Annotated in this window: 211 protein-coding genes, 1 tRNA gene and 1 riboswitch (1 of these 213 cut by a window edge); of the genes, 128 read left to right on the forward strand and 84 right to left on the reverse strand. The window is 36.5% G+C overall.

Going from position 1 to position 230,686, the window contains the following annotated elements:
• The first annotated feature begins 190 nt into the window (after window positions 1-190).
• The 50 genes from ACSSV9_RS03240 to ACSSV9_RS03485 all read left to right on the forward strand — a co-directional run bounded on the left by ACSSV9_RS03240 (window position 191) and on the right by ACSSV9_RS03485 (window position 71,682).
• The gene (locus ACSSV9_RS03240; protein WP_437345791.1) at window positions 191-976 is read left to right on the forward strand and encodes a lysophospholipid acyltransferase family protein; all 786 of its coding nucleotides are present in this window, start codon (window positions 191-193) and stop codon (window positions 974-976) included.
• A gap of 98 nt (window positions 977-1,074) precedes the next feature.
• A complete protein-coding gene (locus ACSSV9_RS03245) occupies window positions 1,075-1,860 on the forward strand; it encodes a hypothetical protein (RefSeq protein WP_437345792.1) in 786 nt (261 codons plus the stop codon).
• Window positions 1,861-2,376: 516 nt separating this feature from the next.
• Window positions 2,377-5,175, forward strand: a complete 2,799-nt coding sequence (locus tag ACSSV9_RS03250) for a TonB-dependent receptor (RefSeq protein WP_437345793.1) — start codon at window positions 2,377-2,379, stop codon at window positions 5,173-5,175.
• Between the two features lie 15 nt (window positions 5,176-5,190).
• Window positions 5,191-8,124 (forward strand): T9SS type A sorting domain-containing protein, encoded by a 2,934-nt coding sequence (locus ACSSV9_RS03255; protein WP_437345794.1) that lies wholly within the window; start codon window positions 5,191-5,193, stop codon window positions 8,122-8,124.
• A 216-nt stretch (window positions 8,125-8,340) separates the two neighbouring features.
• Window positions 8,341-8,814, forward strand: a complete 474-nt coding sequence (locus tag ACSSV9_RS03260; RefSeq protein ID WP_437345795.1) for a hypothetical protein — start codon at window positions 8,341-8,343, stop codon at window positions 8,812-8,814.
• A gap of 81 nt (window positions 8,815-8,895) precedes the next feature.
• Window positions 8,896-9,945, forward strand: a complete 1,050-nt coding sequence (gene pstS, locus ACSSV9_RS03265) for a phosphate ABC transporter substrate-binding protein PstS (protein ID WP_437345796.1) — start codon at window positions 8,896-8,898, stop codon at window positions 9,943-9,945.
• 14 nt (window positions 9,946-9,959) lie between these two features.
• Complete coding sequence (pstC, locus tag ACSSV9_RS03270; RefSeq protein ID WP_437345797.1) at window positions 9,960-10,904, forward strand: phosphate ABC transporter permease subunit PstC; 945 nt, start codon at window positions 9,960-9,962, stop codon at window positions 10,902-10,904.
• Window positions 10,889-11,755 carry a phosphate ABC transporter permease PstA gene (pstA, locus tag ACSSV9_RS03275; protein ID WP_437345798.1) on the forward strand — a complete coding sequence of 289 codons (867 nt, stop codon included), beginning with the start codon at window positions 10,889-10,891 and terminating at the stop codon, window positions 11,753-11,755. The genes pstC and pstA overlap by 16 nt, the downstream gene beginning before the upstream one ends.
• A gap of 17 nt (window positions 11,756-11,772) precedes the next feature.
• Complete coding sequence (gene pstB / locus ACSSV9_RS03280; protein WP_437346143.1) at window positions 11,773-12,567, forward strand: phosphate ABC transporter ATP-binding protein PstB; 795 nt, start codon at window positions 11,773-11,775, stop codon at window positions 12,565-12,567.
• A gap of 4 nt (window positions 12,568-12,571) precedes the next feature.
• The gene (gene pstB / locus ACSSV9_RS03285) at window positions 12,572-13,324 is read left to right on the forward strand and encodes a phosphate ABC transporter ATP-binding protein PstB (protein WP_437345799.1); all 753 of its coding nucleotides are present in this window, start codon (window positions 12,572-12,574) and stop codon (window positions 13,322-13,324) included.
• A 15-nt stretch (window positions 13,325-13,339) separates the two neighbouring features.
• A complete protein-coding gene (gene phoU / locus ACSSV9_RS03290; protein ID WP_437345800.1) occupies window positions 13,340-14,035 on the forward strand; it encodes a phosphate signaling complex protein PhoU in 696 nt (231 codons plus the stop codon).
• Window positions 14,036-14,372: 337 nt separating this feature from the next.
• Complete coding sequence (locus ACSSV9_RS03295) at window positions 14,373-15,581, forward strand: hypothetical protein (RefSeq protein ID WP_437345801.1); 1,209 nt, start codon at window positions 14,373-14,375, stop codon at window positions 15,579-15,581.
• 59 nt (window positions 15,582-15,640) lie between these two features.
• Window positions 15,641-16,639, forward strand: a complete 999-nt coding sequence (locus tag ACSSV9_RS03300; RefSeq protein ID WP_437345802.1) for an SDR family oxidoreductase — start codon at window positions 15,641-15,643, stop codon at window positions 16,637-16,639.
• A gap of 203 nt (window positions 16,640-16,842) precedes the next feature.
• Entirely contained in the window at window positions 16,843-17,670 is an 828-nt protein-coding gene (locus ACSSV9_RS03305) for an RraA family protein (RefSeq protein ID WP_437345803.1), read from the forward strand.
• Between the two features lie 16 nt (window positions 17,671-17,686).
• Window positions 17,687-19,012 carry an AGE family epimerase/isomerase gene (locus ACSSV9_RS03310; protein ID WP_437345804.1) on the forward strand — a complete coding sequence of 442 codons (1,326 nt, stop codon included), beginning with the start codon at window positions 17,687-17,689 and terminating at the stop codon, window positions 19,010-19,012.
• A 269-nt stretch (window positions 19,013-19,281) separates the two neighbouring features.
• Window positions 19,282-22,299 (forward strand): TonB-dependent receptor, encoded by a 3,018-nt coding sequence (locus ACSSV9_RS03315; RefSeq protein WP_437345805.1) that lies wholly within the window; start codon window positions 19,282-19,284, stop codon window positions 22,297-22,299.
• 52 nt (window positions 22,300-22,351) lie between these two features.
• Window positions 22,352-24,892 (forward strand): T9SS type A sorting domain-containing protein, encoded by a 2,541-nt coding sequence (locus ACSSV9_RS03320; RefSeq protein ID WP_437345806.1) that lies wholly within the window; start codon window positions 22,352-22,354, stop codon window positions 24,890-24,892.
• Between the two features lie 81 nt (window positions 24,893-24,973).
• Entirely contained in the window at window positions 24,974-27,379 is a 2,406-nt protein-coding gene (locus tag ACSSV9_RS03325; RefSeq protein WP_437345807.1) for a glycoside hydrolase family 9 protein, read from the forward strand.
• A gap of 13 nt (window positions 27,380-27,392) precedes the next feature.
• A complete protein-coding gene (locus ACSSV9_RS03330; protein ID WP_437345808.1) occupies window positions 27,393-28,499 on the forward strand; it encodes a glycoside hydrolase family 5 protein in 1,107 nt (368 codons plus the stop codon).
• 205 nt (window positions 28,500-28,704) lie between these two features.
• Complete coding sequence (locus tag ACSSV9_RS03335) at window positions 28,705-29,637, forward strand: glycoside hydrolase family 88 protein (protein ID WP_437345809.1); 933 nt, start codon at window positions 28,705-28,707, stop codon at window positions 29,635-29,637.
• A gap of 12 nt (window positions 29,638-29,649) precedes the next feature.
• Window positions 29,650-30,690 (forward strand): glycoside hydrolase family 26 protein, encoded by a 1,041-nt coding sequence (locus tag ACSSV9_RS03340; protein ID WP_437345810.1) that lies wholly within the window; start codon window positions 29,650-29,652, stop codon window positions 30,688-30,690.
• Between the two features lie 101 nt (window positions 30,691-30,791).
• Window positions 30,792-31,733, forward strand: coding sequence for a S66 peptidase family protein (locus tag ACSSV9_RS03345; protein WP_437345811.1), 942 nt, complete (start codon window positions 30,792-30,794; stop codon window positions 31,731-31,733).
• Window positions 31,734-31,872: 139 nt separating this feature from the next.
• Entirely contained in the window at window positions 31,873-33,264 is a 1,392-nt protein-coding gene (gene hydG / locus ACSSV9_RS03350; RefSeq protein ID WP_437345812.1) for a [FeFe] hydrogenase H-cluster radical SAM maturase HydG, read from the forward strand.
• A 25-nt stretch (window positions 33,265-33,289) separates the two neighbouring features.
• On the forward strand, window positions 33,290-34,333 hold the full coding sequence (gene hydE, locus ACSSV9_RS03355) for a [FeFe] hydrogenase H-cluster radical SAM maturase HydE (RefSeq protein WP_437345813.1): 1,044 nt from the start codon (window positions 33,290-33,292) through the stop codon (window positions 34,331-34,333).
• Window positions 34,334-34,390: 57 nt separating this feature from the next.
• A complete protein-coding gene (locus ACSSV9_RS03360; RefSeq protein ID WP_437345814.1) occupies window positions 34,391-34,888 on the forward strand; it encodes a tetratricopeptide repeat protein in 498 nt (165 codons plus the stop codon).
• Complete coding sequence (locus tag ACSSV9_RS03365) at window positions 34,863-35,798, forward strand: DUF58 domain-containing protein (RefSeq protein ID WP_437345815.1); 936 nt, start codon at window positions 34,863-34,865, stop codon at window positions 35,796-35,798. The genes ACSSV9_RS03360 and ACSSV9_RS03365 overlap by 26 nt, the downstream gene beginning before the upstream one ends.
• A gap of 7 nt (window positions 35,799-35,805) precedes the next feature.
• Window positions 35,806-36,435 (forward strand): carbonate dehydratase, encoded by a 630-nt coding sequence (can, locus tag ACSSV9_RS03370; RefSeq protein ID WP_437345816.1) that lies wholly within the window; start codon window positions 35,806-35,808, stop codon window positions 36,433-36,435.
• Window positions 36,432-38,249, forward strand: a complete 1,818-nt coding sequence (locus ACSSV9_RS03375; RefSeq protein ID WP_437345817.1) for a peptidase U32 family protein — start codon at window positions 36,432-36,434, stop codon at window positions 38,247-38,249. Before can ends, ACSSV9_RS03375 begins: the two co-directional genes overlap by 4 nt.
• 12 nt (window positions 38,250-38,261) lie before the next feature.
• Window positions 38,262-39,479, forward strand: a complete 1,218-nt coding sequence (locus ACSSV9_RS03380; RefSeq protein ID WP_437345818.1) for a glycoside hydrolase family 27 protein — start codon at window positions 38,262-38,264, stop codon at window positions 39,477-39,479.
• Window positions 39,480-39,719: 240 nt separating this feature from the next.
• Window positions 39,720-42,707 carry a TonB-dependent receptor gene (locus tag ACSSV9_RS03385; protein WP_437345819.1) on the forward strand — a complete coding sequence of 996 codons (2,988 nt, stop codon included), beginning with the start codon at window positions 39,720-39,722 and terminating at the stop codon, window positions 42,705-42,707.
• Window positions 42,708-42,756: 49 nt separating this feature from the next.
• The gene (locus ACSSV9_RS03390; RefSeq protein ID WP_437345820.1) at window positions 42,757-45,828 is read left to right on the forward strand and encodes a T9SS type A sorting domain-containing protein; all 3,072 of its coding nucleotides are present in this window, start codon (window positions 42,757-42,759) and stop codon (window positions 45,826-45,828) included.
• 83 nt (window positions 45,829-45,911) lie between these two features.
• Window positions 45,912-46,940 carry a LacI family DNA-binding transcriptional regulator gene (locus ACSSV9_RS03395; protein WP_437345821.1) on the forward strand — a complete coding sequence of 343 codons (1,029 nt, stop codon included), beginning with the start codon at window positions 45,912-45,914 and terminating at the stop codon, window positions 46,938-46,940.
• A 27-nt stretch (window positions 46,941-46,967) separates the two neighbouring features.
• Window positions 46,968-48,353: a glycoside hydrolase family 28 protein gene (locus ACSSV9_RS03400; protein ID WP_437345822.1), complete on the forward strand. Its 1,386-nt coding sequence runs from the start codon at window positions 46,968-46,970 to the stop codon at window positions 48,351-48,353.
• A 139-nt stretch (window positions 48,354-48,492) separates the two neighbouring features.
• Entirely contained in the window at window positions 48,493-49,728 is a 1,236-nt protein-coding gene (locus ACSSV9_RS03405) for an ABC transporter permease (protein ID WP_437345823.1), read from the forward strand.
• A complete protein-coding gene (locus ACSSV9_RS03410) occupies window positions 49,728-50,957 on the forward strand; it encodes an ABC transporter permease (protein ID WP_437345824.1) in 1,230 nt (409 codons plus the stop codon). The genes ACSSV9_RS03405 and ACSSV9_RS03410 overlap by 1 nt, the downstream gene beginning before the upstream one ends.
• Before the next feature lie 33 nt (window positions 50,958-50,990).
• A complete protein-coding gene (locus tag ACSSV9_RS03415; RefSeq protein ID WP_437345825.1) occupies window positions 50,991-54,443 on the forward strand; it encodes a DUF8818 domain-containing protein in 3,453 nt (1,150 codons plus the stop codon).
• 9 nt (window positions 54,444-54,452) lie between these two features.
• Window positions 54,453-54,920 (forward strand): NUDIX hydrolase, encoded by a 468-nt coding sequence (locus ACSSV9_RS03420; protein WP_437345826.1) that lies wholly within the window; start codon window positions 54,453-54,455, stop codon window positions 54,918-54,920.
• A gap of 36 nt (window positions 54,921-54,956) precedes the next feature.
• A complete protein-coding gene (locus tag ACSSV9_RS03425; RefSeq protein ID WP_437345827.1) occupies window positions 54,957-55,862 on the forward strand; it encodes a PfkB family carbohydrate kinase in 906 nt (301 codons plus the stop codon).
• Between the two features lie 10 nt (window positions 55,863-55,872).
• Window positions 55,873-56,874 (forward strand): S-methyl-5-thioribose-1-phosphate isomerase, encoded by a 1,002-nt coding sequence (mtnA, locus tag ACSSV9_RS03430; RefSeq protein ID WP_437346144.1) that lies wholly within the window; start codon window positions 55,873-55,875, stop codon window positions 56,872-56,874.
• Window positions 56,867-57,604, forward strand: a complete 738-nt coding sequence (gene recO / locus ACSSV9_RS03435; protein WP_437345828.1) for a DNA repair protein RecO — start codon at window positions 56,867-56,869, stop codon at window positions 57,602-57,604. Before mtnA ends, recO begins: the two co-directional genes overlap by 8 nt.
• Window positions 57,605-57,619: 15 nt before the next feature.
• Window positions 57,620-59,122: a Do family serine endopeptidase gene (locus ACSSV9_RS03440; protein ID WP_437345829.1), complete on the forward strand. Its 1,503-nt coding sequence runs from the start codon at window positions 57,620-57,622 to the stop codon at window positions 59,120-59,122.
• Between the two features lie 78 nt (window positions 59,123-59,200).
• Complete coding sequence (gene aroC, locus ACSSV9_RS03445; protein ID WP_437345830.1) at window positions 59,201-60,412, forward strand: chorismate synthase; 1,212 nt, start codon at window positions 59,201-59,203, stop codon at window positions 60,410-60,412.
• Window positions 60,409-61,050 carry an MBL fold metallo-hydrolase gene (locus ACSSV9_RS03450; RefSeq protein ID WP_437345831.1) on the forward strand — a complete coding sequence of 214 codons (642 nt, stop codon included), beginning with the start codon at window positions 60,409-60,411 and terminating at the stop codon, window positions 61,048-61,050. The genes aroC and ACSSV9_RS03450 overlap by 4 nt, the downstream gene beginning before the upstream one ends.
• Window positions 61,051-61,113: 63 nt before the next feature.
• Window positions 61,114-61,851, forward strand: a complete 738-nt coding sequence (locus ACSSV9_RS03455) for an ABC transporter permease (RefSeq protein WP_437345832.1) — start codon at window positions 61,114-61,116, stop codon at window positions 61,849-61,851.
• 1 nt (window position 61,852) lies between these two features.
• Window positions 61,853-62,602 carry an ABC transporter ATP-binding protein gene (locus ACSSV9_RS03460; protein ID WP_437345833.1) on the forward strand — a complete coding sequence of 250 codons (750 nt, stop codon included), beginning with the start codon at window positions 61,853-61,855 and terminating at the stop codon, window positions 62,600-62,602.
• Window positions 62,603-62,606: 4 nt separating this feature from the next.
• Window positions 62,607-64,142: an acyl-CoA carboxylase subunit beta gene (locus ACSSV9_RS03465; protein WP_437345834.1), complete on the forward strand. Its 1,536-nt coding sequence runs from the start codon at window positions 62,607-62,609 to the stop codon at window positions 64,140-64,142.
• 108 nt (window positions 64,143-64,250) lie between these two features.
• Entirely contained in the window at window positions 64,251-66,989 is a 2,739-nt protein-coding gene (locus tag ACSSV9_RS03470) for a LysM peptidoglycan-binding domain-containing protein (RefSeq protein WP_437345835.1), read from the forward strand.
• A 15-nt stretch (window positions 66,990-67,004) separates the two neighbouring features.
• Window positions 67,005-67,101: riboswitch (TPP riboswitch) on the forward strand.
• A 60-nt stretch (window positions 67,102-67,161) separates the two neighbouring features.
• Window positions 67,162-69,645 carry a TonB-dependent receptor gene (locus ACSSV9_RS03475; protein WP_437345836.1) on the forward strand — a complete coding sequence of 828 codons (2,484 nt, stop codon included), beginning with the start codon at window positions 67,162-67,164 and terminating at the stop codon, window positions 69,643-69,645.
• Window positions 69,642-70,295, forward strand: a complete 654-nt coding sequence (locus ACSSV9_RS03480; RefSeq protein WP_437345837.1) for a thiamine diphosphokinase — start codon at window positions 69,642-69,644, stop codon at window positions 70,293-70,295. Before ACSSV9_RS03475 ends, ACSSV9_RS03480 begins: the two co-directional genes overlap by 4 nt.
• The gene (locus tag ACSSV9_RS03485) at window positions 70,282-71,682 is read left to right on the forward strand and encodes a sodium:solute symporter family protein (protein ID WP_437345838.1); all 1,401 of its coding nucleotides are present in this window, start codon (window positions 70,282-70,284) and stop codon (window positions 71,680-71,682) included. Before ACSSV9_RS03480 ends, ACSSV9_RS03485 begins: the two co-directional genes overlap by 14 nt.
• Here ACSSV9_RS03485 and ACSSV9_RS03490 read toward each other — a convergent pair.
• From ACSSV9_RS03490 to smpB, 4 genes are read right to left on the reverse strand one after another with little or no spacing between them, the layout of a single operon-like run.
• Complete coding sequence (locus ACSSV9_RS03490) at window positions 71,624-72,571, reverse strand: TerC family protein (RefSeq protein WP_437345839.1); 948 nt, start codon at window positions 72,569-72,571, stop codon at window positions 71,624-71,626. The two genes, ACSSV9_RS03485 and ACSSV9_RS03490, sit on opposite strands and share 59 nt — an antisense overlap.
• Window positions 72,572-72,575: 4 nt before the next feature.
• Window positions 72,576-73,121 (reverse strand): pyruvoyl-dependent arginine decarboxylase, encoded by a 546-nt coding sequence (locus tag ACSSV9_RS03495; RefSeq protein ID WP_437345840.1) that lies wholly within the window; start codon window positions 73,119-73,121, stop codon window positions 72,576-72,578.
• A gap of 19 nt (window positions 73,122-73,140) precedes the next feature.
• Window positions 73,141-74,376: a tyrosine--tRNA ligase gene (gene tyrS / locus ACSSV9_RS03500; protein ID WP_437345841.1), complete on the reverse strand. Its 1,236-nt coding sequence runs from the start codon at window positions 74,374-74,376 to the stop codon at window positions 73,141-73,143.
• A gap of 16 nt (window positions 74,377-74,392) precedes the next feature.
• Window positions 74,393-74,851 carry an SsrA-binding protein SmpB gene (gene smpB / locus ACSSV9_RS03505; protein ID WP_437345842.1) on the reverse strand — a complete coding sequence of 153 codons (459 nt, stop codon included), beginning with the start codon at window positions 74,849-74,851 and terminating at the stop codon, window positions 74,393-74,395.
• Window positions 74,852-75,327: 476 nt separating this feature from the next.
• On the opposite strand from smpB, the gene ACSSV9_RS03510 reads away from it, so the two are divergent.
• From ACSSV9_RS03510 to ACSSV9_RS03560, 11 genes are all read left to right on the forward strand, one after another.
• On the forward strand, window positions 75,328-76,179 hold the full coding sequence (locus tag ACSSV9_RS03510) for a hypothetical protein (protein WP_437345843.1): 852 nt from the start codon (window positions 75,328-75,330) through the stop codon (window positions 76,177-76,179).
• Between the two features lie 142 nt (window positions 76,180-76,321).
• Entirely contained in the window at window positions 76,322-77,074 is a 753-nt protein-coding gene (locus ACSSV9_RS03515; RefSeq protein ID WP_437345844.1) for a class I SAM-dependent methyltransferase, read from the forward strand.
• On the forward strand, window positions 77,071-77,895 hold the full coding sequence (locus tag ACSSV9_RS03520; protein WP_437345845.1) for a hypothetical protein: 825 nt from the start codon (window positions 77,071-77,073) through the stop codon (window positions 77,893-77,895). Before ACSSV9_RS03515 ends, ACSSV9_RS03520 begins: the two co-directional genes overlap by 4 nt.
• Window positions 77,822-78,940: a type 2 isopentenyl-diphosphate Delta-isomerase gene (gene fni, locus ACSSV9_RS03525; RefSeq protein ID WP_437345846.1), complete on the forward strand. Its 1,119-nt coding sequence runs from the start codon at window positions 77,822-77,824 to the stop codon at window positions 78,938-78,940. Before ACSSV9_RS03520 ends, fni begins: the two co-directional genes overlap by 74 nt.
• Complete coding sequence (locus ACSSV9_RS03530) at window positions 78,937-79,923, forward strand: polyprenyl synthetase family protein (protein ID WP_437345847.1); 987 nt, start codon at window positions 78,937-78,939, stop codon at window positions 79,921-79,923. The genes fni and ACSSV9_RS03530 overlap by 4 nt, the downstream gene beginning before the upstream one ends.
• Window positions 79,924-79,926: 3 nt before the next feature.
• The gene (locus ACSSV9_RS03535; RefSeq protein WP_437345848.1) at window positions 79,927-80,193 is read left to right on the forward strand and encodes an HPr family phosphocarrier protein; all 267 of its coding nucleotides are present in this window, start codon (window positions 79,927-79,929) and stop codon (window positions 80,191-80,193) included.
• A 1-nt stretch (window position 80,194) separates the two neighbouring features.
• Window positions 80,195-81,940: a phosphoenolpyruvate--protein phosphotransferase gene (gene ptsP / locus ACSSV9_RS03540; RefSeq protein ID WP_437345849.1), complete on the forward strand. Its 1,746-nt coding sequence runs from the start codon at window positions 80,195-80,197 to the stop codon at window positions 81,938-81,940.
• A gap of 8 nt (window positions 81,941-81,948) precedes the next feature.
• A complete protein-coding gene (locus tag ACSSV9_RS03545; RefSeq protein ID WP_437345850.1) occupies window positions 81,949-82,983 on the forward strand; it encodes a bifunctional phosphoglucose/phosphomannose isomerase in 1,035 nt (344 codons plus the stop codon).
• 38 nt (window positions 82,984-83,021) lie between these two features.
• Complete coding sequence (locus tag ACSSV9_RS03550) at window positions 83,022-85,775, forward strand: TolB family protein (protein ID WP_437345851.1); 2,754 nt, start codon at window positions 83,022-83,024, stop codon at window positions 85,773-85,775.
• Window positions 85,772-86,905, forward strand: a complete 1,134-nt coding sequence (locus ACSSV9_RS03555) for an outer membrane protein assembly factor BamB family protein (RefSeq protein WP_437345852.1) — start codon at window positions 85,772-85,774, stop codon at window positions 86,903-86,905. The genes ACSSV9_RS03550 and ACSSV9_RS03555 overlap by 4 nt, the downstream gene beginning before the upstream one ends.
• Window positions 86,906-86,915: 10 nt before the next feature.
• Complete coding sequence (locus ACSSV9_RS03560) at window positions 86,916-87,623, forward strand: hypothetical protein (protein WP_437345853.1); 708 nt, start codon at window positions 86,916-86,918, stop codon at window positions 87,621-87,623.
• Here the strand turns inward: ACSSV9_RS03560 and polA are convergent.
• On the reverse strand, window positions 87,620-90,403 hold the full coding sequence (gene polA, locus ACSSV9_RS03565) for a DNA polymerase I (RefSeq protein ID WP_437345854.1): 2,784 nt from the start codon (window positions 90,401-90,403) through the stop codon (window positions 87,620-87,622). The two genes, ACSSV9_RS03560 and polA, sit on opposite strands and share 4 nt — an antisense overlap.
• Window positions 90,404-90,458: 55 nt before the next feature.
• Here polA and ACSSV9_RS03570 point away from each other — a divergent pair, with 55 nt between their 5' ends.
• The 38 genes from ACSSV9_RS03570 to ACSSV9_RS03755 all read left to right on the forward strand — a co-directional run bounded on the left by ACSSV9_RS03570 (window position 90,459) and on the right by ACSSV9_RS03755 (window position 124,046).
• Window positions 90,459-91,487 (forward strand): endonuclease/exonuclease/phosphatase family protein, encoded by a 1,029-nt coding sequence (locus ACSSV9_RS03570; RefSeq protein ID WP_437345855.1) that lies wholly within the window; start codon window positions 90,459-90,461, stop codon window positions 91,485-91,487.
• Window positions 91,487-92,176, forward strand: a complete 690-nt coding sequence (locus ACSSV9_RS03575) for an SDR family NAD(P)-dependent oxidoreductase (RefSeq protein WP_437345856.1) — start codon at window positions 91,487-91,489, stop codon at window positions 92,174-92,176. Before ACSSV9_RS03570 ends, ACSSV9_RS03575 begins: the two co-directional genes overlap by 1 nt.
• 133 nt (window positions 92,177-92,309) lie before the next feature.
• Window positions 92,310-93,002 carry a MotA/TolQ/ExbB proton channel family protein gene (locus tag ACSSV9_RS03580; RefSeq protein WP_437345857.1) on the forward strand — a complete coding sequence of 231 codons (693 nt, stop codon included), beginning with the start codon at window positions 92,310-92,312 and terminating at the stop codon, window positions 93,000-93,002.
• A 19-nt stretch (window positions 93,003-93,021) separates the two neighbouring features.
• The gene (locus tag ACSSV9_RS03585; protein ID WP_437345858.1) at window positions 93,022-93,567 is read left to right on the forward strand and encodes an ExbD/TolR family protein; all 546 of its coding nucleotides are present in this window, start codon (window positions 93,022-93,024) and stop codon (window positions 93,565-93,567) included.
• Between the two features lie 12 nt (window positions 93,568-93,579).
• Complete coding sequence (locus ACSSV9_RS03590) at window positions 93,580-93,993, forward strand: ExbD/TolR family protein (protein WP_437345859.1); 414 nt, start codon at window positions 93,580-93,582, stop codon at window positions 93,991-93,993.
• Between the two features lie 79 nt (window positions 93,994-94,072).
• On the forward strand, window positions 94,073-94,522 hold the full coding sequence (locus tag ACSSV9_RS03595) for a GatB/YqeY domain-containing protein (RefSeq protein WP_437345860.1): 450 nt from the start codon (window positions 94,073-94,075) through the stop codon (window positions 94,520-94,522).
• Window positions 94,523-94,533: 11 nt separating this feature from the next.
• Window positions 94,534-95,061: a CvpA family protein gene (locus tag ACSSV9_RS03600; RefSeq protein WP_437345861.1), complete on the forward strand. Its 528-nt coding sequence runs from the start codon at window positions 94,534-94,536 to the stop codon at window positions 95,059-95,061.
• Window position 95,062: 1 nt separating this feature from the next.
• Window positions 95,063-97,411: an endonuclease MutS2 gene (locus ACSSV9_RS03605; RefSeq protein ID WP_437345862.1), complete on the forward strand. Its 2,349-nt coding sequence runs from the start codon at window positions 95,063-95,065 to the stop codon at window positions 97,409-97,411.
• 59 nt (window positions 97,412-97,470) lie between these two features.
• Window positions 97,471-98,925 carry an acetyl-CoA carboxylase biotin carboxylase subunit gene (locus ACSSV9_RS03610; protein ID WP_437345863.1) on the forward strand — a complete coding sequence of 485 codons (1,455 nt, stop codon included), beginning with the start codon at window positions 97,471-97,473 and terminating at the stop codon, window positions 98,923-98,925.
• Window positions 98,918-99,421: an acyl-CoA carboxylase biotin carboxyl carrier protein subunit gene (locus tag ACSSV9_RS03615; RefSeq protein WP_437345864.1), complete on the forward strand. Its 504-nt coding sequence runs from the start codon at window positions 98,918-98,920 to the stop codon at window positions 99,419-99,421. Before ACSSV9_RS03610 ends, ACSSV9_RS03615 begins: the two co-directional genes overlap by 8 nt.
• 65 nt (window positions 99,422-99,486) lie before the next feature.
• Entirely contained in the window at window positions 99,487-100,743 is a 1,257-nt protein-coding gene (locus ACSSV9_RS03620; RefSeq protein ID WP_437345865.1) for an OmpP1/FadL family transporter, read from the forward strand.
• A 36-nt stretch (window positions 100,744-100,779) separates the two neighbouring features.
• Window positions 100,780-101,220, forward strand: coding sequence for an SPOR domain-containing protein (locus tag ACSSV9_RS03625; RefSeq protein WP_437345866.1), 441 nt, complete (start codon window positions 100,780-100,782; stop codon window positions 101,218-101,220).
• 77 nt (window positions 101,221-101,297) lie between these two features.
• Complete coding sequence (locus tag ACSSV9_RS03630; RefSeq protein WP_437345867.1) at window positions 101,298-101,714, forward strand: single-stranded DNA-binding protein; 417 nt, start codon at window positions 101,298-101,300, stop codon at window positions 101,712-101,714.
• A 53-nt stretch (window positions 101,715-101,767) separates the two neighbouring features.
• Window positions 101,768-103,033: a hemolysin family protein gene (locus tag ACSSV9_RS03635; protein ID WP_437345868.1), complete on the forward strand. Its 1,266-nt coding sequence runs from the start codon at window positions 101,768-101,770 to the stop codon at window positions 103,031-103,033.
• Window positions 103,033-103,404, forward strand: a complete 372-nt coding sequence (locus tag ACSSV9_RS03640; protein ID WP_437345869.1) for a hypothetical protein — start codon at window positions 103,033-103,035, stop codon at window positions 103,402-103,404. The genes ACSSV9_RS03635 and ACSSV9_RS03640 overlap by 1 nt, the downstream gene beginning before the upstream one ends.
• Window positions 103,382-104,290: an MlaD family protein gene (locus tag ACSSV9_RS03645; protein WP_437345870.1), complete on the forward strand. Its 909-nt coding sequence runs from the start codon at window positions 103,382-103,384 to the stop codon at window positions 104,288-104,290. Before ACSSV9_RS03640 ends, ACSSV9_RS03645 begins: the two co-directional genes overlap by 23 nt.
• Before the next feature lie 12 nt (window positions 104,291-104,302).
• Entirely contained in the window at window positions 104,303-104,680 is a 378-nt protein-coding gene (acpS, locus tag ACSSV9_RS03650; RefSeq protein WP_437345871.1) for a holo-ACP synthase, read from the forward strand.
• A 61-nt stretch (window positions 104,681-104,741) separates the two neighbouring features.
• Window positions 104,742-105,830, forward strand: a complete 1,089-nt coding sequence (gene mnmA / locus ACSSV9_RS03655) for a tRNA 2-thiouridine(34) synthase MnmA (RefSeq protein ID WP_437345872.1) — start codon at window positions 104,742-104,744, stop codon at window positions 105,828-105,830.
• Window positions 105,831-105,970: 140 nt separating this feature from the next.
• Window positions 105,971-106,450 (forward strand): HNH endonuclease, encoded by a 480-nt coding sequence (locus ACSSV9_RS03660; RefSeq protein WP_445480906.1) that lies wholly within the window; start codon window positions 105,971-105,973, stop codon window positions 106,448-106,450.
• Between the two features lie 65 nt (window positions 106,451-106,515).
• Entirely contained in the window at window positions 106,516-107,496 is a 981-nt protein-coding gene (gene trpS, locus ACSSV9_RS03665; protein WP_437345874.1) for a tryptophan--tRNA ligase, read from the forward strand.
• Window positions 107,496-108,215, forward strand: a complete 720-nt coding sequence (locus ACSSV9_RS03670) for a segregation and condensation protein A (protein WP_437345875.1) — start codon at window positions 107,496-107,498, stop codon at window positions 108,213-108,215. The genes trpS and ACSSV9_RS03670 overlap by 1 nt, the downstream gene beginning before the upstream one ends.
• Window positions 108,208-108,864 carry an SMC-Scp complex subunit ScpB gene (gene scpB / locus ACSSV9_RS03675; RefSeq protein WP_437345876.1) on the forward strand — a complete coding sequence of 219 codons (657 nt, stop codon included), beginning with the start codon at window positions 108,208-108,210 and terminating at the stop codon, window positions 108,862-108,864. The genes ACSSV9_RS03670 and scpB overlap by 8 nt, the downstream gene beginning before the upstream one ends.
• Window positions 108,845-109,558 (forward strand): pseudouridine synthase, encoded by a 714-nt coding sequence (locus tag ACSSV9_RS03680; protein ID WP_437345877.1) that lies wholly within the window; start codon window positions 108,845-108,847, stop codon window positions 109,556-109,558. The genes scpB and ACSSV9_RS03680 overlap by 20 nt, the downstream gene beginning before the upstream one ends.
• A complete protein-coding gene (dacB, locus tag ACSSV9_RS03685; protein WP_437345878.1) occupies window positions 109,548-111,017 on the forward strand; it encodes a D-alanyl-D-alanine carboxypeptidase/D-alanyl-D-alanine endopeptidase in 1,470 nt (489 codons plus the stop codon). Before ACSSV9_RS03680 ends, dacB begins: the two co-directional genes overlap by 11 nt.
• Window positions 111,018-111,068: 51 nt before the next feature.
• Window positions 111,069-112,538, forward strand: a complete 1,470-nt coding sequence (gene lysS, locus ACSSV9_RS03690; RefSeq protein ID WP_437346145.1) for a lysine--tRNA ligase — start codon at window positions 111,069-111,071, stop codon at window positions 112,536-112,538.
• A gap of 2 nt (window positions 112,539-112,540) precedes the next feature.
• Complete coding sequence (locus ACSSV9_RS03695; protein WP_437345879.1) at window positions 112,541-114,136, forward strand: S41 family peptidase; 1,596 nt, start codon at window positions 112,541-112,543, stop codon at window positions 114,134-114,136.
• Window positions 114,126-114,659: a gamma carbonic anhydrase family protein gene (locus ACSSV9_RS03700; protein ID WP_437345880.1), complete on the forward strand. Its 534-nt coding sequence runs from the start codon at window positions 114,126-114,128 to the stop codon at window positions 114,657-114,659. The genes ACSSV9_RS03695 and ACSSV9_RS03700 overlap by 11 nt, the downstream gene beginning before the upstream one ends.
• Window positions 114,660-114,667: 8 nt before the next feature.
• Window positions 114,668-115,105: an rRNA maturation RNase YbeY gene (gene ybeY, locus ACSSV9_RS03705; RefSeq protein ID WP_437345881.1), complete on the forward strand. Its 438-nt coding sequence runs from the start codon at window positions 114,668-114,670 to the stop codon at window positions 115,103-115,105.
• Window positions 115,098-115,577 (forward strand): DUF494 family protein, encoded by a 480-nt coding sequence (locus ACSSV9_RS03710; protein ID WP_437345882.1) that lies wholly within the window; start codon window positions 115,098-115,100, stop codon window positions 115,575-115,577. Before ybeY ends, ACSSV9_RS03710 begins: the two co-directional genes overlap by 8 nt.
• 11 nt (window positions 115,578-115,588) lie before the next feature.
• Window positions 115,589-117,799, forward strand: coding sequence for a type I DNA topoisomerase (gene topA, locus ACSSV9_RS03715; protein ID WP_437345883.1), 2,211 nt, complete (start codon window positions 115,589-115,591; stop codon window positions 117,797-117,799).
• 11 nt (window positions 117,800-117,810) lie between these two features.
• Window positions 117,811-118,719, forward strand: coding sequence for a tyrosine-type recombinase/integrase (locus ACSSV9_RS03720; protein WP_437345884.1), 909 nt, complete (start codon window positions 117,811-117,813; stop codon window positions 118,717-118,719).
• Complete coding sequence (gene hpf / locus ACSSV9_RS03725) at window positions 118,716-119,018, forward strand: ribosome hibernation-promoting factor, HPF/YfiA family (RefSeq protein ID WP_437345885.1); 303 nt, start codon at window positions 118,716-118,718, stop codon at window positions 119,016-119,018. Before ACSSV9_RS03720 ends, hpf begins: the two co-directional genes overlap by 4 nt.
• Window positions 119,018-120,028: an HPr(Ser) kinase/phosphatase gene (gene hprK / locus ACSSV9_RS03730; protein WP_437345886.1), complete on the forward strand. Its 1,011-nt coding sequence runs from the start codon at window positions 119,018-119,020 to the stop codon at window positions 120,026-120,028. Before hpf ends, hprK begins: the two co-directional genes overlap by 1 nt.
• A 59-nt stretch (window positions 120,029-120,087) precedes the next feature.
• Window positions 120,088-121,002 carry a M23 family metallopeptidase gene (locus tag ACSSV9_RS03735; protein ID WP_437345887.1) on the forward strand — a complete coding sequence of 305 codons (915 nt, stop codon included), beginning with the start codon at window positions 120,088-120,090 and terminating at the stop codon, window positions 121,000-121,002.
• A 13-nt stretch (window positions 121,003-121,015) separates the two neighbouring features.
• Window positions 121,016-121,246, forward strand: coding sequence for a DUF2795 domain-containing protein (locus ACSSV9_RS03740; protein WP_437345888.1), 231 nt, complete (start codon window positions 121,016-121,018; stop codon window positions 121,244-121,246).
• Window positions 121,227-122,351: a DNA polymerase III subunit gene (locus ACSSV9_RS03745; RefSeq protein WP_437345889.1), complete on the forward strand. Its 1,125-nt coding sequence runs from the start codon at window positions 121,227-121,229 to the stop codon at window positions 122,349-122,351. Before ACSSV9_RS03740 ends, ACSSV9_RS03745 begins: the two co-directional genes overlap by 20 nt.
• 2 nt (window positions 122,352-122,353) lie before the next feature.
• Complete coding sequence (locus ACSSV9_RS03750) at window positions 122,354-123,178, forward strand: PSP1 domain-containing protein (RefSeq protein WP_437345890.1); 825 nt, start codon at window positions 122,354-122,356, stop codon at window positions 123,176-123,178.
• Window positions 123,179-123,194: 16 nt separating this feature from the next.
• Window positions 123,195-124,046: a 3-hydroxyacyl-CoA dehydrogenase family protein gene (locus tag ACSSV9_RS03755; protein ID WP_437345891.1), complete on the forward strand. Its 852-nt coding sequence runs from the start codon at window positions 123,195-123,197 to the stop codon at window positions 124,044-124,046.
• A gap of 242 nt (window positions 124,047-124,288) precedes the next feature.
• Here ACSSV9_RS03755 and ACSSV9_RS03760 read toward each other — a convergent pair whose 3' ends face one another.
• The 4 genes from ACSSV9_RS03760 to purF are packed head-to-tail and all read right to left on the reverse strand — an operon-like array spanning window position 124,289 to window position 128,227.
• A complete protein-coding gene (locus ACSSV9_RS03760; RefSeq protein ID WP_437345892.1) occupies window positions 124,289-125,203 on the reverse strand; it encodes a diacylglycerol/lipid kinase family protein in 915 nt (304 codons plus the stop codon).
• Window positions 125,204-126,133, reverse strand: coding sequence for a signal recognition particle-docking protein FtsY (ftsY, locus tag ACSSV9_RS03765; RefSeq protein WP_437345893.1), 930 nt, complete (start codon window positions 126,131-126,133; stop codon window positions 125,204-125,206).
• Window positions 126,120-126,701, reverse strand: coding sequence for a CDP-alcohol phosphatidyltransferase family protein (locus ACSSV9_RS03770; protein ID WP_437345894.1), 582 nt, complete (start codon window positions 126,699-126,701; stop codon window positions 126,120-126,122). Before ACSSV9_RS03770 ends, ftsY begins: the two co-directional genes overlap by 14 nt.
• Window positions 126,702-126,721: 20 nt before the next feature.
• Window positions 126,722-128,227 carry an amidophosphoribosyltransferase gene (gene purF, locus ACSSV9_RS03775; RefSeq protein WP_437345895.1) on the reverse strand — a complete coding sequence of 502 codons (1,506 nt, stop codon included), beginning with the start codon at window positions 128,225-128,227 and terminating at the stop codon, window positions 126,722-126,724.
• A 271-nt stretch (window positions 128,228-128,498) separates the two neighbouring features.
• Here purF and ACSSV9_RS03780 point away from each other — a divergent pair, with 271 nt between their 5' ends.
• The 3 genes from ACSSV9_RS03780 to ACSSV9_RS03790 all read left to right on the forward strand — a co-directional run bounded on the left by ACSSV9_RS03780 (window position 128,499) and on the right by ACSSV9_RS03790 (window position 130,641).
• Window positions 128,499-129,398, forward strand: coding sequence for a hypothetical protein (locus ACSSV9_RS03780; RefSeq protein WP_437345896.1), 900 nt, complete (start codon window positions 128,499-128,501; stop codon window positions 129,396-129,398).
• A gap of 151 nt (window positions 129,399-129,549) precedes the next feature.
• Entirely contained in the window at window positions 129,550-130,194 is a 645-nt protein-coding gene (locus tag ACSSV9_RS03785) for a S24 family peptidase (RefSeq protein ID WP_437345897.1), read from the forward strand.
• A gap of 9 nt (window positions 130,195-130,203) precedes the next feature.
• On the forward strand, window positions 130,204-130,641 hold the full coding sequence (locus ACSSV9_RS03790; protein WP_437345898.1) for a hypothetical protein: 438 nt from the start codon (window positions 130,204-130,206) through the stop codon (window positions 130,639-130,641).
• A gap of 117 nt (window positions 130,642-130,758) precedes the next feature.
• Here ACSSV9_RS03790 and ACSSV9_RS03795 read toward each other — a convergent pair.
• From ACSSV9_RS03795 to ACSSV9_RS03815, 5 genes are all read right to left on the reverse strand, one after another.
• Window positions 130,759-130,832 (reverse strand) — tRNA-Pro (locus tag ACSSV9_RS03795).
• The gene (locus tag ACSSV9_RS03800) at window positions 130,833-131,207 is read right to left on the reverse strand and encodes a MerR family transcriptional regulator (protein WP_437345899.1); all 375 of its coding nucleotides are present in this window, start codon (window positions 131,205-131,207) and stop codon (window positions 130,833-130,835) included. It lies immediately after the preceding tRNA gene.
• Window positions 131,208-131,271: 64 nt separating this feature from the next.
• The gene (locus ACSSV9_RS03805) at window positions 131,272-131,697 is read right to left on the reverse strand and encodes a type II 3-dehydroquinate dehydratase (RefSeq protein WP_437345900.1); all 426 of its coding nucleotides are present in this window, start codon (window positions 131,695-131,697) and stop codon (window positions 131,272-131,274) included.
• Window positions 131,694-131,966 carry a hypothetical protein gene (locus tag ACSSV9_RS03810; protein ID WP_437345901.1) on the reverse strand — a complete coding sequence of 91 codons (273 nt, stop codon included), beginning with the start codon at window positions 131,964-131,966 and terminating at the stop codon, window positions 131,694-131,696. Before ACSSV9_RS03810 ends, ACSSV9_RS03805 begins: the two co-directional genes overlap by 4 nt.
• Window positions 131,963-132,460, reverse strand: a complete 498-nt coding sequence (locus tag ACSSV9_RS03815) for a hypothetical protein (RefSeq protein ID WP_437345902.1) — start codon at window positions 132,458-132,460, stop codon at window positions 131,963-131,965. Before ACSSV9_RS03815 ends, ACSSV9_RS03810 begins: the two co-directional genes overlap by 4 nt.
• A 56-nt stretch (window positions 132,461-132,516) precedes the next feature.
• Here ACSSV9_RS03815 and ACSSV9_RS03820 point away from each other — a divergent pair, with 56 nt between their 5' ends.
• Window positions 132,517-133,455, forward strand: coding sequence for a Ppx/GppA phosphatase family protein (locus ACSSV9_RS03820; protein WP_437345903.1), 939 nt, complete (start codon window positions 132,517-132,519; stop codon window positions 133,453-133,455).
• Here ACSSV9_RS03820 and ACSSV9_RS03825 read toward each other — a convergent pair.
• From ACSSV9_RS03825 to ACSSV9_RS03865, 9 genes are all read right to left on the reverse strand, one after another.
• On the reverse strand, window positions 133,403-134,116 hold the full coding sequence (locus tag ACSSV9_RS03825; protein ID WP_437345904.1) for a hypothetical protein: 714 nt from the start codon (window positions 134,114-134,116) through the stop codon (window positions 133,403-133,405). The two genes, ACSSV9_RS03820 and ACSSV9_RS03825, sit on opposite strands and share 53 nt — an antisense overlap.
• Window positions 134,117-134,118: 2 nt before the next feature.
• Window positions 134,119-134,616: a DUF5683 domain-containing protein gene (locus ACSSV9_RS03830; protein ID WP_437345905.1), complete on the reverse strand. Its 498-nt coding sequence runs from the start codon at window positions 134,614-134,616 to the stop codon at window positions 134,119-134,121.
• The gene (locus ACSSV9_RS03835) at window positions 134,588-135,529 is read right to left on the reverse strand and encodes a ParB/RepB/Spo0J family partition protein (protein WP_437345906.1); all 942 of its coding nucleotides are present in this window, start codon (window positions 135,527-135,529) and stop codon (window positions 134,588-134,590) included. Before ACSSV9_RS03835 ends, ACSSV9_RS03830 begins: the two co-directional genes overlap by 29 nt.
• Before the next feature lie 6 nt (window positions 135,530-135,535).
• A complete protein-coding gene (locus ACSSV9_RS03840) occupies window positions 135,536-136,324 on the reverse strand; it encodes a ParA family protein (RefSeq protein WP_437345907.1) in 789 nt (262 codons plus the stop codon).
• A gap of 1 nt (window position 136,325) precedes the next feature.
• Window positions 136,326-137,003, reverse strand: coding sequence for a metal-dependent hydrolase (locus tag ACSSV9_RS03845; protein ID WP_437345908.1), 678 nt, complete (start codon window positions 137,001-137,003; stop codon window positions 136,326-136,328).
• 71 nt (window positions 137,004-137,074) lie between these two features.
• The gene (cdaA, locus tag ACSSV9_RS03850) at window positions 137,075-137,893 is read right to left on the reverse strand and encodes a diadenylate cyclase CdaA (RefSeq protein WP_437345909.1); all 819 of its coding nucleotides are present in this window, start codon (window positions 137,891-137,893) and stop codon (window positions 137,075-137,077) included.
• A complete protein-coding gene (folP, locus tag ACSSV9_RS03855) occupies window positions 137,886-139,067 on the reverse strand; it encodes a dihydropteroate synthase (RefSeq protein ID WP_437345910.1) in 1,182 nt (393 codons plus the stop codon). Before folP ends, cdaA begins: the two co-directional genes overlap by 8 nt.
• 13 nt (window positions 139,068-139,080) lie before the next feature.
• Window positions 139,081-139,749, reverse strand: coding sequence for a ribulose-phosphate 3-epimerase (rpe, locus tag ACSSV9_RS03860; protein WP_437345911.1), 669 nt, complete (start codon window positions 139,747-139,749; stop codon window positions 139,081-139,083).
• Window positions 139,750-139,760: 11 nt separating this feature from the next.
• Entirely contained in the window at window positions 139,761-140,474 is a 714-nt protein-coding gene (locus ACSSV9_RS03865) for a PASTA domain-containing protein (RefSeq protein WP_437345912.1), read from the reverse strand.
• A gap of 121 nt (window positions 140,475-140,595) precedes the next feature.
• Here ACSSV9_RS03865 and ACSSV9_RS03870 point away from each other — a divergent pair, with 121 nt between their 5' ends.
• Together ACSSV9_RS03870 and ACSSV9_RS03875 are read left to right on the forward strand one after the other, a co-directional pair.
• The gene (locus tag ACSSV9_RS03870) at window positions 140,596-141,846 is read left to right on the forward strand and encodes a putative sugar nucleotidyl transferase (protein WP_437345913.1); all 1,251 of its coding nucleotides are present in this window, start codon (window positions 140,596-140,598) and stop codon (window positions 141,844-141,846) included.
• A gap of 4 nt (window positions 141,847-141,850) precedes the next feature.
• Complete coding sequence (locus tag ACSSV9_RS03875; RefSeq protein WP_437345914.1) at window positions 141,851-143,428, forward strand: NFACT RNA binding domain-containing protein; 1,578 nt, start codon at window positions 141,851-141,853, stop codon at window positions 143,426-143,428.
• A 2-nt stretch (window positions 143,429-143,430) separates the two neighbouring features.
• Here the strand turns inward: ACSSV9_RS03875 and ACSSV9_RS03880 are convergent, their stop codons facing one another.
• Complete coding sequence (locus ACSSV9_RS03880) at window positions 143,431-145,587, reverse strand: alpha-glucuronidase family glycosyl hydrolase (protein WP_437345915.1); 2,157 nt, start codon at window positions 145,585-145,587, stop codon at window positions 143,431-143,433.
• Window positions 145,588-145,598: 11 nt separating this feature from the next.
• Entirely contained in the window at window positions 145,599-146,720 is a 1,122-nt protein-coding gene (locus tag ACSSV9_RS03885) for an endo-1,4-beta-xylanase (RefSeq protein ID WP_437345916.1), read from the reverse strand.
• A 350-nt stretch (window positions 146,721-147,070) separates the two neighbouring features.
• Between ACSSV9_RS03885 and ACSSV9_RS03890 the strand changes: the two genes are divergently transcribed.
• The 5 genes from ACSSV9_RS03890 to ispE are packed head-to-tail and all read left to right on the forward strand — an operon-like array spanning window position 147,071 to window position 151,974.
• Complete coding sequence (locus ACSSV9_RS03890; RefSeq protein WP_437345917.1) at window positions 147,071-148,099, forward strand: glycosyltransferase family 9 protein; 1,029 nt, start codon at window positions 147,071-147,073, stop codon at window positions 148,097-148,099.
• Window position 148,100: 1 nt separating this feature from the next.
• On the forward strand, window positions 148,101-149,171 hold the full coding sequence (locus ACSSV9_RS03895; protein WP_437345918.1) for a glycosyltransferase family 9 protein: 1,071 nt from the start codon (window positions 148,101-148,103) through the stop codon (window positions 149,169-149,171).
• Window positions 149,155-150,276 (forward strand): glycosyltransferase family 9 protein, encoded by a 1,122-nt coding sequence (locus ACSSV9_RS03900; protein ID WP_437345919.1) that lies wholly within the window; start codon window positions 149,155-149,157, stop codon window positions 150,274-150,276. The genes ACSSV9_RS03895 and ACSSV9_RS03900 overlap by 17 nt, the downstream gene beginning before the upstream one ends.
• The gene (locus ACSSV9_RS03905; RefSeq protein ID WP_437345920.1) at window positions 150,273-151,157 is read left to right on the forward strand and encodes a homocysteine S-methyltransferase family protein; all 885 of its coding nucleotides are present in this window, start codon (window positions 150,273-150,275) and stop codon (window positions 151,155-151,157) included. Before ACSSV9_RS03900 ends, ACSSV9_RS03905 begins: the two co-directional genes overlap by 4 nt.
• Window positions 151,138-151,974 carry a 4-(cytidine 5'-diphospho)-2-C-methyl-D-erythritol kinase gene (gene ispE / locus ACSSV9_RS03910; RefSeq protein WP_437345921.1) on the forward strand — a complete coding sequence of 279 codons (837 nt, stop codon included), beginning with the start codon at window positions 151,138-151,140 and terminating at the stop codon, window positions 151,972-151,974. Before ACSSV9_RS03905 ends, ispE begins: the two co-directional genes overlap by 20 nt.
• Here ispE and ACSSV9_RS03915 read toward each other — a convergent pair.
• The 13 genes from ACSSV9_RS03915 to ACSSV9_RS03975 all read right to left on the reverse strand — a co-directional run bounded on the left by ACSSV9_RS03915 (window position 151,919) and on the right by ACSSV9_RS03975 (window position 167,037).
• Complete coding sequence (locus ACSSV9_RS03915; protein ID WP_437345922.1) at window positions 151,919-153,376, reverse strand: sensor histidine kinase; 1,458 nt, start codon at window positions 153,374-153,376, stop codon at window positions 151,919-151,921. The two genes, ispE and ACSSV9_RS03915, sit on opposite strands and share 56 nt — an antisense overlap.
• A 94-nt stretch (window positions 153,377-153,470) precedes the next feature.
• A complete protein-coding gene (locus tag ACSSV9_RS03920) occupies window positions 153,471-155,387 on the reverse strand; it encodes an NADH-dependent [FeFe] hydrogenase, group A6 (protein WP_437345923.1) in 1,917 nt (638 codons plus the stop codon).
• Window positions 155,377-156,576 (reverse strand): complex I 51 kDa subunit family protein, encoded by a 1,200-nt coding sequence (locus tag ACSSV9_RS03925; protein WP_437345924.1) that lies wholly within the window; start codon window positions 156,574-156,576, stop codon window positions 155,377-155,379. The genes ACSSV9_RS03920 and ACSSV9_RS03925 overlap by 11 nt, the downstream gene beginning before the upstream one ends.
• Window positions 156,577-156,584: 8 nt before the next feature.
• Complete coding sequence (gene nuoE, locus ACSSV9_RS03930) at window positions 156,585-157,058, reverse strand: NADH-quinone oxidoreductase subunit NuoE (RefSeq protein ID WP_437345925.1); 474 nt, start codon at window positions 157,056-157,058, stop codon at window positions 156,585-156,587.
• Between the two features lies 1 nt (window position 157,059).
• Window positions 157,060-157,440: a response regulator transcription factor gene (locus tag ACSSV9_RS03935; protein ID WP_437345926.1), complete on the reverse strand. Its 381-nt coding sequence runs from the start codon at window positions 157,438-157,440 to the stop codon at window positions 157,060-157,062.
• Between the two features lie 16 nt (window positions 157,441-157,456).
• On the reverse strand, window positions 157,457-158,935 hold the full coding sequence (locus ACSSV9_RS03940) for a sensor histidine kinase (protein WP_437345927.1): 1,479 nt from the start codon (window positions 158,933-158,935) through the stop codon (window positions 157,457-157,459).
• Between the two features lie 11 nt (window positions 158,936-158,946).
• Window positions 158,947-159,327 carry a response regulator gene (locus tag ACSSV9_RS03945; protein ID WP_437345928.1) on the reverse strand — a complete coding sequence of 127 codons (381 nt, stop codon included), beginning with the start codon at window positions 159,325-159,327 and terminating at the stop codon, window positions 158,947-158,949.
• A gap of 16 nt (window positions 159,328-159,343) precedes the next feature.
• Window positions 159,344-161,326 carry a [Fe-Fe] hydrogenase large subunit C-terminal domain-containing protein gene (locus tag ACSSV9_RS03950; RefSeq protein ID WP_437345929.1) on the reverse strand — a complete coding sequence of 661 codons (1,983 nt, stop codon included), beginning with the start codon at window positions 161,324-161,326 and terminating at the stop codon, window positions 159,344-159,346.
• A gap of 4 nt (window positions 161,327-161,330) precedes the next feature.
• On the reverse strand, window positions 161,331-163,061 hold the full coding sequence (locus ACSSV9_RS03955; protein ID WP_437345930.1) for an NADH-dependent [FeFe] hydrogenase, group A6: 1,731 nt from the start codon (window positions 163,059-163,061) through the stop codon (window positions 161,331-161,333).
• A gap of 18 nt (window positions 163,062-163,079) precedes the next feature.
• Complete coding sequence (locus ACSSV9_RS03960) at window positions 163,080-165,065, reverse strand: NADH-ubiquinone oxidoreductase-F iron-sulfur binding region domain-containing protein (protein ID WP_437345931.1); 1,986 nt, start codon at window positions 165,063-165,065, stop codon at window positions 163,080-163,082.
• Window positions 165,062-165,532: an NADH-quinone oxidoreductase subunit NuoE gene (gene nuoE / locus ACSSV9_RS03965; protein WP_437345932.1), complete on the reverse strand. Its 471-nt coding sequence runs from the start codon at window positions 165,530-165,532 to the stop codon at window positions 165,062-165,064. The genes ACSSV9_RS03960 and nuoE (ACSSV9_RS03965) overlap by 4 nt, the downstream gene beginning before the upstream one ends.
• Window positions 165,533-165,831: 299 nt before the next feature.
• Window positions 165,832-166,326 carry a 5-(carboxyamino)imidazole ribonucleotide mutase gene (gene purE, locus ACSSV9_RS03970; protein WP_437345933.1) on the reverse strand — a complete coding sequence of 165 codons (495 nt, stop codon included), beginning with the start codon at window positions 166,324-166,326 and terminating at the stop codon, window positions 165,832-165,834.
• Window positions 166,327-166,392: 66 nt separating this feature from the next.
• Window positions 166,393-167,037: a head GIN domain-containing protein gene (locus ACSSV9_RS03975; protein ID WP_437345934.1), complete on the reverse strand. Its 645-nt coding sequence runs from the start codon at window positions 167,035-167,037 to the stop codon at window positions 166,393-166,395.
• Between the two features lie 137 nt (window positions 167,038-167,174).
• On the opposite strand from ACSSV9_RS03975, the gene ACSSV9_RS03980 reads away from it, so the two are divergent.
• Window positions 167,175-171,050 (forward strand): AAA family ATPase, encoded by a 3,876-nt coding sequence (locus tag ACSSV9_RS03980; protein ID WP_437345935.1) that lies wholly within the window; start codon window positions 167,175-167,177, stop codon window positions 171,048-171,050.
• Here ACSSV9_RS03980 and ACSSV9_RS03985 read toward each other — a convergent pair.
• On the reverse strand, window positions 171,047-171,826 hold the full coding sequence (locus ACSSV9_RS03985) for an SDR family NAD(P)-dependent oxidoreductase (RefSeq protein ID WP_437345936.1): 780 nt from the start codon (window positions 171,824-171,826) through the stop codon (window positions 171,047-171,049). The genes ACSSV9_RS03980 and ACSSV9_RS03985 overlap by 4 nt on opposite strands.
• A 58-nt stretch (window positions 171,827-171,884) precedes the next feature.
• Between ACSSV9_RS03985 and ACSSV9_RS03990 the strand changes: the two genes are divergently transcribed.
• Entirely contained in the window at window positions 171,885-172,235 is a 351-nt protein-coding gene (locus ACSSV9_RS03990; protein ID WP_437345937.1) for a cupin domain-containing protein, read from the forward strand.
• On the opposite strand, the gene ACSSV9_RS03995 is transcribed toward ACSSV9_RS03990, so the two are convergent.
• From ACSSV9_RS03995 to ACSSV9_RS04025, 7 genes are read right to left on the reverse strand one after another with little or no spacing between them, the layout of a single operon-like run.
• Window positions 172,236-172,781: a BMC domain-containing protein gene (locus ACSSV9_RS03995; RefSeq protein WP_437345938.1), complete on the reverse strand. Its 546-nt coding sequence runs from the start codon at window positions 172,779-172,781 to the stop codon at window positions 172,236-172,238. It lies immediately after the preceding gene.
• Complete coding sequence (locus ACSSV9_RS04000; RefSeq protein ID WP_437345939.1) at window positions 172,781-174,103, reverse strand: 4Fe-4S dicluster domain-containing protein; 1,323 nt, start codon at window positions 174,101-174,103, stop codon at window positions 172,781-172,783. Before ACSSV9_RS04000 ends, ACSSV9_RS03995 begins: the two co-directional genes overlap by 1 nt.
• Window positions 174,100-175,335 carry a PP2C family protein-serine/threonine phosphatase gene (locus ACSSV9_RS04005; protein WP_437345940.1) on the reverse strand — a complete coding sequence of 412 codons (1,236 nt, stop codon included), beginning with the start codon at window positions 175,333-175,335 and terminating at the stop codon, window positions 174,100-174,102. The genes ACSSV9_RS04000 and ACSSV9_RS04005 overlap by 4 nt, the downstream gene beginning before the upstream one ends.
• Complete coding sequence (locus ACSSV9_RS04010) at window positions 175,335-176,603, reverse strand: M64 family metallopeptidase (RefSeq protein ID WP_437345941.1); 1,269 nt, start codon at window positions 176,601-176,603, stop codon at window positions 175,335-175,337. Before ACSSV9_RS04010 ends, ACSSV9_RS04005 begins: the two co-directional genes overlap by 1 nt.
• Before the next feature lie 4 nt (window positions 176,604-176,607).
• Window positions 176,608-177,186: an orotate phosphoribosyltransferase gene (gene pyrE / locus ACSSV9_RS04015; RefSeq protein WP_437345942.1), complete on the reverse strand. Its 579-nt coding sequence runs from the start codon at window positions 177,184-177,186 to the stop codon at window positions 176,608-176,610.
• Window positions 177,179-177,469, reverse strand: a complete 291-nt coding sequence (locus ACSSV9_RS04020; RefSeq protein ID WP_437345943.1) for a 4a-hydroxytetrahydrobiopterin dehydratase — start codon at window positions 177,467-177,469, stop codon at window positions 177,179-177,181. Before ACSSV9_RS04020 ends, pyrE begins: the two co-directional genes overlap by 8 nt.
• The gene (locus tag ACSSV9_RS04025) at window positions 177,462-180,023 is read right to left on the reverse strand and encodes an ATP-dependent Clp protease ATP-binding subunit (RefSeq protein ID WP_437345944.1); all 2,562 of its coding nucleotides are present in this window, start codon (window positions 180,021-180,023) and stop codon (window positions 177,462-177,464) included. Before ACSSV9_RS04025 ends, ACSSV9_RS04020 begins: the two co-directional genes overlap by 8 nt.
• A gap of 193 nt (window positions 180,024-180,216) precedes the next feature.
• On the opposite strand from ACSSV9_RS04025, the gene floA reads away from it, so the two are divergent.
• The 7 genes from floA to ACSSV9_RS04060 are packed head-to-tail and all read left to right on the forward strand — an operon-like array spanning window position 180,217 to window position 186,809.
• Window positions 180,217-181,215, forward strand: coding sequence for a flotillin-like protein FloA (gene floA, locus ACSSV9_RS04030; protein ID WP_437345945.1), 999 nt, complete (start codon window positions 180,217-180,219; stop codon window positions 181,213-181,215).
• Window positions 181,215-181,628, forward strand: coding sequence for a hypothetical protein (locus tag ACSSV9_RS04035; protein WP_437345946.1), 414 nt, complete (start codon window positions 181,215-181,217; stop codon window positions 181,626-181,628). Before floA ends, ACSSV9_RS04035 begins: the two co-directional genes overlap by 1 nt.
• Window positions 181,628-183,613 (forward strand): ATP-dependent helicase, encoded by a 1,986-nt coding sequence (locus ACSSV9_RS04040; RefSeq protein ID WP_437345947.1) that lies wholly within the window; start codon window positions 181,628-181,630, stop codon window positions 183,611-183,613. Before ACSSV9_RS04035 ends, ACSSV9_RS04040 begins: the two co-directional genes overlap by 1 nt.
• Window positions 183,614-183,672: 59 nt before the next feature.
• Window positions 183,673-184,068: a cytidine deaminase gene (gene cdd, locus ACSSV9_RS04045; RefSeq protein WP_437346146.1), complete on the forward strand. Its 396-nt coding sequence runs from the start codon at window positions 183,673-183,675 to the stop codon at window positions 184,066-184,068.
• A 1-nt stretch (window position 184,069) separates the two neighbouring features.
• Complete coding sequence (locus ACSSV9_RS04050; protein ID WP_437345948.1) at window positions 184,070-184,639, forward strand: thymidine kinase; 570 nt, start codon at window positions 184,070-184,072, stop codon at window positions 184,637-184,639.
• A gap of 2 nt (window positions 184,640-184,641) precedes the next feature.
• Window positions 184,642-185,994, forward strand: coding sequence for a NupC/NupG family nucleoside CNT transporter (locus ACSSV9_RS04055; protein WP_437346147.1), 1,353 nt, complete (start codon window positions 184,642-184,644; stop codon window positions 185,992-185,994).
• Window positions 185,994-186,809 carry a purine-nucleoside phosphorylase gene (locus ACSSV9_RS04060; RefSeq protein WP_437345949.1) on the forward strand — a complete coding sequence of 272 codons (816 nt, stop codon included), beginning with the start codon at window positions 185,994-185,996 and terminating at the stop codon, window positions 186,807-186,809. Before ACSSV9_RS04055 ends, ACSSV9_RS04060 begins: the two co-directional genes overlap by 1 nt.
• Here ACSSV9_RS04060 and ACSSV9_RS04065 read toward each other — a convergent pair.
• The 13 genes from ACSSV9_RS04065 to ACSSV9_RS04125 form a co-directional block, all read right to left on the reverse strand.
• Entirely contained in the window at window positions 186,793-187,509 is a 717-nt protein-coding gene (locus ACSSV9_RS04065; RefSeq protein WP_437345950.1) for an RsmE family RNA methyltransferase, read from the reverse strand. The genes ACSSV9_RS04060 and ACSSV9_RS04065 overlap by 17 nt on opposite strands.
• 4 nt (window positions 187,510-187,513) lie before the next feature.
• A complete protein-coding gene (locus ACSSV9_RS04070) occupies window positions 187,514-187,918 on the reverse strand; it encodes a CoA-binding protein (protein WP_437345951.1) in 405 nt (134 codons plus the stop codon).
• 10 nt (window positions 187,919-187,928) lie between these two features.
• On the reverse strand, window positions 187,929-190,805 hold the full coding sequence (gene gcvP, locus ACSSV9_RS04075; protein ID WP_437345952.1) for an aminomethyl-transferring glycine dehydrogenase: 2,877 nt from the start codon (window positions 190,803-190,805) through the stop codon (window positions 187,929-187,931).
• Window positions 190,806-190,867: 62 nt separating this feature from the next.
• Window positions 190,868-191,632, reverse strand: a complete 765-nt coding sequence (rnc, locus tag ACSSV9_RS04080) for a ribonuclease III (RefSeq protein WP_437345953.1) — start codon at window positions 191,630-191,632, stop codon at window positions 190,868-190,870.
• A gap of 2 nt (window positions 191,633-191,634) precedes the next feature.
• Window positions 191,635-192,879 (reverse strand): beta-ketoacyl-ACP synthase II, encoded by a 1,245-nt coding sequence (gene fabF, locus ACSSV9_RS04085; protein ID WP_437345954.1) that lies wholly within the window; start codon window positions 192,877-192,879, stop codon window positions 191,635-191,637.
• Window positions 192,880-192,946: 67 nt separating this feature from the next.
• Complete coding sequence (locus ACSSV9_RS04090; protein WP_437345955.1) at window positions 192,947-193,180, reverse strand: acyl carrier protein; 234 nt, start codon at window positions 193,178-193,180, stop codon at window positions 192,947-192,949.
• A gap of 55 nt (window positions 193,181-193,235) precedes the next feature.
• Window positions 193,236-193,973, reverse strand: a complete 738-nt coding sequence (fabG, locus tag ACSSV9_RS04095) for a 3-oxoacyl-[acyl-carrier-protein] reductase (RefSeq protein ID WP_437345956.1) — start codon at window positions 193,971-193,973, stop codon at window positions 193,236-193,238.
• Window positions 193,957-194,574 (reverse strand): DUF3109 family protein, encoded by a 618-nt coding sequence (locus ACSSV9_RS04100; RefSeq protein WP_437345957.1) that lies wholly within the window; start codon window positions 194,572-194,574, stop codon window positions 193,957-193,959. Before ACSSV9_RS04100 ends, fabG begins: the two co-directional genes overlap by 17 nt.
• Entirely contained in the window at window positions 194,574-195,488 is a 915-nt protein-coding gene (gene fabD / locus ACSSV9_RS04105; protein ID WP_437345958.1) for an ACP S-malonyltransferase, read from the reverse strand. The genes ACSSV9_RS04100 and fabD overlap by 1 nt, the downstream gene beginning before the upstream one ends.
• Complete coding sequence (locus ACSSV9_RS04110) at window positions 195,488-196,495, reverse strand: beta-ketoacyl-ACP synthase III (protein WP_437345959.1); 1,008 nt, start codon at window positions 196,493-196,495, stop codon at window positions 195,488-195,490. Before ACSSV9_RS04110 ends, fabD begins: the two co-directional genes overlap by 1 nt.
• The gene (gene plsX, locus ACSSV9_RS04115) at window positions 196,479-197,513 is read right to left on the reverse strand and encodes a phosphate acyltransferase PlsX (protein ID WP_437345960.1); all 1,035 of its coding nucleotides are present in this window, start codon (window positions 197,511-197,513) and stop codon (window positions 196,479-196,481) included. Before plsX ends, ACSSV9_RS04110 begins: the two co-directional genes overlap by 17 nt.
• Before the next feature lie 17 nt (window positions 197,514-197,530).
• On the reverse strand, window positions 197,531-197,710 hold the full coding sequence (rpmF, locus tag ACSSV9_RS04120; RefSeq protein WP_437345961.1) for a 50S ribosomal protein L32: 180 nt from the start codon (window positions 197,708-197,710) through the stop codon (window positions 197,531-197,533).
• A gap of 14 nt (window positions 197,711-197,724) precedes the next feature.
• On the reverse strand, window positions 197,725-198,222 hold the full coding sequence (locus tag ACSSV9_RS04125) for a YceD family protein (RefSeq protein ID WP_437345962.1): 498 nt from the start codon (window positions 198,220-198,222) through the stop codon (window positions 197,725-197,727).
• Between the two features lie 85 nt (window positions 198,223-198,307).
• Between ACSSV9_RS04125 and ACSSV9_RS04130 the strand changes: the two genes are divergently transcribed.
• From ACSSV9_RS04130 to ACSSV9_RS04155, 6 genes are read left to right on the forward strand one after another with little or no spacing between them, the layout of a single operon-like run.
• Window positions 198,308-199,228: a PrsW family intramembrane metalloprotease gene (locus ACSSV9_RS04130; protein WP_437345963.1), complete on the forward strand. Its 921-nt coding sequence runs from the start codon at window positions 198,308-198,310 to the stop codon at window positions 199,226-199,228.
• Window positions 199,225-199,803 carry a nicotinate-nucleotide adenylyltransferase gene (nadD, locus tag ACSSV9_RS04135; RefSeq protein ID WP_437345964.1) on the forward strand — a complete coding sequence of 193 codons (579 nt, stop codon included), beginning with the start codon at window positions 199,225-199,227 and terminating at the stop codon, window positions 199,801-199,803. Before ACSSV9_RS04130 ends, nadD begins: the two co-directional genes overlap by 4 nt.
• A gap of 2 nt (window positions 199,804-199,805) precedes the next feature.
• Window positions 199,806-200,762: a methylmalonyl Co-A mutase-associated GTPase MeaB gene (meaB, locus tag ACSSV9_RS04140; protein WP_437345965.1), complete on the forward strand. Its 957-nt coding sequence runs from the start codon at window positions 199,806-199,808 to the stop codon at window positions 200,760-200,762.
• Entirely contained in the window at window positions 200,759-201,394 is a 636-nt protein-coding gene (locus tag ACSSV9_RS04145; RefSeq protein WP_437345966.1) for a hypothetical protein, read from the forward strand. Before meaB ends, ACSSV9_RS04145 begins: the two co-directional genes overlap by 4 nt.
• Window positions 201,395-201,396: 2 nt before the next feature.
• Window positions 201,397-202,752, forward strand: coding sequence for a sigma-54-dependent transcriptional regulator (locus ACSSV9_RS04150; RefSeq protein WP_437345967.1), 1,356 nt, complete (start codon window positions 201,397-201,399; stop codon window positions 202,750-202,752).
• Window positions 202,752-203,102 (forward strand): histidine triad nucleotide-binding protein, encoded by a 351-nt coding sequence (locus ACSSV9_RS04155; protein WP_437345968.1) that lies wholly within the window; start codon window positions 202,752-202,754, stop codon window positions 203,100-203,102. The genes ACSSV9_RS04150 and ACSSV9_RS04155 overlap by 1 nt, the downstream gene beginning before the upstream one ends.
• 1 nt (window position 203,103) lies before the next feature.
• Here ACSSV9_RS04155 and purD read toward each other — a convergent pair whose 3' ends face one another.
• The 13 genes from purD to ACSSV9_RS04220 form a co-directional block, all read right to left on the reverse strand.
• Window positions 203,104-204,390, reverse strand: coding sequence for a phosphoribosylamine--glycine ligase (gene purD, locus ACSSV9_RS04160; protein WP_437345969.1), 1,287 nt, complete (start codon window positions 204,388-204,390; stop codon window positions 203,104-203,106).
• Window positions 204,387-205,670 (reverse strand): glycosyltransferase, encoded by a 1,284-nt coding sequence (locus ACSSV9_RS04165; RefSeq protein WP_437345970.1) that lies wholly within the window; start codon window positions 205,668-205,670, stop codon window positions 204,387-204,389. The genes purD and ACSSV9_RS04165 overlap by 4 nt, the downstream gene beginning before the upstream one ends.
• Window positions 205,671-205,684: 14 nt before the next feature.
• Complete coding sequence (gene guaB, locus ACSSV9_RS04170; RefSeq protein WP_437345971.1) at window positions 205,685-207,163, reverse strand: IMP dehydrogenase; 1,479 nt, start codon at window positions 207,161-207,163, stop codon at window positions 205,685-205,687.
• A 34-nt stretch (window positions 207,164-207,197) separates the two neighbouring features.
• The gene (locus ACSSV9_RS04175; RefSeq protein ID WP_437345972.1) at window positions 207,198-208,367 is read right to left on the reverse strand and encodes an acyl-CoA dehydrogenase family protein; all 1,170 of its coding nucleotides are present in this window, start codon (window positions 208,365-208,367) and stop codon (window positions 207,198-207,200) included.
• 54 nt (window positions 208,368-208,421) lie between these two features.
• Window positions 208,422-209,051: a regulatory protein RecX gene (locus ACSSV9_RS04180; protein ID WP_437345973.1), complete on the reverse strand. Its 630-nt coding sequence runs from the start codon at window positions 209,049-209,051 to the stop codon at window positions 208,422-208,424.
• Window positions 209,048-210,097 carry a recombinase RecA gene (gene recA, locus ACSSV9_RS04185; protein ID WP_437345974.1) on the reverse strand — a complete coding sequence of 350 codons (1,050 nt, stop codon included), beginning with the start codon at window positions 210,095-210,097 and terminating at the stop codon, window positions 209,048-209,050. The genes ACSSV9_RS04180 and recA overlap by 4 nt, the downstream gene beginning before the upstream one ends.
• Entirely contained in the window at window positions 210,087-210,662 is a 576-nt protein-coding gene (gene thpR, locus ACSSV9_RS04190; RefSeq protein WP_437345975.1) for an RNA 2',3'-cyclic phosphodiesterase, read from the reverse strand. The genes recA and thpR overlap by 11 nt, the downstream gene beginning before the upstream one ends.
• Complete coding sequence (locus ACSSV9_RS04195; protein WP_437345976.1) at window positions 210,652-211,908, reverse strand: competence/damage-inducible protein A; 1,257 nt, start codon at window positions 211,906-211,908, stop codon at window positions 210,652-210,654. Before ACSSV9_RS04195 ends, thpR begins: the two co-directional genes overlap by 11 nt.
• Entirely contained in the window at window positions 211,905-212,381 is a 477-nt protein-coding gene (locus ACSSV9_RS04200; protein ID WP_437345977.1) for a phosphatidylglycerophosphatase A family protein, read from the reverse strand. Before ACSSV9_RS04200 ends, ACSSV9_RS04195 begins: the two co-directional genes overlap by 4 nt.
• Window positions 212,365-212,961, reverse strand: a complete 597-nt coding sequence (pgsA, locus tag ACSSV9_RS04205; RefSeq protein ID WP_437345978.1) for a CDP-diacylglycerol--glycerol-3-phosphate 3-phosphatidyltransferase — start codon at window positions 212,959-212,961, stop codon at window positions 212,365-212,367. The genes ACSSV9_RS04200 and pgsA overlap by 17 nt, the downstream gene beginning before the upstream one ends.
• A 1-nt stretch (window position 212,962) precedes the next feature.
• Window positions 212,963-213,259 carry a DUF971 domain-containing protein gene (locus ACSSV9_RS04210; RefSeq protein ID WP_437345979.1) on the reverse strand — a complete coding sequence of 99 codons (297 nt, stop codon included), beginning with the start codon at window positions 213,257-213,259 and terminating at the stop codon, window positions 212,963-212,965.
• Entirely contained in the window at window positions 213,249-214,148 is a 900-nt protein-coding gene (locus ACSSV9_RS04215; protein WP_437345980.1) for a phosphoribosylaminoimidazolesuccinocarboxamide synthase, read from the reverse strand. Before ACSSV9_RS04215 ends, ACSSV9_RS04210 begins: the two co-directional genes overlap by 11 nt.
• Window positions 214,149-214,272: 124 nt before the next feature.
• On the reverse strand, window positions 214,273-215,028 hold the full coding sequence (locus ACSSV9_RS04220) for a DUF6600 domain-containing protein (RefSeq protein WP_437345981.1): 756 nt from the start codon (window positions 215,026-215,028) through the stop codon (window positions 214,273-214,275).
• A 146-nt stretch (window positions 215,029-215,174) separates the two neighbouring features.
• Here ACSSV9_RS04220 and ACSSV9_RS04225 point away from each other — a divergent pair, with 146 nt between their 5' ends.
• A complete protein-coding gene (locus ACSSV9_RS04225) occupies window positions 215,175-215,777 on the forward strand; it encodes a thioredoxin family protein (RefSeq protein WP_437345982.1) in 603 nt (200 codons plus the stop codon).
• Here the strand turns inward: ACSSV9_RS04225 and ACSSV9_RS04230 are convergent.
• The 10 genes from ACSSV9_RS04230 to ACSSV9_RS04275 all read right to left on the reverse strand — a co-directional run bounded on the left by ACSSV9_RS04230 (window position 215,774) and on the right by ACSSV9_RS04275 (window position 227,003).
• Window positions 215,774-216,910, reverse strand: coding sequence for a TonB family protein (locus ACSSV9_RS04230; protein ID WP_437345983.1), 1,137 nt, complete (start codon window positions 216,908-216,910; stop codon window positions 215,774-215,776). The genes ACSSV9_RS04225 and ACSSV9_RS04230 overlap by 4 nt on opposite strands.
• 8 nt (window positions 216,911-216,918) lie before the next feature.
• Window positions 216,919-218,235, reverse strand: a complete 1,317-nt coding sequence (locus ACSSV9_RS04235; RefSeq protein WP_437345984.1) for a trans-sulfuration enzyme family protein — start codon at window positions 218,233-218,235, stop codon at window positions 216,919-216,921.
• Between the two features lie 526 nt (window positions 218,236-218,761).
• Window positions 218,762-219,739 carry a PLP-dependent cysteine synthase family protein gene (locus ACSSV9_RS04240; protein ID WP_437345985.1) on the reverse strand — a complete coding sequence of 326 codons (978 nt, stop codon included), beginning with the start codon at window positions 219,737-219,739 and terminating at the stop codon, window positions 218,762-218,764.
• 11 nt (window positions 219,740-219,750) lie between these two features.
• Complete coding sequence (gene fmt / locus ACSSV9_RS04245) at window positions 219,751-220,653, reverse strand: methionyl-tRNA formyltransferase (RefSeq protein WP_437345986.1); 903 nt, start codon at window positions 220,651-220,653, stop codon at window positions 219,751-219,753.
• A gap of 17 nt (window positions 220,654-220,670) precedes the next feature.
• Window positions 220,671-221,213: a peptide deformylase gene (gene def / locus ACSSV9_RS04250; protein ID WP_437345987.1), complete on the reverse strand. Its 543-nt coding sequence runs from the start codon at window positions 221,211-221,213 to the stop codon at window positions 220,671-220,673.
• Between the two features lie 15 nt (window positions 221,214-221,228).
• Complete coding sequence (locus ACSSV9_RS04255; protein WP_437345988.1) at window positions 221,229-222,116, reverse strand: hypothetical protein; 888 nt, start codon at window positions 222,114-222,116, stop codon at window positions 221,229-221,231.
• A complete protein-coding gene (locus ACSSV9_RS04260; RefSeq protein WP_437345989.1) occupies window positions 222,113-224,089 on the reverse strand; it encodes a M1 family metallopeptidase in 1,977 nt (658 codons plus the stop codon). Before ACSSV9_RS04260 ends, ACSSV9_RS04255 begins: the two co-directional genes overlap by 4 nt.
• Window positions 224,090-224,160: 71 nt before the next feature.
• Entirely contained in the window at window positions 224,161-224,559 is a 399-nt protein-coding gene (locus ACSSV9_RS04265) for an Hsp20/alpha crystallin family protein (RefSeq protein WP_437345990.1), read from the reverse strand.
• A 34-nt stretch (window positions 224,560-224,593) separates the two neighbouring features.
• On the reverse strand, window positions 224,594-226,504 hold the full coding sequence (dnaK, locus tag ACSSV9_RS04270) for a molecular chaperone DnaK (protein WP_437345991.1): 1,911 nt from the start codon (window positions 226,502-226,504) through the stop codon (window positions 224,594-224,596).
• Between the two features lie 64 nt (window positions 226,505-226,568).
• The gene (locus ACSSV9_RS04275) at window positions 226,569-227,003 is read right to left on the reverse strand and encodes an Hsp20/alpha crystallin family protein (RefSeq protein WP_437345992.1); all 435 of its coding nucleotides are present in this window, start codon (window positions 227,001-227,003) and stop codon (window positions 226,569-226,571) included.
• 228 nt (window positions 227,004-227,231) lie between these two features.
• Here ACSSV9_RS04275 and ACSSV9_RS04280 point away from each other — a divergent pair, with 228 nt between their 5' ends.
• Complete coding sequence (locus tag ACSSV9_RS04280) at window positions 227,232-227,999, forward strand: biotin--[acetyl-CoA-carboxylase] ligase (protein ID WP_437345993.1); 768 nt, start codon at window positions 227,232-227,234, stop codon at window positions 227,997-227,999.
• A 15-nt stretch (window positions 228,000-228,014) separates the two neighbouring features.
• Entirely contained in the window at window positions 228,015-229,169 is a 1,155-nt protein-coding gene (locus ACSSV9_RS04285; RefSeq protein WP_437345994.1) for a cysteine desulfurase family protein, read from the forward strand.
• Here ACSSV9_RS04285 and accD read toward each other — a convergent pair whose 3' ends face one another.
• Window positions 229,170-230,009, reverse strand: a complete 840-nt coding sequence (gene accD, locus ACSSV9_RS04290) for an acetyl-CoA carboxylase, carboxyltransferase subunit beta (protein ID WP_437345995.1) — start codon at window positions 230,007-230,009, stop codon at window positions 229,170-229,172.
• Window positions 230,009-230,686 carry the 3' portion of a DUF1573 domain-containing protein gene (locus ACSSV9_RS04295; RefSeq protein ID WP_437345996.1) on the reverse strand. It continues 51 nt past the right edge of the window, so the window shows 678 of its 729 coding nt (coding positions 52-729); the start codon falls outside the window, past its right edge; the stop codon is at window positions 230,009-230,011. Before ACSSV9_RS04295 ends, accD begins: the two co-directional genes overlap by 1 nt.

The raw sequence follows: 230,686 nt of genomic DNA on the forward strand, positions 1-230,686 counted from the left end.
TCCTCTTTTTTGTTTATTCTCTTACAACGCTTTTCATTAAAAAGTTTTTAAATTCTGGATAATTTTTCAGAGGTTTCTTCCCAGTTACTTCACTTCAATTTACTACCTGCCATAATTGCTCTCGGCGAACAAAATTTTCCCTTAAAAATTGTTTTTCTTAAATTATCACTACAATTTATTCGGAATTGCGATGAACTATCTGGCAGAAAAAGACGAATACATTACGCGTGAAAGCAAAAAGTCAGTTTTTCCATCATTCGGATTTTATTTTTTTAGACTGCTCAAAGTGGTCTATACTTCTAACCGATTGGCGGTTAAAGGAAAATACGACGATGAAAAATGGATTGAAGCATCGTTTAATATTTTAAGAGGACTTGAAAAGACAGGTGTACGATTCAACATTGACGGTATGAGTAATATCAAAAAAGTTGATGGACCAGTAATTTTTATTTCGAATCATATGAGCATACTCGAAACGTTTGTTTTCCCCTGCATAATTCATCCAGTTAAAAAAGTTGTATTCGTCATGAAAGAGGAGCTGGTACGTTTTCCATTGTTTGGACCTGTCTCGGCAGCACGTGACCCGATCCTGGTATCGAGGAAAAATCCCCGTGAGGATTTAATGGCCGTATTGAATCAGGGAGCTGCAAAAATTAAAAATGGAAAATCGATTATCATCTTTCCTCAGCGAACACGCTCGCTTTATCTCGACGTTAAATCTTTCAATACGCTTGGTATTAAATTGGCTAAGAAAAATAATGTCCCGGTTATTCCTGTGGCTTTAGTCTCCGATGCATGGGCAAATGGGAAATATTTAAAAGACTTTGGCAAAATTGATCCCTCAAAAGAAGTTAAAATTAGTTTCGGTGAACCAATCGAAATTAAATCTAACGGCAACGAGGAACACTTCCAAACAATAGAATTCATCAAGAAAAAATTTATCGAGTGGGGTAGAACGGATTTAATAAAGGAATGACACGAAGATTCATTTTTGCTGATTTAGAAGCTTTTGACTTTATCTATTAAATAAGTTTACTTCTCGTTTTATAGATAACTTTTTGAGGGCGTTGTTTAATGAAATTAAAAATTAGTCATTTTTTCTACATCCTCTCTCTTACATTGATTTTAAGTTTCGGATGCAGGGATAAGATTATCGAACCTGACGAATCGGTAATTAAATCTGGTTTCGACGAAATTGCCCGGCTGCTTGAAGTTGCATATCAAAATAATTCTCTTGAAGGACTGGATTCAGTATTTGCAATGTGGCAGAATCTACTCCCTCCTTTTAACGAAAATCAAAAAAATTCTTTTCCAGATACTGTCCGTGAGATATACAACATTTTCGAGGAGTTTTATACACCAGAAGATTTAAATCGTATCACTGGCGGTTATCACGAAAACTTTGAAACGGATTTCCGATATATCGTAGTACAAAACAGCATTGAGTATGCCGTGACAGATACCAATCCTGAATTTTATTATTATAAAGGTGTTGAACTGATTAATAATCAAATAACTGATTTTCGACCACAGCCCTCAGTTAATTTACCATTAGTTTATCTTTCACTTGAAGCCGATTCGATGATCTATCGGTTTTTGTATCAATCTGACGGAACTCCAGAACCCGACCATTCCGAGCGTATAAGTTTTTTAAGGCAGGCAATTCAATTGACACATCACCACTGGGTTGATGATTACCACAAAATTACAATGCCAATTGTTCTGAAGATTTATATCGATAAATCGCTTTCACAGGCATTGATTATCTTCCGTGTGTTTTACCAGTTCGGAAATGCTTATCTCGAACGAACTAATGGCAAATGGCAATTGATCTATTCGGATTTGACAGCTATTGAATAAGTCTACCCTCAATTCCTGATCTAATTGAGATAAAATTTTATAAAAGGGAAATCACTTAATTCCATTCAATGTCAGCAGGCAAAGCATATTTCAATTTCCTCCTTATTCTCTTTATTACATATCTCGGGGTATAAAAAGATATACAATTAAAAGTTAATAGAAACTTCTGCCTATTCTAAATTATTCCTGTAAGTCGAAGATTTTTTTCTTCATGAGTTTAATCTTTTTCTTCATATAGCTAGTTGGTATTAAAGATTGGAATAAACTATTCTGTAATTTGATAATAGCAGGTGCAATAAAAATTTGTGACTCAATTTAGCTCGTTTTAGATAATTAAAGTACTTACTCCAGATTAATATTAGATAAGAGCTTCATAATTTTCCACACTATCGATTTATAAGTTTTCACAAGCGTTATTACTCTCATCCAATATTAACATTACCTTAACATACGCTTAACACTCTGTTAACATTAGTCCTATAGTTTTGCAGTGTAACATAAAAGGAGAGAGAAAAAATGAATTATTTAATTACAACCGGAAAAAAAATGTCCAAACTGGTCAAAACAATTCAACTTATCTTACTATTTATTGGAATGCTATCATTTAATGTATCCGCACAAACTAATAAAGGGACGATTAAAGGAAAAGTTATAGATGCGGAAAGCGGAGAGCCGATTATTGGTGCCAATGTATTGCTTCTGGGTACTAATATTGGTGCTGCAAGCGATATAGAAGGCAATTATACAATTGAAAACGTACCAGGTGGAGAATATGAATTAATTGTCAGTTATATCTCATTTGCTAAAACTCGAATCCCAAATATAGTTGTTAAAGCTGGAGATGTTGTAATACAGAACGTAGCCCTCAAACCTGAGGCTATTGCAGTTGACGAAGTAGTAGTAACCAGTAAAGCAGACGAATCGTTTGAAGCGGCTTTGCTGAATAAACAAAAAAAATCTGTTTCAATCAGTGACGGTATAAGTGCAGAACAAATAAGAAGATCGCCCGACGCAACTTCGAGCGATGCATTAAAACGTGTAACGGGAATTTCTGTTGTCGACAATAAATTTATCTTTGTAAGAGGTACAAGTGAACGTTATAGCAATGCACTATTGAATAGTTCTCCACTTTCCAGCACAGAACCTGACAAAAAATCATTTGCCTTCGATTTAATTCCATCAAATCTTCTTGCCAATACTGTTATCGACAAATCATATACACCGGATAAGCCGGGTGATTTCGCTGGAGGTCTTGTCAATCTCAATACCGTCGATTTTCCGGATAAACTGAAATTAAACGTAACAATCGATGGTTCTTTTTCGAACAACACTTCATTTTCGGATTTCAAGACTTATAATGGTGGAAAGCTTGACTTTTTGGGTATCGATGATGGTACGAGAAGTATCCCTTCCTCGATTCCATCAGACTTGAGCAAAGGAAATTATACAACTGAGGAAATGCTGGGATTTGCAAAATTATTGCCAAACAACTGGTCGACTCATTCGAAGAAAGCTCCTTTGAATGGTGGATTCATGATTTCGCTTGGTGATGGTGTCACATTGTTCGGTCCTCGATTCGGCTTTATTGCCGCTATTTCGTATAAAAATAATTTCAGCAAAACCAATTTAGAGCGTAATGAATACGAGGCCAGTGGTGAAACTCGTTTTAATTATGCAGGTCAACAATATAAATATTCCACTTTGTGGGGGGGATTGTTAAATCTTAGTTATAAACTCGGTAACAATCATAAATTTAGTTTAAAAAATACTTATAGCCATACTTCAGACGACGAAGTTTCGGAATTACGGGGCATGCAGTATACCGATTCTGGTACCGAACAAATTCAAAACGCACTTAGATTTACTTCTCGTCAGGTTTACCATGGTCAATTATCCGGTGAACATTATTTCGGGAAATCGTTTCAAACTCAATGGCGATTATTTAATTCTATTTCGAAGCGCGATGAACCCGATTATCGTCGTGTAATTTATGCGAGGGAAATTGGGAGCGACGATCAATTTGCTGCACTTTTAGGATTTCAGGTCAATCTTAAAAATGGCGGACGATTCTATTCAAACCTTGACGAGTCGACCACCGGATTTGCCACAGACTTCAGCATTCCGTTTAATAAGTTGAAATTCAAATTTGGTGGTTTGTATGAAAATAAAGATAGAGAATTTAAGTCTCGATTGATCGGGACAATTATAAACGCTCCAGGCAATGGTTTTACAGACTTTAGACTTCTTTATTTGCCGATTGATCGGATCTTCAGCCCTGAAAATTATAGACGAAATGGATTCTCAATTCAGGAGTATCTGAATGGAACTAACAATTATAACGCTGATCAGACAATTTCAGCTTTCTACTTCATGTTTGAATACAGCTTCGATTTCTTCGGAAACGAACTTAAATTAATTAGTGGTGCTCGTTTAGAGAATTCAAAACAGACAGTAAAATCAAGGGACTTATCCGATCAAAAGGATATTTTTATTGAACTAACGAACAACGACATTTTACCTTCTCTTAATCTAATTTATCAGTTGAACGAATCTTCAAATCTAAGGCTATCTGCCAATCAAACTGTAAATCGACCTGAATTACGGGAACTGGCTCCATTTGCTTATTTCGATTTCTATACTCAGACTTCAATTCGTGGAAATCAGGAACTCAAACGTGCTGTAATAAAAAATTACGATTTCCGATACGAATCATACTTTGGAATCGGCGAGATGATTTCGGCAAGTCTTTTTTACAAAGACATGAAAGATGCTATTGAACAAGTTGTTGTTTCTGGAAGTGCTCTTGGCTCCGAAAGAACATACAGAAATTCTGATAATGCAAAAGTATATGGACTTGAACTTGAAGGCAGGTTCGGATTGGGTAGAATTACGGGACTTCTTTCAAATTTTTTCATAAACGGAAATTACACGCGTGTTAAATCATCTGTTACAGTACAGGGTACCGAAACTACAATTGCACGAAATGGTAGACCACTGCAAGGACAGTCGCCATACACAATAAATATTGGCCTGTCGTATAACAGCGAAGATCTGGGTACAAGTGTAACATTCTTATATAACAGAATTGGAGAAAGAATAATCGAGGTTGCTACAGCTTATCAGGAAGATATAGTTGAAGAGCCGCGTGATGTTATTGATTTTGTAATCAATAAAAAATTAACAGATAACCTTTCATTAAAATTTACAGCCAAAGATCTTCTCGGCAAAGATCAAACTTTTAGACAGGGCGATAAAAAAGCACGCCTAAACAGTAGAGAATCAGCGGTTTCTATAAGCATTTCATATAAAATATAATTAAGGAGGTACATAATGCACAAACGTATATTACTACTACTATTCTTTTTCTGTGGAATCTCTCTATATGCTCAATTAGCATCCTATGACGAAGTACTGGAAGGTGAGATAAATACAGACCGTACATTAGATGCAAATAAGAAGTATTTATTGAGGGGATTTGTTAATGTAAATGAGGGTGCTACATTGGCAATTCCCGCAGGTACAATAATATATGGAGAGAAATCTTCGAAGGGTACACTGATAATAAATCGAGGGGCAAAGATCAATGCAGTAGGAACTCCCAGTCGTCCAATAATATTTACAAGTCAACAGCCCGCAGGTCAAAGAGGAGCAGGAGACTGGGGAGGAATAATCATAGCAGGTAAGGCAAGAATAAATGTGCCAGGAGGAACGGCGGTAATAGAAGGAGGAACGGGGACGATATACGGAGGTGGAGATAATCCGGATGACAACGATAATAGTGGAAGGATGAGTTATGTCAGGATAGAATTTCCTGGTATAGCATTTCTACCGGACAATGAAATAAATGGTTTGACGTTAGCAGCAGTAGGACGAGGTACGACAATCGATCACATACAGGTTAGTTATGCAGGGGATGATTCGTATGAATTTTTCGGAGGTACGGTAAATGCAAAGTATTTGATATCGTATAAAGGAGTGGATGATGAATTTGATACAGATTTCGGATACAGAGGGAATTTACAATTTTTGGTAGCATACCGAGATTTCAACGTAGCGGATATAAGTGGTAGCAATGGATTTGAATCTGACAACGATGGAACGGGTACATTGAACGAGCCACGTACACGACCGATATTTTCAAACGTGACAATGGTAGGACCGTTGGTAACACCGGATTACAGTGGATATAATCCAAATTTCAAACGCGGATTACACTTGCGTAGGTCGACATTGACGTCGTTGTACAATTCGATAGTGATGGGTTATCCGGTGGGATTGTATCTCGACGGAGAGAATAGCGTAGCAGGAGCGCAGTCAGATAGTCTACAGATACGCAATACGATAATAGCAGGTTCACAGAGTGGAAAAAATCTTACGACCAACGTATCAGGATTTGACGTTGCATCATGGTTTAAGACTCCATCATATTCGAACCATGAATTTGCAACGAGTGCGGAAGTAAAGTTAACTGATCCATTCAATCAGAATAATCCAAATGCAGTACCGATGGGAGATTCACCGGCAGCAAGTGGAGCAAGCTTTGATAATCCACGTTTAATTGGTGGATTCTTTGAAGTAGTAAATTATATCGGTGCATTTGATCCTTCGGGTGTTAGATGGGATGAATACTGGGCAAATTACGACCCACAAAATACTGACTATACAGTATCGAATGGTGGTGGTAATTTAGCATCCTATGACGAAGTACTGGAAGGGGAGATAAATACAGACCGTACATTAGATGCAAATAAGAAATATTTATTGAGGGGATTTGTTAATGTAAATGAGGGTGCTACATTGACAATCCCTGCAGGTACAATAATATATGGAGAGAAATCTTCGAAAGGTACACTGATAATAAATCGAGGGGCAAAGATCAATGCAGTAGGAACTCCCAGTCGTCCAATAATATTTACAAGTCAACAGCCCGCAGGTCAAAGAGGAGCAGGAGATTGGGGAGGAATAATCATAGCAGGTAAGGCAAGAATAAATGTGCCAGGAGGAACGGCGGTAATAGAAGGAGGAACGGGGACGATATACGGAGGTGGAGATAATCCGGATGACAACGATAATAGTGGAAGGATGAGTTATGTCAGGATAGAATTTCCTGGTATAGCATTTCTGCCGGACAATGAAATAAATGGTTTAACGTTAGCAGCAGTAGGACGAGGTACGACAATCGATCACATACAGGTTAGTTATGCAGGGGATGATTCGTATGAATTTTTCGGAGGTACGGTAAATGCAAAGTATTTGATATCGTATAAAGGAGTGGATGATGAATTTGATACAGATTTCGGATACAGAGGGAATTTACAATTTTTGGTAGCATACCGAGATTTCAACGTAGCGGATATAAGTGGTAGCAATGGATTTGAATCTGACAACGATGGAACGGGTACATTGAACGAGCCACGTACACGACCGATATTTTCAAACGTGACAATGGTAGGACCGTTGGTAACACCGGATTACAGTGGATATAATCCAAATTTCAAACGCGGATTACACTTGCGTAGGTCGACATTGACGTCGTTGTACAATTCGATAGTGATGGGTTATCCGGTGGGATTGTATCTCGACGGAGAGAATAGCGTAGCAGGAGCGCAGTCAGATAGTCTACAGATACGCAATACGATAATAGCAGGTTCACAGAGTGGAAAAAATCTTACGACCAACGTATCAGGATTTGACGTTGCATCATGGTTTAAGACTCCATCATATTCGAACCATGAATTTGCAACAAGTGCAGAAGTAAAGTTAACCGATCCATTCAATCAGAATAATCCAAATGCAGTACCGATGGGAGATTCACCGGCAGCAAGTGGAGCAAGCTTTGATAATCCACGTTTAATTGGTGGATTCTTTGAAGTAGTAAATTATATCGGTGCATTTGATCCTTCGGGTGTTAGATGGGATGAATACTGGGCAAATTACGACCCACAATTTACAGACTATACAATCACTAGCGTAGAAGAAGAATACACGAATATAATTCCTGCTGGTTATGAATTGAGTCAAAATTATCCAAATCCTTTCAATCCAACAACCACAATTTCATTCGTACTGCCGAAATCGGGCAACGTAAAATTGACGGTGTACAATGTACTCGGTCAAGAAATCGAAAAATTAATTAACGGTTACAAAGAAGCAGGGAAATATAATATTACATGGAACGCAAATAATCTGCCTTCGGGACTCTACATTTACCGATTGGAAACAGAAAATTATGTTGTATCTAAAAAGATGACATTGTTAAAATAAACTTTCTCTCTCCTCTCTTCCAGAAGGCGTTCCGTTCTCCGGCGGAACGCCTTAGTTATTTATATGATTTTCTTCTTCCCGCATTACAAATCAAATGGATAATTAACCTCATTTTCAGGGATTAATAGATTTAACAATTTCTTAACACTTGGAATACTTTTAATTCTTATAATTGTGTAACACATTTTTTTTATAAACCGGAGAGAGAGGAGAGAGGTGAGCAATAAAATTGTTCTCCCATTAATTACGTTCTTTTTAATGATTACATTTCAAACTTCAGCACATGACCTTCCCATAGTTAGCAGATTTGTCTTTGGGGATTATTATTATAGAGTTAAACGTAACAACAGCCATAATGACGACATCAACGGATTTCAGTTCAGGAGAATTTTCTTTAATACCAGCATTAAAATAGCCGAAAAGTTTTATCAAATAAATTTAGTATCAAATCGGGGAATAATGTACTGGTTTAATGTTATTATTAATCCAATGAGTGAATTAAAGGATTCCAAATTCATAAGTTACTTTGCATTTATTCAATCGACTTCTGATAAATATGTTTTAATTACAACTTATTTTAATTACATTAAATCTGGATTGATAGATGACCAATCGAAGTACGGATATTCTTCAATAACTACGGTTGTTGATAATATTCTGGAAAAATTTCATAAAAGAACCACTATTTAAATGATAACTTAAGGTATTTACAAACAGATTTTGTTCCATATATTTTACTTTTGTAATTTATTAATATTTAGAGGAGATAAAATGCACAAAAAGATAGTTTATTTAATGGTGTTTATTTTTGCAGGTATATTAAACCTGCAGGCGCAGGTAAAACTCAACGGTGCCGGAGCCACTTTCCCATACGTTATTTATTCAAAATGGTTCGACGAATTTAATAAACAGACAGGTGTTCAGATAAATTATCAATCGATTGGTAGTGGTGGTGGTATAAAGCAGGTAATAGAAGGGACAGTTGATTTCGGAGCCAGCGATGGTCCAATGAGCGACGCACAACTGCAGGAAGCCAAACAAAAGCAAGGCACAGAGGTAATCCATATTCCGACAGTATTAGGGGCTGTTGTTCTTAGCTATAACCTGCCAGAAGTAAAGGAAAAAATAAAATTAGATGGTCCCACAATTGCAGATATATTTATGGGGAAAATTTACAAGTGGAACGACAAAAGAATTGCACAGCTTAATCCAGGCGTAAAACTTCCAAATAAAAGCATTATTGTGGTACATCGTTCAGACGGTAGCGGTACAACGTTCATTTATACGCACTATCTTTCGAATGTAAGCAAAGAATGGGCGAAAAAAGTTGGTTACAATACTTCGGTTAATTGGCCAGTTGGGTTGGGCGGCAAAGGTAATGAAGGTGTGGCTGGAATGATTAAACAAACTTCTGGAGCTATTGGATACGTTGAACTTGCTTATGCAGTAAAAAACAAACTTCCCTATGCACTTATAAAAAATCGAGCTGGCAATTTTATCGAAGCTAATTTCAAGACTGTTTCTGCTGCATCAGATGGAGCTGCAAGGGAAATGCCTGATGATTTAAGAGCGATGATAACAAACGCTGACGGAAAAGATTCTTACCCGATTTCCGGTTTCACCTGGCTTTTAATTTATAAAGATATGAAAGATCAAAAGAAAGCCGAAGCTCTGGTTAAATTCTTAAAGTGGGCTTTGACAAAAGGCGAATCGTATGCTGAAAGTCTTTACTATGCGCCTTTACCACCTTCAGTTGTTAAATTGTGTATGAAAAAGATCGATATGTTGACCGTTAATGGAAAACCGATTAAGGTCAAATAAAATTTAGGGGAAAAATGAAATTCGCAAAAAAATCCCTCAAAGCCTCGCGTATTAATCCTGGCGATTTAATCTACGAGAAGCTGACTTTGATCTTTGCGATTGTCGTTTTCTTGATGGTAATACTGATGGGATATGAGATGTATATCAATTCGAAATTATCGATTGATAAATTTGGATGGGATTTCATAACCGAAACTACATGGGACCCTGTGGAAGAAATCTACGGGGCACTCCCATCAATTTACGGCACGCTTGTTTCATCTTTTCTTGCTCTATTAATGGCAGTTCCACTTAGTCTGGCTGTTGCCATATACCTGGCTGAATCGGCCCCAGGCTGGCTCGAAAAACCTTTGTCTTTTATGATAGAATTACTAGCTGGCGTGCCAAGTATTGTTTATGGCTTGTGGGGAATATTTGTACTGGTCCCATGGTTGCGTGAAGATGTTGAACCATTTCTAAACGAAAATTTCGGTTACCTACCATTTTTCGATGGCCCGATGTACGGTTTTGGAATGTTAGCAGCTGCTATTATTCTTTCGATTATGGTAGTACCAATTATTACTTCGATATCACGTGATATTATGAAATCGGTACCGTCTATTCAAAAAGAAGCAGCTCTTGCCTTAGGTGCAACCAAATGGGAAGCAATTAAAATTGTATTGAAAAATTCTAAATCTGGAATCCTCGGTGCTATCATGCTTGGTTTAGGCAGAGCAATTGGTGAAACGATGGCTGTAACTATGGTCATCGGCAATCGCCCCATTATTTCGGAATCGCTGTTCGATCCAGGTTATACAATGGCTAGTATAATTGCCAATGAATTTACCGAAGCCACCACAGAGCTTTATTTAAGCGCATTAATCGAACTGGCTTTGATATTGTTCGTTATTACAATAATAATCAATATCGCCGCACGTTTATTAGTCTGGAGCATTGAAAAACAATGGAAACAGTATTAAAAAAATACAAACGTAGACTTAAATATCGGAAGGCAGTCAACTTTGTTGTTAATTCATTGACTTTCCTTGCAGCTCTGGTTGCCATATTACCTTTGATCTTTATTTTTTACTATACTGTTTCGAAAGGCATCAGCAGATTGAATCTCGAATTTTTCATAGAAATGCCCAAACCTGTTGGAGAATCTGGTGGTGGAATGGCAAATGCAATTGTCGGTACATTGATATTGGTCGGAATAGGAGGGGCGATTGGATTGCCTGTAGGAATTATGTCGGGCATTTATCTGGCTGAATTTGGAAATAACAAATTCGGACAATTATTAAGATTTTTGACAGATGTTTTAAGTGGTGTACCGTCGATTGTAGTTGGAGTTGTTGCCTATACAATTGTTGTAGTACCAATGAAACAATTTTCTGCACTGGCAGGAGGAGTTGCATTAGCAATTTTGATGATTCCCACGATTACCAGAACTACAGAAGAAATGATCAAATTGGTGCCACACAGCTATCGCGAAGCAGGACTGGGGCTAGGTATACCGAAGTGGAAAACTTCTCTATTCATTGTTTTGAGAACAGCCTGGAAGGGGATTGCAACTGGTGTATTGCTCGGGTTATCGAGAGCTGCAGGTGAAACTGCTCCTTTATTGTTCACTGCTCTGGGTAATAGATTCTGGTCTACAAATATTTTCGAACCGATTGCTTCTCTTACGGTCTATATTTACGATTACGCTCGGGCGCCTTTTGAAGATTGGAATGCCCAGGCATGGACTGCCGCTCTTGTTTTAATAATTTTGATTTCTTTACTAAGTTTAACTTTCAAAATAATTACTCGTTCTAAATATAAAACCAACTGAATCGAGACGTGGATAAAATACCCATAACAAATGTAATTTACGAAAGCAGTAAAGTGACTCAGGAGGAAGCCGTAATTTCCACAAATAAATTGTCTGCTTACTTCGGAGAAAAACAAGCCTTATTTGAAGTAAATCTCAATATTCCTGAAAAACAGGTTACTGCCATTATTGGTCCTTCAGGGTGTGGTAAATCTACATTTCTCAGATGTTTGAATAGAATGCACGAAGTTATTGGCGGAAGTTATACTGGAAATATTTTATTCAATGGCACTGATATCAGAGACATCAATCCAGTAGAACTGAGGAAGAGAGTTGGGATGGTCTTTCAGAAGCCAAATCCGTTTCCTACGATGTCGATTATGAATAATGTCGTTGCAGGATTGAAATTAAACGGAATGCGCAATAAAAAATTACTGAACGAGATTGCCGAGGAAAATTTAAAGAAAGTCGGATTGTGGGATGAAGTTAAAGATAATCTCAACCGTTCAGGTGCGAGCATTTCTGGAGGACAGCAGCAAAGATTGTGCATTGCCCGTACAATAGCTCTCAGTCCCGAAGTAATTCTTATGGATGAACCCACAAGTGCTCTGGATCCAATTGCCACAGCTAAAATCGAAGATTTGATCTATGAATTAAAAAAAGAATACACTATTGTGATCGTAACGCACAACATGCAACAGGCAGCGCGTGTGAGCGATTATACCGCTTTTTTCTATATGGGTAGATTGATTGAATTCGACAATACAAAAAAAATTTTTACTAATCCTTCTAATAAACAAACTGAAGAATATATTTCAGGACGTTTCGGCTGAAAATATGAATATTATTGAAGTAAAAAATCTGAATCTTTTTTACGGCAAATTTCAGGCATTGAAAGATATTTCGATTGATATTAAAAAGAATAAGATTACTGCGCTTATTGGACCTTCGGGTTGCGGTAAATCGACATTCCTGAGATGTCTCAACAGGATGAACGATTTGATTGACGGTGTTAAAATCAAAGGTGACGTAATAATTGACGGTAAAAATATTTATAAAGACAGAATCGATATAGTAGAATTGAGGAAAAATGTCGGAATGATTTTTCAGAAATCGAATCCATTTCCGATGTCGATTTTTGACAATGTTGCATACGGTCCTCGAATCAACGGTATACGCGATAAAAAACAACTCGAAGAAATTGTTGAAAACACTCTCAGAAAGGCAGCACTCTGGGAAGAAGTAAAAGACGATCTGAAAAAGAGTGGATTGTCGCTAAGTGGTGGACAACAGCAGAGGCTCTGTATTGCACGCGCTCTTGCTGTTGAACCTAAAATAATTTTAATGGACGAACCGGCAAGTGCTCTGGATCCAATTTCGACGACAAAAATTGAGGACCTGATTTTTGAGTTGAAAAAAAATTATACAATTGTTATAGTTACACATAATATGCAACAGGCTGCCCGTGTAAGCGATGAAACTGCGTTCTTTTATATGGGCGATTTGATTGAGTTTAACGAAACGAAAAAAATATTTACCGCACCTCAAAACGATAAAACAGAAGCTTATATTAGCGGTAGATTTGGTTAATTAAACGGAGTAATTATGCAGGAACATTTTAACGCTGAAATAGAAAGTCTAAAAAATAATCTTATTAAAATGGCTTCGATTGTCGATGAACAGGTCGAAAGAGTAATTGAAGCGCTTGAAACAGGTAAAGTCGAATTGTGTCAGGGAGTTAAATCGCGCGATCTCGAAGTTGACGCCTACGACAATTTAATACAGGCTCAATGCGAAAACATACTGGCACTTTTTCAACCATTTGCAGGTGATCTCCGTTTTATAATATCTGCAATGATGATCAATAATCAACTTGAACGCTGTGGCGACATAGCCGTTAACATTGCCAAACGTGTAAAAAAAACAGCCAACAATTACCCATTGATTGTCGAGGCGCAAATTAACGAGATGGGTAAACAAGCACGTAAAATGTTAAAAGATGCGATCAATTCTTTTATCTATAACGACAGCAAGCTGGCTGAAGCGATTATGAAAGAAGACGAAATTGTGGATCAGTATAATAAACAAGCTTTCAAATTCCTCGTTTCAAAAATGCAATCTAATCCGGATTTAATCGAACCGTGTTCACATTTAATTGTTATGACCAAACATATCGAACGACTTGCCGACCACGCCACAAATATCGCAGAGGATTTAGTGTTTTATGTAGAAGCAAAAATTATTTCTCACAAAAAGAAATTACAAAAGATGGAACGAGATAAACCCGACGAAGAGAGTTGATGCCTGTTAGTTTATAGATGATATAGTTGAGTGTTTGGTAATATCTAAAACCAAGAACTCCCGCACAAACAACCCCAGCACAAAGAACTCCCGCACAAAGCACCCCAAACAATAACTTTCTGGCATATATCTTGAAAATCAACTAATAAGATTCCAGATTTTAATAAATTCTTTACCTGAATTTAATAGGTTGAAAATGCATTGCTTTTATTAAAAGAATAATTTTTTATTAAAAATATAATCACATTGATTCTTTACAGTTCATTCTCAAAGAGAGAATCATGCTGGAACTATGTTTTGGATTAAGCATACACTAAACGTAAATACAAAATTTATTATGAAAAAGAGAATGTTTGTTATAATACTATTTTTAACTTTCATAAATATCTCGGCACAATTTATTGATGAGTTTGATAAAGATAGACTGCAGTACGACCCTAAAGGATTAAACGGCTGGACATACTTTGCTGGTGACGGTAATGTAAAAATCGATTTTAAGCAGGTCGACGATTACGCTTCGTTAATTGTAGACGCTAAACACGATAAAAGAGGCATCTGGTGGGCATTGATAAAACGAGCCGTCTCAAAGTATCTCGATTTGTCCTTGCTTGAAAAAGAAGATTACGAACTCAGAGTTGAAGCTAAAGTAAGAGTAAGCAGCGCACCAAAAAGAATTAACATGCATTTCAATACACAACGCACTACCGATTTTCATACGCATCTTATGGAGTATGACATCTCAGACACCTCTGGATGGCATACGATAAGTATGACTACAAAAAATTTCGACGCTCATCCCGGTGATACTATTTATGTACAGATAGCAATGATGGATTGGGGATTCGATAAATACTGGGTCGATATTGATTATATTAAAGTCGATGTCGTTAAGGTATCTGAAACTGAAAAAGATCTGGGCGAGCCGATACCATATCATCCGCCAATTCCGGATACTTCAGAATTTGAATTTCATTTAATTGTCGATGAAGACGCTAGTGTAGATTTATCTTATTCTAACTATAACTTTAACAATTGGGGAACCGAAGATGAAGAAGGTAATTTTGTTAATCTGCTTACAGTGAGCGGGACACAATATGTAATTCTCAAATGGAATTTTGAAGAATTTAGAAGTAAAATTGCTGCCGGTCCGGCGCTTCTGGAATTGACAACGTATTCTTTGCAAAATTCCCCAGACTACAAAAAGGATTTCGGCATGGTACGCATTTCAGAAATCCTGGATGGCAATTTAGAATGGGTGGACGAGAATGTAACTCTCGATCTCCTCCTCGAAGGTAAAAGCATCGACCGCGTAATAAATACTCAAATGATTATCGACTACGAGGTAAAGATGAGAAAAGGGGCAAAGAATTATTTTGTAATATCGAGGCCTGTTATGCAGCGATTAATTGAAGGAAAAACAAAGGGAATTATTATAAAGCCTCTTGGTGCTGTAATAGCATCTTTTTTTGCATCGGAAAATTCAAAATTTGCTCCACGACTCCATTTTAATATTCATGAAAAATTTCATCATGACGCTAAAAAATAATAGTGTTTTGAATTATTACTCGTTATCTTTGATCAGAATAAAGAAATAAAGGATTTATTATGAAAGTTCTTTTTATTGGTGGTACAGGAAATATTAGTACAAGCGTTAGCAGGTTGTGCGTACAAAAAGGTTACGATCTTTACTTGCTAAACAGGGGACAGAACAATGTTAATATTGAAGGTGCAAAACATATTAAATGCAATATTAATGATATCGATAAAATGAAAGAATTGCTGAAGGAACACTACTGGGATTCGGTAGTCAACTGGATTGCATTTGACCCCAAAGACGTTGAAAGAGATATTAAACTTTTCGGAGGGAAAACAAAACAATATATTTTCATTAGCTCGGCCTCAGCTTACCAGAAACCACCTCTCAATTCTGTGATTACAGAATCGACACCGTTAAAGAATCCTTTTTGGGATTATTCGCGCAATAAAATTGCTTGCGAAGAGTTGCTCAACAAAGCTTACCGCGATGACGACTTTCCGTCAGTAATTGTAAGACCTTCTCATACATACTCGAATGTTATTCCAGTGCCGATCGGTGGCTGGACTGAATATACAATCGTCGACAGAATTAAAAAGGGACTGCCAATTATCGTCCACGGCGATGGTTCTTCTCTCTGGACTTTAACTCATTCGGACGACTTTGCAGTTGGTTTTGTCGGCTTGATTGGAAATCTTAAATCAATTGGTCATTCATTTCATATTACTTCAGACGAAGCTCTTTCGTGGGATCAGATTCATTATTACATTGCTGATGCCGTAGGAACTAAACCAAATATCGTTCATATCCCTTCGGATTTCATTGTAAAATGCGAACCTTCAATGGAAGGAAGTCTACTGGGCGATAAAACATGGACGGCAATATTTGATAATTCGAAAATCAAATCCTTCGTCCCATATTATAAAGCGATGATCCCTTTTCAGGAAGGAATTAAAAGAACTTTAACGTGGTTCGAAGAAAAACCTGAAAGAATGATCGTGAAAAAAGAAACTAACGATATGATCGATAGAATTATTAAAGAGTATAGAAAATTAGGGATTAGGGAATAGGGATTAGGGATTAGAATGGAAGTATGAGAAGTTAGGGTTATTAGTTAATAGCTGATTATTATCTTGAAATAAATTAAATGATTCCTTAATTAAGAAAGTCATCTACATGGAATACGATATTATGGGGGCAGAAAGTTTTTAAGTCGACAAAATTTTTGTTTGTAATAGTAATAGTTGAGTCTAAAAATTAGAGCGGGGTATCTATGAAAAAAATAATGATTCTTCTAACCGTTTTTTTAATTGTAAGGTTGACAACAGCTCAGGAACTGTCGGATGAAAAATTGAGGCAGGGATACAATTATATACCGACAAAAGTCTATACGGCTGAAGAAGATGCAAGGATATTGAAAATGTACGAGGGATTGCGTGTTGCCGACGTTTCTGACGGATTGGATATGGTTGGACTTCCAAATACAGGATTGGTCGATCCATCGATTCAGGCTTGCTGGAAAGATTCCAAGAATTTAACACACCAGTTCAGGGGCATTGCTCTAACTGTGAGATATGTTCCGACTCAAAAATCTGACCGTCCGGCTCCTGGTGAAAAATTTCAAGAGTGGGAAGGAAATTTTTATAGCAAATATTCGCACGAAGAATTTGTCAAACTTATTCGTCCTGGTTCTGCTATTGTAATTGATGACGTAGAAGAGAAGGATATTGGCAGTATTGGATCATATAATATTCTTGCCTGGAAAAAACTCGGTGCAGTAGGCGTAGTTACAGATGCAGCTTCAAGAGACACGGATGAAATTGAAATTGAAGGCGTTCCGCTTTATCACAGAAAAAAAGGGAGAGGAATTAGACCGGGCAGAAATGAAATTGAATCGATCAATCGTCCTGTTGTTATCGGTGGCGTGCTGGTATGTCCGGGAGATGTTGTTGTGGCTGATGGCGATGGAGTAGTGGTCGTTCCTCGTTATGTAGCAGAAGAGGTTGCAAAATATGCCCGTGAAATACTTGAAAAAGATAAAGCGGGCAGAAAAGATTTGTATAAAAGTTTAAATATGGAACTCGATAAAACAGTTAAATAAATTCAAAGTAAATCGTATGAAAAAATTTTTATCTCTATTAATATTTTTTTCTAATACTCTCCTGTTTTCGACGAGTAGAATACAAAGTAATCAGGAAAGCATTATTGCAAGATTGAACTATCTACTCGAGCAGGAGATTTCTCTCTGGTATCCGCTCTGTGTCGATACTCTATATGGAGGATATTTCAGCGATATTAATTATAAGTGGGAAGTCGAAGGAATCCAGAACAAAATGATAGTTACACAAGCGCGACACGTCTGGTCGATATCGAATGCCGCTATCCACTTTCCGGAATATCGGAAATATCTCAAATACGCCAAGCATGGTGTCGAGTTTCTCAGAACCATTATGTGGGATAAAAAATATGGTGGATTTTATGATCTTGTCGACAGAAAAGGGAGGATAATCAGGGAAGATGGAAGGATTATTAAAAAAGCGTATGGGAATGCATTTGCAATTTATGGATTGGCGGCATATTTCAGGGCTACAGGCGATTCCAATGCTTTGAAATTAGCCATCAATACGTTCGAATGGCTCGATAAACATAGTTATGACGAAAAATTCGGCGGCTATTTCCAGTTTATGGAACGTGACGGGACTCCTTTTATAAACGGATATAACCATACACCTCCCAAAGATCAGAATAGTTCAATTCATTTACTTGAAGCGTTTACCGAACTATATAAAGTCTGGAAAGATGATCACTTGAAAAAACGTTTAGAGATAATTTTTTATCTGATTCGTGATAAAATTGTAACTCCGACTGGTTATATGAATCTCTTTTTCAGTCGTGATCTTAAACCGATTTCATATCGCGATTCGAGTGAGGAAGTTAGAAAGCGAAATTATGAATTTGACCATGTCTCTTTCGGGCACGATATCGAAATTGCTTATTTATTGCTGGAAACCTCTGAAATATTGCATTTAGGTGACCATGACATCACCTTGAAAATTGCGAAAAAATTGACCGACCATACATTAATGAACGGTTGGGATTTAAGTAAAGGTGGTATTTTTGATAGGGGATATTATTTCAAAGGCAAAGATAAGATTACAATTATTAAAAGGAGCAAAGAGTGGTGGGCTCAGGCAGAAGCTCTAAATACAGCGCTCCTTATGTCGCGTTACTTCCCCGCTGAAAAAAATGAATATCATGCATATTTTGAAAAAACCTTAGTCTATATCGAAAAATATCTTGTTGACTCAAACTATGGGGGATGGTATTTCTGGGGGAAAGATTCGGTTGAAAAAATGGAATACTATCCGAAGGCATCAATCTGGAAAGCAAACTATCATACAACACGGGCGCTCATTAATTGCTTGAAAAATCTCAAAAATTAAGGAAATACTATCTCTATAATTATGCTTTATTATTTTTATAAAATTTTATTGAATTGATAATTACACAAGAAGACTTTCGAACTTTTTGCAATTAATTCAGATAATATTCAATGGCATTATAATTGGTAATTAATTTTTATGAAAAGAAATAGAATAGGGCTGGCTGATATTTATATGGAGGGAAGATTCTTGGATTACCGTGATAAATTACTATCAGTAAACTATATCTATAATTAAATTTAACTTAATTGTTGATTAGAGGAGGCAGAATGAAAAGTTCTACATTTTATGATTTCTGCAGTAAACTGATGATTTTTATTTCATTCTTTTTAGGTGCGGCTGAAATTTTAAATGCTGCAGGGGGGCTAAGAGGCAGAGTATTCGATAAAGCAACAAACGAACCCTTGATTGGTGCCAATGTAATTGTACAGGGAACGAGTCTCGGGTCGGCGACCGACCTCGAAGGAAGATATAGCATTGTTGGTATACCTGCTGGTAAACATACAATTGCAGTATCATATATCGGCTACCGCCAGGTAACTACTGAAATTGAAATTTTTGATAATAGGACTGTTCAGCAGGATTTTTATCTTGAGTTCATAACGTTAGAGGGCGAGACGATTGTAATTACTGCTCAAGTAGAAGGTCAGGTCCAAGCAATAAATCAACAATTTTCGTCAAATACTATTGCAAATGTGGTATCGAAAAGTCGTATAAAAGAACTGCCTGATGTCAATGCTGCTGAATCGATCGGACGTTTGCCAGGAGTATCAATTCAACGATACGGAGGGGAAGCCACAAAGGTTGAAATTAGAGGTCTCTCACCCAAATATAATGCCGTTACTGTCAATGGTGTTCGGTTACCCGCTACCGGTGGTGACGATAGGAGTGTCGATTTATCATTAATCTCTTCGAATATTCTTGATGGAATCGAAGTTAAAAAAGCAAATTTACCCGATATGGATGCCGATGCATTAGGTGGAACTGTTGATCTCAAACTAAGAGAAGCTCCAGATGGTTTTCATTTGAATACTAATATCCAAAGTGGATATAACAAACTTCAGAATTATTACGGTAATTACAATTTATCTGCAAATCTGAGCAATCGATTCTATAATAATAAACTTGGAGTGATAGCAAGTTTTAATACTGATAATTACGACAGAAGTGCAGATAAATTTCAAGGTGAATATTTGAGGACTACAGATATCAATACGGGCGAAACTCAAGTATACATTTCTCAATTAAGACTGCGTGAAGAAAATGTCAAACGACAAAGAACAGGCGGCAGTTTACTTCTTGATTATAAACTCTCAAATGGGAAAATAACGGCAAATTCATTTTACAACAAATTAACGTGGGATGGTTTATATCGTATTAATCGAATGCTTTTAAGTGAAAATAGACATTTTTATGATTTGGAAGATCGAGGTGGAACAACTTCTATATTCACTGGTGCTGTTGGAATGGAACAGGATTTTAACTGGCTCAAATATGACTTCAGCATTTCACATACTTCATCGAGAAATAATAATCCCAGTGACAGAACATGGACGTTTGTCCAGGAAAATGCTTCATTTGAAACAGGAATGATTACTCCTGAAACACATCCAACCGAAGTACCTTCATTAGTCACTTTAGATACAAATTCCACGGGACTCGAATCGGGTTATATCTACGGCACGAAACTAAATGAAGATGAAACTGCATTCCAATTGAATTTACAAATGCCTTTTACACTCAGTAAAGATATTAATGGATATCTAAAAGCGGGTACTAAGTTCAAATGGTTGAAGCGACTTTATGATCAAGAACAAAATGGGCGTGGTAGTTTGCAATATGGTGCAGGTACTGGCTTAAGTCGCGAATTAAGAAGAATACTATTATATCTTGCACAAAAGTATCCCGATCAGTTTAACTTTCAGAGCGATTCAATATTGGTAAGAGAAAACGCTGTATTGCCAATTTCGAGATTTCTTAGTGATTACAATCGCGATGACTTTCTAAATGGTGATTACCCTCTCGGATTTGTTGCAGATAATGACTTAATGAATAAAGTGATGGAAGCCATATTTTCAAAAGAAGAAATTGAAGGCGATACAGCTGCGATTGCCAGACGTTATTCTATTGGTTCACTCGGCAATGATTATGACGGCAAAGAATCAATTCAAGCTGCTTATTTAATGGGTGAATTAAATGTAACAAAGTACCTCACGTTAATTGGTGGAATGAGGTGGGAAAAAGAAAATACTGTTTATAACGGTCAAAGATTCCGTCAGGTAACACCCAATAATGTAGAAGCTGCTCCAGCTGATTTCGAGGATTTAGAAGTCGAACGCGATAATGAATTTTTCCTTCCAATGATTCATCTTATTGTCAAACCTGTTGATTGGATGAAAATTAGGTTGGCTCGTACAGAAACTTTGACGCGTCCCGATTATATTCAATATGCTCCAATAACGTGGGTTAATTCATATCAAAGTTATATTAAAGCTGCTAATTCTAAAATTAAACCTTCACACTCAACAAATTATGACCTGTCGATATCGGTTTATGAAAATTATGTTGGACTTTTCAGCGTCACAGGTTTTTACAAAAAAATTGACGATCTTGTATTCTATGCATCCTATATTTTACAGCCTGGCTTAGCATACACATTTGAGGATACTGCATTTGTTTCCGGTTTGAACATCCCAAACAGTTGGTTAAAGTCAGCGCCTCAAATTGACACATATATTAACAATCCTGAGCCTGCATATTATAAGGGAATTGAACTTGAGTGGCAAACAAATTTCTGGTATTTACCCAGTGTACTAAAAGGTGTAGTACTTAATGTCAACTATACATACATTCATTCAGAAATTAAAAAACAACTCTTTTACAATAAATTAGGCGATTTAATTCCTGGTACACGACCTCCGAGAAGACAACCAATACTTGTCGACAGCTTCAGAGTAGCACGTATGCCCGATCAACCTAAACATATTGTTAATATTACTTTGGGATATGATTACAAGGGCTTCTCGGCACGTATATCATATCTCTATCAAACAGACAAAGTCACCTATATTTCATCCGAATCTGCGCTGGATAACTTTACAGGACCGTATTCCAGATGGGATTTTACAATTCAGCAAAAGCTCAATAACGGCATTCAGGTATTTGCTAACTTTACAAATCTGAACAATCGGCCTGACGAATCATTCAGGGGTTCGTCTTTGAAGAATCCCACATATATTGAATATTATGGCTTCTCAATGGATGTGGGAATTAGATATAATTTATAATGTGGTTAATCACATAAGTAAACTTAAATCAAACCAATAAGTGGAGGAGTATATGAAGTTCAATTACCGTTTTCTAATATTAGCACTGCTCTTTGCTGTTTTCGTATTGCCTGTTGAAAAAGCCAGTGCTCAAGCGGGGGATACATTAGTCGTAGAATGGCAGGACCCGGTTACGGGTGAAGTAATGACGGATGCTCTTCGAAATGCCATAGAAAACGATACAAACCGTCCTGAAGGACGTGTTTACAAATTATTACGCGGGGGATTCTACTGGATTTCTGAAAAAATCACTTATTCTGACTTTCATCTTAGACTGGTTGGTGAAAAAGGAGGGTCTACAGAATTTGATAATCCTCCTGTATTACAATTAGTAGGAAGATCAGACGGAACACATGCCGATCGCTTGATGCAACCGAGCGCTTCTCTTACAATGAAAAATATTTATGTTATTGGTTGCGACGAATTTGGTTCTCAGACCTACTATCAACCAATTCAACTTGATGCCAACGATTCAAGATTTGTGTTTGACGGTTGTATTTTCGAACGCACAAATTTTGCTCCTATAGCATTTACAGGAAAAAATAATGATATCTTTATTACTAATTGTGTTTTCAGGAATATACAAGGTCACCCGGCCGATCAGCAATGGCAAGGGCGCGGTGTGTCAATTTGGGCAGACCAGGATACAGTGATAGTCGAAAACAATACTTTCTTTAATATTAATATGACTGTTTTTCAGCTCGAAGGTGGCGCTGCAAATTATATCAGATTCAACCACAATACAATTGTGAATATGGGCCGTGCATTAAATGCAGGTAACTGGTGGAAAGAAGCATACTTTACAAATAACCTCTTTATTAATCCATTCTGGCATGGTGAAGGTCATGCTGATATTACTGCAACAGGGCGCGATCCTCGTACAATTCCGGCATCGATTTTCAGTGTTGGCGCCTTACCCACAAAATATGGCCCTGAACAAGGACGTCGTATTTTATTTTCAAATGCATATGCATGGCGTGACCCTGCTTTTGCTGCTTATTACGGAGATACAATCGTTGCGCAACCTTTTGCTGGACCAATGACAAAGGAAGATTATTTTGACGTTTATGAAAATATGGTAATTAAAGACACTGTCTGGTTGAGCAATATGCCGAATATCGGAACATATACACCTGAAATTATTAACGATATGATTCAAAACATTAAGGATATTCGTTCCAACACTCTACCTGCCAAGGAATATTTCTGGAAATTACCTATCGATAATATAACTGGAGAAGTATGCAATGTTTGTCCCAGTTGGCCACTTCCCGAAAACTTTTCATATACTGATGCAGCATTAATGACAGCAAGTACTGATGGTTTACCGTTGGGCGATCTGAATTGGTTCCCCGATAAAAAGGAAATATTTGAACAAAACAAAGATCAATATATTGCTCAAATAGAAGCTATGGCAGGTCCTGTTGTTGAGTATGAACCCTTAGCTGAATACGAAGCTGAAAATGCCACATTATCTGGCGACGCAGAAATTAAAGAAGTGCAGGGATTTGCTTACTTCCAAATGGATGGCGGCGGGTATATTCAGTGGGATTTTGAACTAGCAGAAGCTGGTCAATATGATTTGAATATATGGACTAATTTACGCGGCAATGGAACAAGAGGCCAAAGAATTATAGTAAATGGCGTTAGTATTCATGATCCGATGGGATGGGGTGAATATATTTGGAGTCCTTTAGAACAGCAAGCTAATATTTGGTATGGCAAATTTAATCCAAATGAATGGGTATGGACATTGATAAAACAAGAAGAAATTCTCGAAGCCGGTGCCTTAACTTTGCCCGCAGGACATAATACAATACGCATTGAATCCTCTTGGGGCTATCAAAATTTTGCTGGTATTGATGTCATACCTGCCGGAACCAATACTCCTGTAGTTCAACTGCGCATTCCTGATGCTACCTACGACCTCGTAACACCTCAGGTCGAAGGTGCAGCTTGGGTACCAAGTGGGTTTAGGTCGGTTGCAATGAATTCAAACGGCACAGTTACGTTTAATGTCGATGCTCCAGCTAATGGTACCTATGCATTAAATATTCTTTATCAGAATTACTCAGGTACGCAAAATGGTACTCTAAAAGTCGATGGTGCTGATATCGCTACACTTGCATTTGAAAGCAAAGACGATTCAACTGGCTTAGCATTATTAACTGACAGTTTCGAATTAACACAGGGTTCTCACCAGGTAGCTATTTCTGCCAGCAATATTAATCTTGATAAGATACAATTATTGAAAGTTACTATTACATCTGTCAACGAAAATGAAATTCCTACGGGTTATGCTCTCGAACAAAACTTCCCGAATCCATTTAATCCCACAACTTCAATTAGATTTACACTTGCTAAACCCGAAATGGTCAAATTAACAGTCTACAATCTTCTTGGTCAAAGAGTGGCTACTCTGGTCAATGGTCCAATGACTGCAGGTCAACACATTGTCCATTTCAATGCTTCAAATCTGGCTTCAGGAATTTACTTCTACGGTATCGAAGCAGGGAATTTCAAAACATTTAAGAAAATGATCCTGCTCAAGTAATTTGATTCTCATTTCATTATCTTCAGACAGCCGGTTTTTGCCGGCTGTCTTTTATTTATGCACATAAGTCGATTAAACCTCATGCAAACAAAAAATTTATTAATCCTTTATTTATTTTTAATAACTCAGTTATCAGCTCAATCGAGCAAATTATTCCTAAATCAAAAAAATTATTATGAAGCACCCGGTTTTAACCTTACAGTATTTGATGACTTTTATCCCGAAGGACATCAAGGCGGCATAACAATTATAAAAAATGATGAAAGAATTGCTGCTAATGGTGATTTGCGTCTTGAAGCAACACCAGGGCAATGGTCGCCTGTACCCAAAATGGGTAATAAAACAATCGACAGGGTAAACCAGGTAATTAGTGTCGAACTCTGGTATCCCGATTCGTCTAAAAACCGTAAGGGATTTAATCCAATTGTCTATCCCGACTTGAAATTAAAATACAAAATCAATACTGAACTAATTAACGAGAATCGTTCAATACTTGTTACAGTTGTAATTGATGACCCCATTCCTGATGAATGGATGGATAAAATTGGTTTTAATTTAGAACTTTTTCCAGGCTACTTCTTTGGTAAATTTTTCATGGCAGATGGAAAACCTGTTGCTTTCCCAAAAGATCCATTATTTTCTCTTCATACTCCTTTGACCAGGTGTCGTGAAGTTGTACTGGACGCTGATACGAAAAGCAAAATTTCTATTAAAAGTCTTACCACTGATATAGAAATTTATGATGGTAGAATAAATCATAATAATGGATGGTTTATTTTAAGGTCAAGAATTAATGCAGATAATAAGAATGAAGCGCTTCGCTGGATTATTACTCCTACAATTGATACTACATGGCACTACACACCAGTCGTCAAAGTTTCGCAACTGGGCTACCATCCTGTACAGAAAAAATTGGCAGTAATTGAAACCGACAAAAATTTTAGCTGGAAAGGCAATTTACGTCTTGAAAGGATTGATAAAGATACGGTAGTTATTTTAAGAGACAAGATAGTTCCTGATTTCTGGGGTGAATTCTTGCGTTATAAATATTTTACGTGGGATTTCAGCGATTTAGACAAAGAGGGCTTATATCAAATTGTTTATAACGAAAACAATCTCCAGATTATTAGCAACCAATTCCGAATTGATAGAAATATTTATTCCAGTTATATCTGGCAGCCTACAATTGAATATTTTCTTCCTGTGCAAATGTGTCATATGAGAGTAAATGAAAATTATCGTGTATGGCATGGCCGATGTCATATCGATGATGCAGTTATGGCTCCAGTTAATTATAACCATTTTGATGGATATATTCAGCCTGAATCTACTATGACAAACTTTAACTCCGGTACGCACGTGCCTGGACTGAACAAAGGTGGATGGCACGACGCGGGAGATTTTGACCTGAGAATAGAATCGCAATCGGAAACAGTTTATAAGTTATCTTTAGCTTATGAAATATTCCATCCAGAGATAGACGTTACAACGATTGATCAAAAAAATCAAATTGTCGAAATCCATATCCCCGACGGCAAGAACGATCTCCTTCAACAAATTGAACATGGTTTGCTTTCGATTGTAAATTCATACGAATCGTTGGGCAGATTGTACCGTGGAATTATATGTCGAGATTTAAGACAGTATGTTTTACTTGGTGATCCTGTAAATATGACTAATAATCTACCTGATGAAGATGATCGTTGGGTCTTTACCGAAAAAAATACTGAACATGAAATGCTAACAGTTCAAGCACTTGCTACTGCTTATCGAACAATGAAGAATTTTAATGATGAACTTTCACAAAAATGCTTGAAGATTGCCAAAGAATTATTCGAAAAAGATACTTCGAATTTTAATTCAGAAAAGCTCAATGCTGCGGCCGAGCTCTATTTATCTACCAAAGACGAAAGATATAAAAATCTATTATTGGAAAATCGTTTTGAATTACTAAAAAATATTTATTCTCATACAATTGTAATAGGAAGAATAAAAGAAATTTTTGATGCTGAATTTCAAAATGAGATAGAAAATAGTGTTGTTAAATTTTATAATCATGTTGTAGAATCTCAAAAAGAAAATCCCTTTGGTGTTCCTTATAAACCATATATTTGGGGGGCAGGATGGGGAATTCAAGCCTTCGGAGTTTCACAATTATTTCTTAATCTTTATTTTCCGCAGTTATTTAAGCCAGATTACTTTTTAAATGCATTGAACTTTATCTTAGGTGTGCACCCCGGTAAAAATAATGCCTCCTTTGTGTCGGGAGTCGGAATTAATTCATTGACAACGGCATATGGTTTTAATCGTGCCGACTGGTCATATATACCCGGTGGAATTGGAAGTGGAACAGCTCTCATACGTCCCGATCTCCCTGAACTAAAAGTATGGCCCTATTTATGGCAGCAGACGGAATATGTTCTTGGCGGAGGAACAGTCGATTATATTCTTTTGGCATTGGCAGCCGACCATATATTGAACAAATAATAAGGAAATCAATATGGACAGGAGAGAATTTATTAAACTTAGTGGAGTTTTAGGAGCAAGCAGTCTTTTAAGTGGTTTACCACTATCATTTTCATATGCAAATAAAAAAGATAAACTTTCAATTCCTCGCTATATCGGTTTTAATTTGACAGAAAAAACAAGCGGCGAGGGACCCCGCAGAAAATTTAATGAAGAAGACTTTGAAATAATGGCCGAATGGGGATTCAATTTCGCAAGAATTCCTATGTCCTACTGGAACTGGGCATCAAAAGATAATTGGTATGAAATAAACGAAGATGTATTTGAAGATATCGATGAATTAATTGAGTTTGGGCGCCAGTATAAAATTCACATAAATCTCAATTTACATCGAATACCAGGCTATTGTATTAATGGAAGAAATTTAGAACCGTATGATTTGTTTGAAGATTCTCCTGAAAATATGGAAAAAGCTCTTAATGCTGCCGTTTATCACTGGAAATTTCTTGCAAGACGCTATAAAGGAATTTCAAATTCACAACTTAGTTTTGACTTAATTAACGAGCCACCTAAAAATACCAATGTGGAAAGATATGTAAATATTGTTAAGGCCTTAGTTGATGGGATAAGGGAAGAAGATCCTGATAGATTTATTATAGCCGATGGTAGAGAAATTGGGCGGTATCCTGTGATGGAACTTATTGGTATTGTACCAATGCAAAGCACAAGAGGATATGATCCGATGAGTTTGAGTCATTATACAGCTACATGGGTTCCAGAAGACGAATTTGAAACTTTTAATCCTCCCACCTGGCCACTGAAAGCGGATAATGGAAAGATATGGGACAAAGAAGCTTTAAGAGCAAAATTAATCGATTCGTGGCTGCCAGCAGTGGAGAAAGGTACGCTCGTTCACGTTGGCGAATGGGGTTGCTACAATAAAACTCCACACGATGTATGTCTCAGATGGATGGAAGATGTTTTATCCCTATGGAAAGAGGTCGGTTGGGGGCATGCAATGTGGAATTTAAAAGGAGACTTCGGCATATTAAACAGTCGAAGAAATGATGTTAAATATGAAAATTATAAAGGACATAAATTAGACCGTAAAATGCTCGAATTAGTCAAAAAATATTTTTGATATAATAAATGCGAAATAAGATAGATAACTTATTTTATTAATACAAAATAGGCATTTTATTTAATAGTAAAAATCGCATTTGAGAATGAATAGAAAACAATTTTTAAGTATTCTTCCTTTTGGATTAGTTAGTTCGGGTATCGTTCGGGGAAAATTATTAAATAACGCGACAAAAGAAAAAACAATTTTTGATAAGAGCACTAATATGATCGAGAAAGCCATACTTGCAATGCTGACAATGCAAAGAGCCCCATGGGAGCAAGGTGTGGCAATGCAAGCTTTACTTGAATATGGAGAAGAAGAACTTGTGATTCTAATGGCAAAAGAGGCAGTCGTAAGACAGAGTGCTGACGGTAGACTGGCAATGTTAGGAGAAGAATTTGCGCTGAGCGATGCCGCTTCGCCAGGCGAAGCTCTTCTTTGGGCAGCCAGAAAAACAGGGGATGATAATTTATATGAAGGATTTAACAAACTCTTGAATTATATTTTAAATGATGCTCCAAGGAATAAAGACGGAATTATTTATCATTTTACAAATGTACCTCAGGTCTGGAGTGATATTAATTACATGTTGCCGCCATTTTTGGTTGTCGCAGGAAAATATCAAGAGGCAATGAAACAAATAAACGGAGTCTGGCATGTTTTGTGGAATGACGAAAAAAAACTGTTGTCGCATATGTGGGATTTCGAGAAAAATCAATTTGCAAGGAAAGAATTCTGGGGAGTTGGAAATGGTTGGACAGCGGCAGGTTTTACGAGAGTTATTCCAAAACTTCCCGAATCGATGACAAATGAAAAGCAGTTATTAATAAACCGACTGAAAAATTTACTCGACGGCTGCTTAAAGTATATGCGTGACGACGGCTTATTTTATAATATAGTAGATGACAATAATTCGTTTGTAGAAACCAATTTATCTCAAATGTTGTCATATTCGATTTTCAAAGGAGTAAAAGGAGGATGGCTCGATAGTTCATATCTTGAAAAGGCTGAATTGATGAGGAAAGCAGCTCATTCGAAATTTGATAAGTACGGTCTAATTCAAGGTGTATGTGGTTCGCCAGATTTTAATCACCCGGGTACAGCTACAGAAGGGCAGGCTTTCTTTATTTTAATGGAAGCAGCATATATTAACTAATGCGGAGTAAATATGTTGAAAAAAATATTTTTACTGTTTTGCTTAACACTGACTGTTATGGCGCAGGATATCAAGATTTTGCCAGTAACTCCAGATGCTTCTCCCGAAGCAGTCAAATTGCTTAATTACCTCTACTCGATCTCAGGAAAATTTACGCTGGCTGGCCAACATTCTGTACCATTGCTCGGCTCTTTAAGATTGCCTGCAGTTCACAAAACAACTGGAAAATACCCTGCTCTATTTGGACAGGATTTTGGATTCAGCGAGCCTGGTTCATGGGACGGAATTAATTACAGACAACAAATTGTTGACGAAGCAATAAAACGATATCACGAGGGCTTTATTATTACTTTAATGTGGCATGCTGTGCCTCCAAATATGGATGAACCGGTTGATTTTAGTTCGGCTATTCAAAGTCAGTTGTCCGATGAAGAATGGAATGAACTGATAACGGATGGTACGGAATTAAACCAAAGATGGAAATCTCAGGTTGATGTAATTGCATGGTTTCTTAAACAACTTAAATATGCTGGGGTACCTGTGCTCTGGAGACCTTATCACGAAATGAATGGTGGATGGTTCTGGTGGGGAAAAAAAGGAGGAGAAAATGGTTATAAAAAACTTTATCGCATGCTTTTTGATAGACTTGTTAATTTTCATAAGCTGAATAATTTGCTCTGGGTCTTTAATGCAAATGAAGTAAAACCTGGAGTCGACTCTTATGCTGAATATTACCCCGGCGACGATGTGGTAGATATCCTTGCTACTGACGTCTATTCAGAAGGATTTAATCAGGAGAATTACGAAGAATTGCTCGAACTGGCTAAGAATAAACCTATTGCATTAGGCGAGGTTGGAGCACTTCCTTCAAGTGATATATTGGAAGCTCAACCGCGCTGGGTCTGGTTTATGCATTGGAGCGACCCATACAGCGGTATTCAATCAAATCCTCAATTTCTTGAAATTTATCACGATGAAAAAGTTATTACTCTTGATGAATTGCCTTGGACGAATATTGATACTATAAAAATTCATTACCCTTTACTGAAATAAAAAAATCATTTTATAAGAGCAAAGTATAACGAAATAGGTTTTGCCAAAGGACATACTTTTTTTATATTGTAATAAGCTTATGAAAAAAATAAAAAGTCTTAATGAGATTGCTTAAGCCTGCAAGATTAAAGGCAGGTGATGTTATTGGATTAATATCGCCTGCTTCTTCGCCTGACGACCTGAATAAAATCAATAAAGGAGTTAGTTATCTTGAAAGCATCGGATATCGTGTCGAGGTAGGTAAAAATGTCGGATTGAAGAAGGGCTATTTAGCAGGAACAGACGAGCAGCGCCTCGAAGATTTGCATTATATGTTCGAAAAAAAGGATATTAAAGCAATTTTTTCAATACGTGGTGGTTACGGTTCTACTCGCCTTCTCGATAAAATCAATTATAATTTAATTAAACGAAATCCCAAAATTTTTGTCGGTTACAGCGACATTAATGCACTTCAACTGGCTTTTTTGAAAAAATGTGGTCTTGTTACGTTTGCAGGACCAATGGTTGCAGTTGATTTTCATGATCAGATAAGTGAATTCACAGAAGAAATTTTCTGGCGTACGCTTACGTCAAATAAAAAAATCGGTCGACTTAAAAATCCTTCTGGTGAAAGATTTTTTGTGCTCCGTAATGGCCGCGGAGCAGGAAATTTAATCGGAGGAAATCTTAGTATTTTTACGTCTCTTATTGGAACAGAATATTTACCTAAACTTAAGTCTCCAGTTTTAATCTTCGAAGAAATTAACGAACCGCCGTATAAAATTGACAGAATGTTCAACCAGATTCGTCTAGCAAAACTTTTTACTAATGCGCAGGCAGTAATCTTGGGAAGGTTTGTTGATTGTTATGAAACCGATATGAGTAAAGCTTCTTTTACGCTTAATGAAGTTATTCTCGAATATTTCGAAAAAATGGAAGTGCCTGTCATTTACAACTTCAAGCATGGACACATTAAAGACAATATTACCATTCCCTTTGGATTGCAATGTATTGTTAACGGTTCTAAAGGATTTATCGAAATACCCGAAAACGGCGTTGTCTGATTTTATCGTAATTATAGAATATTGCCTTAAATATTTCTCTTTTTTAAGAAAAACCTTCCTTTTTAATTCATTTACGTACTAATTTCAGTTCTGGTATACTTATTGTTTTATTAAAATTACACAATTTTATTGAGGCAGTATGGAATTCATTAATGAAGAATATATTTATTCTTTAATTGAGGACAAAAGACTTAATGACCAATCCTATCAACGTGAAATTATCGAAAAAGCAAAAGATGCAAAAGGATTGAGTCTCAGAGAAAGTGCTGCTCTCCTAAATATCGAAGATAATGAGATACTCGAAGAATTGTTTCATACAGCAAAAGAGGTTAAGGAAAAAATTTATGGAAATAGACTGGTATTGTTTGCTCCTCTCTATATAACAAATGTTTGTGTTAACAATTGTCTCTATTGCGCATTTCGTCGAGATAACAAAGAATTAAAAAGGAAAACGTTAACCCTCGAAGAAATACGAGAAGAAACAGAATTTTTGGTTAAACAGGGGCATAAGAGAATTTTACTCGTTGCAGGTGAACATCCGAAAAAACCGGGACTCGATTTTGTGGGTAAAGCTATCGATACGATGTATAAAGTTAATATTAATGGCGGAAATATCAGAAGAATTAATGTTAATGTTGCACCTCTCACGGTGGATGAATTCAAAACTTTAAAGAGTTTTGGAATAGGAACTTATCAGTGTTTTCAAGAGACATATCATTATCAAACTTACATAAAAATGCATCCTGATGGACCGAAGCGCGATTTTGCGTGGAGATTATATTCAATGGACAGAGCTTTACAGGCTGGCATTGACGACGTTGGAATCGGAGCATTATTTGGTCTTACGAATTATAAGTTTGAAACCCTTGGAATTCTAAGTCATGCTTTTAATCTTGATGAAAGATACGGTATTGGTCCCCATACCATTTCAGTGCCACGTCTTGAACCGGCACTAAATGCTCCCATTTCGGAAAATCCTCCTTTTGCCGTAGACGATTTATCGTTCAAAAAACTTGTTGCAGTAATTCGACTGGCCGTACCTTATACGGGAATTATTTTGTCAACTCGTGAGCGCCCGGAATTAAGGAGAGAATTGTTCAACCTTGGCGTTTCACAAATAAGTGCAGGTAGCCGCACTTCACCAGGTGCGTATAAAGAATCGCAAGAAAGTTTGGAAGAACACCAGATGGAGCAATTTCAATTAGGAGACCACCGCTCTCTGGACGAAGTAGTGCGCGACTGCTGTCAATTAGGATACCTCCCAAGTTTTTGCACAGCATGTTACAGATCCTCACGCACCGGTGATCGATTTATGCAACTTGCTAAAACAGGCAATATTGGAAAACTTTGTTCGCCAAATGCAATTTCAACTTTCAAGGAATATTTACTCGACTACGCCTCGGAAGAAACTAAAAAAGTTGCTCTTGATTTTCTCCTCAAGGAAATTGAAAAACTGGAAGAGCCAACCAAAAATAAAACATTGAAAATGGTCGAGCGAGTTGATGCAGGCGAACGCGATGTATTTTTCTAATAACTAAAATATAAGCTCCTTGATTATGGACATTAATGAGTTATTGAACAAAGATAATCTTAACCGGCAGGAAATTATATATCTTCTCGGTTTATCCAATAAAGAAGAGATTGAACTGTTGTTCAATCGGGCAGATGAAGTACGCAGAATCTACTGCGGTGACGAAATTCATCTGAGAGGAATTATTGATTTTTCAAATTACTGTCAACAGGATTGCCTCTATTGCGGGTTGCGTAAAAGTAATAAGAGTATTACCAGGTATCGCATGGCACCCGACGAAGTGGTCGAAGTAGCACATAAGTTTATAAATAAAGGAATTTTTACGATTGTGCTACAATCGGGAGAGGATAGTTTTTACGATACGGATAAAATAGCCTATATAATTTATTCAATTAAACAAAAAGCTGATGTTGCAATCACATTGAGTCTGGGAGAACGTGATTTTGAAGAATACAAAACATGGAAAATTGCTGGTGCCGACCGCTATTTAATAAAGCACGAAACGGCAAATCCCAAATTGTATGCAGCATACCATGAAAATCAAAAATTGAGCGAACGGCTGGAACATATTCGCTTTTTGAAAGAGATCGGTTATCAAGTCGGTTCGGGAAACATGATTGGACTGCCCAATCAGACTCTCGCAGATATTGCAGACGATATTCTTCTCTGCAAAGAATATGAGCTTGACATGGCTGCATTTGGCCCGTTTGTTCCTGCTCCTGGTACTCCGTGGCAGAATAAAAAACCCGGTGATGTTTTACTTACACTCAAAACGATGGCTATTGCCAGGATTGTACTAAAAGATGTTCATATTCCCGCTACAACTGCTCTTGCAACACTCGATGAAGACGGCAGAATAAAAGGGCTTAAAGTTGGCGCAAATGTGATCATGCCCGATTTTACACCTTCTCCCTATAGAGAAAATTATCAAATCTATGCCAATCGAAAATGCGTCAATGACGATCCAGATGATTGTCGTTCCTGCCTGCAATTACAAATCGAATCGATTGGCAGAAAGGTTTCCAATTCGAGGGGCGACTCGCTCAAACTCTTCAAACAGTCAAACTGATTTCACGTCTATTATTCGATTAATATTGTATATTAGAAAGCAAAAATCGGGATATTTATGCGCAAGATAATCATAATCTTATTCTCTGCATTTATTATCGCTTGCAGTTCAGAAAGCGATACCGAAATGTTCAGTAAAGCAGTCGAACTGGTTAAAAAGAATGACTATCATGGGGCAATAAATCAATACAAAAAATTGCTCGATGAACATTCAGACAGCAAGCTTGCACCAAAAGCCCTCCTTGAGATTGCCAAAATTTATCAAATGAATTTGATAAATGAGAACAATAAAATTGAATCCCTTAAAAATGCTGTAATCTATTATAAAAGACTTTCTACGGAATATCCAGACACTCCAGAGGCGCAAAAAGCTTTATTCATAGCGGGATATATCGAAGCTAATGAGTTGAACGATACAAGCTCTGCAAGAAAAACATACGAAGAATTTCTGAAACGTTACCCTGACAGCGAGATGGCCACATCAGTTAAACTTGAGCTGGAATATCTCGGAGTTTCTCCCGATAAATTGCTTGAACAAAGACTTAAAAGTCAATGAGATGTATATTAAATCGAAAGACATAGTTTCATACCTGCAGCCAGAAATCGTTACTAAAATTAAAAACCTTGAGCTGAGAGCAAAGGCTGTAGTTGAGGGTTTTATGGTTGGACTCCACCGAAGTCCTTATCATGGATTCAGCGTTGAATTCAGTCAACATCGACCTTATATGCAGGGTGATTCAGTTCGCGATATTGACTGGAAAGTTTATGCCAAGAGCGACAAATTTTATATAAAACAGTATGAAGAAGAGACAAATTTAATTTGTAATATTTTTCTGGATGTGAGCAATTCGATGAAGTTCAGGCATGATGCACCAGTTACTAAATTAGATTATGCCGTTACGCTTGCTTCGGCTTTGAGTTATATTATGATTAACCAGAAAGACGCTGTGGCTCTTACGATTTATTCTAACAAGATTCACAATTATCTTTCTCCTAAATCCAACAGAATGCATTTAAAAAAAATATTACTCTCTCTTGCTGGAATAGAGACAGCAGGAACTACCAATACAACCGAATGTTTGAGTCAAGTAACCGAAAAGATAAAAAAAAGGGGCTTGACAATTGTAATTTCCGATTTCTTCGACGATGTAGAGAATATAGCCAAAGCAATCAAAAAAATTAAGCTCAGAAAAAACGAAGTTATCCTTTTCCATCTACTCGACCCGACGGAAATCGACTTCGATTTTGATAAGGATGCTCTCTTTGTTGACCTGGAAACAAACGAAGAATTATCGTCGCAACCGTATCACATCAGAAAAGTTTATTCAGAATCGGTTGCCGGTTTTATCGATAAACTAAAGAATGAGATGCTCAATTATGGGATCGAATATAACTTGATCATGACAAACGAAAATTTTGAAAAAGCATTATTCAGTTATTTCAGAAAAAGGGAAAAAATGTTTTAGGAGGTATATGAACCCCGCATTAAAAAAATTGTTTGCTCAAAACAGAAAATGGTCACAGTCAATTAAAAATAAAGATCCGGAATTTTTTGAAAAATTATCGCATCAGCAGAATCCGAAATATTTGTGGATTGGATGTTCTGACAGTAGAGTGCCTGCTAATCAAATTATCGGGTTAATGCCCGGCGAGGTATTTGTACACCGTAACATTGCAAATATGGTAATTCATACAGATCTGAATTGCTTATCGGTTATTCAGTATGCAGTCGAAATTTTGAATGTGGAACATATAATTGTTTGTGGACACTATGGATGCGGGGGTGTTAAAGCTGCAATGGAGTCGAAAGAACATGGACTGATCGACAACTGGCTGAGACATATTAAAGACGTATATCGATTTAATCAAGATATGTTTAAGGAAGTAAAAAATCCTGAAGATCGGATTGATATGATGTGCCGCTTAAATGTTATTGAACAGGTCAGAAACTTATGCGGTACATCGATAATTCAAAAGAGGTGGAAAGAAAAGAAGAACCTCAGTGTACATGGTGTTATCTATTCATTAAAAGATGGGCTTCTGCAAGATCTAAATGTATCGATATCAAGCATGTCAGAAGCAAAAAGAAAAAAAATAATATGAAAAAGAAGATTGAGTTACTGGCTCCTGCAGGTAATTTGGAAATAGGCATTGCGGCAGTCGATTGTGGTGCAGATGCAGTTTATATTGGTGCCCCTAAATTTGGTGCTCGTAAAACAGCTGGTAATTCGATTGATGATATTAAACGCTTGACAGATTATGCCCATCCTTACGGGGTGAATGTTTATGCGACTGTTAACACTCTCATTTATGACGAAGAAATCGATGAAGTAAGAAAATTATTATTTGCTTTGTTTGATGCAGGAATCGACGGAATCATTTTTCAGGATTTTGCTCTCCTCGAACTTGAACTTCCTCCTGTAAAACTAATTGCTTCTACGCAAACTGATAATTATTCTCTTAATAGAATTCGTTTTATCGATAGCATAGGAGTGGACCGAATAATTCTTGCAAGAGAATTGTCGTTAGAACAAATTAAAAAAATTCGCCAGGTCACAAATGCAGAACTCGAATTTTTCGTACATGGCTCTCTTTGTGTAAGTTTTAGTGGTCGATGCTATATAAGTAAAGCGCTTTTCGATCGAAGTGGAAACAGAGGCGAGTGCGCTCAATTCTGCCGTATGGCATTTGACCTTCTTGATGAAAATGAAAAACCGATAATAAAAGATAAATACCTCCTTTCGTTAAAAGATCTGAACTTAACAGAATATCTAAAAGAGTTAATCGAAGTAGGGATTACTTCTTTTAAAATTGAAGGCAGACTTAAAGACGTCAATTATGTTAAAAACGTGACGTCTTTTTATCGTAAGCAGCTCGATGAATTGATAAACGGCGCCACTGAAATTGCAAGAGCTTCAGTCGGTAAATCTAAAATTAATTTTGTACCTGAGCTGGAAAAATCTTTTAATCGTGGTTTTACCAGTCTTTTTATTAATGGAAAAAATGCACCTTTAGCCTCGATTAACTCACCAAAATCGATAGGCGAATTTATTGGAAAAGTTAAAAAATCAGGAAAAGGATTTGTTAAACTTGATACCGATATTGAGATTTCTACGGGAGATGGGCTCTGCTTTTTTGATAGCAACGGAAATCTTCGTGGTTTTTATGTAAATAAAATGGCAAACGATTCGATTTATTATGACGGTGATTTTGTGATTCACGAGAATACAAAAGTTTTTAGAAATTACAACAGAGGATTAGAAAAACAACTTGATAGAAAAACAGAACGTAAAATCGATATCTCTTTGTATGTTTCCTTCGATAAAAATACAATATCAATTAAAGCCGTATGCGAGGACGGCATTTTTGTAAGAAAGGAATATCAAATTAATTCCGTTCCACCACAAAAAGAAACTGAATTCATCGATTTGCTGAAAAAACAATTTTCAAAAACAGGAAATACAATTTATAACGTAAAACAGGTGCAAATCGATCAAAATGAAATATCGTTTCTTACAGTTTCGCAAATTAACGGCTTTAGAAGGGATCTACTTGAAGAACTGACAGAAATTAGAAAGGAATATCACAAGAAAAATCGAACTTCTTACTTCAAACCCCGCTATACAAATTATTTTAAAAAAGAAATTGATTACAGTGAGAATGTTATTAATAAACTTGCCGAGAATTTTTATCGTAAGTGCGGAGTAGAAAAGATCGAGTGGGGATTGGATTATACTAAAGAATTTAGCAGAAAACCATTAATGGTTTCCAGGTATTGCATTCTGGACGAAATCGGTTTATGTAAAAAAACTGGGAAAAATGTTTCAGAGCGTTATTACTTAAGAAACAGAAACGGGAAATTCGAATTGAAGTTCGATTGCAAAAATTGCATGATGGAACTCTATATAAAAGAATAAGAGGAGAACTTTATGAAAAACCAAAAAGCAATCTTAAGCCTGTTTATTATAATCTTGTTTTTGGGAAACAGCAATTTGTTCTCTCAAAAATATGAAGGACTTGCGCTTACTCCTCCGATGGGCTGGAATAGCTGGAACAGGTTTGCATGTGATATTGATGAAAACCTTATTAGAGAGGTTGCAGATGCAATGGTTGAGTCGGGAATGAAAGACGCCGGTTACGTTTATATTAATTTAGATGATTGCTGGCATGGCGAAAGGGATAGTCTCGGATTTATCCATCCCGATCCTGTAAGGTTTCCGTCGGGAATTAAAGCCCTTGCGGATTATATTCATTCGAAAGGTTTAAAGATTGGTATTTATTCATGTGCTGGTTTTAAAACATGCGGGGGAAGACCTGGAAGCAGGGGGTATGAATATCAGGATGCGCTCACTTATGCAAAATGGGGCATCGATTATTTAAAATATGACTGGTGCAATACTGAAGGTCTCTGTGCAGAAGGTGCTTATATGACCATGCGAGATGCAATTCGTGCAGCGGGGAGACCGATGGTGTTGAGCATTTGTGAATGGGGGAACAATCAGCCATGGGAATGGGGAAAAGATGTAGGTCATCTCTGGCGTACAACGGGTGATATCACCAATTGTTTTGATTGTGTTGTCGATCATGGCACCTGGAAATCGTGGGGAGTAATGTATATTCTCGATATGCAGAAAGGTTTGAGGCAATACGCCGGTCCTGACCACTGGAACGATCCGGATATGCTTGAAGTTGGTAATGGGATGAGCATCAACGAAGACAGGGCTCACTTTTCAATGTGGTGTATGCTTGCTGCACCTTTAATTGCAGGCAACGATATCAGGAATATGTCGGATGAAACTCTCGAAATACTTACTAACAAAGAGGCCATTGCAGTAGATCAGGATTCACTTGGAATTCAAGGATTTAAATATTCTTCTCTCGATAGTGTTGAAATTTGGTTTAAGCCGCTTGTTAACGATGAATGGGCTATGTGTATTTTGAACCGCCATAAAATAGATAAAGAAATTGTTTTCGATTGGCAGAACGAAAAAGTATTCGATGAATTGAATAAGCGGGAACTCGACACGAAAAATAAATCTTATCGCTTGAAAGATTTATGGAAACATGAATTCATAGGTACGACAAAACAACCCTTGAAGGTAGTCGTACCATCTCACGATGTACTAATGCTCAGACTGGTAAAATAATAAGAATGACTGTCCCGAACTAAATTAAGAACAATAAAATAACAGGATTTAGTTTGGGGCAGTCATACACGAAATAGTGTGAGCGCTACACAACTTATTATTGCTCACTTCAAAATTATAATAAATTAAAATCAAACAAGCGTCAATTTTTTTCTTGACAATGAAATTTTTTTTGGGGAATTTAAGTTAGCAATTAAGTAAACATTAACTTAACAGTCATAATATTTAATTGAGGTACCCATGAAATTTTTAAGTCGCACAATAACTCTACTTTTTATCATAGGTAATTTATATGCACAGGGAAATTTGAAGGGTGTTGTTACGGATTCAGCAACAGCTGAGCCGTTGATAGGTGCAAATGTATTTCTGATGGGAACTTCACTCGGAAGTGCCACTAATATTGAGGGAGAATATCATATCTCCAGAATACCGGCAGGTACTTACGATGTTAAAATTTCATATGTTGGTTACAAACCAAAAGTTCTTAGGGTGACAATTCAAAATAATCGAACACTTGTTCTCGACGTTCCGTTAGTTGCTGATGTGATTGAAGGAACCGAAATAACAATTACCGCACAGGCTGTTGGACAGGTGGCGGCGATCAACCAGCAAATTTCATCCAATACAATCATTAATGTAGTTTCAGAAGAAAAGATACAGGAATTGCCCGATGCTAATGCGGCGGAATCAATTGGCAGATTACCTGGTGTTTCTTTAATTCGTTCAGGTGGCGAGGCTAACAAGGTTATATTACGAGGTCTTTCAGGCAAATATTTAAACGTTACAGTCGACGGTGTAAGGCTTCCTTCTACCGACGCTCTTGAACGCGGTCTTGATTTAAGTACTATTTCACAAAGTTCTCTTGCTGGAATTGAACTCTATAAAGCTTTAACGCCTGATAAAGATGCCGACGCCATTGCCGGGAGTATTAATCTGGTAACTAAAAAAGCTCCAGAAATAAGAGACTTAAGGTTTGTTTCGAAAGGTGGCTATAATGGGATAATGGATTCCTTCGGACAGTATGATTTCAGCCTTAAATATGGTGAGCGCTTTTTCGGAAATTTACTTGGTCTTCAGGTTAACGGAAATATCGAAAGAAAGATTCGAAGCAACGAGAGTATCGATATCAGCTATACGACAACAGGAGAAAATCAATCCGATTATTTCATAAGTGATCTCGATTTAGAATTTACAGATGAAATTAGACTTAGAAAAGGTGCCGGGTTGATAATTGATGTTAATACACCTGATGAAGGTAATATTAAACTCAACACTACTTTTAGTTCAACCACGAGAGATTATTTAATTCATTCAAGAAATTATCCTGTAACTGCTGCCTCGGTTTCGTATATCTTTAGAGACAGAGAACAAACAATCGATCTCTTCAGCAGCGCGTTAACCGGCGAAAATAATTTATTCGGAATGAATACCAATTGGGGCTTGTCATATGCACGGTCGAAAGCCTACTATCCCTATGATTATGAAATTCGTTTCGTTGAACCTTCCAGCGCTGGATCCTCCGGTATGATGAGCGCTCCAATAATTAAATCAAATCCCGAAGTGCTTACAAACTATGCTTACAATAATTTCAGAGCGGCAACTCTCAGCGAGGCCTATTATTATACTCAAGATAATGCAGAAAAAGAAATTACTGCATTCTTGGATATGACGAGAGATTATACTGTAACTAAAGCTATAACTGGGACATTTAAAGCCGGCGCAAAGTATCGTTCAAAAAATAGAACGAATGTAAATTCTAAAACCTACTCGCCTTATTACTTAGGATACTGGCGTGCATACGAAAAGCTGGAGGACGGTTCCATTGTCCCGAAAAACTTTACAGGTACTTATTTCGAAGATTTTTATCAAAGCTATTTAGCAAACCCAAATATTGGAACAGTTTCGTTTAACGATTTTCTGGATCCAGCTCCTAATTCGAAAATTATTCTGGACGATTTTAATATGAATCCCTTGATTAATAGGGATAAATTGAGACAATGGTATGCACTCAACAAGAATGGAATCAATCAAGCAGGCACAAATCCTGAATATCATAATGATCCATCCTCCGAAGCAAATACTTACGATATTACAGAAACTGTTTCGTCTGGCTATGCTATGAATACTCTTAAAATTGGCAGAACGGTTACGTTTATTGTAGGGGCAAGAATCGAGCAAGAAAGTCATGACTACACAAACAAATATTCTCCGCGTCAGATAGGCGGGTTCCCGATTCCAGTAGGTTCTACAAGAGATACAAATTCTACTTACAAAGAGACAATTCTCCTTCCGCATTTACATTTAAATATAGCGGTAACCGATTTTATTAATGTTAGGCTTGCTGCATACCGTGCTCTTGCCCGTCCCGATTTTAATATGAGATTATTATCGTTTTTTGCTTGGAGAGAAGCTGAAACAGGCGGAGACAGAATTTTGATTCTTGGCAATCCATTGCTTAAGACTGCCAAGGCATGGAACTTCGAAATAAATACTTCATTCTACGGCAACCGTATTGGTCTCTTTTCAGTATCTGCTTTCTATAAGCAAATCGAAGATATGTATCATATGTTAAATGGTATCTCAACAGTAGGTGATACTTTAATTCATGCTCTCGGTCTGAAATGGAGTTCTCCCCACAAAGGAAATTACAATTTATATGTCCCTTATAATTCTCCTGATAATTCAAAAGTATGGGGCTTTGAAGTCGAACATCAAATTAACTTTACCTGGTTGCCTGGGTTACTGAAAAATGTTGTATTAGGTTATAACTTCTCGATGGTAAAATCCGAAACATCTCTTATTGGTTCAGAACGAGATACTACTTATGTAACTGATCCAATTCTTGGAATTCCGCTGCCGAAATATGAGGTAATAGTTACTTCATACAAACAGCGTCTTGAAAGTCAACCCGAATTTTTTGGAAACATTTCCATCGGATATGATATTGGTGGATTCTCGGGGCGTTTGTCTCTTTTCCATCAATCCGAATACTATCGAACATATTCACCCAGTGGACGTTCCGACAGAATTGTAGGTGCATTTACTCGCTTAGACCTTGTATTAAAACAAAAAATTACAGACAACATAACCGTGCTCTGTAATATTAATAACCTGACTAATATTAAAGAAGAAAACTTACTCGAAAACAGAGAAGACGGTTATAAAATACCTCGTTCTGCAGAACGATACGGTATTACAGTTGAAGCAGGCATATGGCTGGAATTATAGTTTTAACTGAGTTAAACTCAGTATTTACTTAATAATAAAAGGAGGCAACATGATTACCAAGAAGTACTTAAGTCTGTTTCTGCTTCTGGTATTTTTTACAAGCTATACTTACTCACAAAACGTATTAAAGTTAAGGCCGTTTGATGGGACGCCGGAATCGTATTTAATGGCGCAGATACGGGCGGATACAACGGCAAATGGTGGCATACCGGAAGGTAGAGTATATGAATTAGAGGGGGGTAAGATTTATCTGAATACGGAGTCATTTTATGTAGAGAAGGAATACACGTTCCGCATGCGTTCTTCGAACAATCAGAAAGCAATAATATACCAGTATCCAACAGGTACAGGGGACAATCCACAAGATCCACCTGGATACTTACTACGCACGAGAGGAGGAGATATAATATTAGAGGGGATAGCCATAACAGGATACTATGAACCGGGTGATGATCCGGCAAACGGAGTTTTTGATCAATTATACACAGTAGGAGGAACATTTTTAAGGACAGACGGTGAAGGAGCTTCAATAATATTGAAGGATTGTATTTTCTCAAATGTATCGGGTCAGGTAATACGGACAGAAGCTTCGACGAAGAAGATAGAAGTAGAGGATTGTATATTTGCAAATTTAGGAGCGTTGTCGACATCAAATTTTGGAGCAGGTAAAGGGATAGACTTACGAGCATCTACGTGTGATTCCTTGATATTGATAAACAACACGTTTGTGAATTATATAGATCGTCCTATTCGTCATTATAATTTTAGTAATCCATTGGCGGGTACAGGGAATATAGGATATGGATTGTTTGACCATAACACGTTTGTCAATGGAATGGGTTTTCATGGATTATTATCGTTGGGTAATGTAGGTGAAGAGATAGTGATAACGAATAACCTGTTTGTAGATGCATTTGCAGCAGGGGAGGATTCGACGGATCAGACGAGGACGGCAGAATGGGCAAATACGGGAGAGCAATATGCCAATGGAAATAATCGGATGGCGTGGATATTTGCAGCTCCGAATGATACGACACGTTGGGTAGTAGATCATAACTATTATGCAGTGAGTGCAGCCGGGCAGTCATTTTTCGACAAGTATCCGGAGATAGGGGTAGGCGAGCCATTGTCGAATTATATAAAATCGGCATTGGGTGCGCAGGCAGCAGATGCATTTAAGATGATAGAGGATCCGGGCTTGAAAAATAAACCGAATTTAATGTTAGGCATGATGGAATATTATGTAACGGTAGCCAATAAGACAAAGGATACGCCGAATGATTATTGGGATCCTGCTACACAGGATATGGACAGACGTCCGATTGGTTATTATGTAAATGAATTTGATGCATCATATTCGACAAGTTCGCCGGCATACACTGGAGCAGCAAAAGGTTTTCCAGCTGGTGATCTCAACTGGTTCCCTGAATTGAAAGTTAAATGGCTTGCAGGTGAAAACTTAGCGGAAAACGTATTAAGGTTGAGGCCGTTTGATGGGACGCCGGAATCGTATTTAATGGCGCAGATACGGGCGGATACAACGGCAAATGGTGGCATACCAGAAGGTAGAGTATATGAATTAGAGGGGGGTAAGATTTATCTGAATACGGAGTCATTTTATGTAGAGAAGGGATACACATTCCGCATGCGTTCGTCGAACAATCAGAAAGCAATAATATACCAGTATCCAACAGGTACAGGGGACAATCCACAGGATCCACCTGGATACTTACTACGCACGAGAGGAGGAGATATAATATTAGAGGGGATAGCCATAACAGGATACTATGAACCGGGTGATGATCCGGCAAACGGAGTTTTTGATCAATTATACACAGTAGGAGGAACATTTTTAAGGACAGACGGTGAAGGGGCTTCAATAATATTGAAGGATTGTATTTTCTCAAATGTATCGGGTCAGGTAATACGGACAGAAGCTTCGACGAAGAAGATAGAAGTAGAGGATTGTATATTTGCAAATTTAGGAGCGTTGTCGACATCAAATTTTGGAGCAGGTAAAGGGATAGACTTACGAGCATCTACGTGTGATTCCTTGATATTGATAAACAACACGTTTGTGAATTATATAGATCGTCCTATTCGTCATTATAATTTTAGTAATCCATTGGCGGGTACAGGGAATATAGGATATGGATTGTTTGACCATAACACGTTTGTCAATGGAATGGGTTTTCATGGATTATTATCGTTGGGTAATGTAGGTGAAGAGATAGTGATAACGAATAACCTGTTTGTAGATGCATTTGCAGCAGGGGAGGATTCGACGGATCAGACGAGGACGGCAGAATGGGCAAATACGGGAGAGCAATATGCCAATGGAAATAATCGGATGGCGTGGATATTTGCAGCTCCGAATGATACGACACGTTGGGTAGTAGATCATAACTATTATGCAGTGAGTGCAGCCGGGCAGTCATTTTTCGACAAGTATCCGGAGATAGGGGTAGGCGAGCCATTGTCGAATTATATAAAATCGGCATTGGGTGCGCAGGCAGCAGATGCATTTAAGATGATAGAGGATCCGGGCTTGAAAAATAAACCGAATTTAATGTTAGGCATGATGGAATATTATGTAACGGTAGCCAATAAGACAAAGGATACGCCGAATGATTACTGGGATCCTGCTACACAGGATATGGACAGACGTCCGATTGGTTATTATGTAAATGAATTTGATGCATCATATTCTACAAGTTCGCCGGCATATACCGGAGCAGCAAAAGGTTTTCCAGCTGGTGATCTCAACTGGTTCCCTGAATTGAAAAAGTTATGGCTGGAAGGCGGTACAGTTGGTGTAGATGACGAACCAGTAATCAAAAACGAATTCGTACTCGAGCAAAACTATCCGAATCCGTTTAATCCTACTACCAGCATTCGTTATCAACTACCAAAAGCATCAAATGTTACAATTACTGTTTACAATTCGCTCGGCCAGGAAGTAGCTAAATTGGTCAACAACGAATTGCAATCGGCTGGCGTCCATACAATTACGTGGAACGCTAAAGACAATTATGGTAAATCGGTAGCTTCAGGCATCTATTTCTATCAATTGAAATCGAGCGATCTTGTTCTTACAAAGAAAATGATTCTATTGAAGTAACTTAGTTTTAATGGGACTGCAAAAATGCAGTCCCATTTTTATATTTATTTTGTTATTTTTCTGTATAAAATTGGTCTAAAAAATTGAAAAACAAAGCAGTTACACTCAGTGACATTGCCAAGAAGCTTAATGTTTCTACGGTAACAGTTTCAAAAGCTCTCAGAAACCACCCCGACATTTCACCAGAGACAACAAATCTGGTTAAGCAAACAGCTGAGCAACTTGGTTATATTCCAAATATAATGGCACGAAATCTCTCGGCTCGCAAATCGAATACGATTGGCCTTGTAGTTCCTAAAATCGCTCACTTTTTCTTCGGTTCGATAATCGAACACGTTTATCAAATAGCATTCTCTAAAAACTACGATATTATCTTAACTGTATCACAGGAGAATGCCGAAATAGAAAAGCGACAAATACAAACACTTTTATCGATGAAGGTAGACGGTATAATCGTTTCGATAACGCAGGAGACGAAAAACTATGAGATATTCGAGCTTGTAAAGAGTAGGAACGTGCCAATAGTATTTATTGACCGCATCCCTGAAATGGAAAATATTCATTCAGTTGTGGTTAACGACAGAGGCGGAGCTTTTAAGGCAATTGAACATGCTATTAAACTAGGATATCGTAGAATTGGACACTTTGCAGGTTATACGGATATAAATATCGGAAGAGAACGTTTATTGGGATTTCAAGAGGCGATGAATAAATATGGTGTAAAGATAAATCCGGATTGGGTAATTGAAGGTGGTTTTGGGGAAGAATACGGTTATAAATCGTTTATGGAATTGTATCTCAAAAATGACCTGCCAAAATTGATTTTTACGGTTACATATCCAGTAGCTCTTGGTGTATATATGGCGGCAAATGAAGTGGGATATAAAATTCCGGATGATGTCGATGTAATCTGTTTTGGGAATGCCAGAATTCAGAAATTTCTTTCGCCGCCGCTGAGCTGTGTTGATCAACCGACAAAATTAATTGCAGAGAATGCAATGAATTTAATTTTCGATCTAATCGACAAAAAAACTGATGAAACTTCAAAGAACATAACAATTGAATCTGAGCTTATTCTGAGAGGCACTTGCATCAGTTGCAACGAAAAGTAATTTCGCCTAAAATTTAGAGAAATTCTTATGACTACTATTAAATTTTACGTCGGAATTATTGTATTTTTTTTACCACTTTTTATCCATCCGCAGACCTTAAATGATCCCTGGAAAAAAGCAGATGAAATACTTCAAAATATTCACGAACCCCTAATTCCGCCGAAAGTCTTCAATATAACCGATTTTGCTGACAGTACGTCATTGCATGAAAATATAAAACCAGCACTCGACAGAGCAATTAATGAATGCAGCCTATCTGGAGGCGGCAAAATTTTCATTCCTGCTGGGGTTTATAAGTGTAAAGGACCAATTCATTTTAAGAGCAACGTAAATCTTCATCTCGATAAAAATTCAGTGATTTTATTCAGTACCAATCCGAAAGATTATTTGCCTGTAGTTTTTACACGATGGGAAGGTGTTGAATGCTACAATTATTCGCCATTAATATATGGATATGAAGTAGAGAATGTAGCCATTACAGGCGAAGGGATATTCGATGGTATGGCTTCGGAGGAGAATTGGTGGCAATGGAAACTGGGAAAGAATCCCAAAGATGAACAAAAGCAAAACAACAGCAGACTCCAGCTTCTAGAAATGAACAACAATAATGTTCCGGTTGAAAAACGGATTTTTGGAGAAGGGCATTATCTCAGACCTAATTTTGTACAGTTTTATAAATCGAAGAATATTCTGATTGAAGAGGTTACATTCAAAGATTCTCCAATGTGGTTTTTGCATCCTGTTCTTTCAGAAAATATCATAATACGTAATGTCAAAACCATCGGTCACGGACCGAATAATGATGGATGCGATCCAGAATCGTGCAAGAATGTGTTGATTGAAGGATGCTATTTCGACAATGGCGACGACTGTATAGCCATAAAATCGGGGCGGAATAATGACGGACGTAGAATTAATGCTCCAAGTGAAAATTTAATTATCCGAAATTGTGTTATGAAGGACGGACACGGAGGAGTAGTAATAGGAAGTGAAATCTCAGGTGGTTGCCGTTATGTATTTGCTGAAGATTGTAAGATGGACAGTCCAAATCTCGACAGAATGCTTAGAATAAAGTCCAATACAATTCGAGGAGGGGTGGTTGAACATATCTATGTAAGAAATATCGAAGTGGGTGAAGTCAGTAATGCGATAGTGCGATTGAATATGTTTTATGACCCGAAAGAAATTGGTCCTCGTAATTTCCCGCCGAAATTTAGAAATATTCGGGTGGAAAAAGTAACGAGTCAAAAGAGTGAATTTGCCCTGGAATTTTTGGGACTTGAAGAATCTCCGATTGAAAATGTAGAAATAATCGATTGTGATTTTAACGGTGTTCGGAAGGGAAATTCAATTTCATTTACACGGAATCTTATTTTGAAAAATGTAAAAATAAATGGGAAGGAAATTAATTAGGGACTTTATCGAGGGCATAACTTAGAAGTCGAGATTCATTAATGCGAAACGAATAATCTTCTCTTCATGAGGGTCCAATATTTTTATTTTTTTATTAAAGTTAAACTTTTATATTAAGGTTTAATAAATCAATCAGCTTATGAAAAAATTCTTTATAGAGTTTAAAGAAATTCTATTGATTTCTTTGAGGGCAATACGGGCAAATAAAATGCGTTCCGTATTGACCACCCTTGGTATTATCATTGGGATTGTAGCAGTAACTACAATGTCAACTGCTATTGTGGGATTGCGAGAAGCTTTTATGAGTTCAATCTCGTCATTTGGAAGCGACGTTTTGTATGTCGATAAATTCCCCTGGTTTGCAATGAACGATTGGCGCCTCTATAGAAACCGCAAAGACATAACATACGAACAATACGAAAAACTAAGAATGATACTTAAGAATTACGAAGCAATGGCGCCCACTAAGAGGACATTTGGTGCTTCGGTTAAAAGGAAGAATCGAACTGTTGAATCCGCAATGATTATTGGTACAACGCAGGAATATGCCCGCACCAGTCAAATTGTGCTCGAAGAAGGCAGATTCATGAATGAGTGGGAAGCCAAAGCAGGACGACGTGTATGTATAATTGGAAAAGATATTCAGAACGAATTATTCCCCGACCTTAATCCGATTGGAGAAGAAATTCGCATCAATAATATTCCTTTTAAAGTTATTGGAATTATTGAAAAACAGGGGAGTGGCTTTTTAGGAGCATTTAGTCTGGATGGACAGGTCATAATTCCATTCAAAGCTTTTGAATCAGCAGTCGGAGAGGCTCGTAACCGAATGAGAATTGATATCAAAATTGGCAGCGTTGAACGACTTGAAGATGCCAAAGAGGAAATTATATCAGCTATGCGCATTATTAGAAAAGTGCCCCCCGGTAAACCAGATGACTTTGCCATCAATCAACAGGAAGCCTTTAAGCAAATGTATGACCAGACGGTAGGTGTAGTAGCCATTGCCGGTATTGTTATAACTGCTCTTTCTTTATTTGTTGGAGCCATTGGAATAATGAATATTATGTTTGTCTCAGTTACAGAAAGGACAAAGGAAATTGGGATACGCAAAGCAATTGGTGCAAAAACCTGGTCGATACTATTGCAATTTTTAACTGAAGCAGCAGTAATCTGCATGCTCGGAGGAATTATTGGTATTATCATTTCGTACCCTCTAAGTCTGGTAATTAATCAGTTTTTGCCGACTTCTCTTCCGTTGCATATTGTGTTTATCTCGCTTTTGATTTCTGCTCTGGTTGGTATTATTTCAGGGTTTGTACCCGCATGGAAAGCTTCTCGTTTGAATCCAGTCGATTCGTTGAGGTATGAATAATGCTGATACTCGAAAGCATTAAACTGGCATATCAATCAATAATAGGAAGCAAACTCAGATCGTTTCTGACTCTACTGGGAATTGCCATTGGCTTATTTTCGATTATTATTGTTATGACAGCAATCAGTGCAATCCAGCAAAATATTATCGATGCATTCAATGAAATAGGAGCAAATAACTTTTTCATTCAGAAATATCCTGCATTTCAGGCAGGAGGACCTCACGCAAGAAGACAATTCAGAAACAGGAAAGATTTAACTCCCGCTGAAGGGGAAAAATTGAGAGAAATGACACAATTACCAGCTGCTGTCGGTATTGTCCTTAATGCCACGGGAAAGGTTGTCCGTTTTCATAATGAAAAAACTAATCCTTCTGTATATGTTGCTGGTACTAATGTCGATTATTTTGTAGCACTCGACCTTGAACTGGAAGATGGCAGAATGTATACTAATGCCGATGTCGAATTAAGTCGCCCGGTAGCTGTACTGGGACATGATGTTGTCGAAAAATTATTCAAGAACATCAACCCGGTTGGTCAAACAATAAGAGTAGACAAATATGAATTTGAAGTAATTGGTACATTTGCAAAGCGCGGTACAGTGCTTGGGCAGTCCCAGGATAATTTTGTTTGCATTCCCTTGCCGGTTTTTCAAAAATATTTTGGACGCGAAAGATCGGCGTCGTTTTTAATAATGGCACCGAGTAAAGAACTTATTCAGGAAACTATGGACGAGGTTATCGGTGCTCTCAGACTAATACGCGGAGTTGCTGCAGGAGAGGATAACGATTTTGAGATTGTTACTAACGACCAGTTGACCGAACAATTTAACGAACTGACAAAATATTTCAGGTTAGGTGCAGCGGTAATTGCATTTATTGCTCTGATAGCAGCTGGAATTGGCATTATGAATATTATGCTGGTAAGTGTTACCGAAAGGACAAAAGAAATTGGCATACGAAAAGCCGTCGGCGCTAAGAAAAAGAATATTCTCACTCAGTTCGTCATCGAAGCAGTTGCTTTGAGTTGGTTCGGCGGCATGATTGGAATTCTACTGGGATTAATCGGAGGTAATATCGTTGCCATCTATCTAAATGTTTCTCTTATACTTCCAATTGACTGGATTATTATCGGTTTTATTATTACCACCATTGTAGGAATTATCTTCGGAGTTTATCCTGCAATGAAAGCAGCAAATCTCGATCCGATAGAAGCTCTTCGTTACGAATGATGCTGAGGTGATATCGATTGTCTTTACCTTATTATGAAATTAAAATTGTCGAAAAAACTAAGCATACTGTTTCCCTTGATTTTAAGTGGATGGAATCTCTACGCTCAAACTGTAACTAAATCAGATACTTTCTTTGTTAGCTTACAAAATAATTACCAGATCTCATCACTCAATATTATTCCTTTTTCTGAAATTATTTATATAAATAATTCCCCCATCGAAAAAAAACAATATACAGTTTTTTACCAGAAGGGCATCTTTAAGTTAAACGACATAACTCGGTTTAATATCGGAGATACATTAATTATCCGTTATTCTTCCATCGATGTTTCGTTGAAAAAAGAGTATCGTCGACAGATTCCTTTATTCAGATATGACGAAAGCACGAAGGATACGTTCGTTACCGTTGAGCCATTATCCAAGATTGTTTCTGCAGAATCGATATTTGGACGTGATATTAACAAAAGCGGCTCGATTATAAGAGGATTTACTATCGGTACTAACAGAGACTTCACACTGAACAGTGGCTTGAGATTGCAGTTAAACGGTCAATTGTCAGATGATTTAGAATTGATTGCCGCCCTGACCGATGAAAATACTCCTATTCAACCCGAAGGGAACACACAAACTCTTGATGAAATCGACAAAGTATTTATTGAACTGAAACATCACAACTTTACTGGTACTTTTGGTGACATCGATTTCATCGATAACGCTTCGCAATTTTCCAGAGTAACTAAAAAATTACAGGGCTTTAAAACTGATATTCGTTCAAATGACGGCAAAACTTATGGCAGCCTGGTTATTGCAGGCGCTCGTGGCAAATTCAACTCAATCGATTTCTTTGGATTTGACGGTAATCAAGGACCGTATCGCCTAACAGGAGAGAATTACGAAAGAAACATTATCGTTATTGCAGGCAGCGAGAAAGTCTATCTCGATGGTATTGAATTGACTCGAGGTGAAAACTACGATTATGTTGTCGACTATTCGAATGCAACTATTACATTTACCCCAAAAAGAATTATTACCTCAGCCAGCAGAATTCATGTTGACTTCGAATATACTGACCTGAATTATTCACGAAATTTTATGGGAATGAATTTAAATTCAAAAATGATTGACGATCATCTTAATATTGGAATTTCTTATTACAGAGAAGCCGACAACCAGGACAGTCCTGTGGAACTCTCTCTTTCCGAAGACGACATTAACATTTTAAGAAATGCAGGGGATTCCAGGATTAAAGCCTTTAAAAGCGGTGTTCGAATTGCAGAAGCCGATTCAACGGGAAATATAAAAGGTCTCTATTCAAAAAGGGATACTGTTATTAATGGAAATCATTATGAATATTATTTCTATGCGCCAGGCAGTAATGAGGCAATTTACAATGTTAGTTTTAGTTATGTTGGCGAGTCGAAGGGAGATTATGTAAAAAAGGGTCTTGGTAATTATCGTTTTGTCGGACCTAAAAATGGCAATTATATGCCAGTTATATTTTTACCCTTGCCCGAGTTAAAACAAATTGCCGTTATATCTGCATCTTCAGATCTTGGAGATGGAATAAATCTTAAACTCGAATTCTCCGGTAGTAGTTACGACAAAAACAGATTTTCATCTCTTGATGATAATAACAACTACGGTTATGCCCGACTGCTGCAATTGGATATTAAACCGCGTAATGCAGAGTTGTTCAACATTCAGCTGGGAAATATCGGATTGAATCTTAAGGAAAGATTTATCGACACTCGTTATTCCACACTCGACAGAATTAACGATGTGGAATTCAACAGATATTATAATGTTGACGCAGATCTGGAAGGGAGTCAGTTGCTCAGAGAAGCCGAAATTTTATATAAACCAGCTGAAAAAATCACTTTGAATTCGAGTTATGGTTTTTTGAAGCAGGGTACGAATTTTAGATCGAACCGTTTTTTCAGCAGAGCATTAGTTACGGACGAAAAATCATACAATGTTGACTATCGCGTGGACTATGTCTCATCACAAAACGGCACTCTGAATTCGAATTGGAATCGTCAGAATGGAAATGCATTTTATAAAATTTTTGTTTTTCGTCCGGGTATTGATCTTCTATATGAAAAAAAAGAAGATGAGGTTTCAGATAGTCTCGTCAGCAGCAGTTTTGAATACAGGGAAGCAGCACCTTACATCGAATTTTTTTCCGGCGGATTAAATATCAAAGTCGCATATTCTCTCCGAGAAGAATTTGCCGCAAGGAATAATCGATTGCTAAAACAATCCGAAGCTGATATAAAACATTTGACCATTGACTTTAATGGATCGAATTCTCTGAATTCATCATTAAATATCAGCCTGCGCAACAAAAAATTTACGGAAGAGTTTTTATCGGAAGGCTTTGCCGACAACGAGACATTTTTATTGCTCTCAAAAAGTAGATTTAATTTTTTCAACAGAGCGTTAAGTGGCGATGTCTATTATCAGGTATCAACTGAACAGTCGGCTAAATACGAAAAAGTTTTTGTTAAAGTAAATACAGGTTACGGAAATTATATTTATTTAGGAGATTTGAATAGCAATGGCATAGCCGATGAAGGCGAGTTTGAATTGACTTCTTATAATGGAGAATTCATTTTAGTTACTGTCCCTACAGAAGAACAATTTCCCGTGGTTGATTTGAAGTCGAACGTACGATTCAGAATTGACTTTTCTAAATTCAAAGAGGGAAGTTTTGGGCAATATTTAAAGTCCGTCTCGACTGAAACAATCTGGCGTGTCGAAGAAAACAGCAGGGATAAAAATTCTGCCAATATTTATCTCTTTAAATTGTCGAAGTTTTTAAATGATTCGACAACCATTAACGGAACTCAATTTTTTCAACAGGATCTAGACTTATTTAAAAACCGTTCTGATTTTTCTATCAGATTTCGTTTCTTACAACGCAAGAATTTAAATCAGTACAGTAATGGAATTGAAAAGGGATATTATAAAGACCGCTCAGTACGTTTGAGATTCAAAATGTTAAGTGAGTTAAATAATCAAACGGAGTATTTAAATCAGACGGACATCTATATTGCGCCGCCAATAACAAAACGATCGCGTAATGTTACTAGAAACGAAATTTCTACTACATTTTCGTATAGACCCACGAGAAAAATCGAAGTGGGTTTTAAGATTACAACAGGAAGAAGTTCGGATAAATATCCAGAAATTCCAACAATTATTAATGACAATTCTCAAGTACTTCAATTTAACTATTCTTTTTTGAACCTTGGAAGACTCAGAATTGAACTGGAGAGAGTTGAAATTAATGCAAATACAAACAAAAACAATATTCCTTTTGAAATATTAAAGGGAAATGTTGTCGGAAAGAATTATTTTTGTAGAGCTTATTTTGATTATAAAATTACCGATTACATACAGACATCGATCAATTACGAAGCCCGGATTTATGGTAAAAGACAAATTATTCATTCAATGCGAGCCGAAGCCCGAGCATATTTTTGAGATATTTTAATGAAACAATTATCAAATATGGTTGAGGTGCATCTTTTCAGAGAAAACGGCGAAGGAATCGAATTCTTACTTTTAAAAAGATCACCCGAAGAAAAATATCCTTTGCTATGGCAAATGGTCTCAGGAAAAATTAAAGAAGGCGAGAAAGCATTTGAAACGGCTTTGAGAGAAATTCAGGAAGAAACGGGATTAACACCGTTACGATTATGGACTGTACCGAATATCAATTCATTTTATTCCGATGAAGAAGATAGAATAATTTTTATCCCTGTTTTTGCTGCCTTACTTCGTGCAGATGCTAAAATAAAATTATCTAAAGAGCATAATGAATACAAATGGACAGATGCCAGAGGTGCATGTGAAATGCTTGCCTGGGAAGGGCAGTGCAAATCAGTAATGATTATTGAAGACTATTTTTTGAATCGAAGAAATTTTTTTGATCTACTTGAAATTAATTTTCATAAATGATCCATAAATTTATACAAACAAAAAAAGGTGAATGCTGTGAGTTTACTCGTCGTTGGTTCAATTGGTCTCGATGATATCGAAACTCCCTTTGACAGTGTTAAAAATGCATTGGGCGGTTCGACTACTTACATTGCACTGGCTGCAAGCTACTTTACTGCTCCTGTAAGTATTGTTGGTGTTGTCGGTGACGATTTTGAAAAAAAGCATATTCAGATGCTCGAAAATCATAATATTGACCTTGAAGGATTGCAGATAATTGAAGGAGCAAAAACTTTCAGATACGGCTGCAGATATCATTACGATTTAAACGTCAGGGATTCTCTTTTTACTCATCTGAACGTCTTCGAGCACTTTGACCCGATAATACCCGAATCTAAAAAGAAAAGTAGTTTTGTTATTCTGGGAAACATTTCGCCTGTACTGCAGCTAAAAGTACTTGACCAATTGACCAATCCGAAGTTTGTAGTATGCGACACTATGAATTTCTGGATCGAAGGTGCAAAAGATGATTTACTGAAAGTTCTTAAAAGAGTTGACATCTTGATTATTAACGAGTCAGAAGCTCGACTTTTGACTCAACAGCCAAATCTAATCAAAGCGGCTAATATAATTGCAGCGATGGGACCAAAATATTTAATAATTAAAAAAGGGGAACACGGCGCTCTGCTTTTTGGAAACAATTCGATCTTTTCTGCTCCTGCATACCCGATGGAAGATATCAACGACCCAACGGGCGCTGGCGATGCCTTCGCGGGAGGCTTTACTGGATATCTCCACAAAAACCGCGACCTGAACTTCGATAATTTAAAACGTGCAGTCATTTACGGAAGCGTGATGGCATCCTTTTGCGTCGAAAAATTCAGTACTAAAGGACTGGAAGATTTGAGCTATTTAGAAATCCAGAATCGTTTCCTTGAATTCAAAGAACTCTCGAGTTTTTGAAATGAAAAAAATCGAAGCCGTAAAGTTTTCGGAAGATAAAATTATTTTAATCGACCAGACAAAACTTCCATTGAAAGAAGAATTTATTGTGACAGATGATTACGAGAGAATTGCACTTGCAATCGAAAGACTTGAGGTGAGAGGGGCTCCGGCTATCGGTGTTACTGCTGCATATGCTCTCGCCCTTTCGATTAAAAATAAAACTAAAAACTTAACGGAAGAATTCTTTAAAGCATACGAAAGGTTAAAAGCTACTCGTCCAACAGCTGTCAATCTCTTTTTCGGTTTAGAGTCAATTAGAAATGTGTTTGAGAATTATAAGAATGATCAGCAGGTTTATACGAAATTAATTGAAGCGGCAAAAAGAATTCATCAAGACGATATTGAAATGTGCGAGAAAATTGCACTTAATGGCATGACAGTTTTCAATAAAAAGCTTAAAGTGCTTACGCATTGTAATACAGGAGCATTGGCTACAGGTGGGAGTGGTACTGCATTGAATGTTATTCGTCATGCATATTTAAACGGATTGATTGAACATGTCTACGTCGATGAAACGCGTCCGCTTCTACAGGGTTCAAGACTTACAGCATGGGAACTGGATCAATTAGGAATTCCCTTTTCAATAAATACCGATTCAACTGCAGCAGTTTTAATGAAAGAAAAAAGAGTCGACCTGGTTATTACAGGGGCGGATAGAATTGCGGTAAATGGTGATACTGCAAATAAAATCGGCACCTATAACCTTGCTGTATTAGCCAGGCATCATAATGTTCCTTTTTATATTGCGGCGCCATCTTCAACAATCGATAGAAATTGTCCAACCGGAAATGAAATTAAAATCGAATTGCGCAGTAAAGACGAATTGGTAAAAATTGGCGATTGCCGTTTTACTTCCGATGCGTACGATGCTTATTGCCCCGCATTCGACGTTACACCTGCAGAATTGATTGCCGGAATAATAACCGAAGAGGGCGTTTTTAGAAAACCTTATAGATTCGAGAATGTCTGAAATTATAAAGACGGACGCCGTCGTACTAAACAAACTCAATTACGGGGATACGAGTAAAATTGCCCATCTTTTTACCCGCGACTATGGAAAAATGTCGGCCATTGTTAAAGGTGCACGCTCACCAAAATCTAAAATCGGTATGATTGTAGACACTTTAAACATCATACAGGTGATTATCTACAAAAAAGAAACGAGGGAAATACAATTAATCAGCAACGCCGATTTGTTGAAGCATTTTTCCATTATCAAAGAAGATATTGAAAGGATGAAGTATGCTACTGCTGTGGTTGAATTGCTTCTGCAGTTAACCATTGAGCTCGATCCACATCCGAGACTGTTTGATGGCACAGTCAGGATTTTAGAGTTAATCAATAATCCTGATAAAAATCCCAAATACTACTTTACAAAATATCTTCTCTTCTTTATCAAAGAAATTGGTTATCAATTTCCTACAACTCATTGTTCTGTTTGCGGTAAAGAATTGAAAACCAATATGCTGGTAAATTATAATTATGATTCAGGGATAATGTGTGAGGAATGCAGCAAGGACAGAATGAGTCATTTCCGTTTTACAAAGGAACTTTTCAATTTACTACAGTGTCTAAGCACAAAAAATTTTAATATTGAATACAGTGACAATGATCTAAGTACATTAATTATGTTGCTTGAAAAATTTTTAAAATATCACATAGATGAATTCAAAGGACTCAGATCGTTAAAAGTATTATAACAGGAGGAAATAAAAATGAATAGAAAAAATCTGCTGGGTACTATTTCTCTAATATTGATCGGAATTGTCTTCGGAGCTGTACTGGTTTCCGGGTTTGGTTGGGTTCGCCCAAGTTATGCCGACATCCAGATTGGCGCCGAAAAAGCTCCAATTGAAAATTTAGACCCGCAAGCCGCCGCCTTCAATAATGCATTCATAACTGCCGCCGAGAAAGTAACTCCTTCAATTGTACAGATTACTGTGGTTACGACGGTTAAAAATAATTTACCTGAAGAATTTCATTTCTTTTTCCCCTTCAAGGATGATATTCCACGCGAACAGCAGGGAGGGGGCAGTGGGATTATTATATCAGAAGATGGATATATTCTTACCAATAATCACGTTGTGGAAGATGCCAAGCAGGTAACTGTAACACTTCACGACAAAAGAGAATTTGATGCAGAAATCGTTGGTACCGATCCGCTCACAGATCTGGCAGTTGTTAAAATTGATGCAAAAAATTTGCCTGTCGCTTATTTAGGCGATTCAGACAATATAAAAGTTGGTCAATGGGTTATGGCAATCGGAAATCCGCTTTCACTTGCATCAACTGTAACAGCTGGAATTATCAGTGCAAAAAGTAGAAACATCAATATCATCCGTGATCAATATGCAATCGAAAATTTTATTCAGACAGATGCAGCAATAAATCCCGGCAATAGCGGTGGTGCACTGGTCGACTTAAACGGTGCCGTCATCGGTGTGAACTCTGCAATTGCTACCGATGGCATTACTCAAAGATATATCGGCTATGGATTTGCAATACCAATTAATCTGGCTAAAAGCGTTGCAAGAGATTTGATCGCCAATGGAAAAGTAAGCCGTGGTTATATCGGCGTACAAATATCCGAACTCGACGCTCAAACTGCTAAAGCAATTGGACTCGAAGAGCCGAAAGGCGTGCTTGTTCAAGATATTGTGAAAGGTGGAGCAGCTGAAAAAGCCGATATTAAACAAGGCGACGTTATTTTGAAAATCGACGATAAAGAAGTAAGCGCACCTAATGAATTACAATCGTATGTAGCTTCAAAACGAGCCGGCGACGAAGTTAAATTAACTCTCTATCGAGACGGCAAAAAAATTGAAAAGTATGTTAAATTGAAAGCACGAGACGACGACAACTCGTCGGACAATGTTAAAACTTCGAACAAAGGAAAATCAAAAGGAAAAATAGATAAGAAGGAAATTAAATTCGATAATGTGGGAATGACTGTTAGGAATATGACCGAAGATGAACTGAAAGAATATAAAGTCGATTACGGTGTCCTGGTTACGGAAGTAAAAAACTTCAGTAAAGCCTATAACCAGCGTATAATTAGAGGAGTTGTCATAACAGAAGCAGATAAGAAACCAATTAAGACTGTGGGTGATCTTGAAGAAATATTTGCTGACAACAAGGGCAAAGCAGTTCTACTAAAATTGGTCGATGAACAGGGCAATTCGCGCCTGGTAGGACTTGAAATTCCTGATGAAGAGTAATCAAATTTAATCTAAAAAAGCGTCCATTATTAGGACGCTTTTTTTATATTTACGCATCACAAAAATAGGGCTGATTAAATGATTAATTTTGTCACTGCTGGCGAATCCCACGGAAAAGCTCTTGTAACTATTGTAAGCGGATTCCCATCGAATATTGAAATTTCATCTGAATACATAAACGAACAATTGAAAAGACGGCAGGCAGGTTATGGACGCGGCCTCAGAATGAAAATCGAAACAGATAGGGCAGAAATTTTATCTGGCATTCGTCACGGCAAAACTCTCGGTTCTCCTATATCGATGGTTATCTGGAATAAAGACTGGGAAAACTGGACTGATAAAATGAATCCCGAACCGGTTGAGAAGCCGATTGAAAAGATTTCGATACCTCGACCGGGTCATGCCGATTTAGTTGGTGTAACAAAATATAATTTTAACGATATACGCAATTCAATTGAACGTTCGAGTGCGCGTGAAACCGCTGCACGTGTGGCTGCATGTACAATTGCAAGAAAATTTTTGAGCGATTTCGGTATCCACATTGGCAGCTTCGTTGAGAGTATTGGCGGTATTTATCCCGAAGAGAATTTTATCGAAAAGTTTTTTGGCAATAAAATAAGTCCAAATTACTCCGCGGAAAAATTAAATAAAATTTCGGATAAAAGTCCCGTGCGAGTACTCGATAAAGAACACGAGGAAAAAATAATTCGACGGATAAAACTTGCAAAAAAGAATGGAGATACACTTGGTGGTACTTTTTACGTTGTTATAACTGGCGTACCCGTTGGCATCGGGAGTTTTGTACATTACGATACTCGTCTCGAAGCCGACCTGGCTCATTCGATAATGTCGATACAGGCGGTTAAGGGAGTTGAAATTGGCAAAGGATTTAAGATGGCTGATGAATACGGTTCGGCAGTTCACGATGAAATTATTCTGAAAAAAGGAAAAATCAGTCGCAAAACAAATAATGCTGGCGGAATTGAAGGAGGTATATCAACTGGTCTACCGATTATTATTAGAGTAGCAATGAAACCAATTGCCACTCTTATGTCGCCAATTGGTTCTGTAGATTTATCGAAGATGAAGAATATCAAAGCACGAAGAGAAAGAAGCGACTTTGTTGCAGTTCCCGCTTGTGCAGTTATTGCAGAGTCGATGGCCGCCTGGAGTGTTGCTAAATTGTTCCTCGAAAAATTCGGTGGAGATTCAATCGAAGAAACCAGAGAAAATTTTTTGAATTATACGAGCAAAATTGAAAAGAGACTTAAAGAAAACTTCAGTAGATGATATCAATTAGAAAATTTGTATTTAATTCATTTGCGGAAAATACATATTTAATCTGGGACAGTCTTACTCTCGATGCCGCTATCATCGACCCTGGTTGTTCCAGCCAGAAAGAGAAGGATCTTTTAACTGATTTTATCGAATTGAATGGTATTAAACTCCGTTTCCTGCTTAATACCCATTGCCATATCGACCATATTCTGGGTAACAGGTTTATATACGAAAAATTTCATACAGAATTTTATGCACCTGAAAAAGATTTATTCCTTCTCGACTTGATGAAAGAAGTTGCCGTCAATTATGGGATAGAATACGAAGAATCTCCTTTGCCCGATTTTTATATTGAGGAAAAATTTAATTTGAAATTGGGTGATTCTCAATTGAAATTTATTTTCACCCCAGGCCATACACCCGGAGAATTCTCGTTTTATTTGCCCGACGAAAAAATTTGTTTTACAGGCGACGTACTATTTCAAGAAAGTATTGGTAGAACAGATTTATGGGGCGGCAATTACGATCAGCTTATCGAATCGATTAAAAGCAGGTTGCTTACACTGCCCGACGATGTAATTATTTATCCAGGACATGGCGACTCTTCCACGATTGGAAAGGAAAAAGAAATTAATCCTTTCTTAATCTGATTATATTGTTGCATTATCGATTTCCTATCGATAAATTAAGTACATAAAACCAACAGGATTAAAATGAAAAAAAATTATTATGGAGTTAAGTTTATTATTACGCTCCTGTTTGTTTATTTAGTACTATTCGAATTTATCTTACCTGTAAACAAGGTATTACCTCAACCTTCACAGATATTAGAATCCCTTGCAGAATCGTGGTATGTTTATAATATATTTCAAAGCATTGCTTCCACAACTTCTGTAATTTATGTCTCGATGTTTATTGCTTATTTGTTGATACTCGGGATCTTAAAAGTTGTGCCAGCTCTTTTTGCATCAATCGAGTTATCGACTGTTAAGCCGATAAAATATGTACCTTTTGTTTTTCCAGTACTCTTATTTTTGTTCTGGTTTGGTGCTTCTTTCTGGGGCGAGTTCCTCTTTGCATTCGTTCTTATATCAGCGTTTCTTAAATTATCAGCGGCAAATGGATTAAAAAATATTAAAAAAGAATATCTGGATGTAGCAGTTAATCTCGGCTTATCCAGGCATGAAGCGGCTAAGAAAATTGCTCATAAGATTTTAGGGAAGCATTTATATCACGAATTGTCGGAAAAACATTATTTGCTCTGGATGGCAATTCTTTTTTATGAATTTGCCGAAAAAGGGAATGGACTGGGCGGTATCTACTATAGAGCACTTTATTACAATGATTTTGTATTTCTTTTCGTCGTTACAATTATCACCACAATCTTGATCTGGGTGGGCGAAAAAATTCTCGTTTTAATTGAAGAAAAATATTTTAATTGGGAAGAATAAGATGATTGAACTTATAAACCTTGGCAAAATTTATATCGATGAACAGGGCTTCAGAAAAGTATTATTTAAAGGACTTAATTGTGAATTAATAGCTGACAAAATCAGTACAATACTCGCACCAATTGGAGCGGGAAAATCGACACTGTTGAAAATTTTATGTAGACTGGAAGAACCCACCGAAGGGGAAATCCGATATAATATTCCAGCACCTTTAATTTATCTTCCCGCTAACCCCTCTTCTTATCCATGGTTGAATGTTAAAGATAATATTCTTTTCGAACTAAAAAATTACGATGAATCAAACTTCCAGAATGCCATAAAATTTGCTGGTCTTGAAGGATACGAAAATCATTACCCGGATAATAATAGTTTTGGCTTCAGGTTTCGTATTAGTCTTGCAAGAGCTCTAATGAGAAATCCGCGCTTCCTTTTAATCGATGAACCTTTCTTAAAGATGGATTACCGTACAAGGTCCGAACTCTATTTCTTAATCAGAAGATTAAAGAATGAATTGAAGATAGGGATGTTAATTACCACTTCCAATATTAGCGAAGCCATTTATTTATCTGATACTATTTTTTTGATGAAAAAAAGTCCGGGCGAAATTATCAAAAAAATCGAAGTTAACATACAAAAACAGGAAAGTCTGGATACTTTTAAAGCTGATGAATTTTTAGAATTAACGAAAGCAATTATAAACGAATTTAAAAAACTCGACTCGGAAAATCAGCTTGCCAATTTACTGGTATAAAATAATGGAAGATAAATTTAAGAAATTAGAGAAATTACGTTCCGAAGCACTCAAAGGGGGTGGCAAAGAGAAGGTAGAACAGCAACATAAAAAAGGAAAATTAACTGCACGGGAAAGGATTGAACTTCTTGTAGACAGCGGCACATTTCAGGAGGTAGACTCTCTCGTTACTCACAGGAGTCAGGATTTCGGATTAGACAAACAAAAATTCTACGGCGACGGAGTAATTACGGGTTTTGCTAAAATTGACGGTAGACCTGTGGCTCTTTTCAGTCAGGATTTTACGGTATTCGGTGGGTCATTATCTGAAGCTCATGCTGAAAAAATTTGCAAGATTATGGATATGGCTTTGAAAACAGGTATTCCGATAATTGGACTGAATGATTCAGGTGGTGCCAGAATCCAGGAAGGAGTTGTTAGTTTGGGCGGTTATGCTGAAATTTTTTTGAGAAATACGTTAGCTTCGGGCGTAGTGCCCCAGATTTCAGCCATATTAGGACCATGCGCAGGTGGTGCCGTCTATTCACCTGCTATAACGGATTTTACTTTTATGGTTCGCAATACAAGCTACATGTTTGTAACTGGACCTAATGTGGTAAAGACAGTTACACATGAAGATGTATCGTTCGAAGAACTCGGAGGCGCCGACACGCACGCTTCCAAGAGTGGAGTGGCTCACTTTGTATTTAACAGCGAAGTGGAAGTGCTTGAGGGAATTCGAAAATTATTCTCTTATCTACCTTTAAACTGGATGGATTCGCCACCAGAAAAACACTTTGTTTCGGATAATCTGATTATTCCAGAACTTGATAAGATTGTACCGGATAATCCCAATAAACCATATGATATGAAAGATGTGATCAATTTATTGACCGAAGACTTTTATGAAGTTCATAGTCAATACGCAGAAAATATAATAGTTGGATTCGGTAGAGTTGGGGGAATGTCGGTGGGTATTGTTGCAAACCAACCTAAAGTTCTGGCGGGTGTGCTGGATATAAATGCATCTGTAAAAGGAGCTCGATTTGTTCGATTTTGTGATGCCTTTTCGATTCCGCTTGTTGTGTTTGTCGATGTTCCTGGATTTTTGCCTGGCACAGAGCAAGAATGGAACGGAATTATAAGACACGGTGCTAAATTACTTTTCGCATTCAGCGAAGCTACTGTTCCCAAAATAACTGTTATAACTCGCAAGGCTTATGGCGGCGCTTATGATGTGATGAATTCAAAACATATCAGAGGCGATTTCAATTTTGCCTGGCCAACTGCAGAAATTGCTGTTATGGGTCCAAAAGGAGCGGTTGAAATTATCTTTAAGAAAGAAATAAATAATGCCGCTTCACCAGAACAAAAATTGAAAGAATTAATAGAGGAATACACAGAAAAATTTGCCAATCCTTATATTGCTGCCGAAAGAGGTTATATTGACGAAGTAATCTTTCCAAGAGAAACCAAAAAAAAATTAATCGATTCGCTTGTTCTTCTCAAAACTAAAGTCGATAACAACCCGAAAAAGAAGCATTCTAATATTCCTTTATAATTCTAAGTCGTTTGATTACAATGTATAATTAATTTTTTATTATAATTTCCTTGACAAAATTGATATAACAGACTAAATTGCAATAAAAAATAAGAGATGGAGTTTAGTGTGGAATATAAAACTATAATTTTACTTGTCCTGGGTATTTTTTTAATTAATTCGTGTGGAACACTAAACTATTTATCTCAAAAAAATAAAACAGCCCCTCCCGATACTACCAAAGTCCTGACAGTCGGTTCGATTACAAGTGACATGCTCGAAAATGCCAGGCAGGATTATCTGACCGCATTATATAAACAAAAATTAGGCTTTAAAACCGAAGCAATCAATTATTACGAGTCAGCGCTGTCGATCATTAATAAATTAAGCTATTATCCTAATATCGAAGAAAATGGTGCCTATATCGAACTGGAAAATGCCATAGTTGAGGATTACAGAAGTTATATTGAAAGTCTGGATGAACTTCCTGAGGATGTTTCCATAAGTGCACTCGATGAATGGATGAACAAGAGTATTCCTGATTTGTCTGTGAGTGAAGACACTCTGGAAGTAACTGAAGATAGTACAGTTAAAGTAGTAGTAGGAGAATTTCCGCTTGAAATAAATCGGTACGTAGAGAAATATATAGAATATTTTACGGGTAAAGGTAGAACATATATGCAAAGGTGGCTTTCCCGTTCGGGAAGGTATTTCCCAATGATGGCAAAGGTTTTTGCAGAAGAACAGGTTCCGCAGCAATTAATATTCTTGAGTATGGCTGAAAGTGGTTTGAATCCAACTGCCCGTTCATGGGCTCGTGCTGTCGGTATCTGGCAATTTATGAAAGGTACTGCTCGTTTGTATGACCTTAAAATCAATTATCATATTGATGAAAGGCGCGATCCTGAAAAAGCTACAAGAGCAGCTGCCAGGCATCTACGAGACCTTTATTATTCGCTGGGCGATTGGTATCTGGCAATAGCTGCATATAACAGCGGAGAAGGCAGAGTTAGAAGAGCAATGAGATTATCGGGCTCGAATAATTTCTGGGAAATGAGTCGATATCTTCCAAGAGAAACAAGAAATTATGTACCTCAATATATCGCAGTTACCCTGATTGCGAGTCAACCGGACAAATTTGGCTTTAATAATATCCAGTATGAAAAGCCGATTGAATATAAAATTTATCGAATTAAAGAGGCGATTGATCTCAATATACTGGCGAAGTGTGCAGGTGTAAGCGTTGAGTTTTTAAGAGAACTAAATCCGGAATTAATTCAAAATATGACTCCTCCCAAATTTGAAGGAGGATATCCGCTTAAAGTACCAGCTCAAACATACGATGCATTTGTAGCCAACCTCGAAAGTATTCCTCACGATGCCAAAATTCAGTATACATTTCACACGGTTAGTTCCGGCGAAACTCTCTGGATGATAGCATCAAAATATAATGTGAGTATATCACAACTTGCCTCTTACAATAACATATCACCACGACGTAAATTGACCGTCGGCACTAAGCTCAAAATACCGGTATCGAGTTTAAATGTTGATGACATTCCAATAAATACGGATATCTTGCCTGCAATTGATGATTTAGTTGCTTCTGCAGACGAAAATCCTACTTATAAACTTGAACTAACCAATCCAGATATGGATTATAAATTCAGCGAGATTTATGATTCACTTTACAGCGCTGATTCACTTGAATATATAGTTCCCGAAGGAAAAGTTGCAATTAAATATACTGTAAAAAGTAACGATAACCTGGTTGATATTGCCGAACTTTTCGACGTACGCGTATCAGATTTGCGAAACTGGAATAATATCCCTTATACTCGAAGGGTTAAAGTTGGTCAACAGTTAAAAATTTACGTACCGGAAGAACAAATTGGATATTATTCAAAAATTGATTCGCTATCGACAAATGAAAAGAATCAACTGTTACTGGCAAATTCCGGTAACACAATGATTGAGCATCGCGTACGCCGCGGTGAAACTTTATCAACAATTGCTGCTCGTTACGGGGTGCGCGTTTCGCAATTGAAAGAGTGGAACAACCTGCACAGTAACAGAATTTATAGAGGCAAAAAGTTGATTGTATATCCCGGTTACACACAAATTGCATCCTCCCAAAATTTTGACAATAAAAAAGCAAGCAAATACAGAGTACGACGCGGTGATACTTTAAGTGAAATTGCAAAAAAGTTCGGAGTTTCTGTTGCTCAACTTAAGCGGTGGAATAATCTAAAGTCCAATAGAATTAAATATGGACAAATTCTTACACTCAAAGGAACCGACAATATTTATTCGTATGGCGACAATACTGTAAAGAGAAATTCCAATCTTGTAGAATATACAGTTAAAAAAGGCGATACAATAGGCGAAATAGCAAATAAGTTCGGCGTTAGAGTGTCAAATATCAAAGAATGGAATAATTTGAAAAGCAATGTTATTCGTGTCGGAGAGAGTTTAAAAATATATCAGAAAAATGAAGATTATGCAGATGCTAATGACAACAGTAGCAGCGGTTATTACCTGGTAAAAAGTGGCGACAGTCTTAACGAAATTGCAAAGAAATATAATGTTACAGTCGATAATCTAAAAAATTGGAATCAACTCAGTTCGAATAAAATTTATGCTGGACAAAAACTTTATGTTAAGCAAAGACTGGAAAATAATACCGAGAATAAATATATTGCCAAGCGAAATAGTAAATCTAATGTTACTATTCATAAAGTAAGACAGGGTGAATCGCTCTGGACAATTGCAAAAATTTATCGAGTATTTGTGGCAGATATTATTAACTGGAATAACCTGAAGTCTGATAAAATAAAAGTAGGTCAAAAACTTAAAATAATTAATTAGTTCTTTTAACATCTAAAAAGTCGTTAGGGGTGCTCCCATTTGAGGGGGCTGAGATTATACCCTTGAACCTGATCTGGGTAATGCCAGCGTAGGAAAACGGTCGAAGAATAATTAAGTTGAACGCCGTTTTCCGTTATCAAACGGCTTTTTTATTTTAAAAACGGAGGTTAATATGAAAAACTTAATTATTCTTTTTTTTCTATTCTTTTCTTCAATCTATCCTCAGGTAACAGAAATTAAAGGTAAAATTGTCAATGGAGATACCGGAGAGCCTCTCCCTTCTGCTAATGTATATATCAAAAATACTCCTTATGGTGCTTCTGCCGATTCATCAGGCGAATTTGTACTTAAAGGAAATTTTAAAAGCGACGACATTATTGTTGCCAGTTATATTGGCTACCGAAAATATGAAATTACAGTCGAAGATTTTCTTGCCTTAAAAAATAAAATCATTAAACTCATAAGTGACATTATTGTCAGTCAGACAGTTTTAGTTAAAGGTACTATCGGAGAGAGCGGTTTTTCTCCACTCACATTTACAAAACTAAATAAAAACGAAATTAAGGAAGACTATATAATTCAGGATATACCAGAAGTCATCAGTTATACGCCGTCAGCTACCTTTTACTCAGAAAGTGGAAATGGGCTGGGATACAACTATCTCAGTATACGAGGATTTGACCAGCGTAGGATATCAGTATCGATTAATGGTATTCCTCAGAATGACCCTGAGGACCATAATGTTTACTGGATCGATTTCCCGGATTTATTGGAAAATACAGAATTAGTTCAAATTCAGCGAGGAGCTGGTTCCGGTATTGCTGGATATGCTGCTATCGGTGGCTCAATTAATATAATAACTACTTCAATTACCAGTAAACCACTTGTTGAACTCTCATCTTCAATTGGAAGCTTCAACACAAGAAAATATTCGGCTGTGGTCTCCAGCGGATTGGTCAACAACAAATATTCGGTTTATGCAAAATTATCTCATACCCTGAGCAGCGGTTATCGTAACATTAGTTGGGTAAACCTTAGATCATATTACCTATCGGCTGTAAGACTTGATAAAAATCTGACTACCCAGATTAATATTTTTGGTGGTCCTCTATCAGATGGCCTGGTTTACACAGGTTTACCAAAATTTGCGATAAAAGATAGAGAACTAAGAAAAGCCAATTATTCTTACTGGGAAGCAGACGAGAATGGTTATACTTACACTTTAGAAAGAAGACCAGAAGAAATTGAAAACTTTTCGCAACCACATTTTGAATTGCTTAACGAATTTCGCTTGAATGAAAATGCTGTTTTTAATTCTGCTTTATTCCTCGTACTTGGCAACGGATTTTTCGATTACGACGGCTCATGGGGTGACACTACATATTTTAGACTTACTCATGACAACGGATTTAATCCAACAGTCAATCCGTCGAATGTTTTGATACGTGCAATGGTAGAAAATAAACAGTGGGGGTGGATACCACGTTTAAGTCTGAATCATACAAATGGCGAATTAATTCTCGGTGGTGAACTTCGTTTGCATCGTTCGGTTCACTGGGGCAGTTTGAATTACGGTGAATATTTGCCTGAAGGAATTACAAAAGATTATCGATACTATTATTACGAAGGTGCTAAAGACATTTTTACATTTTTTGCACACGAAAAATATAATTTCAATTCACATTTAAGTTTCCTTGCAGAAGCTCAACTGGCTTACCACCGGTACGAAATTGCAAATGAACGTTATCTAAATAATGAATTCGAGATTGACGATTTGTTTTTCAATCCACGTTTCGGATTGAATTACCGTTTTACACCGTCGTTAAATTTCTATTTTACTTTTGCGCGAGTTACAAGGGAACCACGGTTAAAGAATTATTACGATGCCGCAGAATCGAGCTGGGGCGAAACTCCTCAATTCGAACAACTGCCAGATGGCTCGTATGATTTTTCCCGACCTCTGGTTAAACCTGAAACGATGAACGATTTCGAGTTAGGTGCCATTTTCAATAAAGATAATTTGAGTCTGGCTCTGAATGCTTTTTATATGCTATTTAATGACGAAATTGTTAAAAGGGGACAACTCGATCGATTCGGTCAACCGATAACCGGCAACATGGATAGAACAATCCATTACGGAATTGAATCTTCTCTTATTTTTAAACCGACTAAAGAAATCGAATTAGTTTTCAATGGTACAGTTAGTAAAAATTATATCAGCAAAGGATTTGCATATTTCTACAGTGACGAAGAATCGAAGGCATACGAATTTGATCTGGCTGGCAACCGAATCAGCGGTTTCCCCGATGTAATGTTCAATGCGCTTTTCAAATACAAAACAGGCGGATTATTTACACAACTCTCTGGCAAATACGTCGGTGAATTTTTTACTGATAATTATGACAAAAAGCTTTCGAAATTCAGGTCAATTTATCAGGACATTACCGATTATACCGATAATAAGGTCGAGTCGTATTTTGTGGCTAATTTCTTTGTTTCTTACGAAATAGAATTAAATTCGTACTTGAAAAATCTTAAATTGTATTTGCAGATTAACAACATATTCGATAATCTTTATGCTGCTTACGGAATTGGAAAAGAATTCTTTCCGGCAGCCGAACGGAATTTTATTGCTGGAATTAAATTTAATTTATGAAAAAAGGAATTTTGTGGGCTAATGGAGACCCTCCGTCGAAAAGAATAATTGATTTTCTTGTTCGTACGGGATATAATAAAATTATCTGTGCCGACGGAGGGGCAAACTCCGCCCATCAATTAAATGTCGTCCCCGATGTAATTATAGGCGACCTGGATTCGATTACTAACGAAAATCTCAGATATTTTTCCGGTAAGTCGAAAATTGTCAAGCAAAATCGTCAAAATGATACAGACGTTGAAAAGGCTATTAAATATGCCATTAAAAATAAATTTACCGATTTGTTTTTAATTGGTGCTACAGGCAGTCGACTCGACCATTCATTTTGTAATCTTGGTATAATGTTGAAATTTTACGATGAAATCCAGATTAAACTATTACATCGACAGTCGGTGCTGTGCGTTTATGAAGGAAATGTAGAAATAAAAACCTTGCCCGGCGAGACGATTTCAATCTACGGATTTGACAGAAAAACTAAAATTACTTCGCGAGGTCTCAAATATCCTCTCAAGGAAACATCTCTGCCTTTTGGCGAAAAAGAAAGTACGAGCAACGTAGCATTAAAGGATTCGATTTATCTTACAATTAAAGGCGGGCGAGTTTTCGTTATCAGAGATTTTGAAGCAATGAGGAAAAATGGTCAGCTTTAGTTTGGTAGACATTCTGATTATTACGGGATTTTTCCTCGTCCTTTTGAGTATTGGCGTCTATGCTTCGCGTTATACGGAAGATTCCACAGAAAATTTTCTTTTATCAGATCGAAAAGTTGGACTACTATTGTTTATTTTTACAAATGTATCAACCTGGTATGGTGGCATCCTCGGCGTTGGCGAGTTTACATATACCAGCGGCATTTTGAGCTGGATTACTCAAGGTTTACCGTACTATCTTTTTGCCATAATATTTGCATTCTTTTTTGCAGAAAAGGTTAGAAATTCTTCACTCTATACAATACCCGATAAAATTGAAATTATCTACGGCAAAATGCCGGCATTGATCTCTTCGATTTTTATTTTCGTTCTTGTTTCTCCAGCTCCTTATATCCTTATGACAGGGGCACTGTTACAGATAATTTTTAATATTCCTCTTTTATTGGGACTGATAATTGCGTTACTATTTTCTTCGGTCTATTTAATTAAAGGCGGTTATCGTACAGATTTAATTACGGATGTTTTCCAGTTTTTCGTGATGTTTTTAGGCTTTATTGTAATTGTCATTGTATCATTTAATTCGGTAGGGGATATTGATTTTTTAATCCAAAATTTGCCACCCGAGCATTTAAGTTTAACGGGCGGTCAGTCCCCGTTATACGTTACAGTATGGTTTTTAATTGCGTTATGGACATTTGCCGACCCTGGTTTTCATCAGCGTTGTTATGCAGCCCGAGATGGTCGAACAGCAAAATACGGCATTTTAATCTCCGTAATCTTCTGGCTTCTATTCGATTTTCTTACCACAACTACAGGACTTTTTTCAAGAGCATACTTGAAAAACCTGATTGATCCTGTACTGGCTTTCCCGATTTATGCGGATAAAATTCTCGGTAGTGGACTAAAAGGACTCTTTTTTGCCGCTCTTTTTGCAACAATAATTTCAACGTCCAATAGTTTTCTTTTCCTGAGTGGGACCACTTTTGGAAATGATATAATGCATAAATTCGGTTTTTCGAAGAAAAAATCGGTGAATTATTATACGAAAGTCGGCATCATTATAGCTGGAATAATCTCAGTTCTACTGGCATTTTTCGTGAAATCCGTGGTTTCCATCTGGTACATAATTGGAAGTATTTTCATACCCGGTCTTATTCTACTTATAATAGGTGCATACTACGATAAATTTAGAATCGATACCAAATTTGCTACTGCAGAATTAATTTCAGGCTCACTATCGGTAATTATCTGGCTATTATTGCGCCCTTTTATCGACGATGGATTAAGTGTTATCGAGCCGATGATTGTCGGCTTGACCGTATCTTTTATTATTCATCTTTTGGGACTACTTTATCGGCGCTTTTATTTTTCATCAACGAAAAAATGATCGATAATGTTAGTACTATTATTATAAATGCCAGCGAATAGAGAGTCGGTATTTTTTGGATATCTGATAACAGCATTTTAACTCCGACATAAGCCAGAATAATTGCCACTCCATATTTTAGATAAGAAAACAAATCGACTATTCCAGCAAGGGCAAAATAGAGAGCCCGCAATCCAAGTATTGCAAAAATATTTGATGTAATTATTATGAAAGGATCGTGTGTGATCGCAATAATTGCAGGTATTGAATCGATGGCAAAAACTATGTCGGACGATTCAATTAAGAGGAGTGTCAGGAAAACTGGAGTGATAAAAAGTTTGCCTGAATTTCTAACGAAGAAATTTTTACCTTCATAATTGTGTATAAGACGGAATTTTTTTGTGAAATACTTAATGAGAGGATTTTTCTCGTAGTTTATTTTTTCTTCGCTGCCGAATGCCATTTTATAGGCTGCGTAAAAAAGCATTATTCCAAAGATGTAAATAATTGGATGGAAGAGCTCAATTAGCGCCACGCCTGCAAGGATAAATATAATTCTCAATACAATTGCACTGATGATTCCCCATTTTAGTACATGAGGTTGATGCTCTTCTTTGATGTTCATTACGTTGAATATCATTAAAAAGACAAACAAATTATCGACAGAGAGCGATTTTTCAATTAAATATCCCGCCAGGAACTCGAGGGCTTTTTGATGTCCATCTTCTAAGAATAAAAAGATAAGAAGATTAAAGATAAGAGCGGTAACAATCCAGATACCGCTCCATATAAGACTTGTTTTAATGCCGATTTTATCTGTACGATGTTCGACGGCATAAAGGTCGATGTAGAACATTATCGATACTACGACCCAGAAAAAAATCCAGAATGCTAAATGTGAATGTATCATATGATTATGGTAATAATATTGCTACTGAAATAACTGTTGTCCACAAGCCATTTTTGTTGCCTCTGGCTGATTGAGTGACGTTAAAAGTACGAACAATTTTGCCTGACATTTTAAATACCTGTTCTCTTTCGTTCCAGTTTTTGTCTGCGTCAAAGTCGATGCCGAGTGTCGTTGCAAGCATAGTAGCAGCCAGATCTTCGGCGTATTCGCCGGCAATTTTTTCTGTCTGTCCGTATGGATGGTGCTCTGACAAATATCCGTACATATTTTTGTCGGCCGGAATTGCAACTCCAATTGAGGAAGCAATTAATCTGTTCGGTTCGTTTGTAGAGTTTCGTGCCATCACACAGTGGGTAATCATACCAGGCTTCAACATACTCAGTCCCTGAGTCTTATTAATTATTTTAGCTCCAACCGGGAAAATACTGCTTACAGAAACGAGATTACAAATTTCGATACCTGCGTCGCGTAGTGCGAGTTCGAAAGAGGCCAGATATTCTTTGTGACGACCGACCCCTTTAGTGAAAAAGATCTTAGTTGGTACGTACAATTTAGATTTCCTCCATTAATTAAATCGTAATTTTGGCAAAATTGCGCTTACCCACCTTTAAGATGGAACCTTCTTTTGGATTTATTATCAGTTTCGGATCTACAATTTTTTCACCGTCAATAGAAACCCCGCCCTGAATTACGAGTCGTCTTGCTTCGCTGCGAGTGGGAGCAAAGCCAGCTTTTAAAATTAAATCGAGTATATCAATACCTTTCTCGGTGTAGTTTTTCTCAAGTTTTAAATCCGGTATTTCATCGGGCAAACCTTTTTTAACAAAAATCTGGTCGAATTCACGCTCTGCCTGAAATGCTGCTTCTTCGGAATGGTACATTGTTACAAGTTTTCTTGCTAAAGCTCTCTTTAAATCTCTTGGGTTAACTTCTTTATTTTCAAGCTGTTGTTTGATTATTTTAAGTTCCTGGTTTGATACATCGGTGGCCAATTCAAAATATGAGTATATTAGTTCGTCGGGAATTGAGAGTGTTTTACCGTAAATTTCATTCGGTGGTTCGTTTATGCCGATGTAATTGTCGAGGGACTTGCTCATTTTTTCTTTGCCGTCAGTTCCTACAAGGATTGGCATTGTTAAGATAACTTGCGGAGCAAGGCCAAATTCACGTTGTATATCCCGTCCTACAAGGAGATTAAATTTCTGGTCGGTGCCTCCTAATTCTACATCACTTTCAATTGCTACTGAATCCATCGCTTGAGCCAAAGGATAGAGGATTTCGTGCATACTTATAGGAATTCCGTTTCTCATTCTTTTGGTAAAATCGTCACGTTCGAGCATGCGTGCTACTGTATATTTCGAGGCAAGTTTAATCACTTCTTCAAAATTCATTTTTCCGAGCCAGTCGGAATTATAAACAATCTTTGTTTTATGGGGATCGAGTATCTTTGAAGCCTGCTCGAAATAAGTTTTGCCGTTCTTGCGTGCTTCTTCAAACGAAAGTGGTGGGCGCGAAGAATTCCTTCCCGAAGGATCGCCGATCATTCCCGTAAAATCTCCGATTATGAGAATTGCCGTATGACCTAATTGTTGAAATTGTGCGAGTTTTCTTAAGACCACAGAATGACCTAAATGGAGATCAGGACGAGTTGGGTCGCAGCCTAATTTTATATTTAAGGGTTTTCCTTCTTTATACGATTTTTCGAGTTTTTCGAAAAGCTCTTCCTCCGGTATAATTTCCGAAGTTCCTCTTTTGATGATATCCATTTGTTCGTTAACAGGAGGAAAGGCAATCTTATTTTTCAATTTTGAATTCTTCTCCTTATTGTTTCAGTTTGCGCTCCAGTTCACGTTTGACTTCTCTTTTTGCAATGTCTTCACGCTTATCGTACTTACGTTTTCCGGTGGCAATTGCCAGTTCTACTTTTACTTTACCATTTTTGAAGTAAAGTCGTAATGGCACAAGTGTATTGCCTTTTTCGGAAACGGCCTTTTTTAGTTTTCTTATTTCACTCTTTTTAAGGAGCAATTTCCTTTTTCTTAGCGGATCGTGATTGTTGTAGCTACCTTGATCGTAATGAGAAATATTTGCATTTATCAGCCAGACTTCATCGTCTATTACTGTGGCATAACTGTCAACCAAACTGGCTTTATTCTGACGCAGAGCTTTAACTTCTGTTCCTACGAGAACAATTCCGGCTTCAAAGCGCTCTTTAATAAAATAGTCGTGCTGCGCTTTCCGGTTGACCGTTATATTTTTCTCATCACTCTGGTCTGCCATAACTTTAAAAAAAACGTTCCAAATTTATTTTGAAATTCAAATAAATGCAAGAAGTTAACCAATAGCAAGTAGAAAACAAATTGCTAAATGTAAAGTAACACTTTACGAAATTTATTAATTAATCGTAAAAATTACATGGAGCTTTTATCTATTAAATGGTTATTTTCATTTTAATAAATGATTTTATATTAATACTGAATTTTGATGAATCAATTGAAAATAAATGTGTAGATGAGCTGAAAATAAATTTTAGCAATGCGGTATGATTTGACCTATTTGACTGGTTTAGCGATTTAAGAATGTCCTGCTTAACAGTAATAATAAATAAATTCAAACAAGAAAAAGATGCTTGAACTCAAAATGAAATTAAATAAGTGGAATTGTTACATTATAGAAAAAGCAAAGACTTGAAATCAATAACTTTACTAAAATAAATTAGACACTTATTTTATAAATCAAACGAACGGGAAACTGATATGTACTCAAAAAATATTTACTTTGTATTAATTTTAGGACTTTTATTTGTCGGGTATAAGAACCAGGTAAAAGAGCGAGAGAGAATAGGAAAGTTCAATAAAGATAAAGATCTTTATCTGGCACATTTCGATTGTAAGACCGACGTCGACGATATCCACTCTATTGCAGGTGTGGCTACAATTTTATCAGATCCTCGATTTGTTGGAGTAAAATTTCATGCTGTTGCTGGTGCATACGGAATTCAAGAGGGATTGTACGTTCCTGCGAACGAAGTATTCGAAGCAGCTTTTGGAAAAAACTGGTCTGATGCTCACTCGAATTTTAATCGTGCTTTAGATGAAGTTACTAATCTGGTAATTGGCACGTTGAAAGATGGCGGAAATATCTGGATTGCCGAAGCTGGACAATCGGACTTTACTTATTCTCTCATTCGAAATATTATGAATATCGACTCGACTGTGGATATTAAAAATCGTATTCATGTTGTGCAACACAGCGATTGGAATGAAAGCGTTACTACACCATATAAACTTAATTTTGTAAAAGAACAATGTTCTTACCATAAAATACCTGACGGCAATATAGTTGGAAACGGCTCGCCCGGATTTGTAATAAATCGTGCAGTCGACTTGAATCAATTAATAAAAGACGAAAAAATCTTGAGCATCTGGAAATTAGCTGTGCAGATTGCAAATAAATACAATGGGAAGGAAAATCGTTACAAAAATAATGCAGTTGCTGCTGGAGGACTCGATTTTTCGGACGTTTCTGAAACATGCTGGATTTTCGGTTATGATTATATCAAAGATGTTTTTCAATTTTTCGACATCTTCACTTCAAAGAAATATTAGATCGAAATAATTCTTCAGCATTTACTAAGCTTTGTAAAACATCATGTGGATTCAATTGGATTCCTCAAGCAATCTTATTATAATTGAAAAATCTTGCGTATTTTACCGTCCAAAATATTTTTCCCTTGATTAATTGAAAATTATGGCTGAAAAACATTATTACGAACAAATCGATTACACCAGGAGATACATAATTCCTTATTTGCAAAAATACGTTCCGGGTTTCGAAAAGATGAATTTACTCGAAGTCGGATGCGCCGAAGGAGGACTGCTTACAGTTATGAAACAATACGGCGTTCGTTGCCGCGGTATTGAAATCGATGCAAAAAGAGCCGACATAGCTTTGGCTAAGAATCCAGAACTCGACATTTTAGTTGGCGACATTACAGATCCAGAATTGACTGCAAAATTAAACGAGAAGTACTATTTAATAATTATCAGGGAAGTAATCGAACACATTCGCGATAAAGAAGCTGCATTTCGTAATTTAAAAAGTCTTCTCAATGAAAATGGATTTATTTTCATCAGTTTTCCACCAAAATATTCACCGTTTGCAGGTCATCAGCAAATTGCAAAAAGTTTTCTAAAATTTGTTCCTTACCTTCATCTTCTGCCCACGAACCTGCTTCGTTTTGTATCGAGAATTTTAAAAGAAAATCCTAACTACGTAGACGAAATTAAACTTCATTATTCAACGGGTTGTACCGTAAAGAAACTCGAAAAACTTGTATTTGATTTCGGCTTAGAATTTATTGTAAAAGAATTTTATTTATTTCGACCTATTTACAACCTCCGTTTTGGTTTACCTGTAATTAAATTGCCAGAAATACCTTTTCTAAAAGAATTTATATCATTTGGATGCGAGTCACTTTTAACCACATCGAGGAAAAAATGAAAAAAATTATTCCTTTGTTATTCATGTTTGTAAATGCAGTATTTGGACAATTTTCAGTGGAGTTTAATGTAATTAACGGAGAAATAAATTCGAATGATAAATTCAAAAGCGGACTTGGGAGATATGACGGATATGAAATTGAATTTTATCAGAATGAAATTGTAAGCTTTATTGTACTTCCAGAATCTGGTTCGCTTTCACTAATTTTTGTTGATCCGGAAGGAAAAATATTTAAGCAAACCCGGGCAAATGCAGGAACTGTAGAAATTCTTTCAGCTCAAATTCCCAAAGAAGGGGAGTGGGTGCTTTTAATTGTTGCGGATTCAAATCAGACAAATTGCCGTTATACGATACAATATGCTTTCGCTGCTTCCAATTCAATAGAACTGAAAGACGATGCCGATTTTTGTACACAAATTTCGTTCCTTGTAGAACACGCAAAAGCTAATTTTATACTGCTTGAAGCGCCTCTATCCGTAAGATCGGGATTTGTGAAATTAAGAGGTTCTAATGAAGCATTCATCGATGAAAACGACGGCAGTTATATTGCAAAGTTTTATGAAGGCAGCAGCATTCAGGAAGCAAACAAAATTTATCTAAAGCTGACCGGGGATATTAAGAATTGTCTTAGTAATCAATGGAATGAAAGCATCAAAGATTGGAATAATGTCGAGGATTTCAAGGTAAAAGGTACGATGTTTTCCAGTTTGACGGATGCGATTCCACGTTATATCCAGATATCGTTATTTGATTTTACGGCTTCGAAGAAGCGATTCACAGGAAATTTCGTCGTACAATTGGAAATCAGGAAGGCAAACTGAATTGAGCGAGGAATCGAAAATAATCAGTGGCAGGAAAGGTGAGCATATCAAATTATCACTTTCCGACGAAGCTGATTACGACTCGGTTACAAACGGTTTTGAATGTTATCAATTCATTCATCATGCAGCCACCGAAGTCGTTATCAGTGAGATTGATTTTCGTACGAAGTTTTTTTCGAAGAATGTTAATTATCCGTTTTTAATTTCTTCGATGACCGGAGGTGCAGCCGAATCGAATGAAATCAACGAACGACTTGCACAAGTAGCAAAAACGCTCAATATCCCAATTGGAGTTGGTAGTCAGCGCCGCTCGTTACTGGACAATAAATTCGACGAATCGTATAAATCGATCAGAAGAATCGGCGGTAATATTCCAATACTCGGAAATATAGGGGCAGCTCAAATTGTAAAATCAAAAAATATCATTGACGACATCAATTATCTCATCGATTTAATCGAAGCCGATGCAATGATCATTCATTTAAATCCTTTGCAGGAATTGCTTCAACCAGAAGGAGAACCAAATTTTTCCGGACTGCTCAAAAAAATTGAAAAAATTACAACGAAAGTTAAAGTACCAATTATTGTTAAAGAAGTAGGAGCTGGTATTGATCGGGATTCAGCCATAAAATTATTGAATGCAGGTGTAAAAGGTATCGACGTAGCAGGGGCAGGCGGAACTAACTGGGCAAAAATTGAATTGATGCGAAGTGGCAACGACAGCTTTTTAAGCCATTGGGGAAACCCCACCTCTTATTGCCTCCGTACGATTCAAAAGTTGAAAAAAAATTATAATTTTGTACTTATTTCTTCGGGGGGACTTAGAGAAAGCATCGATTTTGCCAAATCGTATGCACTTGGTGCCGATTTTACTGCGGCTGCCAAACCGATACTTAAATTAATTATTGATAAAAACGAAGAAGCAGCAGTCGATTTTATCAAGAGTTTGTTCGAAGATATTAAAAAAGTTATGTTCTTGACCGGCAGCCGGAGATTGTCAGATTTAAGGAAAAATAAATTAATCAATAAATCGGAATTTCATTGAAAAAGGTTAAATACGAATATCTATACGCTCGATTGCTCAGTAAAATCGAGAAAAGAATTGATAATTTATTTATCGACAAGAAGCCTCTTTCGCTCTATGAACCGTGCAAATACGCACTCGAATCGGGCGGTAAGAGGTTGCGTCCCATTTTACTCTTATTTTCTGTAAAAGCAGCTGGTGGAAATTTTAACGAAGCTTACAACGCGGCGTTAGCTGTCGAAATTTTACATAATTTTACACTCGTCCACGACGATATTATGGACAATTCCCCCATCAGGCGCGGACGCCCCTCTTTATATAAAAAGTTTGATTCAAACACTGCCATTCTTGCTGGCGACAATCTGATTGCAATTGCCTTTAAATTACTGCTTAAAGATTGTAAGTATAATACAACACAGATTATAGAAACTTTTACTCAGGGAATTATCGACGTATGCGAAGGTCAGAGTCTCGATAAAGAATTTGAAACTCGTAAGGAAGTATCTCTGATGGAATATCGTTTTATGATTCAGAAAAAAACTGCGGCTTTACTGTCGGCTTGCACTTCAATTGGTGGTTTAATTGCTAAAGCCGATGATAGTGCAATGCGGATTTTGAAAAATTACGGAAAAAATCTGGGAATGGCATTTCAAATTCAAGATGATCTGCTCGATATTATAGCCGATGAAAAAAAGTTTGGAAAAAAAGTAGGTAGTGATTTAATTGAAGGTAAAAAAACGTTTCTTTTTCTAAAAGCACTGGAGAAAGCCAGAGGAGGCGATAAAAAGAAACTGCTAAATGTAATTAAAAATTGCGGAATCGAATCTTCTGAAATTGAATCCTATACACAAATTTACGAAAAATATGGAGTGCTGGATGATGCAAAAACGGAAATCAATAAGTATATTAAGTTGGCACTCAAAGGATTAAACGGGCTTCCTGATAAAGAAGGAAGCGAAATGTTATATTTGCTGGCAAATTCTCTAATAAATAGAACTAAATAAAACATGATCGAAAAGAAAGTTAAAATAGTGAACAACGCTGGACTTCATACCCGTCCGGCTGCTACAATAGTTAAAATGGCTTCAAAATATAAATGCGATTTTTACCTGATTAAAGACGGTATGCAGATAAACGGAAAAAGTATTATAGGTGTAATGACACTGGCAGCTGAAAAAGGCTCGGAAATAACGCTTATCTTTGACGGCGAAGACGAAGAAGAAGCCGCAAAAGAAATAATCGATTTTTTCAACAGAGGATTTGACGAGATGTAAAATGGAAAAAAATCAAATCATATTGAAAGGAATTGCTGCCGCGCCGGGAATCTCAATTGCTCCGGCATATCTTTTCTCAAAAGAAAGTGAATCGGTAAGTGCCGAAAAAATTGAAGACATTGAAGAAGCACTGGGAAATATCGATGCTGCTTTAGAGTTGTCGAAAAAAGAGATGCGAAAGATTTTCAATCTCGCCGTCGATAAAATTGGGGAAAAACGTGCAGCGATTTTCGAGGCACAAATGATGGTTCTCGACGATCCGATCTTAATTTCTACAATCAAAGAGAGGATTAGAAATGAAAAGATGTCGCCGGAATATATCGTAGAGGATGAAATTTCGAAGTATATCAAAATAATGAACGCCTCGAACGAGCCATATATGAAAGAGCGTTCACACGATATTGAAGATATAAAAAACAGAATCATCCGCAATCTCAAAAAGAAAAAATGGAAATCGAAAGTTTCAAATGATGTAATCGTTGTTACAACAAATCTATCGCCATCAGACACAGTATTACTTTCGAGGTCGAACGTAAAAGGATATGTAACCGATTTTGGCGGATTAACATCACACGCCGCAATTGTTGCAAGATCGCTAAATATTCCCGCGGTCGTAGGAATACACGAGGCAACTAATCTAATTCAAAACGGCGATCTTTTGATTATCGACGGATTCCACGGTGAAGTAATTGTAAATCCCTCGAATGAGTTAATCAATGAGTATAAAGAGAAAATTAATAAGCTTAGTCAATACGACGAAGAGTTATTAAAAATTAAGTCACTTCCTGCTGTTACACTTGACGGTAAAGAAATTAAGTTGATGGCAAATCTCGATATATCCGAAGAGATGAGTTTTATAGTTCATAACTGCGCCGATGGTATAGGATTGGTTAGAACAGAGCAATTGTTTGAGGAGTACGAAGTATTTCCAGACGAAGACCAGCAATATGAAGTTTACAATAAAATATCGGAGAGTATTTATCCCAAGCCTGTGATTATAAGAGCTTTTGACATTGGCGGCGATAAAGTTTTACCAGTCGATCTTCATGAACCAAATCCGATGCTTGGCTGGCGCGGTATCCGTTTATTGCTCGACAATCCGAACCTTTTTAAGACTCAAATACGTGCAGTTCTAAAAGCCAGTAAGCACAAAAACGTCTGGTTTATGCTGCCGATGATTAACTCACTTTCAGAAGTCATCGCAGCTAAAAAAATAATCGAGGAATGTAAAAAAGAATTACTTGAAGAGCATATTCCTTTCGACAATGGTATTCTGGTTGGAATTATGATTGAAGTTCCTTCGGCAGCGGTGTTGACTTCCGATTTTGCTGAAATAGTTGATTTCATTAGTATCGGCACTAACGATTTGATTCAATATTTGCTTGCAGTCGACAGGGGTAATGAAATTGTTTCTACTCAATATCAGGAATTTCATCCCGCAGTAATAAGAACAATTAAACATATCATAAACGAAGCCGGTAAAAAATCTTTGCCTGTAAGTATGTGCGGGGAAATGGCAGCAGACCCATTTGCACTGCCTTTGCTTGTCGGTCTCGGGCTCGAATCTTTAAGTATTTCGGCTGCAGGTATACCGCTACACAAGAAAATACTCCGTTCTCTGAACTATTCCGAACTAAAACAACTTGCCGATGAATGTTTGAATCTCAAAAACGAAGACGAAATTAATAATAAACTCCATAAATTCTTTAACGAAAAAATTTCAGACCAAATTAAAAACTTATATTGAGGTAAAGAATGAGTAATATCAGTGAATTAATAGCCAGATATGACAAGGCTAATCAGTTTCAGGTTCTTCAAGATTCTTATAAACAGGTTGAATATGCCTGGAATCTCAAAATCGATCTTTCATCAATCGATACTACAAAAATTAAAAATATCATTCTAACTGGATTGGGCGGTTCGGCTATCGGTGGAGAATTGATACAGAATTTTTTCCGCACTGAATTGAAATATCCTTATACTGTTAATCGAAATTACGAATTGCCACCTTATGTTAATGAAGAGACTCTTGTCATTGCCTCTTCATATTCGGGAAATACCGAAGAAACCCTATCTGCATTAAATCAGGCTATCGAAAAGAAGTGCCAGATTGTATGCGTAACTACAGGCGGTAAAATGGAAGGAATTGCGGCTAAACACAATATACCAGTTGGTAAACTTTTACCAGGTTATCAACCTCGATTTGCGCTCTGGATTAATTTCTTTACAGTGTTGAATGTATTTAATAATCTTAGGTTAGTACCCGACCAGAATCAAAATGTTAAAGATAGTATAGAACTGCTCAAGAAAAGAGGTGATGAATATGCCAAGCCAGACAACAGAGCTCTAAGTCTGGCTGAGAGCCTTTTGGGTTATGTGCCATTGATCTATTCTGTGTCCGACTATACGTCGGTTGTCGGCACCCGCTTTAAAGGTCAATTCAATGAAAACTCCAAACAACATGCTTTCTTTGCCTATTTCCCCGAACTCGACCACAATGAAATTATGGGGTGGGAGGGATACAATTATCAAGAAATGAAAATTAAATTGATTAATATCTGGGATGATGAATATCATCCGCAGGTTAAAAAACGTCTTGAAATTACTTCGGAAGTAATTCGCAAAACAGGTTGCGAAATTATCGACTTGAAAAGCGAGGAAAAAAATGCCAAATTACGTCTGGTCGATCTGATATTCCTGAGTGACTGGGCTACTTATTATTATGCTATCATCAGAGGATTCGACCCAACAACCATCGACAATATAAATTATCTCAAGGCACGGCTTTGATATTAAAAGGGCGGAAATATTTTTTGCTGCTTTTAATTATGCCGCAATTAATTTCCGCCCAATTTTACTTCTTCGGTCGAAATAAAGTTCAGTATGAATCATTCGAATGGAAAGTTATTAAAACAGAGCATTTTAATATCTATTACTACGATAATTTTGAGCAGGTAGCTGAAATAGGCGCCCGCTTTGCCGAAGAAGCATTCGAAGAACTTAAAATAAAATTCAATCATTACGTTACATTTAGAATACCGCTTATTTTTTATAACTCGCATATTCATTTCCAGCAGACAAATACCATCCCCAATTTTATTCCTGAAGGTGTGGGAGGTTTTTTTGAATTCTTAAAAGGAAGAGTAGTAATTCCGTATCCTGGTTCATTAAAAGATTTTCGGCATGTAATTAAACATGAACTGGTTCATGTTTTTATGACGAATAAAATTTTTAATCTTCTCAGAGACCACAGAATTGAAACCAGCAGAATGCCACCTCTCTGGTTTGTAGAAGGACTTGCTGAATACTGGTCGTACGAATGGGATGCTCAAGGTGAAATGGTTATGAGGGATTTTGTGCTGAATAATTTCTTTATTCCTTTAGATGACCTTTCAAACGCGGCAGGATACATAATTTACAAAGAAGGGCAAAGCTTACTGGAATTTATATCATCTGAATTCGGAGAAAATAAAATCCTTGATATTATTGAAAACATGTGGCGGTTTAATTCTTTCGAAGATAATCTTCAATTTTCGCTCGGTTCTAACCTTAAAGAAATTGGTGACAGGTGGGAATATTCTCTCAAAAAAAAATATTATCCGATCTATGACAGTAATTATCCTCATTTTATCGGCGCTCGTAAGTTGACTGAAACGGGTCTGAATTTTAATCCGAGGATTTTTAATAGAAACGGAAAGAGAGAAATTTATTTCATCGGGAATCATAACGGATATTCTTCTGTCTTTAAGATGAATTACAGCGATAAGAACAAACCAAAATCTAAGGTAATAATTGAAGGAGAAAAGGAACCAGAATACGAAAGTTTTCATCTTCTCGATAATACACTCGACCTTTCAACGAACGGCTTGCTGGCGTTTATTACCAAATCGAATGAAAGAGACGTTATTCATATTTATTCTGTAATAGCTGAAGAAAAAGTTAAAACTCTGCGATTCGATAATCTAATTTCAATACGTTCGCCGAAATTTTCACAGGACGGAAAAAAATTACTCTTTTCTGCAACCGACACGAAAGCTTACGTCGACATTTACATGTATGAATTTGAACGAGACACTTTAATCCGTCTGACGAATGATTACTATGCCGACGTCGACCCAATATTCAACGGGGAAGGTAAAATTATATTTTGTTCTGATAGAACTTCAGGAGAATATGCCCAAAAATTCAACCTTTTTGAACTCGATTTAAGTAGATATACTATTTCTTACATAACAAATATCAATGCCAATATTAGATTCCCGCGTTTTTCTCCTGACCATAAAACCATCTATTTTAATTGCGACTACGACGGTGTTTATAACATCTGGCGCATCGATAATTTCGAACGGGATTCCAAAGAAGTAGAACAAATAACAAAATTTGTAACCAGCGTTTACAGCTTTGATTTTGTCGACGATACTACACTTATCACTTCTGCATTTGAAAAGCTCTCTTTTCAGTTTTTTGAACTCGATATCTCAAAGTTTGTGATTAATACTCAGGTTGAATCTGATTTTAAAAAAATTAAACCCGCATGGAGTATAGACGGAATTTCTTTAATGAAAGAACACGATCGTTTAAAATACGAGAGAGAATATACTCTTGATTATGCAGTGGGACAGTTATCGACCGACCCAATTTATGGTTCGAGAGGTGGAGCACTCTTTGCCATTAGCGATCTTTTGGGTGACGACCGTTTTATCTTCTACTTTTACAATAGTGCTGAGATACAGAGTGAAATACTCGATAATTTCAATATTGCTCTCAGCAGGATTAATCTTCAAAAGAGAGGGAACTACGGATACGGCATATTCCATTTTGCCGGCAGGAGATACGACATACGAGAATCGGAAGAATTTTTTTATGAGAGAGTTTATGGCGGATTTGCAGAAGTCCATTATCCATTTTCTGCATTTAAACGAATCGAACTCAGTGTTAGTATTGCCAACTCTGACAAAGAACTTTTTGGAGAATTTTCATCGCGAAAAGCATTATTGATGTCGAATACTCTCTCCTTTGTGCACGATAATTCGCTCTGGGCGTCAACAGGTCCAATTGACGGTACAAGGTTCAGATTACTCTTTGGATATATAAGCGATATTAAATTCAGTAATCTCAATTATTATTCAGTTATTGCGGACTATCGAAAATATTTCAGAATTGGATACGCAAGTGCTGTAGCATTAAGAGGAGCAATTTTCATTAATCATGGCAAAGAAGCACGTCGCTATTTTGCAGGTGGAAGCTGGGACTTGCGAGGCTGGCCAAGATGGTCGATAAGAGGCGAAAAATTGTGGCTTTCATCTCTTGAACTTCGCTTTCCACTTATTGACAGAATTTATATAAAATTTCCGTTCTTTGGTCTTAGCTTTGCCAACTTGCGTGGTGCCCTCTTTTTCGACTCGGGTGCCGCATGGGATACGAAATATAAAGAAACTCTCGGCAGTCTGGGCTTTGGTTTCAGACTCAATCTCTTCAACGTTGTTACTCTTCGATACGACATTGGTAAAAAAATAGAAGATAATTTTTCACGATTTCAGAAGAAATTATTTTATCAATTTTTCTTCGGGTGGGATTTTTGAAAAACTGTTTAATAATCATAACTTCATTTCTTCTGCTCTACTCGTGCACCGTCAATCTGCTTGTTGATTTTCGACAGCTTGACGAAAAGGGATATGCTATGTTTGGTGAAATTTCGGAAAGAAAATTTTATTCTAATATAAATATTTCCGATTCACTGGAACTAATTAACAAGCTCGAATTAAAAGGGAGCCATGCATACACTTCGGTGGTTGCACTTAACGGATTGATCTTTACTGGCGATCTCTCAGGTAGAATTTATGCATTCGATATTAATTCAGGGAAATCGTACGGCTATAAAAAATATGACGGTGAAATTTTACTTGCCCCCATCCTGATCGGAAGAAGAATTTATTTTGCGGTTAATAATAGGAATAAACCATATTCAACATTCGTTTCCTTTGACTATTTTGACGGTAAAGAAATTAATCGGTACGATTTAGACGCTACCATAAACAGCGAATTACTACTCCTGAAAGATCAAATTATAGCAGTTGATAAGAAGGGTGCAGTTTACAGTTTCAATACTGCAGGGTATCCAGAATGGACGTACAATACAAGACACGAACAAAACTCGCATCCTGCATCGGATGGGAATATTCTTGCGTGGGGCACAAACGAAGGCAAATTTATTATTTTTTCTTTGGAACAGAGAAAGATTATCGATTCTTTTGATGCAGATACATCTATTACTTCCGGTTCTACAATTGAGAATCATGTTGCATATTTCGGGGATGCCATCGGCAATTTTTATGCTTATAATTATTTGCATAAAAAACTTCTGTGGAAAGTTTATACGGGTGCTAAAATTATCAACTTCCCTGTCCAAAACGATTCTTTGGTAATTACAGGAAATCTGAAAGGGATTATTAATGCCTTCGAAAAAATAGACGGTAAGTTAAAATGGTCAGTTAAAACAAACGGACTAATCAATTCTACTCCCTTTTTAACCAGAAATATTTTACTTCAGCCAGACCTTAACAAAAAATTATACTTGATTGACGTCGCTTCAGGTAAAATACAAAAGATAATTAATTATGACGGACGGGTTAAACTTAGTCCAATATGTTACGGAAATTATATTATTACAGGCGCCGATAGGGGGACAATTTATATTTATAATTATAAGTGAGACGGTTGAAATGCTTACGAGATTAGTTTTTCTTTTGATTGTTGTCATTAATGCAAGCGCACAACAAGAATTCTACGAAATTAAGATCATTTCGGAAAGTCCTGGGGTGTCTATTTTTGTTGATAATCAGTTTGTCGGTTATGATACTATTTCGGTTAAGTTAAATAGAGGAAAACATACGATCTTGATATTTGAATCTCCTCTTATCTGGAATGGGATGATGATTGTCGATACAATTATTGTAGACGAATCTTCGTCCCAAACATTTAATTATCAATTACCTTCAGTGGCTGTGATTAACTCAAAACCTAATGATGCTATTGTTCGAGTCAACAATAAATTTAAAGGCTATACGCCACTACGAATTTTTTGTTTTGACGAAGATGTGGTTTCGGTTTCACGAAATGGTATTGAGTGTAAATATAGTGGAGTAAAAGACAAGTTGAATGTAAATTTAGAAGTTTTGCCAGAAAGGCAAAAAGCCAGATTTTCTAGTTCAACCAACTTCAAATTGCTTATGGCATCATCTCTGCTGCTTGGAGGTATTGCTGCTTATTTCAAACTAAGAGCCGATAGTATTTATGAAGACTATCTTCGTTCAGGCGACAATGAACTATATGAAAAAGTAAACCGGTACGATATCTACAGTGGAATTGCATTCGGTCTGTTGCAGATTAATTTTGGTTATCTGTTTTACAAGTTACTTACCGAAGATTAATGAGCATCCAGCCAGTTGGAGCCAGTTCCAATATCCACAACAATTGGGACATTAAGAGGCATTGCAGTTTCCATTAAATTTTTTATTACCGGCTTTAATTCGCTTAATTCTTTTTGAGGCATATCAAATACAAGTTCGTCGTGAACCTGTAATATCATTTTAGTTTTTGATTTTCTTTTATTTAATTCGTTGAAGATTTTTATCATTGCTAGCTTAATCATATCTGCAGCCGTACCTTGAATTGGCATATTGATAGCAACACGTTCTTCAAATTGTCTTATTGTTCTGTTTTTGCTGTTGATATTTTTAAGGTATCTTCTTCGGCCTGTTAGAGTTTCTGCGTACCCATTTTGGCGTGCTTTTTCAATCGATTCGTCCATGAATTTTTTAACCTTGGTGAAAGAATTAAAATAATTGTCAAAAATTTCTTTCGCATGCGACTGCGAAATACCCAGTCGATTTTTCAAACCGAATGGACCCAAACCGTAAAGGATTCCAAAATTTACTTCTTTAGCTTTACGGCGCATGTCAGGTGTAACGTCATCGGGGTCGACTTTGAAAACCATTGCTGCAGTGCGGCGGTGAATATCCTCGCCTTTTTCGAAAGCCGCAATTAAATTTTCGTCGCCTGATATGCTTGCCATTATCCTTAGTTCGATCTGACTGTAGTCAGCGCTCAAAATAATATTATTTTTGTCGGAAGGAATAAATGCTTTTCGGATTTCTTTTCCGAGTTCTGTTCTGATTGGTATATTTTGCAAGTTTGGATCGTTGCTCGATAGTCTGCCAGTTGATACTACAGTTTGATTGTATGTGGTATGAATTTTACCAGTTTTCGGATTGATCAGAGTTGGAAGGGCATCTGCATATGTCGATTTCAGTTTAGCAATTTGTCTATATTCCAGAATCAAATCAATTACAGGGTGAGCTCCGCGTAAAGATTCAAGAGATTTTGCATCGGTAGAATATCCGGTTTTTGTTTTGCTAGTTTGAGGCAATTTCAATTTGTCGAATAAAACTTTCTGAAGCTGTTGCGTAGAGTTTATGTTGAATTCTTCTTCCGAGTAAGCATATATTTCTTTTGAAATTAATTCTAATTTAATTTCGAGTTCTTTACTGAATTCTTTCAAACTCTCGACGTCGATCTTAACACCCGTGCGTTCCATATCTTCCAGTACTGGTACCAGTGGGAATTCGATTTCATAAGCGACTTTCTCAAGCTTTTCTTTCTTTAAAATTTCGTCGAGAATCTTGTAGAGTCGAAAAGTAATGTCGGCGTCTTCGCACGAATATTCTGCAAGTTTGTTCAAATCTACTTCAAATATTTTTTCTGGTGTTTTTTTCGAACCAATTAATTCGATCAATGGAATTGGTTTGTATTTCAGATACTTTGCCGATAGTTCGTCCATTCCATGCTTCTGATCGGGGTCAATAACGTAACTTGCTAACATGGTATCAAAGTAAAAATTCTTTACTTCTATACCATAAGTTCTCATAACGGCAATGTCATATTTACCGTTCTGGCAAACTTTTTTGATCTTTTCGTTTTCTAAAACAGGCTTAAAAATCTCGATAAATTTCTTTATCGGTAAACGGTCGGTCAATTCGGAGGTAAACAATTCTTCCTTTGTTCGTTCGGGATTAACAGCCACAAACCAGGCTTCGTTTGGTTTAAGTGAAAAAGAAACACCTGCAAGATTTACATTGAATATATCGAGTGAATCCGTTTCAGTATCAAATACAAGTAGTTCGGCATTTGATAGTTTCTTTGCAAATTCTACGGCATCTTTTTCGGTAGAAATTAGTTTATAATTAATCTTCGACTTATCGAAAGAACTGTAATCATTTGGGGAAAGCTTCATTCCGTCATCTTCCAGTGGCTCCAGAGCATCGTTTTCGCCGGCATAAATTTTTTTTAATTTGTCGGCAAACGACCTGAATTCAAGTTCTCCGAATATTTTCATCAGTTTATTGAAGTCTGGTTTAGTAAATTTTGCTTCCTCGAGGTTGAAATTGAATGGCACGTCAGTTTTAATCGTCGCAAGTTCTTTCGACAAAAATGCATTTTCTTTGTTCTCGATTAATTTTTTAACGACCGATTGTTTCTCAATTTTATCGAGATTTTCGTAAATCTTTTCTATTGAGCCATATTTTTGAATTAAGGGCGCTGCAGTTTTTGGACCGATGCCTGCAACTCCGGGGATATCATCCGAACTATCGCCCACAAGCGCAAGATAGTCGATCATTTGTGAAGGTTTTATACCGTATTCTTCTTCTACTTTCTTTTCGTCGAAAATTACAATTTCATCCGTCGATTTTCCTGGTTTTATGATTTTAATGTTATCACCGATCAATTGTATGTAATCCTTATCTGGTGTGATTGCGTATGCAATCAACCCAGCTTCAGCGGCTTTTTTAACTGCAGTTCCTATTAGGTCATCGGCTTCGTAACCAGGTAAAATATAGATTGGTATATTAAACGCTTCTATTATCTCTTTAATTCTTGCTATTTGCGGAATCATCTCTTCAGGCATTTCTTCGCGTGACGATTTATAATTCTCATATTTTTCGTGGCGGAAGTTTTTTTCTTTTGAGTCGAATGCTATTGCTGCATAATCGGGTTTAGTATCTTCCAATATTTTAAATAATTGGCTTAAAAAACCGTAGACCGCCGAAGTCGGTTCACCTTTACTGGTATACAAAGGTCTCGTAATGAAAGCGTAATAACCTTTATATGCCAGCGACATAGCGTCGATAATAACAAATTTTTTTTTACCCATTTATCGCCCTAAAATGTTATATTCACTTCCGAAAATATGAATTAGCGAACACATTATGAAATACAAATCAATAATATCTCTATTCTTAATTTTAATTCAGACCCGAGTGTTCTCCAATGGCCTGGAAATGAGCGAGGATACTCTATATGTAGCAAGCTGGAACGTAGAAAATTTATTCGACACGGAAGATAATCCCTTAAAAAACGACGATGAATTTACACCCGAAGGTTCAAAACAATGGACGGACGAGAGACTCGAACAAAAACTGGAAAATCTTGAACGAGTAATCAATTACATGAACGACGGCTGTGGTCCCGATATTTTATGTCTACAGGAAGTAGAAAATATATGGGTGGCTAAAAGGCTTGTTTACCGGCTTAATTACAGAGATTACGTTATAGCTTACAGAGATTCTCCCGACGAAAGGGGAATTGACGTTACAGTTATATACGATAGAAGTATCTTCTCAGTTTTGAATGTCGATACGTTTTCTGTTAAACTTCCTGAGGGTGATAAGACGCGTTATATTATGTTAGTTGAGTTAATGCATAAAAAGAGCAAAGAAAAAATTTATCTATTGGGTAATCACTGGCCTTCAAGGGGCGGTGGAAGAGAAAAATCTGAAGAACCAAATCGATTGGCTGCTGCCAGAACTGTAAGAAATGTTGTCGATAGTCTAATGAATCTAAACAAGGATTCGAATATTATAATTCTTGGCGATTTTAATGACGAGCCCGACAACGAATCCATTACAAAAATTTTGAAAGCGCATAATATTGAAAATTACAACGACTTAATTAACACAGCATACGAAAAATTTAAAAACGGGGAAGGTACATATTATTACCGTAAAGACTGGAATATGATTGATCAGATTATAATTTCAAAAGCGCTCGTTGACAACAGAGGATTGGATTATGTTACAAATAGTTTTGAAATTGTGCGTCCGGAATATATGGTACAGCAGGAAGGGGATTATAAAGGAGCGCCGTTGAGAACATTTGCAGGAAATAGATATTTTGGTGGTTTCAGCGATCATTTTCCAGTAGCGGCAAAATTTTATTTAATCAAAGAAAAAAAGTAATGAATAAAATATTTTTATTATTTGGCGCCTCCGGAAAACTGGGGCAGGAAGCCATTAGTTATTTTCTCAATTGTGAATACGATTATTATTATTTCTTCTCCAGAAAAAAATTAGAACTTCCGTCAACCGAAAAAAAATGTGAGAATATCATCGTGGGAGATTTAGCTGACGAATCAAAAGTAATTGAGGCATTCAATAAAATTCGAAGAGATAGCGATTCTTATTATTATCTATTCGATACAATTGGTACATACTGGGGAGGTAAAAGAATTGACGAGACGCCGTACGAAGAATGGAAAAAGTTGATTGATATAAATCTGAACACTTCATTTTTAATCGCAAGAGAATTTATGAGACTGGTAGCATCCTCAAAAGGAGGGTCGATTTGTTTTACGAGCGCATTTACTTCACTTTCGAACGAAGCAGGTATTGCAGCTTATGGGACATCGAAAAATGCTCTTAATTATTTCGTTAAAACACTGGCTGAAGAAGGGAAATCTATTAATCTCAATGCGAATGCAATTGCCCCTTATATACTGGATACCGAATCGAACAGGCAATGGATTGATGATAAAAATAAATTGATACCACTAAAAGAATTGTGTATAGTTGTAGAAAATATCTTCGAAAGCAAAAAAATATTTACAGGCAACATTATTTTCTTTTCAGAATCATTAAAAAATTCTTAATTTAGTGAGGTATAAAAATTATTTATTGACTTTTTTGACTCATTTATTTAATGTTCGTTACTCATTTTTCAAGAATAATAAGTTTTTTTTGAATTAATTAAAAAAATAAAAAAATAATCGGAGGTTTTTCCATATGCAACTCGCAGAGATTACAGGCTTTATTACTGGAATTTTAGCTCAAGTAGAAGAACCGGGCCTTATCGGATATTTGCAACAAAAGTTCATAGAAGGCGGCTTTTTCATGTGGCCCATACTTGGATGCTTGGTAATTGGATTGGGCTTCTCAATTGAAAGATTCTGGACATTATCACGTGCTACAATAAGCACTAAAAAATTTATTGTTCAAGTTAAAGAAGCTCTTCAAAAGGGTGGTGTACCCGAAGCAATAAAATTATGTGAAAACACAAGAGGTTCCATTGCCTCAGTATTTCACGCTGGTTTATTGAGAGCCGACGAGGGTCTCGACGCTGCAGAAAAAGCTATTATGGCTTACGGTGCAATCGAAATGGGATTCCTCGAAAAAGGTATGATCTGGATTTCAACCTTTATTGCACTTGCTCCGATGCTTGGGTTCACCGGTACTGTACAGGGTATGATTCAGGCATTTGACGCTATTAAAGAAGCAGCTCAAATTTCACCGAGTATCGTTGCCGGTGGTATCTCAGTAGCTCTTTTAACAACACTTTTTGGTCTAGTTGTTGCTATGATCCTTCAGGTTCTCTACAATTACTTCGTCTCCCGTATAGACCGTTTGGTAGCTGATATGGAAGAAAGTTCTATTGAACTTATTGATGCTTTATACGAATTGAAAACCAAGAAAAGCTAATTAAAACGAGTATTTTAAAATGGTCAAGATAAAAAAACGTAAACTTTCCGATGCCGAAATACCTACAAGTTCGATGGCGGACATTTCGTTCCTCTTGCTATTATTCTTCCTTGTCTCCACAGTTATCGACGTCGATACAGGTATCGGTTTAGTACTACCGGAATATATTCCACCAGAACAACAAGAGTTTGTACCAATTTCTAAGGATCGTCTGGCCGCAGTGCTGATAAACGAAAACGGCGACGTCCTTCTTAATAACGAAATTATTGCTATTCCGCAGATTGCAAAAACTCTTAAACCGAGAATCGAAGAAAAAATTAATTTGCCTTCAAATAAGAAACTTGTTGTTTCCGTAAAGACGGATAGAAAAACCAATTATAACCTTTACATACAGGCATTGGATCAGATTAAAGACGCTTATTTCCAGGTGCGCGAGGAATACGCACGCTCTAAATTTGGTAAAAGAATTATTGACCTGGACGAACGCAGTGAAGAAATGAAAGAAATTAAAGAAAAAATTCCGATAATTATAAGTTTAGCTGAACCGGAATCTGTAAAAAAATAATTGAGGAAAAAGATGAAATTTCAGAAAAAAAGAGCGAATACAAAACAATCGATACCGACTGCCTCGCTGCCCGATATTGTCTTTATGCTTCTTTTATTCTTCATGGTTACCACTACTCTTCGAGAAGTAGACGTTCTGGTAAGTTTTAAACTACCAGAAGCAAAAGCCATCGAGAAAATTGAAAATAAGAGGCTTGTTTCGTATATCTGGGTTGGTAACGACGGCAGAATACAGCTCAACGATAGTATCACAAAACTGGAAGAAATTGAAGGTATTATGTATAATAAACGCCTTGCAATGCCTAACGTAATTGTCTCTTTGCGAATTGATAAGAATTCTGATATGGGTATTGTAACCGACATTCAACAGGAATTGAGAAAAGCTTCTTGTCTCAGAATTAATTACTCGACATTGCTCAAAATATAGTTGCACAATTTATAATTTCTAAGGCAGGTTGTTTTCTTAATAACCTGCCTTTTTTTTTGAATTTAGGTGAGGTAAATCAATGAGTCTGAAAGATAAAATCAATAATGACCTTAAAGAGGCTATGAAATCGGGCGACAAGATTCGCCTCGAAACAATACGTTCGATTAGAGCATTGATACTCGAATTTGAAAAAAGCGGTAGCGGTAAGTCTCTAAATGAAGAGGAGGAAATTAAATTACTTACCAGCGCCGCAAAAAAAAGACGTGAAGCCGTAGAACAGTATAAAGCCGCAGGCAGAAATGAACTGGCTGAAAAAGAAGAAACCGAGTTGAAAATAATCGAAAGCTATCTCCCAAAACAATTGTCACCTGAAGAGGTTTTCGAAGAAATTAAAAAAATTGCTGAAACCATAGGGGTTTCTACAAAAGAGGATTTCCCCAAATTAATGCCAGTAGCGGCTAAAACACTTAAAGGTAAAGCCGATGGTAAATTGATTAAAGAAATGGTCGAAAAGTTTTTGCAACATTGACAAGGTTATAATTGAACTACTTAGACTATTTGATTATTGTTATAGCATTAGTCGGTTTTATTCTTGGTTTTAAAGACGGTCTCATCAGAAAAATTATAGGCATTACAGGACTTGTTGCGGCTGTAATTTTGACTGTCAATTTTTCGGATAAATTGGGTGTTGTTCTAACGCCAATTTTAAATGACGACGAATATTTCGCAAAAATAATAGCAGCCGTTTTAATATTTTTGACAACAATCATTCTTTTTTCAATCTTAAAAAGGATTGTCCATCCATCAGATAAAGTCAATAAATTGATAAATCAAATTGTAGGTGGCTTAATAGGAACTCTTCAGATAATTATATTTCTGAGTGGGCTATTTCTGGTCCTCGATTTATTAGGATTTCCCGAAAAACAGACACGTAAGGATTCTCTAATGTATGAGCACGTGTATAATATAATTCCGGGATTTATCAATTTCATCATGGAAAGAAGTTCGAGCGCAACCGACTTAATTAAAGATTTTATTGAAAAAACAGATACTTTGAAAAATAACTGACATGGTAAAAAACGATACACTGGATAAACTCGAATTCCGTAAAATTACAGACTATATAGCTAATTATTGTCAAACTGAAGCTGGTAAAAAGAAAATAAAGGAACTATCACCTTCGAGCGATCGTAATCATATTATTTCAGAAACAGATAAAATAAACTATGCACGCAATCTACTAATCAGGAAAGATATTCCACCCATCGAATATTTACCTGAACTGACAGATTCAATATACCGTTCAAGAATTGAAGGAGTTGTCCTTTCGTCGAAAGAAATAAGAGAAATTTATCGTCTTGCACAGATGTCGAGAAAACTGGTAGGCTATTTGAAACCCGAAGATCCAATCGAAACGCCGCTGGAGAACTTGAGAAATAATTTAATGATCGATAAGGTGTTCGAAAATAGCATCGAAAAAATTTTCGATGAAAATTGGGATGTAAAAGACAATGCAAGTTCTACTCTAAAATCGATCAGGAACGAAATTCATGAAAAAGAGTTATTGCTTCAAAAGACTGTTAATCGTTTGCTGAAAAAATTGAGTGAAGAATACCTTGTGCAGGAAGAATATTTTACTCAACGGGATGGCAGAATTGTTCTACCCGTAAAAGCAGAGCACAAAAGACATATCAAAGGCTTTATTCATTCGGAATCATCCACCGGTCAAACTGTCTATATCGAACCTGCTGAAATACTCGAATTGAATAACGATATCCTTTCTTTAAAATTTGCAGAAAAAAGAGAAATCGAAAAAATCCTTTTAGTGCTTACTAAACAAATTGCTGTTAAAAGTGAAGAACTACTAATTACTTACAATGCTGTCACCAATGCAGACACTCTATTTGCAAGGGCAAAATATGCTCTCGAAATTATTGGTTCTATCCCTACATTCGACGAAAATAAACCACTTGAATTGATAGATGCAAGGCATCCTATTTTGCTAAAGAAACTTGGATTTGAAGCTGCAATTCCTTTGAATCTGAAAATAACCAATCAGAAAGTACTTGTACTGACTGGACCAAATGCGGGAGGGAAAACTGTTGCAATCAAAACAATCGGTCTGCTGGTACTGATGGCTCAATCAGGAATCCCGATACCGTGTCATCCCGATTCGAATCTGCATCTCTTTGAAAATGTTCTTGTGGACATAGGTGATTATCAATCGATTGAAGACGATTTAAGTACATTTAGTTCACATCTAACAAATATTAAGTCGATACTTGAGGAAGCAAATGAGAGAACTCTTGTACTACTTGATGAAGTAGGTACTGGAACTGATCCGGTTGAAGGGGCGGCAATAGCTACCGGTATTTTGATTTCATTACGGGACAAAGGTGCTCTTGTTATAGCAACGACACATCATGGTTCTCTTAAATTGATTGCAAATCAACTCGACAAATTTCAAAATTGTTCGATGGAATTCGACAGTGAGAAATTAAAACCGACATATCGATTTAATCAGGGGATGCCTGGTTCAAGCTATGCATTCGAAATTGCAAGTCGAATTGGTTTCGACGAACAATTTATTGAGCTTTCCAAACGATACATTGACAGTGACAAATCGAAGATAGAAGAATTTTTAATTGATATCGAAAAAAAATCACATGAATTGAAAAATCAATATCATAATCTCGAACTGGAGAATTTACGTCTCAAAAGTCTTGCTAATCTTTATCAGGAAAAAATAAATAAGTTAGAAAAGCAAAAAAAAGAAATACTCGAAGAAGCTCATAAAAAAGCTAATCTCTTGTTGTCCGACGTTAACAGGAAAATCGAAAATACCATTAAGAATATCATCCAATCGAATGCTAACAAAGAAGTTATTAAGAAAGAAAAAAGTGAAATAGAAACAATAAAAAAGAAAACTCAAAGTTATCTCGAAAAATCAAAAAGCGAAGATAAATCAGATTATAAATTAAATGTGGGCGATTTCGTCTCTATCAAAGGAACTACTTCTGTAGGAGTACTGGATGAAATTGATGTCGAAAAAGATAAAGCATTAATAACAATTGGCACATTAAAAATCAAAGCAAAATATAGCTCACTGGTTCCGGCTAATAAGTCAGATTTTAAAGACTACGAAAAAAAGAGAGTAATTACTGATTACGACCACGTTAAATATCGACTCGATATAAGAGGTATGCGTTCCGATGAGGCTGAGTTTGAAATTATTCGTTTCCTTGACGATTCTTTAATGTACGGTCTGGAAAGAGTTGAGATACTGCACGGAAAAGGAACGGGAGCATTAAAACAATTGGCGCATTCAATTCTTAAGAACTATAAAGGGATTAAAAATTATTATTTTGCTAATATCGAAAGCGGAGGAGAGGGAATTACCATCGTTGAATTTGAATGAGCAGTTTTTTCTGATAAAAAATATTATTATCTTAATTAAAAGATAACTGCTCATAATAAATGTTTAATAAAATACTAATTGCCAATAGAGGGGAAATTGCTCTAAGAATTATTAGAGCATGTAATGAACTGGGTATAAAGACAATTGCAATTTATTCGGACATAGATAAATTTTCTCCTCATGTTGCTGCAGCAGACGAAGCCTTCAAAATAGGTGAACCGAGAGCATACCTAAATCAAAATTTAATTCTTGAAATAGCCCAAAAAGCAGATGTAGATGCAATACATCCGGGCTACGGTTATTTATCTGAGAACGAAAATTTTATAAAAGCTGTAGAGGCAAGCAATATTACTTTTATTGGTCCTTCGTCTAAGTCAGTTAAACTAATGGGCAACAAGTTAAACGCTCGCAAGTTAATGCTCGACAGTAATATCCCTGTTGTGCCCGGCTCAATTAAACCGATTTATAATTTAGAAGAAGCTATCTTAATAGCAAATGAAATTGGATATCCGATTATGTTGAAAGCTTCTGGTGGTGGAGGTGGAAAGGGAATTCGTATGGTCTCCGAAGATAAAGAACTTCGGCAGGTATTTAACTTAACACGCAGCGAAGCTCTAAAGGCTTTTGGCAACGACGAAATTTATATCGAAAAATTGATTGTCAATCCAAAACATATCGAGGTACAAATTTTAGGCGACCGACATGGCAATTATGCTCATCTATTTGAAAGAGAATGCTCTCTTCAAAGACGTTTTCAGAAAATAATTGAAGAAGCTCCTTCGCCTTCAATTGATCCAGAATTAAGGTTAAAAATAACAGATGCTGCAGTAAGAGCTGCCCGGGCATGTAACTATTATAACGCCGGTACAGTTGAATTTCTGATGGATGATAACCACAACTTTTATTTTTTAGAAATGAATACGCGTTTGCAAGTGGAACATCCAGTTACTGAGTCAATTACAGGGATCGATATTGTAAAAGAACAGATTAAAATAGCAGCAGGAGAAAAGCTGTCGTTTACTCAGGATGAAGTCTCAATTAATGGTCATTCAATTGAATGCAGAATTAATTCTGAAGACTTTGATTTTTCACCTTCGACCGGAAAAATTACAAATCACAAAATTCCCACTTTACCCGGTATAAGGGTAGACTATGGTATTGACATCGGGTCAGATGTTTCATTATACTACGACCCATTATTATCAAAAGTTATTAGCCACGGCAGAAGTCGTAACGAAGCCCTTGTTCGAATGTTGAATGCACTTGATAATTATTTAATTACGGACGTTGAAACTAATATTCCACTCCTAAAACAAATTTTAAAGAGCGATATTTTCAGAGATGCTTCATTTAATATTAATACACTAAAAAATTTTTCTTTTATTCGGGAAAGCAATCAGGGCTTAGAAATAGCTGCAGTAGTTTCAGCCGTCTTAAATTATAGTAATAAATTTAAATCTAACGGCGATGTGACAAATAACAAAAATAAATGGTACGAACTAAAATATGATTGATTTCGTAGTTGAAATTAATGACAAAAAATACTCTGTTACTTATAAAGGAGGAAATAAAATAATTATTAATGACGTGGAATTTACGATCGATGAATTTAATACTAAAAATGAGAATGAATATTTACTTCGATTAGGACAAAAGCATTACAACATCTTATCGGGACAATCAGAAGATAATAGATTTACGTATAATGTTTGCGGAAATCTATATAAATTAAAACTGCATACGCGTCTTCAATATTTGATTCAGAGCAGACGCGAAGAAAAACTGAGTAAAGAAAAATATTCCGAAATTAAAGCTCCAATGCCTGGTTTAATTGTCAAATTAAATGTTGAAAAAGGGAGTGAAGTAAAAAAAGGGCAAAGTCTGATTGTACTAGAAGCAATGAAAATGGAAAACGAAATACAATCGCCACGAGACGGCAAAATAAAAGATATTAGAATTAAGACAGGTGTAAGTGTAGAGAAAAATGAATTGTTAATTTTATTAGAATAATTCTTTTTGCTTTTAAAAAACAATTACTTATTTTAATGTTCGCATAACAAAAACAGGGAGGTTGTGTGAAAAAATCTTTACAATTATTTCTTTTTATTTTAATTACAGCGGGTATAATTAAGGGAAGTGGATTCCAATTAAACGAGCATGGCGCCAGAGCAATGGCTATGGGAGGCGCGTTTACTGGATTAGCCAATGATCCCTCGGCAATCTATTTTAATCCCGCAGGAATTACTCAATTAAAAGGAACTAATTTCTATCTTGGAACCACATTAATTGTTCCTCTTGCTACTTACAAAACTCCTACTCAGCCAGCTTCTGAAGTTGACATGGAAAATCAGCTCTTTACTCCTATCAACTTTTATCTTACTCAGCAATTGACCGATAAATTGCATATCGGACTTGGTGTGAATAATCCTTACGGATTGGGGACAAAATGGGATCCAAATTGGATCGGGAAATACCTGGCAGTAGAAACAGAACTAAGGGCGTTCTTTTTCACGCCGGTTATTGCTTATCAATTGTCTGATCAACTGTCATTAAGTTTAGGCGGCACTTTTGCATGGGCAGATGTAACAATAATTCGCAAAGCGCCTATTCCCGTTGGAGGGGATTTTGAAATCAATATGAATGGCGACGGCACGGCTTTTGGTTTTTCTGCCGGTTTACTCTACAAACCCACAGCGGATTTTTCTGTGGGACTTAGTTATCGCAGCGAGGTTAATTTTGATTTCGAAGGTACTGCTACAAGTACTCCAGCAGGATTTGTTCATCCGTTATTGGGTTTAACTTTACCCCTTCCAAATGGAAATATTAAAGCTCCACTGTCCACTCCACAAAACATAACTGTCGGTGTGGCATATTCTGCAAATGACAATTTAATGTTGACGGCAGATTTTCAATATGTTGGCTGGTCGAGTTATGACAAACTCGAGGTTACTTTTGAAAATTACGATCTCGATTTAAACCCTGCTAATGGACAGCAAAATGTCCAATCTGCCGACAGAAAATATGAAAATTCTTTTATTGTTCGAGGTGGATTTGAGTATTCTATGGAAAGCGGTTCTAAATTAAGAGGTGGCTTGTTCTACGACAATAGTCCTGTTAAAGATGAATATGTAGAGCCTACATTGCCCGACGCCGACCGTATCGGGTTGAATATCGGTTACGGACTGAAATTATCGGAAAAATTCTCGATTGATTTATCGTATCTCTACTTAATCTTTATGGAGAGAGAAGTTACTAATTCAAAATTCAACTTTAACGGAACTTATACAAACAGTGCACATTTATTGGGCGTTAATTTTTCTTATTCTTTGTAATTAGATAATGCCCCGATTTATGCGGGGCATTTTTTTATGAAAATCAGTTTTATAATCATTACCATTTTTATTTTATTATTTGGTTGTTCATCTTTACGTAAAACACAAAATGAACAACCCGAAGAAAAAGTATATATATTCGATGAGTTAGAAACTCTCGATGAAGTAAGTAAAACTGATACTTTAAATAATGAAAACAAAATTGAGGAGATTCCTTCCGACGAGGTTAAGAAGAAAACCATCCATTTTATTGTTCAGGTCGCTGCTTTTTCGAACAGAATTAACGCAGAAAAATTCGTTGAAATGAATTCAAGTAAAACAGACTATGAACTCAATATTATTTATAAAGATGAAGTTAAAATGTATACAGTGCAGCTCTTTCCATTTGACTCTATCGAAAAGGCAGAAAAGGTGAGGGATGAGTTAAAAAAAGTGTCCGAATTTAAAAATACCTTCATTTTTACGATAGAAGATTAATCTTATTCTGTTTGGCAATTTTCAGTTAATAATCATAAATTTATACTGCATTTTTTAACAAAAAAAAAGGTGGGCAAGTGGCTTTTTCTTTAAACAAGATTATGCTTATTGGAAATCTGGGAAGCGATGCTGAAACACGTTTTACTACGAACAATGTATCTGTAACTACATTTTCACTGGCTACTACGAGAAGTTACAAGGGACGGGACGGCAATTGGGTTAATGAAACTACATGGCATAATGTTGTGGCTTACAATTTATCCGACTTTTATAAAGATGCCTTAAAAAAAGGGAAGAAGTTTTATATCGAGGGAAGAATATCAAAACGGGATTATGAGGATAAGAACGGCATAAAGAGATACTTTACGGAAGTAGTTGCCGAACAGCTAATTCCTCTGGATAGCAGAGAAGCACCACCAGAAACCGGCGGAGAAGAAATTCAAGGTGATGCTCCTGCTATGGAAGCCGATTCGGACGAGGATTTACCATTTTAATTGTATGTTGAATAAAGTCGGGATTTGACGATAACTTGGAAAGCGATTCATTTTTGCGTATAGTTCTTCTAATAATTTTTATTATTCTCTCCGGATTCTTTTCTGGATCGGAAGTGGCTCTCTTTTCTCTCGACAGGAAAAAAATTAAAGATTTTCGGAAAACAAGCAAAATTATAGGAAGCTATCTCCAGATATTACTGGATAATCCCAGACGTATTCTGGTAACTATTTTACTCGGTAATACAATAGTTAATACAGCAGCGTCTATCATTTCCGTTCTAATAGCTTTAGACCTCGCTAAAATTTACAATGTCTCAGCGGAACTTGCTATCACAGTTCAAATTATCATCCTAACCATAATTATTCTTCTCTTTGGTGAAATAATTCCGAAATTAATTGCAAATAAGAATAATATCAGTTTTGCCAGAATGGTTGCTATGCCTCTTTACTGGTTTAGTGTGCTGTTTTTCCCGATTGCCAAAATATTGAGTGACTTGCTCCGAGTGGCTACTGCAAAAATTAAGACGGATAAATTCAAAAATCCTCTTCTTAATTCAGAAATTACCGAACTGACTAATCTCGGCGTGGAGAGAGGAACAATTGAAGAAGACGAGCACGAACTTATTGAAGGCATAGTATCTTTTAGAAGCGTAACAGCGCGGGAAATAATGACTCCACGCGTCGACATTGTAGCAGTCCCTGTAGATATTACTTTTGATGAACTAATGAAAGTTATTAATGAATCGGGTTACAGTCGTATTCCTTTATATGAAAACTCGCTCGATAATATTATTGGAATTATTTATGTCAAAGACTTACTACCGTATTTGAAGAATCCCGAAATGCGCAAGTCACTTTCACTTCGTAAAATTGCGCGTGAAGTATTCTTTGTGCCCCAGACAAAATATATAAACGAGTTGCTCCACGATTTCCAGGAGAAAAAGCTTCATCTGGGAATTGTAGTCGACGAATATGGTGGCACTTCCGGTTTGATTTCTCTCGAAGATATTCTTGAAGAAATAGTTGGAGATATACGGGACGAATTCGATAAAGAAGAAAATCCGATAGTTAAAATTTCGGACAATACTTATTTGCTAAGCGGTAGATTGCCTATCGACGAACTGAGTGAGCTTCTTGGAAAAGATTTGTCAAACGAAGACGACGATTATGATACGCTCGCCGGTTTTATTCTAAATCACGCAGGTTCTATTCCAGAAGAAGGTTTCTCTTTTACCGATAAAGGCATTAAATTTACTGTGAAGGAAATTCTTAACAAAAGAATAAATAAAATTCTTGTAGAAAAACTGCCGGAGCAATAATGAGAAAGGGATGTTTTTTAACCCTGGTCTCCATAATTACAATTGCAATCGGTAGTTTGATTTTTGTCTATAGGCAATACGGGTCGATGATAGAAAACTATGTTAAAGAAAAAATATTCGAAATTGGTGTAAATGATTTTAAAAAAAGATTTGATAAGTTACAGCACAATAAATATGACGATTCTTTGCAGGTACTTTTTTCGGAAAAAATTGAAAAACTAAAAAAAGAAAATTTCGAAGAATCGATGGAAAATTTTGAAAAAATTGTTAATCGCACAAAAATATTTATTGAGGATAGTGTCATCGACTCACTTGAATTTAATATTCTGAAAAAAATAATTAACGAAGATGAAAGACGAGAGAAAAACTGAAATTAAAGTTGGTATTACTGTATTCCTTGCACTTATAATCTTTTTCTGGGTTCTCGGCTGGGCTAAAAATATTACTTTTAACGCCGACAAAACAGAATTGAGGATTAAGTTCAATAATGTTGCAGGACTTGAAATTGGAGATCCGGTTACCATCAACGGTGTGCGAGCTGGTTATGTAGAAGATATAAAGACTGAAAACAATTATGTAATAGCATTACTAAAAATTGACAGAAACATTTCTTTACGTCAGGATGCTACTTTCCAAATAATGATGCTCGATTTGATGGGAGGTAAAAAAGTAGAAGTTTTTCCGGGGAATTCGGATATTCTTCTCGACGCCGACCAAATTCATAATGGCATGTTCCTCGGCGATATTTCAACTACAATGGCTTTATTAGGCAATTTACAATCTGATTTAATTCATTTAATTAAAGAAGTTGATCTTACTCTTACAAAATTGAATAATACTATTCTCGACGACCGCTTTACGGGTGAGGTAACTGCTTTAGTAAAAAATTTGAATAATACAGTTGATAATCTCAATTCGTTTGTAACTCGGAACGAATCAAATATTACAAAATTATTATCCAGTACAGTCGAAATTACAGAGAATGTCGATAGTCTAATTTTAGAAAACAGAGATACAGTTAAAGTGTTCCTTAAAAATGCAAATCTGACTTTAAAGGAATCGAAGGAACTATTAAATGAATTGAATTCAATGATACATGAAACGCGTCGCAGCGAAAATAATCTTGGCAAGTTATTGTATGACGATAAATTTATGGAAGATATAAAAAATACAATGACAAAGCTCAATAAACTCGTCGAAATTTTAGAAGAGCAAATACGTGGCAAAGGTATCAAAGTAGACGCAAATATTTTCTAAAAGAGAAGGTATATGGTAATTGGACTGGGTATTGATATAATTGAGATCGACAGAATAAAGCAGAGTGTAGATAATTACGGCCAACGTTTTTTAGAAAAAATATTTACAATTTCTGAATTGGAGTATTGCTTAAATAAAAAGAATAAATATCAGCATCTGGCAGCGCGCTTTGCGGCAAAAGAAGCAATAACAAAAGCTCTCTCTTCAGTTAATGTTATCCCTGGATGGAAAGATATTGAAATCAGCAATCTCTCGAATGGAATGCCGGTTGTAAATCTGAGGAAAAATGAGATTAAAGAATTTCTTGGGGACAACAAAAAATTATTGATATCAATGAGCCATTCCGACAATTATGTTACTTGCGTTGCAATACTCACCACCACCTCCTGAAATTAGAACTTATTTCCTATATTTATCGTTTGAATTGTAGATTTTTTAAGAAAGGAATGTGATGAACAAAAATCGTGTAATCGTTGCCATGAGTGGTGGGGTCGATTCTTCGGTGGCTGCTGCAATTTTGAAAAAGGAAGGCTACGATGTAATTGGAATTACAATGAAAACATGGGGCTTTATGGAAGTTGGAGGAGCTCCAAAGCACGAATCGGGCTGCTGCTCGCTCGATGCAATTTTTGACGCTAAAAATGTAGCTGAATTAATAGGCATTCCGCATTATACAGTCGATTTCACAAAAGCTTTCGAAAAAGCAGTAATCGACGATTTTGTCAATGAATATCTTTCAGGTAGAACTCCGAACCCTTGTGTTGTATGCAATCGCAAAATTAAGTGGGAGGAGTTACTGAAAAAAGCTGATTCGCTCGATGCACAATATGTTGCGACAGGACATTATGCATTGGTGGAAAAAATTAACAATAGATTTACATTGAAATATTCAAAAGACCATAAGAAGGACCAGACGTATGCTCTATGGGGACTTACGCAGGAAAGCTTATCACGCACATTATTCCCGCTCGGTAAATATACAAAAGAAGAAGTGCGGTCAATCGCCGCAGACTTTGGATTGAAAACAGCAAGTAAACCGGATAGTCAAGAAATTTGTTTTGTGGCGGATAATAATTACGAAAGATTTTTACGCGAAAGAATTCCTGAGGTGGTCAACGAAATTCATGAAGGTAATCTGGTATACCATGGTCAGGTGGTGGGAAAACATAAAGGTTTTCCATTCTATACAATTGGTCAACGACGTGGACTCGGTGTATCATTCGGTAAACCTGTCTATGTGAAAAAGATCGACAATGAAACAAATACAATTGAAATTGGCGATAAAGAAGAACTACTTAAAAAGTACGTTAAAGCTTCGGATATAAATTACGTGAGTCGGCCTTCATTGAATAAAGGCGAAAAAGTCTTTGGAAAAATTAGGTATTCAGATACTGCCAAAGAAGCCGTTGTCCTCAAATCGTCTCAAGATACGATAGAAATTGAATTTTTAGAACCAAAAAATGCAGTTACTCCAGGACAATCTCTCGTTCTTTATGACAGTGATGGTTACCTATTAGCTGGTGGAATAATAGATAAGTGATAGGATTAGATCTTTCATAATTAATCAATTTTTTGCATATTGTACGCCAAATTATAACCATTGTATAATTTTGAACGAAGGAGGTCATCTTCGAACGTAAGTTCGGATCAAACGGAGCGCTTAATGCAAGGGTTCTATTATTGAACCAAAGTTACGAACCCCTTACAATTTGTAACGTAAAAAAGGCAATAATATTACTGCTTATGGGTAAAGCAGAATTAGTTGCAAAAAACAGCGCTCGACAAATTAGAACCGTAAGTAAATCTTATCCCTGGCCAAGCGTAATTAAGCTGAAAGATTATATTCGAGTTCCTTACAAAAAAATTATTCTTACCAGAAAAAATATACTCAAAAGGGATGGTCATCGATGTGCTTACTGCGGTAGAGGTGATTTACCATTGACGGTTGACCATGTTATCCCGAAATCAAGGGGAGGAACGGATACTTGGGAAAACCTGGTGGCAGCGTGTTTACCGTGTAATAATAGAAAAGGGGACAGAACTCCTGAAGAAGCGGGTTTGAAACTTAGAATCAAACCATATACACCCAATCACATACTTTTTATCAAGTCGGCGGCTGGCAGAATTGATAATGCATGGAAACCTTTCCTCTTCGATTAAAAGTAAGTTTCCTTTTTTTTCTTTATTTTTGTGCTCTATATTCATTAATTTATTCTAACTAAATTATGGCTAATAAACGAATTCTAAGCGGTATGCGCCCTACAGGCAAATTACATCTTGGACATTTTGTAGGCGCTCTGGAAAACTGGATTAAATTGCAAAATCAATACGAAAGTTACCACCTCATTGCCGATTATCACGTATTGACCACAGATTTATCCACTGAACATATTTATGACAATACAATTGAAATGGTTATAGACTGGCTATCCTCAGGACTCGATCCAGAAAAAAGTCCATTTTTTCGACAATCCCAGATTAAAGAACATGCCGAACTTTATTTAATTTTTTCAATGTTAATCACAAAATCTCGTCTGGAAAGAAATCCCACATTAAAAGAGCAAATTCGCGATTTGAATATCGAAAACGTTGTATATGGACATCTTGGTTATCCTGTCTTGCAGGCAGCCGATATTTTATTATATAAAGGCGAACTGGTACCGGTAGGGGAGGATCAGGTTCCGCATATCGAAATCACACGCGAAATTGCCAGGAAATTCAATAATCAATACGGGGAGGTTTTTCCGGAACCGGAGCCACTTCTTACGAGTTTTTCGCGTTTACCAGGACTTGATGGCAATGCTAAAATGTCGAAATCGATTGGAAATGCAATTCTTTTGTCCGACGAGCCAGAGACTGTCAATGCAAAATTAAGAAAAGCCGTAACGGACACTTTAAAAATACGGAAAAACGATCCAGGCCGTCCAGAAGTTTGTCTGGTATTTACATATCACAAAAGATTCAATCCTGAGGAAACAGAAAGCATTGATGCAGATTGCCGTAGTGGCGCTCTCGGATGTGTGGAATGTAAATCGAGATGTGCTGCTAAAATTAATGAATTCCTCGTACCTATTATCGAAAAACGGAAATATTACGAACAGAATATTGATCTGGTAAAAGATATATTGCACAATGGCGAAGCTAAAGCAAAAGTTGTGGCACAACAGACGATGGACGAAGTTCATTCAAGTATGAAATTCGGATAATGTATAAAATCAAACTTACACAATTCGAAGGACCGCTCGACCTTCTGCTATTTTTTATCAAACGGGACGAGCTTAATATTTACGATATCCCAATATCGAAAATTACCAAAGACTTCATGGACTATCTTAAAATGCTACAGCAACTCGACCTCGAGATAGCTGGAGATTTTATTTTAATGGCTGCCACTTTAATGCAGATAAAGGTTAAAATGCTCCTTCCGAAAGAAGTGGACGAAAAAGGCGAAGAAATCGATCCAAGAGCTGACCTCGTAAAAGCACTCCTCGAATATAAAAGATATAAAGAAATGACTGAGGAATTTAGCTTTATGGAATCGAATATGAGAAACTATAGTTTCCGTAGTAATTTCGAGTACGACGAAAAGGAAAAATCTGCTAATCTCGATGTCTTGTTAAAAAATATTTCCATCTATGATCTTATTAAAGCCTTCAAAAAAGTAATTGAATCGAAGAAGGAAGAACCCGTTCACGAAATTAAAAAATGGAATGTTACAATTGAAGAACAGATCGATTATATTGAAAAAAAAGTGAAGTTGCACAAGAGAATTACATTCAATGAATTGATGAAAGAAATGGTAAACAAAATTAGGATTATTGTTACATTTATTGCAGTTTTGGAGATGGTTAAATCCGGTCAGGTCGGTATTGAAGAATCTCCAAATTTTAATGACTTTATAATCTACGGGCTCTCTGATGGATAATCTCTATTATTCGGTTATCGAAGCGTTGATTTTTGCTTCTGACGAACCTTTGCCAGCTAAAGAAATTGTCAATGCCATTAAAGAAATTGACGGCGCGGATACCGATATTTCTGTCGAAGAAATCGATGCGGCTGTTAATTTGCTCAATGAAAAATATGAAGAAAATGGCCATGCATTTAAGATCCTGAGAATTGCCAATGGTTATATTTATGCCACAAAAGCTGACCATGCAAAATATGTCGGCTTTCTTTCAACAGAAAAGAGTAAACGTCGACTGAGTCAAGCTGCTCTCGAAACTTTAGCAATTATAGCTTACAAACAACCAATTACAAAGCCAGAACTTGAAACAATTCGCGGTGTGAATTCCGATTATACTTTGAATACTTTGCTCGAAAAGAATTTGATTACCATCAAGGGGAGAGCTGATACTGTAGGGCGTCCGCTTCTTTACGGTACTACGGACGAATTTTTAAAATATTTTGGACTGAATAGTCTTACCGATTTGCCGAAACCACGTGAAATCGAAGAGATTATGAAAGACGAAGATTTTCAGGAACAAAAACGAAGAATTATGATGAACAAAATTGAAGAAGAACTTGAAAATGAAATTAACGACGAAGGCACAAACGATGAAGATACGATTGAATAAGTTTCTTTCGGAATGCGGAATCTCCTCAAGAAGAAAATCGGAAGAATACATTAAAATGGGACGAGTTTCAGTAAATGGTAATGTCATTACCGATTTTAGTTTTTATGTTGATCCTGAGAGTGATATTGTTTATCTCGATGGAGAAAAACTTAAGCCCGAAAAAAAAGTTTATTTCCTCCTCAATAAACCCAGAGGTTTTATTACAACGACAAGTGACGAAAAGAATCGGAAAAAAGTAACTGATTTGATTAAAACTAAATACAAGATTTTTCCCGTTGGTAGACTCGATTACAACACAACCGGCGTGCTTATATTGACTAACGACGGTAACTTTTCGAATTTCTTGACGCATCCGAGTAAAAAAATTCCACGCGTTTATCATGCCACGCTCGATAAACCGTTGTCTATAGAACACGCCGATAAATTGTTGAAAGGAATTTATCTCGATGGTAGAAAAAGCAAATTCGAAGAAATTAAAATCATCAATTACAAAAACAAAAAAATGGTGGAAGTAACAACCGTAGAAGGCAGAAATCATTTTGTAAAGAGAATGTTCGGACAGCTTGGTTATTTTGTGAAATCTCTCGAACGAGTAAGCTTCGGCATATTTAATATCGAAAAACTTCCATACGGATCTTATAGAGAAATTACGATTAACGAAATTGAAAAAGTTTATAAAACCTATGATAATTAGACTTTTCCTGATATTGCTCTTATCTTGCTTTGTCTATGCTCAGAACGATTCGTTGAAAGAGCAATATTCAATTAAAGAATTGAGAGAACAGCTCGACGATTCTTTTAACGACCCGGCATTGAATAATGCTTTTGTAGGAGTTTTTATTAGGTCATTAAAGTCCGGAGAAACTATTTACAAGAAAAATCCGGACAAGTTATTTATTCCAGCGTCGACTGTTAAACTCTTCACAACAGCAGCAGCACTATTTATATTGGGACCCAATTTTACGTATGAAACAACAATTTATACCGACGGCGAAATTACGAACGGCATTCTTAAAGGAGATTTGCTTGTATCCGGCTCGGGCGACCCATCGATTTCTAATCGATTTTACAACGGAGCTCCAACGGTAGTTTTCGAAGAGTGGGCTCAACAGCTATTAAATAAAGGCATCAATAAGATAGAAGGTAATCTTTATTTTGACGACCACGCATTCGACGATATACCGCTGGGAGAGGGATGGGCGTGGGATAACGAAAGTTATTGGTTCGCTGCACCCTCAGGTGCTCTCAGTTTTAACGATAATTCTATTGAAATTACAATCACTCCGTCCGAATTAAAATTCCCTGCTAAGTATAAAATTTCTCCTAATACAAATTATGTTAAAATCATTAACAAAGCAGTAACTACAGATGGCGAAACGGAAATCGACGTAACGAGAGAAAGAGGCTCTAATGTAATTTATATTAACGGTTTGATTAATATTAAATCCGAGCCAGTAGTTAAAAATATTTCAATTAGCGGACCCGCATACTATTTTATGACACTATTTAAAGAAACTTTGAATGCTCGAGGTATTCAGGTTGAAGGAGAAATTCTCGACTACAACACGACAGATAAATTTATTATAAAAGACGAGATGACTCCTCTCTTGATTCATCGATCGGTTCCGTTGTACAGAATAGTCAACGAAACAAATAAAAACAGTAATAACTTTTATTCAGAGCAACTATTAAAAACAATTGGACTTGAAGTCTATGGATACGGTTCGGCTGAGAATGGTCTGGACGCATGCAGAAAACTTTTTAATGACATCGGAATTAATGTTGATAATCTAAATCTTGTAGACGGTTCCGGTTTGTCGAGGATAAATCTTGTAACACCGCGTCAAACTGTCAATCTTTTGACCTATCTCTTTAAATCGGAAATGTCGGACTATTTCTATAATTCATTACCAATTGCGGGCTTTGATGGAACTCTTGCAAATCGTATGAAAAATACTCATGCTAGTAATAATTTAAGAGCAAAACCGGGTTACAGTCCCGGTGTATCAACACTTGCAGGCTATGTTAAAACCATTTCCGGCGAAATCCTGGCATTCTCTATATTTATTAATAACTATCTGTCATCATCTAATCTGGTAAATTATATAATTGATAATGCTTGCAACAAGTTAGTCAATTTTGTTAGAAATTAATACGGAGGAAAAGTGGAAAACCATAATCTCGAAGCAGAATATAATTCATTAATGAAGAGAAGAAGAGAAGAATTCGAAGAATTAATTAAAAGAGGTATTTTACCTTATGCATATAGCTATGATGTCGACAGCTACTCGATCGATATAAAACAAAATTACGAAAGGTACGAAGGCAAAGATGTAAAAGTTGCGGGACGCATTATGGCATTGAGGCGCATGGGAAAAGCTACGTTCGCTCATATTCAGGATAGCAAAGGCAGAATCCAGATTTATCTCAAGAAAGATGATCTGGGGGATATATACGATATTTTTAAACTACTCGATATTGGTGATATTATCGGAGTGGAAGGATTTGTATTCAAAACTAAAACGGGTGAGATTTCCGTACACTCAAAATCGTATCAACTACTTGCCAAATCCTTAAGACCTATTCCAATTGCCAAGGAAGTTATTGATGAAAACGGGAATAAGATTATTTATGACCAATTTGCAGATAAAGAGTTAAGATACAGGCAAAGATATGTAGACTTGATTGTTAACCCTCAAGTAAAAGATGTTTTTATCAAAAGAGCACAAATTATTACGCAAATAAGAAAGTACCTGGACGATAATGGTTTGACTGAAGTAGAGACCCCAATCCTGCAACCTTTATACGGAGGCGCTGCTGCTCGTCCTTTCATTACACATCATAATGCCCTTGATATCGATTTGTATTTAAGAATTGCAGACGAGCTCTATTTAAAACGTTTAATAGTAGGTGGTTTTGACGGTGTTTACGAGATATCGAAAGACTTTAGAAACGAAGGAATGGACAAAACGCATAACCCTGAATTTACAATGCTCGAGCTTTATGTGGCTTATAAAGATTACGAATGGATGATGGAATTTGTTGAAAAGATGGTAGTAGAGCTGTGCAATAATGTATTCGGCAAAACTCAATTTGAAATCGAAGGTACGGAAATTAATTTCAATCCTCCGTGGAAGCGAATATCAATGGTTGATGAATTGCTTAAAGTTACTGGTATCGACGTACTAAAAGCTGATTATAACGAGCTGGTAAAGGCACTTAAAGAAAGAGGTATAGAGCCTAAGGGAGGTGAATCGAAAGGCAAGTTAATCGATGAGCTATTTGAAGCAACGATACAACCCTCTTTGATACAGCCTACATTTGTTGTCGATTATCCATTAGAACTTTCGCCGCTTGCCAAAAAGCACAGGTCAAAAGAAGGATTGGTAGAAAGATTTGAAGGTTTTGTGCTCGGCAGGGAAATTTGTAACGCCTTTAGCGAATTAAATGATCCGATCGACCAGAAAAAACGATTCGAACAACAGGCAAAAATGCGAGAAGAAGGCGATGAAGAAGCTCACCAGATCGACGAAGACTTTGTAAGAGCACTCGAATATGGGATGCCTCCTACAGCTGGACTGGGAGTTGGTATTGACCGACTTGTTATGCTACTTACAAATCAGCCTTCGATCCGAGACGTTATTTTGTTTCCTCAAATGAAGCCGGAAAATTAAGAATGAAGAAAATTATTCCTGCGATAGTAATTTCGATACTTCTCGGATTTTTTGTGGGTGTTAAACTCGACGATTTATTATTCCCTTTAAAAGATGTTCAACTGGATAAATTCGAAAAAGCTTACAGGTATACTTCTTATTTCTATGTCGATTCTCTCAATGAAAATGAATTGGTTGACAATGCAATCGAAGGTATGCTTAAAAATCTCGATCCGCATTCGGTTTATATAACGCCTGAAGAATTCTCATACGAAGAAGAAGAGATGAGAGGTAATTTCGAAGGTATCGGCATCGAATTTCAAATACTGAAAGATACTATTGTTGTAGTCTCTCCAATAACTGGAGGTCCAAGCGAATCAGTTGGTATTTTAGCCGGCGATCGGATTATTAAAATTGAAGGCAAGGACGCAACTGGACTGACGAATGACGATGTAATTAAATTGTTGAGAGGAAAAAAAGGAACTCCTGTGAGTGTTACAGTATTAAGACCATCGAATAATTCAACAATCGATTTTACTATTGTCAGGGATAGAATAAATTTAAATTCAGTAGACATTGCATTGTTATATAACGGCAATATTGGATATATCAATTTGACACGCTTTTCGGAAACTTCTACCAGGGAAGTTATTGAAGCGCTCAATCGACTGCGTAAAGAGGGAATGGAAAAACTTGTTCTTGATTTGAGAAATAATCCGGGGGGACTTCTTACACAAGCTTTTAACATTGCTGATTTATTTATCGACAGTACAAAAATGATTGTCTACACTAAAGGAAGATATGCTGAGTTTGACGAAGAATTCCGTGCACGTCGCAATTATCCATTCGAAAAATTACCATTGATAATTCTGGTTAATCGTGGCTCGGCTTCTGCCAGCGAAATTGTAGCTGGTGCAATACAGGACTGGGACCGTGGTTTGATTGTCGGTGAAACAACTTTTGGAAAAGGCCTGGTTCAGAGACAATTTGTCCTACCGGATAATTCCGCATTACGAATTACAGTCTCAAAATATTATACCCCCTCAGGAAGAGAGATCCAGAGAAATTACAAGAATCGAGAAGAATATTACAATCAAATTAATTACAGAGAAGAACCCGATTCGATTAATATCAACCATAATTATGAAGATAGCTCTACTGTAATTTTTTATACTAAACACGGGCGTAAGGTTTTTGGAGGCGGAGGCATTACTCCCGACATCATTATCGATGCCGAAAAGAGTTCTGACTTTCTGGTTGATTTACGAAAAAATAATATCTATTATCGATTTGTAAGAAATTATCTCGATAGGAATGGACAAAGACTGAGAAATCTTTACTCTTCAGATATGAATAATTTCTTGCGCAATTTCGATTTCGACTCGAAAGAAATCAATGAATTCTTGCAGTTTGCTAAAAACAATAATATCAAATTTACATCTAAAGATTTTCAAAACAACAGAAAATTTCTACTTGGAATATTAAAGGCGTTTGTTGCGCGTGAACTCTTTAAAGAAAAAGGATGGTATTCTGTTCTTTTGAATATCGACAGACAATTTCAGAATGCACTGAAGTATTTTGAAGAAGCAACTAAATTACCAGGCTTTTATGGAAATTAAGCTCTATCCTTACAAAGAAAAATATCCGATTCTTGCTCCTGATGTTTTTGTAGCTCCAGGTGCTAAAATTATTGGTGATGTCGAAATACAGGAAGGTTCTTCCGTGTGGTACAACGTTGTAATTCGCGGAGATGTCAATTACATTAGAATTGGAAAAAATACAAATATTCAGGACGGCTCGGTTCTTCACGTTACAAATCAAAAATTTCCACTGATTATTGAAAATAACGTAACAATCGGACACGCTGCAATTCTACACGGAGCAATTCTTAAGGAAAATTGTTTTGTCGGTATGGGAGCAATTCTACTCGATGGAGCCATTCTCGAAACAAATTCCATGGTGGCCGCTGGCTCTCTGGTTAAACAGGGATTCGTTGTACCATCAGGTAAACTCGTCGCTGGCGTGCCGGCAAAAATTGTTAGAGAACTGACCGATGAAGAAATCGAGATGATCCATCAATCTGCTCGTAATTATAAGGAGTATGCCAGAATTTCAGCAGAATCTCTTAATAATCATATCTAGGTGTAAAATTGCTCAGAAATGTTTATGTATACACGTCTTATAAAATTTCAAAAAAAGTTATTCATAGAATTATTAAATTATTAAAAGACGATAACGGTCTAAAAATAATTAATCTTGAAATAAGTATAGTGGATATAAGCTCAATCGTTGAATTAAATAAAAAATATCTGAACCATAATTATGCTACCGACGTTATTTCATTAAATTATTCGGAAAGTAGTTCTATTATTGACGGTGAAATATTTATTTCTTATAATGTTGCCGAAGAAAACGCCAAAAAATATCGAGTTTCCTTTGATGATGAATTAAAAAGGCTTCTCATCCACGGTATTTTGCATTTAATCGGATATGACGATGGAACACCAGCATTGCGAAAAAAAATGAAACTTAAAGAAGATTTTTATGTTAAAAAGGCAAAAATTTTAGGAAGTTTGATTTATGGATAATATGAAACCCGAAGTAATTGAAATTATATCTAAAATTCTGGAAGGACTTGGTAAAGGTAAGTCGCTCGAAGAATTGAATAAATATTTTACTGAAAAGAAAAAGTACGACAAACAGACTCTCAATATTGCCTTCAGTCTTATTTATGATAAAATAATTCTCCAAAACAGTTTTCAAATGCTCGAAGAAAAAGCTGGAATTAATAGGTTTAGAAAGAGCTTCAGATTTCTTACTGAAGAAGAGAAAGATGCTCTGGGCGTGGAGAATTATAATTATCTAATGCATTTAATAAACGTAGGATTAATAACTCCTACTACTCTCGAAGATATTCTCGAACAGATTTCGATGTTTCCGGAAAATAAAATAAGTAGAAACGAATTGAACTGGATTGTTCTTCTGTCTCTTGTCGATTTCGAATCCGACGTTCCACCCGGCAGTCGAATTCTGCTTTATACTTCCGACTACGTCAATTAAGGTGAAAAATTATGAGCAAAGATCTTATTCTTGTTGAATCCCCTTCAAAAGCTAAGACGATTAATAAATATGTAGGTAATAAATATATTGTCGAAGCTACGATAGGACATATTAAAAATTTACCAAAGAGTAAACTGGGAATTGATGTAGAAGACCAGTTTAAAACCAAATTTGTGACGATTCGCGGCAAAAGTGATATAATTAAGAGAATTAAGAATTTAGCGGCGAAGTCGAAAAATATTTATATTGCAACTGACCCCGACCGCGAAGGTGAAGCAATAGCTCAGGACGTGGTCGATATTTTAAACAAGGAGGACAGAGCCAAAGTGCGGCGCGTATTATTTAACGAAATAACAAAAAATGCCGTAAATAGAGCTCTCGAAAATCCTCTTCAGATTGACGATAAATTGGTCAGTTCTCAACGAGCCCGCCGTGTGATGGATCGTATTATCGGGTATCAGGTAAGTCCATTTCTCTGGAAAGCTGTTATCGACCAATATGGAAGTTCACTTTCAGCTGGAAGAGTGCAGTCGGTTGCGCTTCGATTAATTTGCGAGCGGGAAGAGGAAATTGATAAATTTATTTCGACTGAATACTGGTCAATTATCGCCGTTTTCAAAACCGACAGGGGAGAAGAATTCTCGGCAAAACTATTTGAAATCGAAGGGAGGCAATTAAAAATTCAACCCAAACCCGAAATGACGGATAAAGAATGGGAAGAATTTTTGAAGAAAAACTTTGCCATCAATTCCAGAGAGATAGCAGATAAAATTATTTCGGAAATCAAAAGCGTAAAGGAATTTAAGATTTCCGAAATTAATAAACGCCAGACGAAAAGGAATCCGTCGCCTCCATTTATCACGAGTACTTTACAGGTTGAAGCATCGAAGCGACTCCGATTTCGACCTCGCCGCACTATGATGCTTGCACAGCAACTCTACGAAGGGGTGTCGATCGGTGATGAAGGTCTTACAGGTTTAATTACTTATATGAGAACCGACTCAACTCGTATGAGCGATGAAATTTTAAACGATGCACGTCATTATATCAGAACTCAATATGGCGACGAATATTTACCCGATTCCCCGAGAACTTATCTTTCTAAAAATAAAAATGTGCAGGATGCTCACGAAGCAATTCGTCCAACTTCACTTAAATATACACCAGAATATGTTAAACCGTATCTTGATTCTTCACAGTACAAACTTTATGAATTGATCTGGAATCGCTTCATAGCCTCACAAATGGAACCGGCAGTATTCGAGAATACTACAGTTTCAGTTATAGGCGATAAATTCGTTTTTAAAGCTACTGGTTCAACTTTATTATTTGACGGTTTTCTTAAAGTATACGACGATTCAAACGGCAACGAAGAAAACAATGATACAGATGACCTGAAAAATATAAAAATACCAGCAGGACTCAATAGCAACCAAATCCTTAATCTGGTAGATCTAAAATCGAATCAACATTTTACAAAACCACCGGCTCGTTATACAGAAAGTAGTTTAATAAAGGAATTGGAAAATAAAGGCATAGGACGACCGAGCACTTACGCTTTAATTGTCGGCACTATACTCGATAGAAAATATGTTGAAAGTGTAGACCGTAAATTAGTGCCAACGGAACTCGGCAAAAAAGTAAACGATATTTTAGTAAAGAATTTTCCGAACATTTTCGATGTAGGCTTTACAGCAAAAATGGAAGATGAACTCGACTCGATTGCCGAGGGAGAAAATGATTATGTACAGGTTCTTACAGATTTTTATCAACCTTTTTCTGAAACGCTTGCTAAAGTGGAATCGAAGCTCGAAAAAATTAAGTGCGAAAAGTGCGGTTCAGACATGGAAGTGAAAATTGGCAGGTATGGAAAATTTCTTGCATGTACAAATTACCCCGAATGTAAAAACATTAAATCTCTTAAAGAAATCAGTAATTCAAACAACGAGCCCGAATATACAGGCAATACATGTCCAAAATGTGGAGGTAGAACTCTTTACCGCGAAAGCAAATATGGCCGTTTTATCGGTTGCGAAAACTATCCTGAATGCGATTATACAGAACAAATTACAACTGGTATTAAATGTCCGGAATGCGGCGAAGGAGAATTGATTCCTAAAAGGACTAAACGTGGTCGAATTTTTTACAGCTGTAGCAGATATCCCGATTGTGAATATGCAACATGGAAGCTTCCTAAAGAGGAAGAGGTCGACAACGACTAACTCATAATTTTATGTCCTATGAAAAAATAAATAATATCGTTGGCAAATTGCTGTCCGAAATGTCGGGAGTCAATCGGGTATCTCAAAATACCGTCGACGCATATTCCACTGATTTAAATCAATTTGTCGAATATTGCGATGAATTAGGTGTTTCGTCTCTGGATAAAATTACCGGAAGACATCTTCGTAATTACCTTGTCAGGTTAAATGAAAAGGGAATTAGCAAAACTTCGGTGGCTCGTAAGCTATCGGCATTGCGCAAACTTTTTCAATTTGCTTTAAAGAATAATTTAATAGCATCTAATCCGATAAAGAAAATATCCAATCCGAAAGTCAAAAGGAAACTGCCTGAAACAATAAGTGCCTCATTTTATGAAGATATCATTTCCAAAATTGATACAATAGATGAAGACGAAATGGTAAGAAGGACTTATAAAATAATTGTAGAACTTTTATATGGATGTGCTCTTCGGGTTTCTGAACTGACATCGCTAAAACTGAAAGATGTTGACCTTAGCAATAAAACTATTAAAGTATTTGGTAAGGGTTCCAAAACAAGGTACGTCCCGATCGGCGCAAAAACATATCAAATTTTGAAAGAATATATCGATAATATGGAATCAAAAAACAGTAATGACTTTTTGATTACATTAAATGGTAAGCCAGTGGATAGGTTTTATATTTACCGCCTCGTTAGAAAATTATTGAGTGGTTACGAATTAAAACGCAAAAGTCCACATATTTTCAGACATAGTTCAGCTACTCATATGCTTGACAACTATGCTGACCTTCTTGCTGTTAAAGAATTTCTCGGGCACGAAAATCTTTCTACCACTCAAATCTATACGCACGTCAGTATCGAGAGGATAAAAAAAATTTATAAACAAGCTCATCCAAAATCAAAAAAGGAGTCGTTATGAATATTAAAATTACATCGCGTAAATTCAGAGCAAAAGATTCCTTGAAGAATTTCATCAAAGAGGAAATCAAGTCGGCAGAAAAATTTTACGACGAGATCCTGGACGTCGACGTCATATTGAGCTATACAAAACCAGAGGACAGTATAAAAACTGCTGAAATAATTGCACAAATACCGGGTAAAACGTTATCTGTTTCGCACTCCAGTGACGACTTTGAAAAATCGGTATCTGCTGCAGTCGAAAAATTGATACGTCAACTCCAAAAGATTAAGACACAAAGGAACGCAAGGAAAAAATAATGAAACTTGACGATAGAAATATCTCAAGAAAAGAATATATAACCGTTGATTTCTTTTTCAAAAAGACAAAAGAAAAATTCAAATTACGTTTGCTCAACGAGCGGGTCGGTTTTGAAAGAAAAATTAAAGACCAGAATCTGCATCGTCCGGGTTTACCACTTGCAGGTTTTTTAGACCTGTTTGCTTATAGCCGAATTCAGGTTTTTGGAAATACGGAAATGAGCTATCTCCACAGTTTATCGAAAGAAGAAAGGAGGAATTCATTAAACCGCATTTTCAAATTCGAAATTCCTTGTATAATAATAACAAATAGCAATCTTCCTTCGCCGGAAATGATTGAGCTCGCAAACGAATTTAACATTCCCATTTTTGGTTCAGATTATACTACAACGAAATTAATTTATTTACTTGGAGATTTCCTCGACGACCAATTTGCGCCACGCATAACAGTACACGGTTCGCTTGTCGATGTCTACGGTGTCGGTATTTTGTTCACCGGTAAATCAGGTATTGGAAAAAGCGAAGTTGCACTCGATCTTGTCGAAAGGGGACACAGACTCGTTGCCGATGATGTCGTAATTTTAACTAAAAAGGGGGAAGGAATTCTGATGGCTTCGGGGACCGACCTGGTTAAACATTTTATGGAATTAAGAGGCATCGGAATTATCGATATTCGGAGTATGTTTGGTGTGCGCGCTATTCGATATCAAAAACGTCTTGAAGTAGTTGTTGAGCTCGAAATATGGGACGATAAAATCGATTATACACGTACGGGACTCGAGGATTCGTTCATTAAAATTCTCGACATCGAAATACCGTATATAAAACTTCCCATAATTCCGGGAAAGAATATTACCGTGATTTCAGAAATTATTGCTATTAATTATTTACTGAAGCACTACGGTTACGACGCAGCAAAAGTCTTACAAAAAAGAATAGAGGATCAAATTCGTAAAAAAGGCGAAGATTACGACCGTACGGTCGATTATTTCGAGCACGATTTTGAATAGCCTTTTCTACTTGACACCCGATAATGGTTTTATTATTTTCGACACACAAATAAATTATTATGAAAAAATTTTACTACTTTTCAAAATCTAAGCTTAAGTTTGTAGAAGTCGAAAACTTCTACAAAAAGTTCCTGTTTTTAGTGGCCTTCTTATCGGTCGTAATATCTTTCTTTATTTTTGGAACTTACCTTGTTGTTAACGAGTTTATTAACCCAGATTCAGAAATCAGAAAATTGAAAAAAGACAATGCACTGTTGCGGTCAAAACTTGAAATGATGACTGAAAAATACGTTGAACTCGATAAAAGGGTTAAAGAATTGAAAGATTTAAGCTATTCATTGCGACTGACTGCAAATCTTGAAATCGACAGCAGTGTATTTGGCACAGGAGGAGCTGCCTTTACTCCAATTACAACTAACGATCCATCGTCAATAACAAGTTTCGTAAAAAATCTTGATAAACTGGTCAACAAAGTTGAAAACAATCTAAATTCTGAGCGTAATAATTACAATGAAATTGTCAGAAAACTAAAAGAAAACGAAGTGTTGTTTGCCTCAATTCCTGCAATAAAACCATGCTCGGGAACAATTGCAGACGATTTTGGTTTAAGGATGCACCCGATTTTAAAGGTTAAAAGAATGCATAGCGGTGTGGATATTATCACGGACGTCGGCACAAAAATTTATGCACCGGGTAATGGTACTGTAATTTTTGAAGGCAATCGAGGCAGTTACGGATTAACACTTGAAATTGATCACGGCTTCGGTTATAAAACAATTTATGCTCATTTAATGAAGACTAAAGTAAAAATTGGTCAAAAGGTAAAACGAGGCGACCTGATTGCCTATTCTGGGAATTCAGGCTTATCAACCGGTCCTCATTTACACTACGAAGTTAGACATAATGATGTTCCTTTAAATCCATTGAATTTTATTTATGAAGACTTGGATTTATTTGAATTTGTAAAAAAATAGAGGAGATAGCTATATGATATGGACCATTGAATTAGCATCATATTTAGACGATGCACCGTGGCCCGCTACGAAAGAGGAGCTCATTGACTATGCCGAACGTATTGGTGCTCCTATTGAGGTTATTGAGAACCTGCAGGAATTAGAAGATACAGATGAGCCATACGAATCAATTGAAGATATATGGCCTGACTATCCAACAGATGAAGATTTCTTTTATAACGACGATGAAGAATATAAATCCTGATAACATGTGGGAGGATGTCTACGAACAAACCAGAGCCAAAGAAATATTAACAAGATTTATTAAATCAAGGCGTGTACCACACGCCTTGATTTTTTATGGCTCAGAAGGTGTAGGTAAGTTTAATACCGCAATAAATTTTGCCAAATCAATTTATAAAGAAATTACTTCTGATGGTCACCACTTAGAAAAAATAGATAAGTTAAGAGAACCGTATATCAAGTTAATAACACCTCTTCCAAGAGGCAAAGGAGAAACTCCTGAAGATTCTCCCACTTCCAAGCTTACCCAAAATCAAATTGAAAACTTACAATCAGAAATTGAAAAACTAATTGAAAATCCTTACCATAAATTAAATATAGATGATGCTAATACAATTAAAATAAACAGCATCCGTGAAATAAAAAAATTTATAAGCGTTGATTATCATGATATTCCTTACAGATTTATATTTATTCTGGATGCTCATTTAATGAATGAACAAGCCCAGAATGCGCTTCTAAAAAGCCTGGAAGAACCTCCAGAAGGACTCGTCTTTATTCTTATTACAAGTAATATTGATTTATTGCTACCGACAATTCAATCCCGATGCTGGCAAATTAAATTCCAGCCATTGAGTGAAAAAAGTGTGGTCGAGATATTAAAAAGTAAATTTGACATAGAAGACGACAATGCTCGTCGAGCCGCACATTTTTCTGGCGGTTCAATCCACACGGCACTAAAACTGATTGAATACGATATCGAATTTCTGCTTGAGACAGTGATATCGATTTTACGATATTCTATTGCACGCAAGTTTTACACAACTACTGAATACATCAATAAAATTGTCAGCTCGAAAAATGTGGAAGAACTGACACTGATAATTTCACTTATCAAAGTCTGGCTAAACGATTTAATACGCAATCGTTATTCGTACAATGATTATTATTATGAAGAATTTCGTGATACATTGATTAAATTCAACGAAAAATTTCCTGAAGCTCAGGTAGAAAAGGTATTTGAAAATTTAACCGAATATGAAAAAGGGCTATCCAGAAATTCGAACTTGAATGTGATAACTCTTAATCTTATATTTGAATTAGCTTCATTGTCAATGAGGAATTAAAATTGATTTATATAAATCGTTCTCTCAATTTAGAGTTAAATAATACGGATAAATTAAGTTCGTCAAATGGAAATATTCCATTTTACCAGTCAATCGTAATAAGTAAATTTCATGCCAGTACGTATCATAGTTGCTTCAATTGCACAAGAGAATTTTCTTCTCACGCACCGCTCGATAAGCGCAATATTATAGAAATCGATTGCGACGGTTTACTTAATTGTGAGTATTGCGTGGTCGAAAATGGTCTACAGGTCTATCCATACGATTTTGTTATCGTTAAGCAAAATGAAGATCTCGAAGTTGCTCAAGTTAAAGCAATCGGGGAAATTGTTCGTATAAAACGGAGTTCTGCAGGTCTTTACGGTGAAGATCTACCCGTTGTTATTAGAAAAATGAATGATGAAGACGTACAAAAACTCAATCGAAATTTAAAAGATGAAGAAAAAGCTGTCGGGGTTTTTAAAAATGCAGTTGCACAGCATAACCTTGAAATGAAACTCGTTAAAATTCATTACCAGTTTGACAGAAAAAAACTCTATTTTTTCTATACTGCTGATGGAAGAATCGACTTCAGAGAATTAGCTAAAACACTGGCAGCAGAATTTAAAACACGTATTGAATTACGTCAAATTGGCGTAAGAGACGAAGCCAGGGAAATAGGGGGAATCGGAACGTGTGGCAGGGAATTCTGTTGCACATCCTTTTTGAATAATTTTAGAAAAATTACAACTCAGCTTGCCACCGAACAAAATTTAATGTCAAGTTTAGGAAAATTGAGTGGTCCTTGTGGCAAACTCAAATGTTGCCTCTCTTTTGAAGTAGAATAAATAACTGGAGAAAAATATGTCTTCAAAATTAACAGCCGTAGTTGGTGCAGGAACTATGGGCTCAGGGATTGCGCACGTTTTGGCCTTAAATGGATATAGAGTCCAATTATGTGATCTTAATAACACCATATTGAATAAAGCTATCGATGCTATTTCAAAAAATATGGATAGACAGATTAAAAAGAATATAATTAACGAAAATGAAAAAATTGAGGCTCTGCAAAGAATTAACACTATCGATAGAATTGATAAAATTGATCTAGCAACTGATATAATTATCGAAGCAGTGGTAGAGAATTATGATGTTAAAACAAGTATTTATAATGAGTTAACAAATTTCATTAAAAGTGATGCAATAATTGCTACAAATACATCTTCTATTTCAATAACAGCATTAGCACCTAAAAGTCGAGCAGCTAATTTTATTGGTATGCATTTTATGAATCCCGTTCCAGTTATGAAGCTAATTGAAGTTGTCAGAGGATACGAAACTTCAGATAAAACGGCAAATTATGTAATAGAATTGGCAAAAAATCTTGGTAAAATACCTGTTGAGGTCAACGATTATCCAGGTTTTATTAGTAATCGAGTGTTAATACCAATGATTAACGAGGCAATTTTTGCTCTCTATGAAGGTGTGGCTACTGCAGAAAATATCGATTCAATAATGAAATTGGGAATGAATCATCCAATGGGACCGCTGGAGCTTGCTGATTTTATTGGCTTAGATGTATGTCTTTCGATAATGGAAGTTTTATATGAAGGATTTAACGATTCCAAGTATAGACCGTGTCCGTTGCTGAAAAAAATGGTTGCCGCCGGTAAATTAGGACGAAAATCAGGTGAAGGATTTTATAAATACGAATGAGCACATAATGTATATTATGTAAACTAATTTTTATAAATTACTGAATCTGTAATATAAATAAATAACTAATATTAATAATACCAGCCAGATTAAAGGACTCCTCCCTTTTTTCTTAAATTTTCTGCTGCGATTAAAACCGAGGCGCCTTTTTAAACGTTCCTCGCGGTCTTCTTCGGGGTTATAAAACCGCGGTATATACTCAAAATCCTTATGTTTTGGCTTTTTAATTAACATACCAACACTCAATTTGAGATAATTTTTAGTTTGTTTTTTAATATCGTTACATTAATCTCTGATGCTCGCTCGGATATAATTTCGCCGTCAGCATGTACATAATAAGGCCTCTTTAGTTTAATATTGATCTTATCTGAATTAAAAAAAATTGCCTCTTTTGCCGATTCAAGTTTGTTCATTACTGCCAATGGCAGTTTGCGGAGAATTTTAAGCTTTGCCATATGATCAATTACACAAATATCGAGTAAATTGTCGTCAATTTTTGCATTTGGAGTCAAATAAAATCCACCCCCGGAAGTTTGACCATTGCCAATAGTTATTAATAATTTTTTACCATTTATCTGCTTCGAATCCGATTTTAATTCTACATCTAAAGGTTGATAATTCATTAAACCGACAATGACTGCAAAAATATAAGAAACAATTCCATTTAAACGTTTGGATCTCTGGTTTAATTTTGCTACCAGTGCATCAAAACCAATACCTAAGCTGTTGATAAATCGGAAATTAATTTCTCTGTTATCTTCTTTAATTTTTGCATTACCGATATCGAAATTCTTTACTGTTGTAGAGTTAAAAATCAGACTTAGATTTTTATCAATATTTTTATCTAAGTTTAAATTTCTTGCAAAATCATTACCTGTACCAAGAGGTAAAACACCTAAGGATAGATTTGATTCCGGGTTTATACCATTTATTACTTCATTAAGAGTTCCATCGCCGCCTACAGAAATTAGATGTGTGAAATTTTTCGATAATTTTTCTACAAGATTTACAATATGTCCAGGAAATTCTGATATCTCGATATGATGTTCAACCTTTTTGCGAAAAAGAAACTCTTTTATCTTGTAGAGTGAACTGAGAGCTTTTCCTTTGCCAGCAACAGGATTAATAATAAATAAATATTGATGCTTGTTATTCATTTAATTACCAAACATTGCTTCAATAAATTCTTTAGGTGAAAAATCCTGTAAATCTTCGATTCCCTCTCCTACGCCGATATATTTAACCGGAATTTTTTTCTCTGCTATTATTCTAAAAATGACACCACCTTTTGCTGTACCGTCAAGTTTAGTGATGATTATTCCCGTAGGTTTTGTATATTTCTCAAATTCCTCAACTTGACGAACCGCATTTTGACCAGCTGTACCATCAAGAACCATCAGCACTTCGTTGGGAGCATAAGGGAGCAAATTGTTAATAACGCGATGAATTTTGTTGAGTTCATCCATTAGATTTTTTTGTGTATGTAATCTACCGGCTGTATCGATAATAACAATATCTGTACCGTCTTTTTGAGCGGATTTTATCGTATCAAATGCCACTGCCGAAGGTTCTTTTGAATTCGTACTGATTATGTCAACTCCAGCTTTCTTTGCCCATATTTCGAGCTGATCATTTGCTGCTGCTCTAAAAGTATCAGCAGAACCAATTTTCACTTTCAAACCAGACTTCTTAAAATTATAAGCCAATTTACCTATAGTAGTAGTTTTACCTGAACCATTAACACCAATTATAACAATTACATAAGGTTTTTTTGATAAATCAATTTCTCCATTAATATTTACCTGATTTAACAACGATTCAAGTTCTTCTTTTATTATTTTCTGGAAGTTTTCAGCAGACCTGTCAGATTCTTTTTTAAAAAGTGCCCTTGCTTTTTCGATTATTTCTTCGGCAATTTGAGAGCCAATGTCGCTTGTTATCAATATTTCTTCGAGTTCTTCGAGTGTCTTTTCGTCAACTTTTGCCTTGCCACTAATAGTTTCTGATATTTTATTGAGCAAATTATCGCGTGTTTTGGACAAACCCTCTTTTAGTTTACCGAAATTTATGTTTTTAAATAGCTTCATTTTTTTTGTACCATTTAATTGATTCATATGCTCGAATAGAATAACCGATTAAAGAGAGATAACAAAGTAAGAGACTTAAATAAAATATCGTCTTATAAAAAAAAGTAATTTCACAACCTGCAATTACAAGGAGCAAATAAATGCCAATTGAGAATGCAGTAATTTTCCCTAGTAGATTAGATGGGAGCACTTTTTTTATTATTTGGGATACGACAATTCCTCCAGAGAAAATAAGTAGATCGCGTAAAATTACTGTCCAGAAATAAAGTGGCACAATATATTCATGTCGGTAAAGTTGCAAAATTATGACAAATATAACAATTTTATCGGCTAAGGGGTCAATAATTTTACCGAATTCGCTTATCTTGTTGTATTTTCGAGCAATATAACCATCAAGTATATCTGTAAGAAAGTCGATAAAAATTAAAAGTAGTACGTAATATCGATTTGTAGCTGTCTCAATATTCGATAATAATATGAACAATGGGATTGCAGTAAGTAACCGTAAAAAACTAAATAGATTTGGTAATGTAAAAATATTTAATTTATTAGCTATATTATTGTTCATAAAATTTATATAACTAATTGTTATACAATGTCATATTCTTCTTTACTTATACCCATTTCTACTGTTACAGGATAAACACCAGTAAAACAGGCTGTACAGAAGTCTGATGGTTCATGGTCTACCATTGATTGAAGCATTTCGTCTACTGTCATATATTCAAGTGAATCGACTTCTAAGAATTTTCTTATTGCTTCTACGTCACTTTTGTATTTGTATGCAATCAATTCTGATTGTGACGGGAAATCCATACCATAATAGCACGGACTGACAATTGGTGGTGAAGAAATTCTCAAATGAATCGATTTTGGATTTGCTTCGCGGAGCAAGTGTACTAATTGTTTCGAAGTTGTGCCACGTACAATCGAATCGTCGACAAGCACAATTGTTCTATTTTCAAGTACACCTTTTACAGTATTGAACTTAATTTTTACGCCAATTTCACGGGCTTTTTGTCCTGGTAGTATAAATGTTCGACCAACGTAGTGGCTACGTATCAGTCCTATTTCTAATCTTGAAGGAATTCCCATTTTAGCTAATTGACTTTGGTATCCAATTGCAGCAGTGTTAGAACTATCAGGAACGCTAATTACAATTACTTTTTCTCCATCCGGATCTTTGACTGGATGTTTTTCTGCCAAAATTTTGCCCAATTTGCGTCTTATTTTGTCGACATTTGTACCGAATATTTTGCTATCGGGACGTGAGAAATAGATATATTCGAAAACACAATGCTTTTTTGAGTTTTTTTCGGGAAAGATCGAAAAGGATTTAAAGGTTCCCTTTTCCAGAGTTTCTTCATCAATAACAAGAATTTCGTTTGGCTCAACGTCGCGTATATATTCACCGGAATTTATATCGAGGGCACAAGTTTCAGATGCAATTATGAAAGCATTTCCTTTTTTTCCAACAGCCAAAGGTCTGAATCCATGAGGATCACGGGCTGCGATCAGTTTGTCGTCTGTCATAATGACCAGACAGTATGCTCCTTTAATTTGTTGTAGTGCATCCCGAATTTGATCTATCTGGTCGTCGTATTTGCTCCTGGCAATTAAATGAAGAATTACTTCAGTGTCGCTTGTAGTCTGGAAAATTGCTCCCTCGGCAACTAACTTTTGTCTTAATTCTTTCGCATTAGTTAGATTGCCATTATGTGCAAGTGCTAAATTGCCCGAGCGGTAATTGACTACAAAGGGCTGAATATTTTTTTTAGAATCTGCTGAACCTGTCGTTGAGTATCGATTATGCCCTATTGCGCATACTCCTGTCAATACATTTTCGAATAAATTCTGGTCATTAAAAACTTCGGAAACTAATCCAAAATTTTTATGATACCGAAATACTTTTTGCCCTTTTTGATTATATGTCGATGTTACAATACCGGCTCCTTCCTGTCCTCGATGTTGCAAAGCATGAAGTCCATAATAAGTTTTTACTGCTGCATCTTTACATCCGTATATACCAAAAATACCGCAGTGACATTGTGGCTTATCATGCAACGTATTAATCTCAATATGTCTATCTTGCATTTTTTCGTATCTTTTTGTTTGAATTGTACCACAAAATATAACACATACTTAACACATAATAAAGATAAGTAGAATGGACTTCATTGAAAATCAGTCGCTTCCATTGCAAAAAATTATGTTAATTGATTCATTATAATTTTTCTTGCACAAATTACTTCTTAATTTTAATTTATAATTAACAATTACAGATAATTTAATATATCTGTATATACTCCCATTTTTTATGTGAATTTTCGATAGCAGTGAAATTTCAAATAAATACGTTGAAGCTATGAATTCAGAATTAATTAATTCAATTAATGAACTTACACTGATTTATAAAAAGAGCAAAGACGAAAGGCTTTTACAGGAAATTAATCGCTTGCTTCGGCTACTCGAATATCAATCCTGGTATTTAAAGGCCACACTCGGAATTATCGACTTTAGACACGATTACTATGAAGACCCCGAGATTAAGAAGTACGAAGAACTATTCAGCCATAGTAATGCATTCTCTAAATTTCATCTTATAATTCCCCTCTTGATGTATTTATTTAAAAATTACAATAATGAAATGAATGTTCTTGATATGAGTATTTCTTTTATGAAAGAATTAAAAGATTTTTTGCGACCGGGTGATTATGCCAAGACAAGGACAGGAGCTCAGCGCTTTATTACAAATACAAGATTTGCTTCAAATGAATTGAGAAGATTGGGAATGCTTCGTTCTGATCGTGATCATTTTTTTCACAGTTGGAAATTGTCCCCTTATGGAGTTCTCATTGCCGGAAGTCTTTATATTGATTTTGTATCGCATGAGTTAAATAAATTTCTCGATTATAAATTAAATAAGGATAGTGCATATATTAATTCCCTCAATTTAATAACTGAAACTGCCAATGAGATAGTTGAAAAAAATAAATTTGACATGATACTCAGATTTATTTTAGAGGAAGAAATAATTTATTATATGATGAGATTATATGAGGACTCTTTCAGGCAATTTGTGAAATTGGTAAACAATTTTATAAATAGTAAATATAACCGTAATGCAGAAGAAGACCTGGAAAAATTTCTAAATGAGCTTAAATACGATAAAGAAATTTCCAGACTCGCCGACTCCATAAAAATCAGAAAGGAAATTGATTATAATATGAAACAATTTTACTCGATTATAAATAATGTTAAATGAAATTAGAAAGTTATTAAAAGAATATTAGCTGGGCATAAAGTTCTTAAAGAACAAACTGGTTTTAAAAAGGGCTCCTACAAAAAATAGTTTCTTGTACAAAATAAATGTTAAATGAGGGCAAATTAAACAAGAATAAAATAAAGAGGGAAAAATGGGGTGGGATGCATTTCTAAATAATTTATTACGTGAACTAAGGCTTAGTCCTTATGAATTATCAAAAATTGCTAAAATCGGCCACTCGAACATAATGCGTGTACTTAGAGGCCAGACAAAAAGACCATTTCCTAATACTATACATAAAATTGAACAGGCTTTGAACATCTCTATTGACGATTCAAATATTAATAACATTACTTACAAAAAGCTGCCACCAAAAAATGAACATGATATCAACAAAATCATATATTCAAACAATAGAGGGTACCCCCTATTGGCACACATCAATTCACTATCCCCCGAAAATCTGTTCAATGATGAAAACGTCATTGGACAAGTTGCATTTACTTACAAAAAAGAAGAAAGATGCTTTTTTGTAAAGGCAGAGGGCGATTCAATGCACCCGACAATAAGCGACGGTGATTATGTTTTTGTTGACATGGACGAACCAATCCATAACAACAATATCATAATCACTATTTTGCGAGATGGCCGTCAATTAATAAAACGATACAAAAAAATAAGCGACGACCTCGCTTTGCTCTATAGCGATAATTACAAATACGAGCCCTTTCCAGTTCAGCTAAAAGATATTCTTCTTAGTTACCGGGTAGTAAAAATCATTAAAAACAATATTTAGGAGGAAAAAATGAAAAAATTATTTATTTTCATTGCATTCTTCCCCTTTCTACTAAGTGCACAGGATATCAAAATCGGATTCGGTGCGGATTATCTTACCAATCCAGAAATTACAAGCTTTAATATCGGGTTATTAAAATCTAACTATGGAATTCTAACTTCAGTCGGATACGGTAAAAAAGACGATACAGGTTATGGAGATTACAAACTCACTGCTACCAGTATAAAATTGCTATATGCGGAAAAGTTATTTAATCTAAATGCAGGCGCAATGCTATTGAACGACGAAGGATTTTCGTCTATAAAAGATGGATTGAAGTTCACAGGCGGATTTGGCCTAAATTTCACAACAGAAAAAGCTCTCTATATGCTTACTGTTAATTTTTTAGTACTTCACAATAAAAAATATACATTCGGGTATGGCTTAGGTTTAAGCGCATGGTTCTAGAATGAGTTTAAGGGGTGTTTATTTAATGAAGCGGAGTCTGTTTTACTGGCTCCGCTTTTTTAAAATAGAGGAAGATTCTTCAATAAAGTGGACTTAATTAAAAAATAAAAGAATTAGTCGGAACGGCGGGATTTGAACCCGCGACCCCTTGAACCCCATTCAAGTGCGCTACCGGGCTGCGCTACGTTCCGTTACAATTTTTCTTTCAATTCTATTAAAAATTTTTTTATTGTTTCCAGATCTTCTTTTAACTCTCGTTTCTCATGCGTGTCGGTAACTGCATCATTTTGAACTGCAAAGTTATCTTTTTCATGCGATTTATTCAATCCAGAAAGAATTTTTTTTGCTCCCTCAATCGTATATTTTTCTTCACGGAGTAATTTTTTTATTTCTAATATTAACTTTATGTCTTTATTTGTATAAATACGGTTACCCGCCCTGTTCTTGCTCGGTTTAAGCTGTTCGAATTCAGTTTCCCAGTATCTAAGAATATATTGCTCTAAACCGGTTATTTTACTTACCTCACTAATAGAATAATATAACTTTTTGAGACCGAAATCTTTCATGCATTTACCTTTTTACATGCTCGAAGTAAAATAACGTAAATACATAAAATTAGCAAGATTAAATTTATTTGTTAATTAAATCTATCAGAGCGTAAACTCCTAAAAGATAACTTAGTGTTTTAAATCCACTTATATAGCCGTCGCAGACTCCCGCAGTTAAAGATACTTTTCTGAAACTATCGCGACTCTGGATATTCGATAAATGGACTTCAACTTTAGGTAGTTTACAAATTTCGAGAGCATCCCGTATTGCAACGCTTGTATGTGAATACCCGCCCGGATTAATCAATATGCCGTCAAATTCAGTTGAATTGTTGATTTTATTAACAATATTCGATTCGTCGGGCGATTGAAAAAATTCGAATTCGATTTCAGGGAAACGGTTGCGAAGTGTGCTTTCAATTGATGTCAGATCGTTATTGCCATAGAAATCTGGATTTCGCAATTTTAAGAGGTTGAGATTAGGCCCATTAATTACAAGTATTTTCATGTATTGTCACTCAATTGTTCAATTATTTCTCTCATTCGGGGTGTGAGATAAACTTCGTCAACTCCCAGCTCTTTCAGTGCATTTGATAGAATGAGCACTTTTTTTTGTAACGACGAAAGTTTATTAATTACAATTATTTTGTCTTCTTTCATTATACAATAACCGCCTTTAAAGTCTCCCCTTTCGAAACGTACTTTAGCTCCCATCTGAAGTGCTATCTGTTTTAAATCCTGTAAAATGTTTTCAAACTCTTTCTCTTTTATTTTCATGTCGTCTTTTGCAAAGGTTTTAAAGTGGCAAGAAATAATATTGCTAAATTTACAAATAGATTAATTAATGGAAATCCCCCAAGAATAATAAACCTTTCTCTCAAATGTGCGATTGTTTGGGTTGCAGGAGCAATGTTAAGTATCTCCATTAAAAGATCATAATCTTTGTATAATAAATAAATGTTGAAGGGAGCGGTAATTATAATTAACAACAAAATAATCAACAACCAGCCTTCTTTTTTCAATTTAGGTTTCGTGAAAAGTAAATAGAGAATTATTGATATAACTAAAAAAGGATAACCGATTAATTTCAAAGAAATTGCTGGAGTAAGCAAAAGTAAAGATACAGATAAATCAGTACGACTGAATATTTCTTTTAATACAAGTCCCTTTGCTTCGAAAAGCTGGAACGAAATTAGTAAGTCTGACATCACCCCGCACATCCATAGTAGATAAAAGAGAGCTACAATTGAAGTAAAAATTTTTATTTTCATCGATGTAATCCGGAAAAAAATTATCTATTTTTCGGATTAAAAAATAAGAAAAAAAAGTGACTGTTGCTTCAATCGATTTAGGCTCGAACACTGTACTTCTACTAATTGCGGAAGTAACAAATTCCGAAATTAAAACAATCAAAAATTTTTATCGTGCTCCTCGTGTTTCTAAAAATCTTAAAAAAGGTAACCCTTTCCCGGAAGAAAATATCGATCGATTGTATTCAGTTTTAGACGAATATAAAAAAATTATTGATGAACATAATTGCAAATTTGTCCTCGCAGCTGCTACAAATGCTTTCAGACTGGCCACAAATGGAAATCAGATAGCTGAAAAAATAAGTGAAAGATATGGATGGAATCTGAGTATCATAAGCGGCGAAGAAGAAGCCCGACTATCGTTCTTAGGAGCAGCTTATCCATTTGAAAATGATAATCCAAAATCACTAATCGATATCGGGGGTGGGAGTACTGAAATTATATACGGAAATAAAAAAGAAATTTACTTCAAGAAAAGTTATCCCATTGGAGTTGTATATTTAACTGAAAAATATCTGAAGCATAATCCCCCGCTTGATTCTGAATTGTATGAGATGGAAAACGAAGTAAAAGCAAATTTCGACGAACTGAAAAATATCTCTGGTCTGGGAGAATATACAATTGCAATTGCTGGTACTCCAACGACACTCGCCTGTATCAAAAATAATATAAAAGTCTATGATGAAGAAATCGTCGATAAAACCTTATTTAATATGAATGACATAAATGACTTGTACAATCGATTGAAGAAGATGAAAAGTGTAGATATCTTAAAAAATTTTGGACAGGTTGTAGAGGGACGGGAAGATTTAATAACTGCCGGCACAGGAATCCTAAAAACTTTTATGGAGTTATTAGAAATTAAAGAGTTACATGTCAATAGTCGGGGATTAAGATACGGGCTTATATGGAATTATTTAATAAATAAGCAAAATAGAGAGGAATTCCTACCGTAACAGCAATAAAAAGAACACCAAATATAATTGAGAAAAGTAAGTTCCTCGTCTGAGCAAATGTAGCACAGATTGCAAGGAATAAGCTCCAAACGAAAAATATTCCTTCAATTATTGATAGTAATAGTGAGGGAACATATTTGATTGCAAAGGGTGTTGGATTAAATGTAAACCAGTATTGACCGAACAGTGCATATTCGACAGGTGTAAGTATAAACAAAGTAAATACAACTGGAATGAATGAATAAGTATAAATAACCAGATTATCTTTGAAACGACTTTGGATGCCGGTAATCTTTAACAAAACTGTTATTAAAAGAGCCCAGACAATCATTAATATTATAAAGATGATTGGCAGAGAACTTAAAGTTAAATATATGCTTTGTAAACTTCCCTCCCCTTTTAAAAAAGCGTTAGAAAGAATTCCTGCCGTTAATGAAATTTTTATTGCAGCAAGAATAATTACTGATATTAAAAAATTTTTATGTTCGGCATGAATCAAAAGTTCTGCTGCTTTTACAGGCGATTCAAATAATTTTGAGGTTAACAGCCAGAAATCGATATTTGGTACTTTGCTTCGGAGATACGCTTTACAATTAATACAGTTCAGCTGATAAAACGGATTTTCGGTCATGCAATTGTTGCACTTAATGCTGTTTTTCATTTTTAGAATCTTATTTTTAGTGACATAGTCAGACTATTTGTATTAGCCGTAACGTCAAAATCGTACAGATGAGCGTCGACATATGCATCGAGAATATTTATAATATAAGTCAGGCCTATAAAAACAGCGGTCAAATCACGCTGGTCTCTATAAAATTCTCTCTGATCATAATATCGTGAATTCCCATTTGGATTATTTTCGTTGATACTTTGGACGTATAGATCTCTGAAGTGTTTGTATTGATCATTGTTGTCGACCCAGAAATATCCCAGTACACCGAGTGCTCCCCAAATAAGAGGGGCTTTCCAGTAAGATTCGTTATAAATTTGTCCCCAGCCAGGTATTATAGCACTTCTAAAAACAGCGCCCATTGGTGATTTATGCATCACAAATTTTACTGTATCAATCGATATCGAGTCGACTTCTTGCCCGAATATATTGTTGTTGAAACCTGTGAAGAGGATTATAAAACTAATTGTAATTACTATTGATAATTTCAAAGAGTTCAAATAATCTTTCAAGTTCATCATTTGAATAGAATTCAATAACAATTTGTCCAGCTCCGTTCTTTTTTACATTGCAGTGAACTTTGGTGCCGAGTATTCTTTGCAGGCGTTCTTCAATATTCCTTTGGGATGCCGATTCCGTTGTAAAGGAGGTATTTGAATTATCCTTCGGAGTTGTATGGCTTTTAGGGTCATTTAATTTTCGCACAAGATCTTCAACTTTGCGTACGGAAAGATTTTGCTTTAATATTTTGTCGTGTATTTGTAATTGAAGTTTCGGGTTAGATAAATTAATTAAAGCTCTTGCGTGACCTGTGGATATCTTATTATTGATTAAACTTTGTTGAATAGATTCGGGAAGTTTTAAAAGACGAATAAAATTTGTTATGGTTGTTCTATCTTTGCCAACACGTTCTGCAATCTCTTCGTGCGATAGATTACACTCGTCCCTCAGACGTTTATATGCCACTGCAATTTCAATTGGATTTAGTTTTTCTCTTTGGATATTTTCGATTAAAGAGAGTGCCAGCATTGCTTCTTTTGTATCGACTTTAATGATGTAAGCAGGAATCTCTTTTAATCCGATTTCCTTGCATGCTCTTAATCTTCTTTCACCGGAAATTAATTCATATTTATCCTTGTCGATGCGACGGACAGTCACCGGTTGAATAAGTCCATTTTGAAGAATGGATAATTTAAGTTCTTCGAGAGCCTGGGGTTCAAAGTTTGTTCTCGGTTGATATGGATTAGGATAAATCTGGCTAACTGAAATTTTAGCGAGTATATCATACGATTTACCGTCGTCTTTCGGAATATCTTTACTCGATACGGTTACCGGAGCGTCCAGTTTATCTTTTAACTGGGGATTAATCAATGCATCCAATCCCCTTCCTAAAGCTGACTTCATAATCTACTACTCCTTTTCCTTTACGGCATTGAGTTTTAAATTATTTCGTTCTAATAATTCATACGCCAGTGACATATAGTTCTGAGCTCCCATTGATGTTGCGTCGTACAAAATAACCGGTTTTGCATAACTTGGAGCTTCCGAAAGTTTGACATTTCTGTTTATCACCGTTTCAAAGACTTTTTCACCAAAATATTTCTTGACCTCTTCTACCACCTGCTGGCTCAATCGTAAACGTTTATCGAACATCGTAAGTAAAACGCCTTCAATAGAGAGTTCGGGGTTGAAATTTTTTTTAACAATGTTAATAGTATTTAACAACTGTCCCAATCCTTCGAGTGCAAAATACTCACACTGCACGGGAATTAAGACAGAATCGGCAGCCACAAGTGCATTCAAAGTAAGAAGACCAAGCGAAGGTGGACAATCGATAAAAATGAAATCGTATTTTCCATCGATCTCCTGGAGAGCATTTTTTAATAGATACTCTCTGTTTTCAACAGAGACTAATTCAACTTCAGCACCCACAAGATTAATATTTGAAGGAAGAATATCAAGAAAAGGCATATAAGAATTTATGATAGATTCTTCCGCGGTACTTAGTCCAACTAAAACATTATATATTGTCTTGTCGTATTTATCGATACCAATGCCGGATGTGGAATTCGCCTGAGGATCGATGTCGATTAAAAGTGTACGGAATTCAGCAGCTGCTACTGAGGCGGAGAGGTTGATTGCAGTGGTGGTTTTACCAACTCCCCCCTTTTGATTTGCTATGACGATCTTTTTTGCCATGTTAAAGTTCTATCTCTTCTCCATAATTAAGTACTATCGCTTTTTTACCGATTGCTTCAACTTTCGACTTGAATTCATATGGATCGGCTTTGATTACTGGAAATGTGTTGTAATGCATCGGTATGGCTACTTTTGGATTTGCAAGCTCGACTGCTTTTACGGCGTCGTTTATTCCCATTGTAAAATTATCTCCTATTGGAACAAGCATATAATCAAGAGGCGTTAATTCACCGATTAATTTCATATCATAAAAAAGTCCAGTGTCGCCAGTATGATATAAGCTCTTCCCATCAATTGAAAGAACAACTCCAGAGGGTTCACCAGCATAATAGTTATCTGGTGTCATAGAACCATGATGAGCAATTGTAAATTTAACTCTACCAAAATCGAAAGTATAAGCGCCGCCAATGTGCATATTATGAGCTTTGAATCCTTCCCTTGCGCAATAATTTGCTAATTCGTTGACGCAAATAAATGTTGAATTGCACTTTTTTGCAATGGTAAAAGAATCGCCCAGATGTTCGCCGTGTCCGTGTGTAAGAATTATATAATCTGCAGTCACTTCATCAACTTTTACAGGAGCCGTCGGGTTACCTGTCAGGAACGGATCGATTAAAATTTTAATTCCTCCATCTGTCGTAATCTGAAATGCAGAATGAGAAAAATATCTTAATTTCATCGTCCCCTCCCGTAATTATTTTTTGATTTCTAATAATAACTAATTGTAGATTTCTGACAAAATAATAAAGGTTATTTTTTTCTGCGTAAAATTTTCCATATTGAACTAATTTTTCGTTCTTTACCAGCACGTAAATTATTTACAAGGTAACTGCGCAATTGATCTCTAGAAATTCCTCGAATTAGTTTTCCTCTGTCTGCAATTGAAATGCTGGCTGTTTCTTCGGAAACAATTATACAAATTACATCAGCCTGCTCAGAAATGCCCAGTCCTGCACGATGACGCATTCCGAGAGGATTTCCATCAAGGCTAGTTATGTTTGAAAGTGGAAGTGTACATCTTGCTGCTTCAATCAAATCATTGTGAATAACCACAGCTCCGTCGTGTAATGGTGAACGCGGAAAAAAGATCGAACGTATCAAGTTTTTTGATACTTTTGCGTTGATTATTTCGCCGGTTTCGACAACACTTTTGATGCCTACAGTTCTAACGATTACAATCAATGCACCGTGTTGATGTTGGGCAAGCTCAAATGCGCTCTCTGTAATTATTTCCGCCACATTGCTTTCGTCAGTTCTAATGAAGATTTTCAAGAGCTGACTCCTGCCAAGCATCACCAGTATTCTTCGAATTTCAGGCTGGAACAAAATAATAAAGGCGATTACCCATATATCAGAGATCAATTTCAATAGCCAGCCTAATGCTTTGAAATTTGCTGCCTGTGCAATTATAGAAAGAAATAAAACGATCAATAATCCATAGAAGATTTGAGCTGCTATGGTTCCTCTAATTGCAGAATAAAGCTGGTAGAAAATAAAGGAAACTAAAGCAATATCGATTATATCGATTAAGGTTACAGTAATAAATCCGATTTTAAATAACTCAATCATTTATCAACAATTCCGGATTCTCTATAAAATTATTGATTAAAATAGCAAACCTGCCGTTTGTAACGTTATGAGTTCTGATAAATCGTGCTCCATTTTTTACCGCAAGAGTTTCGGCCGCTAAAGTTGGAGCATCTCTTAATTCAACCGGCAAATTGAGCGCTTTCCCTAAAAACGATTTTCTCGATAATCCAACCAAGATTGGATATCCAATACCTTTGAACTCGTCGAGTCGATTCAACAATTCATAGTTGTGGTGTACTTTTTTTCCGAATCCAATACCGGGGTCAATAATAATTTTTTTTATGCCAATTTTTTCTGCTTTATTACAAGTTTCTACAAAATAATCGTAAATATCATTTACTACATCATTATACTCAGGATTATTTTGCATCGACTTGGGTGTTCCTTTCATGTGCATTAAAATTGCTGTCGCCTCAAACTTTTTAATTATTTCTGGCATTCTGGCATCAAAGGCAAAAGAACTGATATCATTGACGATTTTAGCTCCTGCTTTTAATGCTTCTTCTGCTACTTCCGATTTTGTAGTGTCGACGGATATCAAAACATCCGATTTGGATTTTATTATTTCTTCTATAACTGGCAGAACTCTATTAATTTCTTCGGTGGCTGGAATTGGATCGGCTCCTGGTCGGGATGACTCTCCTCCGATGTCGATAATATCAGCACCTTGCTCGATCAGTTCAAATGCATGTTCCACTGCTTTGTTCTTTTCAAAAAATTTTCCTCCGTCGGAAAATGAATCAGGCGTTACATTTAATATTCCGACCACGTAAGCTCGCGACATGTTAAATTCTTTTTGACCGATCTGAATTCTATTTTGGTCGTAGTTTATCAAATTGTGTAATAGTCTGGAAAGTCTCAATCCTGTGTCTTCGTTTCCGATGGCAATGATTTCTTTGGCGAGTTCTCTAAAAAATGTCAGAGATCCAATTGAGAGAACGTCGTAATATTCATCGTCTGAAGTTTGAGTAACATAACATATTTCATTGTTCGCCAGTACAATTTTTTTTATTCGATGTGCTAATTTTTTTTCAACCGAACGGAATTCAATTGCAAGCAGGTCCTTTTCGTAAAGATTACGATAGATATTGTATTTAGCACTGTATCGTCTGAATACATGAGGATAGAAAATGTCGATTAGTTGAATTATCAATACAGAGCTCCGATTACTTATTAATAAGATTTTTCAATTCAATTGCTGCGGCTGTAATATTATCGCTGCCAAAAATTGTGGAACCTGCGACAAAAACATTACAACCTGCTTGAGAAATGGCTTCGATGTTTCCATTATAAATACCGCCATCGACTTCAATAAGAAAATCATAATTTTTCTCTTTTCTGATTCGATCGAGTGCAGCTATTTTATTGATCGACCTTTCAATAAATTTTTGACCTCCGAAACCGGGATTAACAGACATTACTAACACCATATCTAAGTATTCCAGCACTTCTTCTAATGTATCTACTCGGGTTGATGGATTGAGTGCCACTCCCGCTTTTATTCCCCTGCTCTTAATGTATTCAATTGTTCTGTGAAGATGCACTACTTCTTCTTGATGAACGGTAATATAATCAGCACCTGCTTCAATGAATTTGTCTATTAAATTATCCGGATTTTTAACCATCAAATGAACATCAATCGGTAAGTTTGTAATTCGATTTACTGCCTCGACAACCATTGGTCCGAATGTAAAATTCGGAACAAAATGGCCGTCCATTATATCGCAATGAATAATATCTACATTTGCCAGCTCCACGTAACGTATTTGCTGAGATAAATTTGTAAAGTCAGCCGATAAAATTGAAGGTGCCAGTAATTTTTTTTTAGCATTCATAATTTTCTCAATTAATTTTGAATCAGAACTACGTTAACACTATCCCCTACGCTAACGAGGCTATTTTCCGAAGGCTGCTGGTCAACAACAGTATTCGGTAAATAATTAGATGAATGGATGTATGTTTTAAAACCAATCCTGAGTGAATTTCGTTTTAATATTGCTTCGGCTTCCGATAAAGATTTACCGATCAGTCTCGGAACCCGCACTTTACCAATTTGAGGACCGATACTTACTTTCAATTTAACTTTTGTACCCACCGGAATCGATACACCTTCAGTGTATTCCTGTTCGGCAATTGTCCCTGCGGGTAATTCTGATTCAACTTCAATAAGTGTATCGACCTGTAGCCCCATTCTTTCAAGTGTTATACGTGCGTCACGAACAGACTTATTGATTAAGAACGGCATCTGCACTTTCTGAAGTCCTCCACTTACAGTCAGGTAAATTTTCCGTCCAGCTTTGACAACTGTATTTGGTCTGGGATTCTGAAAAATGACATGGTCTTTCGGGTAAAATTCGTCATATCTTGAACGGTTTATAATCGGTTCCAGATTGCTTCTTTCAATAATTTCTATCGCTTTATTTTTATGCAATCCAACTACGTTTGGAACCTGATATTCATCGGCGCTAACAAGGTAAGGCATTATAATCTTGTCGACCACGAAAAATATTACTGCAAATACCAATATCACAGTTAATGATTTGGTAAGTAAACTTTTCATCCAATTTTTCATATGATTTATCTATTTTAGAAACAAAAATAATAAACTTTGGAATGATTTTGTTTCCTCTTTTTGAGGATAATGACAAAATTTAATTAGTTATTTTAATAAAGGAATTAGTATGAAAAAGATAATTTTAATATTTGAAGATACTGGTTTTCTGGATTTATTACCAATTTCATATTTAAGGCCAGTTTACGAGTTACGATCCGGCATCTTAAGTTTGCTCTCAAAAATTGAGTATGCTTTTGAAGGCAGTGAAATTTATCTATTCTGCCGTAAGTATCTGGAAGAAAATTACAGAGAAAAAAAGAAGAATTACCGCATAAACTTACTACCCGAAACTAATGAAGTAGTATTGTTGAATGGACGAGTTTTGATGAATAGAAAACTTCATCAGGAAATCGGTAAATTACAAGTCGGCGAAGCTTTGAAATACGATGAAGATTTAATAGCTGCCGTTATCGATGCGGGAAATATTAAAAATATTTTTGACGAAGAATTTCTTCCCCATTTCGATAATGTGAAGTTTAAGTTTAAGGCTATCGAAACGGAAATTATCAAATATCCGTGGGATCTTGTAAATAGTAATGGAAAGGAAATAGAGAACGATTTCAAATTGCTCCAAAAGCGTTCGAAGAAAGTCAGGTCTGCCGTACATCCTAAGTTCAAAAAGGTCGAATTGCAACACAAGAAATTGATTCATATCGATAAAGGAGTGAAAATCGAGCCGTTTGTTTTCGTCGATGCTTCAGAAGGTCCTGTTTTTATTGATGAAAATGTTCATATAATGTCGAACAGCGTTATCAAGGGACCAGTTTTTATCGGAAGAAATTCAATCATAAAAGCCAATAGTACCATTTATCAGGCAACATCGATCGGGCAATATTCAAAAGTTGGCGGCGAAGTTGCAGAATCGATCATTCATTCCTATTCAAATAAGCAGCACGGCGGTTTCCTCGGACATTCCTATCTGGGTAGCTGGGTTAATCTCGGCGCCGGTACTAACAATAGCGACCTTAAAAATAATTATGGTACGATTACCGTAACATTAAATAATAAAAAGATTGATACCGGCTTACGCTTTCTTGGATTAATAATGGGTGATCATTCAAAAAGCGCAATCGGGACAAAATTTAATACTGCTACCGTATGCGGAGTAATGTGTAACATTTTCGGTGACGGTTTTCCACCTAAATTCATTCCTTCTTTTACTTGGGGCGGTGTTAACGAAAGAACTCTTTTTGAAATAGAAAAGTCTATCGAAGTTGCGCGTATTGTCACAGCTCGCCGTAACGTTGAATTTACTGAAACAGATGAAAAATTATTACGGAAAGTGTTTGAGCTTTCAAAGGATGAACGCAAATTTTAATGCTATGTACAAAAATTACTTATATCTATTAAGAGCAGTTGTTGAACTCAATGAATTGATAAAAAATCATTCGATAAGAGAAATTTATACCCAGGAAAAAGATAAATTGTTTATCTCAATTCCCGACCAAAATTTCGAAAAAAAACATTTAATTATTTCAGCCAATCCTCAAAAGCCCTATTTAATTGTCAGGAACAATCACTCGAAAGCAAAGAAGAATTACAAAAATTTCTTTGAAGAATTTTTGCCGTCTAAAATTAATTTAGTCGAAATTGCCGACAACGATCGAATTATCAGATTCTCGTGCGATAATTTTTATATCTACTTTTTGGTTCGGGGTGCAAATACGAATATCATTCTTATGGACTTAAATAACAACCTCTTCCCTTTTAAGAAAATCGAAGAAGAGAAATTGAAAATCGTTAGTGAAGAATTTCAAAAATGTCATTTTGTCTCTTCATACGATCATATTTTAAAAGATCTGCAGGTTATGAATGACGAAGATTTGTTGAAGACATATAAATTTATCGACAGGAAAATTCAAACAGAATTTTTGACTAAAGGTGTTGAATTAAAAACAGTCATCACTGATTTCCTGTTTAATGAAATTATTGTTGCTCGAGATGATTCAAACGCCTCAATAATTTTCCAACCTTATGTTGTTGATGACGCAGAAATAATAGGTAAGTTCGATACTTATCAGGATGCAATAAATGCTTTTGTGTCTAATTATTATTCACTTTCAAAAGAGAAAGTATTAACGGCGAACATAAGAAAATTTGTTAATAATGAACTGGAACGGCTCAGTGCGAAATTGAATAACCTGAAGGCTCGCATCGAGATTGGTTCGAGAGAGGATGAATATGCAAATTATGGCAATCTGCTTCTAATAAACATTTCTGCACTTAAAAAAGGACTCGATAAAATTCAAGTCAAGAATTTTGAGGGTAAAGAGGTAACAATTAAACTGGATCCAAAACTTACTCCCCAAAAGAATATCGAGAGATATTTCGACAAAGCTAAATCTGAAAAAATCGAATACGAAAAATCGATAGAACTTTACAATGAGTTGAAGAATAAATTTGACTATCTTAAAAACGTTGACAGAAAACTCGAGAACGATCTTTCCTTAGATGAACTGGAAAATATCGAAAAACAATTAGGGATTAAAAAGAAAATGGAATTACAGGATAAATCGCAACCGAATTTCAGGCATTTTTTAGTCGACGGAAAATATCATGTTTATGTGGGAAAAGATAGTAAGAATAATGACGAGCTTACATTACGGTTTGCTAAACAAAATGATTACTGGTTTCATGCAAGGTCAGTTTCAGGTTCGCATGTGGTATTGCGTGTTGATAATCCGAAAGAACCTGTTCCAAAATCGGTTTTAAAAAAAGTCGCATCGCTCGCTGCATATTATAGCAAAGCTAAAAGTGCAGGGCTGGCACCTGTCAGTTACACTTTTAAAAAATATGTAGTTAAGAAAAAAGGGATGGAGGCTGGTAAAGTTGCATTATTAAAAGAAGAGGTACTTCTGGTTAAACCTGAAATACCTCCTGAATGCGAAACAGTTGATTAATGCTATTTGGGGCGAATACCAGGTGCATAGGGAAATTCAAGACTTTGATAATACTCGAGTGTTTTATCGGGTTTTTCGAAACCTTCCTGCACTGGTAGTTTTGAAAATTTCTGGAAATACAATACGCAGGCATTACGCCACCAGATTGCTTCATCTTCTTGAATTTTCATTAACATAGCAACATGATTAAATCGCTCGTTGTCTATCATGCCTTTCAGTTTATTCCATTTTTTACGCATCGACCTTACTGAATCTACGCCAGCATAGTAATGATTGCATAATTCTTCCCATAGAGTTTTTCCAGATTTCAATTTATAATTCCATGGGACATGATGAAACCAGAGTAAATATTTTTCCGGACATTTCTCAAGTGAATTAAAAATTTCAGAAACTGGAGAATGATACTGACTGACTGCATTTGATCCGTTTATTGTTCTGTCGAAACCAATTCCGATACTGTCAGCGCGGTGGTAATAAACCGAAGTCCAATCAGCACGAGGTTTATCTTTTATCCAGGGAGCAGGCCCATAATGATGATCCCATCCCATAATATGATGCAGACCAAGTGGAGTCATATAATTAACTGTGTTTTCACGTGACTGCATCATAATTTCTTTAATTAAATGAACAGTTTCACTGTTATTATTAAATGTAAGACGAATCCATTCCTCTGCAATCTCATCCGACGTAAGATTGTGATTCCATGCAATTCTTCCGAAAGCATACCAGTTAGCCTGCCCGAATAGATGTCCTGTCCAGTTTCTTTCGTTCCCGATGTTGGAAACGCCTGCAATTCCAGTCAGGTTCTGGTTATCTAAAGAACCGTCAATAACTTTTGCAACAGTGGAGCCTTCGCCCCGAGCGTAAGTATCGGAATTGAGGGATTCTTCAAAAAGTGGGGCAAGGTAAACGAGATGTGTCCCCTGTCCTAAGTATTCCTGCGTAATCTGAAACTCCATCATTAACGATGTTTGGGGCATTGCACCGAAAAGTGGATGAAAAGGTTCGCGTGGCTGAAAATCAATTGGTCCGTTTTTAACCTGTATCAATACATTCTTTCTGAACTTTCCATCGAGAGGTTTAAATTCGTTATATGCCTGTTTGGCGCGGTCTTCGGGCACATTATTATCGTAAACGAAAGCACGCCACATTACAACGCCGCCATATGGGTGGACAGCTTCTGCTAACATGTTGGCACCATCAGCATGGTTCCTCCCATAATTCTGAGGGCCGGGTTGTCCTTCAGAATTAGCTTTTACCAGGAATCCACCAAAATCAGGAATTAAATCGTAAATTTCCTTTGCTTTTTCTTTCCACCATTGACGCACATCTGGATTCAGTGGATCAGCTGTAGGCAAATTCCCGATTTCCATCGGCGCACTGAATCTTGCTGTTAAATATACTTTTATTCCATAGGGTCTAAATACTTTTGCTAATGCTGCAACTTTTATCAAGTATTGTTTTGTGAGTACCAACGAATTTGCATTCACATTTGTCAGTACAGTACCGTTAATGCCTATCGAAGCGTTTGCTCTGGCGTAATCTTTATATCGCGGATCAATGTAATCGGGAAGAAGATGCCAGTTCCATATCGAAAACCCTGCATACCCTCTTTCAACTGTCCTATCCAGATTATCCCAATGATTTAAGAGTCTCAGTTTTATTAATGGTGTTTCCACAATGTTGAGATTATCGATTTTACTATGCGTCTGTAAAAGGCGAATAAAGTGAAACGTTCCATATAAAACACCGATATCTTCATTGGCTGTTATTAAAATTATTTTCTTCCCTTCAATTTCAATTGACTTTATTATATATCCTTCTTTACCCAGCGTTTTTAATTTTGTACTAATTTCAGAAGGCAAATTTGTGCTTAGTTTATTAAAATTGCCGGCAACTATTATATTTGAGCACAATTTATTGACCGGCCATATTTTATTTCCCAGCAATCCTTTCAAAGCAATTTTCAACTCTTCTTCTGCTGCTTTAATGCTCTCTGAATCGCCTTTGAACAAATATCCTTTGATTTGTTGCAAGTATTTTTCAAGTAATGCAGGATTATCTATTTTATTATATCTAAGCCAGAGATTGTATCCATCTTCAGCATACGTGATATGAAATGAAAAAATAATTAGCAGAAACAGGAAAGAGTACTTCATTTATTCATCCTCTATTTCATTTCATTTACAATCTTAAGGACTGCATCAAATGCAGGTTTGGGTTTAAGGTTCCTGTCAAACAAAAGAGGATATGAAGTTCTTCCGAAAATGGGCCAATTATTAAGCCACGAATGTCCGTCGTGAATTCCCCAGAATGTAACACGAGTTATTGAATCGTGGTATTTTAGAAAAGTTCTGAATAGTTCAGCATATCTATTAGCAAGGACAGTTTGCATTGAATCTGGCAAACCATCTGGATAAGGATTGTATTTTTTTTGCAGTTCAAAACTTTTGGTTATTTCGGCGCCAGTATAGTTATCTGGTGTAGGAAGAATATTTATGTCGAGTTCAGTAATCATAATTTTTAAGCCGGTTGCAGAGTATTCTTTTAAACTTTCATCAAGTTCGTCCAGACCTGGATAGTCTAAACCCCAATGTCCCTGCATGCCAATACCATGAATTTTAATTCCCTTTTCGAGCAACTTTTTAATCAGTTTAATTATACCGTCTCTTTTGGCTTTGTGCCATGTATTGTAATCGTTATAATAAAGTTCGGCATCTGGATCGGCCTCGTGTGCAAATTCGAATGCTTTTTCGATAAAGTCTTCTCCAATAATTTCCAGCCATTTACTTTTTCTTAAACTACCATCTTCGTCTACAGCTTCGTTTACAACATCCCACCCTTTAATTTTTCCTTTGTATCTGCCAACGACAGTAGAGATATGTTCTTTTAATCTAACAAGTAGTTCTTCCCTGCTGAGATAATTACCTTTGTCGTCTTTAAAAACCCAATCGGGAGTTTGATGATGCCAGACTAATGTATGTCCTACGATAAACATCCCATTCTTTTGACCAAATTCTACTAATTTATCAGGAAGGTCGAAATTATATTTGTTTGGCTCGGGATGAACACGTTCCCATTTAAGCATATTTTCCGGTGTTATGGTACTAAATTGTTTAGCAGCAAGTTGCAGCGCTTGTGGTTCTTTACCTGCTGCTTGAAAATCACTGATAGCACACCCAATGAGAAAATAATCTTTGTATGCATCTTTGAGAGTTTGAGAATAGAGCATTGCTGGAAGAGTTGTGATTACTAACAATGAAAATAAAATTGAAGCTGTCGATGACTTCATTAGTCCCCCACATTATTTTTATAAATTTGTTGCCTCAAGATTAAGAAAATTTTCGAAAATATACTTTAAAACTTTTGAGTAAAATTATTTTTGCCATAGTGTAAATTTTACCTAAATGATAAAACTAAAGTAGAACTATAAAGAATTATTGAACCAAACGAAAAAATTAAAGTATTGAAAATATTTTCAAAAAATAGTCATAAGAATATCAACTAAATAAATGGAGATGGTAATAAGAATTTCTGCTGCATATTTTAATATAAATAAGAGTAAAATCTGGTAACCCAAATTCAGTTTTCGGGTGTGAGCTTTTTTTCCTATTTTTGAAATAATTTAATACGAGAAGTGCATTGACCGATAAAGCTATTAAAAAAATACTCATTATAAAATTACGTGGTATTGGCGACGTTGTTTTATCGACTGTGGTGCTCGACGATCTGTTGAATTTTTTTCCTGAAGCTCAAATCGATTATTTGACCGATAAATCTTCTGCAAACTGGCTGAAAGGACTTACACAGGTTAATACTGTATTAGTTTATCCAAAGTCGGGGATGCTTAATAAACTTAAATTGATAACTGAGATTCGCAAAAAAAAATATGATATCGTTTTTGATTTTTATTCTAATCCCTCCACCGCTCAAATTACATTTTTAAGTGGTGCTGAATACAGAATTGGATTTCCGTATCGAGGCAGAAAATATGCTTATAATCTTTACGGTCCAAATGAAAGAGGTAAGTACCATGCCGCCGAACTTCATCTCGAAGTACTTAAATCGGTTGGTATACCTGTAAAGAATAATTCCAAACTTTATTTTTACTATAGTAAAGATGACGAAAATTATGCAGAGGAATTTTTGTTACGAAGCAATTTAAATGACAAAGTTATAGCTGGCATTTCACCTACAGGTGGATGGCAGTCGAAGAGATGTCCCCCGGAAAAATTAGCCGAACTTGTCAGAACACTTAACAAAAAATATAACATTCCATTGTTGATTCTCTGGGGTCCGTCGGATTACGAGGATGCAATTAAAATTAAAGAAATAGTTGGGGATAGTGCACATCTATCACCTCCTACAACAGTCGAACAAATGGCAGCGTTGATGAGCAAATGCGCTTTTATTGTTGCAAACGACAGCGGACCGATGCATATTTCAACTGCAATTGGAACTCCTGTGCTTTCGCTGCATGGACCGACAAATCCTTTGCATCAGGGTCCTTTTGGCAGCAAACATGAATATATTGTTCTAAACGAACTGGAATGCATTATGTGTAACCTGCTCGTGTGTCCGAAAAATCAGGAGTGCTTTAGAGATATAAGCGAAAAGCTATTTCTCACTAAAGTTGAAATCCTCCTCAATAAAAACAGTATACGGATTTAAGTTGAAAAGAATTGAGATATTGCTAAAGAAATTGCTTCTCAAACTTTTTTTAATGCTGAGGCAAAAAGAAGGACAGACAAAAGCACCGCATTTGACCGATAAATCGAGAGTAGTGATTATAAGACTGAACCGAATTGGAGATGCCCTTACTTCAACACCTTTTCTTGAACTGTTGAAAAGGAATTATAATTGTAATCTTACACTTGTTTGTTCTAAATCAAATCATTTTATATTCTGTCAAAAAGGATTGGTAGATAATCTGATAGTCTATGATAAAAAACAAAATAATCTAACTAAAATCATCCGCATGATTTCGGATATTAATCCCGATCTTTTGATAGATTTGCACGACGATGTCTCCTTTACGGTTAGTATGATTATTGCGTTCTCGGCGTCAAGATGTAAAATGGGCTTTTATAAACAAAATCATAAATTGTTTAATTTACTGATTCCCAGACCCGACTCAAAAGTTTACCATATTGTCGATCGTAACCTTGCATTTGCAGATGCACTCGGTATTCGTTACAACAAAGACGAAATTAATATTATTTATAAACCAGATTTAGCTTCTATTTCTATTGTCGATAATTTCTTAAAGAAAAATAACCTCCGAAATAGATTTCTTACAGGTATTAATATTTCAGCGGGCAGCGACGCAAGATTTTGGGGTGTTGAACGTTACCAGAAATTAATCGATTATTTAAGTAAATACGACACCAATATTCTACTACTTACAGATAAAAAAGATCTGGAAAAAGCTAAAGCAATATCTAAGGGTAAATGGATTATTTTTCAGGACGACAGTTTTGATGTATTTGCAGCGATGGTCGGTTCTCTCGATTTTTTATTTACTCCCGATACTTCAATAGTGCACATTGCTTCAGCTTTTGAAGTTCCTCTCTTCGGTCTTTACGTAAAGTACAAAACCGAAGATATAATTTGGTATCCTTATAAGTCGAAATACGAAACAGTTATAACAAAAAATGCGAATTTAAGTAGTGTCGATTTTGAAACTGTAATAGAAAAATTAAAACCCTTTTTTGAGAGTATTTACTATGAAAAAAATTCCTGATTGTAAAAATTTTAGCGGATATAAACCATGTTTCCCTTATCACAATTGTCTCGAAGACGGCTGCAAGGAGGAACGGAAGTTCGGGAAAAAAATATTGATAATAAATCTCGACGCAATGGGCGATGTTTTAATGACGACAGCGCAACTTCCGGCCATTAAAAGAAAATATCCGGTTTCGACGATTTACTGGATTACGCTGAAAAACGCCGTAAGAATCCTCGACAATAATCCTTATATCGATCGCGTTTTTCCATTCGACTTTGAAAGCATACTGATTCTCAATGAAATGGAATTCGATATAGTAATGAATGTCGATAAATCGATGCGGTCAGGCGCCCTTGCCATGCAGCTTAAAGCAAAAGAAAAACTCGGTTTCGGAATAAATGAAAACGGGCAAATCATACCTTTGAATAAAGGTGCAGAATATAATTATATGCTGGGTCTCGACGACAATCTAAAATTCAAAATTAATCAGAGAACTGGACAGGAATACCTGGCAGAAACTTTTGAACTCGACTATCAACGCGATGAGTATGTCTTTAATTTTAACGACGAAGAACAAATGTTTATTGAAAATTATAAGAAAGAAATTGGAATTATGCCGGATGACGAAATAATCGGTTTTAATACCGGCTGCTCTCTCCTGTATCCCAATAAGAAAATGACAATTGAACAACATATTGTGCTGATTGAAAAATTTTTGTCTTTTAACCGATTTAAAATTATGCTTCTTGGAGGACCGGAAGACACAGAAAGGAATAAAACAATAGCAGAGTATTTCAAGGGAAAAATAATAAATACTCCCACTAACGAAGGCTTACGACGCGGCGCCTGCTACGAAAGTGTGCCTGAGGTTATAATAACCGGGGACTCGTTTGGAATGCATCTGGCAATAGCACTCAAAAAATATGTTATTGCATGGTTCGGCTTGAGTTGCTGGACAGAAATCGACCTCTACGACAGAGGAGTCAAACTATATCCAGAAGGACTTTTCTGCGCTCCCTGCTGGAAAAAAGAATGCCCCTATAATCTTGAGTGTATTCAAATGATTGATCTCGAAAGAATCGTCAAAGAAACGGTCGATTACTTCGACAGAAAAAAATGAAACGAATCGATATCATGCACATGCATGCAGAAAAAAGAATTTTAGTGCTCGATGGAGCAATGGGTAGTTTACTTCAGCAATACGGCGCAGCAAGCGATAAGTACTTATGGTCTTCTTTATCAAATTTGAAAAACCCTGAAATAGTGAGAAAAATACATAAGGAATATATCGACGCGGGAGCTGATATCATTACTACAAATACATTCAGGACTAATCCAGCAAGCGTTAAATTATCTGGTCATTCAATTTCAGTCGAGGAATTTGTAAGGATAAGCGTAAATCTGGCAATTGAAGCAAGAGAAGATAGAAATGTTATTATCGCTGGATCTAATGCGCCTGCAGAAGATTGTTATCAGAAAGAACGTACTCTGTCAAAAGACGAATTGGAATACAATCATAAAAAACATATTGAATTACTCTGGGAAAGCGGCGTGGATATAATCTGGAACGAAACTCAAAGCCATTTAGATGAAATAGAAATCATTTGTAATTTTTGCCACAGTCAAAATCTTCCGTATGTAATTAATTTATTTTATGATAACCAGTTGAATCTTTTAAGTGGTGAAAGCCTAAGGGACGCTGTCAAAGTTGTTGCAACTTTTAAACCGACTGCAGTTGGATTCAATTGCATTAAGCCAGAACTTTTTCTTGATAAGATAAAGCCTGATTTATTAGTTGACAGGTGGGGATTTTATCTTAATTGCGGTAGTGGAGAGTATACCGACGAATCAATTTCGTGTGGCATAAGTCCAGAATATTATCTCAGTTTGATTAAACCCCTTCTCGAATTGAAGCCGTTATACGTCGGCTCTTGCTGTGGTTCCTCGCCTTCTCACACAAAAATAATAAAGGAATATATTGATGAAGTATATCGAAATTAAAGCGCCTGCAAAGATTAATATTGGACTTAGAATCCTTTCGAAAAGAAGCGATGGTTATCATAATCTTCATACACTCTTCTATCCGATAAACGACCTCTTCGATGAAATTATTATAAAAAGACAGGAAGAGTTTGAATTTAGTACGAATACAGAAGAATTGAATACCGACGATAATTTAATAGTAAAAACTGTACAATTGCTCGGTGATTATTCTAAGAAAAAGATTGGAGCCAGTATTATATTAAATAAAAAAATTCCAATTGGAGCAGGACTCGGCGGAGGCAGTTCGAACGCTGCTGCAGTTTTAATTTCTCTGAATGAAATGTTTGCTCTCAATCTTAGTTATAATGAACTCATTGAACTTGCTCTTAGATTGGGGTCGGATGTTCCATTTTTTATCAAAGCCAAACCAGCTATTGGTTATTCAAGAGGCGAGGTTTTGAAGCATATTGATTTTGAAATAGAAAATCCGATATTAATTGTCAATCCCGGAATTCATATATCAACAAAAGAAGCATTTAACAATATTGTGCCGTTTAATTGCGAACTTGATTATAAAAGTGTTATTGTTAATGGTAAGCCGAATTATAAGGCAATGAACGAACTGGTAAATGATTTTGAAGAATATGTATTTAATAGATATCCGGAAATTGCTGAACTAAAAGAAAAATTTTATCATTATGGTTGCTTATTTGCGCAAATGACTGGAAGCGGTTCGACGGTCTATGGCATATTTGAGAATCAATACGATGCCATGAAAGTCATTCAAGATATTCCTCAAACCTACTTTTATCATTTAAGTAATTGTCCGGACTAATCTGAAAAATGTCGTATGATTTTGACTGAAAATTATATTCAAGCGATATGATGAAGCAAGATCCCGGGGTTTTCCCTGCCAATCTCGACGGACTTTCTGCAGTAATAGTTCCACCGAGACGTTCTATAATTTCTTTTACTAATGCAAGTCCCAGCCCGCTTCCTTCGTGCTTGCTCCGTATTACATTCGAAGCCCTGTAAAACTGTTGGAAAATATTCGGTAAATCTTCTTTTGGGATACCGATACCGTTGTCGCATATTTCAATAAATAATTTGTAATCGTTTTCTCTGAGTAGAATTTCGATAATGCCACCTTCGTTGACGTACTTAATTGAATTAGCAATTAGATTTGAAAAAGCCAGTTCAAGAAGAGTTATGTCCGATTTAATTATTTTCTTCGATTCCCTGATATCTTTCACACTCAAATCGATCGATTTGGCTTTAATAGTTTCCTCCATTTTATTGATTTGACCAATGATCAGTTCATATATATCGATCTCTTCCGACGAACGGATGTCGAGCAATTTAAGTCGGGATAATCGTAAAATGTTATTGAGCAGTTGTAGGGTTTCATCTGTTCTTAATTGTGCCCTTTTTAATTTATCTCTTATTTCTGAATTAATATCTCCCAAAAAGTTATTCAGAATCAAATCTATTATTGATTTTATTGCAGTTACAGGAGTTTTGACTTCGTGTATAATTCCTATGGTGTATTTTTGTTTTGCTTTTTCGGCTTCGTCGAGGCGTTGTAAAGTATCCCGCAATTGTTGCTCGCGCTTGTAGAGTTGTCTTACTATATTATTTGCGAGATAGACGCTTATAAAAATCATTGCGGTAAATGTTATTAAACTCAGGATATCATAAGCCATCGTATGAGGTATTCTTACGTCGTATAAACCACTTATCAAATGTGTTTCGATAATACCTAAATTTTGCATTATAGTTAAAAAAGACAACGTAAGGCAAATGATGCATGCCATAATGTAGACTACATATGCCGGGAGTATTAAACTTCCGATAATCATATGAAATATAAAAAATAAATAAAGAGGCGATTCGATGATTCCTGTATAATAAACAAGTATCATTAATGCAATCAGGTCGAGAATCATTTGAATCAAAGAAAGATGCAGACTATTGAAACTCGATACATCACATTTAATGTAGGCGCGTAGTTTATAAAGGATAATATTGTACGAGAGAATTGAAATTATAATGATGGATATAGCAATTTTCTGAAGATTACTAAACTGAAAGTTGAGTAAAAATTCACCAGCTATTAGAAAAAGCAATAGAGAAATTACGGCAAAGTAGCGGAGTCTGATAAACCAGAGATTTCGAATGCGAATTGCTCGCCAGAATTCCCCGTAATTTTTAGCCCATTCTGGTATCAGAGCTTTCATTTAATTATGAAGGTGGTCTCAAATTCCTCAGTAAAATATTGAATTAATACTTAAATAAAAAGCCCGTCCACTACTGAAGGACGGGCTTTTATTATCAAGCGATATATCTTCCCCGTTTTACATAATGAGTATGAAGAAGTTTGTGAGATAAATGACTGCAAGGTCCTTCTGTCAAAAATTCTTTGTAAATCCTGATTACATTCGGATTTTCGTGCGACTTTCTGATTTCGAGGGATTCATCTTCTGCATAGATTGCTTCGGCTCTCTTCATACGTATTTCTGGAGTTGTAGGAATTGGTTGACCGCCACCGCCGAGGCATCCACCCGGGCATGCCATAAATTCAATAAAGTGACACTCGGAGAATTTACCGCCTGATTTAATATCTTCCATTATTTTTTTTGCATTTGCAGTTCCGTGGGCTACAGCAACTTTTAGTGTAGCACCTTTCAACCAGTCCCAATCCGGAATTAAATGTTTAATTAAATCAGGTACTTTACCCACTTTATTACCAATCGGAATTTCCATATACTTAATTCCTTCAAATCCGCGTAAAGGAATAATGTTGGCTCGTTCGAAAATGTCCTCGGTTTTGTTTCCAGTGACGAATTCAACCACAGATCTTAATGCAGCTTCCATTACCCCACCAGTTGCACCGAAAATGAGTCCAGCACCGGAAGCTTCGCCGAAAGGAGAATCAAAATTGCTCTTCGGCATTTCTGGTAAGTTTATTCCTGCTTCTTTAATCATTCGAGCCATCTCACGCGTGGTCAAACCGTAGTCGACATCTTTGTACCCGCTTGAATTCATTTCCGGTCGATTGCACTCGAACTTTTTAGCTGAGCATGGCATCAATGCTACAGAGACAATATTTGCCGGATCAATACCTACCTGTTTTGCATAAAATGTTTTAATCAATGCACCAAACATTTGCTGAGGTGATTTTGCCGAGCTTAAATTGTCGAGATATTCCGGATAATAATGTTCGATAAATTTAACCCATCCAGGCGAGCAGGAAGTAAATTGCGGAAGTGCAACTTTTTCCTTTTTGACCAATGCATTGTAAAGACGGAGAATTAATTCAGTACCTTCTTCGATGATCGTGAGGTCAGCTGCAAAGTTAGTATCGAATACTTTATCGAACCCAATTCGCCTAAGAGCAGTGTTTAATTCTCTTGTCATAGAAGTACCGGCTGGAAGTCCAAATTCTTCGCCAATTGCGGCGCGTGGCGACGGTGCAGTTTGAATGACTACATGTTTGGTTGGATCGTCAATTGCCTCCCAGATTGCATCTGATGGGTCGTTTGCTCGCAACGCAGCTGTGGGACACCGGTTAATGCATTGTCCGCAATTTATGCATATTACATCTGCAAGTGGCTTTTCGAGGAAAGTGCCTATATGTGTTTTATCGCCTCTACCTATGGCTTCTAAAACACCAACTTCCTGCAAATCAATACAGGTACGTACACATCTTTTACAAAGTATACATTTACTCATATCTCTTACGACTGAGTACGATGAATTGTCAACTTCGAAACGTGGCTTGTCGATGTGTCCGAAAGTATAAGTATCTACACCATATTCCTTTGCCAAGTTTTGCAATTCGCAATTTCCATTGCGAAAACATGAATAGCATTCGCCATAGTGTTCGCTCAGCAGCAAGTCGATAATATGTCGGCGAGCTTTTCGAACCATTGGCGAAGATGTCTTAATTTTTATCGGTGAAGTAATCGGGAAGGAACAGGCAGCCTGAAGCGTACGCATCCCTTCAACTTCAACTACACATATTCGGCAGACACCAGCAATGCATAAATCATCATGATGACAAAGTGTTGGTATCGATATGCCAACTTTTTTGCAGGCTTCTAATATTGTTGTACCTAACGGAACGGAAATTTTCTTTTCGTTTATTTCAACTGAAACAGTACCGCCAATACCAGTGATGTCTTCGGGAATTGGCACGCTGTGTGGTACTTGACTTATGGGTGCTCTGAAATCTCCTTTACTTTCCATTTCGACCTCCGTTTCCGTTAAAGATTTCTTCTTTGAAATTTTCCAGTATCGATATAAAAGCATTTGGACTCGATTGACCGAGGCCGCATTTAGAAGCTACTTTCATCGTTTCGCCCAACTCTTTTAGTTTATTGATATAACTAAATGTATATTCACCTTTTTCTATCATTTCGATACCTTCTAACAACTTAGTATTTCCAATGCGACAGGGAGTGCACTGACCGCACGATTCTTCAACAAAAAATTCCATGAAGTTTTTCAATACATGCAGCATATTTCTGTTTTCGCCAAAGATCATAATCGATCCACCAGTAGCAGCATCTTCATATGCAAGGCTACGATTGAATTGTGATTTCGGTATACAGATGCCAGAAGCTCCTCCCACTTGAACAGCTTTAACAGATTTTGCTCCGACTATTTCAAGCAGTTCATTTATTGTTGTTCCCCACGGCAATTCGTAAACACCAGGACGTTCACAATCACCTGATACTGAGAAAAGTTTCGAACCCGTAGATTTGTCAGTTCCATATTTCTTAAACCATTCTCCCCCTTTAAGAATTATATGAGGAACCGATGCAAGAGTTTCTACGTTGTTAACAACGGTTGGCTTACCCATGTAACCGGTGTTGACAGGATATGGTGGTCGATTTCGGGCTTCACCGCGATTGCCTTCGAGAGATTCAATTAATGCTGTTTCTTCACCGCAAACATAAGCTCCTGAGCCAAGTCGGATTGTAATGTCGAAATTGAATCCGTCTTTGCCAAGTATATTTTTCCCGAGTAAATTATCTTTTCTCATAGCCTCCAAATAATCGTATAAAGATTGGAACATATATTCATATTCTCCGCGCAGATAAACTATTCCTTCAGTTGCTCCAATTGTATAAGCGGCAATTACCATTCCGTCGAAAACGAGCTCGGGATATTCAAGCAAAAGCACTCTGTCTTTGAAAGTGCCGGGTTCGCCTTCGTCGGCATTACAGATTATATATTTTTTATCGGATTTAGCCGCTGCTACCATATTCCACTTAGTAGCTGTAGGAAAACCTGCTCCGCCCCTGCCTTTTAATTTTGATTCTCTTAGTTCGAAAAGAATTTCTTCACGCGATTTTTCGAGTGCTTTTTTAATTGCCTCCCCCCTTTTGTATTCAGAAAAGATGACGATGCCATTTCTTTGTTTTTTCTCCATAGCTTACCTCACTTTAATTCACTCAGAATTTGAACGGCTTTTTCGGGTGTCAATTTTGTATATACTCTTTCATTGACAATCATTGCCGGACCCTGGTCGCACATTCCTAAACAGTTGGCATATTCGAGCGTGAATTTATTATCCTTTGTTGTTTGACCGAATTTAATGCCGAGTTCTCTTTCGATAGCTTTAGCAACTGCTTCCTTGCCTTGCATATCGCAGGCGATGGTTCGACATAGCCTGACGATATATTTCCCTTTAGGTGTTGTACTCAGAAACGAATAAAAAGTAATTACACTGTAGACTTCGACGGGATGAATATCGAGTAAACGCGCTATCTCCTGCTGAGCAAAGTCGGGGATATACCTATGCTTTCGTTGAATATCCTGAAGTATCGGAAGCAAAGAAGATCTGGAACGACCATATTTTTCGACAAGTCGTTCTATCTCTTCGGTCATTGCATTTTTTTCTAAAACCAGCATCTTATTTCACCTCCTTTGCTTTCAACAAATTATTGACCTTATTAATTAGTTCTGACGGTGAAATCGGTTTTTCTACAAAGTCGTCTACGGGTACCATTTCACTCTTATCGTATTCCATGCCTGTGGCTTTTGAAACCGAGGTGTACATTAAAATTGGGGTTTTAATTCCTTCTTTACGAAATTTTTGAGCAAGATAGAAACCATCATCCGGCTCATCCATCATAACGTCGAGAATAATCAAATCGGGTTTTTGTTCGACGACGATTTTGTAGCCGTCGTGAGGGTTGCCGGCAGTAACTATGTTATGCCCTTGCGATTTGAGTACAATTGAACTGCTGTCGAGGATGTCCGGATCATCATCGATGATTGCAATTAGAGCCATATGTCACTCCTGTAAGTTATTTTATGTTTATGGGTAAATTGATTATAAATGTAGTCCCTTTACCAAATTCGGACTCCACTTCAATTTTCCCGTGATAAGAGTCGACAATTTTTTTGACGATACTCAATCCCAAACCGGTACCGCTAATACCGCGCGTCATTTCATTTTTGGCTCTGTAAAATTCATTGAAAAGTTTTGCTTTTTCTTCTACCTTAAGACCGATACCACTATCACTAATTTTTAGCGCAAGGTAATTATGGGATTTATATAGTTCTATATTAATTTTACCGTTAAGACGATTGTACTTTATTGCATTGCTCAACAGGTTGGTGACCACTCTTGTTATTTCATTATGATCCGCATTTATTAAGGGGAGATTTTCTTCTAGATGTGTTGTAATCGAAATGTTCTTTTTCTTTATGTCGAGTTCGAAAAATTGAATCGAATTTTCGATTATTTCGCGGAGATCGATTTCTTCAATTTCTCTTTGTTTCGTGTTTAATTCAATTCTAGAGATATCGAGAAGATCGTTTACAAGATCGGTTAAGCTTTTGAGGCGTGTAATGGAACGTCTAATATAGTCTTCCTGTTTCTCTGGCGGCAATTGTATCGATTTGTCAATTAATACATTCAAATAACCCTGAACTGCAGCAAGTGGGGCTTTCAGTTCATGTGCGACCATCGATACAAACTGCGATTTCAGCAATTCTATTTTTTTGTATTCTGTAATGTTGCTGATGATTAAAACAACACCAGCAAGACTACCATCGGAATTTGGAATAGGAGTGGTTGAAAATTCCACTATAAGTTCATTATTCGGCTTGAGTTCGATTTGCTGTGAATAACTTTTTAAGTGAAATGTCTCAGAGTCAAAAAGTTTATTTACGGTCTTGACTACTTTTTCCGGAAGTATATTTAATATTTTACTACCTAATTCAATTTCTGTGAGGTCGAGAAACTTGAGCGCGGCATAGTTATAATAGACAAGTTCGGCATTCTTATTTATTACAAGGATGCCGTCGTTAATCGATTTTATTATTGCATTGAGGCGTGATTTTTCGTTTGCTAATTCGAGAAGATTTTCTTCACGTTCCTTTTTCAGTTTTTCCGATTCAAGAATTAATTTACGTTGATTGATGCCCTGCTCGATTTGATAAATTATTTCCTCAGGAGAAAAAGGTTTGGGTATATAGCCGAAAGCACCAAGGCGTGTCGATTCAATAGCTGTATCATAACTTGCAAATGCAGTTGCAATAAAGCACACTGTATTGGGATGGACGGATTTAATTTCCTTGAGTACGGTCAATCCGTCCACATCCGGCATTTTTAGATCGATTATTGCAACATCGAATTCTTTTGACTTACCAAGGCGTATCCCATCTTCACCGTTCGAAGCAGTTTCGACATGGTATCCTTCTTCAACAAGAAGCCGTTCCGTACCTAATCGTAATCCATTTTCGTCGTCAACAATTAATATTTTGGATTTTTCATCCATTAAATAATTTATTACATGTTTTTTAGTTTCGCTATCAATTCCTCAATGACAATTGGTTTATTCAGAATTCCGTCACATTTCAACCATTCTTTTTCTTCGTTTGTAGAAGCGCTGAATTTATAACCTGTCGTATATGGTGCCGAAGTTACAATAAAAACTGGTACGTTGGGGTTTCTTTTTTTAATTCGATGGCATAATATAAAACCTGAATCCATCTCTTCCATTATCAGATCGATTATCGCTACGTCAGGATTTTCTTTTTGGAACAATTCCCAGCCATCGATCCCGTTTTCTGCTGTAATTACTTTATATCCTCTGGATTCTAATAATACTTTGTTCTGTTCTAGTAAATCGATATCGTCATCGACTAACAGTATTTTTTTTACGTCCATTTTAACACCATCCTTTTTAATTCAATATCATATAATTTTGTTTAATAGGTAAAGTCACTTCAAATACAGAGCCTTCGTTTGGTTTGCTTTTGACCGTAATATCTCCACGGTGCATTTTAATAATTCCATACGTAATTGCGAGTCCTAAACCTGTTCCCTTTCCCATTTTTTTTGTAGTAAAGAAAGGCGTAAAAATTCTATTGAGATACTCCGGCTTTATTCCACAGCCTGTATCCATAATGACTACTTTGACTTTGCTATCAGTTCCTGTAATAACAACTGAAAGGACTTTCTCTTTAGAATTTTCCATCGCTTCGCAAGCATTAATAATAATGTTCATAAAAGCTTGTTTGAGCTGGTCGCGATCACACTGTATTTTAATGCCATCAGTTTTATCTTCTACTTTGAGTTGAATATTTGCGAATTCTGTGCGAATTTTAATTAACTGAAGAATCGAGTCGATAATCGACTTGATCTCAATTTCTTCAAGGCAAAGACGTCCCTGTCGCGCAAAGTTCAAAAGGTTCGAAACGATTTTTTTACAACGTTCCGTCTCTTCAATTATTAATTTTAAGTCCTCAATGCTTTGTTTTTCGCCGCCAAGTTTTTCTATTTTTTTCTTTAACATAGAAGCATAGATTAATATAGAACCGAGTGGGTTGTTCAGTTCGTGAGCAACTCCAGCTGCAAGTTGTCCTATGGAAGCAAGCTTTTCGGCATTAGCAAGTTGCTCCTGCGTTTCCCTTATTTCTTTATTAGCTTGTTCTAATTTGTCGATCAAATAAGGCAAACACATATCTTCTTCGGCCAACCCTTTGGCAATAGCAATTGCATATTCCCTGCAAGTTGGATATCCACATGCCCCGCAGTTGAGTTCATCCGACTTGGATAGTTTATTTGAATTTGCCAGTATGGCTCTAATTGTTTCTTCTGGTGGAGTTGGTCTCCGTTGATTTTTGATCGTAAATTTTCTTGAAAGATTAATATCCCGATTGTTGTACAAAGTGCTTTGCCATACTTTTTTGTCAAAAGAATTGATGTCCGATTCGATAAAAGAAATTACTTTTTCTCTACGGGAGTAATAATTTAATTCGGAATCGATGGCAGGACCGTTTATACAACCTTCACAAAAAAGGATGTCCACAAACTTCGATTTTATTTTTCTATCGGCAATCTCGTTGAGAATTTCCTGTACTTTATCTTTTCCTTCAACTACAATAATTTCCTTTTCAAGTATATCACCGTGAGTATCTGTAGTTTTCAGCAACCCGCCCGTAAGCGGATAAGCTTTTCCCATGTAGGCATGAGGTGGATCAAAAGACGACCTTTCAAGCAAATTAAGATCTATCTGTTTTTGTTCAAATATTTGTTTGATTTCTTTGAATGTCAGTACAGCATCAATTGCGTCGTCGACTTCCGGATCGAGGTATTCGCTCTTCTTTGCTATGCAGGGACCAATAAATACAACTTTAATATGGTTGCCGTAATTTTTCTTAAGGAATCGTCCCATTGCTATCATTGGAGATACGACTTCAGCAAGGTTATCGGCAATTTCCACAAAATATTTTGTAATCCAATTATAAATTGCTGGGCAGGGTGAACTAATTATTGTTTTGCCAGGATTGTTTTCGATATAAGTTTTATATTTATCGCTTATAAGGTCGGCGCCGAAAGCTGCTTCGCTTACACGTTTAAATCCGAGTTTTTTAAGAGCTGTGATGAATTGTTTTTCGACTCCTGGAAATGATGCAGGAAAAGAAGGTGCTACAATTGCATAAGTATCGTAACTTGGAAGAAACTCATTGAAAACAATTCCAACATCGTCGAGCACCTGCTTGGCGTTTTGAGAGCACACTTTGACGCAATGCCCGCAGACAATACATCGTTCTTCAATAACTACTGCCTGCCCGTTTAATACGCGTATTGCTCGAGCAGGACATTCCCTGACGCAGGAATAGCATCTTTTACATCTTTGTCCTATGGTTGATACAATTCCCATAGAATCATAATTCTTCTAATATTTTTTTTCTGTTGACATATGTAGTATGCAACAGTTCGTGAGAAAGATGGCTATTCGGTTCACCTAAAAATTCGTTATAAAGTTTTTTGATAGATTCATTCTCGTGAGATTTTCTGTGTTTCATTTTTGCATCAATTTCATAGAGAGCGCGAGCGCGTTTTTGTACTTTTTCCGGTTTTTGATGAATTGGTTGACCACCACCGTTTATGCATCCTCCAGGACATGCCATAACTTCGATGAAATGATATTTTGATTCTCCTTTTTCAATTTGCTCAAGTATACCACGTACATTTCCGATTCCATTTACCACAGCGACATTTACTGTGGAACCGTTAATGTCGACTGAAAATTCTTTTACTCCTTCAAAACCGCGTACGTCTGTCAAATCTACGTTTTCCAGCTCTTTGCCGGAAAGTTTAAAATATGCGGTTCTCAGAGCTGCTTCCATTACTCCACCGCTCGTACCAAATATTGCAGCAGCGCCAGTCGACTCGCCTAAAGGATTATCAAACTCGTCATCCGGCAAATCGTTAAAATCGATACCTGCAACTTTGAAAAGACGAACTAACTCTCTCGTGGTCAGTACTGCATCAACGTCAGGTAATTTTGCTTCGGAAAGTTCTGGTCTGCTGGCTTCAAATTTTTTAACCGTGCACGGCATAATCGAAACGACGAAAATATCTTCGGGATTCAATCCCATCTTTTTTGCATAATATGACTTGACTATAGCACCTTCCATTTCGTGAGGTGATTTACAGGTAGAAATATGATCGAGTAAATGGGGATAATTTTGTTCTGCAAATTTCACCCATCCAGGGCAACAACTTGTGAACATTGGAATAGTTCCGCCATTGCCGAGTCGATTTATTAATTCGGTGGCTTCCTCGAGGATAGTTAAATCTGCACCAAAATTAGTATCAAATACTTTATCGAAACCGAGTCTTCTTAGACCTGTTATTATTTTACCAGTCACATTCGTACCAATTGGAAGATTATATTCTTCACCCAGAGTTGCTCTGACAGCCGGTGCAATCTGAGCAACCGTGAATTTCTTTTTGTCGTTTAATGCATTTACAACTTCTTTTGCATGGCTTCTTTCACGGAGTGCCGCTGTAGGACAAACCAAAATACATTGCCCGCACAGAATACAATCGCTTACATTTAGACCTTTGTTAAATGGAGTTGTTACGTTACTTTTGAATCCCCGGTTTGTAAAATCAATTGCACCAATTTTCTGGATTTCATTGCATGTTCTTACACATCTTCCGCACAAAATACATTTAGCAGGATCGCGTTCCATCGATGGACTTGAAATATCGATTGCGTGGCTTTTCTTTTCGCCTACGTATCTGTGTTCTCTGATATTGTAACGCTCTGATAAATCCTGGAGTTCGCAATTCTTATTTCTAACACAAATCAGACAATCCTGCGGATGATTTTCGATTAATAGTTCTATAATTGTTTTTCTTGCTACTCTTACTCTGGGCGAGTTTGTCTGAACTTTCATCCCCTCTTTAACAGGGAAAGCGCAACTGGGTGTAAGATTTCTCATTCCATCCACTTCTACAACGCAAATTCTGCATGCACCCGAAGGGAATAAATCTTTCATATGGCATAAAGTCGGAATATGAATCCCGACGGATTTAGCTGCTTCGAGTATAGTCATTCCTTCTTCGGCTTTAACTTTTATATCGTTAATTGTTAATTCTATCATAATATACTCCGTTAGAAATTAATTTACTTTAATTGCGTCAAAACGACACGATTCAAAGCACATACCGCACTTGGTACATTTAATCTGAATAATTTGATGCGGCTGTTTCTTTTCGCCTATGATTGCTTCAGCGGGACATTTACGCAAACAGACACCGCAGCCATTACATGCATCCGGATCGATCTCGTATGTTAATAATTCCTTGCATACTTTAGCACTGCACTTTCTTTCGAACAGATGTTCTTCGTATTCTTCCCTGAAGTAGCGAAGACCCGACAATACTGGATTCGGTGCACTCTGACCCAATCCGCATAGCGATGTATCCTGAATAACTTTAGCGAGTCTCTGAAGATGAATAATCCCTTTGAAACGTTGTAGCTGTTCTGTCTTGTCTCCGTTTGTACCGTATCGGACTGGAATTCTTTCAATGATTTCAAGCATTCTTTTAGTACCTTCACGGCACGGTACACATTTCCCGCATGATTCATTTTGAATAAAAGTTAGGAAGAATTTGGCAACATCGACCATACACGTATCTTCATCCATAACAACAAAACCGCCGGAACCCATCATAGCACCAACTTCTCTTAATGATTCATAATCAACTTCGGTATCGAGTACAGAATCAGGCAAACATCCACCCGATGGACCGCCAATCTGTACTGCTTTGAATTTTTTATTGTTCGGAATACCGCCACCTATGTCGAAGACTACCTCTCTCAGAGTAATACCCATTGGAACTTCTACCAGACCGCTATTTACAACTTTTCCGCTCAATGCAAATACTTTTGTGCCTTTACTCGACTTCGTCCCAATGGATGAAAACCATGCCGACCCGATGTTTATGATTGAAGGTACATTTGCAAAAGTTTCTACGTTATTTATCACTGTTGGTTTACCCCATAGACCACTATCGGCAGGATAAGGAGGTCTGGGACGTGGCATGCCTCTTTTGCCTTCGATCGAAGCAATTAATGCAGTTTCTTCACCGCATACAAAAGCGCCTGCTCCTTTTTTAATTTTAAGGTCAAAATCGAAATCGCTATTAAGTATATTTTTACCGAGCAGACCGTATTCTCTGCATTTAAGAATTGCCTCTTCAAGTCTTTCGATTGCAAGCGGATATTCTGCACGACAGTAGATATAGCCGTAAGAAGCACCGATTGCGTATGCTCCTATAATCATTCCTTCAATTAGTCTGTATGGATCGCTTTCCAGCACAGACCTGTCCATAAAGGCTCCTGGGTCACCTTCGTCCGCATTACAAATGATATATTTAGTATTCGAGTTCTTTTTGTATGCAAGTTCCCATTTAATTCCAGTCGGGAAACCGCCTCCTCCCCTACCTCTAAGTCCACTGGTTTTAATTTCTTCAATAACTTTTTCAGGACTGAGAATTCGAAGTGCTTTATCTAAGGCTTTAAATCCTCCGGAAGCAATATATTCGTCGATTGAATTTGGATTTATGACGCCGCAATTTTTTAGAACGACTTTTTTCTGTCTTTTGAAAAAGGGAATTTCATTAATATTTGGAATATTGTCTTTGGTTTCGCCGTAGGTACCGAGTAATTTTTTCTTATAAATTTTTCGATCTATTATAGTGGTTTTTATCAATTCTTTGACGTCTTTGGGTTGAATTTCACAATATGAAACCCTGTCTTCACCCGGTAATTTAATATCGACTATTGGCTCGCGGGCACAATATCCAACGCATCCGGTAGGTACTATCAAAGCTTTAATATTTTCATTGGCAAGTTCTTCTTCAATTGCAGCTTTTACTTTATCTGCACCCGAAGCCAGTCCGCAGGTGCCCATACCGATAAATATTACAGGGACTTTTGTTGATTCGTAGCGAAGCTTTTCATTAAGACTTTTATATTTTTCTTTGCATTTATCGTCTTTGTGACAAAGGGGTCCTTCCAGGCAGCAGACTACAAAAAGTTCGCATGGTGTACTGGGAGAATGCCAGCACTGGTCGCAGCATTTTTCAATGAAACTTTTCATTCTATACTCACTGCTTGTTCTTGTTTTTTGTACTTATTGAGAATTTTGGGTATTTCTTTTACAGTAACTCGTCCATAATAATCGTCGTTAATATTAATAACCGGGGCGATACTGCAGGCTCCGATACATGCGACAGTTTCGAGTGTAAATAATTTATCACGTGTAGTTTGACCGGCGCAAATGCCCAGTTCGTTTTCTAATGCCGTTAAAATATTAGCGGAATTTTTAACATGGCATGCTGTTCCCCGACAAACTCGTATAATATTCTTTCCAAGTGGTGTTAAACGAAATTGATTGTAAAATGTGGCAACACCGTAAACACCGCTCAAAGACATTCCGATGTGTTCGGCTACTTTACGTAGTTCTTTTTCGGGCAAATAGCCATGAATTTCCTGAATATCCTGCAGTATAGCTATTAAATTACTACGGTCGTTTTTCGGATATTTCTGAAAAATATTGTCATCCATGTTATATTTCTCTTATTTATTTAGGTTATTAATTATATACAGATAATATGCCAAAAATTTAAAACTGAAATGACTTATTTATGTGTAAAAAATGAGGTTAGTGTCCGTTTTTTTGCTTTTAACTTTCCTAAGTGTGAGAAAAGTAAAATATGAATTCTAAATTTATAAAGTATATCGTGTCTTAATATGCTATTATTTTTCTCTTTTTTTGTGCAAAATGATTAAGAGAGATAATAATTTTTTAAAGAGAGGGTTCAAGTTATGAACCCTGCACTAAGGAGTGTAAATTTATGAGAGTCTTACTGATTGAGACTTGAATCTTTTTTAAGAACTTCTTCTTCCATCATTTTTTTGTATTGAATAATTTTTTCTGAGAGATTTGAATCGTAAGTGGCTAAAATCTGGATTGCAAGAAGGGCGGCGTTCTTTGAACCATCAATTGCAACTGTGGCTACAGGCACTCCACCTGGCATTTGAACTATCGAAAGTAATGAATCAATTCCCTGTAAAGCACCGCTTTTAAGTGGCACACCAATGACGGGCAGATGAGTGTAGGCAGCAACTACGCCTGGTAAATGAGCAGCCAAACCCGCCCCGGCAATTACTACTTTAACGCCCCTTGTGCTTAACTTTTCAACATAATCCTTCAAATGATTCGGCACTCTGTGAGCTGATAAGATCCTCATTTCATATAAAATGCCAAATTGTTCCAAAATTTCGGCAGCTTTTTTCATTACGGGAAGATCTGAATCGCTTCCCATTAAAATGCTTACCAAAGGATTTTTTGCTGTCATATTTGCCTTTCTATTTTATATGAAGATGTAGAGCAAATATATAAAAAAGTAATTTCCTGAAAACAATTATTTCCTGCTGATCGAACCAATTCCAGAAACATTCGTTTTTGTTTTTTCTGGATCGCCATAATAATCAATTGAACCGACGCCTGATACTGATGCGTTAAGATATTTTGATGCGTATACTCTTGCGCTTGCCGCACCGCTGACAGATATATAAACATTCTCGGCTTTAAGGGATTTAGCATCAAAATTTCCAGCTCCAGAAATTTCTGCGTGTAAAGTTTTAACTCTACCATCCATCTCTATATTTCCAGCTCCGCTCAATTCGACGTCAAAATCTTCTGTATCAACATTATAAACACGAATATTATTTGCACCAGAGCATCCGATATAATTTAATTCAGGTACTGTTACAACAATTTTTATTTCTTTTCTTGGTGAAATGCTTCTGCGTGTGTCAATAATAAGTCGGTTCTGTTTTACTTTCGTTTCAATAAGTGGTAGAAGATTTTCTTCGGCAGTAATTTCTATTGATTCTTTTTCGCCACATTTTATTTTTATATCGTAAGCTCCCCCAACTTCAATTTTTTGGAAATTTCTTATCTCTCTCATTTCTGTCCTTAAACTTCCGCTGCCCCTTATTCCCCAGACTCCACATCCTGCAATATTAATTGCAAGCATAAGTAGAATTATAATCTTAGCTTTCATGATAACTCCGCTTGTTGCCTGTTAAGACGTGTATAATCCTTAATGGTTCTATATAGCAAAAAATTTTTTAAATTATAGTAAATCCACTTAACTTTTTATATTTTATTTAACAAAAAATCAATTTATCATACTGCCCTATGATGAACGAAGATTTAAATAATCTTCAAACCGAAATATACGAACATTTGTGGAATGGCAGATATCGTTTAGCGCTTACTGCTGCAGAAAAATTATATTCACTTCGACCGAACGACCCTGAAGCGATTATATCGTTGGCGTGGGCGTATCTCGAAAATGGAAATCCGACTAAAGCTCTCGAATATGCGAATTTAGCCGTTGAACTTGATAGCGACTCTTCCCGAATTCGCTTTCACAGGGCTTATCTCCTTTCGCGTATGTGTATTTATGAAGGCGCCCTTGCCGATATCAACAAATCGATTGAAAACGAAGTAAATTTATTAAAATGGACGCTGATTACAAAAATACGAGCTTTGGCAGGTTTAAAAAAATATCGAGAAGCTCTCAATTTATTAACTAGTTCTCCCTTATTGACAGTTGAAGGAAACGAAAAGCTAAATGACTTGAAATTGCTTCTTCAACAGGCTATTCAAATCTCCGAAATAAATAAAAATCTTGGTAAAAAAGATTCCGAAAGATTACTGGGACTTGCTACCGACGCTTTGAATAAAAAAGAATACTGGTTTGCGTTGTTAGTATCAGAAAAGTTACTCCAGTATTCCGAGTATTACCGCGACGAAACCGAGCTACTCAATATCGAATCGATGTTTTATCTTTTTCAATATCTCCCAGCTTATCGTAAAGCTGAAGAGGTTAAAGTAAAATTTGCTCAGAACAAAAAGTTTAATTTTATCTATAATTCCCTGCTAAAATTTAGAGAGATGGAAACTGATGAAGAAGATAAATCGATCAGTCGAACTAAAGAAAGCAAATTTATTTTGCCTGATTTATCGAAAACAGACGAAAAGCCTTCTCAATTTAAAAGTAGCACCCTCCTTTATCCCAATGAGCATATTAAGTTGATCTCAATAAAAATTTTCGATCCGGAACGTGAATCAAAGACCAGAGCACGCGAATACTACAAACAAATCGACAAAAATAGCAGCTGGATTAGCGTGGAAGTAATTTTTGACAATCCTGAATTCAATAAAAACGACCGCGAATATAATTGCAAAATTATATCATACATCGACGATATAGAAGTTGGCACTGCAAACTTTAAATTGAACGTTCCAAAAGAATGGGACTCGGTTATATTCACTCAAAACATTGGTTCTGAATTACCAGGATTCTGGAAGAAAGGTCAGGGCAAATTAGAGTTATACGTAAATGAATTTAAGGTTGGTGAAAAATATTTCGGCATAAACGAATTTCGCATAAAAGAAAAAGACGAAAAACACGAAGAAAAAAGAATTCTAAAAACCAGAGATTCCCAAAATTACACCAGACCTCCTGACGATAAATCCCTCGAGGAGTTGCTTGGTGAACTCGATTCTTTTATAGGACTGAAAACAATCAAACAAACTGTTCGCGACTTTGTAACATATCTTGAATTCATTAAGGAAAGAAAAAAGTACGGATTAAAATCAGAAGAAAAGATAGCTATTAATGCCATTTTTCTTGGAAATCCAGGTACAGGTAAAACTACAATTGCTCGTTTGATCGGTAATATTTTAAAAGCAATGGGTATACTACCCTCTGGCCATGTCGTTGAAGTCGATCGAGCAGCACTGGTAGGACAGTATATAGGTGAGACGGCTCAAAAGACAGAAAAAGTTATACAAGATGCACTGGGCGGCGTTCTTTTTATCGACGAAGCATATACTCTTAGCAAAAAAAGTAGTAGCACTCAGGATTTCGGACAGGAAGCGATCGATATTTTATTGAAAAGAATGGAAGACAAAAAAGGGGAATTTGTTGTTATCGCAGCAGGATATCCAGACGAAATGAATAATTTCCTCGAATCTAATCCCGGACTTAAATCGAGATTCACACATACTTTTATTTTTGAAGACTATACACCTGATGAACTTGTTGATATTTTCAAAAAATCTGCTAAATCTGAAGATTACAGACTTGACAAAGATGCTGAAGATTACCTTAAAAAAGAACTTATTAATCTTTACAGAAAGAGGGATAAATCGTTCGGCAATGCGCGACTTATTAAAAAAATTCTGGATGAATCAAAACTAAACTTAAGCAAAAGAATATTATCGTTACCCGATTCTGCTAGAAGCAAAGAAATATTGACCACTATAACAAAGAGCGACCTCGAAAATGTATTTAAACCGGTAGCAGGTAAAACATATAAAACACCTATTAATGAAGAGCTTTTAGCTGAAGCTCTTAATGAATTGGATAATCTTGTAGGACTTGCAGGTGTTAAGAAAGAAATAAATGAGCTGGTCAAACTTGCTCGTTTCTTCGCTGAGGAAGGTGAAAATTTAACCGAAAAATTTTCTGACCATTATCTGTTTTTAGGTAATCCCGGCACAGGTAAAACCACAGTTGCGCGTTTATTCAGTAAAATATTTTCAGCCCTCGGCATTTTGAGTAAAGGTCATCTGGTAGAAACGGATCGGCAGGGATTGGTAGCAGGTTATGTAGGACAAACTGCCGAAAAGACCAAAGCAGTTATCGATAAGTCCATCGGCGGAACTTTATTTATCGACGAAGCATACTCATTGACAAAAACGGGCGGAGGCAATTCCGATTTCGGTAGAGAAGCTATCGATATCCTTTTAAAAAGAATGGAAGACGACCGAGGCAAATTTATTGTGATTGCTGCCGGTTATACCGAGGAGATGAAACAATTTATCTACAGCAATCCCGGTCTCGAATCACGATTTACTAAATCAATTGTCTTTGAAGACTACACTCCTGATGAAATGATGGAAATCATTAAACGTGCTCTTTCGAATGAAAATAAAAAACTTGCTTCAGATGCCGAAGAAGCTCTTTTAAGTTATTTTAAAGAACTATATGTACATCGCGATAAAAAATTCGGCAACGCACGTATAGTTCGGAATCTACTCGAAAGATTAAAAAAGAAACTTTTACTAAGAATTGCAGACCTCGATTCGAAAGATCGCACGGAAGATATTATGAATACTATAATTCTGGAAGATATAAATGAAGTTACTGGAATTACATATAACGCCAGTGAATACAGAGTTAAAGGTGATCCCCTGAAACTTCAAGAATATATGGATGAACTCAATTCACTTGTTGGTCTCGAAAAAGTAAAAGAAGGGATACTGAAATTAATAAGCGGTTCAAAAATTGCACAACTTAAACGTGAAAAGGGTCTCCATGTTATTGAAAAAAATATGAATGCAATTTTTATCGGCAACGACGGAACGGGAAAAACCACAGTGGCAAAATTGCTCGGCAATATATTACGTGAACTCGGTATTCTTTCAAAAGGACACCTAATTAAAGTTGAACGAGCAGACCTTGTTAGAAATTTTCAGGATTCAACTCAATTGCGAGCTGAGGAATTAATTAAAGATTCACTCGGTGGTATATTAATGATTGATAATTTCTCGAAGCTCTTTACCGAAGATTTTGGCAAAGAAGCTTTCGATGCAATTCTTAAAGGAATAAATTTTCATAAGAATAAGTTCGTTGTAATATTGGCGGATAATTTTGACGATGCAACTTCTGTCATAGAGAAAAATCCCAATTTATCCGACTATTTTGCACAGGTGCTCTATTTCGAAGATTATACTCCACGACAACTTTTAACGATAGCATATTACATCGCAGATAAACATGGTTACTCGCTCGACGAGGGAGCACTTCAAATGTTGCTTGAAATTTTCAACGATCTTTATGAAAAACGAGACGTCAATTTTAGAAATGCTATGACAGCACGAAACGTTCTTTATTCAGCAATCAGCAATCAAGAGAACAGGATCGCATCTTTAATTAATCCATCCGACGACGACCTCAAAACCATCAGACTCGAAGACGTACAAAAAATCAGATTCTAATTTTTCACATAAATTGAGCGGGCAATTTTTTCCGCAATTGATAAAGATAATTTAACAGGAATTATTCTCCCGGCAGTAGCTAATATTTTATTAATTATACCATCAAGAACAGTCGGCTTTTTACCCAAAGATTTCATTGCAGTTCTTACAACTTCGTCGGCTCCTCTTTGAATAAATCCTCCACTGGAGCCGGCAACTTGATGAAACTCTGTTTTAGTAGAACCAGGATTTATAACAAGAATATCGATCCCCTCTTTTTTTAATTCGCTGTAGAGAGTCAATCCAAATGTCAAATCGAACGATTTTGTAGCCGAGTAAACTGACATATACGGTGTAGGTTGATAAGCTACCAGACTTCCTAAAAATATTATGGCGCCTCTTTTTTTCTTCAACATTTTATCAAGCGCAATGTGAGTCAAGTAAACAGGTGCAGTGCAATTCAAATTAATCATTTCTATATATGTACCAATATCGTTTTTCATAAAATTGCCCGCCTTTCCGAAACCAGCATTATTTATTAAAATACCGATATCCCGTACTTCAATTTCTTTTTTAACAATTTCTAAATTTTCAGGTACGCTCAGGTCTAGATCGAGTGTAATTATCTCCGTACCGTACTGATCTCTTAAATGTTTTGCGAGTTTTTCCTTACTTCTACGTGATATCAAAATTAAATTCATTTTTTCTTTTGCAAGATAAAATGCGAATTCTTTTCCTATTCCAGAAGAAGCACCTGTTACAATTGCCCATTTGCCGTATTTATCTGAGAGGTTCATATTTTATTGATATTTTTATATTTAAATTATATAATTAAAGTGAGATTTAGGAGATATTATGAAAATAATTAATATAAAAGAAATGGAAGATCGCCTGATTGAAATGGCAGGCGCATATAAAGTACACAAACAAATTCCAATTTCTTCGGCCGACGGCACACCAGCATATTCGATGCGTGTTTTTACACTTGAACCAAGCGGATATACTCCCTACCATAGCCACGATTATGAACAGTTGAATTATGTAATTGAAGGATACGGTGTTCTGGTGGATAAGGAAGGGCACGAGCACACATTAAAAGAGGGCGACTTTGCGCTGGTACTTCCAAATGAATACCACCAATACAAAAACATCTCAGAGAATACAAATTTTGTCTTCATTTGTGTAGTACCAAAACAATACGAGTAATCATATCATCTCACTAAGTAATTCTTTGCGTGGTCTGGGAATAACAACTTTATTGACGAGCAATCCTCTATCAGCTATTACCTTTGCACCTGCATCGACTGCACTCTGAACTGCGGCAACTTCGCCCGTTAAAGTACAAAATGCTTTTCCACCGAGTGCCATGGCAAGTCGAATTTCAATCAGTTTTACGCTTGCGGCTTTAACTGCTGCATCGGCTCCTTCAATTAAAGATGCAACTGAGAACGATTCAATAATTCCGAGTGCTTCAAGCATTTCAACATTAGAATGCCCGGCCAGTGCAGGGAAAATATCTTTATGAACATTCGGTATAACAAATGTATCAATTATTCCGAAAGATAATTGATTGACTGCGTTTTCTACAGCGGTTTCAACTTCTGCTACCTCTCCACCAATAAGTACCATATACTTTCCCGAGCAAATTGTGCGTGATAATATCAATTCTACGTTCGAAGTTTTTAGCATTATATCTGCAGCTTGCATCCCCGCTGCAATACTCGTCATTTCAACTAATCCCAGTGAGTTCATTATATTCCCTTTTCAATTATTATAAAATTATCTGTAATTTCTTTTATCACACCATCAATCGAAGCATGAATCTTTGCCCCAACTTTATCGGGTTCGATATCGGCAATCAGTTCACCTCTGGTTACTTCTTGGTTTAATTTAACTACTGGTCTAGCAGCCTGACCTGCATGTTGCTTAAGTAATAATTTTACACGTTTGGGAGTATATTTAATTTCTTCAAATGGTGTCGGTCTGTCATAATCTGTAAGTTGTAGTTTTTTCATTAACATTTTAAGAGGCACTCTTCTGCCTTCTTTCATAGGATGAACTTTGACTTCTTTTGTTTGATTATATCTGATGCCATTTTTTCTTAAATATTCTTTCCCCTGATTGCAAGCTTCACGAGGATAGAGATCTTCAGGGCAAGCGTAAAGCGAGCAGAGCCCGCACGAACAACACAGGTCGGCATATTGATTCCAAACACTTTCTCCTGTTGTTGTGAAAGCCAGAGAACGCATTACTTTATGAGGTTGAACGTCGTATCCCAGAAAATAACGGGGGCAGAATTCAGTGCAGTAACTACATTGATCGCAGGCAGATTTTCCGATTCTGTTCATATCGTGAATTGGGCGTTCCATCCTTTTTATCAAATAATGATTTTGGGGAAGTATAATTATTCCCGCTGTTGTTTTGGTTACCGGCTCATCTAAGTCAAATGTTAACTTTCCCATCAAAATTCCACTGACAAAAATACCGTAATCATCCAGCGTTGTTCCGCCAGCAAGTTCTATCAATTCTTTGAAACTCGTTCCTACCGGTACGAAAAAAGATTTCGGATTTTTTACAGCACCCGTTACAGAAAGGAATTTAAGTGTAACTGGAATATCTTCTACCGCATTTGATATGTTATATAGAGTTTCAACATTATTGACCAGACAGCCCACATCTAAAGGTAAGCCATGCGGAGGAATTAATCTGTTTGTTGCTGCATAAACGAGTTCGTATTCATCACCGGAAGGATAAAAATCGCCCAGGAGAGAAAGATTTATCGTTGGGTCTTTAATCGAATCGGCAATCGAGTCAATAGCTTTTTTATTTTTTTCTTTTATGCCAATAAAAGTTTTTTTTGCTTCGACATGTTTTGCAAGCTGCTCAATTCCTTCTATAATTTTTTCGGGGAAATGAACCATTAGTTCGTAATCTTTGTGAATTAACGGTTCGCATTCAGCACCGTTAGCCAATAAAAATTCTACTCTGGATCTTGCCTTTATGTGGGAAGGGAAACCTCCGCCACCAGCCCCAACCACTCCCGCGTTAAAAATTTTTTCTACTAAATCCATCATTCATTCCTTTTTATTACAACGATGGTTTTATCGTCCTGATACTTGCTTTCACCTGTAGAAAATTTTGTTACATCATCAAGAATTGCATAGGCTACATCTCTTGCAGTAAGATTCGAGTTCTTTTTGATTATACCTGATAGTCTCGATTCTCCATAAAATTCGTATTTATTGTTGGCTGCTTCCGTAACACCGTCTGTATAAATAACAAGCAGGTCATTTTTGTCGAAATTAATACTATCGGTTTCATATTTAGAATTGGGAGCTGGACCGAGCAGCGGACCTGTCGGAGATAATTTAATAAATGAATTCGTGCTCTTTTTGTAGAATAAAGGAGGATTATGCCCTGCATTGGAATAAAGACAAAGTCCTTTTTTGTCGACGGACAATTCGCAATAAAAGAGCGAGACGAATTTATCGTCGCTGAATATTTTATTGACAAGTTGATTTAGTCTGTACATCATCGGCGAAATTTTTACCTGAAAAGTGGAAGCCATTCGAACTGCACCGGAAATATACATTGCTTCGGCTGCAGCTGCAAGCCCCTTCGAAGCTGCGTCACCCACAACTATGCCAAGCCTCTCTTCGTCTTCACCAATTTTTAAATAATCATAGAAATCACCGGCTACTATTTCCGCGGGAATTGTAACTCCAAATATTTCATAAAAATGAAAATTGTATTGATGCTCCGGAAGAATACTCCTTTGTAACTCTTTTGCTTTGTCGATGTCTTTTATCAGATTTTTCCTGATTGCTGTAAGATATCTTTCACGTAATTTTGAAGTTAATACGGTGGCCAGCGCATTTAATGTGTCGCGTAATTCTACACCAATCTGTTCACTGTTAACAGCGAGCAGATATTCGTAATACTTTTTACCATTCACATTAATTTTCTTACCGACACCCGAAGCGGAATACCTAAAAATTCCTTTCGAAAGCAAAGTCATGTCGGTTTCATCTGCTAAGATTGTGCGTTCCTGTGCAATCTTTTCCAGAATCGGATTTTCTGCTATCGATAGCATATAATTTTCGGGGATCTTGGTCAAATTTCCGATTTGCAATACCAATTTATAAGCAGCCGACGAGGCATCGAGTTTCCAGAGTCTTCCGCCGTTTAAGTTAAATTGTTCTTTACTTACTATCTCTTCGAGAACATATTTAAGCAGTTCGGTATCTGTTTTAAAATTTCCCGAAGCAATTGTGTCAAAAGTCTTTATTAGTTTTTTCTGATCCATTATTCAGAATAAAAATTAATTACTTTAATAATTGCTTTTCGGCACACTTCATTAAATTCACTTGAACTGAACGACCTCATCAAACTGTTGAGTGTAGGCCTGTAGACTCCTTTTGAAACATAACCCCCACCCTCAAACACACCAATTTTGTTGGCGTAGATTGAATCGTTAGGTGTCGGAACAGGTGTATTTTCGTCGATTAATGATTTCCATTTGGAATCAAAATTTACAAGTGTCGTAATATTTGGTTCCCACGGCTCAATGGCAAGATTATAAAATTCATTATACGTTGTAGTGTCTGCATACTCGTCGGCAAGTCCTGCTAATCCGTGACCAAATTCATGTACAAAAATCAATTTAGACAATCGATTGTCGGAAGCTGTAACGTTATAAAAATTATAAATTGCCCCGCCGCCATATTTGCTCGTATTGACTAAAATAAATATCTGATCGTATGGAGCATTTGATGCAACGTCTCTTACACTGTAATAATCTTCAGTCATTAAATATCGCTCACTATCAAAGGTATAAAATCTGGAATTAACAAGAGTATTTTTCCAGATATTTTCTGCAGGAATATCAGTGCCGGTTTCTTCTGAAGGGGCTTCAATTCCCCAAATGTTGATTTTTTCTCTTGATTCAGAAAATGGTGAGAATTCAAAAAGATATTCGGCAAATCGATCACAATCATTATGAAATTTTTCCATTTCCTCTTTCGTGTAGCCTTCGGGGACGATCACTATATCAAGTTTTTTGTGATGATCTCCGCTATAATGGACTTTGAAAGCTTCATATTTTTTCGATTGCTCTTTAATTATAAAATAATTATTCGGATCGATTGTATAAGTAAATTTATTTACGAACTTACCATTTCGGTCCCTCTTATCGATTTCGATTCTAACCTTTGACTTAGGATATGGAAAGGTCACAGAGCACGTGAATGTTTTGACGACAGTATCGGCTTCGTCAGTGGTTTGCCATTCTTGAAACAAGGTTGAAAAGCCTCGTGAATAGATCAATTTGTTGGAGTGTAAATCATAAACTTTGAAGAAATAATTTCCATAAAAAAACGTATCAATTAAGTTGACGTCTGAACCACCCCAATACTTCTCTTCAATTAATCTGTTAATTGAAATTATCTCATTATTTTTATCGCCTGTTTCATAAAAATCAATTCGTAATGTTTTATCCAGAAAATATTTGTTGAATTCCACTTGAGGATATAGTGATACATAGAATACAAAAATGAAAAAAGTAATTTTTCTCATATTATTATTTAATTTTTCTGGAACCTGGTTTTACGAGAGGTATTTTATTTTCATTACAAAGTGGGCAATCCTCAGGAAGATAAGATTTAACCTCAAGTTGTAATGTACTGAATTGAGGTACACCAAAGTTAACTTGATTGTTACTCCTGTCTACTATAAAGCCAACTCCAGCTACGATGCCGCCTCCTTTTCTAACAATTTCCATTACCTCGAAAACAGAACCTCCGGTTGTAACCACGTCTTCGCATACCAGGTATCTCTTACCTGCTTCAATGTTGAAGCCTCTTCTGAGTGTGAGAGATTTCTCCTCGCGTTCGGCAAATATCGATTTCTTATTCAATTGCCTCGCAACTTCCTGCCCTACAACAATTCCGCCGATTGCCGGTGAAATTACGATATCGATTTCGTAATCTTTAAAAAAATCTGCAATCATTCCAGAGATTAATGAATTGTATTCTGGATATTGAAGTACAAGTGCGCATTGAAAATATTGATTGCTATGTCTACCAGAAGTCAATAAGAAATGACCTTCGAGGAGAGCTTCTGTTTTCAAAAAAATATCGAGAATTTCCTTTTTATCCATGAGATTGCAGTAGATTTATTGAATTTGCAAGTTTAAAGTCATTTTCAGTAATGCCGTTAACGCTGTGGGTTTGTAATGTCACTTCTACATTATTCCATCCGTATATTCTGATGTCGGGATGGTGGTCAATTTTTTCGGCTTCGATGGCAATCTTAACAACGAAAGCAACTGCATCTGAGAATGAATCGAGTTTGAAATTACGTATCAACTTATTATTATTAAAAGACCACCCTTCTATAGAGGGCAGTCTTTCGAAAATTGCTTTCTCGTCGAGTTTATTCATTAATAGTGTTTTCTTGTTCGCTGTTTTCTTCTTGTTTATCCGGATTTTTTATATCATCGTCTGCTTTGTCCTGAATTTCTTCATTTTCTTCAGATGATTTTTTTTCGGGTACAAAATAAAGTTCATCGGTATTCTTTTTATGTTTTACAATAATCTTATCGCCTTCTTTGAAATGGCCTAATAGTAATTCTTCTGCCAGCGGATCTTCGATATACTTTTGAATAGCTCGTTTCAAAGGTCTTGCACCGTATTTAGGATCGTACCCTTTTTCGGAAAGAAATTCAATTGCAGATTTGTGCAATTCGATATCCATCTTGTTTTCCTGGATATTTTTAACCAGGTCTTTCATTTCGATGTTGATAATTTGTTTGATGTCTTCTTTATCGAGACTTCTAAAGACAATGGTCTCATCAATCCTGTTTAGAAATTCGGGATTGAAGAGTTTCTTCATTGCATCTTCAACAGTATTTTTTAATTTGGTATAAGCATCGGTTTCTGAAACATCGCCAAAACCAAATCCGCCGGTAACTTTAATATCTTTCGTACCAACATTTGAAGTCATAATGATTATTGTATTTTTAAAGTCGACTCTTCGGCCGAGACTGTCGGTCAAGACTCCATCGTCAAGAACTTGCAAAAGAATATTAAAGACGTCAGGATGAGCTTTTTCAATTTCGTCGAAAAGTACAACGGAATACGGTTTCCTTCTGACGCGTTCGGTTAATTGACCGCCTTCTTCGTATCCAACATATCCAGGAGGAGCCCCGACCAATCTGGATACGGAGAATTTTTCCATATACTCGCTCATATCAATTCTTATAAGGGCATCTTCAGTATCGAAAAGGTAACGAGCAAGTTCTTTAGCTAATTCAGTTTTACCAACGCCTGTTGGTCCTAGGAAAATAAATGTACCGATCGGTCTATTAGCACTTTTAAGTCCTGCTCTGGTCCTGCGAATTGCTTTGGCAAGTTTTGAAACGGCTTCGTCCTGCCCTACAATTCTTTGTTTTAGAGCTTCTTCCATCTTAAGAAGTTTTACGCTTTCAGCTTGTGCAACTCTTGTAGTTGGAATGCCGGTCATCATCGATACAACAGTTGCAATATCTTCTTCCGTAACGTCGTAAATCATATCCTGAGTTTTAGCTTCCCATTCTCGTTTAGCAATTTCAAGGTCGGACTGCAACTGGCGTTCTTTATCTCGTAATCGAGCTGCCTCTTCGTAATCCTGCTGCTTGACCACTTGAATTTTCTGTAATTTTACTTTTTCAATTTCTTCTTCAAGTCGCAAAATTTCTTCGGAAACAGTGAAATTACCCATATGAACACGCGACCCTGCCTCGTCAATTACATCGATGGCTTTATCAGGTAAGTGTCTGTCTGTTATATAACGTTCACTGAGACGTACTGCAGCTTCGATAGCTTCGCGTGAATAACGTACGTGATGATGTTCTTCGTATTTGAATTTGATGTTTTCAAGAATTTCAATTGTCTCTTCAGGTGAAGGCGGATCGACCATAACTTTCTGGAATCTTCTGTCGAGAGCACCGTCGGTTTCAATATATTTCCTGTACTCGTCAAGAGTTGTAGCGCCGATGCATTGAATATCGCCGCGTGCCAGTGCAGGCTTGAACATATTCGAAGCATCAAGCGATCCGGAGGCACCACCTGCGCCAACTATCGTATGTAATTCGTCGATAAATAAAATTACGTCGTCGGCTTTTTCTAGTTCGTTCATTAAGGCTTTCATTCTTTCTTCGAACTGACCGCGGTATTTTGTACCGGCTACTAATCCAGCCAGATCGAGTGTAACAACGCGTTTGTCCTGGAGTATGCGAGGTACTTTTCTTTGAACGATACGAAGAGCTAATCCCTCGGCAATAGCTGTTTTTCCGACTCCTGGTTCGCCGATCAGAACCGGATTATTCTTTTTCCTTCTGCTCAATATCTGCGCAACTCGCTCAATTTCTTTTTCTCTACCGATAACCGGATCCAGCTTGTCTTCAAGAGCAAGTTTTGTTAAATCCCTGCCGAAATTGTCTAAAACAGGTGTCTTGGTCTTTTCAACTTTCTTTGCTGTAAAAGGTTGTGCAAATGAAGTAGGAGTTTTATGAGTTTCTTTGCTCGAAAGTATGTTATTCAATTCCGCTCTTACATTGTCGTAATTAACATTGAATTGATGCAAAATTTGTGTAGCAATATTGTCTTCGTCTCTCAGAAGTGAAAGAAGAATATGTTCTGTCCCAATTACGTCGGATTTATAAATCTTGGATTCAATCTGCGTAATTTTCAAAACTTTTTCGGCTTGCTTGGTAAGCGGAATATTGCCAATTGTCAGGGTACCACCCGATGTTCTTACTGTATCTTCGATTGCTTTTTTTAATTTAACCAGATCTACGCCAAGGTTTCTCAATATTTTAACAGCTACACCCTCTCCTTCACGAATAATGCCCAGAAGCAGGTGTTCCGTACCGATGTAATCATGACCCAGTCTAAGTGCTTCTTCTCGACTTAATCGAATTACTTCCTGTACCCTTTCAGAAAAATTTCCTTCCATAGATATCCTCTCTTTTTCTTTCAGTCTTAAACACTAAATCGTCTCAAATGGTTTCTTAAATATAAATATTGAAAATTCACTTAGCAAGGTAATACAAATTATTCTTTTTTAATTACGATTTCACCCAGCATGAATTGTAATAGTCGGATTGAATTTATATTTTGTAAGGGGATTAAAATAATTTGGAGTAAAAATGGAAGCTTTAACGGGGGTATCAATAATTATAATTATAGCGATTGTTCTTTTCCTTATGGTATTTTTCTATTTCGTTCCTATCGGACTTTACATAACTGCATATTTTTCGGGTGTTAAAGTAAAGATTTTCAGGGATTTGATTGGAATGCGATTAAGGAAAGTTTCTCCGCAGGTAATCATCAGGAACCTTATATCGGCTACAAAAGCGGGAATTGACCTCGATATATCACTTCTTGAAGCTCATTATTTAGCAGGTGGAAATGTTACTAAAGTTGTAAATGCACTGATTTCGGCAAACAAGGCAAATCTTGACCTCGGTTTTGAAAAAGCCGCTGCAATCGACCTGGCAGGAAGAGACGTTCTCGAAGCAGTGAAAATGTCGGTAAATCCGAAAGTAATTGAAACCCCTCTTGTAGCAGCAGTTGCCAAAGATGGAATTCAATTGAAGGCTATAGCCAGAATAACCGTAAGAACGAATCTCGAACGACTTGTAGGCGGAGCTGGCGAAGCTACAATTTTAGCACGTGTAGGAGAAGGGATAGTTTCTACTATCGGTTCCAGTAATTCTCACAAAGAAGTTCTGGAAAATCCCGATAGTATTTCGAAAGTAGTTCTTTCCAAAGGACTCGATGCAGGCACTGCATTTGAAATTTTGTCAATCGATATTGCCGATGTTGATGTTGGTACTAATATTGGCGCAATTTTACAGGCAGACCAGGCGGAAGCCGATTTGAAAGTTGCTCGCGCAAAAGCCGAAGAAAGACGTGCAGCTGCAGTTGCTCTTGAGCAGGAAATGACAGCCGAAGTTGCACGTATGCGTGCTAAGGTTGTCGAAGCAGAAGCAGAAATTCCAAAGGCAATAGCCGATGCTTTCAGAAAAGGCAATCTCGGCGTGCTTGACTATTACAACATAAAAAATATTCAAGCTGACACGGAAATGAGAGCTTCGATTGCCAAACCAGAAGAAAGCAAAGATAAAAATAAAGACCAATCATAATGGACAGCTTATTTGAAATATTGATTGTGCTTTTTCTCATTTATTCACTTGTCAGTTCGATATTTGCTGCAAGGAAAAAAGAGGAAAATTCAAGTACGGGAGGAGAAAGTTCTTCTTCCCCCGATTTATTTGAGGATTTATTTGGCACAAAAATGCCAAAGAAAACTCAAAATGAGAATACCTTTTCCTGGAATCCCGAAGAAGAGTTTATTAATATCAAAAAATCTGAAAGTACAATCCAGAAAGAAACTATAGCTAAATCTCCAGTAAAAAAATTAAGTAAACCATATCAGGAAAAAACTACTAAAACTAAGGCAGATTCAATTCGTAAAAAAATGAAGGATCCCAAAACAATACGAGAACTCATTTTGATATCCGAAATTCTGAATAAACCGAAAGCTTTCCGGAAATAATGGCTAAAAAATACATACTTAAGAGAATTAATAAACAGGATGTTACCGACGAATCCCGATTTAGTATTAATTACCGAGAAGAATTAAATCCTTCTCAATACGAAGCAGTTGCAGCTGTTGAAGGCAACTATCTTGTTATTGCAGGCGCCGGTAGCGGTAAAACCCGTACACTTGTCTATCGTGTGGCTCGACTTACAGAATTGGGCTATGATCCATCATCCATACTACTTTTGACCTTTACACGCAAAGCTGCAAAGGAGATGCTCGACAGAGCTGCTATGCTCCTCGATAATCGATGCTCGAAAGTAAACGGTGGCACCTTCCATTCTTTTGCAAATATTACACTTCGTAAATATGCTAAAGCAGTTAATCTGGACAACCAATTTACCATACTCGATCAGGGCGACAGCGAAGACGTAATAAATTTAATCAGAAGCGAACTCAATCCAACCAAAGACAAAAAGAGATTCCCGAATAAACAGACTATTTATAAAATTCTCAGTCTTTCTGTCAACACAGGCAAATCAATCGAAAAATTGATTGAAGAGGAATATCCTCATTTCCTCGAATATACCGATAAATTTATCGATATTAAAAAAGTCTACGATTCCTATAAAAGACAAAATAATCTCCTCGATTACGACGATTTATTGATTTATCTGAAAAACTTTTTGTTCGATTTAAGTCCCGCTGCAAAATCATTCCTCAATACAATTAAGTTCGTTATGGTTGACGAATACCAGGATACGAATCATTTACAGGCAGAGATAATAAAGGGACTCGGTCAGGTTAACGAAAATATTATGGTTGTTGGTGACGATTCTCAATCGATTTATTCATTTCGCGGTGCCACGTTCAAAAATATAATGGAATTTCCAAAACTGTTTAAAGATGTAAAAATTATCACACTTGAAGAAAACTATCGCAGCACACAGGAAATTCTCGACTTTTCAAATTACATCATAGAACATGCAATTGAAAAATATCCGAAACATCTTTACAGCAGAAAAAGTGGCGGTGAGTTACCCGGAATAATTTGTGCTGCAAATGAAAATATGCAATCTCGATTTATCATAGAAAAAATTCTTGAATTACGCGAAGAAAATGTACCATTAAATGATATGGCGGTTTTGTTCCGTTCTTCGTATCATTCATTCGACCTTGAAATTGAATTGAACAAAGCTAATATCCCATACGTAAAATTTGGTGGTATGAAGTTCATTGAAGCAGCTCACATTAAAGACCTGCTTGCATTTTTAAGGATTGCTTCTAATCCACTTGATTTCGTAAGCTGGTATCGAGTTCTCCTTCTACATGAAGGTATCGGTCCCAAAAAAGCAAGGGAAATAATGGATAAACTTGCAAAAGGAATTCTGACAATCAAAATTAATCCTGATAAAACTTTGAGCGCAAGCTATAATGACAAGATTTATAATCTTTTCAGTGTTTTGCACGAAATTCACACGAAAAATATTCTGCCAGCCGACAAAGCTGAAATAGCCATGAAATACTATCATAATTTATTTATCGAAAAATATGACGACTGGAACAAACGGAAAAAAGACCTGGATATATTCATAAATATTGCTGAGAACTACAGGAGTCTTGAAAGTTTTTTGACCGACATGGCGCTTGAGCCGCCTCAGGATTCAGTAGTCGATATTGAAGCAACGGATAAAGAAAAAGAAATTCTTACTTTATCAACCATCCATTCGGCCAAGGGACTTGAATGGCATACAGTCTTTATAATTCACGCAGCAGATGGATTTTTCCCATCAACGCAGTCGTTCGACAAGCTCGAATCTCTGGAAGAAGAACGAAGGCTGATGTATGTGGCTTCAACACGTGCCAAACAAAATTTATTTGTTTGTTATCCTATGAATATATTCGATCGATTTCAAGGAATAACATTTGCAAAGCCTTCCAGATTTATCGACGGTGTGGGAGAAAATCTTGCCGTTCAATGGCTGATAGAAGAGGAATAATTTTTTTTGGTTTAGTTAGTCTGATTCAATTATTTTTCGTATAAAAATTGGTTATCATGTTGAATAAAAATGAATTAATCTCAAGGGCAGTTGAAGCAGCGCAAAAAGCTTATGCCCCCTATTCTAATTTTCATGTAGGTGCTGCATTAATTACAAAAAGCGGGAGAATTTACCTGGGTGCTAATATCGAGAATTCATCATATGGATTGACAATATGTGCCGAAAGAACGGCAGCATTTAATGCAGTGCTCGACGGTCAAAAAGAATTTGACGCAATTGCTATTGTTAGTGATTCTGGAAATTTTACCCCGCCTTGCGGTGCTTGTCGACAGGTGCTTTCCGAATTATGTGGCAAAGACCTGCTAGTTATTATGAGCAATAAAAAAGGCGAAGTTAAAGAAATGACCCTTGAAGAATTACTTCCTTTCTCATTCGATAAAGAAAATTTGATATAATATGGAACCAGTAACGCATTTTCATCCATTGGGCACTGGCTGGATTGAAGTAATTGCAGGCTGTATGTTCAGCGGCAAAACTGAAGAATTAATACGTAGGTTAAAAAGAGCAATCATTGCCAGGCAGAAGGTTAAAATTTTCAAGCCCAAAATCGACACCCGTTATTCCAGTACAGAAATAGTTTCTCATAACGAACAGTCGCTTCCCTCAATTTTAGTTAACAATGCAGAAGAAATTCTGGAATATGTGGAAGATGCTCAGGTCATAGGAATTGACGAAGCTCAATTCTTTGATTTGAAACTGGTCGATGTTTGCAATAAACTCGCCGACGAAGGCAAAAGAGTAATTGTTGCCGGACTCGATCAGGATTACAGGGGAGTTCCGTTCGAACCAATTCCGCAATTGCTTGCAACAGCTGAATTTATTACAAAAACTTTAGCAATATGTGTTGTCTGTGGAAATATTGCAGACAGGACTCAAAGAAAGATTTCTTCAACCGAAAGAGTACTCGTTGGAGCTTCGGATAGTTATGAAGCTCGATGTCGTAAATGTCACTATATACCGGATTAAAGATGGATCTGATTTCACTTTTCAGGGGAATTACAGGCATATTTTTATTAATCGGAATTGCATTCCTGATTTCAAACAACAAATCGCGTGTAAACTGGCGATTAGTTATTTCGGGTTTATTAATCCAGATCATATTTGCAATTTTGATTCTTAAAGGAGAAATACTTGGTACCTATTTCTCACCACTCGGCTGGCCAAAAGAATTTTTCAGATTTGTCAGCAGTTTTTTTGTACTGATTCTTAACTTCACTACCGAAGGCGCAAAATTCGTGTTCGGTAATCTCGGATTAGGTCCCGGCAACGATGAAAGTATGGGTGTATTCTTTGCTTTTCAGGTATTACCTACAATTATTTTCTTCGCCAGTTTAATGTCGGTGCTTTATTATCTTGGCATAATGCAAAAGATTGTCGAAGGGATGGCATGGGTAATGGCAAAGGTTATGGGAACAAGCGGAGCCGAATCATTATCCTGCACTGCTAATATTTTTGTTGGTCAAACAGAAGCGCCCCTGATGATAAAACCCTATTTGAAAGGAATGACCAAGAGCGAACTTTTGACAATTATGGTCGGCGGCATGGCTACAATTGCAGGCGGAGTAATGGCAGCATATATCCAGATCTTAGGGATGGCTTTTTCAAAAACACACAATATTCCTCTTGAAGAAGCACAATTGATTTTTGCAACGCATTTATTGGGAGCCAGCGTAATGGCAGCACCGGCTGCATTGTTGATTTCAAAAATAATTTTCCCTGAAACCGGCGAACCAGAAACAAAAGGTAAAGTGAAAGTTAAAGTCGAAAAATCTGCTTCGAATCTAATTGAAGCTGCGGCAGCAGGAGCTTCCGAAGGAATGACCCTGGCTTTGAATGTAGCCGCTATGTTAATTGCTTTTATTGCCTTGATAGCAATGATTAATTATTTCCTCGCCTGGCTGGGGGACTTTTCGGGAATCAATTCGTTTCTTTATAATAAATTCGAAGCAAAATTAAGTCTACAATTTATATTTGGCTCTCTTTTGCAGTTTCTGGCATACGGCATTGGAGTACCCTGGGAAAGCGCATTCCATTTTGGAAGTTTAATTGGAACTAAAATCGTCCTGAACGAGTTCGTTGCATATCTCGATATGAGCACGCTAATTCAATCGAACATATTTACAAACGAAAAGGCAATGTTCATGGCAACATACGCATTATGCGGCTTTGCAAACTTCAGTTCGATTGCTATTCAAATCGGAGGAATTTCACCTCTGGCTCCTTCACGTAGAAGTGATCTTGCTGAACTCGGACTTAAAGCTGTAATTGGTGGCACTCTGGCTAATTTATTAACAGCTACTCTTGCAGGAATTTTAATCTGATGTTAAACCTGAAAGATAAATACAAAAAGATTGTTGAAAGTATTAATAGTCAAATGCCGTTCACACCTGAAATTTGCATCGTTCTTGGCAGTGGTCTGGGCAGCTTTGCAGATAATATTAAAAATAAATTTACAATTCCTACAAAAGATCTCCCTGGTTATCCATCATCAACCGTTGAAGGCCACAAAGGATATCTTCATTTTATGGAGATCCATAATAAAAAGATTTTAGTGGTCCAGGGCAGGCTCCATTTTTACGAAGGCTACAGATTATCGGACTGTCTTCTTCCCGTTCATATTGCTTCACAAATTGGTGCAAAGAAAATAATATTGACCAATGCTGCCGGCGGAGTTAACAAAAACTTTGTACCCGGGGATTTGATGCTTGCTTCTTCTTTCATCTCATTTAATATAAAAAAAGAGATGGCAGAAGTTATGGGTGCCGGCAATTTTGATAGCCGAAATCGCAGTTTCCCTTCCGAATATCTTAATGAAATTATTAAAAAAGCAGCTGCTGAAGAAATGATTTTTCTCAAAGAAGGAGTTTATTGGTTCAATAAGGGTCCTTCATACGAAACTCCAGCAGAAATTAACATGCTTTTGAAGATCAATTGTGATGCTGTTGGAATGTCAACCGTTCATGAAGCTTTTTACGCCCATTTGATGGGCATGGAAACTTCATCAATCTCATGCATTACAAATATGGCGGCGGGTATTTCTCAGAATAAACTGTCGCACCAGGAGGTAATCGATACTGCAGAACTGGTTAGAGAAAAATTTGAACGTCTTGTAAAAAAAACTATCGAATTGCTGTAGCCAGAACGGCAGCTGCACTGATTATTGCAGTTTCACTTCTCAATCTATTTTCTGTCAGTCTCAAAATTATCGTATTTCCCAGTCTATCTATTTCTCTCTTTTCAAAGCCACCTTCCGGACCGAATACGAAAGAATAATTTCGATTTAGATCAAAATTATTATTTATAAAATCCTCAAGTGGAATGTTTCCTTTCTGATCAAAAACAACGATTTCTCCGTGAATAATTATTTCGTTTAAACTTTCGAAATAGTTAATAATCGGTTTCCAGCATCTCAAGGATTGTTTCATGGCAGCAAGGGCAATCTTGTTCCATCTCGTTAGTTTTTCTCCTCGCGCGACAGTTCTTTCTGATTCAAAAATTATGAAATTGGTAATACCGAGCTCGATCGATTTCTCAAGTGCAAATTCGAATCTTTCCGAATTTCTGAGACGTGGGATACAAAAGGTTATATTTTTTAGGATGTTTGGATAAGAATATTTTTGTTTTATATCCACACTGACTTCTCTCTTGGAGATATTGCTGATTGTTGTCAGGTAAATATTTCCATTCCCGTCCGTAACGAAAATTTCGTCTCCGATTTTGTGACGCATAACGTTTATAAGATGATGCGATTCATCGGAAGTTAAAATAAGAGAGTTGTCGGTCTCGACAATTTCGGAATAATAGAGCTCTACATCGGTTAGATAAGAATCTTTCAATTACCTACTCTCCGAAGCACATTGAGTGAGCAATTTTAATACACCTGTCTTGTATTACCGTAATACCCTTCTTAATTAACGGAGCGACTGCACTATCGTTTTTTATTCCCTGCTGCAACCATACTCCACGTGGATTTATTTTTAGGATATCAGTTATAAGTTCTGGTATCTCTTCTGATTTTCGGAAAATATTCACAATATCAATTTTAATTGGGACATCGATTAGCGATTTATAGACAGGAATATTAAATTCATCATTGTTGTATGGATTGATGCCAACTACTTGATACCCGTGCCTTATTAGATAATCAGCAATCATTCTGCTAATTTTAAACGGATTGCGTGATAAGCCTACCACAGCAATCCGTTTTGCTTTTTTTAATAATTCACATTCAGTAAAGTTATACATTTTCACACAATCATTGATACTGAGATACTGGCGGACAACTGCAAACGAGATTTCTATCGCCGTATGCGTTGTTTATTCTACCAACAAAAACCCATGGTTTATAAATTTTAAGATAGTCTACAGGAAAAGCAGCTTTTGTACGTGAATATGGATGCTTCCATTCGTCTGAAGTTAGTTCAAACGAAGTGTGTGGTGCATTTTTCAATACGTTATCTTCAGTATCAAATTTGCCTTCTTCGATTTCTTTTATTTCGTTATAAATTGAAATCATAGCCTCACAAAAACGGTCGAGTTCATATTTCGATTCGCTTTCGGTCGGCTCTACCATTAAAGTACCAGGTACTGGAAAAGATACTGTAGGTGCGTGGAATCCGTAATCCATTAATCGTTTGGCTATATCGTCGACGTCAATTTTTGCCGATTGCTTGAATTTTCTTGTGTCGAATATCAATTCATGTGCAACAAATCCTCGTTTACCTGAATAGAGAACCGGGAAATAATCTTTCAATTTTTCTTTAACATAATTGGCATTTAATATTGCAGTTTTAGTTGCGTGAGTCAATCCCTCGCCACCCATCATTTTAATGTAGGCGTAAGAAATTATTAAAATGAGGGGGCTACCAAAAGGAGCAGCAGAAACAGCAGTTATGGCTTTTTCGCCACCTGTTTTTATAATTGGATGTCCTGGCAGGAATGGCTTTAAATGTTCAGCTACGGCAATTGGTCCCATACCTGGTCCGCCGCCGCCGTGCGGAATGGCAAATGTTTTATGAAGATTTATATGACATACATCCGTACCGATTTCTGCAGGATAGGCTAATCCGACGAGAGCATTTAAATTAGCTCCGTCCATATAAACCTGACCGCCATTGTCGTGAATGATTTTACAAATCTCTACAATATCTTCCTCGAAAACTCCGTGCGTCGAAGGATATGTAACCATTAAAGCTGATAAATTATCTCGATGTTCTTCTGCTTTTGATTTGAGGTCATTTAAATCAATATTACCGTTTTCATCACATTTTACCACGACTACTTTATTACCAGCCATAACGGCGCTTGCAGGATTTGTGCCGTGTGCCGAAGAAGGAATGAGAACTATATTTCTGTTGCTTTCGCCTCTGCTTCGATGATATGCTCGAATAACCATCAAGCCAGTGTATTCACCCTGAGCGCCTGAATTCGGTTGAAATGAAATGCCTTTGAAACCTGTGATTTTCATTAAGTCTTGACCCAATTCTTCGATTATCCTGTAATAACCTTCCACCTGGTCAGCAGGAGCAAATGGATGAATTTCGGTAAACTCTTCCCACGTAATTCCAAACATTTCAGTGGCAGCATTTAACTTCATTGTGCACGACCCAAGAGAGATCATCGAAGTGGTCAAAGTAAAGTCCTTGACCGTCAGACTTTTGATATATCTCATCAATTCAGTTTCAGAATGATATTTATTAAAAACGGGATGAGTCAAATAAGGGCTTTGTCTTTTCAATTTGTCGGGGATTGCAAAATAATCGAATTCAATTTGCTTGACATTCTCAGAATATGAGATCCCGAGTGCTGTCGAAAAGACATCCACAATCTCAGCTATATCATCGATCGTAGTCGTTTGTGAAATTGAAATTCCAATCTTATCGTTATCCTGATATCGGAAATTAATTTTTCTATCGATCGCCGTTTTACGAACAGAATCGACATCGGAAGGATTAAGTTTAATAAGCAGAGTATCGAAATAGAAATCATTTAACTGCTGTAGTCCCAATTTCTTTATGTGAAGATTTAGAAGCGAGGTCAAATAGTGAATCCGTTTAGCAATATTTTTAATTCCTTCAGGACCATGATATACAGCATACATCGAAGCCATAACAGCAAGCAATGCTTGAGATGTACAGATATTACTTGTGGCATGTTCTCGTTTGATATGCTGTTCTCTCGTCTGGAGAGCCATACGAAGAGCTCGGTTTCCATGACGGTCAATTGAGACGCCGATAATTCTACCGGGGACGAATCGTTTAAATTCTTCTTTAGTAGCAAAATATGCTGCATGAGGACCTCCAAATCCCATTGGCACGCCGAAACGTTGTGTTGTACCGACTGCTACGTCGGCGCCGAATTCTCCAGGTGGGGTCAGCAGCGCCAGACTCATCAAATCTGCAGCAACAGCTTTGAGAATTCCATAATTATCGGCTTTCTTAAACAATTCTGTATAATCGATAATTTTTCCCGATGAAGCAGGATATTGAACAAGTAGGCCAAAATACGATTCGTCAAATGCGGCGTTTTCGGTCGAGTCGATTACGAGTTCAATTCCGAGTGGTTCACTTCTCGTTTTTAATACATCAATAGTTTGAGGGAATAGATCGCTTGATACAAAAAATTTATTAGAGTTTTTCTTCGTAATCTTTTGGAAATTAAAAAGCATTGCCATTGCTTCAGCTGCAGCAGTTGCCTCGTCGAGCAAAGAAGCATTCGCAATTGGTAACCCTGTAAGGTCAATTACCATCGTCTGGAAATTGAGCAGAGCTTCTAATCTACCCTGGGAAATTTCGGCTTGATAAGGCGTATATGGAGTGTACCAATCGGGATTTTCCAGAATGTTTCTTCTGATGACTCCAGGTAAAATAACGGGATAATAGCCGAGCCCGATATAATTTTTAAAGAGTTTATTTTTGCTGGCAATTTCAGAAAGCCTTTCAATCATCTGGTATTCGTTTAATTGATTGCCGAGCTCGAGTTTTTTTGTGCTGCGAATTGACTTTGGCAAGGCTTTTTCAACAAGTTCATCGAGTGAGGAAACTGCGATTGTGTCGCACATTTTTTGAATATCGCTTTCGTCTGGTCCGACGTGGCGATTGACAAATTTGTCATTAAATAATGGGGTCTCCATATCAATTACTCTCTTTTATGGATATGATAAATTATTTAGTATTGCTAATATAGTTAAAAGTATTAAGATGAAGAGGGACTATTCTTAATCTTTGAGAGGGCATCTTTTGCAGCGTTTTGTTCGGCAGTTTTTTTATTTTTTCCTTTTCCACTACCAAGTTTTTCATTATTTATAAAAACATCCACTAAAAATTCTTTATTATGCTGCGGTCCTGTTTCGCTTACCACAACGTATCGCGGGGGACTGATTTTTTTTGAATGTGCCAGTTCAAGCAATTGACCTTTGTAATTCTGGTCATTCAGAATGTTGCCGCGTTCTTTCGAGGGGAAAATGACTGCTTTTAAAATAAACTTTTTTGCGTACTTCAATCCCCTATCCAGGTATATTGCACCGATAAGAGCTTCAATGGCATCAGATAATATGGTTCTCATCCCTTCGGTGGTTTGGTCAATATATTTTTGATTATAGAGTAAAAGTTTTATAATGCCAAGATTCTCTGCGCATGCGAATAAATTGGCTCTGTTTACAATTGTGGAACGTACTTTGGTTAGAAATCCTTCTTCCTGAGTCGAATAGTTACGAAATAGAAACTCTGCCACAACCATATTAAGTACAGCGTCGCCCAGAAATTCGAGTCGTTCATTTGATTTTTCAAATACTGGAAAAAGCTCGAGGTAGGACCTGTGTGTTAATGCCTTAATGTAGTATTCGCTATTCTTTACTTTAAAACCGAGTATATTTTCGAGCAATTTGATGTCGATTAGATAGTCTTTAACAAATTTTCTTTCTCTTCCGGGAAAAATATTTTTAATAAATTTTCCAAACAAGACTACCCTTCGAACTTTTTGAACAAAAGACTTGCGTTATGACCTCCGAATCCAAAAGTATTGCTGATTGCATATTTAATTTCTCTATTAACGGCTTTCTTTGGAGTGTAATTTAAATCACATTCAGGATCGGGCTCGTCCAGATTAATTGTAGGTGGAATAGTACTGTTTTTAATCGCAAGAATTGTAGCTATAGCTTCAACGGCGCCTGCTGCCCCGAGTAAATGTCCTGTCATCGATTTTGTGGAGCTGATATTAAGCTTATAAGCGTGCTCGCCAAAAACCGATTTAATTGCTTTGGTTTCGTTAATGTCATTCAATTCAGTTGAAGTACCGTGGGCATTTAGATAATCGATTTCTTCTGGATTTACATTGGCATCGCGCAAAGCTTCTTTCATAGCTCGAGCGGCACCTTCTCCATTAGGAGCCGGAGCTGTAATATGATAAGCATCGCCAGTTAATCCGACACCGACAATTTCAGCATAAATTTTAGCTCCTCTTGAAAGAGCGTGTTCTAATTCTTCCAGAACCAGAACTCCACTGCCTTCGCCAATCACAAATCCATTGCGGTCCTTATCGAACGGTCGGGAAGCTTCCAGATAGCGATCGTTCCAGGTTGAAAGAGCTCGTGCAGAATTAAAACCCGCAATTGACATTGGAGTAATTGGGGCTTCTGAACCGCCGGTAAAAATCAAGTTTGCAGAGCCTCTCTGGATAAGTATAAAAGCATCTGCAATTGCATGAGAGGAAGTTGCACATGCCGATACAGTAGCATAGTTAGGACCTTTTAATCCATACTTTATCGAAATATATCCGGCTGCTATATCAGGGATCATCATAGGAACGAAAAAAGGACTTACTCTTTTGGGTCCGCCATTAACAAAAGCAGAATGTTGCTCCTCGAAAGTCCAGATTCCGCCAATGCCACTACCAAATACAACACCTGCCATTTCTTGATTTAATTTGGATAGATCTAAAGCAGAGTCTTCAAGAGCCATTGCTGCCGAAGCGAGTGCATAATGCGTATAGGAATCCATCCTGCGAAGTTCTTTTTTGTCGATAAAATCGGCAGGATCGAAATTTTTAAGTTCGCATGCAAACTGTGTGGCAAAATCGGTAGCATCAAATTTTGTAATTTTGCCAGCACCGTTTTTCCCGGAAATTAAACCTTCCCAGAAATCCTTTATGTTATTTCCAATTGGTGTAACTGCACCCATTCCGGTTATAACGACTCTTCTTTTCTGCATGGTATTCCCGTCTTTTTTTGATAAAAGAAGTAGTATGAGGCTGTCCAGCTGAACAGCCTCTCTATTATTAACTTACTTTTTCTTTGAGATACTTAATCGCATCGCCTACGGTTGAAATTTTCTCGGCATCTTCGTCAGGAATTGAAATATCGAAAGCTGATTCGAAACCCATTACCAATTCTACGATATCCAGAGAGTCTGCACCAAGATCGTTTGTAAAAGATGCCTCTGGCGTAATTTGTGATTCTTCTACTCCGAGTTTGTCCATTATTATTTCTTTTACTTTTGCTTCAATGTCCATTTATTTACTCCTTAAATGTTATTGAATAATTAGTTATTGATTAGAAACATTTATATCACATTACCATACCGCCATCGACTGTAATTACTTGCCCGGTTATATAGTCCGAATCGCTGCTGCACAAAAAGACTACAGTTTTAGCGATATCTTCGGGCTTTCCTAATCTTTTTATAGGAACATTTGCTAATATAGCTTCTTTTTGCTGGTCGGTCAATTTATTTGTCATATCTGTTTCAATAAATCCTGGTGCGACAACGTTCACATTAATATTTCTTGAAGCGAGTTCTTTTGCATTCGATTTAGAAAATCCAATAATACCTGCTTTCGATGCCGCATAGTTTGCCTGTCCGGCGTTCCCGGTTAATCCTACAACCGAGCTAATATTTACTATTTTACCATACCTCTGAGAAATCATGTTTTTGAGTACGGCTTTTGTGTAATTAAAAACACTTTTGAGATTCGTATCCACAACAGAATTAAAGTCTTCGGTTGACATTCTCAATAGTAAATTATCTTTTGTTATTCCAGCGTTATTAACAAGGATATCGATACCACCAAGTTTTTCGACGGCAAATTTAACCGTTTTTTCTGCATCTTCAAAAGAAGTAGCATCTGCTTTGATGCCATAAACTTTTTGATTTCCAAGTTCGTTTTCGAGTTGACGCGCGGCATCATCAGAACTATGATATGTGAAAACAACAGAGCATCCTTCTTTAACCAGTTCTTTAACTATAGCTCTTCCTATACCACGCGTGCCGCCAGTTACAATTGCCCTTTTACCCTTTAGCTTCAATTTTTTCCTCGTTCAATTTTTTGAAATATTCTTCCCTGTATTCAACAAGTTCTTTATAACCGTCTTCTCCCAGTATATGAATTATTTCGTCTTTACATGTTTCAAAAACGGTTGAATGTTGATTTTCGGATTTATTGCAGTAATGAAGACGATTCATATGGTCGTCGTCGATTGTAAGAGTTCCTTCATAAACTACGAGAGGAAAAATAACGCAATAGAAGGGTTTATACTCCCATTTATAAATCCCCTCCTGCATTGCAATTTTTTGGAGTGTGCAATATCCCAATTTATCGAGGAAGACACACTTACCATTATAAACCTGTGTGCCAATTGCGATACCGGATTTAAAGTCGTCATCTTTTTCAGGAGCTTCGAACCATTTATCTGGATCTTTAATCTGGGAATCGTCCATTGCTGCAATTACTTTGTCTTTAATTTCGAGAATTTTCTCCGCTTCATATTTATCTGTATAAACACCATAGTAACAACATTCGCCTGCACAAATAGAGGCATCGCAACCCCTTACAAACTTTTGAGTAAAAATTAAAGGATCGATATAAAGTCCTTTTATTTTTTTCTCAAATTTCTTTTCTTTGGACATCAAAGGTACCTTTCTAAGTCTGAATATTTTTCAATACCGAATATACGGACATCGGAATTAATTCTCTTAACAAGACCCTGTAAAACTTTCCCCGGTCCGATTTCGTAAAACTCATCGGCACCATCGTTAATCATATTAATTATCGATTCTTCCCAGCGAACTGGATTCGTTAGCTGAGCTAACAATATTGCTTTAATTTCTTCTTTATTTTGAACAGGCCTTGCAGTTACATTTGTATAGACTGGTATTTTAGCATCGTAAAAAGGAGTTGAATCGAGTGTTTTTTTCAATTCTTCTTTAGCATTTTCCATTAAAGGAGAATGGAAAGCACCGCTGACAATCAATTCCTTAACTAATTTTGCTCCTTCCTTTTTTGCTATTTCCATAGCTTTCTTAACGCCGGTAACAGAACCTGAAATTACTATTTGGCCAGGAGAATTAAAATTTGCGCATTGGACTATTCCTTCTTGACTGGCAATATTACAAATTTCCACTAATTTTTCAGAATTAAGTCCAATTACTGCAGCCATAGTACCAGGGTTTTCAATACCGGCTTTCAACATAGCTTTACCCCGAGCATGCACCAATTTAATTGCTTCATAAAATTGTACCGCTCTTGCGGCCGTCAAAGCAGAATATTCTCCGAGTGAATGCCCGGCAACAAAATCAGGTTCAATTGTCCTGATCAAACTGCTTACAACAATACTATGGACATAAATTGCCGGTTGAGTTATGTCTGTTTGTTTTAACGATTCTTCAGGTCCGTTGAACATCAAATTCCTTAACGGTAGCCCTGTAGCCTCTTCAGCTGTTAGAATCATTTCTTTGGCTTCGACGGAATTCTCGTATAAATCTTTCGCCATGCCTACATATTGAGAGCCCTGGCCAGGAAATATGAATGCTTTTTTACCCATCAGTCGATACTCCAGGTCAAATAAATTGCGCCCCAAGTATATCCAGCACCGAAAGCAGATAGAATTAGATTATCCCCTTTTTTCAGTTTACCATTACGATAATATTCTGTCAGACAAAGTGGAATTGTAGCAGCTGTCGTATTGCCGTATCTATCGATATTAATCATAACTTTATCCTGAGAGAGACCCATCCGTTCTGCAGTGGCTGAAATGATGCGTAAATTTGCCTGATGAGGTACCAGATAAGCTATATCTTCTGGTTTCAAATTGTTTCTAGTCATAATTTCATAGGAAACGTCTGCCATTCCTTTTACAGCAACTTTGAATACAGCTTTACCGTCCTGATAAATGTAATGGAGTTTTTTATCGACAGTTTCATGAGAAGCCGGCATAAGGCTACCGCCTCCTTTCATATATAAGCTGTCCTTACCCGAACCGTCGCATCGAAGTATTGAATCTTTAATTCCATACGACAAATCATCTGTAGGTTCGAGCAAAACTGCAGAAGCTGCATCGCCAAATAAGATGCAAGTATTTCGATCGGAATAATCTGTAATTGAACTCATTTTATCTGCCCCTACAACCAGAACCTTTTTGTACCTGCCTGTTTCGATTAATGCTGCTCCAGTTTGAAGAGCAAATAAAAATCCGGAACATGCAGCCGAAAGATCGAAACCCCATGCATTCTTTGCGCCAATTTTATCCTGTACCAAACATGCAGTAGCTGGAAAGAACATGTCGGGTGTTACGGTGGCGATAATAATAACATCAATTTCTTCTGGATTTAAATTGGTATTTTTCATCAGATCTTGAATTGCACCAACTGCCAGGTCGCTGGTTGCCCCGTTTTCTAAAATTCTTCTTTCTTTAATCCCTGTTCGAGTAACAATCCATTCGTCGGATGTGTCAACTATCGATTCGAAATATTTATTGTCAAGAACTTTATCGGGAACATACATTCCCACTGCTGTAATTGTAGCATTTATTGGATTATTTTGAGTTGCCATATTCTTTAATTGCTTCCTCGAATTTTTGAATAAGATTTTTTGTGTGCATCTCTTTTGCTCTTAATATCATATTCTTGATAGCCAGTGGGGTACTCGAGCCGTGTCCTATTATAGTTATACCATTGACACCAAGGAGGGGTACGCCTCCGTATATCTGATAATCCATATCTGCCAGTGACTTTTTCAATACACTTTTTGTAACGAGTGCCTTAATTTTGTTAAGGAATCCTTCGTTCGCATAATTTTTTATTTTTGTTTTTAGGAATGTAAGAACACTTTCGCCAAATTTGAGTAATATATTCCCCACAAAGCCATCGCAGACAATAATATCCACTCGTCCGTTAAGAATATCTCTGCCTTCAACATTACCGATAAAATTGAGATTCGAATTTTTAAGAAGTTCATAAGTAGCAAATACAAGTTCGTTACCTTTCGATTCTTCTTCACCAACGCTCAGTAAACCTATAGAAGGATTTTTCACACCATAAATTTCTCGGGCAAAGATTGTCCCTAATACAGCATATTCAAAAAGATGCTGAGGTTTGCTGTCCACACTTGCACCAGCATCAAACACCAGGCAGAACTTGCCTGCTGATGTTGGGAAGGTGGCTCCAATTGTGGGTCTGCTTACACCTTTAATTCTTCCCATAATTAATGTCGAAGCAGCCATAACTGCTCCAGTATTACCTGGACTAACAAAAGCATCTACTTTCTTTTCTTTGATTAATTTTGTGCCAACAACAATTGAAGAATCCGGTTTCGATTTTATTGCAGAGACGGGAGAATCATCCATCTCGATTGTTTGTGAAGTATGGTGAATAAGTTTCTCGTCGAGAGCAATTTTTTCCTTTTCAGCTGCTTTAAGAATTTCATCACGGTTGCCTACTAAAACAATATCAATAGATTTGTCTTCTTTAATTGCATCGAGAGAGCCCAGCAGATTATTAAGGGGGGCATAATCTCCCCCCATAGCATCAATTGCAATTCTACACTTGATGTCAGTAAAGTTAGAATTCATTTAATTAGTGATTATTTTTATGATTCTGGTACAAATACTGATTTGCCAGCATAGTATCCACAATTCGGGCACGCACGGTGACTTAATTTCAGTTCACCGCATTGAGAGCAGCGACTTAAGGAAGGAGCCGTAGCTTTATAATGCGCTCTGCGCTTATCTCTCCTGCTTTTTGACATTTTACGTTTCGGATTAGGCATCGTTCAACCTTTGGTTAGTTATTGAATTTCAATTTTTTCAGTGGTTCCCAAATATCGTTATTAACTTTTACATTGCAATTACAACTTCCTTCGTTTAGATTCTGACCACAACGCGGGCAGAGTCCTTTACATTCTTCTTTGCATAATTTTTTCAGAGGTATTGACAGCTCAACGTAATCGTAAACATCCTTTGTTATGTCAATTTTGTCTTCATCGGGCGACAGATAAAACACATTATACTCTTCCAGTCGAGTGCTCTCTTTTGAAAAAAGATAGCTCAATTGAAAATGGTTATGTAAATGCGTTTCATATTCCGAATTGCATCTGTCGCACGTAAGCCTGGCATCGGCTTCTACATCGAAATCGATGATTATTTGATGCGACGACTTATCCATCCTGCAGTTGACAATAACATTACCAAAAAAATTTTCGTCGAGCCCGATATTTTTTACCGGTTCGTCAAATTTAATTTGATGGATACCATCTGAAAAATTTGTATATTTTATAATCATTTTAACAAAGAGCAAAAAATTACCTCAAAATATAGTATGTGGTATCCTTATAATCAAGAATTGATAAATATTTGAAAACTTTCAAATGCTGATAGTAATTTCTTTACTTGCTTCATTTTTGCCAGCTTTGCTCTATCTTTATTTTATTTGGAAGATGGACAAAAACGAGCCAGAACCCATTTCATTCATCGTTTCTCATTTTATCTGGGGAGCGCTTGGTGCAGTTTTAACGGGCGCAGCGGGAAGTTATTTTATTACGACATTATTTGGACGGGGTGAATATACGGATTTATTCGAAGCTTTAATTTCTGCACCATTAGCAGAAGAATTTGCAAAAGGTTTTTTTCTTCTTTTTTCTTTCAGGTCAAAGAAATTCGATAACATTACCGACGGTCTGGTCTATGGAGGCGCAATTGGACTTGGGTTTGGTATGACAGAAAATTTCATTTATTTTATAACATTTGATGGCCTTATTAAATACTGGATAGTTCTTATTGTTATTCGTTCTTCATTTACTATTATTATGCACATGATATCAACCGCCGTTTTGGGCGCAATGATCGGCTTTGCTAAATTTTCGGGACGTTTTTCAAGAATCTATCTTATTTCTATTGGATATCTAATTGCCATTCTTATTCACGGAGCCTGGAATTTTTCCGTCAGTTTTATGGATACATTCTATTTCGGATTGATTTTTGTGATTGCTTTGACAATATTTTTTATTATGTTTTTTAGATATTCTCTTGCGAAAGAACAGTTGATTCTACAAATAGAACTTGTGGAGGAAGATATTCCCTACGAACACAAATTGGTACTCTTTTCAAATAAAAGATTTCAAAAGGGCTGGATCGACGAAACTATAAGAAAATTATATGTCAAAACTGCAGTCGGATTGGCTTTCAATAAACATCAATATAAAATTAGCAGCGGTAGTCTGAAGGAATTTTACGCATCCGAGATTGAAAGAAAAAGATCAATACTTAAAAAAATAATTGGCGAAATATGAGTCAAAAGATAGGGATCTTTGGAGGAACTTTCGACCCGATTCATGTAGGTCATTTGATTACGACTCAATATGTACTCGAAAAAAGAAAACTGGACAAAATAATTTTTGTCCCCTGCTATATTTCTCCTCACAAGACGGACAAAAATTTATCAAATCCAATTCACCGACTTAATATGTTACGGCTTGCTATTGAGGATATTCCTTATTTCGATCTTTCAGATTACGAAATCAGAAAAGGTACTATTTCTTACACTTATGATACAATTGTGGAATTGAGAAAAGTATACTCTAACATAGAACTTATTATTGGATACGACAATCTAATTGTTTTCGATAAATGGCACAAACCAGAAAAAATTGTAGAGTTATCTAAATTGATAGTAATGAAAAGAGTAATCGACAAAGAAGTTGAAACAAAAAACAAGTATTTCGAATATGCCACTATTCTGGATACACCGACAATTGAAATTTCTTCTTCTGAGCTGAGGGAAAGAATTAAGAATAATTTACCGATATCATTTATGGTTCCACATAAAGTGGAAGAATATATCTGGAAAAATAATCTATACAAATAGTTATGATAGACGAATATTTCATAAATAAAATAAGAGAGCAGGATAAAAAGACAGTTTCCCGTGCAATCACGTTAATCGAATCTTCAAATGGTTCTGCAAATCAATTATTGAAATCTCTCTACAAATTCACTGGAAATGCTTACAGAATTGGAATTACCGGACCTCCTGGTGCAGGAAAATCTACATTAACAAATCAATTGACAAGTTACTACAGAAAACTTGGCAAAACCGTCGGGATAATTGCAGTCGACCCGACGAGTCCATTTTCGGGTGGGGCTCTACTGGGCGATCGAATTAGAATGTCTGATATCGGTTGCGACGCTGGTGTATTCATTAGAAGTATGGCTACGCGTGGCAGTCTCGGCGGTTTAAGTAAAAAAGCCGTCGAAGTTGCAGATTTGCTCGACGCTGCCAAGTATGATATTATCATTTTTGAAACCGTGGGAGTTGGACAATCGGAACTCGATATTGCAAAGGCTGCAGATACCACAGTGGTTATTCTGGTACCGGAATCAGGAGACTCAATTCAGGCAATGAAAGCAGGCTTGATGGAAATTGCAGACATTTTCGTAATAAATAAATGCGATCGACAGGGCGCCGACGCGACCTATACGGCTCTTACAACAATTCTTCATCTCTACAATAAAAAAGAAAGAGTGCCAGAGGTTGTGAAAGCTATTGCATCTGAAAATAAGGGGATCGCAGAACTGGCTGAAGAAATCGATAAACATCGTAAATTACTTATCGAGACAAATCAACTTGAATCAAATAGAATGAAAAAACTGAAAGAACGAATTCTTGAAAATCTCAATTACCTAATCAATGAAGAAATTTCAGAACTTATCGAACCAAATTATGTTGACGAAATGGTGGCAATGACTTTGCAAGGAAAACTATCATACGTCGAAGCTTCGGAATTGTTGCTTAAAAATTATAAGCAAAGATTGCTCGGGAAATGAAGAATCATTTTGCCGGGTTTGTAATTGTCTCTGTAATTTTAATCACACCTGCATTAAAAGCTCAGTCGCTATATGAAGGTATAAATTTCGCATCAGAAGCAATTATTTCCCTAAGTAATTCCAATAACAATTTAACGGATATTCAACTTGTAGATTCGTTTTACTGTAAAGTACTGAATTATTATGATGGTAACGTTTCAGAAACGTTACTTGCATTAACATTTGCATGCTTGCCTTTTAACAAAATCAACGTACGCTTTTTATTAAATTCTAATATTATAATTTCCTTACCCTCGCCTACTGATTCAATATTCAAAAAACGACTCGAATGTTTACCTTCAAAATTATTTTATGATTCCCCTTCGACAGATTTTGGTGATAAAGATAAGCTTTCGCACTTTTTCGGCAATGCTTTTCTTGCGTATAATTTCGGGAGTTTCAATTTATCAGATTTTATCGGTATTTTTGTGGAAAACATCGAACAGGAGCTCTTAATCGAAGGAGACTACAGCTTTAAAGATATTATTGTTAACGGACTCGGAAAAATATATGGTTTTAATCTCAGAAAGAACAAAAGTTTAATGCCTTCGGATTTTCTGAATTTTTATCATTTCATTTTTATGAGGTTTTAGAAATGAAAAGTGTACTAATTATCGACGACGAAAAAGAAATATGCGAGTCGATTAAAATGATTTTAGAATATGAAGACTATGATGTCGACTACACGACAGATCCGGAGACAGGATTAAAAAAGATCGAATACGGAAATTACAGCGTATTATTACTCGACATACAAATGCCTGCAATAAGCGGCTTTGACATCCTGCAAAAGATTAACACAAAAGAGAACGGACTGCAGATAATAATTATTTCAGCACACGCCAATTTAGGGAATGCAATTAAAGCAACAAAGCTTGGCGCATTCGACTTTATCGAAAAACCAATCGACCGCGATAAATTATTAATTTCAGTCAGAAATGCTTTTCTTCAATATCAACTTCGTAAGGAAAATAAAAAGCTGAAAGCAGATGCAGAATTCGAAAATAAAATTATTGGAAAAAGCCGGGCTATACAGTCAATTCTCGAAACGGTCGAAAGAGTTGCCAGGACGGATGCCCGTATTTTAATAACAGGTGAAAACGGCACTGGCAAAGAACTAATCGCGCAGGAAATTCACAAGAAAAGCAACCGGGCAGATAAAGAATTAGTAGAAGTCAATTGTGCAGCCATTCCTCAGGAATTGATCGAATCGGAATTATTTGGTCATGAAAAAGGAGCTTTTACCGGAGCAATTAAAGACCGCATCGGAAAATTTGAACTTGCCGACGGCAGCAATCTATTCCTTGACGAAATCGGAGATATGAGTTTACAGGCGCAGGCAAAAGTACTTCGTGCTATTGAAGAAGGAAAAATTGAAAAAGTCGGCAGTAGCACCAAAATAGAAGTCGATGTAAGAATAATTTCGGCTACAAATAAAAATTTACTCGAAGAGATTGAAAAAGGTAACTTCAGAGAAGATTTGTATCATCGTTTAAATGTCATTCCGATACACATTCCTCCACTCAGGGAAAGAAAAGAAGATATTCCATTGTTGGTTCAACATTTTTCCGATTTTTTTTGCAGGAAGAATAAATTTATTCCAAAAGAATGGGAGCCAGATGCAGTGGAGTTTTTAAAAAATTTACCGTGGAAAGGAAATGTGAGAGAATTGCGAAATTTTGTAGAAAGGGCAGTAATTATGATTCCTCATGAAAAAATTAAGAAGGTCGATTTGCAGCCCCATTTACCTGAAACAAAGATAAAAACCGATGAACTTTTTAGTTCTGTCAATACATTTCAAGAATTCAAGGAAAAGTCGGAAAAGATTTTTATCGAGAGGCAATTAAAAGCCAACGACTGGAACATCAGCAAAACAGCTGAATTACTCGGCATTCAAAGGAGTCATTTATATAATAAAATAAAAAAATACGGTATAGAGAAGGAGCAGTAATGGGAGAAACAATATTCTCAAAAATAATCCGGAAAGAAATACCCGCCGATGTCGTTTATGAAAGTAACACCGTACTTGCTTTCCGCGATATCAAACCTCAAGCTCCTGTCCATATTCTGATTATTCCCAAAATAACTGATATTGAGACAACAAAAGATATTAAGCCGGCGGAGCACGCACAATTACTCGCTGAAATGTTCGATGCCGCCAATAAAATTGCAAAAGAAATGGGAATTTCAGAAAGCGGATACAGACTGGTTATTAACTCAGGACCTGACGCAGGACAGGAAGTATATCATCTGCATATGCATCTTTTAGGCGGTAGGAAATTTAGCTGGCCTCCGGGTTGATTTACTCAACCCGGCTTTTCAAAGCTTTGCCTGCAATATCTTTTCTATAATAAATACCATCGAAATAAATTTTAGATAAACCTTCGTAAACTTTCTGTTTAGCCTTAGTTAAGTTATTTTCTTTGATAACAGATGTAACATTTAAAACTCTGCCCCCATTAGTAAAAATATGTCCATTTTCTTCTTTAGTTCCTGCATGATAAACAATAATTTGTGGATCATCAATTTCGAGTCCTCTGATTTCCTTCCCTTTTTCATAAGAGTCAGGATAACCAGTTGATGCAGCTACAACACAAACGGAAGATCCTCCGTTATAAGAGACCGCATTCTTATCTAAATTTCCTGAAGCTGCAGTGTAAAGTAATTTGAGAAAATCTCCCTTTAGAAGGGGGAGCACGGCTTGAGTTTCTGGATCGCCAAATCGGCAATTGAATTCAACAACTTTCGGTCCTTCTGTTGTTAACATTAAACCGCAATAAAGGCAACCTATGTATTTATTGCCAGTTTTGTTCATCGCCTCGAGCGTGGGCTTTATTATCGTATTCTCGATAATTTTCATCATCTTATCGTCGACGAATGGAGTGGGCGCATAAGCACCCATCCCGCCGGTATTCTTGCCTGTATCACCTTCTCCAATTCTTTTATGGTCTTGAGCCGCAGGAAGAACTACAAATTCTACACCGTCAGTAATCGCAAATACAGATGCTTCCTGCCCTCTCATAAATTCTTCGATTACTACTTTGTAACCGGCAGGACCAAATGTCGAATGTAAAAAACAATCGTCAAGTGCTGCTTTTGCTTCTTCAAAATTTTCTGCAATAATTACACCTTTCCCTGCTGCAATACCGTCGGCTTTGATTACCGTCGGGAAAGTGGAATTTACCAAATAATTTAGTGCATCTTCATATTCATTTTTTGTAAAAGTTTTAAAACTTGCTGTTGGGATATTGAAATCCTGCATCAGTTTTTTTGCAAAAGATTTTTCTCCTTCAATTCGTGCTGCATTTTTATCTGGACCGAATACTTTTATTCCTTTGCTTCTGAGTGCATCTGCCAGGCCGTTTGTGAGCGGTTTTTCAGGACCAACAACAACGAGATCAATTCCCATCCTTTGGCAAAAGTCTACGATTTCATCATTTTTATCTGGATCTAATAATATATTCGTGCCTAACTTTTTTGTGCCAGGATTTCCTGGAATTATGAAAAGTTGTTCTAATAAAGGGCTTTGAGAAATTTTAAGCGACAGAGCGTGTTCTCTTCCCCCTGACCCGATTACTACAACTTTCATACTGGTTCCCTCATGCAAAATTGAAATAGCTTTGTTAATTGTTCGGTTAATAATTTTCTGTCGTGCTTTAGAACGAATTCTTCATTCGGAGTGGGCAGATTTTTTTCTGAATAATCGTAATAGATTTTAATTAATGTCTCTTTAATTTCGTTGATATCGTCGGGTGCAGTTATGTAGGAAGCACCGTATTCTTTTAAAGCTGTTTTAGCGGCTCCTTCTGGTACACAGCCAAGAATTGGCTTACGTGCGCCGAAATATTCGAAAAGTTTACTGGTCGATATGGTCTCGGCTTTATTTGTTTTGCCAATCATCATCCAGAGTATATTCGTTGCTTTTAGTCTTTTTACAACGTCTTTATGTTCAATATAGCCGTGGATTTTAACTGATTCGTTGAGTCCTAAATCGACAACCAATTTTTTATATTCATCACGAAATAGCCCAATAAATTCTAGTTCAATATTTGATGCAATATCAGGTCTCTCGATAGATAACTTTTTAAATGCTTTTAGAAAATAGATTGGAGTGATTGATTCGTAAAACAGTCCTGAATACGTAAAGCGCAATTTTTCCTTACTTATAAGGTCTTCGTCCACTTCTACGTTAAAATCTTCCTGATCATATCCGTGAGGAATAATAACTACTTCGTCAAAAGTCAGGAATTGATACGTTTGAATAAGATATTCCTTAATTCTTCTGTTGACTGTTACAACACGATCGGCCGCGTGGAGACTGCTATATTCAAGCTTTTTATGTCGAGCTCTGTGATAAGGCGTAGGATAATGTGCAAAATGGTTGTCCAGCCACAGATCTCGATAGTCGACAATTAATGGAATATTAAATTCCTTCTTCAATTTAGCAGCATACACGAATGTAGAATAAGGAGGAACACTTACAAAGATTGCATCGAAATGTTCGTTTTTTAACAAATCACGTGCTTTCTGGTAAGCCCGTGCTGCCCACGATTTTTTATTGTCTGGAATAAAAAATATTTTAGAAAAGTTTGAGAATGCTTTCCTTATAAATTCTTTTGGAACGTTAACAGTGCTATATTTTTTCCCGAGGATAGAATTCAAGTCAAAGGATTCAGTTCTGATAATTCTAAGGTCTTTAACCTCCTCGAGAAGACTAAAGTCGTGGGCATAGTAGGCAACATTGCCTGTAGTTATAATTGTAGGTTCCCAGTTAAAATATGGAAAATACTTTGTAAATTTTTGTACTCTTTGTACTCCGCTCAGTCCCATTGGCGGATAATAGTATGCAAGAACGAGAACTTTAAACATATCGGTTAACAGGTTTAATATTTTTTAGTAATTTGATAATTAGGAGCTTCTTCAGTAATTACCACATCATGTGGATGGCTTTCTCGCAGTCCTGCTGAAGTGATTTTAACAAATTTTGTTTTAGTTTTTAATTCATGAATATTTTTTACTCCACAATATCCCATCGCGGCTCGCAATCCTCCGACAAACTGATAGATTGTATCTGCCAGAGCTCCTTTATAAGGTACTCTGCCTTCAATACCTTCGGGTACCAATTTTTTAATATCCTCTTCCATATCCTGAAAATATCGGTCACCACTACCCTGTTTCATAGCTCCGAGTGAACCCATGCCTCTGTATACTTTGAAGCTTCTGCCTTCATAGAGGACTTTTTCGCCTGGTGATTCGTCGCAGCCTGCCAGCATACCTCCCATCATAACTGTATCTGCTCCAGCTGCAATTGCTTTTGGTACATCACCTGTTTGTTTGATACCACCATCAGCAATTATCGGCACTTTCTTCTTAGATAATGCGCTTGCAACTTCAAGGATCGAACTTATTTGCGGTACTCCTACTCCTGCTACAACTCTTGTCGTACAAATGGAGCCGGCACCGATACCCACTTTTACGGCATCAACTCCACATTCAACCAGCGCGAGGGCTGCTTCTTTTGTAACAATATTACCGGCTATTAATTGAATATCTTTAAATTTCTTCCTGATTTCTTTAATTGTTTTTAGTACACCTGCAGAATGCCCGTGAGCTGTATCCACAACTATCACGTCTGCATTTGCATTTACAAGGGCTTCGACACGTTCCATCGTATCTTTTGCAACCCCTACTGCTGCACCCACTCTTAATCTTCCCAGATCGTCTTTGCACGCATTCGGAAATTTTTTCTTTTTCATAATGTCTTTATAAGTGATCAATCCTTTCAATATTCCCTTATTATCGACGACTGGCAATTTTTCAATGCGATGTCGATGCAGAATTTTTTCGGCTTCTTCGAGTGTTGTTCCTATTGGTGCGGTAATTAAATTATCTTTTGTCATTAATTGGCTTACGAGTAAATTGCGATTTGGTTCGAATCTCAAATCACGATTTGTCAAAATCCCAATTAATTTACCGTTGTTGTCGACAACCGGGATGCCGGAAATTCGATACTTGGACATAATTTCTTCAGCTTGATAAATCGTATGTTCGGGCGTCAGGGTTATCGGATTGACAATCATACCGCTTTCGGAGCGTTTAACTTTGTCGACTTCGTCAGCCTGTCTTTCAATCGACATATTTTTATGAATTATACCAATACCACCCTGAGCAGCCATAGCAATTGCCATTTCCGATTCTGTAACTGTATCCATCGCTGCTGAAATAAATGGAATATTTAATTTTATTTCGCGAGTTAGATATGTTGTAATATCTGTTTCTCTCGGTAATATTGAAGACTTAGCTGGAATAAGTAGTAAGTCGTCGAATGTCAAACCTTCGAATTCAATTTTATTATTCTTCATAAAGCCTCAATTTCTCTTTTTTTAATTCGCAAATTTAAGTAAAAGCCTGGAAACCTGTAATATCTTCTCCGATAATTAATGTGTGCATTTCATGGGTGCCTTCATAAGTTTTAACCGAATGGAGATTGGCAGCATGCCTCATTACAGGATATTCATTTAAAATTCCATTTGCTCCTAAAATTTCACGGGCAATTTGTGCAATTTCAAGTGCTTTTTCGCAGTTATTTCTTTTAGCCATTGAAATATGCGTATGTTTTACTTTGTTTTGGTCTTTTAATCGCCCTATCTGAAGATTTAATAATTGAGCTTTTGTAATTTCAGTTAACATATAAACAAGTTTTTCCTGAGTCATCTGGTAGGCGGCAATTGGTTTTTCGAATTGAATCCTTGATTTCGAATAATCAAGAGCACTCAAATAGCATTCGATCATCGCACCTGTAACACCCCATGCTATACTATATCTTGCCTGATTTAGACACATTAAAGCAGATTTTAATCCCATCGATCCGGGCAATAAATTTTCTTCCGGTATTTCCACGTTGTCCAGAATCAGTTCCGAAGTGACAGAAGCACGCAATGAATGTTTCCCTTTCATTTCGACGGCAGTAAAACCCTTACGTTCTTTTTCGACAATAAAACCTCTAATTGTCCCTTCCAGTTTAGCCCAGATTATTGCAATATCTGCAATCGAGCCGTTGGTAATCCACATTTTTGCACCGTTGAGTAAATAACCACTATCGGTTTTTTCTGCTTTTGTCAACATTCCAGCAGGATTTGAACCAAAGTCAGGTTCGGTCAATCCAAAACAGCCGATGACTTCTCCACTTGCCAATTTAGGCAACCAATATTCTTTCTGCTTTTCCGAACCAAAAGTATAAATTGGATACATTACAAGTGACGATTGGACTGAAGCAAAACTTCTAATACCGCTGTCGCCTCTTTCTAATTCCTGCATAACCAGCCCGTAGACCACATTGTTCATATTGGCACACCCGTACTTCTCTGGAAGTGTAATGCCAAAGATTCCAAGTTCGGCCATCTTTGGTACTAAATGGAGAGGGAACGTGCCTTCTTCATAATGCTTTTCAATTACAGGAATTATCTCTTGACGGACAAATTGATAGATATTGTTTCTAACAAGAATTTCTTCTTCCGAAAGGAGAGAATCTATATCCAGATAATCAACACCGCTATATATAGACATAAATTTACCTTAAATATTAACTTAAAGATAAATAGTTTGGAGTTATAAGCAAAATTAATCGCAATCTAAAAAGTCGTATTCATTCAAAAGTTTCATAATCAACTCGGAAGAGTAACCTTTAGATTTCAAATAGGAAAACAATTTTTGTTTCTTTTTTTGAGGTTCCGTGTTTTTAAAAGCAGAAGTTTTGATTTTTTTATTGAGTAGTTCACGTGCATTTTCGATAAGTGTATTTTCATCAATCTTCTTCAATACATCCTCGATAGTCTCGTTATCCACACCTCTTTTAAGCAGGTCATTTCTTACTTTTATGATGCCCGATTTCTTTTTTGTAATCGCTTCTTCGGAATATTTTTGTGCGAAGTTGTAATCGTCTAAATAATTCTTGTCTGAAAGTTCTTTTAGTAATTCATTAATCAGATTAATATCAAAACCTTTCTTCAGCAGTTTTCTTTTTATTTCGGCAGAAGAGTGATCTCTCCTGCCAATTAATCTGTATGCTGCTGTTTTAATTTCGAAAAGTTCGTCGGCTTTAAGGAGCTGATTTAATTTATTTTCGTCGAGGTCATCCCCTTTCCGCAGAGCAAATTGTACTACTACATTGTAATTAACGTACAAAGACGAAGAATCGTCAAAAGTAATTTTAACTTTGTTGTTTTTTCTTACCAACGAATTGATGATCATTTTGATTTTTTCTTCTGTGCTTCATCCTTCTTTTCTTCTTCCACTTGTGTTTCAATCATACCGAGTGAGGTTTTAACTTCAGTCTCCAATTCAGCGAGAAGTGCTGGATCTTCAAGTAATTTTTGACGAAGTTGTTCGCGTCCCTGATACCTTTCGTCTTTATACGTAAACCATGCACCACTTTTTTTAAGTATTCCAATTTCAGTGGCAAGGTCTATCAAATCTCCTGTTTTACTAATACCCTCATTATAGAGAATGTCGAACTCAACTTCTTTGAATGGTGGAGCCACTTTGCTTTTAACGATTTTAACTTTGGTTCGGTTTCCTATAATATTATTGGAATCTTTGATTGCTGCAATTCTACGTATATCGAGGCGAACCGAAGCATAAAACTTGAGGGCATTTCCTCCGGTCGTAGTTTCGGGATTGCCAAACATAACGCCGATTTTACTTCTTAATTGATTTGTAAAAATAACGCACGTTTTCGATTTGCTTATTGCTCCTGTAATTTTTCTAAGAGCCTGTGACATCAATCGAGCTTGCATAGCCATTTGAGGATCGCCCATATCGCCTTCAATTTCCGAGCGAGGAACCAGAGCCGCAACTGAATCCACAACAATTACGTCGAGTGCATTACTTCTAATGAGTGTATCGACAATTTCGAGAGCCTGCTCGCCGAAATCAGGTTGAGAAAGCAAAAGATTGCTAACATCAACGCCGAGACGTTTTGCATAATTTACATCGAGTGCATGTTCTGCATCAATAAAAGCAGCTATGCCTCCCTGTTTTTGAGCTTCTGCTATTATGTGTAAACATAGTGTAGTTTTACCAGAAGATTCTGGACCATAAATTTCAATGATTCTGCCTCTCGGAACGCCTCCAATTCCGAGTGCATAGTCGAGCGATATTGAACCTGTAGAGATGGCTTCCACTTTGTTAATTACTCCATCCCCTAGTTTCATTATGGTTCCTTTACCATAAGTTTTTTCGAGATTTGCAATTGTATCGTCGAGAATTTTCAATCTTGCATCTCTTTCAAGTGCCATTATTCCTCCTTTTAATCAATTTAAAGCTTGCAATCGGTTGATAAACTGAACCTGTCGTTTGAAGTATACTCCTGTATAAAGTAATTTCATCTGATATGAACTCAGGTATATCAATTTCCAATTTTGTAAAATTTTTAATTTGATCCAAATGTCTATCGTTTTTTATTCTAAGAAGCGTTAAGTGCGTTTTAAATTTTCTTTTCTCTTTTTTATAACCAAAACTTTCCATTAAGTTTTCAATTTCTTCGTAGATTCTTACGAGATATTCATTCTCTAAGAAATCGAGATACAAAATCGCAGGTTTGCTATCTCTGTAAAAAAGTCCCGCCTTAGATATCTTTAAAGAAATTGGAGAATGTTCTTTTACAAGATCAGAAATTGACCTCGTAATATCCGGGATTAAATTTTCATCGGTATCGCCCAAGAATTTTAATGTAATATGCAATTTATTCTTCTCTTCCCATCTCAGCCCGGACGTATTTTTAAAGAAAGCGTCGCGAAGTTCAATAATTCGGTCTAAAACATTTTCAGGTAAATTGAGAGCAATAAATGTTCTAATCGTCATACGGTATACCGAGCAAATTTCTTCTTAACATTTCTAAAGCTGCCTGTGAAGTACGATCTTTATTAAGAAGTCTATCGTCACCGAAGCGAAATTCTTTTGCTGTACAAATTGTATCGTCACAAATGCCGATATAAACCAGTCCTACTGGTTTATCTTGAGTTGCGCCTGTAGGTCCCATTATACCGGTTACCGAAAGGCCGATATCTGTTCCGCTTATCGATTTTATTCCTTCTGCCATTTGTCTTGCCACTTCGATGCTAACAGCACCATATTTAGAAATTACATCCTCATCCACTTTAAGTAATTCCACTTTTGCAGCGTTACTGTATACAACGACGCCCCTTTCAAGGAATTTACTGCTGCCGCTTACATTGGTCAAACGATGCATTATATACCCGCCGGTGCACGATTCAGCCACTGCTAAAGTTAGTCCCCTATCAATAAAAAGTTTGGCTACCACCGATTCCAGCGTTTCGTCATCTTTGCCGTAAATATACTTACCTATTTTAGTTCTCAATTTTTGTTCAATTGCTTCAATTCTGGATTTAGCAGAATTCTCGTCATTATCTTCTACCGTTATTCTTAGTCGTACGCCGAATTGATTTGGCAGGAAAGCCATTTTAGAATCGCCCAATAATTCATTCAAGTCGCCTATGCGTTCGTAAAGATGGGATTCTGGAATTCCTGTTGTAAGCAGATTTTTTCTCAATACAATCTTTTTTCTATCGCTTAGTTTTTCCTTCAATCTCGGAATCACAAAATTTTCCATCATCAAGTGCATTTCGTATGGAACGCCGGGCATTGCAATAAATATTTTATTGTCCTTTTCGATCCAGATGCCTGGAGCGGTGCCACGGCTATTTCGAATTGGAATGGCAATTTTGGGCACAAGCGCTTGCTCTTCGTTTATTTTAGTCAGCTGTCTGCCCCTTTTTTCAAAAAATTTTTTGATGTCGTTGAGTACATCCTGGTCGATAACCAGTTCAGTTTCAAAAAAATCGACAATAACTTTACGTGTTACATCGTCGTGAGTAGGACCGAGCCCGCCCGTTACAATAACAAGGTCAGAAAAATCGAGTGCTCTCTTAAATTCTTTTTTAATAGCCTCCTCGTTGTCAGGCATTACGGACGATCCAATTACATCAATACTAAGTTCAGATAGTTTTTCTCCAATGTAGGCTGCATTTGTGTTGATAACTTGCCCAATTAGAATTTCATCGCCGATAGTAATAAGAAATGCATTCATAGTAAAAATCCAATTTGATTAAATAAATTAAATAATAGATGAATTAAGAAAAAAGTATAGAACCCAGCTACTATGTCGTCCAATATAACACCCCAGCCGTTGCCAACTTTTTCCAGTTTCTTGATAGGATATGGTTTCAATATATCGAACAGTCTCCATAAAATAAATGCAGGTAAAATATACCAAATAATTTTGGGTATAAAAAGTAATGAAATCCAGGTACCAATAAACTCGTCGAGTGTAAATTCTTTTGGGTCGTTTCCATAGAGTTTTTCGAATTTGTGAGCAATTTTTTGACCTATCAGAATAAAAAAAGAAATCAAAGAGAGCATTATTACCGGGCTTTCGAATCCAGGAATAAGATAAATTAAAAGTGCGATGAAACTCCCTGCTGTACCACTGAAGTAGGGAAAATATCCACTGAAAAAACCTGAACCGATAAATTTTTCTAAACTACTAATTTTGTTTGCCAATTGTTTTCTTTATTAATGAAAAATTTGAAATAAAATATGTTAATCCAGTATAGAAGGTGAAAATGGTAATTGCCAGCATTGTGTAATAAATAAATTCTTGATTTAATAAAAGTCCAAATAGCCATTTATATTCTCTATAAAGTGAATCGAAACTTCGAAGGGTAAAAACCAGAAGCAGGTAGTACTGAAATGCCATCTGGAAAAAAGTTTTCCATTTAGCAGATTTACTCGTAGAAAACGACACCTTTTTGTAATCAGCCCAAACTCTTAAACCGGTTATAATAATATCTCTGAAAACAATAATTAAGACCATCCAGAGTTCGAGAATACCAACAAGTACAAGAGCAAGAAATGCGGTAGACGTAAGAATTTTATCGGCCAATGGATCGAGAAACTTCCCCCATTCCGTAATATAATTAAATCTCCTTGCCAGCCACCCGTCATACCAATCAGTAACAGCCGCAACTATGTAAATTGCAGCCGACATTTGAATTAAGAAAGGCTCACCAGATAAAAACAAAAAGAAAAAAACAGGGGTTAGGATAATTCTTAATACCGTTAATTGATTTGGAAGTACCATATCAGGTGTTTAGACCAGCAATTTGTAGTAAATAGTTAAACTCGTAGATTCCGGTATCATGGCCGTCTTTCCAGATAAATTTCAGGGCATAATTTCCCACCCGTTCAATTCGTTCTAATGTAATCTCCTCGTTTGAATAAATCGGAATATAATTTTTGCCATTTTTTGCGGCTTCTGCGTGGCATGAAGCGCATGGACAAAGAGATCTCATATTGGCGTTTTTAATCTTAGATATTCTTCCGTCCTGCCAGTATATAGTAATATTATTCTCGTTTATACTAACTTTTTCAGGGAACATTTTCAATACCGGTAAGCATTTTTAGCGCTTCAAAATATTTTTTACTTGTATTCTCAATCACTTTGTCAGGTAAAGGAGGAGCCGGTGGCTTTTTGTTGAAATTAATCGAAAGTAAATAATCTCTTAAGTATTGTTTATCGAAACTGTTCTGGGATTTCCCTTTTTCGTAGTTTTCAAGTGGCCAGAAACGTGACGAATCAGGAGTAAATAGCTCGTCAATTAAAATAATTTTCCCGTCATAGTAACCGAATTCTACTTTTGTATCGGCGATAATAATTCCTTTTGAGAGTGCGTATTCAGCTACTTTTTTGTAGAGTTTGAGAGAAGTATTTTTTATGAGGTCATATGTCTCTTTACCAACGATTTTTATTGCATTTTCTTCGGTTATATTTTCGTCGTGTAAACCGATTTCGGCTTTAGTGGAAGGCGTGAAAATTGGTTCCGGTAATTTTTCCGATTCAACCAATCCCGCAGGCAATTCAATTCCACAGACTTTACCCGTCTTTTTGTAATCGTTCCAACCGGAACCAGTGATATATCCTCTTACAATACATTCGAGAGGTATCAATTCTGCTTTTTTGACAAGCATCGACCTTCCATTTAATATCTCTTTATACTGCCGGCATATTTCGGGATATTCATCAACATTTATTGTAACCAAATGATTATCCACAATATCTTTTGTAAAATTAAACCAGAAAGCTGAAATTAGATTTAACACTTTCCCTTTATTCGGAATTCCCTCGTTCATTATTACATCGAAAGCTGATATCCTATCAGTAGAAACAATTAAAAAATATTCTCCAAGGTCATAAATATCTCTAACCTTCCCTCTTTTAAATAATTTTATATCTTTGAAATCTGAATAGAGCAATGCTTCATTTTTCATGATTTTTCCTCATTAATGGGTTATTTCAGGTAAGCAATATAAAAATTGAGGTGTGCATAAAGCAAATTGAGGCTGCCAGATAAATCGGCATTCGAAAAAAATTATCTGGCAGCCATCAAATGACTTATCTTCTTCTGATTATGTTTCTTTCTCGGTCACGTCGTGTATTTTCATTGTAGTTTCGAGCATCATCTTCTTTGTTTCTTCTAATATTATTTTTGTATTCACGCTCATCGACTCTAATATCTCTTCTTTCATTGTCTTTATATAAATCGCTATTCCTCATCCTTCTTTCGATATAGTATTTTTGAGGTGGATCATAGTGACTTTTCTTAAAGTGCGGTCTGTCGAAAATATTTCTAATGTGTCTTTCGTGAATTAAATAATCTCTGATATTTCTTGAATAGAAATGATTATATGAAACAAAGCACCAATAATCCGGAATAGTTATCCATTTGAATGAAATATGTATATCGATATCCAGACGGAAATGTGAAGTATATGGAATAGGAGCCCATCCGATATAATCGTCGTCATATCTCCACTCGACCCACGCTGGTGCCCATTCATCATCGGGGAACCAGATCCAGCCGTAGTGAGGATGATATTCCCATCTACCGTAATGATATACAATTTCTCCGTAAGGCTCGTAAGATACCCAGTACCATCCAATCGAAGTCCATTTCCATCGACCGATTGTATAAGGCTTCCAATCAATATGAACAAAGGTCGGTCTCCATACATTCAAATTGTGACTGAGGGTAATCCATTCACCGTATGGTTTAAGAGCCTGGTAAAAGTGAGGGCGATTCCGATAAGAAGCTTCTGAAGAAATTGTTGTCAATGTAAATATGGTTAATATGAATATCATCTTTTTCATGAGAACCTCCTTTTTTTTATTTTTATGTCAATAAATATGCCGTTGTTTGAATGCAATTTTTAAATCTATACGGCTTCTTGATTTTATTATGTTCACTAAAGAGTACAATTACGTTTGTTAAGACTACAATCAAAATGGAGAAATTAATGACGAAGAAATTTTTCCTCGAAAAACGTCCGCATAATGGAATGACATACGAAGAATATATGGACAACTTTCGAAATACAGTTGAAATGATAAAAAACAGTTTACAAGAAATAGAAGACCCTAATCTCAACTACTTATTGATGAATTTTCAAAGGTCGCAAAGAATTGAGAAAAATTATGTTGTGAATGAGGAACTTTGCAATGCGATAAAGAAAATAACTGCACCTCAACTCTGGATGGTTTTAACAGAATATTGGTGTGGAGATTCTGCACAGACATTACCTTACATAAACAAGATAGCAAAGTGTAGTACTCTTATTGAACTAAAAATACTCGAGAGGGATAAAAATCTTGATATAATGGACCTTTATTTGACAAACGGTACAAGGAGCATACCGAAATTAGTGGCATTCGATTATGAAGGTAATGAATTGTTCCAATGGGGACCACGTCCAGGTGAGGCACAGGATTTAATTAAACAAGCCAAAGAAAATGGGAAATCGAAAGAAGAATTTATGAAAGAATTGCACCTCTGGTATGGCAGAAACCGTGGTAAAGCAATCGAAGAAGAATTTAAGAATATTATTAATAATCTAAATTAGTCCTCGTAGTTGAAGGGAAAGATTATTCTGACGCGTGATTTTAATTCACGACCGTTATTCTTTGCTGGATGAAAAGATGTTTTATATAGTGCCGACTCTACCGCTTCGTCGCAGCCATATCCAATACCTTTAATTATTTTAGTATCAACAACGAATCCAAATTCATCGATTTCGGCCTCAATAATAATTTCACCTTTTAATTTGAGTCTTTTTGCAATTTGAGGAATTTCGAGGTTATCGTTAATACTTTTTAATCCGCCCTTTGGATAAGGACATTCTTCATAGTCGCATTGGATTTCAGTTTTAGTCAAGACTTCTGGCACATGATTAATTTGAGCTTTATTATTTTCTATCTTTGGAAGGTCAGGATTTTTAACCACAAGATTTCTGTCGAATATTTTAAATTGTACATAAAGCGTAACTCTGCTTTCAACAGGTTTACCGGCAGTTTGTCCTGGAATAAATTTAGTTTTTTTGACCGCTTCTCGAGCTGCTTCGTCGCAACCCAGTCCTAGACCTTTTACAATTTCGACATCTTTGACATTCCCGTTTTTGTCGACGGTAGCTATCAGTATCACTTCACCTTCCAGTCCATAAAGGAGAGCATGCTCGGGATAGACAAGATTTTTTTGGATTGCTTCTATTCCATCAATCGGGACTGGACAAATTTCTGCATCGCAAATTAATTCCTGATTCTTTCTTTTAATCAATTCACTTTGCTTATTCCCCGCCAGGAATTCTTCTGGTGATGGTTGATAGTTCGGGTCGATATCGAAGAGGTTTCTTCTAATTAATTTTCCGTCTTCGTAGACAGAGATTTCTTTTAACGATCCATTCTCATAGAAAATTCTCTCAGTACCATCCTTTCTTCCGTTCTTAACATTATATTCTCTTTCTATTAAACCGTTGGGATAATAATAGACTACCCTGCCATGGAGAAATCCGTTACTGAATTCTTTATAAGATTTTAAATTACCATTAGGATAATATTCAACGGCAGCACCGTCGAGAATATCGTTTACGTAAGAAATTTCCGAGCGGATACTGCCGTCTGGATAATAACTTCGGCTAATGCCATTTTGTGCATAAACACAGATACTAATAAAAAATAATGCCTTTATAAACTTTCGCATTCGTTCAATTAAATTACTTTTAACGAATTGTCGAGGTCCTGAATTATATCATCTGGATTTTCGAGTCCAACTGCAATCCTGATACCGCCGGCATCGATTCCCCTGTCAGCAAGTTCATCCGGTGGTACAACGGAATGAGTCATCGAAGCTGGATGTTCAATCAATGTCCTTGTATGACCCAAACTTACTGCGAGAGTCATTGTATAAGCATGCTCGGCCACATAATCCATAAATTTTATGCCGTTATTTTTGCTTTCAAGAGGAGAATTTCCTTTGATAACAAAATAAATTAAACTGCCCGGAGCAAAATTACCTTCAAAGTCGATCATCTGCTTTTTAGCTAATTCATAATGTTTGAAATTTTTTAGACCTGGATAATTGACGAACTCGATTTTGGGATGCTCATTCAGAAATTCTGCAATTTTTGTCGCTGTTTCGATTTGCTTTTTCATTCGAATAGGAAGCGTCGGTAGTCCATAAGTTAAAATTGACCAGGCACTTTTGGGATTGAGCACAGCACCAAAATCTTTTCTATACAGTTGCAACATATCCTGGTATTCTTTTCTGCCGATTACAATACCACCCATATCTGTACCAAATCCGCTAATTCCTTTTGTAAGCGAGTGAACTACAAAATCGGCGCCCAGTTCTATTGGCCTTTGACAATACGGCGTTGCAAATGTGTTATCGATTACGATCTGAATTCGATCTTCGGATTTTCGATTAGAGTTTATTTTATCAACGACCTCTCTAACTTTCTTAATATCGATAATCTCCAGATTGGGATTTGCAGGCGTCTCAAAATATATCACCCTTGTTTTGTCGGTTATTTTAGTGTATATGTTTTCTGGATTGTTCAGGTCGATAGGATTCCATTTGATATTATAACGTGGATACCAATTACTGAGCAACGAAAGAGTGCAACCATACAAAGTATTGTGAGTAATAATTTCGTCGCCCGATTTAGTTAGAATTCCGAGTATAGCTGAAATTGCACCCATTCCGCTCGCAAAACTAACGGCAATTTCCCCTTTTTCGACATAAGCAATATTTTCCTCGAGCATATCTTTATTTGGTTCGCCAAGTCGGTCATATATAAATATCGGTTGACCTTCTCCAAATATCTTAGTATTTGCAAACTGTGAAAAGCCCTGAGCTCCCCTTTCCACCGAATCGAGCCTGAACGTTGTTGACGACGAAATTGGCGCTGTTACATGATGTGCATAATCCCATTTGTCAGTCGTATATTTCCCATAGATTAAATGGGTAGCCATCGAATACTTCGATTCATCAATTATCTGGTTTTTCTTTTTTTCATTTGACATGACACACTCCTATTTTTTTCTTACTCTTAAATTATGTAATCCCAGCATACTATAAAAATGGAATTAGAATAATTTATTAACTACGTGCAAAAAAATTAAAGGCATACATTATATCGGTTTTATAAAATTTGAATCTACGGAAAAGATTTTATCTTAGGAGGAAAAGTAAAGCATCTTTAATAAACGCATAATTTTCTCATTCATTGTAAAAAGGGGAGTCTATGACAACTAACCATTTATATATTTCGAATGAATTTTAATGATAGTTGATGAACAATTTCGACCGTATTTAACGACCGGAAATAATTTCCATTTTTACAAAAAGTAGATTGCGTTGTATTGTTATCTAAAGGCAAATAGAAGTAACACCTACAGATTGAGTTAGTATCGAATAAGTTGAATCAATTAGAAGCAAATCATAAAAATAAATACGAATTAATTTCACCTCATGGTATATGAGAGAAATTATTTTTTCTTCTTAAAAAAGTGATACTGAAATTCATTCAATCTTAATGCTTGCTTCTGTTTATAATAGATTGTTCTCCTTGAGCCAATCGTCGTTGTAAATGGTAGAAAAGTATTTATATCCGCTGTCGCAAATAATTGTAACAATATTTGCGGGTCTATCGATTTCACGTGCTAATTTAACTGCAGCCCAGACATTTGCACCGCTCGAACCACCGGCAATAATACCTTCTTCAAAGGCCAGCTTTTTAGTCCAGCCAAAAGCTTTTTTGTCATCAACCTGAAACATATCGTCGAGGTACTGAAACTGAGCCGTTTTAATTATGAACTCGTCCCCCATTCCTTCAATTAAATATCGCGAGGGCTTTATCAATTTTTTATTTTTGAAATAATCATAGAATACAGAGCCTACCGGGTCAACACCGATGACTTTAATCTCAGGATTTTTTTCTTTCAAGTATCTTCCTGCACCAGAAATTGTACCTCCAGTGCCGAATGCTCCGATTAAATAGTCGACTTTACCTTCCATCTGCTCCCAGATTTCAGGGCCTGTGGTCATGTAATGAGCTTCATTATTATCGAGATTGTTATGCTGGTCGATGTAATAAACAGAAGGATTAGCCTTTACGTAATTGAGCGCATAGTTGTTATACGAGTAAGGATCTTCCGGAGGTAAGTTTGCATCGACTTTTATTACGTCGACACCGAGAATTTCGAGCATTTTAATTTTTTCTTTACTTGTGGTATCCCTGATTACGATTTTTAAGTTATATCCTTTTTGACGACAGACGATAGCCAGACCGAGAGCTGTATTGCCGGATGAATTTTCAATAATCGTATCGCCGGGTTTAATTTTACCCTCCTTTTCAGCTTTTTCGATCATATACTTGGCAATTCTATCCTTTATGCTTCCACCAGGATTCATGAACTCAAGCTTGGCATAGATATCTGCCTTAAGATTCCTGGAAATGTTGTTTAATTTTACTATCGGTGTTCTGCCAATTGCATCAAGAATATTTTGATAACAAAAATTTCTCATTTTTATTTCCGTTAAGTTAATGAATAGCCTCTCAAAAATTCTTCCGAAGTCATGATTTTTCTACCTTCGGGTTTAATTTGAAGAATCTGCAGGGTTCCCTCTCCTGTACCGATAAAAATTTCCTTTTTTGTCTGAAGAATCTCGGCGGGTTTTAGTACCGGTTCGTTAACTACAGCTGATTTATAGACTTTATAAATTTTATCATTAAGTGTGAAATAAGCACCCGGCTGGGGCGAAAGTCCTCTAATCAAATTATGAATTTTCTTAGCTGAATTATTCCAGTCAAGGCGACATAATTCTTTCGTAATTTTGGGAGCCATTGTAACCTGAGCCGGGTCCTGCTTCTGAAGAGTGTAATTACCGGTCTCAATTAAATCGACTGTTTTTAGGAGGAGTTCAGCTCCTTCAATTTTCATTTTATTGTACAAAGAACCATAGTCGTCTTCATCCTCGATTTTTATTTTTTGTTGAAGGATGATATTTCCGGTGTCAACATTTTTATCGATAAAAAAAGTGGTCAATCCCGTTTCAGTATCTCCGTTAATTAATGCCCACTGAATTGGAGCTGCACCTCTGTACTTGGGTAAAAGCGAACCGTGTAGATTAATTGTGCCAGATGGTGGAATAGTAAAAACATTTTCTGGTAGAATTCGAAATGCTACGACCACAAATAAATCTGCTTGAACATTATGAAGGAGCTCTATGAAAGAATCATCTGATAAATTCGCAGGTGTAACTACTTCGATGTTATGTTTGAGTGCAACTTCTTTTACTGGGGTTGGCGTTACATTACGACCTCTACCTCTTTCTTTATCCGGAGCGGTAACAACAAGTTTAACTTTGTGTGAACTTTCAATGAGTCGTTCCAGAGATGGGACGGCAAAATCGGGTGTGCCCATAAATACTAAATTCAATTATCTCCTCCGAGCAATTAATCCGACACCGGATAATCAATTTCAACTTCTTTTTTGCGAATTTTTTCGAGCTTTTCTTTAAGTTGCTTCTTTACATCGTCGGCAACTCTGTCGGGAATCATTTTGCCAATTAAATGGTCGTACTCATGAAGTATAACGCGAGCTAAAAAATCAGAAGCATCCATTTCCTGAATATTTTCGTCTGTGTCAAGATATCGTACTTTAATTTCTTTTGGTCTTTCGACCTCGGCACGTAAAGTCGGTAAACTGAGGCACCCTTCTTCCATCGAAACATATTCGTCCGATTCTTCAATTACTTCTGGATTAATCATTACAAGTGGTTTGAATTTTTCGTATCCTTCCACTTCTTTTAAATCGATGACAAAAATGGATCTATCGATTCCAACTTGATTTGCTGCCAGACCAATTCCGTATGCCTTGCGCATTGTTTCAAACATATTTCGGATATTATCAATAACAGTATCATCTATCTGATCAATTTTCTTTGTCTTCTGCCTGAGTATTTTACTTCCGTAAATTTTAATCGGTAAAACAGCCATAATAACTCCTTCTGTTTATAATTTGTTTATGACTTCAGCGCTTAAGTCTTTGTATAATAAAACTTCGCTGGCATAAAAATACATTCGAATCAACAATCGAAAAATAACTAAGATTTGTTGAAGAAGAAAGGCAATTGCCAAAAAGTAATATGGAGTACGCGGCATGAAGTAGACAATTACGTTATAAAGTAGAGCTCCCCCTGCCCCAATAAATGCAATAATAAAAAAAACAATGAAGATAACTCTGAAATTTTTATAAATAAAATGCGCTGCCTTAAAAATGTATTTGAATATTTCATATTTATCGTTGAGTGCAAGAGATACTTTAGTATAATCAGATATGATTGAGATAATACCAATTAAAAATATTAGGAAAGAATATCTCAGACTCCGTATTAAAAATTCCGCCATTACATTTTCAGAATTACGGAAAAAATAAGAAATTACCTTTCCCAGGGAGTCGTTAAAAATAAATGTCAGAGCGTATAATAAGGTCGAAATCAGGAGTACCTTGAAAAAACGAAAGAAATACTTCACCCCTCCGTAAAAAAAATCAACCATGTGGTTCTTTTCGTTTGTATTAAAAACGGAAATCAATCCTCCAAGGTAAAATGTTTGAATCAAGGTATAAATAATAACTACTATATAAATGAGCATAGGGATTTGTTCAAATTGAGTTTTGTTGAGATTTTGAAATTGAATAAACCAGAAATAATCGAACTGTTGATTTAACTGATCGCTAATAATGGAATGACTTAAACTGTTTTCAAGCAAATTGAAAATTACCACACTCGTCAAAAGAGCAAATGCGGAATTTGTAATCCAGAGCAATATGACAAATTTTATATTATAGAATACAAGTCTAAAAGCCTGAATGAGGGCATCCTTTACAGTCAATTTCATCCGATACTCCCGAGAATTATCAAAGCATTTTGCACCCAGAAAAACCAGCGTGCTGAAATCGATAAGGATGCCCAATACCTTTTTTTAATCATGTACGAATTGTTTGCAAAATCGATATCAAGAAGATTTTTACGGAAAGGGTCGATTTCAGCGCCAACTACTTTATCATCAGTTTCGAAATAAAATATTTTCCATCTCGATTCGTCTTCCCATCTTGTGAATAAAGTGTCGTTTTCTGTGTAGAATGCAATGTCGTTTTTGAAGAATCCATCGCCTTTACGTTCAGCCGTAACTGCATAACGATTACGGCTAACTCTGTTGACAGCTGTAATACTGTAATCGAAAATTTTTGAATTGGCATAAAATTCTTCGAAGAACCAATTTATTTCTTCATCAGAAAATTGCTTGACCAGATTAATAAAGTCGTTTGCCGTAACGTGTTTGAATTTATATGTATTGTAATACTCTTTAATTATTTTTTCCATTCTATCGAAACCGAGATACCTTTCAAGTGTATGGAGCATTAATTCCGGTTTTGAATACGAATTAACCACATAGGCAAGTCTGTTTGGATGAGTAAATGAGAGGTCGGAAATAGAACCGATTGTAAGATTTCTGTAATAATTTGCGGCGCTTTGAGCTCCAGGGTTTATCGGTATATCGGCTATGGTATAAATAATTGGTATTTCACCATATGAGAGGAAATTCAGACCGAAAACGGGGATAAATTTAGCAATCCGAAAATAAGCGTAGATTCCAGGATAATATTCGTACATAAATTTAGTGGCAAAATACGACGCGAAACCTTCGTCGAGCCATGCTTCGTAAACTTCATTATTTGCAATTATTCCCTGGAAGTATTGGTGTGCGAATTCATGCGCAACCAGATATTCAGGCCAGCCTGTTTTTTCAGGTGAGAATAATTCTGCACTCAAAGTAAACAATGTAGGATATTCCATCCCGCTCGAAGCAGAAGTACGTGGTACATCAACAAGGCTAAGATGGCTGTATGGATAACTTCCAACTTTATCTTCGAAGTAAGTCAAACAATTAATAACAGCTCTTCTGTATCTGTCTTTAAATTTACGCCTCTCCGGTTGAATAAAAAGATTTACATTAACAATCGTGCCGTCCTTTCTTTTATAATATGTTCTTTCATATTCAATGCGATCTGTGACTGCCCATACAAAATCGTGTATTCCAGCTTGAACTACTGTATACGTTTTGTAGCCTTCTTTTTCATGCACATCTGTGATTTCGCCACCAGCTATCAATGTAAAACTCTCAGGAATTGTAATTGTCAATTTATATTGACCGAAATCTGAATAGTAATTTAGATACGGATAATACGAACTACAGATCCATTTACCATTTTCAAAAACGCCAACTTTGGGATACCACTGAGAAATAAAATCAAAATTTCGCCCTCTTGCCGAACCAAACCTTTTAACAGACACAGGAATTCTTAGCTTATATTTAATTTTTATTACAACTGTGTCACCAGGATTGGCAGTTTTTTCGAGTGTAAATTTTGCCACAGTACTATCGTACGGATTACTAATTTCCGGATTAACAAAAACGAGATTTTTCTTTAATCCCTCAGATTCAATCGATTCGATTTCTACTCGAGTCATATTTATCTTGTCGAGATGATAAGCTTGCGCAAAAAAAGTATTATTATTGCTATAAGCGTTTGGATATAAGTGAAGATAAATTTCATTGGTCGGAAAGTTGGTTCTATTAATCCAGTAAATTTTTTCACTGACATCAGCAAGGTTATTGATCGGGTCGTAATTTATATTGAATGAGTAATTTGCAACGGGAATAAAGTTTTTGTTTTCTGAAGCAATTAATCCATTATTGTATACCTGGCCATTGTACGAATAATGGAAATCGAAGAAAGACTTTTCTTCGGAATAGTGTAAAATTACTCCGATTAAAAGAATTGAAAGAATAATATAACGGATTTTCATAGCAATTAAACTTATAAAGGAGGAAGGATTTATTCAATAAAAAAGGCTGCTTGAAGCAGCCTTTTTAAATCTTATTTTATTTCAATTGTTCTGGGTTTTATCCTTTCGTGTTTCGGCAGTTTGATTTCGAGTATACCGTTTTCGAGACGAGCTTCAATGTTCGATTCGTCGATTGAATCGCCAATTTTGAAGCTGCGGTAGAAATTGCCAGTTTCGGTTTCTTTCAAAACGTATTTTCTGTTTACTGCTTCATCGAAATTGATTCTACCCATAATTATGAGTTGTTCGTCTTCAAGTTTAATTTTAAGATTCTCTTTTGAAACGCCGGGTAAATAAGCATTGAGATAAAAATCGTTATCAGTTTCGTAAATATCAACTAAGGGAGCAACCCACGATTCTTTTTCAAGTGCTTCTTCCCAGCTCTTCTGGGTCTGGCTCTGAACTTCCATTACATCTTTTGTTTCTGCCATAGTTATCACCTCCTTTTTTTATTATTAAACTTTTTTATTTATCATCATCGACTACTTCATACGAAGCGTCTTCAACATTACCTTCCGTTTTTGATTCTGCTTTGGCACTACCATCACCTGGTGTTTGTTGAGCGCCAGGCTGGCTTTGCTGCTGATAGAGTGTTTGAGCAATTTCGTTCCAAACTTTTGTTAGACTGTCTGTAGCTGATTTAATTTGATTGACATCATTAGATTTCAAAGCGTCTTCGACCTTCTGAATTTCACTTTCGAGCCTGCTTTTCTTGTCGGGTGACAATTTATCTCCCAATTCATTAATCTGCTTTTTCGTCTGGAATATCAGATTATCTGCGTTATTTCTAACTTCGGCGGCTTCTTTCTTTTTCTTATCCTCGGCTGCGTGAGCTTTGGCTTCTTGCTTCATCTTTTCGATTTCTTCCTTTGTCAAACCACTTGATGATGTAATACGTATACTTTGCTCTTTATTTGTTGCTTTGTCTTTTGCGGATACATGCAAAATACCGTTTGCATCAATATCGAATGTAACTTCAATCTGAGGAACTCCTCGTGGTGCTGGCGGAATTCCATCGAGATGGAATCGCCCGAGAGTTCTATTGTCGGCAGCCATCGGACGTTCACCCTGCAGCACGTGGATTTCTACAGAAGGCTGATTGTCTGAAGCCGTCGAGAATATTTCACTCTTGCGTGTTGGAATTGTCGTATTTGCAGGTATTAATACTGTCATTACACCGCCCAGGGTTTCAATACCAAGTGAAAGCGGAGTAACGTCAAGCAAGAGAACATCTTTAACGTCGCCTGCAAGTACGCCTCCTTGAATTGCAGCTCCAATAGCTACAACTTCGTCTGGATTAACTCCTTTATGAGGTTCTTTTCCGAATATTTTCTTGACGATTTCCTGTACTTTTGGAACACGTGTAGAACCACCTACAAGTATAACTTCGTCAATTTGCGAAGGAGTTACACCAGCATCTTTCATCGCCTTTTCACACGGCTCTATTGTCCTTTGAATTAGATCGTCAATTAACTGTTCAAATTTTGCCCTTGTAATTGTGATGTTAAGATGTTTAGGACCATCTTGAGTTGCAGTTATGAACGGTAAATTTACATCTGTTTGAGCTGACGAAGAAAGTTCAATTTTAGCCTTTTCAGCAGCTTCCTTCAGGCGTTGCAAAGCCATCGGATCTTTCCTGAGATCAATTCCTTCTTGTTTCTGGAATTCGTCTGCAAGGTAATTGATTAAACGTTGATCGAAATCGTCTCCACCAAGATGTGTGTCACCATTAGTCGATTTAACCTCGAAAACACCTTCGCCAATCTGAAGTATCGAAATATCGAATGTACCGCCACCTAAATCATAAACTGCTACCAATTGGTCTTTATGTTTTTTATCGAGACCATAAGCCAGAGCAGCGGCAGTAGGCTCGTTTATAATTCTTTTAACTTTCAGTCCTGCAATTTCGCCTGCGTCTTTCGTGGCCTGTCTTTGAGCATCGTTAAAATATGCAGGCACAGTAATAACAGCTTCTGTAACTTCCTGTCCGAGATAATCTTCTGCAGTTTTTTTCATCTTCTGCAAAATCATGGCAGAAATTTCGGGCGGAGAATAAAGTCGATCTCCAATCTTAACACGTGCCGAACCATTCTCCGAACCAGTAACTTCATACGGGACTTCTTTTATTTCCTGTTGAACTTCATCGATGCGTCTTCCCATAAAGCGTTTAATTGAAAAAACGGTATTCTTCGGATTTGTTATAGCCTGTCGTTTTGCAGGCTGTCCTACCAGAATTTCACCGTTTTTAGTAAATGCAACTACAGAAGGAGTAGTTCTTCCACCCTCAGAATTTGGTATTACTACTGGTTCGTTGCCTTCCATTACAGCGACACACGAATTTGTAGTACCCAGGTCAATTCCAATAATTTTTCCCATTTTATTCTCCTCTTGTTTTTAATGTTTTAGTAATTACCATAAGAAAAAATAGAGTTGAAGTGAATTACTTCAACTCTATTACTTTTTCTTTCTTTGGCTTTGGATTCAATTTTTTCATTTTGATGCTGAGCATTCCATTTTCAAATTTAGCCTCAACATTGTCGGTATCAACATCTGCCGGAAGCGTAAATGACCTCTTGAAGCTACCGAATACACGCTCGGAGCGATAATAATTTTTTTCTTTCTTTTCTTCTTCTTTTTTCTTTTCACCTTCTATCGTTAAAATGTTATCTTGCAAAGTAATTTTTACATTTTCTTTTTTAACGCCGGGAATTTCGGCAACTACATTAATTGATTCGTTATCTTCAGAAATGTCAATACGAGGATTAAAATTATCGGCAAATGTAAAACCGAAGTTGGTGAAATCTTCAAAATATCTCTGTATTCTGTCATGTAAGGTTTCGAGTTCTTTCAACGGTTCAAATTTTACGAGTGTCATAGTTATCACCTCCTTTTATTGGTTTTACATATTTTCGTTTTATACTGCTCAAGATATGTGCCAAACATAAAATATTACGCAATTTATTGAAATATAATAAGTTACGAGAATTTTCGTATAAGTTAACAATTTCTGTAACTATGACAGATAACAGTCAGAATTGAACATATTTTGTAATTATGGCAAAAATGGCCGACAAAAATTCACAAGAAATTACGGAGGTATAAAGTGTTTAATATTGAAGAATTCGATATTAAGCTCGACACAGAAATAATTGGACGAAATTTTGTTTATTGTGACGAAGTTGAGTCGACAAACGACCTACTTTTGAAATCAAAGGATTTTGATCAGCATGGTACTGTATTAATGGCTGAGTATCAAACACGCGGTAAAGGGAGAAAAAATCGAGAATGGATAAGCAATGCCGCACAAAATCTTACTTTTTCGATATTACTCAAACAAAATTATCCTGAAAAAAAGATCAATATAATTAATCTACTCTCTTCCCTTTCGGTGGCACAGGCGCTTGAAAATTTATATCAGCTAAACATTGAATTGAAATGGCCTAATGATATTTTGGTAAATAAAAAAAAGATAGCTGGCATACTGCTCGAATCGGTATCGAAAGGGAAAAAAATCGAAAAGCTTGTAGTGGGAATTGGCATCAACGTAAATCAGCCAAATTTTCCAGGTAAATTCGAGATCCAACCGACTTCAGTTAGAAAGGAATTTAAATCGATCGTTAGCCGTGAACGCCTCCTGAGTGAAGTATTAAATATATTCGAAAATCTACTCTTTACAGCATTTGAAAATACAGACAAAATTTTGAACGACTGGCGTGAGCGCTGCAAAATGATAGGCGAAAAAGTCAAGATTATTCAGGATAATAAAACTTTAGTGGGAGTTTTTGACGATATTGACGAGGAAGGATATTTAATGCTAAAGACAGCAGACAAAATTGAAAAAATTCATTATGGGGATGTAAGTCTAAGATAAGCGAAAGGCAACTAAGTGAAAAAAATATATCTGGACAATGCAGCAACTACTCCAACTGATCCCAGAGTAATTGAAAAAATGATTCCTTATTTGAATGAATATTTTGGAAATCCTTCTTCAATTCATTCATTTGGGAGGAAAGCTCGTGTTGCTGTCGAAGAAGCACGCGAAATTATCGCCCAATTTATTAATTGCAAACCTGGCGAAATCTATTTTACCAGTTCTGGAACCGAAGCTAATAACTTTGTTCTGTCAGGAATCAGCAAAACGGAATACATCGAATCTGGCAAAAAAAGCATAATTACATCGTTGTCCGAACATCATTCAGTACTTGAAACATGCGATAAACTGGCATCAGAAGGTTTTATAATCCGTAAATCTGCCCTCGAGAAAACTACTGCTGTTCCAGTTGAAAATGTTGCAGGATTAATAGACAATGATACGTCGTTGATCTCAATCATTCATATTAATAACGAAACCGGCATTATTAACAACATAAAAAAGCTATCAGATCAAAAACCGGCGAATGTTTATTTGCACACAGATGGGGTTCAGAGTTTTGGAAAAGTTACTATTGATGTTAAGGAATTAGGTGTTGATGCCTTCACTGCATCTGCACACAAAATAAGAGGTCCGAAAGGAATCGGGTTTGCGTATGTCAAATCGGGCACTCCAATTTCACCTTTAATATATGGTGGTGCCCAGGAGAGGAATCGAAGAGGTGGAACGGAAAACGTCCCTGCAATTGTTGGATTTGCCGAAGCTGTAAAAATTGCTTCAAAAGAAATGAAAGAGAATTATGAACATGCAGAATTTCTACAAAGACAATTTCTCGAAGGCTTAAAATCATTGAACGACAATAGTTTTATTGTCAACGGAGAACCACATAAGTTCCCTTTCATCACGAGCATTACTCTTTTATCTGATTTTTACAACAACGATACAGAAGCAATTCTGATGTATCTCGATATAAATGGAATAGCCGTATCGAGCGGAGCTGCATGTACTTCAGGCACTCTTAAACCTTCTCATGTTTTACTTAGCACAGGCATGAAATATGAAGATGTAATCGGCACTATACGATTTTCATTCGGAAGTCAAAACACTATCGAAGAAATCGAATACACACTTGAAATAATTTCAAGACTACTAAAAAAGTTTCGAAAGTAATCAGGTTAAATATTCAATTAACAATGTTAGTTTATCTTTTAGCTCTTTTCGATTAACAATAAAATCGAGGAAGCCATTTTCTAAAAGGAACTCGGAGCGTTGAAATCCTTCGGGCAGATCTTTTCCAATTGTTTGTTTAATAACACGCGGTCCTGCAAATCCAATTAAAGCCTTCGGTTCGGCTATGATCACATCGCCCAACATGGCAAAACTTGCAGTAACTCCCCCTGTTGTAGGATCCGATAAAACTGAAATATAGGGGATCCCTGCATCAGACAATCTGGCCAGGCGTGAACTTGTTTTAGCCATTTGCATCAACGAAAATGCACCTTCCATCATTCTTGCCCCACCACTCTGACTAACAATTATGAGCGGAATTTTATCTTGATAGGCAACATCTGTGATGCGTGCGATCTTTTCACCCACTACCGATCCCATACTTCCACCAATAAAACGAAAATCCATCACCGCTATCGCTGATTTGATACCGTTAATTTTTCCCGTTCCTGTCCTAACTGCGTCATTCAAACCGGTCTTTTTAATCGTCTCATTAATACGGTCGGTATATTTTTTTGTGTCCTCGAACTGAAGTGGATCAGCTGAAATCATCTTTTTGTCATATTCTTTAAATGTTCCTTTGTCAAGAATAATGGAAATATACTGGTCGCTTCCGATTCTAAAATGATAATTGCATTTCGGACAAACCCACAAATTAGATTCCAGTTGTCTATTGTGTATAATTTCACCGCAGTCGTTGCATTTTGACCATTGTCCGTCGGGAATATCGGTCTTTTTACTTTCGGGCGAAATATTTTCTTTTTTTCTTTTGAACCAGGGCATCAGCTCTTCCTAATTATTTTTGCGGATACGGTAATTACTTGTTTCGGATTATCAGGGTCGTTTGTGAATAAAACAACTGTTCTTACCAGTTCGCCCTCTCTTCCTTTGGTGTCGAGTTTTACTTTCATTCCGATTTCTTTACCGGGTTCGATAACAGGATTAGATATTAAAACCGCTGTGCAACCACAAGAACTTTTTATATTTCTTATTTCAAGTTTCGACTTGCCGGCATTCTTAATTTTTACTGTTGCTTCTTTTACTGAACCTTCTTCTATTTCTCCGAAATCAATTATGTTTTTTTCGAGCTTAATTTTAGGAGCCGATTCAGGATTTTGATTTGACAGCTTTGCCACAACATTGGCACGGAATGTAAGTTTTAGATACGAATTTTCGGGATCGTTCGAAAAAACATAGACATGCTTGTATTGTTGTCCGTATCTCCCTCTTGAATCGAATTTTATTTTTATTTTTGCGCTTTCGCCCGCTTCAAGTTCTTTTTTAGTTGGCATTGCCGCAGTGCAACCACATGAGGCACGTACGCTTTCAATTACAAGTTTCCCTTCCCCTTTATTCATAATCGCAAATTCATGTTCAACTGTCTCCCCTTCAATTATTTCACCGAAATCAAACTCCGGTTCAGGCGAAAATATCTTTGGAGCTTTTTCCTGTGCTATTAT

The sequence above is a fragment of the Melioribacter sulfuriphilus genome (assembly GCF_051488685.1).
Lineage (GTDB): Bacteria > Bacteroidota > Ignavibacteria > Ignavibacteriales > Melioribacteraceae > Melioribacter.

Coding starts and splice junctions, on each gene's coding strand:
- ACSSV9_RS03240 (WP_437345791.1), top strand. CDS start 191: ATGAACTATCTGGCAGAAAAAGACGAATACATTACGCGTGAAAGCAAA.
- ACSSV9_RS03245 (WP_437345792.1), top strand. CDS start 1,075: ATGAAATTAAAAATTAGTCATTTTTTCTACATCCTCTCTCTTACATTG.
- ACSSV9_RS03250 (WP_437345793.1), top strand. CDS start 2,377: ATGAATTATTTAATTACAACCGGAAAAAAAATGTCCAAACTGGTCAAA.
- ACSSV9_RS03255 (WP_437345794.1), top strand. CDS start 5,191: ATGCACAAACGTATATTACTACTACTATTCTTTTTCTGTGGAATCTCT.
- pstS (WP_437345796.1), top strand. CDS start 8,896: ATGCACAAAAAGATAGTTTATTTAATGGTGTTTATTTTTGCAGGTATA.
- pstC (WP_437345797.1), top strand. CDS start 9,960: ATGAAATTCGCAAAAAAATCCCTCAAAGCCTCGCGTATTAATCCTGGC.
- pstA (WP_437345798.1), top strand. CDS start 10,889: ATGGAAACAGTATTAAAAAAATACAAACGTAGACTTAAATATCGGAAG.
- pstB (WP_437345799.1), top strand. CDS start 12,572: ATGAATATTATTGAAGTAAAAAATCTGAATCTTTTTTACGGCAAATTT.
- phoU (WP_437345800.1), top strand. CDS start 13,340: ATGCAGGAACATTTTAACGCTGAAATAGAAAGTCTAAAAAATAATCTT.
- ACSSV9_RS03295 (WP_437345801.1), top strand. CDS start 14,373: ATGAAAAAGAGAATGTTTGTTATAATACTATTTTTAACTTTCATAAAT.
- ACSSV9_RS03300 (WP_437345802.1), top strand. CDS start 15,641: ATGAAAGTTCTTTTTATTGGTGGTACAGGAAATATTAGTACAAGCGTT.
- ACSSV9_RS03305 (WP_437345803.1), top strand. CDS start 16,843: ATGAAAAAAATAATGATTCTTCTAACCGTTTTTTTAATTGTAAGGTTG.
- ACSSV9_RS03310 (WP_437345804.1), top strand. CDS start 17,687: ATGAAAAAATTTTTATCTCTATTAATATTTTTTTCTAATACTCTCCTG.
- ACSSV9_RS03315 (WP_437345805.1), top strand. CDS start 19,282: ATGAAAAGTTCTACATTTTATGATTTCTGCAGTAAACTGATGATTTTT.
- ACSSV9_RS03320 (WP_437345806.1), top strand. CDS start 22,352: ATGAAGTTCAATTACCGTTTTCTAATATTAGCACTGCTCTTTGCTGTT.
- ACSSV9_RS03325 (WP_437345807.1), top strand. CDS start 24,974: ATGCAAACAAAAAATTTATTAATCCTTTATTTATTTTTAATAACTCAG.
- ACSSV9_RS03330 (WP_437345808.1), top strand. CDS start 27,393: ATGGACAGGAGAGAATTTATTAAACTTAGTGGAGTTTTAGGAGCAAGC.
- ACSSV9_RS03335 (WP_437345809.1), top strand. CDS start 28,705: ATGATCGAGAAAGCCATACTTGCAATGCTGACAATGCAAAGAGCCCCA.
- ACSSV9_RS03340 (WP_437345810.1), top strand. CDS start 29,650: ATGTTGAAAAAAATATTTTTACTGTTTTGCTTAACACTGACTGTTATG.
- ACSSV9_RS03345 (WP_437345811.1), top strand. CDS start 30,792: ATGAGATTGCTTAAGCCTGCAAGATTAAAGGCAGGTGATGTTATTGGA.
- hydG (WP_437345812.1), top strand. CDS start 31,873: ATGGAATTCATTAATGAAGAATATATTTATTCTTTAATTGAGGACAAA.
- hydE (WP_437345813.1), top strand. CDS start 33,290: ATGGACATTAATGAGTTATTGAACAAAGATAATCTTAACCGGCAGGAA.
- ACSSV9_RS03360 (WP_437345814.1), top strand. CDS start 34,391: ATGCGCAAGATAATCATAATCTTATTCTCTGCATTTATTATCGCTTGC.
- can (WP_437345816.1), top strand. CDS start 35,806: ATGAACCCCGCATTAAAAAAATTGTTTGCTCAAAACAGAAAATGGTCA.
- ACSSV9_RS03375 (WP_437345817.1), top strand. CDS start 36,432: ATGAAAAAGAAGATTGAGTTACTGGCTCCTGCAGGTAATTTGGAAATA.
- ACSSV9_RS03380 (WP_437345818.1), top strand. CDS start 38,262: ATGAAAAACCAAAAAGCAATCTTAAGCCTGTTTATTATAATCTTGTTT.
- ACSSV9_RS03385 (WP_437345819.1), top strand. CDS start 39,720: ATGAAATTTTTAAGTCGCACAATAACTCTACTTTTTATCATAGGTAAT.
- ACSSV9_RS03390 (WP_437345820.1), top strand. CDS start 42,757: ATGATTACCAAGAAGTACTTAAGTCTGTTTCTGCTTCTGGTATTTTTT.
- ACSSV9_RS03400 (WP_437345822.1), top strand. CDS start 46,968: ATGACTACTATTAAATTTTACGTCGGAATTATTGTATTTTTTTTACCA.
- ACSSV9_RS03405 (WP_437345823.1), top strand. CDS start 48,493: ATGAAAAAATTCTTTATAGAGTTTAAAGAAATTCTATTGATTTCTTTG.
- ACSSV9_RS03410 (WP_437345824.1), top strand. CDS start 49,728: ATGCTGATACTCGAAAGCATTAAACTGGCATATCAATCAATAATAGGA.
- ACSSV9_RS03415 (WP_437345825.1), top strand. CDS start 50,991: ATGAAATTAAAATTGTCGAAAAAACTAAGCATACTGTTTCCCTTGATT.
- ACSSV9_RS03420 (WP_437345826.1), top strand. CDS start 54,453: ATGAAACAATTATCAAATATGGTTGAGGTGCATCTTTTCAGAGAAAAC.
- recO (WP_437345828.1), top strand. CDS start 56,867: ATGTCTGAAATTATAAAGACGGACGCCGTCGTACTAAACAAACTCAAT.
- ACSSV9_RS03440 (WP_437345829.1), top strand. CDS start 57,620: ATGAATAGAAAAAATCTGCTGGGTACTATTTCTCTAATATTGATCGGA.
- aroC (WP_437345830.1), top strand. CDS start 59,201: ATGATTAATTTTGTCACTGCTGGCGAATCCCACGGAAAAGCTCTTGTA.
- ACSSV9_RS03450 (WP_437345831.1), top strand. CDS start 60,409: ATGATATCAATTAGAAAATTTGTATTTAATTCATTTGCGGAAAATACA.
- ACSSV9_RS03455 (WP_437345832.1), top strand. CDS start 61,114: ATGAAAAAAAATTATTATGGAGTTAAGTTTATTATTACGCTCCTGTTT.
- ACSSV9_RS03460 (WP_437345833.1), top strand. CDS start 61,853: ATGATTGAACTTATAAACCTTGGCAAAATTTATATCGATGAACAGGGC.
- ACSSV9_RS03465 (WP_437345834.1), top strand. CDS start 62,607: ATGGAAGATAAATTTAAGAAATTAGAGAAATTACGTTCCGAAGCACTC.
- ACSSV9_RS03475 (WP_437345836.1), top strand. CDS start 67,162: ATGAAAAACTTAATTATTCTTTTTTTTCTATTCTTTTCTTCAATCTAT.
- ACSSV9_RS03480 (WP_437345837.1), top strand. CDS start 69,642: ATGAAAAAAGGAATTTTGTGGGCTAATGGAGACCCTCCGTCGAAAAGA.
- ACSSV9_RS03485 (WP_437345838.1), top strand. CDS start 70,282: ATGGTCAGCTTTAGTTTGGTAGACATTCTGATTATTACGGGATTTTTC.
- ACSSV9_RS03490 (WP_437345839.1), bottom strand. CDS start 72,571: ATGATACATTCACATTTAGCATTCTGGATTTTTTTCTGGGTCGTAGTA.
- smpB (WP_437345842.1), bottom strand. CDS start 74,851: ATGGCAGACCAGAGTGATGAGAAAAATATAACGGTCAACCGGAAAGCG.
- ACSSV9_RS03510 (WP_437345843.1), top strand. CDS start 75,328: ATGTACTCAAAAAATATTTACTTTGTATTAATTTTAGGACTTTTATTT.
- ACSSV9_RS03515 (WP_437345844.1), top strand. CDS start 76,322: ATGGCTGAAAAACATTATTACGAACAAATCGATTACACCAGGAGATAC.
- ACSSV9_RS03520 (WP_437345845.1), top strand. CDS start 77,071: ATGAAAAAAATTATTCCTTTGTTATTCATGTTTGTAAATGCAGTATTT.
- ACSSV9_RS03535 (WP_437345848.1), top strand. CDS start 79,927: ATGATCGAAAAGAAAGTTAAAATAGTGAACAACGCTGGACTTCATACC.
- ptsP (WP_437345849.1), top strand. CDS start 80,195: ATGGAAAAAAATCAAATCATATTGAAAGGAATTGCTGCCGCGCCGGGA.
- ACSSV9_RS03545 (WP_437345850.1), top strand. CDS start 81,949: ATGAGTAATATCAGTGAATTAATAGCCAGATATGACAAGGCTAATCAG.
- ACSSV9_RS03550 (WP_437345851.1), top strand. CDS start 83,022: ATGCCGCAATTAATTTCCGCCCAATTTTACTTCTTCGGTCGAAATAAA.
- ACSSV9_RS03560 (WP_437345853.1), top strand. CDS start 86,916: ATGCTTACGAGATTAGTTTTTCTTTTGATTGTTGTCATTAATGCAAGC.
- polA (WP_437345854.1), bottom strand. CDS start 90,403: ATGGGTAAAAAAAAATTTGTTATTATCGACGCTATGTCGCTGGCATAT.
- ACSSV9_RS03570 (WP_437345855.1), top strand. CDS start 90,459: ATGAAATACAAATCAATAATATCTCTATTCTTAATTTTAATTCAGACC.
- ACSSV9_RS03575 (WP_437345856.1), top strand. CDS start 91,487: ATGAATAAAATATTTTTATTATTTGGCGCCTCCGGAAAACTGGGGCAG.
- ACSSV9_RS03580 (WP_437345857.1), top strand. CDS start 92,310: ATGCAACTCGCAGAGATTACAGGCTTTATTACTGGAATTTTAGCTCAA.
- ACSSV9_RS03585 (WP_437345858.1), top strand. CDS start 93,022: ATGGTCAAGATAAAAAAACGTAAACTTTCCGATGCCGAAATACCTACA.
- ACSSV9_RS03590 (WP_437345859.1), top strand. CDS start 93,580: ATGAAATTTCAGAAAAAAAGAGCGAATACAAAACAATCGATACCGACT.
- ACSSV9_RS03595 (WP_437345860.1), top strand. CDS start 94,073: ATGAGTCTGAAAGATAAAATCAATAATGACCTTAAAGAGGCTATGAAA.
- ACSSV9_RS03605 (WP_437345862.1), top strand. CDS start 95,063: ATGGTAAAAAACGATACACTGGATAAACTCGAATTCCGTAAAATTACA.
- ACSSV9_RS03610 (WP_437345863.1), top strand. CDS start 97,471: ATGTTTAATAAAATACTAATTGCCAATAGAGGGGAAATTGCTCTAAGA.
- ACSSV9_RS03615 (WP_437345864.1), top strand. CDS start 98,918: ATGATTGATTTCGTAGTTGAAATTAATGACAAAAAATACTCTGTTACT.
- ACSSV9_RS03625 (WP_437345866.1), top strand. CDS start 100,780: ATGAAAATCAGTTTTATAATCATTACCATTTTTATTTTATTATTTGGT.
- ACSSV9_RS03640 (WP_437345869.1), top strand. CDS start 103,033: ATGAGAAAGGGATGTTTTTTAACCCTGGTCTCCATAATTACAATTGCA.
- ACSSV9_RS03645 (WP_437345870.1), top strand. CDS start 103,382: ATGAAAGACGAGAGAAAAACTGAAATTAAAGTTGGTATTACTGTATTC.
- acpS (WP_437345871.1), top strand. CDS start 104,303: ATGGTAATTGGACTGGGTATTGATATAATTGAGATCGACAGAATAAAG.
- mnmA (WP_437345872.1), top strand. CDS start 104,742: ATGAACAAAAATCGTGTAATCGTTGCCATGAGTGGTGGGGTCGATTCT.
- trpS (WP_437345874.1), top strand. CDS start 106,516: ATGGCTAATAAACGAATTCTAAGCGGTATGCGCCCTACAGGCAAATTA.
- ACSSV9_RS03670 (WP_437345875.1), top strand. CDS start 107,496: ATGTATAAAATCAAACTTACACAATTCGAAGGACCGCTCGACCTTCTG.
- scpB (WP_437345876.1), top strand. CDS start 108,208: ATGGATAATCTCTATTATTCGGTTATCGAAGCGTTGATTTTTGCTTCT.
- ACSSV9_RS03680 (WP_437345877.1), top strand. CDS start 108,845: ATGAAGATACGATTGAATAAGTTTCTTTCGGAATGCGGAATCTCCTCA.
- dacB (WP_437345878.1), top strand. CDS start 109,548: ATGATAATTAGACTTTTCCTGATATTGCTCTTATCTTGCTTTGTCTAT.
- lysS (WP_437346145.1), top strand. CDS start 111,069: ATGAAGAGAAGAAGAGAAGAATTCGAAGAATTAATTAAAAGAGGTATT.
- ACSSV9_RS03695 (WP_437345879.1), top strand. CDS start 112,541: ATGAAGAAAATTATTCCTGCGATAGTAATTTCGATACTTCTCGGATTT.
- ACSSV9_RS03700 (WP_437345880.1), top strand. CDS start 114,126: ATGGAAATTAAGCTCTATCCTTACAAAGAAAAATATCCGATTCTTGCT.
- ACSSV9_RS03710 (WP_437345882.1), top strand. CDS start 115,098: ATGGATAATATGAAACCCGAAGTAATTGAAATTATATCTAAAATTCTG.
- topA (WP_437345883.1), top strand. CDS start 115,589: ATGAGCAAAGATCTTATTCTTGTTGAATCCCCTTCAAAAGCTAAGACG.
- ACSSV9_RS03720 (WP_437345884.1), top strand. CDS start 117,811: ATGTCCTATGAAAAAATAAATAATATCGTTGGCAAATTGCTGTCCGAA.
- hpf (WP_437345885.1), top strand. CDS start 118,716: ATGAATATTAAAATTACATCGCGTAAATTCAGAGCAAAAGATTCCTTG.
- hprK (WP_437345886.1), top strand. CDS start 119,018: ATGAAACTTGACGATAGAAATATCTCAAGAAAAGAATATATAACCGTT.
- ACSSV9_RS03735 (WP_437345887.1), top strand. CDS start 120,088: ATGAAAAAATTTTACTACTTTTCAAAATCTAAGCTTAAGTTTGTAGAA.
- ACSSV9_RS03740 (WP_437345888.1), top strand. CDS start 121,016: ATGATATGGACCATTGAATTAGCATCATATTTAGACGATGCACCGTGG.
- ACSSV9_RS03745 (WP_437345889.1), top strand. CDS start 121,227: ATGAAGAATATAAATCCTGATAACATGTGGGAGGATGTCTACGAACAA.
- ACSSV9_RS03755 (WP_437345891.1), top strand. CDS start 123,195: ATGTCTTCAAAATTAACAGCCGTAGTTGGTGCAGGAACTATGGGCTCA.
- ACSSV9_RS03760 (WP_437345892.1), bottom strand. CDS start 125,203: ATGAATAACAAGCATCAATATTTATTTATTATTAATCCTGTTGCTGGC.
- ftsY (WP_437345893.1), bottom strand. CDS start 126,133: ATGAAGCTATTTAAAAACATAAATTTCGGTAAACTAAAAGAGGGTTTG.
- ACSSV9_RS03770 (WP_437345894.1), bottom strand. CDS start 126,701: ATGAACAATAATATAGCTAATAAATTAAATATTTTTACATTACCAAAT.
- purF (WP_437345895.1), bottom strand. CDS start 128,227: ATGCAAGATAGACATATTGAGATTAATACGTTGCATGATAAGCCACAA.
- ACSSV9_RS03780 (WP_437345896.1), top strand. CDS start 128,499: ATGAATTCAGAATTAATTAATTCAATTAATGAACTTACACTGATTTAT.
- ACSSV9_RS03785 (WP_437345897.1), top strand. CDS start 129,550: ATGGGGTGGGATGCATTTCTAAATAATTTATTACGTGAACTAAGGCTT.
- ACSSV9_RS03790 (WP_437345898.1), top strand. CDS start 130,204: ATGAAAAAATTATTTATTTTCATTGCATTCTTCCCCTTTCTACTAAGT.
- ACSSV9_RS03800 (WP_437345899.1), bottom strand. CDS start 131,207: ATGAAAGATTTCGGTCTCAAAAAGTTATATTATTCTATTAGTGAGGTA.
- ACSSV9_RS03805 (WP_437345900.1), bottom strand. CDS start 131,697: ATGAAAATACTTGTAATTAATGGGCCTAATCTCAACCTCTTAAAATTG.
- ACSSV9_RS03810 (WP_437345901.1), bottom strand. CDS start 131,966: ATGAAAATAAAAGAGAAAGAGTTTGAAAACATTTTACAGGATTTAAAA.
- ACSSV9_RS03815 (WP_437345902.1), bottom strand. CDS start 132,460: ATGAAAATAAAAATTTTTACTTCAATTGTAGCTCTCTTTTATCTACTA.
- ACSSV9_RS03825 (WP_437345904.1), bottom strand. CDS start 134,116: ATGAAAAACAGCATTAAGTGCAACAATTGCATGACCGAAAATCCGTTT.
- ACSSV9_RS03835 (WP_437345906.1), bottom strand. CDS start 135,529: ATGAAGTCAGCTTTAGGAAGGGGATTGGATGCATTGATTAATCCCCAG.
- ACSSV9_RS03840 (WP_437345907.1), bottom strand. CDS start 136,324: ATGGCAAAAAAGATCGTCATAGCAAATCAAAAGGGGGGAGTTGGTAAA.
- ACSSV9_RS03845 (WP_437345908.1), bottom strand. CDS start 137,003: ATGAAATTAAGATATTTTTCTCATTCTGCATTTCAGATTACGACAGAT.
- cdaA (WP_437345909.1), bottom strand. CDS start 137,893: ATGATTGAGTTATTTAAAATCGGATTTATTACTGTAACCTTAATCGAT.
- rpe (WP_437345911.1), bottom strand. CDS start 139,749: ATGAATGCTAAAAAAAAATTACTGGCACCTTCAATTTTATCGGCTGAC.
- ACSSV9_RS03865 (WP_437345912.1), bottom strand. CDS start 140,474: ATGAAAAGTTTACTTACCAAATCATTAACTGTGATATTGGTATTTGCA.
- ACSSV9_RS03870 (WP_437345913.1), top strand. CDS start 140,596: ATGAAAAAGATAATTTTAATATTTGAAGATACTGGTTTTCTGGATTTA.
- ACSSV9_RS03875 (WP_437345914.1), top strand. CDS start 141,851: ATGTACAAAAATTACTTATATCTATTAAGAGCAGTTGTTGAACTCAAT.
- ACSSV9_RS03880 (WP_437345915.1), bottom strand. CDS start 145,587: ATGAAGTACTCTTTCCTGTTTCTGCTAATTATTTTTTCATTTCATATC.
- ACSSV9_RS03885 (WP_437345916.1), bottom strand. CDS start 146,720: ATGAAGTCATCGACAGCTTCAATTTTATTTTCATTGTTAGTAATCACA.
- ACSSV9_RS03900 (WP_437345919.1), top strand. CDS start 149,155: ATGAAAAAAATTCCTGATTGTAAAAATTTTAGCGGATATAAACCATGT.
- ACSSV9_RS03905 (WP_437345920.1), top strand. CDS start 150,273: ATGAAACGAATCGATATCATGCACATGCATGCAGAAAAAAGAATTTTA.
- ispE (WP_437345921.1), top strand. CDS start 151,138: ATGAAGTATATCGAAATTAAAGCGCCTGCAAAGATTAATATTGGACTT.
- ACSSV9_RS03915 (WP_437345922.1), bottom strand. CDS start 153,376: ATGAAAGCTCTGATACCAGAATGGGCTAAAAATTACGGGGAATTCTGG.
- ACSSV9_RS03920 (WP_437345923.1), bottom strand. CDS start 155,387: ATGGAAAGTAAAGGAGATTTCAGAGCACCCATAAGTCAAGTACCACAC.
- ACSSV9_RS03925 (WP_437345924.1), bottom strand. CDS start 156,576: ATGGAGAAAAAACAAAGAAATGGCATCGTCATCTTTTCTGAATACAAA.
- nuoE (WP_437345925.1), bottom strand. CDS start 157,058: ATGCTGGTTTTAGAAAAAAATGCAATGACCGAAGAGATAGAACGACTT.
- ACSSV9_RS03935 (WP_437345926.1), bottom strand. CDS start 157,440: ATGGCTCTAATTGCAATCATCGATGATGATCCGGACATCCTCGACAGC.
- ACSSV9_RS03940 (WP_437345927.1), bottom strand. CDS start 158,935: ATGGATGAAAAATCCAAAATATTAATTGTTGACGACGAAAATGGATTA.
- ACSSV9_RS03945 (WP_437345928.1), bottom strand. CDS start 159,327: ATGGACGTAAAAAAAATACTGTTAGTCGATGACGATATCGATTTACTA.
- ACSSV9_RS03950 (WP_437345929.1), bottom strand. CDS start 161,326: ATGGGAATTGTATCAACCATAGGACAAAGATGTAAAAGATGCTATTCC.
- ACSSV9_RS03955 (WP_437345930.1), bottom strand. CDS start 163,061: ATGATAGAATTAACAATTAACGATATAAAAGTTAAAGCCGAAGAAGGA.
- ACSSV9_RS03960 (WP_437345931.1), bottom strand. CDS start 165,065: ATGAAAAGTTTCATTGAAAAATGCTGCGACCAGTGCTGGCATTCTCCC.
- nuoE (WP_437345932.1), bottom strand. CDS start 165,532: ATGGATGACAATATTTTTCAGAAATATCCGAAAAACGACCGTAGTAAT.
- purE (WP_437345933.1), bottom strand. CDS start 166,326: ATGACAGCAAAAAATCCTTTGGTAAGCATTTTAATGGGAAGCGATTCA.
- ACSSV9_RS03975 (WP_437345934.1), bottom strand. CDS start 167,037: ATGAAAGCTAAGATTATAATTCTACTTATGCTTGCAATTAATATTGCA.
- ACSSV9_RS03980 (WP_437345935.1), top strand. CDS start 167,175: ATGATGAACGAAGATTTAAATAATCTTCAAACCGAAATATACGAACAT.
- ACSSV9_RS03985 (WP_437345936.1), bottom strand. CDS start 171,826: ATGAACCTCTCAGATAAATACGGCAAATGGGCAATTGTAACAGGTGCT.
- ACSSV9_RS03990 (WP_437345937.1), top strand. CDS start 171,885: ATGAAAATAATTAATATAAAAGAAATGGAAGATCGCCTGATTGAAATG.
- ACSSV9_RS03995 (WP_437345938.1), bottom strand. CDS start 172,781: ATGAACTCACTGGGATTAGTTGAAATGACGAGTATTGCAGCGGGGATG.
- ACSSV9_RS04000 (WP_437345939.1), bottom strand. CDS start 174,103: ATGATGGATTTAGTAGAAAAAATTTTTAACGCGGGAGTGGTTGGGGCT.
- ACSSV9_RS04005 (WP_437345940.1), bottom strand. CDS start 175,335: ATGGATCAGAAAAAACTAATAAAGACTTTTGACACAATTGCTTCGGGA.
- ACSSV9_RS04010 (WP_437345941.1), bottom strand. CDS start 176,603: ATGAGAAAAATTACTTTTTTCATTTTTGTATTCTATGTATCACTATAT.
- pyrE (WP_437345942.1), bottom strand. CDS start 177,186: ATGGATAAAAAGGAAATTCTCGATATTTTTTTGAAAACAGAAGCTCTC.
- ACSSV9_RS04020 (WP_437345943.1), bottom strand. CDS start 177,469: ATGAATAAACTCGACGAGAAAGCAATTTTCGAAAGACTGCCCTCTATA.
- ACSSV9_RS04025 (WP_437345944.1), bottom strand. CDS start 180,023: ATGGAAGGAAATTTTTCTGAAAGGGTACAGGAAGTAATTCGATTAAGT.
- floA (WP_437345945.1), top strand. CDS start 180,217: ATGGAAGCTTTAACGGGGGTATCAATAATTATAATTATAGCGATTGTT.
- ACSSV9_RS04035 (WP_437345946.1), top strand. CDS start 181,215: ATGGACAGCTTATTTGAAATATTGATTGTGCTTTTTCTCATTTATTCA.
- ACSSV9_RS04040 (WP_437345947.1), top strand. CDS start 181,628: ATGGCTAAAAAATACATACTTAAGAGAATTAATAAACAGGATGTTACC.
- ACSSV9_RS04050 (WP_437345948.1), top strand. CDS start 184,070: ATGGAACCAGTAACGCATTTTCATCCATTGGGCACTGGCTGGATTGAA.
- ACSSV9_RS04055 (WP_437346147.1), top strand. CDS start 184,642: ATGGATCTGATTTCACTTTTCAGGGGAATTACAGGCATATTTTTATTA.
- ACSSV9_RS04060 (WP_437345949.1), top strand. CDS start 185,994: ATGTTAAACCTGAAAGATAAATACAAAAAGATTGTTGAAAGTATTAAT.
- ACSSV9_RS04070 (WP_437345951.1), bottom strand. CDS start 187,918: ATGTATAACTTTACTGAATGTGAATTATTAAAAAAAGCAAAACGGATT.
- gcvP (WP_437345952.1), bottom strand. CDS start 190,805: ATGGAGACCCCATTATTTAATGACAAATTTGTCAATCGCCACGTCGGA.
- fabF (WP_437345954.1), bottom strand. CDS start 192,879: ATGCAGAAAAGAAGAGTCGTTATAACCGGAATGGGTGCAGTTACACCA.
- ACSSV9_RS04090 (WP_437345955.1), bottom strand. CDS start 193,180: ATGGACATTGAAGCAAAAGTAAAAGAAATAATAATGGACAAACTCGGA.
- ACSSV9_RS04100 (WP_437345957.1), bottom strand. CDS start 194,574: ATGTCCAAAGAAAAGAAATTTGAGAAAAAAATAAAAGGACTTTATATC.
- fabD (WP_437345958.1), bottom strand. CDS start 195,488: ATGGGTAAAAAAGCATTCATATTTCCTGGCCAGGGCTCTCAATATGTA.
- ACSSV9_RS04110 (WP_437345959.1), bottom strand. CDS start 196,495: ATGGCAACTCAAAATAATCCAATAAATGCTACAATTACAGCAGTGGGA.
- plsX (WP_437345960.1), bottom strand. CDS start 197,513: ATGAATTCTAACTTTACTGACATCAAGTGTAGAATTGCAATTGATGCT.
- rpmF (WP_437345961.1), bottom strand. CDS start 197,710: ATGCCTAATCCGAAACGTAAAATGTCAAAAAGCAGGAGAGATAAGCGC.
- ACSSV9_RS04125 (WP_437345962.1), bottom strand. CDS start 198,222: ATGATTATAAAATATACAAATTTTTCAGATGGTATCCATCAAATTAAA.
- ACSSV9_RS04130 (WP_437345963.1), top strand. CDS start 198,308: ATGCTGATAGTAATTTCTTTACTTGCTTCATTTTTGCCAGCTTTGCTC.
- nadD (WP_437345964.1), top strand. CDS start 199,225: ATGAGTCAAAAGATAGGGATCTTTGGAGGAACTTTCGACCCGATTCAT.
- meaB (WP_437345965.1), top strand. CDS start 199,806: ATGATAGACGAATATTTCATAAATAAAATAAGAGAGCAGGATAAAAAG.
- ACSSV9_RS04145 (WP_437345966.1), top strand. CDS start 200,759: ATGAAGAATCATTTTGCCGGGTTTGTAATTGTCTCTGTAATTTTAATC.
- ACSSV9_RS04150 (WP_437345967.1), top strand. CDS start 201,397: ATGAAAAGTGTACTAATTATCGACGACGAAAAAGAAATATGCGAGTCG.
- ACSSV9_RS04155 (WP_437345968.1), top strand. CDS start 202,752: ATGGGAGAAACAATATTCTCAAAAATAATCCGGAAAGAAATACCCGCC.
- purD (WP_437345969.1), bottom strand. CDS start 204,390: ATGAAAGTTGTAGTAATCGGGTCAGGGGGAAGAGAACACGCTCTGTCG.
- ACSSV9_RS04165 (WP_437345970.1), bottom strand. CDS start 205,670: ATGTTTAAAGTTCTCGTTCTTGCATACTATTATCCGCCAATGGGACTG.
- guaB (WP_437345971.1), bottom strand. CDS start 207,163: ATGAAGAATAATAAAATTGAATTCGAAGGTTTGACATTCGACGACTTA.
- ACSSV9_RS04175 (WP_437345972.1), bottom strand. CDS start 208,367: ATGTCTATATATAGCGGTGTTGATTATCTGGATATAGATTCTCTCCTT.
- ACSSV9_RS04180 (WP_437345973.1), bottom strand. CDS start 209,051: ATGATCATCAATTCGTTGGTAAGAAAAAACAACAAAGTTAAAATTACT.
- recA (WP_437345974.1), bottom strand. CDS start 210,097: ATGGCACTTGAAAGAGATGCAAGATTGAAAATTCTCGACGATACAATT.
- thpR (WP_437345975.1), bottom strand. CDS start 210,662: ATGACGATTAGAACATTTATTGCTCTCAATTTACCTGAAAATGTTTTA.
- ACSSV9_RS04195 (WP_437345976.1), bottom strand. CDS start 211,908: ATGAATGCATTTCTTATTACTATCGGCGATGAAATTCTAATTGGGCAA.
- pgsA (WP_437345978.1), bottom strand. CDS start 212,961: ATGGTACTTCCAAATCAATTAACGGTATTAAGAATTATCCTAACCCCT.
- ACSSV9_RS04210 (WP_437345979.1), bottom strand. CDS start 213,259: ATGTTCCCTGAAAAAGTTAGTATAAACGAGAATAATATTACTATATAC.
- ACSSV9_RS04215 (WP_437345980.1), bottom strand. CDS start 214,148: ATGAAAAATGAAGCATTGCTCTATTCAGATTTCAAAGATATAAAATTA.
- ACSSV9_RS04220 (WP_437345981.1), bottom strand. CDS start 215,028: ATGAAAAAGATGATATTCATATTAACCATATTTACATTGACAACAATT.
- ACSSV9_RS04225 (WP_437345982.1), top strand. CDS start 215,175: ATGACGAAGAAATTTTTCCTCGAAAAACGTCCGCATAATGGAATGACA.
- ACSSV9_RS04230 (WP_437345983.1), bottom strand. CDS start 216,910: ATGCGAAAGTTTATAAAGGCATTATTTTTTATTAGTATCTGTGTTTAT.
- ACSSV9_RS04235 (WP_437345984.1), bottom strand. CDS start 218,235: ATGTCAAATGAAAAAAAGAAAAACCAGATAATTGATGAATCGAAGTAT.
- ACSSV9_RS04240 (WP_437345985.1), bottom strand. CDS start 219,739: ATGAGAAATTTTTGTTATCAAAATATTCTTGATGCAATTGGCAGAACA.
- def (WP_437345987.1), bottom strand. CDS start 221,213: ATGGCTGTTTTACCGATTAAAATTTACGGAAGTAAAATACTCAGGCAG.
- ACSSV9_RS04255 (WP_437345988.1), bottom strand. CDS start 222,116: ATGAAATTGACTGTAAAGGATGCCCTCATTCAGGCTTTTAGACTTGTA.
- ACSSV9_RS04260 (WP_437345989.1), bottom strand. CDS start 224,089: ATGAAAATCCGTTATATTATTCTTTCAATTCTTTTAATCGGAGTAATT.
- ACSSV9_RS04265 (WP_437345990.1), bottom strand. CDS start 224,559: ATGGCAGAAACAAAAGATGTAATGGAAGTTCAGAGCCAGACCCAGAAG.
- dnaK (WP_437345991.1), bottom strand. CDS start 226,504: ATGGGAAAAATTATTGGAATTGACCTGGGTACTACAAATTCGTGTGTC.
- ACSSV9_RS04275 (WP_437345992.1), bottom strand. CDS start 227,003: ATGACACTCGTAAAATTTGAACCGTTGAAAGAACTCGAAACCTTACAT.
- accD (WP_437345995.1), bottom strand. CDS start 230,009: ATGCCCTGGTTCAAAAGAAAAAAAGAAAATATTTCGCCCGAAAGTAAA.